At 52.9% G+C, this 230,686-nt stretch carries 221 protein-coding genes, 1 pseudogene and 1 riboswitch (2 of these 223 cut by a window edge); of the genes and pseudogenes, 76 read left to right on the plus strand and 146 right to left on the minus strand.

The genetic code is table 11. The features are described from left to right. From fabD to MHH78_RS21370, 6 genes are all read right to left on the minus strand, one after another. Window positions 1-359, minus strand: partial view of an ACP S-malonyltransferase gene (gene fabD, locus MHH78_RS21345; protein WP_076077805.1) — the beginning only. It extends 565 nt beyond the left edge of the window; 359 of the gene's 924 nt are visible here — the first part of the coding sequence; its start codon is at window positions 357-359; its stop codon lies off the left edge, out of view. 89 nt (window positions 360-448) lie between these two features. Continuing rightward, entirely contained in the window at window positions 449-1,438 is a 990-nt protein-coding gene (locus tag MHH78_RS21350; RefSeq protein ID WP_155991613.1) for a beta-ketoacyl-ACP synthase III, read from the minus strand. Between the two features lie 8 nt (window positions 1,439-1,446). Further along, entirely contained in the window at window positions 1,447-2,436 is a 990-nt protein-coding gene (plsX, locus tag MHH78_RS21355; protein WP_209873543.1) for a phosphate acyltransferase PlsX, read from the minus strand. Next, on the minus strand, window positions 2,420-3,016 hold the full coding sequence (fapR, locus tag MHH78_RS21360) for a transcription factor FapR (protein WP_036728893.1): 597 nt from the start codon (window positions 3,014-3,016) through the stop codon (window positions 2,420-2,422). The genes plsX and fapR overlap by 17 nt, the downstream gene beginning before the upstream one ends. A gap of 274 nt (window positions 3,017-3,290) precedes the next feature. Next, window positions 3,291-3,464 carry a 50S ribosomal protein L32 gene (rpmF, locus tag MHH78_RS21365; protein ID WP_019911234.1) on the minus strand — a complete coding sequence of 58 codons (174 nt, stop codon included), beginning with the start codon at window positions 3,462-3,464 and terminating at the stop codon, window positions 3,291-3,293. Window positions 3,465-3,514: 50 nt separating this feature from the next. Next, window positions 3,515-4,036, minus strand: a complete 522-nt coding sequence (locus tag MHH78_RS21370) for a YceD family protein (protein ID WP_341168737.1) — start codon at window positions 4,034-4,036, stop codon at window positions 3,515-3,517. Window positions 4,037-4,175: 139 nt separating this feature from the next. Here MHH78_RS21370 and MHH78_RS21375 point away from each other — a divergent pair, with 139 nt between their 5' ends. Then, window positions 4,176-5,414: a tRNA(Met) cytidine acetate ligase gene (locus MHH78_RS21375; protein ID WP_341170355.1), complete on the plus strand. Its 1,239-nt coding sequence runs from the start codon at window positions 4,176-4,178 to the stop codon at window positions 5,412-5,414. Here the strand turns inward: MHH78_RS21375 and MHH78_RS21380 are convergent. Beyond that, window positions 5,404-6,444, minus strand: coding sequence for a SepM family pheromone-processing serine protease (locus MHH78_RS21380; protein ID WP_341168738.1), 1,041 nt, complete (start codon window positions 6,442-6,444; stop codon window positions 5,404-5,406). The genes MHH78_RS21375 and MHH78_RS21380 overlap by 11 nt on opposite strands. Window positions 6,445-6,603: 159 nt before the next feature. On the opposite strand from MHH78_RS21380, the gene MHH78_RS21385 reads away from it, so the two are divergent. Then, entirely contained in the window at window positions 6,604-7,872 is a 1,269-nt protein-coding gene (locus MHH78_RS21385) for a nucleoside recognition domain-containing protein (protein WP_341168739.1), read from the plus strand. On the opposite strand, the gene coaD is transcribed toward MHH78_RS21385, so the two are convergent. The 4 genes from coaD to MHH78_RS21405 all read right to left on the minus strand — a co-directional run bounded on the left by coaD (window position 7,844) and on the right by MHH78_RS21405 (window position 10,136). Next, on the minus strand, window positions 7,844-8,365 hold the full coding sequence (gene coaD / locus MHH78_RS21390) for a pantetheine-phosphate adenylyltransferase (protein WP_445668060.1): 522 nt from the start codon (window positions 8,363-8,365) through the stop codon (window positions 7,844-7,846). The genes MHH78_RS21385 and coaD overlap by 29 nt on opposite strands. Next, entirely contained in the window at window positions 8,346-8,954 is a 609-nt protein-coding gene (gene rsmD / locus MHH78_RS21395) for a 16S rRNA (guanine(966)-N(2))-methyltransferase RsmD (protein WP_341168741.1), read from the minus strand. The genes coaD and rsmD overlap by 20 nt, the downstream gene beginning before the upstream one ends. Window positions 8,955-9,318: 364 nt before the next feature. Continuing rightward, the gene (locus MHH78_RS21400) at window positions 9,319-9,636 is read right to left on the minus strand and encodes a hypothetical protein (RefSeq protein WP_341168742.1); all 318 of its coding nucleotides are present in this window, start codon (window positions 9,634-9,636) and stop codon (window positions 9,319-9,321) included. A 74-nt stretch (window positions 9,637-9,710) separates the two neighbouring features. Next, the gene (locus MHH78_RS21405) at window positions 9,711-10,136 is read right to left on the minus strand and encodes a hypothetical protein (RefSeq protein ID WP_341168743.1); all 426 of its coding nucleotides are present in this window, start codon (window positions 10,134-10,136) and stop codon (window positions 9,711-9,713) included. A gap of 227 nt (window positions 10,137-10,363) precedes the next feature. Here MHH78_RS21405 and MHH78_RS21410 point away from each other — a divergent pair, with 227 nt between their 5' ends. Together MHH78_RS21410 and MHH78_RS21415 are read left to right on the plus strand one after the other, a co-directional pair. Continuing rightward, window positions 10,364-10,939, plus strand: a complete 576-nt coding sequence (locus tag MHH78_RS21410) for a hypothetical protein (protein WP_341168744.1) — start codon at window positions 10,364-10,366, stop codon at window positions 10,937-10,939. Between the two features lie 134 nt (window positions 10,940-11,073). Further along, entirely contained in the window at window positions 11,074-11,967 is an 894-nt protein-coding gene (locus MHH78_RS21415) for an S-layer homology domain-containing protein (RefSeq protein ID WP_341168745.1), read from the plus strand. 89 nt (window positions 11,968-12,056) lie between these two features. Here the strand turns inward: MHH78_RS21415 and MHH78_RS21420 are convergent, their stop codons facing one another. From MHH78_RS21420 to MHH78_RS21455, 8 genes are all read right to left on the minus strand, one after another. After that, on the minus strand, window positions 12,057-12,308 hold the full coding sequence (locus tag MHH78_RS21420; RefSeq protein WP_036728915.1) for a YjcQ family protein: 252 nt from the start codon (window positions 12,306-12,308) through the stop codon (window positions 12,057-12,059). A gap of 176 nt (window positions 12,309-12,484) precedes the next feature. Further along, on the minus strand, window positions 12,485-12,619 hold the full coding sequence (locus MHH78_RS21425) for a hypothetical protein (protein WP_268748465.1): 135 nt from the start codon (window positions 12,617-12,619) through the stop codon (window positions 12,485-12,487). A gap of 152 nt (window positions 12,620-12,771) precedes the next feature. Beyond that, window positions 12,772-13,194: a hypothetical protein gene (locus tag MHH78_RS21430; protein WP_340753871.1), complete on the minus strand. Its 423-nt coding sequence runs from the start codon at window positions 13,192-13,194 to the stop codon at window positions 12,772-12,774. Between the two features lie 113 nt (window positions 13,195-13,307). After that, the gene (locus MHH78_RS21435; RefSeq protein WP_076077774.1) at window positions 13,308-13,589 is read right to left on the minus strand and encodes a holin; all 282 of its coding nucleotides are present in this window, start codon (window positions 13,587-13,589) and stop codon (window positions 13,308-13,310) included. A 5-nt stretch (window positions 13,590-13,594) separates the two neighbouring features. Next, on the minus strand, window positions 13,595-14,398 hold the full coding sequence (locus tag MHH78_RS21440) for a glycoside hydrolase family 73 protein (RefSeq protein ID WP_341168746.1): 804 nt from the start codon (window positions 14,396-14,398) through the stop codon (window positions 13,595-13,597). A gap of 166 nt (window positions 14,399-14,564) precedes the next feature. Beyond that, window positions 14,565-14,645 carry a YjcZ family sporulation protein gene (locus MHH78_RS21445; protein ID WP_245368211.1) on the minus strand — a complete coding sequence of 27 codons (81 nt, stop codon included), beginning with the start codon at window positions 14,643-14,645 and terminating at the stop codon, window positions 14,565-14,567. A gap of 413 nt (window positions 14,646-15,058) precedes the next feature. Further along, window positions 15,059-16,690 carry a diguanylate cyclase domain-containing protein gene (locus tag MHH78_RS21450; RefSeq protein ID WP_341168747.1) on the minus strand — a complete coding sequence of 544 codons (1,632 nt, stop codon included), beginning with the start codon at window positions 16,688-16,690 and terminating at the stop codon, window positions 15,059-15,061. Window positions 16,691-16,843: 153 nt separating this feature from the next. Continuing rightward, the gene (locus MHH78_RS21455; RefSeq protein ID WP_036728930.1) at window positions 16,844-17,449 is read right to left on the minus strand and encodes a pentapeptide repeat-containing protein; all 606 of its coding nucleotides are present in this window, start codon (window positions 17,447-17,449) and stop codon (window positions 16,844-16,846) included. A gap of 248 nt (window positions 17,450-17,697) precedes the next feature. Between MHH78_RS21455 and MHH78_RS21460 the strand changes: the two genes are divergently transcribed. After that, window positions 17,698-17,973, plus strand: a complete 276-nt coding sequence (locus MHH78_RS21460; protein ID WP_235218399.1) for a PilZ domain-containing protein — start codon at window positions 17,698-17,700, stop codon at window positions 17,971-17,973. Between the two features lie 81 nt (window positions 17,974-18,054). Here MHH78_RS21460 and MHH78_RS21465 read toward each other — a convergent pair whose 3' ends face one another. Genes MHH78_RS21465 through MHH78_RS21485 form a run of 5 tightly spaced genes read right to left on the minus strand, consistent with a single transcriptional unit; the run spans window position 18,055 to window position 21,586 of the window. Further along, window positions 18,055-18,789, minus strand: coding sequence for a hypothetical protein (locus MHH78_RS21465; RefSeq protein ID WP_341168748.1), 735 nt, complete (start codon window positions 18,787-18,789; stop codon window positions 18,055-18,057). After that, window positions 18,783-19,484, minus strand: coding sequence for an ABC transporter ATP-binding protein (locus tag MHH78_RS21470; protein WP_341168749.1), 702 nt, complete (start codon window positions 19,482-19,484; stop codon window positions 18,783-18,785). Before MHH78_RS21470 ends, MHH78_RS21465 begins: the two co-directional genes overlap by 7 nt. Before the next feature lie 5 nt (window positions 19,485-19,489). Next, window positions 19,490-19,873 carry a GntR family transcriptional regulator gene (locus MHH78_RS21475; protein ID WP_341168750.1) on the minus strand — a complete coding sequence of 128 codons (384 nt, stop codon included), beginning with the start codon at window positions 19,871-19,873 and terminating at the stop codon, window positions 19,490-19,492. Then, a complete protein-coding gene (locus MHH78_RS21480; RefSeq protein ID WP_341168751.1) occupies window positions 19,873-20,619 on the minus strand; it encodes an ABC transporter permease in 747 nt (248 codons plus the stop codon). Before MHH78_RS21480 ends, MHH78_RS21475 begins: the two co-directional genes overlap by 1 nt. After that, window positions 20,612-21,586, minus strand: a complete 975-nt coding sequence (locus tag MHH78_RS21485) for an ABC transporter ATP-binding protein (RefSeq protein WP_341168752.1) — start codon at window positions 21,584-21,586, stop codon at window positions 20,612-20,614. The genes MHH78_RS21480 and MHH78_RS21485 overlap by 8 nt, the downstream gene beginning before the upstream one ends. Window positions 21,587-21,872: 286 nt before the next feature. Between MHH78_RS21485 and MHH78_RS21490 the strand changes: the two genes are divergently transcribed. Continuing rightward, complete coding sequence (locus tag MHH78_RS21490; protein ID WP_036728954.1) at window positions 21,873-22,244, plus strand: hypothetical protein; 372 nt, start codon at window positions 21,873-21,875, stop codon at window positions 22,242-22,244. A 150-nt stretch (window positions 22,245-22,394) separates the two neighbouring features. Then, complete coding sequence (locus tag MHH78_RS21495) at window positions 22,395-23,006, plus strand: phosphotransferase (RefSeq protein ID WP_341168753.1); 612 nt, start codon at window positions 22,395-22,397, stop codon at window positions 23,004-23,006. Between the two features lie 194 nt (window positions 23,007-23,200). Here the strand turns inward: MHH78_RS21495 and MHH78_RS21500 are convergent, their stop codons facing one another. Continuing rightward, window positions 23,201-24,139 carry a phosphotransferase gene (locus MHH78_RS21500; RefSeq protein ID WP_341168754.1) on the minus strand — a complete coding sequence of 313 codons (939 nt, stop codon included), beginning with the start codon at window positions 24,137-24,139 and terminating at the stop codon, window positions 23,201-23,203. 207 nt (window positions 24,140-24,346) lie between these two features. Here MHH78_RS21500 and MHH78_RS21505 point away from each other — a divergent pair, with 207 nt between their 5' ends. The 3 genes from MHH78_RS21505 to MHH78_RS21515 all read left to right on the plus strand — a co-directional run bounded on the left by MHH78_RS21505 (window position 24,347) and on the right by MHH78_RS21515 (window position 26,500). Further along, a complete protein-coding gene (locus MHH78_RS21505) occupies window positions 24,347-24,742 on the plus strand; it encodes a hypothetical protein (RefSeq protein WP_340753882.1) in 396 nt (131 codons plus the stop codon). 193 nt (window positions 24,743-24,935) lie between these two features. Beyond that, a complete protein-coding gene (locus MHH78_RS21510; protein ID WP_341168755.1) occupies window positions 24,936-25,832 on the plus strand; it encodes a sulfurtransferase in 897 nt (298 codons plus the stop codon). Window positions 25,833-26,053: 221 nt separating this feature from the next. Then, window positions 26,054-26,500, plus strand: a complete 447-nt coding sequence (locus MHH78_RS21515) for an OsmC family protein (protein WP_036728968.1) — start codon at window positions 26,054-26,056, stop codon at window positions 26,498-26,500. Between the two features lie 180 nt (window positions 26,501-26,680). Here MHH78_RS21515 and MHH78_RS21520 read toward each other — a convergent pair whose 3' ends face one another. Next, entirely contained in the window at window positions 26,681-27,595 is a 915-nt protein-coding gene (locus MHH78_RS21520; protein WP_341168756.1) for a hypothetical protein, read from the minus strand. A gap of 232 nt (window positions 27,596-27,827) precedes the next feature. On the opposite strand from MHH78_RS21520, the gene MHH78_RS21525 reads away from it, so the two are divergent. Next, on the plus strand, window positions 27,828-29,309 hold the full coding sequence (locus MHH78_RS21525) for a 4-hydroxyphenylacetate 3-hydroxylase family protein (protein WP_341168757.1): 1,482 nt from the start codon (window positions 27,828-27,830) through the stop codon (window positions 29,307-29,309). A 110-nt stretch (window positions 29,310-29,419) separates the two neighbouring features. Here MHH78_RS21525 and MHH78_RS21530 read toward each other — a convergent pair whose 3' ends face one another. Then, complete coding sequence (locus tag MHH78_RS21530) at window positions 29,420-31,291, minus strand: ABC transporter substrate-binding protein (RefSeq protein WP_341168758.1); 1,872 nt, start codon at window positions 31,289-31,291, stop codon at window positions 29,420-29,422. Between the two features lie 51 nt (window positions 31,292-31,342). Continuing rightward, complete coding sequence (locus MHH78_RS21535) at window positions 31,343-33,133, minus strand: AraC family transcriptional regulator (RefSeq protein WP_341168759.1); 1,791 nt, start codon at window positions 33,131-33,133, stop codon at window positions 31,343-31,345. Window positions 33,134-33,379: 246 nt separating this feature from the next. On the opposite strand from MHH78_RS21535, the gene MHH78_RS21540 reads away from it, so the two are divergent. The 5 genes from MHH78_RS21540 (at window position 33,380) to MHH78_RS21560 (ending at window position 40,040) form a co-directional block, all read left to right on the plus strand. Continuing rightward, entirely contained in the window at window positions 33,380-34,294 is a 915-nt protein-coding gene (locus MHH78_RS21540) for an ABC transporter substrate-binding protein (protein WP_341168760.1), read from the plus strand. A 41-nt stretch (window positions 34,295-34,335) separates the two neighbouring features. Then, window positions 34,336-35,982, plus strand: coding sequence for an AraC family transcriptional regulator (locus MHH78_RS21545; protein WP_341168761.1), 1,647 nt, complete (start codon window positions 34,336-34,338; stop codon window positions 35,980-35,982). Between the two features lie 120 nt (window positions 35,983-36,102). Beyond that, a complete protein-coding gene (locus tag MHH78_RS21550) occupies window positions 36,103-37,065 on the plus strand; it encodes an ABC transporter substrate-binding protein (protein WP_341168762.1) in 963 nt (320 codons plus the stop codon). A gap of 13 nt (window positions 37,066-37,078) precedes the next feature. Beyond that, window positions 37,079-37,825 (plus strand): (2Fe-2S)-binding protein, encoded by a 747-nt coding sequence (locus tag MHH78_RS21555; RefSeq protein ID WP_341168763.1) that lies wholly within the window; start codon window positions 37,079-37,081, stop codon window positions 37,823-37,825. Between the two features lie 154 nt (window positions 37,826-37,979). Then, window positions 37,980-40,040, plus strand: a complete 2,061-nt coding sequence (locus tag MHH78_RS21560) for a methyl-accepting chemotaxis protein (RefSeq protein ID WP_341168764.1) — start codon at window positions 37,980-37,982, stop codon at window positions 40,038-40,040. An 82-nt stretch (window positions 40,041-40,122) separates the two neighbouring features. On the opposite strand, the gene MHH78_RS21565 is transcribed toward MHH78_RS21560, so the two are convergent. Beyond that, entirely contained in the window at window positions 40,123-41,391 is a 1,269-nt protein-coding gene (locus MHH78_RS21565) for a hypothetical protein (protein ID WP_341168765.1), read from the minus strand. 204 nt (window positions 41,392-41,595) lie between these two features. Here MHH78_RS21565 and MHH78_RS21570 point away from each other — a divergent pair, with 204 nt between their 5' ends. Then, on the plus strand, window positions 41,596-42,495 hold the full coding sequence (locus tag MHH78_RS21570) for a hypothetical protein (RefSeq protein WP_341168766.1): 900 nt from the start codon (window positions 41,596-41,598) through the stop codon (window positions 42,493-42,495). 116 nt (window positions 42,496-42,611) lie between these two features. Here the strand turns inward: MHH78_RS21570 and MHH78_RS21575 are convergent, their stop codons facing one another. The 3 genes from MHH78_RS21575 to MHH78_RS21585 all read right to left on the minus strand — a co-directional run bounded on the left by MHH78_RS21575 (window position 42,612) and on the right by MHH78_RS21585 (window position 45,244). Further along, window positions 42,612-42,797: a hypothetical protein gene (locus MHH78_RS21575; RefSeq protein ID WP_340826962.1), complete on the minus strand. Its 186-nt coding sequence runs from the start codon at window positions 42,795-42,797 to the stop codon at window positions 42,612-42,614. 394 nt (window positions 42,798-43,191) lie between these two features. After that, window positions 43,192-44,577, minus strand: a complete 1,386-nt coding sequence (locus tag MHH78_RS21580; protein ID WP_341168767.1) for a sensor histidine kinase — start codon at window positions 44,575-44,577, stop codon at window positions 43,192-43,194. After that, window positions 44,567-45,244, minus strand: a complete 678-nt coding sequence (locus tag MHH78_RS21585) for a response regulator transcription factor (RefSeq protein WP_076077708.1) — start codon at window positions 45,242-45,244, stop codon at window positions 44,567-44,569. Before MHH78_RS21585 ends, MHH78_RS21580 begins: the two co-directional genes overlap by 11 nt. A gap of 185 nt (window positions 45,245-45,429) precedes the next feature. Between MHH78_RS21585 and MHH78_RS21590 the strand changes: the two genes are divergently transcribed. The 6 genes from MHH78_RS21590 to MHH78_RS21615 all read left to right on the plus strand — a co-directional run bounded on the left by MHH78_RS21590 (window position 45,430) and on the right by MHH78_RS21615 (window position 53,670). Continuing rightward, on the plus strand, window positions 45,430-46,311 hold the full coding sequence (locus MHH78_RS21590; RefSeq protein ID WP_341168768.1) for a hypothetical protein: 882 nt from the start codon (window positions 45,430-45,432) through the stop codon (window positions 46,309-46,311). A 220-nt stretch (window positions 46,312-46,531) separates the two neighbouring features. Beyond that, the gene (locus MHH78_RS21595; RefSeq protein WP_341170356.1) at window positions 46,532-48,085 is read left to right on the plus strand and encodes a response regulator transcription factor; all 1,554 of its coding nucleotides are present in this window, start codon (window positions 46,532-46,534) and stop codon (window positions 48,083-48,085) included. Window positions 48,086-48,103: 18 nt separating this feature from the next. Continuing rightward, entirely contained in the window at window positions 48,104-49,846 is a 1,743-nt protein-coding gene (locus MHH78_RS21600) for a histidine kinase (RefSeq protein ID WP_083684786.1), read from the plus strand. Between the two features lie 119 nt (window positions 49,847-49,965). Then, window positions 49,966-51,648 (plus strand): ABC transporter substrate-binding protein, encoded by a 1,683-nt coding sequence (locus tag MHH78_RS21605; protein WP_340941130.1) that lies wholly within the window; start codon window positions 49,966-49,968, stop codon window positions 51,646-51,648. 118 nt (window positions 51,649-51,766) lie between these two features. After that, a complete protein-coding gene (locus tag MHH78_RS21610) occupies window positions 51,767-52,729 on the plus strand; it encodes an ABC transporter permease (protein WP_051493410.1) in 963 nt (320 codons plus the stop codon). A 17-nt stretch (window positions 52,730-52,746) separates the two neighbouring features. Continuing rightward, window positions 52,747-53,670, plus strand: a complete 924-nt coding sequence (locus MHH78_RS21615) for a carbohydrate ABC transporter permease (protein ID WP_036729010.1) — start codon at window positions 52,747-52,749, stop codon at window positions 53,668-53,670. Window positions 53,671-53,742: 72 nt separating this feature from the next. Here the strand turns inward: MHH78_RS21615 and MHH78_RS21620 are convergent, their stop codons facing one another. Continuing rightward, window positions 53,743-54,579, minus strand: a complete 837-nt coding sequence (locus MHH78_RS21620) for a helix-turn-helix transcriptional regulator (protein WP_341168769.1) — start codon at window positions 54,577-54,579, stop codon at window positions 53,743-53,745. A gap of 127 nt (window positions 54,580-54,706) precedes the next feature. On the opposite strand from MHH78_RS21620, the gene MHH78_RS21625 reads away from it, so the two are divergent. Both MHH78_RS21625 and MHH78_RS21630 read left to right on the plus strand, forming a co-directional pair. Further along, on the plus strand, window positions 54,707-55,480 hold the full coding sequence (locus MHH78_RS21625) for an SDR family NAD(P)-dependent oxidoreductase (protein WP_341168770.1): 774 nt from the start codon (window positions 54,707-54,709) through the stop codon (window positions 55,478-55,480). 133 nt (window positions 55,481-55,613) lie between these two features. Beyond that, window positions 55,614-56,477: pseudogene (locus MHH78_RS21630) on the plus strand (preprotein translocase subunit SecA); the annotation flags it as partial. Between the two features lie 347 nt (window positions 56,478-56,824). Here the strand turns inward: MHH78_RS21630 and MHH78_RS21635 are convergent. Then, a complete protein-coding gene (locus MHH78_RS21635; RefSeq protein WP_341168771.1) occupies window positions 56,825-58,747 on the minus strand; it encodes a serine hydrolase domain-containing protein in 1,923 nt (640 codons plus the stop codon). A 156-nt stretch (window positions 58,748-58,903) separates the two neighbouring features. On the opposite strand from MHH78_RS21635, the gene MHH78_RS21640 reads away from it, so the two are divergent. Together MHH78_RS21640 and MHH78_RS21645 are read left to right on the plus strand one after the other, a co-directional pair. After that, window positions 58,904-59,077, plus strand: a complete 174-nt coding sequence (locus MHH78_RS21640) for a hypothetical protein (RefSeq protein WP_340826956.1) — start codon at window positions 58,904-58,906, stop codon at window positions 59,075-59,077. Between the two features lie 104 nt (window positions 59,078-59,181). Then, window positions 59,182-60,540 carry a cryptochrome/photolyase family protein gene (locus MHH78_RS21645; RefSeq protein WP_341168772.1) on the plus strand — a complete coding sequence of 453 codons (1,359 nt, stop codon included), beginning with the start codon at window positions 59,182-59,184 and terminating at the stop codon, window positions 60,538-60,540. Window positions 60,541-60,574: 34 nt separating this feature from the next. On the opposite strand, the gene MHH78_RS21650 is transcribed toward MHH78_RS21645, so the two are convergent. The 5 genes from MHH78_RS21650 to MHH78_RS21670 form a co-directional block, all read right to left on the minus strand. Beyond that, entirely contained in the window at window positions 60,575-61,213 is a 639-nt protein-coding gene (locus tag MHH78_RS21650) for an ABC-2 transporter permease (protein ID WP_076077684.1), read from the minus strand. Between the two features lies 1 nt (window position 61,214). Beyond that, window positions 61,215-62,078, minus strand: coding sequence for an ABC transporter ATP-binding protein (locus MHH78_RS21655; protein ID WP_076077681.1), 864 nt, complete (start codon window positions 62,076-62,078; stop codon window positions 61,215-61,217). After that, window positions 62,068-62,454 (minus strand): GntR family transcriptional regulator, encoded by a 387-nt coding sequence (locus tag MHH78_RS21660; RefSeq protein ID WP_076077678.1) that lies wholly within the window; start codon window positions 62,452-62,454, stop codon window positions 62,068-62,070. The genes MHH78_RS21655 and MHH78_RS21660 overlap by 11 nt, the downstream gene beginning before the upstream one ends. Before the next feature lie 145 nt (window positions 62,455-62,599). Further along, window positions 62,600-63,709, minus strand: coding sequence for a metallophosphoesterase (locus MHH78_RS21665; protein WP_341168773.1), 1,110 nt, complete (start codon window positions 63,707-63,709; stop codon window positions 62,600-62,602). Between the two features lie 79 nt (window positions 63,710-63,788). Beyond that, window positions 63,789-65,648: an FAD-dependent oxidoreductase gene (locus MHH78_RS21670; protein ID WP_341168774.1), complete on the minus strand. Its 1,860-nt coding sequence runs from the start codon at window positions 65,646-65,648 to the stop codon at window positions 63,789-63,791. Between the two features lie 98 nt (window positions 65,649-65,746). Here MHH78_RS21670 and MHH78_RS21675 point away from each other — a divergent pair, with 98 nt between their 5' ends. Both MHH78_RS21675 and MHH78_RS21680 read left to right on the plus strand, forming a co-directional pair. Continuing rightward, on the plus strand, window positions 65,747-66,628 hold the full coding sequence (locus MHH78_RS21675; RefSeq protein WP_341168775.1) for a LysR family transcriptional regulator: 882 nt from the start codon (window positions 65,747-65,749) through the stop codon (window positions 66,626-66,628). A gap of 174 nt (window positions 66,629-66,802) precedes the next feature. Further along, a complete protein-coding gene (locus MHH78_RS21680) occupies window positions 66,803-68,056 on the plus strand; it encodes an MFS transporter (RefSeq protein ID WP_341168776.1) in 1,254 nt (417 codons plus the stop codon). A 67-nt stretch (window positions 68,057-68,123) separates the two neighbouring features. Here the strand turns inward: MHH78_RS21680 and mnhG are convergent, their stop codons facing one another. From mnhG to MHH78_RS21725, 9 genes are all read right to left on the minus strand, one after another. Continuing rightward, entirely contained in the window at window positions 68,124-68,513 is a 390-nt protein-coding gene (mnhG, locus tag MHH78_RS21685; RefSeq protein ID WP_076077665.1) for a monovalent cation/H(+) antiporter subunit G, read from the minus strand. Further along, entirely contained in the window at window positions 68,488-68,781 is a 294-nt protein-coding gene (locus tag MHH78_RS21690) for a Na(+)/H(+) antiporter subunit F1 (protein WP_209873390.1), read from the minus strand. The genes mnhG and MHH78_RS21690 overlap by 26 nt, the downstream gene beginning before the upstream one ends. Beyond that, the gene (locus tag MHH78_RS21695) at window positions 68,778-69,257 is read right to left on the minus strand and encodes a Na+/H+ antiporter subunit E (protein WP_076077660.1); all 480 of its coding nucleotides are present in this window, start codon (window positions 69,255-69,257) and stop codon (window positions 68,778-68,780) included. The genes MHH78_RS21690 and MHH78_RS21695 overlap by 4 nt, the downstream gene beginning before the upstream one ends. Before the next feature lie 6 nt (window positions 69,258-69,263). Next, the gene (locus tag MHH78_RS21700) at window positions 69,264-70,742 is read right to left on the minus strand and encodes a Na+/H+ antiporter subunit D (RefSeq protein WP_076077658.1); all 1,479 of its coding nucleotides are present in this window, start codon (window positions 70,740-70,742) and stop codon (window positions 69,264-69,266) included. Next, on the minus strand, window positions 70,739-71,074 hold the full coding sequence (locus MHH78_RS21705; RefSeq protein WP_036729053.1) for a Na(+)/H(+) antiporter subunit C: 336 nt from the start codon (window positions 71,072-71,074) through the stop codon (window positions 70,739-70,741). Before MHH78_RS21705 ends, MHH78_RS21700 begins: the two co-directional genes overlap by 4 nt. Further along, entirely contained in the window at window positions 71,074-73,938 is a 2,865-nt protein-coding gene (locus MHH78_RS21710; RefSeq protein ID WP_076077655.1) for a Na+/H+ antiporter subunit A, read from the minus strand. Before MHH78_RS21710 ends, MHH78_RS21705 begins: the two co-directional genes overlap by 1 nt. Before the next feature lie 66 nt (window positions 73,939-74,004). Next, window positions 74,005-74,613: a hypothetical protein gene (locus tag MHH78_RS21715; RefSeq protein WP_076077653.1), complete on the minus strand. Its 609-nt coding sequence runs from the start codon at window positions 74,611-74,613 to the stop codon at window positions 74,005-74,007. A gap of 246 nt (window positions 74,614-74,859) precedes the next feature. After that, window positions 74,860-75,285 carry a hypothetical protein gene (locus tag MHH78_RS21720; protein ID WP_341168777.1) on the minus strand — a complete coding sequence of 142 codons (426 nt, stop codon included), beginning with the start codon at window positions 75,283-75,285 and terminating at the stop codon, window positions 74,860-74,862. After that, complete coding sequence (locus MHH78_RS21725; RefSeq protein WP_341168778.1) at window positions 75,282-75,944, minus strand: DUF2625 family protein; 663 nt, start codon at window positions 75,942-75,944, stop codon at window positions 75,282-75,284. Before MHH78_RS21725 ends, MHH78_RS21720 begins: the two co-directional genes overlap by 4 nt. A gap of 272 nt (window positions 75,945-76,216) precedes the next feature. Between MHH78_RS21725 and gdhA the strand changes: the two genes are divergently transcribed. Beyond that, on the plus strand, window positions 76,217-77,593 hold the full coding sequence (gene gdhA, locus MHH78_RS21730; protein ID WP_076078146.1) for an NADP-specific glutamate dehydrogenase: 1,377 nt from the start codon (window positions 76,217-76,219) through the stop codon (window positions 77,591-77,593). Between the two features lie 296 nt (window positions 77,594-77,889). On the opposite strand, the gene MHH78_RS21735 is transcribed toward gdhA, so the two are convergent. Together MHH78_RS21735 and MHH78_RS21740 are read right to left on the minus strand one after the other, a co-directional pair. Further along, on the minus strand, window positions 77,890-78,873 hold the full coding sequence (locus MHH78_RS21735; protein ID WP_340753924.1) for a diaminopimelate dehydrogenase: 984 nt from the start codon (window positions 78,871-78,873) through the stop codon (window positions 77,890-77,892). A gap of 252 nt (window positions 78,874-79,125) precedes the next feature. Beyond that, the gene (locus MHH78_RS21740; protein ID WP_076077644.1) at window positions 79,126-80,367 is read right to left on the minus strand and encodes a hypothetical protein; all 1,242 of its coding nucleotides are present in this window, start codon (window positions 80,365-80,367) and stop codon (window positions 79,126-79,128) included. Between the two features lie 428 nt (window positions 80,368-80,795). Between MHH78_RS21740 and MHH78_RS21745 the strand changes: the two genes are divergently transcribed. Further along, the gene (locus MHH78_RS21745) at window positions 80,796-82,148 is read left to right on the plus strand and encodes an FAD-binding oxidoreductase (protein WP_341168779.1); all 1,353 of its coding nucleotides are present in this window, start codon (window positions 80,796-80,798) and stop codon (window positions 82,146-82,148) included. Window positions 82,149-82,218: 70 nt separating this feature from the next. On the opposite strand, the gene MHH78_RS21750 is transcribed toward MHH78_RS21745, so the two are convergent. The 7 genes from MHH78_RS21750 to licT form a co-directional block, all read right to left on the minus strand. Further along, window positions 82,219-83,805, minus strand: coding sequence for an ABC transporter substrate-binding protein (locus MHH78_RS21750; protein WP_341168780.1), 1,587 nt, complete (start codon window positions 83,803-83,805; stop codon window positions 82,219-82,221). Window positions 83,806-83,997: 192 nt separating this feature from the next. Next, window positions 83,998-84,888 (minus strand): Rpn family recombination-promoting nuclease/putative transposase, encoded by an 891-nt coding sequence (locus tag MHH78_RS21755; protein WP_341168781.1) that lies wholly within the window; start codon window positions 84,886-84,888, stop codon window positions 83,998-84,000. A 320-nt stretch (window positions 84,889-85,208) separates the two neighbouring features. Beyond that, window positions 85,209-85,508 carry a heme biosynthesis protein HemY gene (locus MHH78_RS21760; protein ID WP_036729071.1) on the minus strand — a complete coding sequence of 100 codons (300 nt, stop codon included), beginning with the start codon at window positions 85,506-85,508 and terminating at the stop codon, window positions 85,209-85,211. Window positions 85,509-85,748: 240 nt separating this feature from the next. Next, window positions 85,749-86,072: a hypothetical protein gene (locus MHH78_RS21765; RefSeq protein WP_341168782.1), complete on the minus strand. Its 324-nt coding sequence runs from the start codon at window positions 86,070-86,072 to the stop codon at window positions 85,749-85,751. Window positions 86,073-86,174: 102 nt separating this feature from the next. Then, the gene (locus tag MHH78_RS21770) at window positions 86,175-87,650 is read right to left on the minus strand and encodes a 6-phospho-beta-glucosidase (RefSeq protein ID WP_341168783.1); all 1,476 of its coding nucleotides are present in this window, start codon (window positions 87,648-87,650) and stop codon (window positions 86,175-86,177) included. A gap of 34 nt (window positions 87,651-87,684) precedes the next feature. Continuing rightward, on the minus strand, window positions 87,685-89,583 hold the full coding sequence (locus MHH78_RS21775) for a beta-glucoside-specific PTS transporter subunit IIABC (protein ID WP_341168784.1): 1,899 nt from the start codon (window positions 89,581-89,583) through the stop codon (window positions 87,685-87,687). A gap of 109 nt (window positions 89,584-89,692) precedes the next feature. Next, a complete protein-coding gene (gene licT / locus MHH78_RS21780; protein ID WP_341168785.1) occupies window positions 89,693-90,529 on the minus strand; it encodes a BglG family transcription antiterminator LicT in 837 nt (278 codons plus the stop codon). A gap of 403 nt (window positions 90,530-90,932) precedes the next feature. Between licT and MHH78_RS21785 the strand changes: the two genes are divergently transcribed. Next, window positions 90,933-91,406 (plus strand): DUF1572 family protein, encoded by a 474-nt coding sequence (locus tag MHH78_RS21785; RefSeq protein WP_341168786.1) that lies wholly within the window; start codon window positions 90,933-90,935, stop codon window positions 91,404-91,406. Window positions 91,407-91,489: 83 nt separating this feature from the next. Here the strand turns inward: MHH78_RS21785 and MHH78_RS21790 are convergent, their stop codons facing one another. Next, a complete protein-coding gene (locus MHH78_RS21790) occupies window positions 91,490-92,446 on the minus strand; it encodes a DMT family transporter (protein ID WP_341170357.1) in 957 nt (318 codons plus the stop codon). Between the two features lie 606 nt (window positions 92,447-93,052). Between MHH78_RS21790 and MHH78_RS21795 the strand changes: the two genes are divergently transcribed. Genes MHH78_RS21795 through MHH78_RS21805 form a run of 3 tightly spaced genes read left to right on the plus strand, consistent with a single transcriptional unit; the run spans window position 93,053 to window position 96,630 of the window. Beyond that, a complete protein-coding gene (locus MHH78_RS21795) occupies window positions 93,053-93,760 on the plus strand; it encodes a hypothetical protein (RefSeq protein ID WP_341168787.1) in 708 nt (235 codons plus the stop codon). A gap of 18 nt (window positions 93,761-93,778) precedes the next feature. Then, entirely contained in the window at window positions 93,779-95,464 is a 1,686-nt protein-coding gene (locus tag MHH78_RS21800; RefSeq protein ID WP_076077626.1) for a vWA domain-containing protein, read from the plus strand. A 26-nt stretch (window positions 95,465-95,490) separates the two neighbouring features. Continuing rightward, window positions 95,491-96,630 (plus strand): toxic anion resistance protein, encoded by a 1,140-nt coding sequence (locus MHH78_RS21805; protein WP_341168788.1) that lies wholly within the window; start codon window positions 95,491-95,493, stop codon window positions 96,628-96,630. 91 nt (window positions 96,631-96,721) lie between these two features. On the opposite strand, the gene MHH78_RS21810 is transcribed toward MHH78_RS21805, so the two are convergent. Continuing rightward, window positions 96,722-97,645, minus strand: coding sequence for a helix-turn-helix domain-containing protein (locus tag MHH78_RS21810; protein WP_341168789.1), 924 nt, complete (start codon window positions 97,643-97,645; stop codon window positions 96,722-96,724). Between the two features lie 271 nt (window positions 97,646-97,916). Here MHH78_RS21810 and MHH78_RS21815 point away from each other — a divergent pair, with 271 nt between their 5' ends. The 3 genes from MHH78_RS21815 to MHH78_RS21825 all read left to right on the plus strand — a co-directional run bounded on the left by MHH78_RS21815 (window position 97,917) and on the right by MHH78_RS21825 (window position 100,954). Next, window positions 97,917-98,765 carry an ornithine carbamoyltransferase gene (locus MHH78_RS21815; protein ID WP_341168790.1) on the plus strand — a complete coding sequence of 283 codons (849 nt, stop codon included), beginning with the start codon at window positions 97,917-97,919 and terminating at the stop codon, window positions 98,763-98,765. A gap of 160 nt (window positions 98,766-98,925) precedes the next feature. Then, entirely contained in the window at window positions 98,926-100,227 is a 1,302-nt protein-coding gene (locus MHH78_RS21820; RefSeq protein WP_076077616.1) for a DUF5050 domain-containing protein, read from the plus strand. 166 nt (window positions 100,228-100,393) lie between these two features. Then, window positions 100,394-100,954: a hypothetical protein gene (locus tag MHH78_RS21825; RefSeq protein WP_341168791.1), complete on the plus strand. Its 561-nt coding sequence runs from the start codon at window positions 100,394-100,396 to the stop codon at window positions 100,952-100,954. 64 nt (window positions 100,955-101,018) lie between these two features. Here MHH78_RS21825 and MHH78_RS21830 read toward each other — a convergent pair whose 3' ends face one another. The 4 genes from MHH78_RS21830 to MHH78_RS21845 all read right to left on the minus strand — a co-directional run bounded on the left by MHH78_RS21830 (window position 101,019) and on the right by MHH78_RS21845 (window position 104,955). Continuing rightward, a complete protein-coding gene (locus MHH78_RS21830) occupies window positions 101,019-102,158 on the minus strand; it encodes a DUF4179 domain-containing protein (RefSeq protein ID WP_341168792.1) in 1,140 nt (379 codons plus the stop codon). Then, window positions 102,148-102,684 carry a sigma-70 family RNA polymerase sigma factor gene (locus MHH78_RS21835; protein ID WP_076077608.1) on the minus strand — a complete coding sequence of 179 codons (537 nt, stop codon included), beginning with the start codon at window positions 102,682-102,684 and terminating at the stop codon, window positions 102,148-102,150. The genes MHH78_RS21830 and MHH78_RS21835 overlap by 11 nt, the downstream gene beginning before the upstream one ends. A gap of 556 nt (window positions 102,685-103,240) precedes the next feature. Beyond that, entirely contained in the window at window positions 103,241-104,473 is a 1,233-nt protein-coding gene (locus tag MHH78_RS21840; protein WP_076074669.1) for an aminopeptidase, read from the minus strand. A 134-nt stretch (window positions 104,474-104,607) separates the two neighbouring features. Further along, entirely contained in the window at window positions 104,608-104,955 is a 348-nt protein-coding gene (locus MHH78_RS21845; RefSeq protein ID WP_076074666.1) for a hypothetical protein, read from the minus strand. Window positions 104,956-105,087: 132 nt separating this feature from the next. Here MHH78_RS21845 and MHH78_RS21850 point away from each other — a divergent pair, with 132 nt between their 5' ends. Beyond that, complete coding sequence (locus MHH78_RS21850) at window positions 105,088-106,233, plus strand: VanZ family protein (protein WP_341168793.1); 1,146 nt, start codon at window positions 105,088-105,090, stop codon at window positions 106,231-106,233. A 15-nt stretch (window positions 106,234-106,248) separates the two neighbouring features. Then, window positions 106,249-107,760 (plus strand): amidase family protein, encoded by a 1,512-nt coding sequence (locus MHH78_RS21855; protein ID WP_341168794.1) that lies wholly within the window; start codon window positions 106,249-106,251, stop codon window positions 107,758-107,760. Between the two features lie 97 nt (window positions 107,761-107,857). Here MHH78_RS21855 and MHH78_RS21860 read toward each other — a convergent pair whose 3' ends face one another. Continuing rightward, entirely contained in the window at window positions 107,858-108,625 is a 768-nt protein-coding gene (locus tag MHH78_RS21860) for an exodeoxyribonuclease III (protein ID WP_341168795.1), read from the minus strand. A 175-nt stretch (window positions 108,626-108,800) separates the two neighbouring features. Here MHH78_RS21860 and MHH78_RS21865 point away from each other — a divergent pair, with 175 nt between their 5' ends. Continuing rightward, window positions 108,801-109,088: a hypothetical protein gene (locus MHH78_RS21865; RefSeq protein ID WP_036694360.1), complete on the plus strand. Its 288-nt coding sequence runs from the start codon at window positions 108,801-108,803 to the stop codon at window positions 109,086-109,088. A 232-nt stretch (window positions 109,089-109,320) separates the two neighbouring features. Next, a complete protein-coding gene (locus MHH78_RS21870) occupies window positions 109,321-109,803 on the plus strand; it encodes a hypothetical protein (protein ID WP_341168796.1) in 483 nt (160 codons plus the stop codon). A 184-nt stretch (window positions 109,804-109,987) separates the two neighbouring features. Here MHH78_RS21870 and MHH78_RS21875 read toward each other — a convergent pair whose 3' ends face one another. Both MHH78_RS21875 and MHH78_RS21880 read right to left on the minus strand, forming a co-directional pair. Then, on the minus strand, window positions 109,988-111,097 hold the full coding sequence (locus MHH78_RS21875) for a citrate synthase/methylcitrate synthase (RefSeq protein ID WP_341168797.1): 1,110 nt from the start codon (window positions 111,095-111,097) through the stop codon (window positions 109,988-109,990). A gap of 124 nt (window positions 111,098-111,221) precedes the next feature. Further along, window positions 111,222-112,064 carry a helix-turn-helix transcriptional regulator gene (locus MHH78_RS21880; RefSeq protein ID WP_341170358.1) on the minus strand — a complete coding sequence of 281 codons (843 nt, stop codon included), beginning with the start codon at window positions 112,062-112,064 and terminating at the stop codon, window positions 111,222-111,224. 132 nt (window positions 112,065-112,196) lie between these two features. Here MHH78_RS21880 and fabF point away from each other — a divergent pair, with 132 nt between their 5' ends. After that, on the plus strand, window positions 112,197-113,435 hold the full coding sequence (gene fabF / locus MHH78_RS21885) for a beta-ketoacyl-ACP synthase II (RefSeq protein WP_341168798.1): 1,239 nt from the start codon (window positions 112,197-112,199) through the stop codon (window positions 113,433-113,435). Window positions 113,436-113,550: 115 nt separating this feature from the next. On the opposite strand, the gene MHH78_RS21890 is transcribed toward fabF, so the two are convergent. Further along, complete coding sequence (locus MHH78_RS21890; protein WP_341168799.1) at window positions 113,551-114,984, minus strand: glycoside hydrolase family 43 protein; 1,434 nt, start codon at window positions 114,982-114,984, stop codon at window positions 113,551-113,553. Window positions 114,985-115,153: 169 nt separating this feature from the next. Continuing rightward, a complete protein-coding gene (locus MHH78_RS21895; protein ID WP_036729120.1) occupies window positions 115,154-116,224 on the minus strand; it encodes an ABC transporter ATP-binding protein in 1,071 nt (356 codons plus the stop codon). A 312-nt stretch (window positions 116,225-116,536) separates the two neighbouring features. Here MHH78_RS21895 and fabV point away from each other — a divergent pair, with 312 nt between their 5' ends. After that, entirely contained in the window at window positions 116,537-117,730 is a 1,194-nt protein-coding gene (gene fabV / locus MHH78_RS21900; protein ID WP_341168800.1) for an enoyl-ACP reductase FabV, read from the plus strand. An 82-nt stretch (window positions 117,731-117,812) separates the two neighbouring features. Here fabV and MHH78_RS21905 read toward each other — a convergent pair whose 3' ends face one another. From MHH78_RS21905 to MHH78_RS21925, 5 genes are read right to left on the minus strand one after another with little or no spacing between them, the layout of a single operon-like run. Further along, on the minus strand, window positions 117,813-118,784 hold the full coding sequence (locus MHH78_RS21905; RefSeq protein ID WP_341168801.1) for a phosphotransferase family protein: 972 nt from the start codon (window positions 118,782-118,784) through the stop codon (window positions 117,813-117,815). A 3-nt stretch (window positions 118,785-118,787) separates the two neighbouring features. Beyond that, window positions 118,788-119,756, minus strand: coding sequence for a sugar phosphate isomerase/epimerase family protein (locus MHH78_RS21910; RefSeq protein WP_341168802.1), 969 nt, complete (start codon window positions 119,754-119,756; stop codon window positions 118,788-118,790). Between the two features lie 41 nt (window positions 119,757-119,797). Beyond that, window positions 119,798-120,868 (minus strand): Gfo/Idh/MocA family protein, encoded by a 1,071-nt coding sequence (locus MHH78_RS21915; RefSeq protein ID WP_341168803.1) that lies wholly within the window; start codon window positions 120,866-120,868, stop codon window positions 119,798-119,800. 47 nt (window positions 120,869-120,915) lie between these two features. Beyond that, window positions 120,916-122,013, minus strand: a complete 1,098-nt coding sequence (locus tag MHH78_RS21920; protein WP_036729132.1) for a Gfo/Idh/MocA family protein — start codon at window positions 122,011-122,013, stop codon at window positions 120,916-120,918. Next, window positions 122,006-122,773 carry a sugar phosphate isomerase/epimerase family protein gene (locus tag MHH78_RS21925; RefSeq protein WP_341168804.1) on the minus strand — a complete coding sequence of 256 codons (768 nt, stop codon included), beginning with the start codon at window positions 122,771-122,773 and terminating at the stop codon, window positions 122,006-122,008. Before MHH78_RS21925 ends, MHH78_RS21920 begins: the two co-directional genes overlap by 8 nt. Before the next feature lie 311 nt (window positions 122,774-123,084). On the opposite strand from MHH78_RS21925, the gene MHH78_RS21930 reads away from it, so the two are divergent. Continuing rightward, window positions 123,085-123,903: a helix-turn-helix domain-containing protein gene (locus MHH78_RS21930; protein WP_036729137.1), complete on the plus strand. Its 819-nt coding sequence runs from the start codon at window positions 123,085-123,087 to the stop codon at window positions 123,901-123,903. Between the two features lie 3 nt (window positions 123,904-123,906). Here MHH78_RS21930 and MHH78_RS21935 read toward each other — a convergent pair whose 3' ends face one another. Then, a complete protein-coding gene (locus MHH78_RS21935) occupies window positions 123,907-124,122 on the minus strand; it encodes a hypothetical protein (RefSeq protein WP_036729140.1) in 216 nt (71 codons plus the stop codon). Between the two features lie 240 nt (window positions 124,123-124,362). Between MHH78_RS21935 and MHH78_RS21940 the strand changes: the two genes are divergently transcribed. After that, window positions 124,363-125,043 (plus strand): TIGR00266 family protein, encoded by a 681-nt coding sequence (locus MHH78_RS21940; protein ID WP_036729143.1) that lies wholly within the window; start codon window positions 124,363-124,365, stop codon window positions 125,041-125,043. A gap of 94 nt (window positions 125,044-125,137) precedes the next feature. Here the strand turns inward: MHH78_RS21940 and fur are convergent, their stop codons facing one another. Continuing rightward, complete coding sequence (gene fur / locus MHH78_RS21945; RefSeq protein ID WP_036729146.1) at window positions 125,138-125,611, minus strand: ferric iron uptake transcriptional regulator; 474 nt, start codon at window positions 125,609-125,611, stop codon at window positions 125,138-125,140. Window positions 125,612-125,898: 287 nt separating this feature from the next. Here fur and MHH78_RS21950 point away from each other — a divergent pair, with 287 nt between their 5' ends. Both MHH78_RS21950 and MHH78_RS21955 read left to right on the plus strand, forming a co-directional pair. Further along, window positions 125,899-126,474 (plus strand): hypothetical protein, encoded by a 576-nt coding sequence (locus MHH78_RS21950; protein ID WP_341168805.1) that lies wholly within the window; start codon window positions 125,899-125,901, stop codon window positions 126,472-126,474. Between the two features lie 114 nt (window positions 126,475-126,588). Next, complete coding sequence (locus tag MHH78_RS21955) at window positions 126,589-127,263, plus strand: S-layer homology domain-containing protein (RefSeq protein WP_076074628.1); 675 nt, start codon at window positions 126,589-126,591, stop codon at window positions 127,261-127,263. Window positions 127,264-127,972: 709 nt separating this feature from the next. On the opposite strand, the gene MHH78_RS21960 is transcribed toward MHH78_RS21955, so the two are convergent. The 4 genes from MHH78_RS21960 to MHH78_RS21975 form a co-directional block, all read right to left on the minus strand. Beyond that, window positions 127,973-128,722 (minus strand): amino acid ABC transporter ATP-binding protein, encoded by a 750-nt coding sequence (locus MHH78_RS21960; RefSeq protein ID WP_341168806.1) that lies wholly within the window; start codon window positions 128,720-128,722, stop codon window positions 127,973-127,975. Window positions 128,723-128,740: 18 nt separating this feature from the next. Next, window positions 128,741-129,409, minus strand: a complete 669-nt coding sequence (locus MHH78_RS21965) for an amino acid ABC transporter permease (protein WP_076074928.1) — start codon at window positions 129,407-129,409, stop codon at window positions 128,741-128,743. Further along, window positions 129,409-130,263, minus strand: a complete 855-nt coding sequence (locus MHH78_RS21970) for an amino acid ABC transporter substrate-binding protein (protein ID WP_341168807.1) — start codon at window positions 130,261-130,263, stop codon at window positions 129,409-129,411. Before MHH78_RS21970 ends, MHH78_RS21965 begins: the two co-directional genes overlap by 1 nt. A 272-nt stretch (window positions 130,264-130,535) precedes the next feature. Beyond that, window positions 130,536-132,056 (minus strand): DHA2 family efflux MFS transporter permease subunit, encoded by a 1,521-nt coding sequence (locus MHH78_RS21975; protein ID WP_339313968.1) that lies wholly within the window; start codon window positions 132,054-132,056, stop codon window positions 130,536-130,538. 150 nt (window positions 132,057-132,206) lie between these two features. Here MHH78_RS21975 and MHH78_RS21980 point away from each other — a divergent pair, with 150 nt between their 5' ends. The 7 genes from MHH78_RS21980 (at window position 132,207) to thiE (ending at window position 138,125) form a co-directional block, all read left to right on the plus strand. Next, window positions 132,207-132,863: a TetR/AcrR family transcriptional regulator gene (locus tag MHH78_RS21980; protein ID WP_341168808.1), complete on the plus strand. Its 657-nt coding sequence runs from the start codon at window positions 132,207-132,209 to the stop codon at window positions 132,861-132,863. 66 nt (window positions 132,864-132,929) lie between these two features. Beyond that, window positions 132,930-133,032: riboswitch (TPP riboswitch) on the plus strand. A gap of 133 nt (window positions 133,033-133,165) precedes the next feature. Further along, the gene (locus tag MHH78_RS21985; RefSeq protein ID WP_341168809.1) at window positions 133,166-133,936 is read left to right on the plus strand and encodes an ABC transporter ATP-binding protein; all 771 of its coding nucleotides are present in this window, start codon (window positions 133,166-133,168) and stop codon (window positions 133,934-133,936) included. Further along, the gene (locus MHH78_RS21990; RefSeq protein WP_340992645.1) at window positions 133,917-134,693 is read left to right on the plus strand and encodes an ABC transporter permease; all 777 of its coding nucleotides are present in this window, start codon (window positions 133,917-133,919) and stop codon (window positions 134,691-134,693) included. The genes MHH78_RS21985 and MHH78_RS21990 overlap by 20 nt, the downstream gene beginning before the upstream one ends. After that, window positions 134,690-135,784, plus strand: coding sequence for an ABC transporter substrate-binding protein (locus MHH78_RS21995; protein WP_341168810.1), 1,095 nt, complete (start codon window positions 134,690-134,692; stop codon window positions 135,782-135,784). Before MHH78_RS21990 ends, MHH78_RS21995 begins: the two co-directional genes overlap by 4 nt. An 18-nt stretch (window positions 135,785-135,802) precedes the next feature. Next, entirely contained in the window at window positions 135,803-136,609 is an 807-nt protein-coding gene (gene thiM / locus MHH78_RS22000) for a hydroxyethylthiazole kinase (protein ID WP_341170359.1), read from the plus strand. Window positions 136,610-136,635: 26 nt separating this feature from the next. After that, window positions 136,636-137,463, plus strand: coding sequence for a bifunctional hydroxymethylpyrimidine kinase/phosphomethylpyrimidine kinase (thiD, locus tag MHH78_RS22005; protein ID WP_341168811.1), 828 nt, complete (start codon window positions 136,636-136,638; stop codon window positions 137,461-137,463). Continuing rightward, the gene (thiE, locus tag MHH78_RS22010) at window positions 137,460-138,125 is read left to right on the plus strand and encodes a thiamine phosphate synthase (RefSeq protein WP_341168812.1); all 666 of its coding nucleotides are present in this window, start codon (window positions 137,460-137,462) and stop codon (window positions 138,123-138,125) included. Before thiD ends, thiE begins: the two co-directional genes overlap by 4 nt. A 369-nt stretch (window positions 138,126-138,494) precedes the next feature. Here thiE and MHH78_RS22015 read toward each other — a convergent pair whose 3' ends face one another. Beyond that, complete coding sequence (locus MHH78_RS22015) at window positions 138,495-139,055, minus strand: GNAT family N-acetyltransferase (RefSeq protein ID WP_341168813.1); 561 nt, start codon at window positions 139,053-139,055, stop codon at window positions 138,495-138,497. Window positions 139,056-139,253: 198 nt separating this feature from the next. Here MHH78_RS22015 and MHH78_RS22020 point away from each other — a divergent pair, with 198 nt between their 5' ends. Further along, window positions 139,254-141,062 carry an ABC transporter ATP-binding protein gene (locus MHH78_RS22020; RefSeq protein WP_341168814.1) on the plus strand — a complete coding sequence of 603 codons (1,809 nt, stop codon included), beginning with the start codon at window positions 139,254-139,256 and terminating at the stop codon, window positions 141,060-141,062. Window positions 141,063-141,154: 92 nt separating this feature from the next. On the opposite strand, the gene MHH78_RS22025 is transcribed toward MHH78_RS22020, so the two are convergent. From MHH78_RS22025 to MHH78_RS22125, 21 genes are all read right to left on the minus strand, one after another. Then, the gene (locus MHH78_RS22025) at window positions 141,155-142,093 is read right to left on the minus strand and encodes a hypothetical protein (RefSeq protein WP_076074601.1); all 939 of its coding nucleotides are present in this window, start codon (window positions 142,091-142,093) and stop codon (window positions 141,155-141,157) included. Window positions 142,094-142,188: 95 nt separating this feature from the next. Then, a complete protein-coding gene (locus tag MHH78_RS22030; protein ID WP_076074599.1) occupies window positions 142,189-142,884 on the minus strand; it encodes a pseudouridine synthase in 696 nt (231 codons plus the stop codon). Between the two features lie 116 nt (window positions 142,885-143,000). Continuing rightward, window positions 143,001-143,186 carry a DUF3934 domain-containing protein gene (locus tag MHH78_RS22035; protein WP_341170360.1) on the minus strand — a complete coding sequence of 62 codons (186 nt, stop codon included), beginning with the start codon at window positions 143,184-143,186 and terminating at the stop codon, window positions 143,001-143,003. 147 nt (window positions 143,187-143,333) lie between these two features. Further along, window positions 143,334-144,419, minus strand: a complete 1,086-nt coding sequence (asd, locus tag MHH78_RS22040; protein ID WP_209873247.1) for an aspartate-semialdehyde dehydrogenase — start codon at window positions 144,417-144,419, stop codon at window positions 143,334-143,336. A gap of 123 nt (window positions 144,420-144,542) precedes the next feature. Then, on the minus strand, window positions 144,543-145,784 hold the full coding sequence (locus MHH78_RS22045) for a VWA domain-containing protein (RefSeq protein ID WP_341168815.1): 1,242 nt from the start codon (window positions 145,782-145,784) through the stop codon (window positions 144,543-144,545). Further along, window positions 145,785-148,130 carry a DUF5682 family protein gene (locus tag MHH78_RS22050; protein WP_341168816.1) on the minus strand — a complete coding sequence of 782 codons (2,346 nt, stop codon included), beginning with the start codon at window positions 148,128-148,130 and terminating at the stop codon, window positions 145,785-145,787. Continuing rightward, window positions 148,127-149,230 carry an AAA family ATPase gene (locus MHH78_RS22055; RefSeq protein ID WP_076074576.1) on the minus strand — a complete coding sequence of 368 codons (1,104 nt, stop codon included), beginning with the start codon at window positions 149,228-149,230 and terminating at the stop codon, window positions 148,127-148,129. Before MHH78_RS22055 ends, MHH78_RS22050 begins: the two co-directional genes overlap by 4 nt. A gap of 83 nt (window positions 149,231-149,313) precedes the next feature. Beyond that, window positions 149,314-151,170 (minus strand): HEAT repeat domain-containing protein, encoded by a 1,857-nt coding sequence (locus MHH78_RS22060; RefSeq protein WP_341168817.1) that lies wholly within the window; start codon window positions 151,168-151,170, stop codon window positions 149,314-149,316. A gap of 49 nt (window positions 151,171-151,219) precedes the next feature. After that, window positions 151,220-152,665, minus strand: coding sequence for an SWIM zinc finger family protein (locus MHH78_RS22065; RefSeq protein WP_341168818.1), 1,446 nt, complete (start codon window positions 152,663-152,665; stop codon window positions 151,220-151,222). Window positions 152,666-152,986: 321 nt separating this feature from the next. Further along, window positions 152,987-153,589, minus strand: a complete 603-nt coding sequence (locus MHH78_RS22070) for a response regulator transcription factor (RefSeq protein ID WP_076074553.1) — start codon at window positions 153,587-153,589, stop codon at window positions 152,987-152,989. After that, window positions 153,586-154,725, minus strand: coding sequence for a sensor histidine kinase (locus MHH78_RS22075; RefSeq protein WP_341168819.1), 1,140 nt, complete (start codon window positions 154,723-154,725; stop codon window positions 153,586-153,588). The genes MHH78_RS22070 and MHH78_RS22075 overlap by 4 nt, the downstream gene beginning before the upstream one ends. A 165-nt stretch (window positions 154,726-154,890) precedes the next feature. Then, the gene (locus tag MHH78_RS22080) at window positions 154,891-155,958 is read right to left on the minus strand and encodes a fatty acid desaturase (protein WP_341168820.1); all 1,068 of its coding nucleotides are present in this window, start codon (window positions 155,956-155,958) and stop codon (window positions 154,891-154,893) included. A gap of 116 nt (window positions 155,959-156,074) precedes the next feature. Next, window positions 156,075-157,286, minus strand: coding sequence for an MFS transporter (locus MHH78_RS22085; RefSeq protein WP_341168821.1), 1,212 nt, complete (start codon window positions 157,284-157,286; stop codon window positions 156,075-156,077). 694 nt (window positions 157,287-157,980) lie between these two features. Continuing rightward, entirely contained in the window at window positions 157,981-159,576 is a 1,596-nt protein-coding gene (locus tag MHH78_RS22090; protein ID WP_341168822.1) for a response regulator, read from the minus strand. Between the two features lie 17 nt (window positions 159,577-159,593). Next, window positions 159,594-160,961 (minus strand): ABC transporter substrate-binding protein, encoded by a 1,368-nt coding sequence (locus MHH78_RS22095; RefSeq protein WP_036729212.1) that lies wholly within the window; start codon window positions 160,959-160,961, stop codon window positions 159,594-159,596. A gap of 14 nt (window positions 160,962-160,975) precedes the next feature. Then, window positions 160,976-162,703: a cache domain-containing sensor histidine kinase gene (locus MHH78_RS22100; protein WP_036729213.1), complete on the minus strand. Its 1,728-nt coding sequence runs from the start codon at window positions 162,701-162,703 to the stop codon at window positions 160,976-160,978. A 186-nt stretch (window positions 162,704-162,889) separates the two neighbouring features. Then, window positions 162,890-163,753, minus strand: a complete 864-nt coding sequence (locus tag MHH78_RS22105; protein WP_036729216.1) for a carbohydrate ABC transporter permease — start codon at window positions 163,751-163,753, stop codon at window positions 162,890-162,892. Continuing rightward, window positions 163,750-164,703, minus strand: a complete 954-nt coding sequence (locus MHH78_RS22110) for a carbohydrate ABC transporter permease (RefSeq protein ID WP_036729218.1) — start codon at window positions 164,701-164,703, stop codon at window positions 163,750-163,752. The genes MHH78_RS22105 and MHH78_RS22110 overlap by 4 nt, the downstream gene beginning before the upstream one ends. A gap of 99 nt (window positions 164,704-164,802) precedes the next feature. Continuing rightward, a complete protein-coding gene (locus tag MHH78_RS22115; protein ID WP_341168823.1) occupies window positions 164,803-166,164 on the minus strand; it encodes an ABC transporter substrate-binding protein in 1,362 nt (453 codons plus the stop codon). 332 nt (window positions 166,165-166,496) lie between these two features. Next, window positions 166,497-166,775, minus strand: a complete 279-nt coding sequence (locus MHH78_RS22120) for a hypothetical protein (protein ID WP_341168824.1) — start codon at window positions 166,773-166,775, stop codon at window positions 166,497-166,499. Between the two features lie 254 nt (window positions 166,776-167,029). Further along, entirely contained in the window at window positions 167,030-167,278 is a 249-nt protein-coding gene (locus tag MHH78_RS22125; protein WP_341170361.1) for a hypothetical protein, read from the minus strand. Window positions 167,279-167,457: 179 nt separating this feature from the next. Between MHH78_RS22125 and MHH78_RS22130 the strand changes: the two genes are divergently transcribed. Both MHH78_RS22130 and MHH78_RS22135 read left to right on the plus strand, forming a co-directional pair. Then, a complete protein-coding gene (locus MHH78_RS22130) occupies window positions 167,458-167,670 on the plus strand; it encodes a hypothetical protein (RefSeq protein ID WP_209873220.1) in 213 nt (70 codons plus the stop codon). A gap of 3 nt (window positions 167,671-167,673) precedes the next feature. After that, the gene (locus MHH78_RS22135) at window positions 167,674-167,979 is read left to right on the plus strand and encodes an HNH endonuclease (RefSeq protein ID WP_341168825.1); all 306 of its coding nucleotides are present in this window, start codon (window positions 167,674-167,676) and stop codon (window positions 167,977-167,979) included. 591 nt (window positions 167,980-168,570) lie between these two features. Here the strand turns inward: MHH78_RS22135 and MHH78_RS22140 are convergent. The 3 genes from MHH78_RS22140 to MHH78_RS22150 all read right to left on the minus strand — a co-directional run bounded on the left by MHH78_RS22140 (window position 168,571) and on the right by MHH78_RS22150 (window position 170,342). After that, entirely contained in the window at window positions 168,571-168,729 is a 159-nt protein-coding gene (locus tag MHH78_RS22140) for a hypothetical protein (protein ID WP_209873214.1), read from the minus strand. A gap of 199 nt (window positions 168,730-168,928) precedes the next feature. After that, window positions 168,929-169,291, minus strand: coding sequence for a hypothetical protein (locus MHH78_RS22145; protein ID WP_341168826.1), 363 nt, complete (start codon window positions 169,289-169,291; stop codon window positions 168,929-168,931). A gap of 49 nt (window positions 169,292-169,340) precedes the next feature. Beyond that, window positions 169,341-170,342 (minus strand): aldo/keto reductase, encoded by a 1,002-nt coding sequence (locus tag MHH78_RS22150; protein ID WP_341168827.1) that lies wholly within the window; start codon window positions 170,340-170,342, stop codon window positions 169,341-169,343. A gap of 292 nt (window positions 170,343-170,634) precedes the next feature. Here MHH78_RS22150 and MHH78_RS22155 point away from each other — a divergent pair, with 292 nt between their 5' ends. Next, window positions 170,635-171,306 carry a tetratricopeptide repeat protein gene (locus MHH78_RS22155; protein WP_341168828.1) on the plus strand — a complete coding sequence of 224 codons (672 nt, stop codon included), beginning with the start codon at window positions 170,635-170,637 and terminating at the stop codon, window positions 171,304-171,306. 82 nt (window positions 171,307-171,388) lie between these two features. Here the strand turns inward: MHH78_RS22155 and MHH78_RS22160 are convergent, their stop codons facing one another. From MHH78_RS22160 to rpiA, 7 genes are all read right to left on the minus strand, one after another. After that, window positions 171,389-172,534, minus strand: coding sequence for a DUF4179 domain-containing protein (locus MHH78_RS22160; protein WP_076074525.1), 1,146 nt, complete (start codon window positions 172,532-172,534; stop codon window positions 171,389-171,391). After that, window positions 172,531-173,064, minus strand: a complete 534-nt coding sequence (locus MHH78_RS22165) for a sigma-70 family RNA polymerase sigma factor (RefSeq protein ID WP_340826932.1) — start codon at window positions 173,062-173,064, stop codon at window positions 172,531-172,533. Before MHH78_RS22165 ends, MHH78_RS22160 begins: the two co-directional genes overlap by 4 nt. Before the next feature lie 201 nt (window positions 173,065-173,265). Next, window positions 173,266-176,424 carry an MMPL family transporter gene (locus MHH78_RS22170; protein WP_341168829.1) on the minus strand — a complete coding sequence of 1,053 codons (3,159 nt, stop codon included), beginning with the start codon at window positions 176,422-176,424 and terminating at the stop codon, window positions 173,266-173,268. Further along, the gene (locus tag MHH78_RS22175; RefSeq protein WP_341168830.1) at window positions 176,421-176,873 is read right to left on the minus strand and encodes a MarR family winged helix-turn-helix transcriptional regulator; all 453 of its coding nucleotides are present in this window, start codon (window positions 176,871-176,873) and stop codon (window positions 176,421-176,423) included. Before MHH78_RS22175 ends, MHH78_RS22170 begins: the two co-directional genes overlap by 4 nt. Before the next feature lie 222 nt (window positions 176,874-177,095). After that, window positions 177,096-177,536 (minus strand): GNAT family N-acetyltransferase, encoded by a 441-nt coding sequence (locus MHH78_RS22180; RefSeq protein WP_076074520.1) that lies wholly within the window; start codon window positions 177,534-177,536, stop codon window positions 177,096-177,098. Between the two features lie 42 nt (window positions 177,537-177,578). Then, the gene (locus tag MHH78_RS22185; protein ID WP_341168831.1) at window positions 177,579-178,085 is read right to left on the minus strand and encodes a VanZ family protein; all 507 of its coding nucleotides are present in this window, start codon (window positions 178,083-178,085) and stop codon (window positions 177,579-177,581) included. Then, window positions 178,054-178,740, minus strand: coding sequence for a ribose-5-phosphate isomerase RpiA (rpiA, locus tag MHH78_RS22190; RefSeq protein WP_445668061.1), 687 nt, complete (start codon window positions 178,738-178,740; stop codon window positions 178,054-178,056). Before rpiA ends, MHH78_RS22185 begins: the two co-directional genes overlap by 32 nt. 119 nt (window positions 178,741-178,859) lie before the next feature. Here rpiA and MHH78_RS22195 point away from each other — a divergent pair, with 119 nt between their 5' ends. Beyond that, window positions 178,860-179,057, plus strand: a complete 198-nt coding sequence (locus MHH78_RS22195; protein WP_036729275.1) for a hypothetical protein — start codon at window positions 178,860-178,862, stop codon at window positions 179,055-179,057. A gap of 34 nt (window positions 179,058-179,091) precedes the next feature. On the opposite strand, the gene MHH78_RS22200 is transcribed toward MHH78_RS22195, so the two are convergent. Both MHH78_RS22200 and MHH78_RS22205 read right to left on the minus strand, forming a co-directional pair. Next, entirely contained in the window at window positions 179,092-179,646 is a 555-nt protein-coding gene (locus tag MHH78_RS22200) for a macro domain-containing protein (protein WP_341168832.1), read from the minus strand. Next, window positions 179,630-180,193 carry a hypothetical protein gene (locus tag MHH78_RS22205; RefSeq protein ID WP_341168833.1) on the minus strand — a complete coding sequence of 188 codons (564 nt, stop codon included), beginning with the start codon at window positions 180,191-180,193 and terminating at the stop codon, window positions 179,630-179,632. Before MHH78_RS22205 ends, MHH78_RS22200 begins: the two co-directional genes overlap by 17 nt. 134 nt (window positions 180,194-180,327) lie before the next feature. On the opposite strand from MHH78_RS22205, the gene fsa reads away from it, so the two are divergent. The 3 genes from fsa (at window position 180,328) to MHH78_RS22220 (ending at window position 182,779) form a co-directional block, all read left to right on the plus strand. Next, on the plus strand, window positions 180,328-180,975 hold the full coding sequence (fsa, locus tag MHH78_RS22210) for a fructose-6-phosphate aldolase (protein ID WP_036694437.1): 648 nt from the start codon (window positions 180,328-180,330) through the stop codon (window positions 180,973-180,975). A 151-nt stretch (window positions 180,976-181,126) separates the two neighbouring features. Next, on the plus strand, window positions 181,127-181,570 hold the full coding sequence (locus MHH78_RS22215) for a MarR family winged helix-turn-helix transcriptional regulator (RefSeq protein ID WP_076074509.1): 444 nt from the start codon (window positions 181,127-181,129) through the stop codon (window positions 181,568-181,570). Between the two features lie 12 nt (window positions 181,571-181,582). Continuing rightward, window positions 181,583-182,779, plus strand: coding sequence for an MFS transporter (locus tag MHH78_RS22220; RefSeq protein WP_341168834.1), 1,197 nt, complete (start codon window positions 181,583-181,585; stop codon window positions 182,777-182,779). An 83-nt stretch (window positions 182,780-182,862) separates the two neighbouring features. On the opposite strand, the gene helD is transcribed toward MHH78_RS22220, so the two are convergent. Further along, window positions 182,863-185,220 carry an RNA polymerase recycling motor HelD gene (helD, locus tag MHH78_RS22225; RefSeq protein WP_341168835.1) on the minus strand — a complete coding sequence of 786 codons (2,358 nt, stop codon included), beginning with the start codon at window positions 185,218-185,220 and terminating at the stop codon, window positions 182,863-182,865. A gap of 93 nt (window positions 185,221-185,313) precedes the next feature. Further along, the gene (locus tag MHH78_RS22230; protein WP_340953424.1) at window positions 185,314-186,369 is read right to left on the minus strand and encodes an FUSC family protein; all 1,056 of its coding nucleotides are present in this window, start codon (window positions 186,367-186,369) and stop codon (window positions 185,314-185,316) included. A gap of 193 nt (window positions 186,370-186,562) precedes the next feature. Here MHH78_RS22230 and MHH78_RS22235 point away from each other — a divergent pair, with 193 nt between their 5' ends. Further along, window positions 186,563-187,063, plus strand: coding sequence for a hypothetical protein (locus MHH78_RS22235; RefSeq protein WP_341168836.1), 501 nt, complete (start codon window positions 186,563-186,565; stop codon window positions 187,061-187,063). Window positions 187,064-187,155: 92 nt separating this feature from the next. Here MHH78_RS22235 and MHH78_RS22240 read toward each other — a convergent pair whose 3' ends face one another. Beyond that, the gene (locus MHH78_RS22240) at window positions 187,156-187,827 is read right to left on the minus strand and encodes a phosphatase PAP2 family protein (protein ID WP_341168837.1); all 672 of its coding nucleotides are present in this window, start codon (window positions 187,825-187,827) and stop codon (window positions 187,156-187,158) included. A 112-nt stretch (window positions 187,828-187,939) separates the two neighbouring features. Between MHH78_RS22240 and hfq the strand changes: the two genes are divergently transcribed. Further along, a complete protein-coding gene (gene hfq, locus MHH78_RS22245; RefSeq protein ID WP_051478328.1) occupies window positions 187,940-188,161 on the plus strand; it encodes an RNA chaperone Hfq in 222 nt (73 codons plus the stop codon). A gap of 128 nt (window positions 188,162-188,289) precedes the next feature. Here hfq and MHH78_RS22250 read toward each other — a convergent pair whose 3' ends face one another. Next, the gene (locus MHH78_RS22250) at window positions 188,290-189,396 is read right to left on the minus strand and encodes a lactonase family protein (protein ID WP_341168838.1); all 1,107 of its coding nucleotides are present in this window, start codon (window positions 189,394-189,396) and stop codon (window positions 188,290-188,292) included. Between the two features lie 185 nt (window positions 189,397-189,581). On the opposite strand from MHH78_RS22250, the gene MHH78_RS22255 reads away from it, so the two are divergent. Further along, on the plus strand, window positions 189,582-189,917 hold the full coding sequence (locus tag MHH78_RS22255) for a LytTR family transcriptional regulator DNA-binding domain-containing protein (protein WP_036729308.1): 336 nt from the start codon (window positions 189,582-189,584) through the stop codon (window positions 189,915-189,917). A 254-nt stretch (window positions 189,918-190,171) separates the two neighbouring features. Then, window positions 190,172-191,365: a peptidylprolyl isomerase gene (locus MHH78_RS22260; RefSeq protein ID WP_076074492.1), complete on the plus strand. Its 1,194-nt coding sequence runs from the start codon at window positions 190,172-190,174 to the stop codon at window positions 191,363-191,365. 114 nt (window positions 191,366-191,479) lie between these two features. Here MHH78_RS22260 and MHH78_RS22265 read toward each other — a convergent pair whose 3' ends face one another. After that, window positions 191,480-191,674, minus strand: coding sequence for a hypothetical protein (locus tag MHH78_RS22265; protein ID WP_076074490.1), 195 nt, complete (start codon window positions 191,672-191,674; stop codon window positions 191,480-191,482). 79 nt (window positions 191,675-191,753) lie between these two features. After that, window positions 191,754-192,353, minus strand: coding sequence for a nitroreductase family protein (locus tag MHH78_RS22270; protein ID WP_036729316.1), 600 nt, complete (start codon window positions 192,351-192,353; stop codon window positions 191,754-191,756). A 279-nt stretch (window positions 192,354-192,632) separates the two neighbouring features. On the opposite strand from MHH78_RS22270, the gene MHH78_RS22275 reads away from it, so the two are divergent. Beyond that, window positions 192,633-194,048 carry a metallophosphoesterase gene (locus MHH78_RS22275; RefSeq protein WP_341168839.1) on the plus strand — a complete coding sequence of 472 codons (1,416 nt, stop codon included), beginning with the start codon at window positions 192,633-192,635 and terminating at the stop codon, window positions 194,046-194,048. 51 nt (window positions 194,049-194,099) lie between these two features. Here MHH78_RS22275 and MHH78_RS22280 read toward each other — a convergent pair whose 3' ends face one another. The 14 genes from MHH78_RS22280 to MHH78_RS22345 all read right to left on the minus strand — a co-directional run bounded on the left by MHH78_RS22280 (window position 194,100) and on the right by MHH78_RS22345 (window position 210,023). After that, on the minus strand, window positions 194,100-195,029 hold the full coding sequence (locus MHH78_RS22280; protein WP_341170363.1) for a phosphotransferase: 930 nt from the start codon (window positions 195,027-195,029) through the stop codon (window positions 194,100-194,102). A gap of 377 nt (window positions 195,030-195,406) precedes the next feature. Next, window positions 195,407-196,030, minus strand: a complete 624-nt coding sequence (locus MHH78_RS22285) for a DNA polymerase III subunit beta (protein WP_341168840.1) — start codon at window positions 196,028-196,030, stop codon at window positions 195,407-195,409. A 51-nt stretch (window positions 196,031-196,081) separates the two neighbouring features. Beyond that, window positions 196,082-197,293, minus strand: a complete 1,212-nt coding sequence (locus tag MHH78_RS22290; protein ID WP_341168841.1) for a chromate transporter — start codon at window positions 197,291-197,293, stop codon at window positions 196,082-196,084. A 114-nt stretch (window positions 197,294-197,407) separates the two neighbouring features. Beyond that, window positions 197,408-198,835 (minus strand): M56 family metallopeptidase, encoded by a 1,428-nt coding sequence (locus MHH78_RS22295; protein WP_340953437.1) that lies wholly within the window; start codon window positions 198,833-198,835, stop codon window positions 197,408-197,410. Then, window positions 198,832-199,191, minus strand: a complete 360-nt coding sequence (locus tag MHH78_RS22300) for a BlaI/MecI/CopY family transcriptional regulator (protein WP_036729328.1) — start codon at window positions 199,189-199,191, stop codon at window positions 198,832-198,834. The genes MHH78_RS22295 and MHH78_RS22300 overlap by 4 nt, the downstream gene beginning before the upstream one ends. A 159-nt stretch (window positions 199,192-199,350) precedes the next feature. Then, a complete protein-coding gene (locus MHH78_RS22305; protein WP_083684367.1) occupies window positions 199,351-200,859 on the minus strand; it encodes a stalk domain-containing protein in 1,509 nt (502 codons plus the stop codon). Window positions 200,860-200,951: 92 nt separating this feature from the next. Next, on the minus strand, window positions 200,952-201,620 hold the full coding sequence (locus tag MHH78_RS22310) for a TraX family protein (protein ID WP_076074467.1): 669 nt from the start codon (window positions 201,618-201,620) through the stop codon (window positions 200,952-200,954). Window positions 201,621-201,774: 154 nt separating this feature from the next. After that, window positions 201,775-202,938 (minus strand): multiple monosaccharide ABC transporter permease, encoded by a 1,164-nt coding sequence (gene mmsB / locus MHH78_RS22315; protein ID WP_341168842.1) that lies wholly within the window; start codon window positions 202,936-202,938, stop codon window positions 201,775-201,777. Window positions 202,939-202,944: 6 nt separating this feature from the next. Beyond that, window positions 202,945-204,474 carry a multiple monosaccharide ABC transporter ATP-binding protein gene (gene mmsA / locus MHH78_RS22320; protein WP_036729336.1) on the minus strand — a complete coding sequence of 510 codons (1,530 nt, stop codon included), beginning with the start codon at window positions 204,472-204,474 and terminating at the stop codon, window positions 202,945-202,947. A 102-nt stretch (window positions 204,475-204,576) separates the two neighbouring features. After that, complete coding sequence (gene chvE / locus MHH78_RS22325) at window positions 204,577-205,686, minus strand: multiple monosaccharide ABC transporter substrate-binding protein (protein WP_036729338.1); 1,110 nt, start codon at window positions 205,684-205,686, stop codon at window positions 204,577-204,579. Between the two features lie 203 nt (window positions 205,687-205,889). Beyond that, entirely contained in the window at window positions 205,890-206,675 is a 786-nt protein-coding gene (locus MHH78_RS22330; protein ID WP_341168843.1) for an AraC family transcriptional regulator, read from the minus strand. Further along, complete coding sequence (locus tag MHH78_RS22335) at window positions 206,675-207,103, minus strand: response regulator (protein ID WP_341168844.1); 429 nt, start codon at window positions 207,101-207,103, stop codon at window positions 206,675-206,677. Before MHH78_RS22335 ends, MHH78_RS22330 begins: the two co-directional genes overlap by 1 nt. Before the next feature lie 22 nt (window positions 207,104-207,125). Beyond that, complete coding sequence (locus MHH78_RS22340; protein WP_341168845.1) at window positions 207,126-208,991, minus strand: cache domain-containing sensor histidine kinase; 1,866 nt, start codon at window positions 208,989-208,991, stop codon at window positions 207,126-207,128. An 18-nt stretch (window positions 208,992-209,009) separates the two neighbouring features. Further along, window positions 209,010-210,023 carry a substrate-binding domain-containing protein gene (locus tag MHH78_RS22345; protein WP_341168846.1) on the minus strand — a complete coding sequence of 338 codons (1,014 nt, stop codon included), beginning with the start codon at window positions 210,021-210,023 and terminating at the stop codon, window positions 209,010-209,012. A gap of 217 nt (window positions 210,024-210,240) precedes the next feature. Between MHH78_RS22345 and MHH78_RS22350 the strand changes: the two genes are divergently transcribed. From MHH78_RS22350 to MHH78_RS22365, 4 genes are all read left to right on the plus strand, one after another. Further along, complete coding sequence (locus MHH78_RS22350) at window positions 210,241-210,429, plus strand: hypothetical protein (protein ID WP_036729349.1); 189 nt, start codon at window positions 210,241-210,243, stop codon at window positions 210,427-210,429. Between the two features lie 140 nt (window positions 210,430-210,569). Then, window positions 210,570-211,484, plus strand: coding sequence for a helix-turn-helix transcriptional regulator (locus MHH78_RS22355; RefSeq protein ID WP_341168847.1), 915 nt, complete (start codon window positions 210,570-210,572; stop codon window positions 211,482-211,484). After that, a complete protein-coding gene (locus MHH78_RS22360; RefSeq protein ID WP_341168848.1) occupies window positions 211,481-212,488 on the plus strand; it encodes a hypothetical protein in 1,008 nt (335 codons plus the stop codon). Before MHH78_RS22355 ends, MHH78_RS22360 begins: the two co-directional genes overlap by 4 nt. Next, window positions 212,485-213,486, plus strand: a complete 1,002-nt coding sequence (locus tag MHH78_RS22365) for a hypothetical protein (RefSeq protein WP_341168849.1) — start codon at window positions 212,485-212,487, stop codon at window positions 213,484-213,486. The genes MHH78_RS22360 and MHH78_RS22365 overlap by 4 nt, the downstream gene beginning before the upstream one ends. A 15-nt stretch (window positions 213,487-213,501) precedes the next feature. Here MHH78_RS22365 and MHH78_RS22370 read toward each other — a convergent pair whose 3' ends face one another. The 7 genes from MHH78_RS22370 to MHH78_RS22400 all read right to left on the minus strand — a co-directional run bounded on the left by MHH78_RS22370 (window position 213,502) and on the right by MHH78_RS22400 (window position 221,547). Continuing rightward, a complete protein-coding gene (locus MHH78_RS22370; RefSeq protein ID WP_341168850.1) occupies window positions 213,502-215,313 on the minus strand; it encodes an LTA synthase family protein in 1,812 nt (603 codons plus the stop codon). Between the two features lie 367 nt (window positions 215,314-215,680). Continuing rightward, a complete protein-coding gene (locus MHH78_RS22375; RefSeq protein ID WP_339257444.1) occupies window positions 215,681-216,673 on the minus strand; it encodes an aldose 1-epimerase in 993 nt (330 codons plus the stop codon). Window positions 216,674-216,755: 82 nt separating this feature from the next. Further along, on the minus strand, window positions 216,756-217,478 hold the full coding sequence (locus MHH78_RS22380; protein WP_076074900.1) for an MgtC/SapB family protein: 723 nt from the start codon (window positions 217,476-217,478) through the stop codon (window positions 216,756-216,758). Window positions 217,479-217,718: 240 nt separating this feature from the next. After that, complete coding sequence (locus tag MHH78_RS22385) at window positions 217,719-218,510, minus strand: SDR family oxidoreductase (RefSeq protein WP_341168851.1); 792 nt, start codon at window positions 218,508-218,510, stop codon at window positions 217,719-217,721. A gap of 179 nt (window positions 218,511-218,689) precedes the next feature. Continuing rightward, window positions 218,690-219,484 carry an ABC transporter ATP-binding protein gene (locus tag MHH78_RS22390; RefSeq protein WP_076074433.1) on the minus strand — a complete coding sequence of 265 codons (795 nt, stop codon included), beginning with the start codon at window positions 219,482-219,484 and terminating at the stop codon, window positions 218,690-218,692. Beyond that, the gene (locus MHH78_RS22395; protein WP_341168852.1) at window positions 219,471-220,400 is read right to left on the minus strand and encodes an ABC transporter permease; all 930 of its coding nucleotides are present in this window, start codon (window positions 220,398-220,400) and stop codon (window positions 219,471-219,473) included. Before MHH78_RS22395 ends, MHH78_RS22390 begins: the two co-directional genes overlap by 14 nt. A 70-nt stretch (window positions 220,401-220,470) precedes the next feature. Beyond that, complete coding sequence (locus MHH78_RS22400; RefSeq protein WP_339256065.1) at window positions 220,471-221,547, minus strand: ABC transporter substrate-binding protein; 1,077 nt, start codon at window positions 221,545-221,547, stop codon at window positions 220,471-220,473. A 326-nt stretch (window positions 221,548-221,873) separates the two neighbouring features. On the opposite strand from MHH78_RS22400, the gene MHH78_RS22405 reads away from it, so the two are divergent. Next, window positions 221,874-222,809, plus strand: coding sequence for a C40 family peptidase (locus tag MHH78_RS22405; protein WP_340826929.1), 936 nt, complete (start codon window positions 221,874-221,876; stop codon window positions 222,807-222,809). 149 nt (window positions 222,810-222,958) lie between these two features. Here the strand turns inward: MHH78_RS22405 and MHH78_RS22410 are convergent, their stop codons facing one another. Further along, on the minus strand, window positions 222,959-223,294 hold the full coding sequence (locus tag MHH78_RS22410) for a DUF2500 family protein (RefSeq protein WP_143803512.1): 336 nt from the start codon (window positions 223,292-223,294) through the stop codon (window positions 222,959-222,961). 264 nt (window positions 223,295-223,558) lie between these two features. Between MHH78_RS22410 and MHH78_RS22415 the strand changes: the two genes are divergently transcribed. Both MHH78_RS22415 and MHH78_RS22420 read left to right on the plus strand, forming a co-directional pair. Continuing rightward, window positions 223,559-223,933 carry a hypothetical protein gene (locus tag MHH78_RS22415; protein WP_341168853.1) on the plus strand — a complete coding sequence of 125 codons (375 nt, stop codon included), beginning with the start codon at window positions 223,559-223,561 and terminating at the stop codon, window positions 223,931-223,933. 61 nt (window positions 223,934-223,994) lie between these two features. Next, complete coding sequence (locus MHH78_RS22420; protein WP_341168854.1) at window positions 223,995-224,867, plus strand: YitT family protein; 873 nt, start codon at window positions 223,995-223,997, stop codon at window positions 224,865-224,867. A 114-nt stretch (window positions 224,868-224,981) separates the two neighbouring features. Here the strand turns inward: MHH78_RS22420 and MHH78_RS22425 are convergent, their stop codons facing one another. The 4 genes from MHH78_RS22425 to MHH78_RS22440 form a co-directional block, all read right to left on the minus strand. Next, window positions 224,982-225,269: a stage VI sporulation protein F gene (locus tag MHH78_RS22425; RefSeq protein WP_076074422.1), complete on the minus strand. Its 288-nt coding sequence runs from the start codon at window positions 225,267-225,269 to the stop codon at window positions 224,982-224,984. Window positions 225,270-225,335: 66 nt separating this feature from the next. Next, window positions 225,336-227,387: an ATP-dependent DNA helicase RecG gene (recG, locus tag MHH78_RS22430; RefSeq protein WP_340941316.1), complete on the minus strand. Its 2,052-nt coding sequence runs from the start codon at window positions 227,385-227,387 to the stop codon at window positions 225,336-225,338. A 15-nt stretch (window positions 227,388-227,402) separates the two neighbouring features. Further along, window positions 227,403-228,263: a DegV family protein gene (locus MHH78_RS22435; RefSeq protein ID WP_036729383.1), complete on the minus strand. Its 861-nt coding sequence runs from the start codon at window positions 228,261-228,263 to the stop codon at window positions 227,403-227,405. 70 nt (window positions 228,264-228,333) lie between these two features. Further along, window positions 228,334-230,118, minus strand: a complete 1,785-nt coding sequence (locus MHH78_RS22440; protein ID WP_341168855.1) for a DAK2 domain-containing protein — start codon at window positions 230,116-230,118, stop codon at window positions 228,334-228,336. 191 nt (window positions 230,119-230,309) lie between these two features. Here MHH78_RS22440 and rpmB point away from each other — a divergent pair, with 191 nt between their 5' ends. After that, window positions 230,310-230,498, plus strand: coding sequence for a 50S ribosomal protein L28 (gene rpmB, locus MHH78_RS22445; RefSeq protein WP_076074411.1), 189 nt, complete (start codon window positions 230,310-230,312; stop codon window positions 230,496-230,498). 173 nt (window positions 230,499-230,671) lie between these two features. On the opposite strand, the gene spoVM is transcribed toward rpmB, so the two are convergent. Beyond that, window positions 230,672-230,686 carry the 3' portion of a stage V sporulation protein SpoVM gene (gene spoVM / locus MHH78_RS22450; protein ID WP_020431362.1) on the minus strand. It continues 66 nt past the right edge of the window, so the window shows 15 of its 81 coding nt (coding positions 67-81); the start codon falls outside the window, past its right edge — the gene reads right to left on this strand; it ends in the stop codon at window positions 230,672-230,674.

Here is a 230,686-nt window from a genome sequence, read left to right on the forward strand (position 1 = left end):
ATGAATTGTCCGCGCAGGCGGACCAGCCTTACAGCATCTTCATAGGACAGCACGCCGGCTGCCACTAGAGCGCTATATTCGCCAAGACTGTGGCCTGCCACATAATCCGGCGTAACCTGGAGGCCGCTTAGCGCTTCAAGATAAGCCACACTGGCTGTAACCAGTGCCGGCTGAGTGTTCACCGTCTGCTTAAGCTCGCTGTCCGGCCCTTCAAATACAAGCCCGCTCAGCGAAAATCCAAGCACCTCGTCACCCTTTTCAAAGACTGCACGGCTCTGAGGCAATGCTTCATATACATCCTTACCCATACCGATTGCCTGTGCACCCTGACCGGGAAAGACAAATGCGATTTTGCTCATGAGGTATACAGCTCCTTCCCTTTAACTGCAGCGAGCCCGGATATTCCCCGGATTGGGCTGCTGCGTCACTATTATTAATGCCCCGATTCTTACCAGATCAGCACAGAAGCGCCCCAGGTAAGTCCGCCGCCGAAGCCAACCATAAGCACTGCATCGCCTGCCTTCATCCGGCCTTCCTCGGCTGCTTCTACAAGAGCCAGCGGAATGGAGGCAGCGGAGGTATTCGCGTATTTATCAACGTTGACTACAACCTTCTCCGGCGGCAGATCCAGACGCTGCATAGCGGATTGAATAATCCGGATGTTGGCCTGATGCGGCACGAACAAGTCGATATTCTCCTTAGACAATCCCGCCTTGGTAAGCACACGCTCCGTGGCCGATCCCATGACGCGTACTGCGAACTTGAAGACCTCGCGGCCATTCATATAGATGAAGTGCTTCTTGTCTTCTACGGTCTGCTGGGAAGCCGGGAGACGTGAGCCGCCCGCTTCCAGATTAAGCAGGCTGCCGCCAGAGCCTTCCGCTCCAAGATCGAAGGACTGGAAGCCGCGTCCTTCCGGAACCTCGCCGACGATTACCGCACCGGCACCGTCACCGAACAGCACGCAGGTATTGCGGTCTGTATAATCTGTAATGCGCGACAGCGTATCTGCACCGATTACCAGCGCATTGTTATACATTCCATTCTGGATAAAGCCGGTTGCCGTAGCCAGACTGTAGACGAACCCGGAGCAGGCTGCCGACAGATCGAAAGCGGCTGCGTTCTTGGCTCCCAGCTTGTCCTGCAGAATGCAGGCTGTGGACGGGAAAGCACTATCAGGTGTTACTGTAGCGACAATGATCAGATCCAGCTCCTCAGCCTTCATGCCTGCGGATTCCAGTGCCTTCAGGGCCGCTTCATAGGCCAGATCAGAGGTAGCCTGCTCCGGGGCCGCAATATGCCGTTCCCGGATTCCCGTGCGGCTGACAATCCATTCATCATTCGTTTCGACGATCTTCTCCAGATCGCTGTTGGTTAATATTCTCTCAGGCACATATTTGCCAGTCCCAATAATTCCTACCGGACGTAATTGTCTCATGTCTTCACTCACTTCCCGCTAATTTCCTTCGATATACTAGGCACCAGATCCGCCTTCAGCGCAATCCGAGCCTGTCTTACCGCATTCTTCACCGCATTGCCGTCGGACGAACCATGCCCCTTCACTACCAGGCCGCTAAGACCGAGCAGAGGCGCTCCGCCGTGTTCCTTATAATCCATCTTGCCCTTCAGGCTTCTAAGCTCCGGCATCAGGATCGCCGCCCCCAGCTTCGTCTTAAGCGATTTGCTGAACTGCTCCTTCAGCAGAGAGAACATTGCGCCGGCTGTTCCTTCCAGCGTCTTCAGAAGTATATTACCGGCGAAGCCGTCACAGACCAGCACATCGCAGCTTCCGGTGAGCACATCCCGCGCTTCTACATTGCCGACAAAATGAATGCCCTGCAGCGCCTCCAGGAGCGGATAGGCTTCCTTGGTCAATTCATTGCCCTTGCCCGGCTCAGTCCCGACGTTCAGCAGGCCTACCCGGGGCTTCGCAATGCCGTGCACTTTGTTGCGGTATATGCTCCCGATCTGGGCATACTGTGCCAGATGCTGCGGCTTGGCATCCATATTGGCGCCAAGATCCAGGGCCAGCACACCGACATCATCCAGCGTAGGAATCATCGGAGCCAGCGCAGGCCGTTCGATCCCTTCCATTCTTCCGACTACCAGAAGTCCTGTGGTCATCAAGGCTCCGGTATTCCCAGAGGAGATCATGGCATCGGCCTCACCCTCGCGGACCATCCGTCCGGCTACGACCATGGATGAGTCCTTTTTGCGGCGGACTGCCTTCACAGGCTCTTCATCCGAACCTATCACATCCCCGGCATGACGTACGGTAACGTTAGAAGGCTTAGTCTTCAGCAGCGGCTCAAGCCGCGCTTCATCACCGACCAGTATGATCTCTATGTCATTCCACTCCGCAGCCGCTGCCAGCGCGCCTTCCACATTACATTCAGGAGCATTATCCCCGCCCATGGCATCAATGGCGATCCGCACTCCGGTTTCCCCCTTCGCTGTACTCTTCAGTTGCTGAACGATACACTATAAAATGGCCTTGAAATACCAGTTCTTCTCCGACATATGTAAATACATCCACTTCAGCCTTGCCGTTCCGGCCCGCAAGTGAGCGCACCTGCGCCTTGGCAATGCATTTCTCTCCCAGCCGGACCATGCGCACAAACCGGATGTCGGCCGAAGCCGTTAAGGCAATCTCATCATTAATTATGGCTACTGCCAGCGAATTCGCCTGGCCGAAGACGTAGTGGCCACGGGCAATCCCATTGCGGGAGAACACATGCTCATCGCGGATCTCGAAGATCGAAATTCCGCTCTTGTCCAGCTGCAGATCCACAATATCACCGACCACTTCATCAGCTGGCAGGGAACGCACCTGATCATAGGAATGCTCCGCCATCTGCTTCATCCGCTCACGCAGCTCGGGAATCCCCAGCTCCAGCCGGTCCAGCCGGATCGTCTGGATACTCACCTTCAGCTGGCGGGTCAATTCCCGGTCCGTTACAAACGGGTTCCCTTCTATTATAGCCAGCAGCTGCTGCTGACGTTCCTTCTTGGACATCCGCTCGATAGCGGCTCACCTCCCGGCACAGGCCTGATGTGCAGCTTTCCGGCCCGTAAGAGTGGCCGCTGTAATCATCTCTCTCTGTTCTACCTTATCAATTAGAACCAGGTACTAATATGTAGTATAAAGCATGCCGACGCAAAAATAAAGCTTTGGCTTGAAAAGCGCCTGAAAACCCGCGCAGCGCAAGGCATATAAGCTCTGCCCCAGCTTTATTTTCACATAAAAATAGCACTCCACCGGCAGATGAAGTGCTACTCTTATGTGCAAACTATTGTTTGATGATTTCTCTTGCTTTGTATGTTCCGCAAACTTTACATACGTGGTGAGCAAGCTTCAGCTCTCCGCATTGTTCGCATTTCACCATACCTGGAACAACCAGTTTAAAGTGAGTACGACGCTTGTCACGGCGAGTCTTGGACGTTCTGCGTTGTGGTACTGCCATTGTTAGACACCTCCTGATTTTGTTGTAACCCAATTCCTTGGGATTTGTTCTTAGTCATCTTGCTTGGTAAAGAATCCTTTCAACGCAGCGAGTCTTGGATCGATCACTGTGTTGTCGCAACTGCAGGTGCCTTCGTTCAAGTTCTGTCCGCATTTCTGACAAAGACCAAGACAGTCTGCCTTGCACAATACCGAATCCGGTAAGTGCAGTACGAAATTTTCTTCCACATACGGGATAAGATCCACAATCTCATCTTTGATGTAAATGAGTTCCTCATCTTCATCTTCCGGAAGAATTGGCTGCTTAAGCCACTTGAAGGTCTCAGCGAAAGGAATGTTCAGCTTACTCTTGACCTCACCGAGACAACGTGAACATAACATGTCCACTTCTCCGTTCAGTGTTCCCACCACGTTCACACTATCGGTTCCCGCGGGCAGCGCTTTAAGGTCTACTGAGAGTGGTGCAACAGCAAGTATATCCTTGCGCCCTGTGACAACCCCGCTGACATCCACAACTTCGTGGAGGACCAGAGGCTTGTCGGCATTCGCTAATTTGCGAAAGTGAATGTTCATCGTTATCACTCCAAACAAACAAAATTTATTATACCTATTATTCCCTGAGTTTGTCAACCATTTTCCCTTTATATTGTTTCAGGGAGCGTGACAATTTATGATATACAATATATCTTCCAGAATGGGGCGTGAAGCAACTGTGGCAACTGTAGGTATTATAGCCGAATATAACCCTTTACATAACGGACATGTCCATCATTTCACCGAGGCCAAAAGAATATCGGGAGCGGACCGTTCCGTTGTCATTATGAGCGGACCGTTCACCCAGCGCGGCGAGCCGGCGGCGGTCAGCAAGCGCGCCCGTACCGAGATGGCGCTGCATATGGGCGCCGATCTGGTCATTGAGCTGCCGGTGGCGTACGCCGTCCAGCCGGCGGAATGGTTCGCCTTCGGAGCGGTGTCCCTGCTGGAGGCGACCGGCGTCGTCGACAGCCTGTGCTTCGGCTCCGAAGCAGGCACTTTGGGCGTGCTGCTGCCTCTGGCCGGCTTCCTGGCTGAAGAGAGCAGCGCGCTTAAGGAGGAGATCCGCGCGCGCCTCTCTGAGGGCGCGGGATTCCCCGCCGCCTACAGTGCAGCGGCGGCGGCGGCCTGGAAGGCCTCCTTCTTGGGAGAGGAGAAACCGGAAGATGCCGAAAGTATATTGCGGCAGCCCAACAACAGCCTCGGCCTGCACTACCTGATCGCGCTGCGGCGGCTGGGCAGCGCGATCAGGCCCTTGACCGTGCCGCGTACCGGCGCGGGCTTCCACGACCCGCTGGAGGGCGGGTCGGCCATTGCCAGTGCAACAGCCATCCGCAGGCTGCTGCAGGAGGGCGGATCACCGGCGGCTTACATGCCGGAGTACGCCCTGTCGATCCTGGAGCGGGAACGTGCAGCAGGCCGGGGCCCGGTACTGCTAGAAGACTTCGCCGGGCCGCTGCGCCATGTGCTCTATACGCGCTCCGCTGCGGAGCTGCACACGCTGCAGGATATGAACGAGGGCCTGGAGAACCGGCTGCTCCGAAGCATGCGCCAGCTGGATAAGTTCACAGTCGGCGGTCTGCTGCAGGAGCTTAAGAGCAGACGGTATACCCTTACCAGGCTCCAGCGTCTGCTGCTCCATACCCTGCTGAACCATAGCAAAACAGAGCTGTCCCCCTCCGTTCTCTCCCAGGGTCCCGGCTACATAAGGGTTCTCGGCTTCCGCGAGAGCGGCCGGGAGCTGCTGAAGCAGATGAAGCAGACAGCGGCGCTTCCGGTGATTACAAGCCCTGCCCGCTGCACCCATCCCATGCTGGAGCGTGACCTCCAGGCGGCCGCTGTATTCGCCGGGGCTTATGCCGACCCGCTGCGCAGCGATCTGTACAGTGATTATCTTGAGCCGCCGGTCAGGATTTAATGACCGGCAGCTCCTCCATGTATTTCAGGGCATCGGGTAGGGTGGAGACAGGAACCAGCTTCATATTCGTGCCGATCTGATCCGCTTTTGCCTTGGCCTCGTCGTAGTTCTTAACCGGAACGAAGAAGATCTCCGCCCCCTTACGGTCGGCCGCTACAATCTTATGCTTCACACCGCCGATTGGCCCCACGTTCCCCTCCGCATCTATCGTACCCGTGCCTGCTACCTTCCGACCCTTGGTCAGATCCCCCGGCGTAAGCCGGTTGTAGATTTCCATGGTGAACATCAGACCGGCAGAGGGTCCGCCCACGTTGGTATCCACGAAACTGACAGCTTTGCCTTTCTCCTTAGGCTCCACCTTTTGAACCGCACCAATTACGACGCCGAAGCCCGGCCGTGCAGGCGAAGCGTCTTTATCCTTGACCCCCACCAGCTTGACCTGCTCCTTGAGCTCTTTGCCGTCACGCTGGAGCGATACCTCCACGCTATCTCCAATCTGATGAACCGATAGCAATTTGGACAGCGCGGCCGGATCGGCTGCCTTTTGTCCGCCTACACTGATGATTTTGTCCCCCGGCTTGAACCGGTCCTGATTAGCAGTCTCTGGTACCGAGAACACATACAGATAATCCACGACATCCTCATAAGGTACACCTGCCGCATGATAGGCTGCCTGCACAGCATAGGACTGTGAACTATTCATATAGAACACCTGCTCCGCCGCATACTCCTGCTCCGTCTTATCCTGCAGACGGGTTTCTTTCAATACTACCTCGGCATTCGAGTTGAACACAGAGGCGATTAGAAGAGCCACATTCGCATAGCTTGCAGAGACCGTGGTCATCATGAAGGTTCCTTGCTCCTGCGGATCGGCATTCTCAACCTTGATCATCGGTGCCACCTCGGAGGCGCTTCCCGGCTGATATACAATGTAAGGTGTGTTCATAAAGACGACAACATAGAGAATGACCACGAATGAAAATAAATAGGCTGAAGCGCGGATGCCTACCCGGCGTTTGTACTGCCTCAAGTCTCTTCCCCTTCTTTCCTGCGGATGATGCCCCGGCACTTAGAATGTGGTACCTTAGCCTGGAGCTTCACTCCGGCTGTGGCATGATGGTTGTCTCCCCTGCATAAATTGATAACAAGTTCTGCCCATGTCCTAAGCTATGAAGAGGGGATAACTCTAATGATAAACTTTAGATCCAGACGCTTCCTGTCGGGTTCAGCTCCATTTATACCCGGGGCTGCAGCCATTCTGCTAGCTATAGCAATAATCATAGCACCTGAAGCCTCATTCAAGGCTTCACTTACGGGCCTTACGCTCTGGTGGACCCTGGTCTTTCCGGCGCTGCTGCCCTTCCTGATCCTCTCAGAGATGCTCAGCGCATCCGGCTTCGTGCACGGTATCGGTGTCCTGCTTGAGCCGCTGATGAAGCGGTGCTTCCGGCTTCCCGGGGCGGGCGGCTGGACGCTGGTGCTCGGCCTTACCGCCGGCTTCCCGGCAGGAGCCGGAGGAGTGATGCAGCTGCACAAGCAGGGGGTCATTACGGACAAGGAGGCCGGACGGCTGGCGGCTATCGTGCATTATGCCAGTCCGGTCACACTGCTTATTGTAGTCGGGACAGCATTCCTGCACAGTCCAGCCGCCGGGTATGCCCTGCTGGCCATCCACTGGCTGTCAGGGATAGCCGCAGGTATTCTATCCGCCTGCTTCAATGGCTCCCGTAAGATAACCTCACCTATTCCGCAAGTTCCGCATGAAAGTGATCCCAGCCTTACCGGCGGACGCTCTCACGCCAAAAAAGCATCCTTACCCCGGCGTATCCATCAGGCAGCAGCGGACGCCCGTTCAAGGGATGGACGGGGCTTCGGCAAGGTGCTCGGTGAATCCGTATCCTCCGCCGTACAGAGCCTGATGATTATAGGCGGCTATATGATTATGTTCGCAGTTGTCGTCAGTATTGTTACCCGGCTGTTCCCTCAGCTGCCTGCTCTGGTTACAGCAAGTATGCTTGAGATTCATCTCGGAGCCCGGTCAATGACTTCAGCCGCAGCAGGGCTCGAAGGCTTCGTCATCGGCGGTCTTCTTGGCCCGGCACTGCTGTCGGCCGGCTTGGCCTGGAGCGGCATTTGCGCCCAGCTCCAGGCACTGACTGTGCTGAAGGCAGCGAATGTCCGCTTCCTTCCGTTCACCGCAGTCAGGCTGCTGCATGGACTATTTGCCTTTGCGTTCACGCTCCTGCTGTGGACACCGCTGCTCCATATTCAGTCTGCGGTGCTGCCGGTTCTAGCCGGCTCACCCCCGGCCGTACAGCTGCAAGACATAGGCACTTCGCTCAGAATATGGACTCTGGCCCCACAGATCCTGGGACTTATGGCCCTGCTTGTTATACTGCTGCTGTTGCTGTCTGCTGCCGTGAAGCTGTTTACTTCGAGCCGCCGTCCATCCGGCTGAACTTCAGCTTCATGGCCTGCTCCACCTCAGGGGTTACAAAATCCGAGACCTTCCCGCCGAAGTGGGCAATCTCCTTCACCACACTGGAGCTAAGGTAGGAGTATCTCGGATTAGTCATCATAAATATAGTTTCCGCTTCAGGGTCAAGATTATGATTAATAGAAGCATTCTGCAGCTCGTATTCAAAATCCGTAACGGTCCGGATTCCCCGGACAATAACCTGCGCATCCTTTTGCCTCAGATAGTTAACCAGGAGATCACGGAAGCTGTCTACCTCAACATTCGGTATATCCGCTGTCGCCTGGCGCAGAAGCTCTGTCCGTTCCTCGACCGAGAACAACGGATTCTTGCTCAGGTTGTTCAGCACCGTCACAATCAGCCTGTCGAACTGCTTGGCGGCCCGGTGAATAATATCCATATGTCCCAGCGTAACCGGATCGAAGGTACCCGGATAGATGGCGACACGCTCTTTTCTAGTTTGCAGACTCATCATTTACCTCCTTGCCGTTTGCGGCAGCTTCTGGAAGAGCAGCTTCATACCGGTAGATAGAGATCGTAACCTCTCCATAGACGGATTGCTTCGTTCTCACGAACCCGGGTATATCCTCGGGATAGGTATACCCCGATTCATGCTCCAGCACGATCACTGCATCAGGATTCAGCAGCAGCTTCTCCGCCAGCGTAACCATCAGCTCGTCTCCATGCTTCATACGGTAAGGCGGGTCCAGAAAAACAAGATCAAACGCTCTCCCCCGCTTCCCGAGTGCCCCAAGGGCTCTTCCCGCATCATTACGGTAGACCTCAGCCTGCGCCTCCAGCCGGGCCGCCTTCAAGTTGGCACGCACCGTGTCAATCGCCTTCTGCTCCATGTCCACAAACACCGCAGCATCCATCCCTCTGCTCAGAGCTTCGATCCCCAGGCCTCCGGTACCGGCATACAGATCAAGCACCGTACCTCCTTCAAAATAAGGCCCGATCATACTGAATAACGCTTCCTTCACTTTATCGGTAGTAGGCCGTGTGCCATTGCCTGGAACACTTTTAAGCGGCCTGCCTTTTGCACTTCCCGATATGACTCTCACCGATCATCCACCTGCTTTTTAGCTTTTGTCTCTACATTACTATGCCGTTACAGGGCATAAGTCCAAGCCTATAGTACCACAATTATTCCATGAAATAAAAAGATTGTCCGACTTTGTCACAATGCGGAGCAGAAGAATATTCGCAAGCAAATGTATAAAACTCCCGTAACCGGGTCATCCTGTAACTATCGACATCACAAAATGTCGTAGACAACCGCGGAGCAGGCTTACGTTTCCCCATAAGCTCTTCGTCCGGTTTCTCCTCTCCCATGAAAGAGGCTCCCGAAAGGGAGCCTCGATTTTTGTTTTACGCAAAAAAGCCCCCGCCTTGAAATCAAGATGCGTGGGCTTGCTGTGTATATAGTTATATAATCCGCTTCAGCTTGGCTTCCTGCTCAATGGAGCGCGCTGAGAGAAGTTCGATAATTCTGTGCTGATTCTCCAATAAAGACTCGACGTTGATGAGCCGCTCGTTTGTTTCCAGCACAGCACGTTTAATCTGTTCCTGATCTTGCATCATTGTTTGCTGATCTTGCTTCATTATTTGCAGATCTTGCTTCATTGTTTGCTGCTCTGTCTCAATTCGATCTAAACGCTCGTTGACGGTTCCTAATTCCGCCTTAACAGGAACTAATTCTTCACGAATAACGGATCTTAATACCTGCACCAAATCATTATCCATGTGCTCCGCTCCTTCAAACTTAATATTTAGATTGTACCAGAATCAAATGTATTATTCTACTTCATTTCAGCTTGTCATTTGACCTTATCGATCTTGAAAACAAACTTCCAGGAGGCAGTATTTCCGGAATACCGCCCGCGGTTTTCGACTACCTTCACTGTCAGCGATTTGTTCTGGGTATACTTCAGGGCTGACACCTTAATAGAGGCGCTTGCTGAGCCTTCATCCGGAATCTTATCCTGTTCCTGCGCTTCAGCACGAAGCTTGATGCTTCCTGTTGAACTGAGATCCAGCGTGACTGAATCCCCTTCCTCAAGCTCCTCTCCATTGACGAATCCGCCCCACCACCACTCATTACCTACATGATTATTCTCTACCAGGTCTGCACTTACAAACGTAACCTTAACCTTCTGAGTCTTGCCTGCTGCCGATAATGGCTGCACACTTAAGGATAGAGCAAATATCATCACAAAAAAAAGCGTTGCTAGTTTCCGCTTCATTTACTTGGCACCTCTTTTCTATTCTATTTTTTACCAATTATATCAGGTCGAATGACTTAGTTCTATAGACTCACACAATATTCTTATTTGTCATTTATCCCCGATTCTCTCAGGGAATGTATTATCCATTTAAGGTGAAGACTGTAATTAGGTTACGTAGTTCAATCAGGCATCACAAGGTTACATATATAGTATATGGATATCCGATAGATTCAGGAGGAACCGCTATGAAGAAGCCCTTGTATAAAAAGATGTCGTCCCTCGCCCTAGTCATCCTATTCAGCGGTGCCATTGGACTGACCGCAGGCTGCAACACTTCGGCTAATCAGGCCACCCCAACTCCCACCGGGACAGCGCAGCCAACAGCAGCGCAGCCCACACCAGTACCAGCCACTGAACCGTCCACCGGGAAGGGGGCAGTGAACTGGGAATCTGCTATCCAGCAAATCGCGACTACGGATACGGAGGCCACGCAAAAAGCAGATGCTGCGGAAGTTTTGGCGAAATCGTACACTCCGTCGGCTGTGGAGCTTAAGGATTTTGAATCCCAGATCGTGGAGGAGTACACCGCCGGGAATTATCTCGCGCATAGAGAGGATGCCGGATACATGCTGACGAACCTGTTCAAGGCTACCGTTGTTGAGCGCAATCACCCTGACGGTGAAGCTATTAAGAAGTTTGCCTTTGACTTTTATCAGAACACTAAGAATGTCTTCCGCGGAATTGATGCTGTGGACAGCGAAGCCGTACAATCGAATGAAACGCAGATGGACAAGGCGTTGTCGGAGATTACAACCGAGTAAACCTCCTTATGTCTCCGGCATGGGACCTCCCGTATTTATTGACAATTCAGGAATGATGGTGATACCGTTCATTAGGGTAAGGGAGCTTAGGGCTCCCGCATTCATCATAAGAATTCAATTGATCAGGAGGTCCCATGTTCAAAAAAACAATCCTTTTCCCCGTCATCAGCATGCTGCTTCTCAGCTCTGCCCCGTCTTCATCCGCAAGTGCGCAAAGCTTGTACTCCGATGTCAACGAGCAGAAATATTCCTGGGCGATGGAATCCATTCTTTTCATGACGGATAACGATGTGCTAAAAGGGTATTCCGACGGTACCTTCAAACCTGAAGCAACGGTTACCAAAGCCGAGTTCACCGTCATGCTGCACCGGCTGTTCGATAAGTACCGCCCCAATGTAAAGCCCCTGTTCTATGAACCGAAAGTGGCCGGCTATCAGGATGTCCCCACAAATCATTGGGCCTACAAGGAAATAACCGAGCTATATAATTCTGCAGCGGTCAGTGGCGGCGGGATTTCCAAAAATTATTCAACAGGCAAGTACACCTTCAAGCCGGATGCACGGTTAACCCGCCTCAAGCTAACGTCCATGCTGTACCAGCTATTCGCTGAAGACTTCGACAAGGGTTCGAATGCCGGTGATTCTGACAAAGAGTTATATCAGCGGTTAAGTAAATTCAAGGATATTCCCTTAAAAAAATTCAATACTGAGACTGCAATGGATCAATACATGGATACAGAGAGAGCGAAGGCCGGCAACAGGTGGGATACATACATACCTGGGGATGAGCTCTCGCCAGCGATTTTTTATACATACCAAAATGGATCTATCTCGCTAATTGGAGATTTCACCTTTCTGCCGGTTTACGCCATTGCAGCGATGGATTCCCAAAGGATTATTACAGCCGATTCCCGTGGATACTACAGACCGCTCGCCCCTGTTACCCGGGCAGAACTGGCAACGATTCTGGACCGCGTCTATCTGTTGTTTGAGAAGAAAGGGGTTCTGCAAAAATACAGCAATAAATAGCCTTAAGCGTTGATTCATCAAGCAGGAACCCTAGTCAACAAAAATAGCCCGGCCTCTTACAGTGCCGGGTAATGACATCTATTTTCCGATCAAATTCGGCCAGACTCCTTCAATAAAATAAAATCATGACCACGCCGGGTCAATTTGATGTCAGTAGTTCTGACTGTCACGATCCCGCTTCCTGACCGGGAGATCTTAATATTCTCCACCATCCGGCTGTCGATAAGCTCCTCCATAATATCGGCGAAGGCCTCGGCTTCGAGTTCCATTACCTCCTGATTAACCGCCTGTTCCGCTTCAATCCGCTTGAGGATGGCATATATCTTTTCCTTCTCTTCCATCGTACACCTCTTTCATGCCAGCACTAATTGCCCTGAAGACAATGACTTCTATTATCGCACATCCATTCGGGCCAAGGCGAATTTAAATTCACCGTCATGCAGCAAAGCTTGTCCATCCTGCATCTGCAACAAGAGCAGTCCCGGATTACCGGGACTGCTCTGACTGATTGGATCTCCTAGTAGAAGCAGGCACTCAGAATAATAACGAGCAGGATATAAAGAACCAGAATCGCACCTGTAGATGTCCAGGGACCTACTCCACACGTATTCACGCCGCCTACATTGCCACCGTATCCGCAATCTGCACCCATGAGATTACCTCCTTCATAATGTTGACTACAGAACAGCATATGAGCCAGCCGCCTTATCAGATTGGGCGAAACGGACATAATTTGGGGCGTATGTACAAGGGCATCCTGCCCGCCCGTCCTTGCGGGCAGCCCAGGATGTCCCATGCTATTACTTAATCGGATACCAGGATTCCATCGAAGCTCTCCGGACCTACACGGATTGTACCCAGAAGGTTCGAACTGATGAACGCAGTATACGTTAACTGTGGTGTAATCGTCGGAAGAAAATCATCAGCCGAGAAGGTAATCACCTGTGGCGCAAGAACACTAAGACTGAAGGTAGAGGTGGCGGAATAGACCAGAGGATCGGTCGATAGAGTTCCTCTAACAATAGTTACAGTTACACCTACCAGCGCAAGCGGAAGCTGCAGCGAGATGGTTCCTTTTAGTATTACGCGAGGATTCGCCCCTACCCCTTCAGTGATCAGCCCAATTTGCCCGAACAGCTGCGGAGTATTAATTACCAGGATAGGTATTGCAATAGAGTTAGCAAAACTAGCATTCTGCGATGTTCTTCCATCAACATAAGTTCCCATATCAAGCACCTCCTTTCTTCTTAATTAATATATTCGCGCTCCTTCCAAATCGCATGGATGATATACCCGCTCTCTTTCCCCATATTACATACTCTCTTACAGCTCCAGCTGTCCTATTCTTCTTTGGTAGTCCCGCTCCGTTTATTGAACGCCAGTTCAAACAGTCCCGTTGCCGATAATCCGGCCAAGCCTCCGGCCCATAGACGAAGAATGAGATTCATGTCTGTAAAAGGGTATGCAGCCGCTCCTACCAGCAGGCCGATGGCCAGCCCCACCGCAGGAACCACGTTGCGCGGAAGATTAACGCTGTTCTTGACGAACTGGACCAGCGCCATAACGAATACCGCCAATACGGATGCAAAAGCTAGTACATTGTTAAGTGCATCATTGTACATAACGGCTACACCCCCTTGCTTGTAACCAGAAGACCGGCGCGGTTCAATACTGTCAGCATCCGGTAGAAATCATAGCTGCCTCCTGACGGCGTATCCAGCAGACCGGCTGCAGACGCGGCCTGTACCGCAGGCTCAGCCCAGGCCGGCACATTCATTACTGTACGGCCCTCAATGACAGCCAGCCGCTCCGCGACACCTTTAATGGCCTGGCCTTGCTCTTGAACGCCGGCCTTCAGTGTATCTCTGCTGACAGACAGCCCTGCCAGCAGCTCCTTCAGTTCCCGCAGCTCGGTTTCCAGCGCCGCAATTTTTTGTTTATCTTCAGCCGACATCTCTTCATCCTCCTTCAGCTCGTCATATTGATACAGGTTATATGAATCCATAATCTGAATCAGCTTGGACGCATAACCCGGGTCCGTTGCGTAGCCTGCAGCAGCAATCTCGCGGGCGGCTGTTTTGCCGTCGACTCCAATAGCCTTGCTGTACAGCTTGGGGTTCCAGGGCACTCCCCCGGTAATCAGTGCGGAATGATCCGCTATAGATTCTCCCCAGTTATGATAGGAACGGAACTGGGCAGTCACCTGTACAGCTTGGCCGTTCCTGTATTCCGTTGTCGGAAGCGCCAGGCTGCCCGCAGGCCCGCTGCCCTTGATGCCGAACAGATTGCCTGCCTTCAGCGTCAAGCCGCTCGTTCCCCAGCCGGATTCCAGCGCTGCCTGGGCAATCGTCAGCGAAGCTGCGATACGGGTGCGCTGCATATCCGCTACTGCGAAAGAAGCGATCCGGGTGATAAATTCGGAGTTCGTCATTGCTTCACTTCCTTTCCTACTATATTAAATGCCCCGCCCTGCCAAACTGCCTGTGCTTATCCCTGTTTATGATGTATATGGAAGTGAGCTGCAGCTTATACGCACGCAAACAGCGCCGGAGCAGATGCACCGGCACTGTTTCAATAACCCACTATATTCCCTTCCACTAAAATACGCTAAGGATAATAATCAGCAAAATAAACAACACCAGTATGGTAGCCGTTGATGTTCTCAGACCTCCACTCATCTGGAGCCCTCCTTTCTTACGCACATGCCCAGCCTTGATTCCTCTACATCATATGCCTGTAGTCCCAAAAAAACTGGGCGAACGCACAATATGGGATTTATATGTAAAAAAAGTATTGTTAAATCTTCCATCCTGGCTTAAACTAGTAATAATTAACTATATCGGAGGGACTAATTTACTATGCCTTCATATTATTTCAAGGAAATTTGGACACCGCTGAGCTGGATAGGCATTAAGTTTTTCCGGGACGACGAAGGATTTCTGTGGATAAAGAGATGGTCTAATCCACGTAAGCGGTTACGCTGAACGTAATGAGATAACGTCAAACAACCTTTTTTCCGGCACAAGAGAAGCATCCCCGTCCTGCCGATAAAAGGTTGTTTGTTGTTTCTGTCTGCTGTTGATTGCTGATGCTAAGATGCCGCCTCGAAGGTAATCCGGTTCTTCCCGCTCCGCTTGGAGATATACAATGCTTCGTCTGCAAGCCGCAGGGTCAGGGTGGTATCTCCGCCGTCCGGAGTCCATACAGCAGCACCTACGCTGCAGCCTACACGAAGCTCCTCGCCTTTAATCAGAATCGGCTGGTTGATCTTGCTGATAATCCGCGAAGCCACCACCTCCGCTTCCTTCATCGGTTTGCCCGCCGAGGTATTCAGAATAATCACGAATTCATCGCCGCCCAGCCGGGCAACGATCTCATTGTCCCGCGTACAATCCATCAGCCGGAAGGCCACCTCCTGCAGCAGGGCATCTCCAACCGCATGGCCGAAGCTGTCATTCACTTTTTTGAAGCCGTCCAGATCCATGTACAAAAAGCTTAGTGTCGTCCGCTTCTGCTTGGCCTTACTGACCGCATGGGCCAAAAACTCATCCAGTGCTGCCCGGTTGGGCAAGCCGGTAAGCTTATCATGCAGCGCCATATCCGACATATAGCTCAGCTTAGTCTCTGTCTTGGTCAGGTTGTTCACCAGGCTCCGCAGGGAGGCCGACAGAATCGCCACATCCTTGAACCGGGTAGAGGCCGGGATCTCCACATCGGCACCGGAGCTGAGCAGGTCGGCTGTACGGGTGATATCCCTCAACGGTCGGCTGATCCATCCGGCCAGCAGCCAGCCGATTAGTGCGAAGGCCGCAGCGGTCAGCAGACCGCTGATCAGGATGAAGCGTTCAAGCTGATGGACTGAGGCAAAAGCGATGTCTGCCGGCTGACGGATAATGACCGTCCAGCCAAGGCCCGGGTAGTTCATGTAACCATCGCCATAGGCGTATCCCGTTAAATAGGAGTCACGGCCCCGCTCCTGTTCGATCACGTATGAGCTCTTACCGCTGCGGGCCTGCTGCAGGACCGCATCCGTCATTCTTTTGCCGGTGAGCGCTTCTGGTCCCAATAGAATGGTGTCGTCCTTCTTACTGACCACGAACACCTCCACGCCCTTAAGCCGTTCCTTGAGCGGATTCACAATGGAGGCCTCGACCTCACGTGACCACTCCCAGCTAAGATGTGCCGCCAGCACGCCGCTTGTCTGTCCTTGCTTGTCCATGACCGGCACACTCACATCAACAAACTGCAGGGCTTCCCCTGTAGGATTAGGCAACAGCTTAGAGAGCAGCACCGCATCGTGGACATCCCCGACGAAGGTTCCCTTAAGCGCCTGCTGAAAGACAGGCCTCTGGCTGATATTCGTTCCTTGTAGAATCCGATCCGTGGAAGCAACCACATTCCCTGTCTTATCCAGGAAGCCCACCCAGGTGAATACCGGCAGACTCTTCTTCAGCTGATTCAGCAATCCGCCAGCCTCTGCTTGGTCAACGGGCTCCTGAAAAGCATTCAGCTTACTCAAAACTTCTATTTCACCGGAACGTGACCACATGAACTGATCAAGCTTCTCGGACATTTGATTGGCCTCTGCGGCCAGGGAGCTGCCGATACTGACTTCCACAGAAGTGGTGGAGCGGTTGCCGATCACATAGCTGAGAATAGCCGTGAGCAGAATGATAATAACCGCAAATGCTGCTGAAAATAAAGTGCGAAGACTTAATGACATGTACACTCTCCTCTTCCGATGACCTTGTTCATGCTTCCGACCACTGAAGATATCTTGCGGCAACATGTCGAACTGGGTCGATATTTCTTTATCGGAAGAGTCCGGCAGAAATATAATACAGCTTCCGGCACACAGCCGTTTTTTCTTGAGTCGTTACCCTACCTTCGCTCCCATAGAACGGGCCAGCAGCACAGCCTGCTCCACATCCAGCCGCACTCCTTTGAGCTCCAGGCTCTTCAGGTCAATCCCCTCCAACTTGGCGTCACGCAGATCGGCCCCTGTAAGCTTGCACTGCGCAAGCTGCACCCGGCTTAAATCCGCCCCGCGCAGATCCGCCTTTTGCAAATCGCAGCCCTGCATGTCTGCCTCGGTGAACCGGATGCCCCGCAGATCCTGCCTGCTGAGATTCAGATGGCGCAGATTCGTATAGGCCCAGTCCCCTCCGCTAAGTGTAATTCCGTCCATATAGGCATTGGCGAAATCCGATCCGACCATCTTGCAGTTCTCGAACTTCGCCACGAACAGATTGGCTCCGGTGAACTTGCAGTTGGTGAACGCGCCATCCGTGTGCAGCGAAGCATTCAGCAGGGCACCGGTGAAATCGCAATCGACAAACCGGCAGCCGGTGGAGGTCATCTCTTCCATAGAAGCTCCCCGAAAGGAGCAGCGCTCAAAGGTGCAGCCGTTTATTTCTCCATCCTGCAATGCTGCGTAATCAAAATTATGCTCATTAAAGGTTTCATTATGGTATTGATACATAGTTTAAGCACCTCTTTATCTGGGTATTGGAGCAAAGGTATGGTATAACAGATACTATATAATTCTTTAAATATACTACTTTAGGAGATTGTCCAAGTGTAGCCGTTTCGATATAATAGCAAATAAAATAGCGGAGGTAAATGATGGATGACTCCAGCAGAAAAGAACCATTCCGATATGTAATGAACCAGCCCATCGATTGCTGGCTTGAGATTCCCGCCAGTAATTCGGGACCGGGAGCGGGAAAATTGACTGAAGGTATTCTGCTTGACCTTAGCCGCTCCGGCTGCAAGGTCCGCACGTCGCTGAACCTCCGCTTCACCGCAGGGGATACGAAGCTGATTATTCATTTTCAGCTGGCGGAAGAGAAGCTACAGTATGAAGGCAGTGTCCGCTGGGGCTGGATGTTCGGTCTCGGGCAATACCAGTATGGGGTAAGGCTGGACCTGCAGGAAGACGAGGAAGAACAGCTGCTGCGGGAGCTGGAGCTCTGGACCAGCGGAAGAAGCGCGCAAGGCTTGTAGCCTTTGCACTCCCTAATAATGCATACAAACGCAAGCAAGGCTGATTAGGAGCCTTGCTTGCGTGAAATAGGAACGTATCTTTTACACTTCGATTCTTCTCCTCACCAGCGTAACCATTCCATAGACCATCAGGCAGACCACCGCCACTTCAAACAGCAGCGCCCCTTGATTGAATGAAAGATACTGTATAGTGAAATCACTACCGGACTGGAGTCTTCCAGGGTAAATCTCGAAGTTGAAGGCATTATCTAAACCTATGAAATATGTGTCAAAAAGAAACTTCTCCAGATAACCAATCCCGTTCTCCAGCAGGACCAGAAGGGCGATGCCAAGCCAGACTCTCCCCTTCATGCGCAGACTAAAGGCTACTGTAAAGGAGAACATCACCATCACCATGAGAAAAAGGATGGACCAGACCGATTGAAGCAATGCCCGGAAGCCAACCGTCAGCAGATTGCCGGGCAGAAAATCCACCGTGTACAGCAGCTTGTAAATCCCCAGATGGGCCAGACCCAGAAGTACGACCACCCCGATCAGCAGCAGCGCCAGCAGCATGGGAGACAGGACCGTCTGCAGCGCAGTAACCGGCAAAAGCCGCCGCTGATAGGATTTAAGATTACGGAAATATCCGGTAACGGCTGTAAATATCATTGCGATGGCCAGTATACAGTAAATAACCAGATTCAGGGAGGCCAAGTCTGCGTCTATCCTAGCACTGGAGATCCACAGCCCGGCCTGCACGAGTAACGCAATGACGATGAAGACGAGAATACGTTCTTGTCGGCGTTTAAGATCATATTTTAATAGCTTCAGCATTCGGCAAACACCTCTCTGAACAGCTCATCTACACTTTTCCCGTGTTCTTGTCTTAGCTCCTCCACCGGACGATGCAGCACAATCTCCCCATCCTTCAGGAAAATCACCTCGTCAAAGATCCGTTCGATATCCGTCACCAGATGGGTGGAGAGCAGAATACTGCTGTCCTCCTCATAGAACTCCATCAGCGCATTCAGAATCTTGGTCCGTGCCACCGGATCAACGCCTCCAATCGGTTCATCCAGCAGATATAATCTGGCCCGGCGGGAGAGTGCTAAGGTCAGCTGCAGGCGTTCGTTCATCCCTTTGGATAACGTCCGCACCTTATCCGCTGTACGCAGCTTCATGAAATCCAGCATCCGCAGTGCCTTAGCCTGATCGAAATCCGGGTAGAAATCCTGCTGGAATCTCAGCGCATCCCCGATATTCATCCATGACTCCGTTACCGGCACATCCGGCATGAAGGAGACGAGCTTCTTGCTCTCTATGCCCACGGGCATCCCGAGGACTGAGATCCGGCCCGAGGCGGGCCAGGCGAGTCCTGAGATCAGCTTCATGAGCGTGCTTTTGCCGCTGCCGTTACTTCCCAGAAGGCCGGTGATGGTGCCGCTGCCCAGCTTGAAGGAGACCTGGTTCAGCGCGTGTCTAGGGCCGAACTGTTTGCTTACATTCTGAATGTCAAGTATATCGTCCACTCTTCTTACTCCCCCTGTTCTTGGTCCCGCTGGTGGATGTTCTCTGCTACTGCAGTAAGTATATCTTCGCCCTGGAAGCCTAGCTCCTGCATTCCGCGGATAAAACGGTCCAGCACATCCTGTGCCATCTCCTTTTTGACGGTCAGTATCGTCTCTTCGCTTCCGGTCACATATCTGCCCATGCCGCGGTGGGTCTCCACGATGGTCTCACGCTCCAGTTCCTGAAATGTTCTTTGCACGGTATTCGGGTTAATCTGCAGTTCAGCGGCCAATTCACGGACAGAGGGGATCTTGTCTCCAGGCTTCAGCTTGCCGGTGATAATCTCTCCCTTGATGTAATTCATGATCTGGAGATAAATCGGCTGGTTATTATCGAATTCGATCCCCATCAAGCAACATCCCTACGTCTGAAGACGGCGAAGCCTGCAAGCAGGAACAGTGTCATGTAGATGCACAGCAGGATAATGGAGAAGGTTAGTGTCATTCCCTGCATCGGCGCACCGCCATCCTTGTAGGCTGCGAGATTAAGATTAGGGAACAGCACATATTTGTAGAACTCACGGGAAATGACCAGCTTGTCGATGGTGGTGGCGAAGATGGTTGCTCCAATGGTTACGCCAGTCGATTTCGTCAGAATCCCCAGCATGAAGCCGATCGTAGCGTAGACGGTGCAGTACACAGTTGAATACAGCAGCGAAGTTAGGATCTCACCGATTCCCGCTTCCCCTCCGCTGAGTCCGAAGAAGACCGCTCCTGAGAGGAAAAGCCCCACCGTCGCAACTACCTGCATGCTAAGTGTATAGAGTAGTACAGTTACATATTTGGAGGCCAGAATCGCCGTGCGGCTGCGGGCACGGATCAGCAAAAATTTGATCGTCCCCTGGCTGTATTCCCTGGATACAATCCCCGCCGTCCCGACGATCACCAGAATGGCCAGAAGCTGGCCAATGCCTCTGGGCTGCAGGGAATCCGCTGTAAAGTCTACCGCTGAAGCATACATATCTGCGGCAAATGTACGAGTCATATAGCCCACTGCCAGCGACAGCACCAGTAGGATGACATAAGGAATGATATTGCTGCGTTTCTTCGATATTTTGAGCCATTCATTCAGCACAAGCAGATTAAATTTACGCAATGCGGTTGCCCCCTGTCCATTTCAGGAAATCCTCTTCCAGACTTTGTCTATTCTCAGTAATCCGGTATATCCCGACCTTAGCTTCGCTAAGTGCCGCCACCAGCTCCGGTACGGATCCATCCGGCAGCTGTACATGCAGCTCGGAATGGGCTTCATCTGCTCCAGTGACCTTGACGCCCTGCAAGGCTCCGGCCACAGTCCGTGCAGCTTCAATCTTGTCTACCCGGATAGCAAGCGCTACCTCACTCTGCGCCTCTGGTGCTTCCGTAAGCTGTGTCACCGTTACAAGCTTGCCGTTCTGAATGACCACCGCGCGGTGGCAGATCTGTTCAATCTCAGCCAGCATATGACTCGAGATTAGAATGGCAATGCCCTCTACCTCTGCTATTCTCCGCATATAGTCGCGCATCTCCCGGATGCCGGCGGGGTCCAGCCCGTTGGTCGGCTCATCCAGAATGAGCAGCTTCGGCGAGTGGAGCAAGGCCTGAGCAATCCCCAGACGCTGGCGCATACCGAGGGAGTAGGCCCGAACCTTCTTGTTAATCGCCTCCTGCAGCCCCACCAGCTCCACGACCTCCTTGATCCGTGATACCCCGGCTCCATCACTCATTCGTAAATATTGCAGCAGGTTGTCGTACCCGGTCATATGCGGATAGAACTCAGGATTCTCAATGATCGCCCCGATCTGTGAGATCGCCTGCTTGAATTCCTTCCGGATGCTGTGTCCATGAATCAGAACATCCCCTCCGCTCATGCGGATCAGTCCGGTCATCATCCGGATGGTGGTCGTTTTGCCGGCGCCATTCGGTCCCAGCAGCCCGACAATCTCTCCCTTATGGATCTTGAAGCTTAGATTATCTACAATGGCCTTCCCTTTTATCACTTTACTGACGCCTTGCATTTCCAGTACGGTTTGTTCTTGCGCAGGGCCTGACGGCTCCTGAACATAATGAGCGGTTGTATTCATTACAGCCTCCTTGTGCGGATCGGTATAGGTGGAGTATTAATTCCACGGGTTATTGCTAAGCTGGAACATGTGTATTTTCAATGTTGTATTGGTGTGTTAGTTAAATAGTACACTAGTAATTTCGGTTTGTAAAGCAGGTTTGTGAAAAATTTCCTGAAGCACTGTGTAAACAGGCTATACGTGCAGGGGTTCTAACCATACCAATCTCTATCAGCATACATAGAATAGTATTGCAGGTGGCAGTATCATGCTGCTTTTGCCAAAACGGCTTCAAGGAGGAATACACATGAATAAAGAGGTTCATATCTCGCAGACTTATCCAAGACTAACGGTGTACAGCGAAGAAAACTTCCGGGGAAGAAGCAGAATCTACAGAGGTAATCTCGGTATCCGCGATACGGACAATATTCTGGATGGCATCGAAAGTCTCCGCTTCTTCTCCACCAGCAGCAATGCTACGCTCGTCCTGTTCAGCAGAACCCGGTTCAGAGGCAGCTTCCGCGTGCTTCGCGGCAATCACAGCATCCGCGATCTGGATGACTTCATCTCCGGCAATGACGTAGAATCGATCATCTCTACCAACCAGAGACTGACGCTGGACCAGATCCGCCGTATCCGCAGCAGCGGGGAACTTCCTCCAGGCTACCGCTTAATCTAACAGAATAGGCACGTGAAACAGGGCACCCTCTGGTATCGCCCAGCCGGAGAGTGCCCTGTTTGGTATGACTTTGGATTAGTGAATTTCCTATGATAGGATATTATTGTAAAATAGTCAATAAAACTAATTTTGAAGGAGGACCAACAGAATATGAAGCCACTGGATATCCATCCAACAGCGTTGTATGAGGAGGTTCAGTCCGACATTGGCAGCTTTCAGGTCTTGAGAAACTACAGGCTGAATAGTGTGAGAACCGGGGTCTGGAAGCTGCAATCCGATCAGGACTCTAAATGTTATTACTTAAAAACGTACAGCCGCAAACAGAGATGGCATCCTGAGGTTTATGCATACCGTCACTGGATAGGTCAGTTGAAACCGTATGTACCTGAGTTAATAGCTGCTTACGAGGGGGAGAGTTGGCAGGCTATATTAATTACAGCAATCGACGGGTTCATTATGAGAGAGACGGCACTAAGCCCAAGTGCTGCTAAAGCTGCTTTTTATAAGGCTGGTGAGTTAACAAGGATTCTGCATCTATCGCAGACAGGCCGCTGGTTCGGCCGCCCCGATAAATATGGAAACCCGATAGAGCTAAGGCACCATGCTGACCCGGTGCAGTATGTTGCTGATGCAATTCAGGACTTAACTTCTCAGTGTGTTGTTGAGGGGGCTGGCTGTGGACAACTTCTCCATTCTGTTCGCCAGATATTTCATAGATCATCCATCAGCCAGAGATGCCTATTTTGCAGGGTATGGACTTGAAGTGCTTAAGGACCAGTCTGCTGAAATACAAATATGCTTCATCAAAATGGCCCTCGGCGATATCTGCTGGGGTACTCACCATCATCAGCCCGAAGTCGTCCGATCCGGCAGAGAGCTTATGAAAAGAATACATAATCAGCAGCTTTTCCTGTAAGGAAGCTTGAAGACAGTGCAAGTTCCCTGCAGCTTCCCGCCTACATCGCAGCTACCTCTGCCGCCAGCTCCCGGACCTGCTGTTGCAGGACATTCACCTCATCGGTCCCTTCCCAGTAGCGGGTGGCGAAATGCAGGAATACGTCTATCTTGCGCAGGAGCATTAGCACCGGAATCGCCGCCAGTTCCTCGGGAGTCAGCGTAACCCTGCGGTTATAACCCCGCCAGAAATCACGGATAATCCACTCCGAGTCCTCATGACTGAGCAAGGCCGACAGAATTACAGCAGCATCCATAACCCGTACATCCCGGGTGCAGAATTCAAAATCCAGCAGCGCGACCACCTGTGCTGAGTCCTCCCCATCCACCAGCAAATTGGAAGCATTCAGATCGCCGTGTACCAGCTGATGCGGCAGACTCTCAAGCTGTTCCAGCGAGTCAGCCACATTGTCGTAGGCCTCCACTAATAGGGTCAGCTCCGGCAGCAGCTCCTTCAGAGATTCGGGCGGGTCCTTCACCAGACCATGCAGCGCTTCACGGGTGCATAGCGGATAGGAGGTCCGCAGCTCGTAGTAGGGACGGTACACTGGAGCTATCCCTGTCTCCACTTTAGCCAGGGCAACGGATAATGTGCCTGCCGCCTCTCCAAGCGAATCATAGAAGCCGGAATCATGTTCGGTGGGAGATTCTCCTTCAATATAACCGAACAGGCAGGCGTATTTATCTGTTCCATCCTCCAATTGTACTAACGTCTCTCCCGTAACAGTAAGAATCGGAACAGGTATTGTAAAAGGAAGATTCAATCCGTTTAGCTTCTGCAAGACAGTATGCTCGAACACTATTTTATTCCTGTCTCTATGTGTATTATAGACGCGCAGCACAGCGCGGCGTTCCCCGCTCTCCACAAAATACGTAGTATTATTCCAGCCTCCGCTCTGTTTGCGCAGCGTACCTTTCCATTCAGGCCAGGCCTGACTCAATATAGCTTCCGTAGGCTTATGCCCCCTTTCTTATACGTTCAGAAGCAATTGTAGAATCCGGATACTGCGATGTCAAATCTACTAGGATAGGGGCGGTTCGCTATCCTCTGATCCAGTCGCCTTTTTTAGTAAACGAAAGACAATTATACAAAACAATCTATCAGATTTACATATATTACTGTATCAAAAGAAAAGGAGGATTTCCAAATGCCTATTTATACGATTGGTGCAGTACCCAACCTCGAACCAACCGGAACAGTGATTTCCCAGTTTGTGCAGCTCCGAATCACCAATACCACCGCAGGAAGACTCGAACCCATTGTAGTCAATGCCTACAGTGTCACAGATGCCGGCCCGGAGGGGATAGCTGAAACCCTGAATTTCACAACAACGTTCGCAATTGCTGCTCCAAATGGAGTAGTGACTCTCATCATTCCAACTACGGTAGCCAACTACAGTATCACCGTTTCTTCACCTGGTGCTCCCGGATTCGTGAACGACATCTCGCTATACGCAGTAGCCCGGGATGCAGCCGGATTCATAGTATTTGATCAGGTATATCCATTCGGAGACTGGAACATCATCGGTCCCGTCCTTAGTTAACCTCATTTCATTGCTCAGGCGAGTCCTGAGCTTTTTTTGTTTCTGGTCAAACTGTACAGAATAGCAGCCCGCTCACTATCACGATCACTCCTGACCTGATAAGCCTATGCTTGCACCGCTTCAATAATATGCGGAATGCCTGATTATCCGCTATAATATAATCCAAATGATACAAGCAAAGGATGGGATACATATGGACGCAACCGTAAGCAAACGCTGGCTGCTCGCCAGACTCTATGAGCCTGAACAGACCATCGTAGACTGCCGGTTCACATTAGGCCAACCTGAGGCCGGCAGAGACAGCTATGAACAAGAGCATATTCCAGGCGCGGTCTATCTCGATTTGGAATTGGATCTGTCTGCTCCTGTAGGCGAACATGGCGGACGCCATCCCCTGCCAGACCCGCAAGTGCTGGCATCCCGGCTCTCGAAGCTCGGCATAGGCAATGATACTCGCATTGTCGCCTACGACGATGAGAACGGCATGAACGCCGCCCGTCTGTGGTGGCTGCTGCGTTACCTGGGGCATGAGCAGGTATTCATTCTGGAAGGCGGCTTCAGCCAGTGGAAAGAGGGTAAATATCCGGTGACGGATCATCAGCCGGTGCGGGTGCCTAGTACCTTTACAGCTAATGTTCAGCCGCAGATGCTCGCGGGAGTTGAGGAGGTGCGGGAGGTATCGGAGAAGACAGTTAATAATGCTGGCGCTGAGTCTGAGAGTGACGTCAACGTTGCGGATGCCGTGCCTGCTCTTCCCGTGCTGATCGATTCCCGGGCTAATGACCGCTATCACGGCCAGAATGAGACCCTGGACCCGGTCAGCGGGCATATCCCTGGTGCGGTCAACTACTTCTGGAAAGACACGCAAAATCCGGACGGTAGCTTCAAGAGTGCGGAGCAGCTTGAAGAACATTATGCCGGACTGGACAAAGACCGTGAGATCATCGTCTACTGCGGCTCCGGCGTAACCGCCTGCCCGAATGTGCTGGCGCTGGAGAAGGCCGGGTATAAAAATGTACGGTTGTATGCGGGAAGCTGGAGTGACTGGATCAGCTATGAAGATAACCCGGTGGCTACAGGAGACGAGTAAGAGCCGATTGACCGCATCGGACTCGAGTTTTGGGGCTGTGACAGGTTGCCGGAAGGCAGGCTGCTCACGGCCCTTTTTCGGCATTTTCGCGCGCGCTGTTCCAGAGATCGACAAGTTGGTAATTTGAGGATTGACAATATGACCCGTTAAATTTAAAATAATCACAGCGGAAAAGTATGATTTAAATTATTATAAACTAACCATAGAAGGAGATTTTTAAAATGACCGCTCTCCAAACCTTTAAAGCATCTGCGCATTTGCAAGACGGAGTCCAAGTGAAAGTAGCATCCCGAAACTTTGAATTTATTATTGACGAGCCCAAAAGCTTAGGCGGAACTGATACCGGTATGAATCCGGTCGAAGCTTTGCTGGCCTCACTGGGAGCATGTCAGTCTATCGTGGCCAGAGTGTATGCGCCTAAATTCGGCGTGAACCTCAAGGATTTCTTCGTGGATGTAGAAGGCGATCTTGATCTGGATGGCTTTTTCAACAAGTCGGAGGTGCGTCCGGGCTATTCAGAAATTCGGTATACCTTCCGTATTAAAACAGATTCACCCAAAGAACAGGTTGAAGAATTTGTACGATTCCTGGAAAGCAAATGCCCAGTTGGAGATACGCTCGCAAACCCGGTTAATCTCAAGCTGGAAAGCATTATCATCGAAAGCTAAGCAACCGATCAGAACCGAGAAGCTTCGTCGGACGCAGGTTTGGGGGCTGGGACAGGTTAAAAGGCAGTGACCTGTCCCAGCCCTCTTTGGGTTTTTCTGTCAACAACTTGCAAACGTTCCGGGTTAGCAGCCCCACTCCCCTTCGTCAGTTCTACCTATGACCGGTCCGGCTACCTTCTACTACAGTTTGGTCAGCACATGCGCACTCACAAAGTAATCCCTGTCTTCGTATTCATCATGGACGAACTCCCACAGCAACGAAAACCTTAATTCAACTTTATACAACCGCATAATTTGCGGATGAACGTGGACAAATGCCCCCGGCAAGCACAAGCCTTGTTGCGCCATCTCCGGCAGATGCCCGTAAATCAGGTCCAAGTTTTCACGGAGATCTCCTCCCGTCAGCTCCAGAGTCTTCACAGTAGCCGGGCTGGTATAGCCGGTTGCTAATATGCGCTGCAGCAGCAGAGTATCGGTTAAATGGACAATCACCCCGTCCGGTGCCAGGAGGGCCTGCAAAGATTGAAAGATGTTGATATGAATCCGTTCAAGCAGCCGATCCAGCTGAGCGCTGAATTCCGGTTTATGGGCAACCTTGTTTTTCTTCCGGTAAAAAAAGGCGGAAATGAGCTGCGTCGTGAAGCATAAATTCATGACCACGTCAAAAGGAGGATGCAACGGCGAAAAATCCACGTTGGGCAGCAAATCGTCAACCTTTGCTTTCAAGTCATCCGGTGAAGACACTTCCGTTCCTACTCCGGTCAGATCAATGATTGCCCGTTCGTATTTTTCCGGGTGTGCCGACTTGGCCAGAAAACGGTCCAGCGCTTTTTCATCAATATCGACGATCGTGATCCGTTCAAATATAGACTCGATATACGAAATGGGCACATCGTTTCCGTTCCCGGCCCCGAGCAGTAAAATATGCCCGCGCCCGCAGCGGTTATGTTCCAGCGTTTGCTCCAGAACTTGCTGAATCTGAGCCCGGTAGCCCGCCCAGTGCTGCCAATCATGCTGGGTCGAGTCATTTCGGAGGGTGTTGGCTTTGCGGAATTTGACATAAGGAACATTGACTTTTCTCATAAATGGATTCATAGCGTGATTCACCTTTTCTATCTAGAATGGAGCATTAACGAAATTATAACTTTTTTGGAGCAGGCGGTAAAAGAATGCTTTACAACATATTCGGGCTCACTGAAATTGCAGATGGATTAGGGCTCTCTCTCACGATCTACGGACAATGTACAAAGCAGATCATGGTTACGTATATTAAAAGCAATAACACGGCTTTTTTTAGTGAAAGCTGTCTTTTAAAGAGGTGAACCGTGTGCCTATTAAAACAGGTAGCCAATACATCGAACGTATCGACCGGCAAAATATCAATATCTTTTACAAAGGAACACGGATCGAAGGTCCTCTATCCAAGCATCCCGCATTTCAAGGTCTCATACAAACCCAAGCCGAAATGTACGACATGCAGTGTGATGAGCGTTATTTAGCACAGATGACCTACCCTTCACCCGCTACAGGAGAGCCTGTTGGTCTATCTTTTCTTCCTCCCAAGAATGCTGAAGATTTACAGCGCCGCAGAAAAATGATTGAGCTCTGGTCCAACTGCCATCATGGCTTTTTAGGACGTTCCCCGGATTATATGAATACAGCCCTCATGTCTCTGTTTACAGCTGCCGGTATCCTTGAGGAGCTGAATCCGAAATATGCTGAGAACCTCAGGAAGTACTATGCTTACTGCCGGGATCATGACATTACCTTATCCCATGCATTCATCCAGCCGCAAGCAAGCAAAATATCCGGCCAGATTGATGCTACAGAGGATTCTATCGCTGCTAAAGTCGTAGAAATCAATGATGAAGGGATCATTGTAACCGGTGCTTTTATGATGGCAACACAAGGGGCTACATGCGATGAAATGCTCGTATTCCCGACGCCTTCCCCCTCGTTTGTGGATGATGATAATCCGTTTGCGTTTGCCTTCGCTGTGCCAAATGATCTGCACGGGATGACTTTTTTTTGCCGTGAAAGCTACGCAGCCTCCTCTGCCTACGACCATCCGTTAAGCTCAAGATATGAAGAAATGGATACACTAGTCATATTTGACCGCGTTCTTATCCCTCATGACCGTGTATTTTATTACGGAGATGAAATGTACTGTTCCCGATTGTTCGGCGAGAGTCACTTCCATACGCATCTGGCCCATCAAATCATCACCCGCTATATTGCTAAAACAGAGTTCTTTCTCGGGTTGCTGGAATCTTTGGCGGAAGAACAAAACGTTATCCCTGAGCCCCATACTATTCAGCCTATTTCCAGAACGATAACCTATTTAGAGACCTTCAAAGCCTTAAGACTTGCTTCTGAAATAGGGGCTTCCCCGGACAAATTCGGATATCTCGTTCCAGACAAAGGTCCACTTTTGGCTTCGTCTGTTCACTTTTCGGAATTTTATCCGGAACTGATTGAAATGGTTCAAAATATCAGTTCAAGCGGTCTCATCATGATCCTCTCGGAGTCCGACTTCGATACAAGCGCGGGTACGTACCTTAGTCAGTATTTGAAGGGTTCGGCTTCAGAGGCCTGGTTCCGAAACGCTTTATTCCGGCTTGCTTGGGAACTCGGAGCGGGTGCATTCGGAGGGCGACAAATCCAGTTTGAGCGGTTATTTTTTGGCAGCTCCCACACACTGGCCTGGCGTATGTACAACAGCTATGATAATCACGAATCCTTCCGTCACATCATTCACGAGTTCATTGCGCCAGAAGAAATTCGATCCGTTATGAGGGGAAGCCGGTAACTCAAAGACACTCTGCTCATTGTTCTGAGGAGAGTGTCTTTTTTCTCGGAAAATCATCATTTAAAAGTCTGATGTCTCCATGCTTCCGGGGCTGCTTCAGGTCCAGCCGTCTATTCCTGCAGCTTCGATACCTGCTCAATCAACGCATCAACGCCTCTGTCTACGGTATAAGGGCCATTGTTCCAGTTCACACGGGATACATTAATAATCCGGTTGTTCTTCACCGCAGGGATGCTCTGATAGACAGGCTCCTTGAACAGCTCCATCATGGTAGCCAGCTCTTCATCCGTCATTTGTGTAAAAAAGTAATCCGCCGGCTTGTCCACCAGCATCTCCATGGACAGTACCGTTCCCCCATCCGCATAGGGCTTGAATTGCTCAGGCATTGCAAAACCGAAATCCTGATAGATCAGCTTGCCCAAGGTACCTCCTTCCCCTCCGAGCAACACCTCTCCGTTACGGATAATGAATGAGATCGCTGTAGTTCCTTCATCAATTTTGATGTTGATGTTATCGCGGATGCCCTGCAGCTTCTCATCGAAGGAAGCAATCCATTGCTCCGCTTCCTCTTGCTTACCCATAATATCGCCCATGGTTGTTAAGGTATTCACCACATCCGGGTCACCGCCCCAGGCGACTGCTACAGTTGGAGCAATCTTCTCATAGGTCTCAATTACATCTTCACCAAGATAGTCCGGAATGATAATCAGATCTGGCTCCAATGCAGAGATGGCCTCAACACTGCCTGTTCCTGCCCCTATATTCTCCACAGTCTTCATCTCTTCTTTGTATTGATCCAGCGTCTCCTGGTTGACACCCGCCGGCATCAGGCCGAGAGGAAGCATATAACCGCCATAAGCGAGCGCCACTACCGCGCCAGGCTCGACTGGAATTTCCACCTGTCTGCCGAAGCCATCGGTAAATATTCTTGTTGCTGCTGCTTCGGGTTTCGTATTCCCGCCTCCGCAAGCTGCAAGCAGCACAGACAGACTGAACAAGAGGGATACGGCAAAAGGGGGTTTATAGCTAACTTTCAAATCATTCACACTCCATGTTCTGTATTGATAATGATTATCACTGATATCAATATAGCGTTGTTCTTTCGCTGGAGCAATGAACGATTCCGGCATATCATTGGTAGGAATTGAACCTTTGTGTAACGGTGCGTGCATTTTGAACTGGGCGGGGGTCTCTCCGTACAGCTTTTTGAAAAGTCTGCTGAAGTAATAGAAATCCGTATACCCGACACTTTCAGCAACATGGCGGATAGGAGCATCTGTCCCTGCCAGCAGGGTTCTGGCTTGCTGCATCCGGGTCCGGCTCACATACTCCATGGGACTGCAATCATACTTACGCTTGAATACCCTCACCAAATGATGGGCGCTGTAGTGGAACAGCTCAGCCATAGCTGTCATAGAGAGGGGCTGGCGATAATATTCCCGGATATAACGGGCGATCTGTTCAGCCAGATCCGGTTCCGCCTGCTGCGCTCCCGCCAGCTGGAGCTGACGAAATTGTTCAGACACGAACTGATAGAACAGTCCGGTCACCTGCATCCGTTCCAGCTCCCCTCCGCTTTTCCAAAGCTGAAGCATGCGCTCTTGCAGGGAGAGGATCATCCAGGGATCGCTCCCTTGGAAGACATAGGGCTGCTGGAACGGATTGTGCTTGCCCCCCGCCAGGTCTGTGAATGGACTGCCGGGACAAGGCTTGTATAAGATCAGGTAATAATCAAACGTACTGCTCAAGCAGCAGATATGAAGAACTGCACCTTTTCCGCCATGTACGACCTGGTGATTGCCTGATGCGCTCCCATACTCGTCCAGCATGACTTTGGCTTCACCCTGATTCGTGAACACAAACGCACTTGAAGGCAAAGTATAACTCTGAAGCTTCTCTCCCGGCTGCATGATCACATGACGAACATCCAACACTTTCACAGGCACATGATTCCATAACCGTATTCTTTCTGACCACTCCATAGAAGCACCTCTATAACTAATAAGCTTACATACTTGTATAACTCTCTTCATTTATCCTTGATCCGCTTGAGCAATCAGCTTGGTCATTTCCTCTGCCTGCAGCAGAGCCGAGAGCGGATCGGACAAGAAGTAGTTCTCCCATTGCAGCTCTATGATCCCGCAGCCGGCTGCCCGGTGAAGTTCAGTCATATCCGGCATGTGCCCCTCCCTTCCACTCTGCTTGCTTCTTAGAACCAGCAGATAATCCTCCGTGTATTGGGCAATGTCCTGCTGATCAATCCAAATCGACTCATGTCCTTGCTCGAACAGCTCCTGCCACACTTTCCATGGCGGCTGCAGCCCCAGCACTTCATAGGCAGCTCTCCCGCCCCGGGTGGCTGCATTGCCTATAACCCGAATCTCCTGACTCCAATTCGGGTCAATCACAGTGAACGTCCGCCGTTCCGGGCATTGCCGCAATATCGCATTCCGCACATAAGCTGCCCGTGTCTCATATTCGGTAATCCACTTCGCCGCTTCCTGAGTGCGGTTCAGAATATGCCCCATGGCGGCGATCCCTTCCCCGGCTGAACGGAAATGATCACTCTGAAAGACTACTGTAGGAGCTATCCTCGCAAAGGAAGCAAAGGCTGTCTTGTCCCAGGTAATGATCAGATCAGGTTCAAGTTCAAGCACCTTCTCTATAGATACCTGGTTGTGGTTGCCGATATCTTGTACCTCAGAACCTATATACTGCCCAAGCAGCCGGTTGCTGTCCAACAAGGTATGCGGAGCTCCCACAGGTGTCAGACCCAAAGCCAGCACTTCTCCCAGGCTCCAATCTATAACTACCCGCTCAGGCTTGTCCGGAATAGTAATCTCACCCATCACCGTTTGTATATTTCTTCTTTTGTGCCCGATACCCGCCATAGGGGAAGTACGCCCTCTTGTCTGTTCTATAAGGGTCTCATGGGCCATCTGTATAGTGCGCGGTTGCAGGATTATCCTGTCCTGTATGCCTTCTCTTTCACAATCGCTGATCTGCCGCCTGTAATAATCGGGAGATACACCCTCGTGCTTCTTGAAAAAACGGCTAAAGGCATAGGCGTTGGCATAACCTACCCGCTCTCCGATTTCCTGCAAGGTTGCTTCCGTATGCAGCAGCTCATAGGCTCTATTCAGACGAATACGCGCCAGTACCTGCCCGGGGCTTGTCTGCAGCTTGCTCTTGAACAGTCTGGTTAATAATCTCGGACTGCAATGGGTCACAGCAGCAACATGAGCTACAGTCAGGGGGGTACCGTAATGATCCTGCATATATCGAACAGCCAGACGGGTACGGTCAGGACCAAAGAGGCTGATCTCCTGCTGCTGCTGATGCATCTGCTGCAGCAGCTCGTAGAGCCACTGGTAGAATATCGCCGTGACTTGAATCCGTTCAAGAAAAGCTATATTTCCCCACTTCTCATACAGCCTGGAAGCAAGCTCCAGTAGCGGGAGCGGATAATGCGGCTTCAACCCATATTCACACTGTAAGGTTATGCCGGGAAGCTGCTCATTCAGCGGTTCCTGCACCTCCCCCTCAGTCTCAACCAGCATATACATGATCGAGTACAGCTCAATCCCCGTGTCAGCCTTCATACGCACAACGGCGCCTTTACTTCCGTGCAATACATACCAGCCATCCAATGCATGAGGCGTCTCATCCAACCACAGCTGGCCCCGTCCCTGCACCAAAATAAAGGTATGGGAGGACAGCCGCTGCTCTCTGTATTCCCTTCCCGGTTCCATGCCTGATTGACGGATATCCAGCAGACGGACCGCCTGATTATCCCAAAGCTCAATATACCCCTCTATATTCATAAGAAAACTCCAGTCTCAATGCTTGAACACTTCAAGATTCGTTATCATCTGTCCCCATAGTATATGATAATGATTCTCAGTGCAATGCCTCCCATGTTCCGAAACAGGTATGCCGAATGTTCCTGATTGGTCATTGTGTAAATAGAGACCACCTTCTATAGTGATAATAGTTCTCAATAAGAAAGAGGGTCGAACATTATCAAAAGGTTCAATTTGTACTACATAGCCTTATTGTGTATGCTGGCAATGGCTATATTGCTCACAGGATGCTCTAAGCAGAATTCCGGCCGTCCAGGGAATACAGCCGACCATTCACAGGATAAGCGTATTCTCTCAACTGTAAAAGGGGATGTGGAGGTCCCTGCACACCCTTCCCGGGTGGTTGTGGACTGGAACATTGGCGATGTGCTGGCTGTTGGGTTGACGCCGGTAGGCGTTCCGGGCAGTTTGCTGGACTACGGGGAATTCCTGCGCAAGCCGCTTGAAGGCGTGGAAGATATCGGCAACCATAACGAGGTATCCTTGGAGAAGATCATTCAGCTTAATCCGGACCTGATCATCACCTGGAACCAGGAGGCTTATGAAGCTTATTCCAGAATCGCCCCTACTGTCGTATTCATAGCCGATGATTATGACTCCATGCAGGCAGAGGTCAGCGCAATGGGAGAAATTCTTAACCGTCAGGAAGAAGCTCAGAAGTGGAACAAGTCCTTCGGGGAGCGGACCCAGGCCGCCCGTGCCAAAGCACAGGCTGCTGTGCCGGCTGGCGCAACCTTCACGATAACGGATTTTAACTGGTTAAAAAGTGTGGGCATTGTAGGCAAAAGTGCAAATCGGGGCGGCAAGGCCGTCTACGAGCTGCTTGGACTGACTCCTGCTGAGAAAGTAAAGACGGAGCTCTTTGATCAGAATAAGGAGAGCATTGAAATCAGCTCCGAGGTGTTCGGGCAGTATGTAGGTGATTATCTGCTGGTGATGAAAACAGTAGGCGCATCTGACGAGACCATTCCCGGGATATGGAGCGAACTGGATGCAGTCCGTAACGGCCAGGTGTATGAGCTGGATATTCATCAATACCTAAGCTCAGACCCGTATACCTCTATCCTGCAAGCGGAGGATATTGCCGAACGACTGGCCAGTAAGCAGACGATGCTCAAGTAATGTAAGAAATAAGCGCACAATAGCGAACGGGAGTGCAAAGAATGAACAGTAAGGATGGAATCCCGCCTGCGGGAGCCTTCGGACAGCTTGATCAGATGTGGTTCAGGCTTCGGAGCAGCGAGCAGAACAGCAGTCTCACGGGAGGGTGTTCACTCCGACTGCAATTCCTTGAATCGCATCTGCTCCTGATTCCAGTTTCGGGCCGGGGCTGGATCACTGTGGACGGCAGGTATGGCGAACTCAGAGCGGGAGCTGCCTTTGTCTGCCTGCCGGGGCAATTAATCGAAGCCTGCCTGGACAGTTCAGGCGAACCGAATATATACATTCTGCGGTTTGATGTATTTAGCCAGCAGAATCCGCCTGTACAACCGGGCCGAATAAGCTCAACGGAGCCCCCGCTCCCCTTCTCCCTGGAAGGAGAAACAACAATCTCTTCTTCAGTTACATACAGTAAACACTGTGAGGCTATCACCGCTTCCCTTGGCAGTACAGACCCCTTACAGCAGCTTCTTGCCCAGAGCAGATTCTATGAGCTGCTGTTCAGTCTGCTCAGCGATGCCCGGCAGCTGCAGCCTAGCGATACCGATACGATTATGGAACGCGCCAAGACCTATATAGAACAGCACTACCGTGAAGAGCTGTCCATCTCCCTGCTGGCTGGGGAAGCGGGCATTAGCGTAAGGCATTTCATCCGGCTGTTCAAGCACAAATATGGTCTTAGCGCCATCGAATACCTGACCGAATATCGGATCAGACAAGCAAGAAGTCTTATGCTGCCGCATTCGAATTATGAATTAAAGGATATCGCCGCTTATGTCGGTTACAAGGACGTTCCTTATTTCCGGCGCAAATTCAAGCAAATTACCGGTGTAGCTCCCGCGACCTTCATGCGGAATGCCAAGCTGAAGATCGTTGCCTACCACGGCAGCCTGATTGGGACGCTGCTTACCCTGAATATTATTCCCTGCGCCGCACCGGCTGACCATCCCTGGACAGAATATTACCGCCGTAAATATGAGACAGATGCGGTTCTGCCGCTTGCCCAAGATGACGCTATCCGCATCCAGCAGCTTGCTTCCCTCCGCCCTGATTATATTCTGGGGCTGGAACCATCGGTCAGCCGGAGGATGGTACCGCAGCTTCAGGCGATTGCCCCCACGTTCTTTGTGTCTAAGCTCCAGACGGATTGGCGCACGCAATTACACTTCATTGGAGAATGCGTGGGCAGAGCACCGGAAGCAGCCGCTTGGCTGAACAACTATGAGCGTAAGGCCAAGAGCATCCGGGCGCAATTAGGTCAAGATTCAGCCATGGGCAAGCTGCTCCTTGCCCGCATATCCGGGCAGTCCATCACCTTGCTATCTACGCGAAGCTTAGCTGAGGTATTCTATGATGATCTGAATTTCATTCCGGCGTCCGTTGTGGATCGTAGACTGAGCAATCAGACAATAACCCCGGAGGAGCTGTGGTCGTCAGATGCGGACAAGCTGCTGTTCATAGTGGATGAGGATGCAGCTTCGCAAGCCTTATGGTCTGCATTCCGGGACAGAGAGTCCTTGCTGCCCCCTGATCCCGCAGGGTTTTCACGAATCGAGTACCTCCCTCCCTACCCTTGGACTGAGTATAGCTCGTTCACCCAGGAGTTGGTTCTTGACTCCGCGCTGGCACTCTGGCGTAATCAGACATGAAATATTGGCGCGATTGTCAATAGTCGAATCCTTCAGATTGTTTTATACTCCTAACAGTGATATTGATTCTCACTCTCAGGTGAGATGACAGGTATTCATACTCAGGAGGTTATTGAAGATATGCGACAGATAAGACAAAGAATGGTGTTCTGCATGGCGATAGTATTAACATTGTTAATGACGGCTTGCTCCAACAACAGTGGACAGGCCAAGGTGGCCGCAGACGCCGAAGCCGATTTCCGGGTAGTAGGCAGTGAGAAGGGCGAGATTAAGATCCCGGCCCATCCGACCAGTGTCGTCGGCCTATCCGTAGTCTACCCTGAGTTTCTACAAGCGTTAGGCGTTACGCCCGTTGCTGTACAGAACTACCAGGAGGAGTTCCCGACTTATCTAGAGGAGCCCTTCAAGGATACGCTGAAGATGGGCATAGCCCAAACTCCGAATTTTGAAATGATTCTCTCTGCCAATCCTGATCTGATCCTCGCCCCTACATGGTGGTCGGCTAAGGACTGTGACCAGTTGTCGGGGATCGCTCCGACGGTTCTGCTGCCGCAGCGCGATGACTGGCGGGATGAGCTGAAGGATATCGCCGGGGTACTCGGCAAGACGGAGCTTGCAGAGAAGGTAATTAAGGATCTGGAGGCTCAGGAGGCAGAAGCCAAGCAGAAGCTGGATGATCTGGTGGGTAATGAAACGGTGATGTACATGATGGTGATGCCGGGCAGCTTCGTTCTTTACGGGGATCAGATTGACCGCGGAAAATTCCTTCACACTACGCTTGGGCTGGAGATGATCCCGAATTTCCCGACTAAAGATCCTTCCTTATCCATCTCACTGGAGAAGCTGCCGGAGTATAATCCCGATCACATCTTCCTTCAGTTGAATAACGAGGACGATGCCGGGGTGAAGAAAACCTATGAAGATATGCTGAAGAGTCCATTATGGAAGAACATGACTGCGGTCAAAAAGAACCAGGTCTACACCATGGCCGGCAAGGATTGGTTCAACCTGGGGATGTCTCCTCTGGCTAACCGTTATGCGGTGGATGCGGTGCTTCAAGCCTTTGAAGGCAACTCCAAATAAAGGGGGGCTTCAGATGGGCAACACTGGCGAGCTCCAGAGGGCTGAACGTTACTTCATCTCCCCTGAAGCTGTTGAGAACGCAGTGGTTACTTTACGACTGACAGAATTATGTATGCCCGCACATGCTGAGCATCTGCTTACCACTTATGCTTCCATGCTCGGGACTGAGGATAAACGTATAGCGGCAGCCATTTTCTGCACATGGATCGCCGGGATCTGCGGAGCCAAATACGCACTGCTCACAGCCGCAGATCCGCTGGCTCATGCCTTGCGACTAAATAACCTGTCTGTGCAGCTCGTCCGCACGGATGGTTATCCCGAATTCGCCTTCCCTATCCATAACCACCGGGAGGGTATCAATGACCGGAACAGGAATGGAAATGAGATCATAGATGAGCTTGGGTTGTTCTACACGAACGAGGTCAGACCAATTATTGCGGCGCTTGCCGAGGCTTCACAGACCAAAGCGGTGATGCTGTGGAAGCATGTCTATAATCAGTTGTATACTTTTATCGAAGAGGATGCTCTTGACGCCTCCAATGAGTGCAGCCGCAGCCACATCCACAGGCAATTCCAAGCTGTACTCTGGGAGCTGACGCCGGAGGCATTCGGACTTCGCAGCAATCCGTTCCGTATCACACCCAAGTTCCGGAGAGACCCCCACCCTCCGCACGATACGATATCTGTGAAGGCTACCTGCTGTCTGGCCTATAAACTCAGAGCGGATCATGACTATTGCGACGGATGTCCTATCATTTAACCGGCACGGCCTAATAGACTACTCACCGGCTTGGAACCTTTTCCCATCCGGTTTTTTTATGCAAATTAACTTACTTCACTCTACAAGAATATCCGCCATATTCCGACATATTATTTAAGAGCTTTCGCTCTAATACATATCCGGGAGATGACCTATGTCACAGCTAATTCAAAAAGGGCCAGTCCGTTCAACCAGCATCGCCAACACATTGGCCATTGTACTGCTAGTCATTATTCTTGTCGTCTTCTCGATCCTGGGTACCTTCTTCTATTCCAGCACCCGAAGCATTCTAGTAAGCCAGCAAGAGTCGATGCTGATGACCAAAACGCAGGGAATTGTCAGCCAGTTCGATGCTCTGTTCAAGGAGAAGGGCTCACTGGTCAAACAAATGTCCACCAACTCGATTTTCCAAAAATATATTGAGAGCACAACAGCAGAGCAAATCACCACTTCCCCCCACGCCGCAGAAGCACTCGCCACACTGGCGGACATTGTAAAGTCTGAGCCCTCCTTCGCCGATGCCTGGGTGGCCGGGTTATCCGGGAAGGGATATTTCCTCCAAAATGACGGTCTGACCTCTAAATCGGACTTTGATATCCGCGCCCGCCCCTACTTCAAGCCTGTATCCGAATCCAAGGGTCTCTACTATTCTGAACCTTACGCCGACGTCATTAGCGGCAAAATGCTGATGGGCATTTTCTATCCGATTCTGAATGAGAGCAGCCAAATGATCGGCTTCATTGCCGCAGATATTGCTTTCGATGACATCCCGCAGATCATGCAGAGCTACTCCTTGGGAAGCACCGGGTTCTCCATTCTGGCTACCCGCTCTGGCGATATTCTCTATCACCCGGATGAAGCCAAGGTACTGAAGGAGAAAATCACAGAGAGTCCGGGCGATCTAGGCGCCATCGGTAAAAAAATGATTAACGGCGAATCCGGCGTATCGCTCATTGATGATAATGGTGACCCCCGTTATATCGGCTATGCCACCAGCAAGGATACCGGATGGTCTGTAGGCTTAACCATTACCCGGCAAGAAGCGCTTAGCGAGCTGACGTCCTTCACCCGGACGACCATCACCGGTTTTGCTGTCGCCGCTGTTGTCCTGGTGTTCATCTGTTATCTCACACTTCGCTACCTGTTACGCTCCATTCCAAAACTGCTGGCCGCTATCAAACGGATTGCAGAGGGAGACCTGACTGTTCAGCTCAATGATGCCTCTCGCAATGAAATCGGACAGATTGCTCATGGCATTGCGGGCATGGTCCAGAAGATTCAAGGTATGATTCAGGTGATCCATAATACGACTCAGGTGCTGGCCCAGTCCTCCCACAACCTGCAAGCCATCTCAACCAAAACCGCGATAACTATGAACGAAACGGCTACGGCCATCAATGAAATTGCGAATGCCACCAACTACCAGTCCGCTGAATCCGAGAGCATTCTCCACAAAACCGGTGCATTATCGGATCAAATTGACGAAATCACCAGTGAAGCCAAGGCTGTAGGAACCATGGTACAGACCTCTGCGCAGCTCAGCAGTTCAGGCCTTGACTTGGTGGAACAGCTCTCCAAAGCCGCAGAAGACAATCACAGATCCACACAGGCGATGTCATCACTTATTGAGGATATTGATCTGAGCCGTCATGAGATATCGGGTATCGTAGGCACAGTGAACCAAATTGCCACCCAGACCAATCTGCTCGCTCTTAATGCTTCCATTGAAGCTGCCCGGGCAGGTGAACATGGCAGAGGTTTTGCCGTGGTAGCGGGTGAGGTGCGTAAGCTTGCCGAGCAGACGGCCCGGGCTACCGAGGAAATATACAAGAAGGTCAGCGCCATTGAGGAAAAAACAAACCTATCCGTAGAACACACTACTCTTAACCTTACGATTGCAGAAGAGAACGCCAACTCCGTAGAGAATGCGAAGCAGCTCTTCTTCAGCTTGAACAGTGACCTTGAAGAACTGAAGGTTCGGATGCTGCAAATCAGCAATAACACATCGATTGTCCACAAGCATAAGGATGAGATCCTGCAGGCGATTGAGGTCATCTCTTCGACGACCGAGGAGAATTCTGCCTCCACTGAAGAGGTAAGTGCCAATACACAGGAGCAGCTCGGCAGTATTGAGCAGGTAGCTGAACTGTCCAGAGAGCTGAGCGAAATCTCACAGAGGCTGGAGGAAGAGCTGCGGCAGTTCAAGCTGGAATAAAAGGATACGCAAAAACATCGCCAAGTAGAGATACTCACTTGGCGATGTTTTTGTCATTCGGAGGCATTAGCTCGATCCGGTGCTATTTTAACATATATTTACTTATCGTCTTAGGCGCATAACTCCTCGAAATGTACAGCTCCCCGCCTCCCGCATAAATGTAATTATGCCCGGTTTCGTAGTCATGCCAGCTTGTGGAGAGATGATATTTGATCTGCAGGTTCGCCGGGTCAAGCACATAGAAATCTTCCTTCGCTATATCCCCCTCAAAGGTCTCAGGATCAATCACAGCCGGACGCTCCTGCCATTGGTACTGCTTCTCGACCGTAATCTCGCCCGATGGCGTTATCCGGCTGTACCATTCGCGGTCCCCGGCTTCACCGATCTGTTGTTTACCAAGCAATTGGTTGTCTTTGCTGTACAATTTGTAGACGTTGTCGCTCCGAATCAGATAGTTGTTGCCTGTCGTATCAATCCGATCCATCTTGTTCACAGGACGCACCCACTTCTTGGTGCCGTTTGCGTCATAGCCGAATAACAGCCAGGTATCGCTACTGCTCATCTTAATCAGGAACGACCCGCCGCGAAGCGGATACACCTGGAAATCAGGATATTTAACTGCTTTGGGAGCGGTGTAGGTAACCAGCGGTTTCGTCAGAGTATCCAGACTCCGGTATACGCTGACTCTATTTGTATCCAGCTCCTTATGTACCACATAGCCGTTCGGTAGCACATCAATCACCCCTGAGGCCCATTTACCGGTCAGCTTAAGCTTGCGTACCTGCTTCCCGTCCTGGCTGTACTCGGTAATACCACGAGAAGCTACATTGCCGCTAACCAAGGTTCGAATCACTATATTTCCGTTATCCAGCACCACCGGCGAGTAGGACCCGGTTATGGTTTTGGTCCATTTCCGTTTGCCGTTCGGATCAACAACGGTAAGATCATAGGGTTTGCCGCCCCACATTTTATAGAAATAGCTGTAGCCGTTACTGGCAGAATAAAAACCATTAGCAGTAAACGGCTTGTCGTTGGCCATATCCGAATAGTCATATACCCAGTTGGCAGAACCGTTAATGCGGTCAAGGGATGAGTACAGCATGCCGGAAGATTTCGTCTTGCCCGGTGACACCGTTACGGTCTTGACTAGCGGAATGAACATCCGCTGCTTGCTCTGTAAGGTGTCTATAGTGCCCCAGAAGCTAAGGCCATCCGGCAGCGTATAGCTCCATTCCGGCTTCGGGAGCTGTTCCATAACTTTTGCCGCCGATGAGCGCCCGGGAAGCAGTACCTGTGCCGCCAGTAATAGCGCAAAGCCTGCGGTGAAAAATTTCAAGCGTTTTGATTTCATACTTCCATCCCTCGTTGTCTATGTATTTGTGTTCCAATCTAAACTATTATATGAGCACACCGACCCTAAGGACAGGTTATAAATGGATGCTATCTAACCAGTGTGTCCGGCCGCATTCCCGGCGCGTTTGCCAGTAACCCGGGCTGTCCATTACAATGACAGTAAACAGGATGACAATGCCGATTCCCGGGAGGAGACTATGACATGGTAGCATGGGACCGTGCCGCATGGGGGCAATTAACGGTTGATGAGAAGAGGCACGCGATGCAGGGAGTGCTTAAACAGCTGCCCGCTGGCTTCAAGTGGCTGCGGTTAGAGAGGTTCGAACGTTACGGCCAGTCCATAGAAACGGGTGTCTTCGTATATGAGGGCAGTGAATACATGTACGTGCCGGGCGACACGGTGACCCTGGGCCGCTCAGAGGTACATATGTATGCAGAGATGTCTCCCGTCCGCGAGGCTGTGATCGGACCATTGCTCGTGCAGCGCCAGCCTGCTTCGGCAGGCTGGTACGAATGTTCTCTGGACCGGCTCGACCCGGAGGAAGATGAGGATGTGCTCGAAGCTATCGAAGAGTTCCGCCAGGGGCCGCATACCAGCTATGAATATTCCCAGTATTTCCGGCTGGAACGGGACGGTGACCGGGTTGTTGTGTACTTGTTCGATGACAGCGAAACGTTCGAAGAATGGTGCGAGTCGGAGCTGCCGGAGGGCTTCACCCTGCCGACTGAGGACGAATGGGAGTATCTGTACGGCGCAGGTGCACGAACGCTGTTCCCGTGGGGTGACGAGATTGATACGTCCATGCGGCTCAGGCATGTGTCCGGTTCAGGGGAGGCTAATGCTGAGGACCCGTATCCGCTGGAGCTGCCGAATGGGTTCGGGCTATGCTTCCCCGGCGATCCTTACATGAAGGAGCTGGTCCTCACACCGGACGGTATCACCGGCAAAGGGGGCGACGGCGGCTGCAATCTGCATGGCGGCCAAGGTGTTGCCCTCGGGTATCTCCCAACCGCGACCGCTTTCCGCGATCCTTATGAGAGCGAGCTTACATGGGAGGATCTGCTGGATTGCCTGGTGTACCGGCGGGTTGTGAGGTTGTAGGATTACGAACATTAGTATAAGACATCCAAAAGCCGCCCTTCCTTCGCATCAAGCGAAGCCGGGCGGCTTTTTCCATTGTAATATTATTAGTAATGAAGCTTCATGGGCTATCGGTTTCACACACCCTGCGATACAAGCTCTCTCTGGGCTGAAGCAGCTCCTTCTGTGTCCGAATCCGGGCTCTTATCCAGTTCTTCCACACGTGCCACATTCAATTCCTGCTCGTTCTGATGAAGCTCTTTGACCATATTCCTGTAGATATGGGCTTCTTGACGGTCCAGTCCGTCACGATTCTCTTTCATGATCCAGGTTTCCACGGTTCGCTTGAGAATTTCGCCTCTTCGTTCCAACAGTTTCGTATAAGTCAACGTTTCTTCATTCCCTTCCTGAAGCTAGAGTTCATACGCCAGGGTGAAGCTCTGATGTCACATCCGGCGTAACGTCTACTATTATACGGGAAAGACCCGGCTCACCCAATGCGGAGCAGCCAGGCTTACACAGGGTGAGGCCTGCTGAGCGGAGAAGAGACACACTCAGCACGAAGGGTTCGTAAAAGTTCGGATGGATGCTCCCATATACGGCAGGATAGCATTAGAATAGCATCAAATACACCTTGCTCTGTCGGCCCGCACATCTCGCTCTGGCACACTATGTTCGGTTTTCCGCATACATTCTGTTCGTGTCCGTACTACCGCTTCAGCTCCGCAGCTCCACACGGAACACGCAGCCTCCCCCGGGGCAGTTCTCAGCCATTATGCTGCCGCCAAGCGTGTCTACCAGCTCCTTGGCAATGGCAAGCCCCAGCCCGTGGCCCCCGGCCTCCCGCGAACGCGACTGGTCAGGGCGGTAGAAGCGCTCGAAGATCCGGCTCAGGTCTTCCGCAGGAATACCCACGCCTGTATCCTGCACCTCCAGCGCCAGCCACGTGCTGCTGTTCTTCTGAATGAGCGCAGCCCGCAGAATGACGCGGCCGCCTGCGGGTGTGAACTTGATGGCATTCTCCAGCAGAATGACCATGAGCTGCACCAGCTTCTCCTGATCCTGCTTCACCGGAAGCTCCGCCGGAGCTTCGAGGGTAAACCGGATCTGCTTCGCTTCGGCCAGCACGCCCAGGCCGGAGAGCGTAAGGGCCAGGACCGGCGCGAGGTCGAAGCGCCGGAGGACCTGCTCCAGCAGCCCGGCATCACTGCGGGCCAGCAGGAGCAGGTCACGGGTCAGCGCGGTCATCCGCTGGACCTCCGAATACATCCCGTCCACCACATGACGGGTGAACGCCTGTTCATTGATGCTGTCCTCCAGCTTCAGCGTCTCGATGGAGGACAGCATCACGCTCAGCGGTGTGCGGAGCTCATGCGAGGCGTCCGCCGCGAAGTGCTTCTGCCGGTCATACGCCTCGCGGACCGGCACCATCGCCTGCCGCGACATCACCCGGCTGAAGACGGCGGCCAGCAGGATGAATGCCGCTGCGATGGCGGCCAGTACGCCAAGAAGCCAGCGGAATAACTGCTGCTGGAAGTTGACATCTTTCCCGGCATACAGGATGCCCGCAGGCTGCCCCTTATGCTCGAAGACCCGGCTGCCGAGCAGATAAGCAGCCTGCGGGCTGTCCTTGGGATCATTCCCCTTATGTAGCAGGCCTGGCCCCTGCTCCAGCTCCACTATCGCAAGTCCCTCCGCTGTCTTGGCCGCCCCGAAATCTGCCAGCTTCAGCACTTGCTCCTTCAGTCCCGGCTGAATCTCGCCGCTGCCCAGCAGACCGCCCTCCGTATTCAAGATCACGTAGAATGACTGATCCGCACTGAGCGTAAATTCCTGATTCCCCGGCCCATGGTCCCTCCCTTGCAGCAGTTCATCGAACATAGGTCCTTGCAGCTGCTTCACCTCGGCATCCAGCAGAGAATTAAGCCGCTCCTTCTGGTTATTCCAGATCAGGAGATGCAGAAGCAGATAGATGATCAGGAAGGACAATAGCAGAAATACGCTCATCACCGCACTGTACCGCCAGGTAAGCCGCTTTTGGGTGCGTGCGAACAAGTCATTGCCGGAGCGGCTGGCCCCGGAATGAAAAACATTAAATTTCAAAGCTATACCCCACTCCCCGGATGCTGTGAATGTGCTGTTGTTCTCCGTCCAAGACGGCCAGCTTCTTACGGAGCAGCTTGACCGTAGCATCGATGGTCTTGAGCGTAACCTCAGATTCCATCCCCCAGATCCGGTCCAGGATCACCTCGCGGGTAAGCACCGTGCCCTGGTTCTTCAGGAGCAGATCCAGGAGCTGATACTCTCTGGGCGTAAGCTGAACTTCCTGCATCCCTGCCGCAATCCGGTGGCTGTTCCGGTCCAGCACCAGCTCTCCGATCATGCATGTCTCATTCTCCAGCGGGAGGAAGGTCCGTCGGCCCAAGGCCCGGAGCCGGGCCAGCAATTCATCAATTTCGAACGGCTTCACCAGATAATCATCCGCACCCGCATCGAGTCCGCGAATCCGGTCCTCCAGCGAATCCCTGGCCGTCAGCATCAGGATAGCCCCTGGATAACCATCCTGACGCAGCTGACGGCACACCTCCCGGCCATCCCGCTCCGGCAGCATCCAGTCCAGTACGAGCACATCATAGCCGGAGACACTGGCGAGATCATAGGCCTCATCCCCGGAAGTGACCCATTCAACGGTGTATGCCGCTTTCTTCTTAATCATATGTACGATCAGTTCACCCAGCCGGGTATCGTCTTCCGCGAGCAAGATCTTCATGGGGTCCTCCCCTTCCTCTCATCAGGTGCTTGTGTCCTGTACATTTCTCAATATATCAAGATACCACATTCCAGTGAAAATCTGGTGAAAACAATGCAGTTGCCCTTTCTCCGTATTTTCACACTGGGAGTATAGAGTAAGTGACACGCCATACATTACCCCTAGCGGGAAAGGATGATTCTACGATGACTTCACCACGTAATCTATTCACTCCAAAAGCAAGCAAGCTGCTTGCAGGCACCTTGACGGCAGCACTAGCCCTAAGCACTGGCGGGCTGAGCGCATTCGCCGCCTCTTCCCCGTCGGCTGCTAACGTTTCGAGTCCAGCCCCGCTGCTTCCGGCTCCTGAAGCTGGCCTTCCGCCTGCCGGTACAGAGCCGCTAAGCCCGCCAGCCGGAGCACCCGGCGGCCCCGGCTTAGGCGGTCCCGGTCTCGGCGGCCTCGAGACCAGCGACCTGCTGGCCACGCTTGGCCTGTCGGCCAGCGGGCTGCGCACAGCGCTTGAATCGGGAAGCTCGCTTAGCGCAATTGCCAAGCAGCAGAACGTGGACTCTCAGAAGCTGCTCAAGCTCACCGCAAATGCAATAGAGGCCAGACTCAGCCAGGAATATAAGGATGGACGTATCACCGAGAGCGTGTACAAGAGCCGCCTCAGTGAAGTCTCCAAGCGTGCGGCGTCCCTGCTGAACCAGACCCGGCCGAAGCCGCCGGTGCCCGGTTCAGCACCGGCAGATACGGCTGCATTGCCGCCGCTCGGGCCTGGGCTGGAGAGTCTTGACCGCTCGGAACTCGCCGGACTGCTGGGCATCAGCACTAGCCAGCTTGCCTCCGGTCTCGGCAGCGGACAATCCCTTGCCGAACTGGCAGGTACAAGCGGAACCAGTACGCAGAAGCTGATGGATCTGGTCGCCGCTGCCCTGACCCAGGATTTGAAAGAACGCCTGACCAGAGGAGACCTGTGGACGGATGAATATTCAGCTGAACTGGCGAATGTACAGACCCGGGCTGCTGATCTGGTACAGCATGTGCATCCGCTGCCCCCGCATCTCCTGCAGAATGACAAATAAGCTAAGCGCATAGCGGAAAATACAATACCGAAGAGCCTGTGTCTAACGATGCAGGCTCTTCGTGTTAAGTGGATTTTCCAGCAGGTGCTAGAATAAAAAGTCGTTTCCACTCGAATTCTGTCAGGGAATTAGCTTATAATGATCACACTGCGACCTGACCGAGGATGGAACAAGACTAAGCAATCCAGAATAACCCCAAGGAGGAAGTCCATTGTATAAGGTGCTGATTGTAGATGATGAAGTTTTTGTGCGTAAGGGCTTGATCCGGATTCTGAGCGAATGCTCGCCGCAATTCGAAATTTGCGGTGAAGCCGAGAACGGGGAGCAAGCGCTTACCCTGATTGAACAATTGAACCCGGAGCTGGTGATTGCCGATATCCGTATGCCCGTGCTGGACGGGCTGGGACTGATCAAGAAAGTGAAGACGGAGCTTGTGCAGGAGCCGATTTTTATTATTTTGAGCGGATATGCCGACTTCTCCTATGCCCAGCAAGCCTTCCGGTACAATGTGTCGGATTATATCCTCAAGCCGGTTGACGAACAGGAGCTTACGGTTGCGCTTGGCAAAATCGCCCATATGCTGAACAAAAAGCAGCTCCTCTCCATCACCCGGGAGAAGCCCTTGGTCGAGACGGTCATCGAAAGCCTGCTGCAGACGCAGCCTGATGATCAGGTCATGGGACGGATCGCCTATGCACTGGAGCTGCCTCTCACCTCTTCCTATACGTACCTCATCGCAGAAATGCAGGATCAGCTTCCTGCCGGAGAAGTCGATTATCTGCCTGCCCTGAAGAACTCTCTGCTGCGTTATTTCCGCCAAGAGGCTCAGACTCTGCTTCTTCATGTACGCCCGAACAATCAATACGGGATGATCTTGCCCGGCCAGTGGGTGGATGAACCCCATCCTTCCCCGTGGGGAGGCTACCGTACGATGCTGGATACACTGGAGCGGGAGCTTGGAACAAGCATCGCTTTGTTCGTTGGCCGGAAGGTAAGCCATCTCAATCAGATTGTAGCCTCCGGGGCCAGTGCGGAGCAATGCCTCCAGTACCGTTTTGCCGCCGGCTTCGAGGGCATTTATATGGCGGACGAGCTGCTGGAGCTGCCCTTATACTATTTCGATATCGATGAAGGATTGCACAGCAAGCTGATTTACGAGGTCGAAGCCAATGACAACAAGGGTTACAGCTCAACTGTGGATGCTATTTTCACCATGTTCCAGGAGCGCCACTTCGCCCCCGGGGCGGTGACGAACACGATCCGGCGCAGCATGATTGCCATCATTAATATTATCCGCCAGCTCGAAGGTGACGAGAACACGCTGCAATGGATGACTGAGCTGCTCAACTGGCCGCTGAAATACCGCAATCTGAGCCAGCTGAAGCAGGTATTCCAGCAGTTTATCGCCGAAGCCGCAGAGTATATCGCAGAGAAGCGCGGCGGCAAGAGCGAAGGCAATATTGAAAAAATCAAAAAATACATCGACGGGCATTACCGTGAAAATATCTACCTCAAGGGCATTGCCGCCGATTTCGATATGAACCCGGTCTATCTTGGACAGTTATTCCGCAAAACCTACGGCGTGTATTTCAATGAATACCTGCTGACCCTGCGGATTGAGGAGGCCAAGCGCCTGCTGCGGCAGACCAAGAAACGGATGTACGAAATCGCGGAGCTGGTCGGCTTCCAGAATGCGGATTATTTTGCCACCCAGTTTGAAAAGCTTGAGAATATGACGCCGACTGATTATCGCAATATGATGATTGGGCAGTAAATAAGGAGGCTCCCTGCCGTGTTCAACTTCCGTCTGAATCATATGAAGCTTAGAAGCAAGCTGATTGTCATCTACATTGTATGCGTGTTCATTCCGATCATCCTGACCAATGTAATGTTCTATCAGGTGACCACCGCCAATATCAAGAATCAGAAGACCGCAGATGCCGAGCAAGCGATGAATCTGCTGCAGGCTGAGCTGAGGACCGTAATTGAAGATGCAGCAGGCATATCCTACCTCTACTCCATTGACCGGCAGCTGATCCAGCATCTGAATACCACTTATGCTTCAACGGACCGCTATGTGGAGTCGCTGAACGCCATATCGAATCTGTTCAACCGGACTGACAAAGAGAACAAGGTGCTGAGCTCCTCGGTGATTATGACCGACAATCCAACCGTTCTGGCCTCAGCCCATATCATTAAGCTGGAGGACAGTATGCGCCAGCAGGACTGGTATAAGCAGATCAGCCAGTTCAGTAACACCCACCCTCATCTCTATGTAACGCCCGACAGCATCAGCGTGATCCAGCGCCTTACCGACCGCAGGCTGGAGACTTACGAGCATGTGCTAAAAATCGACCTGAACATGAACTATATCCGGCAGATTCTGGATCTTTCCAGCTTCAGCGGTGATTTCTATATTCTCGACCCGTCGGGCCAGGCCCGCTTCGGTCGTCTCTCCAGCGGTCAGCCCAGCGGGCTGATTACTGCGGCGCACACCCTGACCCCAACTGAGATTCCCAAGCCCAAGCAGGCCATTGTAATCGACAAAACTTACCAGAATAACCGCTATCTAAGCGGCTGGTCGATTTACGGCGTCCTGGATGAGACCCTTATTTTGTCTGACGTCAGACAATCCGGGCAATTTATCCTCTGGTTTGCCGGTATTAACTTCCTGGTTCCTACCATCGTAATTATGATTATGTCCCGTTCTATTCACACGCGTATTAAGAACATTCTAAGGCATATGAAGTCTGTAAAAGACAAAAACTTCGGACTGATCCCCTACCACCTGGAGCGGGATGAGATTGGCGAGCTTACCGTCGAGTTCAACCGGATGAGTAAACGCATTGAGAACCTGATCAATGATGTATATGTTGCAGAAATACAGAAGAAGGAGCTTGAGCTGCGGCAACGGCAGGCTCAGCTGCATGCGCTGCACAGCCAGATCAACCCTCACTTCCTGTTCAATGCGCTGGAGACGATCCGGATGCGCAGTATGATGAAGGGCGAGACTCAGACGGCCCGGACGATTCAGAACATGGCGAAGATTTTCCGCAAATCAATCATGTGGAAGAGCAGCTTTGTTACGATCCGCGAGGAGCTTGAGTTAATCGAGAGCTTCCTGGAGATTCAGAAATACCGCTTCGACAACAAGCTTGAATATCACATCGAGGTGGACCAGTCACTGCTGGACATTGAAATTCCGAAGATGGCCTTCCTTCCGTATGTGGAGAACGCCAGTATTCACGGGATTGAGAATATAGCCGGCATCGGGTATATCAACATTCAGATCGCCCAGGAGAACGGGCAGATTGTCTTCGTCATTGCAGATAACGGCGTAGGCATGGACCAGGCAAAAATCAGTGAGCTTATGCATTACCTGGAGGATGCGTCCGCGATGGGTGATTCGATCGGGATGAAGAATGTAATCACCAGACTGAGAATCACCTACGGGGAATCGTTCACCTTCTCCATCACGAGCGAGCCCGGAGCGGGAACCCGCATTTTGCTGCGTCTGCCCCTGGAGAATAAATAAATATAGGGTATACCTTAATTATTCAAAGACTGATCTAAGGTTTGCCCTGTAACAAAGTTAAACGCTTTCTTTTATAATGAGGATGTTCAATAGCACACAGAAAAGAAAGGGGATATGAAATGCGTACAAAGAAATGGTTGCAAACCGGACTGGCTGTTGTTATGGCTTCCGCACTCCTCGTAGTTGGCTGCTCCAACGGCAACTCAGGGGAAAAGAACAGCGCGTCCGGCGGAGAAAACAGCGAAGTCAGCACAGAACCGGTAACATTCACTTACTTCGGCTTCGGGGCCAACAAGGATACCATGGCCAGTGATACCACCATCGGTAAGAAGCTTCAGGAACAGACAGGTGTAGACTGGAAAATGGAATACGTAGTTGGCGATGGAAGCACCAAGTCCGGTGTTATGATTGCCGGCGGCGACTATCCTGATGTCATCTCTCCAGTCGGCGAGCTGGCCAAGCTGCTCGATGCCGGTGCATACATTCCGCTTAATGATCTGATTGAGAAATATGGCCCTAACATCAAGCGTGTCTATGGCGACTACATGAACAAGATCAAGGATGAAGAAGGCAATATCTATATCCTTCCCTTCACTGCAAATGTAAACGGATACTTATCGCCGCCAGATCCAAGCAGCACCTTCTGGATGCAGAGACGCGTCCTTAAGGAATTCGGTTACCCGGAAGTGAAGACGCTTGACCAGTACTTTGACTTGATTGAGAAATACCAAGCTAAGTACCCTAAGGTGGATGGTAAAGACACCATCGGCTTCGCTACTTTCGCCGGTACAGCCGGTGAATTCTTCACCATCACCAACCAGCCCATGCATCTGGCCGGTTATCCGAATGAAGGCGGCGTCCTGGTGGACATGGAGTCTCATGAAGCCAAGCTGTATCAGGGAACCGAAGATGAGAAGCGCTGGCTGGCTAAATTGAACGAAATGAACGGCAAGGGTCTGGTTGACCCTGAGACGTTCACAGCGAACAAAGACCAGTATCTGGCGAAGCTGACCTCCGGCCGTGTACTCGGATATGTCAACTATTCCTGGCAGATTAACGACGCCACGAACAATCTGAGATCCGCCGGTAATGACGATCTGCGTTACGTTGCCCTTCCGATCGTATTTGACGAAGGCATTAAAGATGCTTATGTTGATCCTCCGTCCTTCGTGAACAACCGCGGGCTGGGTATCTCTGTCAGCGCGAAGGATCCGGTCCGCATCATCAAGTATTTTGACAACCTGCTGACCGATGAGAACCAGAAGCTTGTCGAGTGGGGCATTGAAGGCGAAACTTACACGAAGAACGCTGAAGGCCGTATGGTGATGAGCGAAGAACAGCTGACAAACCGCAACGACAATGATTTCAAACGTAAATTCGGCTTCGCATATTTCGATTATGAATGGCCGCGTTATGGCGACAATTCCGTGTATGATGACGGCAACGCCCACGTTCCGTTCAACCAGCCGGAAGTTGCAGCGATCAACTACACAGATGGCGACAAAACACTGCTGGAGAAATACAACCTGAAGACCTTCTCCGACTTCTATGCCGAGCCGGTAGAGCGTCCATGGTATCCTGCCTGGAGTATTGAGAAAGAACCGGGCTCCCCTGAGCAGCTCTTCAGCCAGAGAGCCGGCGATTTGCAGCAGAAGTACTATCCTCGTATGGTGCTTGCTGCCCCTGGCCAATTTGAAAAGGTCTGGAGTGAATACCTGGCCGAATACAACAAGCTCGATGCTAAGGGCTACGAAGAATTCATGACTAACAAGATCAAGGACCGCATCGACGGCAAATGGTAAGCGTCCGCTTCCCAGATGCAGCATGATGAACCGGGAAAAGTGAAGCACAGCCTTCACTTTTCCCTTCTACACTTGTTAGCAAAGAGAGAATATGGAGCTTGGAAAGGGGACGGTACAGGTGGGAAAAACCGCTGTGCAGTTGGCAAAATCGAATAATACCGGTACTTCGCGCTTCAAAACCTTTTTTAAAGAGCTATCTAAACAAAAAATGCTGATGCTGATGTCATTGCCCTTTCTGTTATGGGTGATTATATTCAAATACCTCCCGCTATGGGGATGGACCATTGCTTTTCAGAAATTCAAGCCAGCCAAGGATCTGTTCGACCAGAAGTGGGTCGGCTGGGACAATTTCAAATTCCTGTTCCAGGAACAGCAATTCTATCGCGTCCTTCGTAATACTCTGGTTATGAGCTCCATTAACCTGGTTCTCGGATTTGTTACAGCCATCGTACTGGCCCTGCTGCTGAATGAGCTGCGCAATGTGTTCTTCAAACGCACCGTGCAGACGATCAGTTACCTGCCTTACTTCATTTCCTGGGTCGTAGCGGCCAATATTGTGCAAATGGCACTGGCACCGGAAGGGATCATCAATGTGCTGCTGGTCAAAGCGCAGCTTATTGATCATCCAATTCTGTGGCTGGGCGAAGGCAAGTATTTCTGGGGAATACTCGGGGTTACGGAAGTCTGGAAGAATGTCGGCTGGAATACTATCATCTATCTGGCAGCCATCACCTCCATCGACCCTTCTCAATATGAAGCGGCTGAGATTGACGGGGCATCCCGTCTGCAAAGAATGTTCTATATTACCCTGCCGGGTATCAAGCCGGTTATCGTACTGATTCTGATTATGAATCTGGGCCATATTCTGGAGTCCGGCTTCGAGGCGCAGTACCTGTTAGGTAACGGGATGAACCTCGACTACTCGGAGAATTTGGATATCTTCGTACTGAAGTACGGGATGCAGATGAACAACTTCGGGCTTGCCACCGCAGCGGGTATGTTCAAGACGCTGGTCAGCTTCATCTTCTTGATCGCAGCCAATAATATCGCCAAGCGTATGGGCGAAAGCAGATTGTACTAGAAAGGAGGACACAAGTAATGGCTAAATCCAAAACCAATTCATACCGGAATTCATCGTTGGGTGACCGAATCTTCGATATATGCAATACGATCTTCATGATTCTCTTGGTCATTGTTACCCTCTATCCGTTCCTGAATATGTTTGCTCTATCGTTCAATGAAGCGAATGACTCTGTCCGCGGGGATATTTATATCTGGCCTCGTGAATGGACGCTGCGCAACTTCGAGTATGTATTCAGTGAATCCAACATCTTCTTTTCAACGTTTGTCTCTGCAGCACGGACGGTCATCGGTACTGTGGTCTCCGTATTCTGTACAGCGATGCTGGCCTATACGGTAAGCCGTCCGGAATATAAGCTGAAGAAGTTTGTGTCCGTCACGTTTATTTTCACCATGTACTTCAGCGGTGGTCTGATTCCAGGCTACCTGCTGATCAAAGAGCTGAACATGCTGAACAGCTTCTGGGTCTATATCATTCCGGGCATCATCGGCGTATTTAATATGATCGTCATCCGCTCCTTCATTGAGGCACTACCTGAGGGACTGATGGAATCGGCCAAAATCGACGGCGCAGGCGACTTCATCACCTTCTCGCGCATTGTGCTTCCGCTGACCGTTCCGGCGCTGGCTACCGTCTCCCTGTTCGTAGCGGTCTATCAGTGGAATTCCTGGTTTGACGTCTTCCTGTACAACTCCTCCACGCCAAGCCTGAGTACGCTGCAATACGAGCTGATGAAGATGCTGTCAACATCCAACACTGCGATGTCCAGTTCCTCGGCAGCCGATGCCTTTGCGAACGCGCAGGGCAACAAAGCGACTGTTACACCGACCTCTATCCGTGCTACGATGACTATCGTAGCGAGTGTGCCGATTATCATCGTCTATCCGTTCCTGCAAAAGTATTTCGTCAAAGGGATGGTTGTCGGCGGGGTCAAAGGCTAATTGTAAAAAGCTGTGCACATAAACAAGCGATCTTCGGAAGGCCATCCGCCTTGTCTGAAGACCGCTTGTTTTTTAATTTCTTTTGCTTGCCGTCAACTCCTGCTCCAAACGGGATTTCGTGGCCGTATCCGGCAAATAGAGCATAATCCGCTGGTCTGGATCATTAGGGAATTGTAAGGTAATATGTTCAAACTCCAGTACTCCAAGCTCAGGGTGATACAGCTTCTTATAACCGTCAAGGCTGCTGGGCGCATCATGATGCTGCCACATCCTTGTGAACTCAGCGCTCACACTCTTAAGATCATTAATTAAATTGCTAAATGAAACATCCTCCAGATAACGGGCTCTCGATGTCTGGAACTCGGCTACAATTCTCTGGGAGACATCATGCCAATCCTCTGAACCCTCCCTCCAGACAGGGTCGGTGAACTGGCGCCACATCAGATTGTGATCATGCGGAGGTGACGGCCGGCTAATCGAAAATACGGCTTCCGCCGCAGCATTCCAGGCCAGAAAATCACACCTCCTCCCTATTACATAAGCAGGATTCGGATTGAATTCGTCCAGCATCATCTGGACAGACGGGCTGATCTTCTCTTCAGCAGCAGCCAGTTGAGGCGGTAGTGACTCTCCTGACAGTAGAAAAAGATGCCGGCGCTCATTGGGGGTTAGCTTAAGGGCCGAAGCCAGACTCTCCAGCACACCCACTGAAGGACTGATATTACGTCCCTGCTCAAGCCGTGTGTACCATGAAAGACCTATACTGGCGAGTTGAGCAACTTCTTCGCGGCGTAAACCTTGTGTCCGGCGGCGGCTGCCGGCTGACAGTCCGACATCATGCGGCGAGATCGAGGTTCTTAACTTTCGCAGAAAATTCCCCAAAGCTAAACGGCGTTCACTATCATTCAACTAAGAAGCCCCCTTATCCTGTCACTCGTAAGCCTACCATAAAGAAGGCTCTCCTCCCAAAACAATAGCCAAAGTATACTCAAAGTGATCAAGGATATCAATATGCCTAAGGAAAAGGAGAATCAACATGACAAATCATTCGGGACAATTATTGAAGGACAAGGTGGTAATGATTACGGGTGCCGGACGGGGGATCGGGGCTGCGGCAGCAAAGTGGTTTGCCATGCAGGGCGCCTCGGTGATGCTCGTCTCACGGACAGAATCTGAGCTGCGTTCACTCAAAGATGAGATTACGGCAACCGGAGGACAGGCGGAATATTTCACAGCCGATCTGGCAGAAGCGGGCGGCGCTGGGGAAGCGGTCAACGCCACAGTAAGGCGGTATGGACGGCTTAACGCCGCTTTCAACAACGCTGGTATCGGAGTCACCATATCCTCTTTGGTCGATGAGAAAGAAGAGGATTTCGACCTGATTCAGTCTGTAAACTATAAAGGAGTCTGGCTGTGCATGAAGGCCCAGATTACGGCAATGTTGCAGACCTCCGGATCAGGGGCAATTGTCAATACCAGCAGTGTCGGCAGCTTAAAGGGTAATCCCGGCTTGGGTGCCTACGGCGCCTCCAAACGCGGAGTTAACAGCCTCACGCAAACAGCTGCCATCGAATACGGACCGGCGGGCATTCGGGTCAATGCCATCGCCCCCGGCACAACTATGACAGATATGATTCAACAATGGGTCTCCATCAATCCTGAGATTATCGAGCAAATCAGTGCCAAGACGCCCCTCCGGCGTCCGGCTGAACCCATAGAAGTCGCACAGGCTGCGGCCTGGTTACTTAGTGATCAAGCCTCCTTCGTGACCGGGGTCATCCTGCCGGTAGACGGCGGACTGAGTGCCTAAAGGCCGCTTACCCTCCCCTTTTCTATCCGGCTAACTCTTGTCTCTGGAGCTTATAATCCATACATTGGTAAACTGAAACATGAATGAATTATAATATACAGGTAAAGTAGCCCGAAGACGTTCATGTTAGTAGTCGGGAGAACTGGGCGCCGTAACGGTCTCAACGAATATGGCGGGACGCGGTGTCGATATCCGGCTCGGCGGCGGTGATCCGGTACAGGCAGACGCTGTCGCCCGGCTCGGCGGGTTATATGTCATTGGCACCCATGTGAACGAAAGCGTGCGGATTGACAACCAGCTTCGCGGGCGGTCCGGCCGCCAGGGCGACCCGGGGGCTTCAGTCTTCTATGTCAGTCTGGAAGACGACCTGATGCGCCGCTTCAGTTCCCCTACCCCAGCCCATGCACTCAGACAGCAGGAAGCTATTGAAGAGCCTTCGCTTGGCCGGAAGATCGCAAGTATTCAGCAAATTGTAATGAGCCAGAATTTCGAAATCCATAATGAGCTGAACCGTTATTCGGATATGATCGAGGACCAGCGGCGGATTCTATATGCGGAACGCCTTAGCATCCTGCTGGGCGAGCAACCGATAAGCCCTGCGGAACAGCGGGTTCGGCTGTTCTATATCGATGAATGCTGGGCTGACCATCTGGCCTTCGTCTCCTATCTCCGCGAAGGCATTCACCTGGAGAGCATCGCCAGCCGCAGCCCGATCGATGAATTTCATACGCAGATTACCGGAGCATTCGATCAGATCCCGGGTAAGATCGAACGTGCGGCAGAGACTATGCTGGTCAGGCTCGGCGGGTCTAATGATCCGGCTGAATGGGAACGGCTGGGACTTAGGAGCCCTGCTTCAACCCGGACCTATATAATCAACGATCAATATCTCCAGAATAAGCGCAGCTCATGGACGGGAACGACTATTGTGGCTTTTTGGCTTCGTCCAATTGCACAAAAGCTATTATCCCCCTTCATTAAGCAGCCGAAATACTAATATGGCTCTTATTGCAGAAGTGGAAACGGCTAGGCCGTCCTTAGGAGGATGGCCTAGCCGTTTGATCAAGGACTATATAAATTGAAATGGAAAAAATACTCCTCGTTTATTATTGCGGTCTCCAGAACATTAAAAGAGCACTTCAAAACAAGCAAGTGGAAAAACGTATCTTATTTTATCCTTTTATGAAGGATTCAGAAAAATAAGTGCCCCTTTTCCAATTGCTGTCGTCGCAGGGCTCCACACTCCTTGAGCAAATGGATAAATCCATCTATTTCCTGCTATCAGCGCCAGCCCTCCCTATTCTCCCTCAGAACGGCTGTTTCTCAGCCTGTCCTCTCTGCTGCTTAACTGTAGAACTCCCAGAATACCAGCTGGGCCAGCAGAATTGCCATCATCACCATGGGCATGATGACGGACCAAGGATAACGGGCCGTTGAAGCAGGCGGCGGCGACAGCTGCTTCATCTTGGTTATAAACAGCGCAGCGATAAGCAGTGCAGCCAGTCCGGTTAGCGCAATATTCACTATAATCTGCGGATACACCTCCGCATAGGCACGTTCATTGTTGCTAAGCATCCGTAAGGCCAGCACCAGATTGTTCACCACCAGACCGGTACCGGTTAAGGTCAGTCCGGCCGTCAGCTTCCGGTTGGCGGATCGGGGTGCAGGACGGTTACGATGTGCTCTCCTTTTGCCCAGAAGCATCTGTACCAGCCTGACAAACGGAGCAACTACGAAATAGACAATCACCAGTCCCGCAAGTGCTGCACTGATCAGCAATACAGGCATGGACCGGCCCGGGGGCAGCGGCAGATAATCGGAGGTGTACACCGAGATAGCCTCTACCTTCCCGTCCTTCATTGTGGCATACAGCATCGGCCAGGCATCCAGTCCTGAATCCCCGCCCGTCTTCTCATAGAGGTACGGCTGAACCTGCTGATAGCTTCCGCTCATCCCGGCAAGTGACACCTGAAGCTGATCTGCTCCCTGAGGCTCAAGCTTCATCATCGTCAGATATGGGAACAGCTTCATGAAGCCATGGCCGGGACGGCGCGCCGCGACGAATCGGCCTTCCACCTCTGACACGTCTGGCAGAACCGCTGCCTCCGTCTGCGCTCGTTGTCCCACAACTGCTTTGGTCAGACCATGAACAATATGGGATTCGCCCGCCTGATTCGTCATGACGACAACTGCAAACCGGTCTTCAGGCACAAGCATAAGATTGGTGGCAAAAGCAATCGTGTTCCCGCCATGTCCCAGCGTCCGGTGTGCCCCGGGATACTCCCAGAACCCGTGGGCGATGCCCGGCATGCCTTCATCAGCAGAATGACTCCGGGTCAGCATCGTAGCCAGCGTACCTGACTTCTGAAACAGCGGAGATTGCTCTCCGGCTGCGGGCATGAGGGCCATGGCAAATTTGGCGAGATCCTCCGCAGTCCCATTATTGCCGCCGTTAGGGTACATAGACATATAATTCCATGGACCTTGCTTGAAGGAGCCTTGTCCGGCGAAGAAATACCCTTTGGCCTTGTGCTTCAGCAGCTCCGGGCGGTCCTGCACCACAGAATACGCCATTGAATGCTTCATGCCCAGCGGCTCAAAAATATGCTGCTGGACGTATTCATGATAAGGCTGTCCGCTGATTCTCTCTACAATGTAAGCGGCCAGTGAGTTGCCGTAGTTCGAATAGGCGACTACCTCTCCCGGTCTGTAGATCTGTGCCGGCTGAGCCAGCTTCAGACCTTCTTCCAGTGACCGCACTTCCTCAGGCGACTGGTAAGCCATATCGAACATATACTCTTCAAATCCGGCATTGTGGTTCATCAGATGCAGCATGGTGATCGGCTCGTCATACTCCAGCTTGGTCAGGAAATGCTCCGGCAAAAGCTTACGGATATCTTCATTCAGATCCAGTTTGCCCTGCTCAGCCAGCTGCATTACGGATGTCCATACGGCGAGCTTGCTGATAGAGCCCCATTCCATGACCGTATCCGGGGAAACGGGTATCTGCTGTTCCACGTCGGCGTAGCCGTACCCCTTGGACAGCACGACCTGTCCATCCTTAACCATCACAACGGAAGCGCCTACGGTCTGCGTTCCTATGTATTCTTTTACATAATCGTCTACAAAAGCTTCCAGCCCGGTCAGCGGAATGCCGGATGGGGTAGCTCCCCCTGCTCCTACGCTGCCTTGCTCTGCGGCAAATGCTGTAATACCGCCCGATAGCAGCAATAGCACCGAGAGCACTAGTGTGAATCCTCTTTTCAAAATAAAACCTCTCCTTTAGTCGAGTAAAATCCTGCAGCCTTCCTAATTCTAACAAATAACCTCGCCGATTACCGGAAAATTTCCTTTCGGCCGATTTCACTGATAGTATCTTTAGGAGAAGCAACATGATTATCTTCATGGAAGAAGGGCCAGCTTATGAATAAATTTTATACCACATTAGCTTATATAAATGAAGCATTGTACGCACCAGCCCGCTTAACTGTCAGTTCTATACGTGAAGAACTGCAGAACGCCGAATATGGAGCCGGTATATTTCAATTGGGTGCCCTCAACACAGAAGTGGCAGATCCCTTATTTTGGAATAGTTGATCCCATGAACCTTCACCCTATGCAGGGGTTAACCCAGTTGTATCTGCCAGCCATACCGTTTAGAATTTAACAGATCACACCTGCATCGGAAAGGAACTACATCTATGATTCTATTCATACACCGCAAGGACCTGCGGACTTTTGATCTGCCGGCCTTCGATGCCATCGCTTCGGCGCAGGAAGACTCGCTGCATGTATTAATACTGGAGCCGTTCCTACTCCGGAATAAGCGTTATCTGGAGCATAGCGGACAGAATTTCCTTCAGCATGTTGCCCGTCTTCAGCAGGAATATGCGAAACAAGGTAAGCTGCTACATCTCCTATATGGAGAGCCGGAGGCGGTCTTACAGCGTCTGGCCGGGGTACATCCTATCCAGGAAGTCAGCATCCATGCGGATTATACCCCTTATGCGCTCACCAGAGACCGGCTTCTGCAGGATACCGCCTATGCGCTGAACCTCCGGTTCCATGCCCGGCATGACAGCATGCTCTGTGATCTGGAAGCATTCATGGACTGGTGCGGCCGGAGTGAGCCGTTCAAGGTGTTTACTCCCTTCTACCGCCGCTGGCGTACTTTTCTCGCGCAGCGGTTCCAGCCGCCGTACGCTGCCGGGCTAAGTAGTCTGCGAACCGTTGCTCTTCACCCGCAGCTCGCAGAGGCCTTCCAGCTTCCCGAAGAGATTGCCCGGGAGCTTACAGTGCTGGCTCCCGCTGCAGAGCAGATGAACCCGGATCATGTGCTCGAGAGTTTCCTTCACGCAGACCTGCAGGATTACAAGATCAACCGGGATCATTACGCACATGAACGCACCAGCCGGATCAGCAGGCATTTGAATACGGGAGCGATCTCGGCACGGACACTATATAGCAGACTTACTGAAGAAGAGGATATCGGCGAAGATTGGCTGAGACAGTTAGCCTGGAGGGATTTCTATCTGGGTCAAGCACGGCTGGACCGGGATTTCTTCAATTATGAGAATGTATATGATCTCTCTGTGCTGGGGACCCAGCACTTCGAGGCCTGGGCTCAGGGCAGGACCGGCATTCCGGTCATCGATGCAGCTATGCGCCAGTTGAACGCAACCGGCTGGATGCCTAACCGGCTGCGGATGATAACGGCCATGTTCCTGACGAAGAATCTGGGCTGTCCCTTCATCTATGGCGAGCGTTATTTCCGGCTGAAGCTAAGCGATTACGACAACGCCCAGAACCGTGGCGGCTGGCTGTGGAGCTCTTCGCTCGGCTTCGATGCCTCTCCCTATTTCCGGGTGATGAATCCGGTCACCCAATCCCAGACCCATGATCCGAGCGGCAGCTATATCCGTACCTGGCTGCCGGAACGCGCGGACTGGTCTGATAAGGACATTCACCTGCCCGCCGAAGATGCCATTGTGGATCTGAAGCGGTCCCGGGCATACGCCATCGAAGTCTACAAGGAGATCATGCGGAGCCGGCAAGGCTGATAGTCTCCCAATCGCAATCGGATTCCGGTGATCATCAGAATTCTTTATTCCGATGAATCCGCACGGAAATCAGATAGGACACCGCGAACAGGAGAACAGCAAGGAGCAGGGTGGCATACCCGGTCTCAGGACCATTATAGTTCACATCGTCCATATACAGGTTCAGCAGCATCCACACCAGGAAACGAAGGCCCACCGATAGCCCTGCCGATATCGACACCATCTGCTCGCTTTTTTCCACACCGAATTTAAGAATGACCGGATAATAGATCGCCAGGGTGGAGATAGATAAAGATAAACCGAAGGTATACCCAGTGGACAGGTTCAAATGTGCTATGTCTCCCTTGCTTACATAGGTTAATGCCAGAGTAACCAGACTTACAGCGGTGCCCATGAGGATTAACATCAGGAAGGACATGTACTTCGCATGGATGACCGTTCTCCTTCTGATCGGCATGGTGAGTTCAAACCGGTTCCATTTAGAAGCCTCATCCATCTGCAGGGAGGCCCCGATGCTCAACACAAAAATCCAAATCTGCGCCGCGATGACTGCATTCAGTATGCTGTGATCCACCCCGGCAAAGGAAACCAGCGACAGAAGCAGCGCAATGCCGAGGGAAGATTTGATGTTATTTTGCAGTGAGTAATAATTATTTAACAGCAGTCCGCGCATATTATTTCTCCCCCTTTACGAGCAGCAGCAGAATCTCATCAATGGATACCTGATCCACCGTAATCCCGCTGTATTGTTGCCCGAAGCCTCTTCTGTCCTTCACCAGCACATCGGTCTGATGCTCCTTCACCCGGTAAGCCAGCCTGTCACCTTCAGCAATACGCCGGAACTGGTCGCTGGTGCAGCGGGCCACGCCGTAGTCATAGATCAGCTCATCTTTCATCGCAGTCAGAATGATCTTCCCTTGATGAATAAAGGTGATATAATCGGCGATCTTCTCCAGATCGCTTGTGATATGAGAAGACATCAGTATGGCGTGATGCTCGTCCTCAACGAACTCCAGGAATACCTCCAGAATCTCCTCTCTGGTAATGGGGTCGAGTCCCGAGGTAGCCTCATCGAGAATCAGCAGCTTGGGATGATGCGACATGGCGGCGGCTATGGCAAGCTTCATCGTCATGCCCCGCGAGAACCCGCTGATCCTGCGGTCCATAGGCAGGCCGAACTTCTCCGTGAGCTTCACATAGACCTCCTGATCCCACTGCTTATAGATACCACGCATGACCTTCCCCAGCTTCACCGGGGTCAGCACCGCCGGAAAATTGGCCGAGTCCAAAACAACGCCGATGTCTTCGCGCAAGGCGATGTCTTCATCCTTCATCTCCTTGCCCAGCAGCCGGATTGTACCGCTGTCGATCTGAACCGTGTTCAGAATGGACTTGATTGTTGTCGTCTTCCCTGCTCCATTCTCACCCACGAACCCCATAATGGTTCCGCTGGGAATTGCTAATGATACATTGTCCAGCATAAAGCCGGAGTCGGCATAGGACTTGGTCAGTCCGGTGATTTCCAAACTAAGATTCATGATTACCCTCCTTATAATAGATAGTCAGCATCTCTACCATCTTTTCCAGTTTGATTCCGCCCGCACGGGCGAGCTCGGCTGCTGCGATGAGATGCTCCTCCACTTGCTTCTGCTGCTCTTCCTGAAACAGCGCCTGGCTCACGGCGGAAACGAAGCTGCCCTTTCCAACGGTAGTCTCGATGAAGCCATCGCGCTGTAAATCCTCATACGCCTTCTGTACGGTGATGACACTGACTTGAATGGATTTGGCTAAGGCGCGCATCGAAGGAATGGGATCTCCTGCCTGAAGCTCTCCGCTCATAATCTTGCCTTTGATCTGCGAGGTGATCTGCTCATAAATGGGCTTGTTCCTGTTACTACTGATGATGATCTCCACACGCTGCCTCCTTGCGCGAACAGTGTACTTATTGTACCAGTACAATATAACTGATTTCTTATTTTTTGTAAACCTGCTAAATAACCACACTTAAGACATACAAAAAAGGGCCAACCCCAGCTTGAGGTCAGCCCTTCCACATTACTTATTGTGCATTCGAGAAATGAACATGAATGGACACTACCTCCGAGCGCGACCCGATGCGGATCGGCGGACCCCAGAAGCCATAGCCTGAAGACACGATGGTATGAAGCTGCCCCTTCTGCAGATAGCCCCAGTCATTCTCGAACACTCTGGAGGTGATCAGATTGGCCGGCGCGATCTGCCCGCGGTGGGTATGGCCGGAGACCATCAGATCAACGCCCTGCTCCTGCGCAATCCCGAACTCCACCGGCTGATGCTCCAGCATGAACACCGGCTTGGAATGATCTATGTCCTTGGTCAGATCAGCCAGCTTGGCCCGCTCCTTATCGCTGTAGTCCTTCCGTCCAATCAGCGTCAGCCAGCCGCCGACCTCGACGTCTTCATCATAGAGCACCTGCATCCCGCTCTCCTTCAGCAGGCTGATGATCTCCTCCGTCCCGCCCTTGAACCGGTCATGATTCCCCAGGGAAGCATACACTCCGAGCGGAGCTTCAAGCTTCGCCAGCACAGCGCCGAGTCCCTTCTCCTTATACGGCCTGACATCATCATCCACGATATCGCCCGGGAGCAGTATCAGATCGGGGTGCAAGGCGTTAATCTCCTGCACCATCCGCTCCGCATGGCGTTTGCCGGATAAATAACCGAAGTGCATATCCGAAGCCATCACGATGTGAAGCTTACCGCCGGCCGGACCCGGCTTGTCAATCTGTACCTCATAGGAACGCACAACCGGGCTGTATGCATTATAGCTTCCATACCCGAGCAGGCTCACCAGCGCCAACAGCGTCAGGATACCGGACCACTTCTGAACCGCGCGGCGCGGCAGCCTACTCAGCCTTGTAAGCCAGACCATAAGATGCACGAGCGGCAGCAGCATGAGCAGCAGGCTGAATACAGCCAGCCAGTAACTGCCAATGACGCTTAAGACCGCTGACCCCGCTACCACCCTGGAGAGGATCAGCGAGCTGGCCAGAAAGATCAGCGCAATGATGTAGAACAGCCGGAACCGTCCGGAGACGACCGGCTTGATCCAGCCCCAGCCGCTCCAGCCAATATAGAAGACAATTAACGCGTATAAAGCAATGAATACTAGCCCAATGATGATAAACATGTTAACCACCTTATCTAATTTTCGGATAACATATTATCTCATGGCACCTTGGTCTTTTCCACTATAGGGACAGCCGGGCTTATTTAAGCTTATCCACCACTGCCTCTGCTGACAGCTTCCCGGAGGTCAATGCCCAGGCATTATTGGCGCCAGAGGGGGAGTCATCTCCCATGACACCGCCAACAACCTCGCCTGCTGCATAGAGTCCGGAGATAATCTGGCTGCTCGTGTTCAGGACTTCAAAGTCCGCGTTCACAACCAGTCCCCCCATGGTTGTAGCGAAACGCGGTTTCTGCTCTACCAGATAGTAAGGGCCTGATCCAATGGCTTCCTTCATGTAATCCGCTGAACGCCCGAAGTCCTCATCCTTGCCGGCCTTAACGAAGCCGTTATAGCGGTTAATGGTGTTCTGCAGCGCACCAGCACCCATTCCGGCAGCCGTTGCCAGCGCTTCAGCCGTCTCGGCATGGAAGAAATACGGCTTAGATGAACCATTGTTCTTCAGCCATGTCTCAATATCACCCTGTGAGATTCCTGCTTCACCCAGACTGGTCTTGAACACATCGAAGGTTGCCTGGTCCATTAGCAAGTATAGCATCTGATTCTGTTGCGTAAGTTCCACTTCCAGAATGCTGCGATTACTGGACTTCTCATTCACTACTCTATCTCCGGCACTATTCACCAGAATTCCGCTCTTTTTGAATGCAGCGATATTGCCGACAATGGTAGATTTCGCAATTCCCTCGGATACCTCAACTCCATTGGGGTAACGTTTCCCGTACTCCATCAGGCGGGTTGCGGCATCGATGCCGTCACCCTTGGCCATTACAATTCCGTCTCCAGTCGAGGAGGTCGGACCATAGTATAGAGCGGTCTTTAACTGATCGGAGAGCAGGTCTTTATTATTACCATAACCTCCGGTAGCCATAATCACTGCCTTAGCTGTAATATTGTAGGTCTTCCCGGTGCCGTCTTTGGCAACGACACCTGTAACAGCCCCGCTATCATCTGTAACCAGCTTCTCTGCTCTGGTCTCCAGGTGCAGCTCCACACCCGACTCTTCGACCTTCTGGCGGGCCTGCTTGGCGAATCCGGGTCCGCCCTGATCGTAGGCAAGCTCCCGGTCATGACTGTACTCTGCCAGCTTATGCAATCCGCCTGCCATATCGTATTTAATCCCCACATATTGATTCAGCCAGTCTGTAGTCTGCCCGACGTTGGCTGCGAACAGCTTCAATAACTCGGCAACGTTCTTATTGCCCCCGTTGGCAAGGAAATCCGTCACGATGCTGTCGGCACTGTCGTCGGTAACTCCAGCTTCTTGCTGAAGCTTGGAGAGTCCAACCACCTGATTGCCGCCGCTGATCGAGATGGCCCCGCCGATGTAAGTCATTTTCTCCAGCAGGATGGTCTTCAGTCCAAGCTCATCTGCACGCAGGGAAGCGGACATGCCTGCCGCTCCGCCGCCGATGACGACTACATCTGTCGTTAAGTCCTCTACCTCGGTCGATTCCACTGTCTTCACATCATTGTTCAGAACCAGCGGATCTACACCGGCTTGGGTTACGCAATCGGCGACGGCGGCCAGGATCGCATCACTAGTGACGGTTGCCCCGGAGACGGCATCAATCTTCAAGGACTGGTTATCGACAATAGCCTTCGGAATCTTGGTAACGGATGCGTCACTGACCCCTTCGGTCTCCTTGAAATTTACTACCTTCACAGCGTCGATGGCATGCTCCGAGAAGGTAACTTCCACCTGCACCGCACCGTTTTTCCCGTCCGCAGATCCTGTATAGGTTCCGGCCTTATAGGTGATGCCCCCGGCATCTTTAGAACTATCTTCATTTTTTGTACCTGAACATCCTGCCACAGATAAGATCACCAATGACACCAACAGCATAACCGACAGCATCTTCTTTACATTCTTTTTCCTCATTTGTACTCCTTCTTGGAACCATTTTTGTTAATATATAAAGGTCGCGATACGCCACTCTACTTCAGAACCCACTATACATTCAGATAGGATGATCACCCATGACTATTGCACAGCTTCAATATTTTTTGACAATTCGTAAATATCTGAGCTTCTCCAGCGCAGCGGATGAGCTGTGCATCACCCAATCCGCGATATCCAAACAGATCAAATCCCTGGAAAGCGAGCTGAACACCCTGCTGTTCGACCGAAGGACACGGACGATCAGCCTGACGCCTGCCGGAAAAGAGTTCGTATTATATGCCGAGAAGATTCTGGCCAATTACAATGAGATGATGTCGAACATGAAGAAGCATGAGCTGCTCGAAACAGGCCATATATCCATTGCAACCATTCCCGTGATGTCACAATATGGCATGACTTCAATCATAGCCGGGTTTACAGGAATGTATCCGCATATCAAATTGCATCTAATTGAAAAAGAAAATGATATCATTGTATCCATGCTTCGCAATGGCGAGGTGGATGTAGCGTTCATGCGCACTAACTATATTCCCGAGGGGCTCTCCGAGATTCATCCGCTGGTGGATGATTTCTTAGTGCTGGTGGTCTCCAAGGATCATCCCCTGGCAGATCAAGCCTCCGTGGAGCTGGCCCGGGTGCAGACCGACAAGTTCATTCTGCTTAACTCGACTTCGGGTATATATACTACCTGTATGGAAGAGTGCCGCAAGGCCGGCTTCACGCCTGAGGTACTTTTCACCAACAGTCGGATTGAGACCATTATGGAGCTCGTCGCCGAGAATCTCGGCGTAACCCTGCTGATGAATCAGGTTGCCCGTTATGTGGATCATCCCAAGCTTAGCATCGTGCCGCTGGCCGATCCGGTTCTTAGCTCGTTTGCCATGGTGAATCCCAAGAATAAACAGAATACAGACAGCATCACGGCATTTATTGACTATGTAATTCAATCATCATCCTGAAATTTCATTGTAACTAATTTCACATTCTCCTTCGTAAATAAAGTGTACCTAAGGCGCCAAGGCATGATTACATTCTAAACGCGCGGTCGCCATACAAACAATTCCAATATAGAAAGCATCTATTCCATTATGGAAAATAACCTGACCTGAAACGGTTCCCTGGAGGATTTCATCATGGCAAAACCTTTCTTTCCGCGGCTGGAGGGAAACAGCCGGGGCTGCTTGACCTTTGAGCCTTTTTTCCTGATTCCCTACAGCATGTTCTCTACCTATGCCACCCTGTACATGTATGAGCTTGGATTGACCGAGCTGAACATCGGCTGGATAACAACCATCGGACTCATCGTACAGGTATTCTCCTCTTTGCTCAGCGGTTATTTGACGGACCGGCTAGGACGCAAGCGGGCTATTCTGTATTTTGACCTGCTTAGCTGGAGCCTTGCCACCTTGTTATGGGCCTTCTCACAGAACCTGTGGTTTTTCGCCGCAGCTGCAGTGATTAACGGCTTCCAGCGTGTGCCACATATCGCCTTTTACTGCCTGATTGTTGAAGATACCCGTCCCGCTGACCGGACCTATGTATTCACACTGCTGCAGATCATCGGGGTGATCGGAGGCCTGTTCGCACCGCTGGGCGGTCTGCTTGTCCACCAGTATGGCATGGTCACGGGCATGAGGATCATGTACGTGCTGGCCTTCCTCTTCATGACCTTCCAGTTCGTGGGCCGTCATCTAACCACCAGGGAGACCGAGGCCGGTATCCGCAAAAGGCAAGAGACCCGGGAGCTCGGCCTTAGAGAGAGTATGATTGAATACGGCGGCGCCTTCCGTGATTTGGGGGCTGAGCGCAATCTGCTGCTGATCTTCGGCGTATACATTCTGTTCAACTTCCAGGCTACGCTGAAAAGCACCTACCTGTACCTGTATCTGGCAGATTACATCCATCTGGACAGCGGCATCCTGTCTATGTTCCCGGCGGTATCCTCTGTCATCATGCTGCTGACCCTGTGGCTCTTGATGCCCAGAATCCCGGATCAGAGCGCAAGCCGTGCCATGATGGCAGGCTTCGGCTTATCTGCTCTGTCGAATGCCATGCTGGTTCTATACCCATCAGCGAGCTTTGTCTGGATCGGGCTGAGCACCATTCTGGCTGCCGTAGGCCTGATGATCAGCTCTCCTTATCTGGAGGCAGCCGTGCAGAACGCCATTGATGATGAGAAGCGGGCCAAGGTCTTCTCCATGCTGTCAGTCCTGATCCTGGTATTCACCGCACCTGCGGGCATTATCGGAGGCTGGGCATACAAGCTCGACCCGCGAATTCCGCTGTGGCTGGTAACTGCAGCGTTCGTCGCCTCGTATCTGCTGCTGCACCTGTACCGCAGACGGACGGCTTACAAAGACACTATTCCGCAGCAAGCTCAGCAGTAAGCAAACAGGGATGCCCCTCGGACCCATTACGGCCGTTGAGCATCCCTGTTTGTGCTTTTATACTAATCTATGATGAGGATGAATCGGTCTTCACCTGTTCCTGCTCCTTCTCCAGCGCCTCCTTGAGATCATCCTGGACGCGGCGGCTCCAGAGCGGAACACCGGAGCGGTAGGCCGCCCGCCCGGTCAGATGAGCGGAGAGCGGAGAAGTCATGAATACGAACACGATTCCGAGCAGCAGCTTCGCACTGATGAAATCGAGGAAGAAGGCGAAATAGAGGAATGCGCCGCTGAGTACACAGAGCACACCGAGCGTAGCACTTTTGGCGGCGGCATGTGATCTTAGGTAGACATCGGGCAAGCGGATCAGACCTACAGAGCTGACTGCGCTAAGCAAGGCTCCGGTCAGAATCAGCAGGACAAACACATACTCAATGACCGTCTTGATCAGGTCCATGTTCAAACACCACCCCCCTTTCGATATATCTGGCCAAGGCCATCGTCCCGATAAAAGAGAGGATTCCAATCAGCAGAATATATTCTATATAGGCTTGCGTCTTGAACAGGACCGAGAGGACGGCGACCATCGCCAGCAGATTGATACCGATGGTATCGAGTGCGGCTACCCGGTCAGGCAGTGACGGCCCCTTGACCAGCCTCCAGGCACAGATAGCAATGGAGATGACCATGATCGACAGCGCCACCATGAGAATCGATTGAATCATGAACGGGTCACCTCCAGAATCGCGCGTTCAAAGGTATTACGGATATTCGCATCGAACTGCTTCACATCCTGTATGTCCATGGCATGAATGTATAAGGTCCGGTTGTCTTTGGACACCTCCAGCACGACTGAACCCGGCGTGAGGCAGAGCATAGTAATCAGCACCGCCACCTCCCAGTCCGATTCCAGCTCCGTATGGTACATCAGGATAGCCGGGCGGATATTGAGATTCGGGCGAAGAACCGCCTTCACCACTACATAACTGGAGGCCACCAGCTCCCGCAGCAGCAAGGCCACCAGCTTCAGAATCGCCCATATTTTACCCAGGTACAGCCGTCCGTCGAAGAAGCGCCGCATGACCACGAGTACGGCCACCCCCAGCACATAGCCGACGATGAAGCCGGAGGCCGTCCAGTCATTATTCAGGAACATCCACAGGAAGGCGATCATGAGATTCAACAATATTTGAAAGGCCATCTTCATCTACTCCTTCATGACAGCATTAATGTACGCTGCCGGATCAGCGAGGACTGCGCCTGCCTGCCCCACATAGCCGTTCACCCACTCGGCGCCGATACCCATCAGGATGACGAGCACAAACAACGCCGCAGCCGGTACCATCATAGCTTTGTAGCGCAGAGGACGAATTTCTTCATCGCTCTTCTCGCCTCCCCAGAATACCTGCTGGAAGACTTTGATCAGCGAATACAAGACGACGAAGCTGGAAGCCAGAGCGATAAGCGCAAGCGCGGTATGCTGCTCCCCGAAGCCGCTGCGGACCATCATGACCTTCCCGGCAAAACCGCTAAGCGGAGGAACGCCGACCAGCGCCAGCGTCAGGACGAAGAACATCCAGCCCGTCCACGGATACCGGCGGATTAGACCGCCCATCAGCCTCAGCTGCTCCGTCCCCGAAGCTGCGACAATCAGCCCGCCCAGGAAGAACAGCAGTGCCTTGGCAACCATATCGTGCATCAGATAGAATACGACCCCGCTCAGCGAATCCTGGGTAGCCACGGAGATGCCGAAGGCGATGAAGCCGACACTGATGACAATATTATAATTGAAGATCCGGCTTAGATCATTATAGGCGAGTGCCCCTATGGCTCCAAGAATCATAGTGGCCCCTGCCATCCAGCCGATCAGCGAATGGGTCAGGCCCATATCATGGACAAAAATCAGTGAGAACGTTCTGGTGATGGCATACAGCCCCACCTTGGTAAGCAGTGCGCCGAACAATGCCCTTACCGCCTGCGGAGGAGCACTGTACGAATCCGGCAGCCAGAAGAACAGCAGCAGGCCTGCTTTGAGTGAGAACACCAGCAGCAGAAGCACGGCAATCACATTCATGACTCCACCCTGCCCGGCCTCTCCCACACGGATGGCCAGATGAGCCATATTAAGCGTGCCTGTCGCCGCGTACAGATAAGCAATCGCCGCTACGAACAAGGTGGAGGAAATTACGTTGACAAGGATATACTTGAGCGTCTCGCGCAGCTGTATCCGGGTTCCACCCAAAACAATCATGGCGTAGGAAGCAACCAGCAGCACCTCGAAGCAGACAAACAGGTTGAACAGGTCACCCGTCAGGAACGAGCCGAACACACCGGTGAGCAGGAAATGGAAGAATGTATAGTAGTAGAACCGCTCCCGCTCCTCACCGATGCTTGCAAAAGAGAAGAACAGGCAAGCTGCCCCTACCACCGCAGCCGTCAAGACAAGCAGCGCTGCGAACATATCAGCTACGAAGACGATGCCGTAAGGCGGAATCCAGCCTCCCATATACAGCGTCTGAATCCCATCGGTATGGACCTGGTATATAATGATAAGCGCTACTGCGATGTTCACCAGCACACTGATGGCACTGAGGATACGCTGCAGCTTAATTCGTTCCTTGAGAAAAATCAGGATGACCGCCGTAAAGGCCGGGATCAGCAAAGGCAGTACCAGCAGGTTGTTCATGGTCTCTCCCCCTTGCTTCCTTCCACATCATCCGTTCCCGCCGAGCGGTAAGCCCGGTAGGCCAGAACGATGAAGAACGCGGATACCCCAAAGCTGATTACAATGGAAGTCAGGATAAGCGCCTGCGGCAGCGGATCGACATAACTGTCCGCCTTCTCGCCAAGCAGAGGTGAAGCGCCCGTCTTCAGGCCCGCCATCGTCAGCAGCAGCAGATGAACGCCGTGAGTCAGCAGCGTCGTCCCGAGCAGGATGCGGAGCAGACTTTTGGACAGGACCAGATAGACACCTACGGTAAACAAGACACCGATCGCCAGGGCAATAAGGATCTCCATTAGTTATCCCTCCCGATCGTAAAGATAATATTCATCGTGACACCAATCACCGAGAGGTAGACTCCCAGATCGAACAGCATCGCCGTGGTTAGCTCCGTCTTGCCCATGACCGGCAGTTCAAAGTAACCGAAGGCCTGGGTCAGGAACGGAGCATCGAAGACAAAGGAACCGATTCCGGTGAGAAAAGCGATCATAATCCCGACTGCGATTAACTTGCGGTAATCGACGGGCAGCACCTTCTCCACAAACTCCGTACCGAAGGCAATCGCGATCAGCACCAGCGCCGCAGCAGCCATCAAGGCTCCGATAAAGCCGCCGCCCGGCTGATTATGACCCGCGAAGAACAGATACAGGGAGAAAGTGATGATGATCACGAAGGCTACCTTTGCCACAGATTGCAGCAATACATCATTGCTGCGGGTATAGCGGCGCGTGCTGGACTCCGGTTTGTTTCTGTTTAGAACAGGTGTATGATCCTGCTCCAGCTGCAGCTTGATCATCGAGTAGATGGCCAGCGACGCCAGCCCCAGCACCGTAATTTCGAACATGGTATCGAAGCCGCGGAAGTCCACCAGCAGCACATTGACAATGTTCTTGCCGCCGCCAAGCTTGTAACTATTCTCCACATAGTAGGTTGAGATAGACTCGAACGGACTGCTGCCTAGCGCGGCCAGCGCCACCAGCGTCATCGTGATCCCGAAGCCTAAGGCGATGATCAGCCTCGGCACCTTGACCCGCAGCTTGACCTTCTCCCGCTTCAGCTTTGGCAGATGCCGGAAGCAGAGCAGGAACAGCGTGACCGAGACCACCTCAACAATCATCTGGGTGAGGGCCAGATCGGGTGCGCGGAACAGGATGAACAATAGCGTCACCATGTAACCGACCATTCCGGTAAGCAGAATCGCCGAGACTCTGGACTTCGCAAATGGTACGGCGAGCGCACCGGTCAGCAGGACCAGTACGGCAACAACTTCAAAGAAGGTGACCGGAGCGTAGCTCCCCTGGCCAAACGTAATGCCCTCCGAATAAAGCATAGTACCGCCTACTACGGCGATAATCAGGGTGAAAATATACATCAGATAATGACGCATCGAACCGGTCATGTATAGTCCTGTCACCGCACGGGACAGTCCCTCCACGAGCCGGATACTCCCGTCATATACCTGTGTCAGCGTGAGGCCGCTGCGCCATTCCTTATCCACAAGGCTGAACCGGCCATATACGCGGTATACGATAATCCCGAGAAGGATCACGCCCAGCGTCATCCAGACCTCGGCGGTGAACCCGTGCCAGAAATAGATGTTGACGTAAAAAGGCGAGCTGGCTGCAAGCTCCGGATGAATGGCATTCATCCCCGGCACGATCAGTGTCCCCGACAGTATGTTCGGGAAGAAGCCGGTGATCACGGCCAGCAGTGCCAGAATTACTGGCGGAAGCAGAAGGCCGAAGGGCGCTTCATGCGGTTTTTTGTCCAGCTTCTCCGGCTGATATTTCCCGAAGAAGGTATGGAAGACCATAATCATGCTGTATGCAAAGGTAAATATGCTTGCAATCCACGCCAGCACCGGGAATATGGTAAAGAAGGCCCCGGGGCTGAAGATATCCAGCTGTCTGATATTCAGCACAGCCGTGAAGAACATTTCCTTGCTCAGGAATCCGGCAAACGGCGGAAGACCCGCCATTGAGAAGCTGCCGATCAGCGCTAATGTGAAGGTTACCGGCATCAGAGACACCAGCCCCCCCAGCTTGCGCAGATCACGGGTATTCGTCTCATGGTCGACAATTCCGACCACCATGAAGAGCGAACCTTTGAATATGGCATGATTAATTAAATGAAAGAGTGCTGCCGTTGTTGCGGCGGTATAGAATACAGCCTGTTCCCCTGTATAAAAGGAAGCTGCCGATCCCATGCCGAGTAATCCCATAATCAGACCGAGCTGGCTGATTGTAGAATAAGCTAACAGAGCCTTCAGGTCCGTCTGCTTCATCGCCTGGATCGATCCATAGATCAAGGTGATCAGGCCGACGCCCGACACTATCCAAAACCACTCATGTTGCCCCGCAAACACCGGGCTGAACCGTGCTACCAGATATAAACCGGCTTTGACCATGGTTGCTGAATGCAGATACGCACTGACAGGAGTCGGTGCTTCCATTGCATCAGGCAGCCAGATGTGGAACGGAAACTGGGCCGATTTGGTGAAGGCACCCAGCAGAATAAGCAGCATTGCGGGGATGAACAGCGTTTGTCCGCTGATGTCGCCCACCTGGCTCCAGATCTCGCGGATGCTGAAGGTACCTGTCATCACATACAGCATCAGGAAGCCTGCGAACATCGCCAGACCGCCGAAGACAGTGATCAGCATCGACTTTTGCGCGCCGTAGCGTGATTTCTGTCTCCGGTGCCAGTAGGCAATCAGAAGGAAGGATGAGACACTCGTAAGCTCCCAGAATCCGTATAACACCATCAGGTTATCGGATAGGACGACTCCCAGCATAGCTCCCATGAACAGCAGCAGATACACATAGAATGGAGTCAGCTCTTCCTTGCGTTTGTCCAGATAAAAGATGGAATAGATAAAGACCAGGGTGCCCATTCCCGTGATTAACAAGGCGAACAGCAGGCTTAATCCATCCAGATGGAAGACCAGATCAATCCCAAGGGAAGGAATCCATGACAATGTCTCATATCCGAGATCCCCTCCCTTGATGACCGGAATACGGGTAAAGAAGTAGATAAATAACATCAGCGGTGCGGCCAGTACAAGCCATCCTCTATGGAGCTTGCGTACCCTCCCGCGTAGAAGCGCTATCATCAGGGCCATAAGAAACGGAACAAGAACGGTTATATGCAGCAAAGGCAAGCCTCCTTTTCCCTTCAGTGGTATAGGTTGTGAACACTGGTACTTACTTCCTGACAACAAGACCGGTTATAGCGGATCGGCCAAGTTTCCTTCACAGATATGCAAATATCTTGCTTTACCATCTTGCTCAATTTTGAACAAGCCATTCTCAAACTCGGTGTGCAATTCGTGGAAGTATTTCCCTTTAATGAAGTCTGTACCTTCCGGCTCATCGCTGAGCTGATACATTCCCTCGTTCTTCACCAAATAAGCGGTTACCCCTTCTTCATGGGTCTCTTCAAGACCGGCGCGCATACGCTGAACTGCAACTACATGCAGATCCATCATCTTCATCTTGCTGATCAGTTCATTGACGAAGTTGCGTTTAGTCAGCTCCTGCCATAAGGTCTGGGCCGATTGCCCGATGATAACCTGAGTGACTTCATGTTCTTCTGCCGCTTCAACGATCACATCCGTTGTCTTGCGGCCGCGGCGCTTGCGCACCATGAATTCAGCACCGGCTTCTTCAGCCAGACGCTTCCAGACCGCCATATACATTTCTTTGCTTTGATTATATTCATCACTGTCTGAACTATCCACATTGAGCACATACAGCGGTGCCCCGATCAACTCGGATAACTGGACTCCACGCCGGATCAAACGCTCGCCATGCGGGCCGTAATGAACACATACCATAATCTTTTCCTTGTGAATGACTTTCGCCCTCCTGTTAACATGGGCCGGAAATACAAAAGGAGCCTAATGGCGTTAGGCCCCTTTCTGTTGTTTCAAACCCTGAAAGTTATACCTAAATTATATCTATTCCGATGCTGTTTGTAAAGTTTACGGACAAGACTTGGACAAAACAGAAGCATTTGTTCCCGGCGGCTGCCGCTTCAATTAAGGATGGCGGAGGTGAATATTAGTACCCTTCCGTCCGTGTTAAGCACCTGGGTGCAGTTCCCTGCTGCGGAAGGCCCTCCATACCGGGAGCGGGTCGCCGCTTGAACCTCTTACGGCAGTATCTCCGTATAAATCCCCGCATAAACATATCAGCACCTTAGCCTGATCGACGTCCGGCAGATGGAGCTGAAGCAGATGCTCCAGCGTCTCCGGAAGCTTCTCACCCACCAGGGAGTCTCCGTATTCGCCGTTGTCATGAAGAGCCATTCCTTGAAGGTCAGAGGCTACAATCAGCGCCTCCACCTCCTTCGGCAACCCCAGAATCTCTCCCCTGTATATTGGTAGCCATTCATATACAATCCCTTGGCTGCCGCGTGCCGCAGTGACATATGGAATGAATTCGAGCGGTTCTTCCGCAATCGTGACGCTCTTAAGCCTTTCTCTGCCCGCCTTACTCTTCTTCATTCCGTGCCCACACTTTTCGCTGAATGCCAGGCCTCCAGAATAGAGACCGGCGCTTTGCTGCTGGCAGAACCGCTGCCTTCTTTCGTCCACAGCGGCGGGTAATAGCCCATCACTTGGCCCGGCTCAAGCTGCTGGACCTCCTCTTCCCAACCCTGCCAGAGGAATGTTTCGTAGAACAGATCCAGGTCCCCTTCTGCCAGCCAGCCGATGAAGCCCGAATAGGTTAATTCTGTCGTCTCCCATTCCTGAGCATCGGGAGCATAATAATAGATATGACCCGTCTGCCCGAACCGCCCCGTATCCAGGCCGAAGAAGCCGCCGGCCGCATCATAGGCCACAATTAGTATTCCCGGCAGCGGGTCTGTGTCCTCTGCATCACCCAGACCGTTCCAGGAAGCCAGGCTGCCGAAGATGCCATCTGCTCCAGCGCCGAGCAAGGTAAGCCATCCATGCTCGAACACGATTCCTCCTGTCTCGTAGGCTATCGCTCCCAGATAGGATTTCGTGCTGACCTGCAAGCGGACCAGCGTCTGTACCGCATGTTCCGCTTCTGCCGCCTCCAGCCGGTAGGTGCGCGATCCCTGACTCAGCAGCTCCCTGATCTCTTCCCAAGCGTGGTTCTCCACATCTACCAATTCTGCTACAGATAATAAGTGCATATGCTTCCGCCTCTCTCAATGCTTTATGCTGTTTCCAATATTTATATATACCCTATTCAGTGGGAACTGCAATCCTGAATTGACCAGAGGTTTATTAACATTCCGCCGCATATAGCTGGCATAATATGTGAGGTTCATAGAAATTCTTAATGACTATGCCAAAAATAATTGATTGGCAAATTGATGTCAGGTTTTATAGAATTCTTTTAAATTCTAATTAATACGGGATAGCCCGAATTACAATCAGACAGGGAGTGCTTGCCAAAGTGTCCATCGTTCCTACACTAACGTCAGAAGTATCAAATGAGGCTGTGCAATACGTGCAGCGGATCTATGCAGAGGTCCAGAAGCGCGACCCGCATGAGCCGGAATTTCACCAGGCTGTCCAGGAATTCCTGGAGAGCATCACCCCCGTTCTGACCCGCCACCCGCAGTATATGAAGCACGGGATTCTCGAGCGGCTGGTTGAGCCTGAGCGCAGCATCTCCTTCCGTGTCCCTTGGGTGGACGATGCCGGTAATACCCAGGTTAACCGCGGCTTCCGCATTCAATTCAACAGTGCCATCGGTCCATACAAAGGCGGCCTGCGCTTCCATCCTTCGGTCTACCTCGGGATTATCAAGTTCCTGGGCTTCGAGCAGATTTTCAAAAACTCGCTGACCGGCCTGCCCATGGGCGGCGGCAAGGGCGGCAGCGACTTCGATCCCAAGGATAAATCGGATCAAGAGGTTATGCGCTTCACCCAGAGCTTCATGACAGAATTGTACCGCCACATTGGACAGGATACAGATGTTCCTGCAGGGGATATCGGTGTAGGCGCGCGCGAGATCGGCTATATGTTCGGCCAATACAAACGGATTCACGGCGGGCATGCTGCCGGTGTTCTTACCGGAAAAGGGCTGCTCTATGGCGGCAGTCTGGCACGTAAGGAAGCTACCGGCTATGGCTGTGTATACTTCGTGCAAGAGATGCTGTCATCGAACGGAGCAAGCTTCAAGGACAGCAAGGTGGTCATCTCCGGTTCCGGGAATGTCTCCATCTATGCTATCGAGAAAGCTCAACAGCTGGGAGCCCACGTAATTGCCTGCAGTGATTCGAACGGTTACATTCATGATCCTCAGGGCATCAATCTGGCTACCGTCAAAAGACTGAAGGAAACAGAGCGCCTGCGCATCAGCGAATATGTGAAGGAGCACCCGCATGCCGTGTATGTTGAGGGCTGTAGCGGAATCTGGAGCCTGCCTTGCGACATCGCTCTGCCGTGTGCCACGCAGAACGAGCTGGATTTGGAATCCGCCCGGACGCTGATTCTGAACGGAGTTAAGGCCATCGGTGAAGGTGCCAATATGCCGACCACTCTCCAAGCGGTGGAGCTGTTCCTGGAGAACCAGGTGCTGTTTGCTCCAGCCAAGGCCGCCAATGCCGGCGGCGTAGCGGTCTCGGGCCTGGAGATGAGCCAGAACAGCATGCGTCTGTCCTGGACCTTCGAAGAGGTGGACGAGAAGCTGCAAGTCATTATGAAAAATATCTACAGCAGCACCGTTCAGGCAGCAGAGGATTACGGCGTCGCCGGTAACCTGGTTGCCGGCGCCAACATCGCCGGGTTCCTGAAGGTTGCCGATACCATGCTGGCGCAGGGTATCGTGTAACCTGTTATAGACTAATTGATACAAGAAGAGGTGTCCCTGAGCCATTCGGCTGGGGACACCTCTTTTTAGGTCGAGGCATAGGTAACTGATCATTTAAGCTCGCACCCGGCGGATTCAGGTGCACTAATGCTCCTCATTCGCTCCTATAGCTGACTTCAGGCAAATTCAGGTGCACTTGTGCTCCTCATTACTCTCCCTCTGCCGTACTCGACCTCATCAATGGGATTTATCCCTCTCATTCAGCCCTCGAGCCAACTTCCGGCCTCACCAACGGGATTTATCCCGCTCATTGTAGCCTACAGCAGCTCGCGCCGCAGTTCTTCAGCCGATCTTGGGGACAGGTGGCCGAGCGGAATGTCGAATACCGTCTTAGCTCCTGTCTGGCCTTCCTGCTTCAGACGCACAGCAGCGCGGGCATAGGCGGCCAGGACGCTGGCGGTGAATTCCGGGTTGCTGTCCAGCTTCAGCCCGAATTCGGCGATCTGCTTGCTTCCGCCTCCGGTCACTCCGCTGCGGATGACGAAGCCGCCATGCGGCATCCCTGAATGCTCAGCAGCAAGCTCCTCGTCCGTAATGAATTGAACCGTTGTGTCGTAATCGGCGAAATAGTTCGGCATCTCCACAATCGTCCGGGTAATGGCATCGAGGTCAGCTCCTGCTTCAGCCACTACGTAGCATTCCCGGCGGTGCTTCTCGCGGGTGGACAGCTGCGGGGTCTCGCCTCCGCGAATGCTGTCAATAACCTCCTGGACCGGCACGGTATATTGCACGCCTGCCTTGACACCGGGAACCCGGCGGATCGCATCCGAATGCCCCTGGCTGACTCCTGTACCCCAGAACGTATAATCTTCGCCTACCGGCAGGATGGACTGCATCAGCAGCCGGTTCATAGAGAACATGCCCGGGTCCCAGCCGGTGGAGATCACACTTACGCTGCCGCCTTCGCGGGCAGACTTGTCCACCGCAGCGAAGAAATCAGGGATTTTGGCATGAGTGTCAAAGCTGTCCACCGTATTGAATAACCGGGCCAGCTGCGGAGTCTGCTCCGGCAGATCTGTTGCGGAACCGCCGCACAGAATCATTACATCAATCTTGCCTATGTACTGCTCGGCGGCTGAGATGTGCTCGGTGCGCGTTCCTGTGATGTCTGCCAGCTGCTGCGGATCTCTGCGGGTGAATATGGCTACCAGCTCCATATCGGAGTTCTGCTCAATGGCCTGCTGTACCCCTTTACCCAAATTTCCGTATCCGACGATGCCTACTCTAATGGTTGATGTCATGTCTGTAATATCCTCCCTTGCCGGTTAACCCGGAGATATGAATCCTTCAAAAGTTAAGTATATATACATTACACGAAATGTAAATAATTAAAGTGTTATAAACCACAGTTATTTATGGAAAACAGCCGCTGCTGCTTCACGAAGCCCGCAATCAGGCAAATGAGCATGCACACCGGGCCTTAACAGAATGCTGATCCAAGCAGACGGAGGGCAGCCCGGTGGCAAGGAACACAACATGTGATACAGGAAATCCTAAGCTACGCTGAAAAGCACGGTTTTGGTGCCTATTAACGTTGAACCGCTGTTTACAAAATAATAGTTGGACGATGTATCCAGCGTGAGCGGACCGGTCCAGGTAATCGTGGCGAACTGGCTGCTGAAAATTCCGGTTGGCGGCACATCTGACAAAGCAAGCGTTACTGTAACCGCAGCATTAATAGTTGTGTTAGTAATGTGGGAATACCCCCGGACATTAATGACCCCGTCGGATTGGCTGTCCACCATACGCTGAATATTAAGCCCATTATGCACCATTGTATTGATCCGGCTATGGTACAGGTAAGTGTTCAAGTTCCCCATATGTCCAGACTGGATGATATCGCCAACCACCCGGGCATTCAGCAGCTGAAATTCAATCGTTGTAAACGGGTCTCCGACCGCCACATTCTGGAAGGTGACATTGCCGCTGATAATGGCTCCGTCCGTATAATTCGTATGCGTGCTTACCGATGTCCCGTCATCAAACGTGCCGATTACAGTGACCGGACGCGCATCAAAGGCAGGTCCTTGTATGAGATATACGTCCTCGGCAGCCTGACTGGTCTGAATGGTTACATTACGGGGAGTGGAGGAAGCGAAATTGGCCAGATCCGCATTGCCCAGCACCCAAGGACCCAGACCAAGCAATTGAATGTGCCTGGCCGGCGGGATGACTACATCTTCATCAAAAATCGAATTCGCCGCAATAAGCACAATACACCGCGCTCTCATACCGATGCTCACGGCCAACGGGCTGTTGACTGCGGCATCAATGGCCGCCTGAAGGGAATTGAATGGGGCAAACGGAGAACCGTTGCCAGGCCCAGGAGCTGCCGAGTCCGCCCAAAAGATCGTTTCACCCCATTCAAAAACCGGTGTTCCTGCGGGCGCCAGCACTTCAGAGGATACCAGGCGGTGAGCTGTAACCAGCTGCCCTGCCGAATTTTTGCCCCATGCTGAGATTTGAATCACTTCAGAAGCGGCATCCTCAACAGTGAAAATAAACTCAAATGCATTCAGATTGGCGAAGTAGTTCTTCGTGATCACTTCATTTGGAGCGATGGAAAATTCATCTTGCGCATACAGCGTCCGGGTTCCGTTCAAGACATAGCCTTCTACCAGAATCACCGAAGAGATTAGCGAGTCCCGGTTATCGAATTTGATCGTTACCAGTTGAGTGGGTCTGACCCCGCCGGCAGGACTATTCTCAATGGGACCTGTCGATAAAATCGCCATACTTATTCCTCCTCAAATTGCTAGATTTAATCCACCCCTTCAGATTAATGTATGTAATGTGTTTAACAACAACCTGTACATTCTAGCAATAACTAACTCCTGCTGTCGGGCAATAGACAAATAGAAACGCCTGTACCGTCCTTGTACTAGTATTGTGCCATTGCGTGTTATGATCCTGAACTTCCAGCTCTAAGATGCTGTCCCAAGAAAGCTGTCTACTGTATATGTTCGTTCAGCTTCATCTCTATTCCCCGTTTATCTGTTATTCCGCTGCATCCTTTGCCGGTTACCCCTATTGTAATTGATAACGATTCTCATTAATAGCCCGCATTATAAGCCCACTCCATAGACTAAATCCCCGCATACATTAACCTAGTCAAAGTCATTTCCATGTATGCCAATATTAGCTCAAAAGGAGCTGGAAACCAGTGAACTCAGCAACGAAGCTTACCGGACGCGTCATCTACAAAGGTGATCCGGGTTATGAGGCCGCGCGCAAAAATTGGGACCCGCATACCGACCGATTCCCCAAAGTATTCGTGTTCGCCCAGAAGACTCAGGATGTAGCCAATGCTATCAAATGGGCCAACGAGCACCGGATTCCCATCCGGCCCAGAGGCGGCAGACATGCGCTGGAGGTCAATCTGTCCCAGGTGAACGGCGGAATCGTCATTGATGTCAGTGAAATGAACAGCATCAAGCTAAATAAAAAAACGGGGACAGCCGTCGTCGGAGCCGGAAACACAGTGGGGAGAATCGCCCATACGCTTGCCCGGAAGGGGTATATGGCGCCTTTCGGGGACAGTCCTACCGTGGGAATCGGCGGCATTACACTGGGCGGCGGCATCGGCCCGCTTCAGCGTACCCTTGGGCTCGTCAGCGATAATCTGGTGGAGCTTGAAATGGTCGATGCCAAGGGCAGAATTATTATTGCGAATAAGAAAAGTAATGCCGATCTGCTCTGGGCTTCCCGTGGCGGCGGCGGCGGCAACTTCGGCGTGTGCACCCGTTACAAATTCAAAGTACGCCCGGCTCCTGCCACAGCAACGGTATTCCGCATCACCTGGCCCTGGGGTCAGTTCGAGAAGGTCCTTAAGACCTGGCAGCGCTGGGCTCCCGCCGTGAACACCAGACTGGGCAGCGAATTATCCATCGGTCCCAAAAAAGGCGGAAATGTCAGCATGCTGGGACTATTCCTCGGATCTAAGGCTGAGGCTGTCCGCCTCTTGAAGCCCATTACAAGTGTAGGAACGCCTACGATCCAAACGATCCGTTCCCTGCCTTATCCGCAAGTGGTCAGCTTCTTGTTAGCTCCCGATCCGGTACAGACTCAGCGCTTCAGCAACCAGTTCTCCAGCGCCTTCGGCAGGAAACCGTTCCCGGATCAAGCATTTAAGCCGATGCGTGAGTTCCTGAAGAAGGTGGAGGGGAAAGACGCCGGGTTCTTTTTCCTCAACTGGGGTGGGGCTGTAAGCCGTAAATCTCCTAAATCTACTGCCTTCTACTGGCGAAAGGCCAAATTCTACGTGGAGTGGAACAGTTCATGGATCAAGAAATCGGATGCCGCCAAAAATATATTCTACGTCCGCAACACCCGCCGCAAGCTGCAGCCGTTCATCGTGGGAAGCTACATCAACGTGCCTGACCAGGGCATCAAGCATTCCGGCCCGGTCTATTATGGAACGAACTATGCCAGATTACGCAGAGTCAAGGCGAAATATGATCCCGGGAATGTGTTCAACAATCCGCAGAGTATCCCGCCAGCCCGCATCAAGAGCTGAGTTCGAATAAAAACGAGCAGGAGGCGTTTGCCGACCCTGCTCGTTTTTTTGAAGCTATACTATGCTTGGCTTATTGGGCTGAATTCGCCAGGAATTCATCAATCTGACGCTGAACCTCTGCGATGATGGTGTCGATACCGGCTGCCTTAACCTGCTGCTGGAGCTTGACCAGACCCGCGTCTACATCCTTCACTGTTCCGTATTCCAGCGGAATTCCGTATTGCAGCATGACATTGCCGACATTGGCCACTTCGGTCTTCACCTTGCTGTTGTCGAAGACGAAGGTCTCCAGCGGATAGTGATAGACCTCCTTCTCCCATTTGTCAGTCAGGGCGTTCGCTTCATCCGGGAAGGAAGCATTATCGCGGTTCAGCGGGGAGTTGAAGCCCCAGTTCGAGAAGCCGGTGTAGTTGGCATTCTTCTCGGCGTTCGTGAATTTATCTTCGCCGACCGGATTATAGTGTACAGCACTAATGCCGTTCATGATCAGATCATGCAGTTCCTTATCGTTCTGGAGCAGATCAATCATCATCAGTGCACGTTCCGGCTGCTTGGAGGTGGAGTGAATCGCTACGCCGTTCTGCGTAGAGACGGCAACGGATTTTTTCTTATCCGGGTTAATATCGGCCAGAGCCAGCTCATACGGGGAGTTCTTCTCCCGCATATCGGTCATCAAGGCGCCAAGCGTACCCAGATTGTGGGTGATGGAAGCTGCCTTGCCGGCCTTGAATTCCTGCTGATGATCCAGCTTGCTGTTCAGTGCGCTCTTCGACCAGGCATTATTCTCGGCCAGATCTTTATAATAGTAGACAAGCTCCTTGAATTCAGGAGTCTCATATAAGTTGAATACCTTGCCGGCCGGATCATCCAGCTTGAAGCCCATCGGCAGATCGAGGTCGAACAGATTCCATTCGTTCTGCTGCTTGAGCAGGATCCGGTCCAGATTATGCAGCTTCCAGTCTCCGGTCTCCGGTACGAATGGGGTAACCCCCTTCTCTTTACCGGATATAGTCTTGAGATAGTTGGCATACGCCTCCGGGCTGTTGATCTCTGGCAGATTATATTTTTTACGCAGGTCTTCGCGGTACAGAATCAGCTTCTCCACGGTTTCACCGCGGTTCTGAGGCACCATATACAGCTTGCCGTTCACCTTCGCCTGACCCCAGGCTACCTCAGGCATCGCCTTCCAGGTCATCGGAGCATATTTCTCCAGCAGCTCGTTCGTCAGCTCCAGGAACCCTCCCTTGAGTGCCTGGTCGTTATAGCCTGCCCAGTTGGCGGCATAGATCAGATCGAAGTCCTCGTTAGCCGCCAGCTTAAGCGGATATTTCTGCGCCCAGTCGGACCAGTCCAGGAATTCGGCTTCCAGTGTAGCGTTTATTTTCTCCTTGAGCTTCTTATTGATCTCCCCAAATACCTGATCGTAATCAACCGGCTTCGGACCTACGAAGATCATCTTCAAGGTAACAGGCTGGGATGTATCCACAGTGCCGGAATCTGCGGCGGGCTGATTGGTTCCGGCAGCTTCCGTTGCTGCGGCTGAGGCCTTCGGCTCCGCTGCGTTCCCTCCGGCATTGCCGTTGCCGCCTCCGCACGCGCTAAGCAGAGAGATCATCAGGATACTGGACATCAGTGTCATTGCTTTTTTCTTATTCACTAGAATTTCCCCCCAGCTATATGTGTGTAATCGCTTACAAGAACAGTATAATAAAAAATCTGCGCCTCGCTAATATAGGCATTCAACGATATTGCATACTTTTGCAACGACTTTTAGGGCGGGATAACATAATATTCCTGTAAAAGAGCCTATCATAAAAAGACCCCGGGCAACATCCGCCCAGGTCTGTATTCACATCAGCTTCTTAATCTCATCCAGCGGCAAATCAACGGCTTTGGATACCGCCTCGGGAGTGAATCCGTTGAGCAGCAGCTTACGGATAATCTCCGCCTGGCCTTTCTCCATACCTTCCGCTATGCCCTCTTCATAACCCCAACGCTTCCAAGCTGGCATTAGTTCCATAATGGCTTCCCCCTCCTCCGGATAGTGATCTATTAATTCTCTTAGAATCTCCTCATCCTGTACCCGGTCCGGCTTAAAGTACAGATCCGCCACGGACATGATCAGTGCCAATCGGCCCTGATCCAGCTGCGCTCTCAGCTTCATGAACATCCGCAAGAATTCCCGGCGCACTTCTCTCGCTTCTCTTGTAGTATACCCCATCTTCGCCAATAACGCAGCAGCCACAGCATTATCTGAATCGATGAACCGCCGCCAGTTCTGCTTACGCAGCTCCACCTTAAGAAACTGGAAGCGCAGAATGTTGTGTTCCGGGATGGACATCTCTAGCGTGTCCTGTTCCTCCCTGACCTCATCCGAGGTAAAGATCGCAATAGGGATAATGAGTTTGTGATCTTTACGGTATCGCTCAAACAGGCGGCTGAAATAAATAAACATCCGGTCACGAAATTCATGATCCTTGTACGATTGCGGCTCCAAGTGAATTAGAATGTAACCGTCCAGCCCTTTGTAGCGAGTCTCCAGCAGCAGATCCAGCTCCCGCGCCTCCTCGCCGACAATATCCACCAGCAATTCCTGCATCAGAAACCGGGTCTCACTATAGTCGAGCATATCGCCCAGCTCAGGAAAGAACAAATCAATGAATTCCTGATAAAAAGTTTCCAGCAGCTTTTTAAAAGCCTCATCATGCGGTATAGAAATCTCTATCGCCTCCCGTGTCAAATGTCGGACTTCTTGAATGTAATTAAATTCCATAATTCAGTGATTGTATATGATAAAAGGAACATACATTCTCATTTAAATGTGCTAACCGTGCTCCATAGCGTCATGCTTTCATTCTCAAACCTCCACCTCAATAGAAGAAAATCCCTATCTAAGTGTTTTTTGTTTTAACCACGCTTGTATGGAGCAGCATGGTTGCACTTCGTGCAGGATCTCCCTAAAATCTAACAACAAAAAGACGGCACCGTCCAAATCAGCCTCGCCCGGCTGATTCAGACAGCGCCGCCCCTAAGGCAACACAGATGATAGTGATCTGATGCTTATTTCTCCAGGAATCCGGTAGACGGATTGGTGATGAAGAAGCCTTCCTGTGGCACATAGAAATACTGAATCCAGACGCCGTCGAGCAGCGGTTCGCGCGTATCCAGCAGAATCTCGATATCCTTATCTGTAGCAACCACTTCATCGTGCTCAGTAGGTGTATCCAGCGCTACATCATAGTGTCCGTGATCTCCGTGATTCTGGGTGATGACCACACGGATTTTCTTGCCTTCCGCTTCCGGGCTGTTCAGCATATCTTTTAGAACCTTAGCTGCATTGCGGTTAATTTTTACTTTCATCCTCTGGCGACCTCTATTCTACTTAGTATGAAATCAGAAATTCATTATAACATATTATAAGGTGCTATAGATAATTAAGTGGTTACTCCAGTGAGCAGACTATAGATCACCACTTCAGCCAAGTGGAAACGGCTTTGCCGTCCTTTTAAAGGACAGTACCGTTTCAGCGGGAAATAAAAAGCTGCCCCAATCAGCCATATTTCACGGCTTGCGGGACAGCTTCTCATATGTGTACTTCTATTATGAAGCGTTCTGGTTCGACAGGGCGGCTAACACTTCATTCGTGACGTCCTTGCCGCCCTTGAAGTTAGTAATAAACGCGCCGATGGAATAGATCGGTCCCCAGGGAATCCCCCACCAGCCCACCAGGGCCGTCAGCAGGGTGTACTTCAAGCCTTTTTTGACGGAGCCCTCGCCCGCCTTGATGAAGTAGATGCCCGAGCTACGTCTGAACGTCATCAAGACAACAGAGAAGCAATACGTGTAGATCACGAATTTGCCGCCTTGCTGAATCTGGCTCATCATATTGCCGCCGTCCATGTTCTCGATCCCTTTTATGATCATAGGAAATCCCCTTTGATGGTTGTTAATAATCATATACCGTAGGGATGACAGACTGAAACAGCAGACAGATATTTGTAAAAGTGAGCTGACGGCAGACGCGGATTACTCCAGCTCAGCTCCGTTACTGGCGATTACCCGTTGATACCAGAAAAAGCTGTCTTTGCGGGACCGGTCCAGAGTACCCTTGCCTTCGTTATCCTTATCCACATAGATGAAGCCGTAGCGCTTCTTCATCTCTCCGGTGCCTGCACTGACCAGATCGATGCAGCCCCAAGAGGTGTATCCGATCAAATCCACGCCGTCAGCCAGCGACTCACCCATCGCCCGGACATGCTCCCGCAGATAGTCGATCCGGTAATTATCCTTGATTGAACCGTCTGCTTCTACGGTATCTACTGCGCCAAGCCCGTTCTCCACCACCATCATCGGCAGTCCGTAACGGTTGTAGATATTATTCAGGGACCACCGCAGGCCTTGCGGGTCAATCTGCCATTCCCACGCGCTTGCCTGCAGATACGGGTTCTTCAGACCCAGCGACATATTGCCGCCAATCGACTCCTGATCCGGGGCTGCACTTACGCAGGTGGACGAATAGTAGCTGAAGGTGTAGAAGTCCACACAGCCTTCCTTAAGAATCTGCCCGTCACCTGCCTCCATCTGCAGCTCAATCTGCTTCTCCCGGAAGTATCGCAGCGCGAAGCCCGGATAAGCACCTCTCACCTGAACATCGGAGCAGAGGAAATTACTCAGATTATCCTTTTGCTGGGCAAGCAGCACATCCTCGGGATTACAGGTCAGCGGGTAAGAGCACATGTAGGCAATCATACAGCCGATCTGAAAATCCTTATGAATCTCATGTCCCAGCTTCACGGCTCTGGCACTGGCGATGAACTGGTGATGAAGCGCTTGGTATCTTAGCTGCTCATTGTCAGTTTGCGCGGATGCCGTCAGCTCGGCATTTCCCTCCGGCTTCATCGCCCCGGCCATGAATGTCCCGAACGGCATCGTGAGGATGTTGATCTCATTGAAGGTCAGCCAATACTTCACGCTGTGCTTGTAGCGGTTAAAGATCACCTCGCAGTAACGGATGTAGAAATCGATCGTTCTGCGGTCCGCCCATCCGTTATAAGCTTCAGCCAGATGGTAAGGTGCTTCATAATGCGAGATCGTCACCAGCGGTTCGATCCCGTGCTTGGCCAGCTCGGCAAACACCCGGTCATAGAACTGCAGCCCTTCTTCACTTGGCATGGCATCATCCCCGTTCGGGAAGATTCGCGACCAGGCGATGGACATGCGGAACACCTTGAAGCCCATCTCGGCGAACAGCGCGATATCCTCTTCGTACCGGTGATAGAAATCAACCGCTTCATGACTCGGATAATTAGCCCCGGCTTCCAGCACCGGAGTAATTCTCCGGGAGACCGTATGCGTTCCCGCGGTCATGACATCTGCTGTGCTTAACCCCTTGCCTCCCGCATCGAACCCGCCTTCGAGCTGATTCGCAGCCGTTGCCCCGCCCCACAGGAAATTTTCCGGAAAACTTCTGTTGTTCACACTTACATTCACGTTCTTATTCATATTCGTTCCTCCTTAGATTGAATTAGGATACCGTTTAGATCATGACAGTCAGCAGATTCTCCCGGTAATCGACGCTCTTCTGGTCCGTCTCAATAACGTCGAGATACTCACCGGAATTGGAGATGATCACAGGCGTAGTCAGCGTATAGCCCGCCTCTCTGATCGCGGCAACGTCGAACTCCATGAGCAGCTGGCCTTTGGTGACGGTATCGCCTTGCTTGGCCCGGGGGGTGAAGTGTTTGCCCTTCAATTTGACCGTGTCCTTCCCGACATGAATCAGAATATCGACCCCGTTATCACTGGTAATGCCAATCGCATGGCCGGAGGCGAATAAGGTGGTCAATACCCCGTCAACGGGAGAGTACACCTTGCCTTCCAGCGGTTCAATCGCTATCCCTTTGCCCATTGCGCCAGTAGAAAAAGCTTCGTCCGTAAGCTCCGACAAGGCTCTGATCTGGCCCTTCAGCGGACTTCCCACCGTCTCCTGCTTCACCAAAACGCTCCGGGCAGTCCCGCCGTTCTTGCTGTCCACCGCTTCCTCATCCTTGAACCCGGAGAAGAAGACAAGAATGAACCCGAGAATGAAGCTGATTACAATGGCGGCAATCGCACCGTAGAAGCCTTTATCCATCCCGTCAGGACTAATGTAGCTTGGGATACCGAAGATCCCCAGACCGCCGAGAATATAGCCTTTAGTGCCCATCAGACCGACGATACCGCCGCCGACCGCCGCCGCGACACAGCTTAAGATGAACGGCTTCTTGCGCGGCAGCGTAATTCCGTAAATGGCAGGCTCCGTAACTCCGAAGATCCCTGAGATCATAGCCGGAATCGACAATGACTTCAGCTTGGCATTCTTGGTGCGCAGCATAATCGCCAGCACAGCACCGGTCTGGGCAAACGAAGCGCCGAAGGAAGCCGCCAGAATCGGATCGGATTTCAGAACAGCCATGTTATTGAGGGCAATCGGCACCAGACCCCAGTGCAGCCCGAAGATGACGAAGACCTGCCAGAACGCGCCTACCAGCAGCCCCTCAATAACCGGACTGAGGTTGTAGAGGAACAAGGTTCCCTGCCCTAGCAGTTGTCCGGCCCAGGTGGAGATCGGACCGATGGCAATCAGCGCCAGCGGAACGGTGACCAGCAGGGTGAAGAACGGGACGAGGAAGGTACGTACCACGCTCGGGGTCACTTTTCGGAAGAAGGCTTCCAGCTTGGAGCCAATATAAGTCGAGATGATGATCGGAATAACGCTGGAGGTATAGGACATTAGGATGACCGGAATCCCCAGAAAGGTAATGTACACAGGCGATTCAAAGATCGTTCCGCTAAAAAGCGTGTACAGCGGTTCGCCCGCCGCCGTGATCGTGCCGAAGGACGGGTACACCAGCGTAGCGCCTATCGCCATCCCGATAAAGATATTGGCTCCGAATTTCTTAGCCGAGGTATACCCCAGGAAGATCGGGAAGAAATAGAACAGGCAATCCCCGAGCGCATTCAGAATCTGGTAGGTCCCCGACTCCTTGGTGAGGAGTCCCACAGTTAGAAACAGGGCGGTGAAGCCCTTAATCATCCCGGTCGCAGCCAGTACACCCAGGGTCGGCGAGAATACGCCGGAGATCATGTCGATGAAGCTGTTGAACAGACCCATTTTCTCGCCGGAGGCTGTCTCTGATCCGCCTTCCTGTAATCCGCCCGCTGTCATCACCTGGGCATAGACCTCAGACACATGATTGCCGATCACGACCTGATACTGGCCGCCGCTCTGAATCACGGTTACAATTCCGTCCATATTCTTCAGCACATCTGTATTCGCCGCCGCCTCATTCTTCAGCTTGAAGCGTAGACGGGTCACGCAATGGCTGAGTCCGTTGATATTCTCCTTGCCGCCGACATGCTTGATAATATCCTTGGCTAATGCCTCATATTTCATAGTAAGTCCTCCCGTTTCCTGATGAATGATAAGCAAAAGGCGAAACCATCCCGGCAGCTTCCTGCCTGATTTGGTTTCGCCTGCATGACCAGTAACAATCCAAGTGGTTTTATTCAGTTTGTCTTTGCGTTACCCGCTGAATGTGAATCGTCAGATACAGAATTTCTTCATCCAGGAGCTTCAGGTCCAGATACTTCTCAATTTTGAGCACACAGTGATGCGCCTTCCTGTATTTCATCCTCACCTGCTTGAGCAGAAAATCGTCCACGGACTCCTCAGACTCCTGCTTGCGCGAGCGCTGGAAGAAATAACGCAAATGGGTGATGAACCGTTCGTAGCTGACGGTATGCTCATCAATTTCGTTGTTATAGGAATATTTCACAATATTGAGGATGTCATCAATCTGCTGGGTCTGCCTGGTAAGATCTGCAATCTTGTTGCCTGAGCTGTTCATTTGCGCATTGATCAGATGGAGTGCAATGTTCCCGGCCTCATCCTCAGGCAGGCGGATACGGGTATACTGCTCAATCATTCCCATGGCATGATGCCCTATGGCATACTCCCTCGGATAACAGCGCTGAATCTCCCAGAGAAGCGGATTGTCATTATGGATGCCCTGCTCATGAAGCCTCAGCGCATGAGTCAAATGATCCGTCAGGGTCACATAGATATAATCGCTCAGGCGGGCCTTCAGTGTCTGCTTCGCATACTCGATAATGTCATAGCTTAAGGCTACATATTCGGCGGGGGCATCCGCCATTAAGGCCTTGAATTTCTCGGACGCGTCATTTCGCTTCAGTACAAAGGTCTTCTCGATCAGAGAGACATCCACCGGATCGCCCGGGCTCTTCTTGAAGCCGATGCCGCGTCCCATAACAACCAATTCATCCTTACCTGAATCCTTGGCAATAATGGCATTGTTATTGAAAATCTTCTCGATAATCAACCAAGCTGCCCTCCTTTACCCCGAATTTCATTTGGCACTGCTTACAGGATGTTAGACGGGTCAAGGTTCCTTGCAGCGTCCCGCAGGGCCCTTAACATAAAGAAAGGCAAAACCCAAAACACGTGACCATGTTTTGGGTTTTGCCTTTGCAGTAACAATCCCAAATTCAGAATAGCACTGAATTTCACTTTTGGCAACAAAAATGTTTGCGCTTACAAAACAACATGGTGAAAAGTAACAACCGAGAAAACATTACCATTTCCCTTAATTAGCAAGAAGGATTAAAAGAACATTAAGTCGAATAAGAAAAATATGTTAGTCATGTTTTACTTCCTCACATATGCACGAGACAAATAACAAACTACAGCAAATAAATACAGCTTTTTACACGGAGGTAATATCTATGAAATATGATTTCAACAGAGATTGGCTTTCAAAAAAGTTTGATGAGATAAGTACACGTCTAATTAAAGCCCTGCAACAACTCAATGATGAACAAGTAAATTGGAGACCTGATAACACAAGTAACAGCATCTCGACATTAATAAAACATGTTGAAGGTAACATTCATGAAAGAATTTTAAAGGGAATTTTACATCAAGACGTTCATAGAAATCGTGATGAGGAACTCAAACAAACGTATATTACAAGGTCCGAACTGGAAAAGGCGATCCAAGCTAAGTTTGAATTTGTCATTGTCACGGTAAAAAACATTACCGATGAAGAGTTAGAGCAAACACAATGGGTCAGAAATCGTGAAAGAACAAATCTGGATATGTTGCATCAATGTGCCGCACATTACTCAGAGCACATGGGTCAGATCATTTATATCACAAAGCAAATTTTACAAGAAAATTACAAGTCTACATCCATATAGTTCTACAGCAAAAGAAACCAAAGCTAACTTTAAGAGGAGTGCCCCCTATTCACAGGGAACACTCCTCTTCTCTCCGCCTGAACTCAGACCGATGACGAACTCACGCTCTGAGCATTTCCCCACCGCAGCTTATACAGCTCCGGCAATACCACACCCAGCAGCACCAGCACCACTCCGGTCCATTGCAGAAGACTTACATGCTCTTGCAATACGAACGAGGACATTAAGACAGCCACAGGCAGTTCGACGGCCCCTAGAATACCGGCCATACCGCCGCCGATATGCGGAACCCCGATGGCGAACAGCAGCGGCGGGATAAAGGCGCCGAACAAGCCCAGCAGGAAGCCGAACAGCAGCAGCGGTCCCCATAGCATACCGTTAAACAGGAAGGTCGGCGGGAACAGGATGCACAGCAGCACCAGGCCGCCAGTTACCATCCAGGCGCTCCGGTAGGCCGGATGGGCCGAAGGAACGGCTTTGCCGCTGAAGATAATGAACATGGAATAGCTGACTGCCGATAGTAGTCCGAGCATCAGCCCCAGCAGGTTAAACTCGGCAGCTCCCTGATTCAGAATACCCGCAGCCAGCAGGGTTCCTCCGAAAAGCAGGATCAGCGTCAGCACGGTGATTTTGTCAGGGCGTTGACGTTTGCTTACCGCCTGAATCAGCACACTGATCCAGGTGAACTGGAACAGCAGGATAATCGCCAGCGAAGCCGGAATATACCGGAGCGATTGGTAGTACAGCAGACCCGTAACCACGGTTGGCGCACCGGCCATCATCAAGAGCAGTCTATGCTTCCAGGTCAGCCGGGTGGGAACCGCCTTGGCGGGTGCCGTAAGGTTCGCTGTGCTGCGCTGTTTGCGGTTCGCTCTGAGCTTGGTATATAACGCAAGCAGCCAGGCGAGAATACAGCCGGTTAAGAGCTGGGTGCCGACCACCTCTCCCAGCTTGTAACCCTGCCCGTAGGCCAATACAACAATCGTTGATAAAATGCCGTAGCTCATAGCGCCTACAAGTACGGAGATTAAGTATTTCATATCTTTCATGTCTGTTAGGCCTCCTGAATCTTCTGTTTCGTCTGAACTTGAATTGCAGCCGCAACACACAAAAAATCCTAACTCCGGGACAGGGACCGCTGGTTCATGGTCCTTATCATCGTAGTTAGGAAGAGTAGGCTTCCTGTAGAAACCCTCGCCCTGTGACATCTGAATGGCTGCGAGGTTATACGAGAACAATATAGAGTTATGAAGTATTGTCTGGTTGACGACTCTTCATATGTTACACGCCAAGTGAGCTGGCGTCAACCCTTAATTCTTTTAAATTTGAAATTCAGGGACATAGACCTCTTGTTAATCAATTCTCCAGCCAATGAACCATACAAAGACAGCCCCCCTCTCCCAAATTATGATAAAATATAACTCAATTCAGCAGATCATTCGAAAGGAGCCTTACATATGGTGAAGACCCGTCCTCAATCCGGCGCGATCGTAAAAATTTGAAACATTGACAAGTATCGATACGTAGCAGTCTGTAATAGCCTTCATTCCAACCCAATTCATGTGATTCAAGCTGCTATCCCCAAATATACTTCTATGGAGGAGGTGTAGATCCTGAACAGATCCGGGCCCGTTAAGCTCCTCGGCATGATTGCCGGAGTTGTAATCTTAAATGTCATCGTTCTATCTCCCGGCCTGCTCGGTGTCGAGATCGGCGGAAGCCCGCTGGAAACGGCATCGGCAGTAACCCTGCTAATCATCAGTCTGCTGGTCGTCCTATACGGGAGTTACACCTTGCTCTTCAGACCTCCGGCTGCCACACCCGCCAGCTTGCAATTAGAGACGCGGGAGGATTACATTGCCGGCCTCAGCCGTCACCGGAATGTGAAGGTGCTGAAGGACGATATCTCCCTCGCCCTGGATCAGATCGAGCGGATCGAGAAGAAGAAGTCCGCCCTGCTCCAAGTGCTGGGACGCAGGTTCGATCCGGCTGAGCTCAGCTTCCGCAAGTTTCATTCCGTCATTATAGAGGTTGAGAAGCTCTTCTACCTGAATATCCGGGGGCTTCTGAACAAGCTCAGTGTATTCGATGCCGCGGAGTTCGCCAGATTCAGCGCCGGTAACGCGTCAAGCCGTTTCTCCAGCTCCCTGATTCAGAAAAAATCAGCCGTGTACAACGAATATCTGACTTATGTCAAAGGCTGCCTCGGGGCCAATGAGGAAATTCTGCTGAAGCTGGATCAGCTGCTGCTGGAGATTACCGAGCTGGGCAGCGCAGATTATAGCAATGTGGAAGAAATGCCATGCATGCAGGAATTGACCGCCCTGATCGGGCAGACGAAACTCTATCAGTAAGGAAAGGGAGATGAACCTATGAGGAAAGGCAAAACACTGTTCATACTCGGCATTATCGCCGCATCCGTCTTCGCACTTGTCTATTTCGGCATTACCTTAACGTCCAATCTGGGCAAATCCAAGACAGAAATCTCTGCCGAAGACGCCGACAAAAGACTGAACCGCATCTATAAGGATATCAACGTGACCAGTGCTGAGCCTGTAAAAGGGCAGATTGATCTTGATCCGGCATCCATCGGCGATTCATTGCCCGATATCTCCAAGTTCCCCATCTCCGTAGAAAGCACCACGGACAGCTACGTCGAGATTTTCTCCTCCACGGAGAAATCCGGAACAGGCAATGACGGCTGGCTGAATGAGGTCGCCGCAGACTTCAACGCTTCCAATCCCGTGGTCGACGGCAAGCCGGTCTCTGTCGCCATCCGCAATATCGCTTCAGGAACGGCCGCTGATTATATCCGGTCCGGCAAATATGTACCTGACGCCTTCACTCCCTCTAATGAGCTATGGGGCGAGATGGTCAAGGCCGGCGGCCTACAGGCCGAGCTGGTTACGAAGCGTCTGACCGGCAATGTAGCCGGAGTGGTAATGAGCAAGCAGAAATACGATCAGCTGGTCGACAAATACGGCTCGATCAACGTGAAGACAATTACCGATGCCATTGCAGCTAATGAGCTGGCGATGGGGTACACCGATCCTTTTGCCAGCTCAACGGGTCTGAATTTCCTGGTCACCGCACTGAGTACGTTCGACAGTACGGATCTGCTGGGAGACAAGGCCGTTCAAGGCTTCGAGAAGTTCCAGGCCAACGTGCCCTTCATCGCCTCCACCACCCTGCAAATGCGGGAAGCCGCCAAATCCGGCATGCTGGATGCCTTCGTCCTTGAATATCAGACCTTCGTTAATGCGAAGGATCTGACCAGCGGCTATGTGTTCACTCCGTTCGGGGTAAGACATGACAGCCCGCTCTATGCACTCGGGCAGCTGCCGCCGGAGAAGCTGGCGATCATTAAGAAATTCGGCGAATTCGTCCAGCAGGATAAGTACCAGAAGACGGCTGCGGACAAGGGCTTCAACGGCCTGACGGACTATGTCTCCGAGCTGGCACCGGTTGACGGCTCCATTCTCTCCTCGGCCCAGAAGCTCTGGAAGGAGAAAAAGAACGGCAGCAAACCGATTGCGGCAGTATTCGTAGCCGATGTCTCGGGGAGCATGGCCGGTGAGCCGCTGAACCGTCTCAAGGAGTCCCTGCTGAAGGGCCAGAAATTCCTCGGTAAGGACAACAGCATCGGCTTCGTCTCCTATTCCAGTGATGTGACCATCAATCTGCCCATCGGCAAATATGACACCAATCAGCAGTCCATGTTCGTAGGAGCGATTAACAGCCTTCAGCCTGTGGGCGGCACGGCTACCTTCGACGGGTTGGTGGTTGCGATGAAGATGCTGAAGGATGAGCTGGCGGTGAACCCGGATATGAAGCCCCTGATCTTCGTGCTTAGCGACGGGGAAACCAACGAAGGCCATTCCCTGGATGATATCCGCGGCCTGATCGAGACTTACAAAATTCCGGTATACACCATCGGGTATAATGCCAATATCAAGGCACTGGAGAGCATTTCAAGCATCAACGAGGCGGCCAATATCAACGCTGACACAGAGGATGTAGTTTACAAAATCGGAAACCTGCTCAACGTGCAAATGTAGACTTTATATTCTGAAGGAGGGTTCATATGTCATTCACCATGGAAATTCCCAGCCCCGAGAAGCTGAAATCGGTCATCGAGGAGCAGGTCCAGCCGGAGCCGGAGGAAGTCACCCAGCTTAAGGAGCAGGCGATTAATAATGTCTCCAGTATACTGGAGCTGGACTTCGAGTCTCTGGAGAAACGCAAGGCCGTACTGCAGTCGATTGACAGCTTCGGGATGGGCACCATGCGCTCCTCGTCGGAGAAGAACTCCCTGCTTCAGGTATCGGTGGGCAATCTGTCCAAGACCGGGGATGAAGGCGGCCAGGTCGCCAAGGGATTAACTGAGCTGCATCAGCAGCTCAAGGATCTGGACCCCAGCGCGGTCGATTTTGCCAAAAGCGGGTTCCTCGGCAAGTTTTTCCACCCCCTGCGTAATTATTTCGCCAAATATCAAAAGGCCGATGCCGTCATCTCAGATATTATTCTATCTCTGGATAAAGGCAAAGCCGTGCTGAAGAATGACAATACGACACTGGAGATTGAACAGCAGACCCTGCGGGAGCTGACCAAGCGCCTTAAGAAGGAGATTCAGCTCGGCATCCTGATGGACGAGGAGATTGAGAAGCAGATTGAAGCTGCCAAGCAGCGCAGTGAAGATGAAGATAAGGTGCGGTTCATCACGGAGGAAGTGCTGTTCCCGCTGCGCCAGCGGGTCATGGATCTGCAGCAGATGCTCGTGGTTAATCAACAGGGAATTATGGCCATTGAGGTTGTTATCCGCAACAACAAGGAACTGATCCGTGGAGTCGACAGAGCACGGAATGTCACGGTATCTGCGCTCAAAATTTCGGTTACAGTAGCCAGCGCTTTGTACAACCAGAAGATCGTGCTCCAAAAAATCGAGCTGCTGAATCAAACCACCGACAATCTGATCAGCGGTACCTCCAGAATGCTTAAGGAGCAGGGTGCTGCCATTCATAAGCAATCGCTCGAAACCAGTATTTCGGTCGATACGCTGAAGGTGGCCTTCACCGACGTCCTCTCTGCCTTGGATTCGATCAGTACCTACAAGCAAGAGGCGCTCCCCAAGATGCGGGAGACGATTATCCAGTTCCGGGAACTGGCAGATAACGGCGAACAACAGATTAAGCGGCTGGAAAAGGGCAATACGCTCGGACTCTAGCAGCAACGCTACCCATATTTAACGCAAAACAGAGCATGACGGCGGATACGCCAGTGCTCTGTTTTTTGTCTGTCTATTTTCCTTTTGCTGTCTACTTCCCTGTATTCAACAAGCCTGTCACCATTCTGCTCAACGTCCCTTGATCAATGAACGGGGCCAGGCTTGCCAGCAGATCCGGGCTAAGCTGTTCCGCTTCGACTTCACCAAGCAACTTCTCAAGCTTCCCCCTGTCCAGAAAAGGAGCGAGGCCTATGAGCCGATTTCCATCGACAGTACCGTCTGCCACGCGGTCAACCAGAAGGCCTAACGTCTCCCTGCTAATAAAGGGAGCCAGTCCTTGAATGGAATGCCAGCTGGTGCTGTCCCCTCTGGCTTGCTGCACCAACCGGTCCAGCTGTTCCCGTTCCAGGAACGGGGCGATGCCCACAAGATTGTTCACCTCTCTTGAAGCGTCTGCTGCTTGATCGACCAGCCGGCTTAAGGTGGTGCTGCTGACGAACGGGGCAAGTCCAGAAATGACATTCCAAGCTATTTCTTTCTGTTCAGCCTGACGAACCAGTTCATCCAATGTATCTCTTCCCAGGAACGGGGCCAGCCGCATAATTACCTCTAGCGTAAGGACGCTGCTGTCTATGCCCTCTGTAACCTTATTAAGGGCACTTGCTTTTACAAAAGGCGCTACCTCTACAAGCTCTTCCATCTCCAGCTTACCGGTATTGACCAGCTCTGCAACCTGGCCCGGCCTGTTCTCTGCAATCTCCTCTACGATCCGACCCATGTGCGGGTGCTCCCGATGGTCTGCGTTATCTCCTGCATTCAAAATGTCATCTACGGTTAGGCCGAATAACCCCGCAACCTGCGGAAGTGTTCCAATATCCGGCAGCGAGTCGCCCCGCTCCCATTTCGATACCGCCTGATGGCTTACATTCAGTTGATCGGCAAGTTCCAGCTGGGTCCAGTCCTGGTCTTTACGAAGCCGCGAAATATAAGCCCCAATTCTACGTAAGTCGAGCATGATATCCCTCCGAGATTATAAAATGTACAGTGCACACTGTCGAAAACAGCATAGCATTTCAGCATGTACAATCCTATCAATTGCTGGTTGAATGGCTGCATACCCTCTGATTCAACTGCTGGTAGAATTCCGCGCATTATAATTCCAGTGTTGAATATTGATGAAAACTCTTATATTTTAACATAAAATGGGTTGTATACTATTCCTGATTATTGTATATTTATTCAACCGGCAATTATTGCTGATTTCTCATCTACCGGGGGATACACCGATGCATTTTTTGAATATCAACCAGCTTACTTCAGAGCAGATTCTGGATATCTTTGAATTAACCGACCGGCTTCGTCTCCGAAAATCAGAACCGCTGCTCGAAGGTAAGACGATGATTCTCTTTTTCCCGGAGACCAGTCTGCGTACAAGGGTTAGCTTCGAGAAAGGCATCAGTGATCTGGGCGGGGCCTGCATTACCTTTCCGCCGGAGACGCTCGACAAGAAAGAAGCGCCGGGCGATATCGTCCGTTACCTGGAGAACTGGGGGGATGGCATCATTGCCAGAATCCCGGATCTCTGCAAACTGGAGGAGCTGTCTGCACACGCCTCTGTTCCCGTTATTAATGCAATGACCGCACATAATCATCCCTGCGAGATTATGGCTGACCTGTATGCTCTGCGCACCCTCCGGGACAACTACCGGGAGCTGACCTACGCCTTCGTTGGACCGCCCGGCAATATATCAAGAACTTGGCTGGAAGCGGCGCAAGCCCTGAATCTATCCTTCCATCATGTATGCACGCCAGGTCATGAGATGGCCAGCGGCAATCACCCGGGCTATACCTTTCATACGAGCCTGGACAGCGTGTTACCGGAGAGCGATGTGATTCTAACCGATTCATTGCCCAAGGATTTCCTGACCCCGGAGTATATCAACGCCTATCAGATTACACTGGACCGGATGAAGCAGACAAGACCCGGGGCGCTGCTGAACCCCTGTCCTCCCTTTTTCCGCAATGAGGAGGTCAGTGAAGAGGTGATTGCTTCGCCTTATTTTGCCGGATTCGGGTTCAAGAAAAGCCTGATCTATCTTCAGCAGGCCATCCTAATCTATTGCTTATCGCATTGATGGTACCGGACCATAGGCCCCAGCACACCGGTTCGTTTTCTTGTTCATGCAAGCCTTTTAGGGCTTAAGCTGTATATTTGAAACTGCCCGTTTCTCCGATATCTTATTAGAACAGGATTTGTTCGTATGTTTACCACATTGGCTGAAGGGGAGAATGACTATGAAGACTTTACAATTACTATCCAGAAAAACAGGTTTCCTTCTGCTCGCGCTGCTGCTGGCGGCACTTGGTCCGGTTGGGGGCGGCAGACAGGCACATACGGCAGCAGCGGCAGCTTCTGCGAAATCATATGTGTACTATGTCTCTGACGATGTTCTATACCGTGTAACGACAGATGGAAGTGAGACACAGAAGATCGTTGAGAATTATGACGGCAACGGATTAGATTCAACCGGCAAATATCTGTATTTTTACTATAATGACGGTATGGGAATTCAGCGGCTGTCCCTGAGTGATCCCGATGCTTTAATTACGAGCTTCCTCGGGGACCGGAATATCCTCTTTTACTTGTTCGAGGGTCCCTATCTGTACTTCCTGGATGATACAGGACACATCTACCGCACCTTGGCCGACGCTGACGATGATTCACAGCTTACCCTTGTCGCAGACAATGCCGATGTGAATTTCCGGACCTTCGACGTATCAGGCGGGCGGATCTACTATAATGCGCTGAAGAACAACACTACCTGGGTTGCTTCGAGGTCCCGCGACGGGAGTGGAGCCATTCAGTGGATTGCCAGCGGAGCGATTCAGAAGAGCAAATTTTATCATCCTTATGCTACAAGTATTAACCTTATGATTGACAACAAACCTGCCGAAACCGAGTATTCTCTGAACTCAATGGTACTCTACACCCTCCCTCTAAGCGGTGGAGCTCCCAAAGCAGCCAATGCCAAAAATCCGCTTGAATCCAATGCCGCCACTGCCGGTAGCTGGTCCGACCATTATTTTCTGTACAACAAAGGCATTAAAGTGGATGCCACCGGCGATGAGCTGGACTATAACACCGGCAAAGGCTTCCTGATGGATAAGAACGGAAAGATCCTGCAGCTCAGCCAGAACAGCGTGATCAGCATCAGCGAGATTACTACAAATAAGCTGGTTTATGCAGATTCCAAAGGCAAAGCCTACATCAGCACGCTGGCCAACGGCAAAATCATCGCCTCCAAGGCGCTGCCGCTGACGAATGTTCAAGATATCCGAACGGTTAGAAACGGATCGGCGCTTACCACCGTATTGTTCACCGCAGCCGATGCTTACGTCCTGAATGCCGATTCATCCTTGACCAAAATGACGGGCGTTGAGTCCGATTACTCTGTAATTACAGACGATATTCCCGGTTTGTATTATATCAACGGTCTGGATAACGACTGCCTGTACCGGTACAGCAATGACGGCAAAACCAAAATCAAGCTGTCCACTGGTCCGGTTAGCTACTTAGCACTGGTCTCCGCGAAGTAATTTAGAGAGAGAATAAGCCGAAACTTCCGATATCGGAAGTTTCGGCTTTTTTAAGATGCGAATAGATAAAGTTCAGTTTATAACAGAGACTTGCCTATGAAAAGACTTCATTCCCGGTATACAGTGGGAGTAGGCGTTATAGATAATTACAGAAAGTAGGCTGGAAATGAATATTTCAATCAAGCTAACCGGGCCGGATGAAGCCTATATTATCAAAAATATGTACCCGCTCTATCTGCATGATCTGTCGGGACATTACGGACTTGTAGAGGGGCATCTTCCTAACCGGCATGGGATCTTTGAGGATACAGACGAATACCGCACGCTGGCAGATCAGTATGACGTGCAGAATATTTGGTGGGACAAGCCGGGCATTCTGTACCCTTTCCTAATTCAAGCTGATGCGATGCCGGCAGGCTTTGCCCTCATCGCCACCCCTCCTCACTGCGCGCAGGGCGTTGATTATTTCGTGAACGACTTCTTTCTGCTGCAGCCCTTCAGAGGAAAGGGGATCGCTGAAAAAGCTGCTGTGAACGTGTTTGAACAATTTCGGGGTGAATGGGAACTGTTCACGAATCCGGCGGCGAAGAATATAACCGGACAGAAATTCTGGCGGAAGACCGTCTCCCGCTACACGCAGGGCCGCTATTCCGAGCGGACCGGAGAGACTTTTGACGGCAATAAGCTTGCCTTCCGGTTCAATAATCAGAACTCAACCCCGCACTAAACCAACCGCCAAAAGGCTGATCCGCCGGACATACCTGCAGTCAGCCTCTTCCACATGCAAGGATTCACGGCAGAACCGGCAGGTTAATCTCCCTGGTATTCTTTCCCGTCCCTGTCTTCATAATCATGTTCATCGATTCCGGCTGATCGAGCAGATTGCTGCCGAAATTCTGTACAAAGCCTTCATGGGTGCCAGAGCCGAGCGATGACCCGATCTCGGTGTCCCCGTACTTCGTTATAGATTGAATTTTTTCTCCATATGCGGCGCCAAATATCTTTTGCCGGTTCTGCCATGTAACCTCAGACTCATTTTTTATTTTGACTATAGTGCGGATCATCAAGGGGGAGAGTTCAACCTGCTGCAGCGTCACTTGAACACCCTCCAGCATGAAATCCTCCTCCGGCTGGACAATCACCGTCTCCTGCTGTTTGAATTTCGGGTCCAGCTTGAAGCTGATCTTGAGTCTCGGGGAATAATGCACATCGGCTAAATTCACACCCTTGCTCTTCCCCAGATTTTTCATTTTCCCTTCATTCATCGAGGCAATCAGGAAATTGGCCTCAACCTGCTCCGGGAATGGCTTGCTGCGGTCCAGATAGACGACGCCCCGGCCATAGAAAATGCGATAATCATCGTAACCGTTCGTCTCAGCATTAGCGCCAATCTGACCGCCGCTGTCTAGATCGTATCCGGTTTCCAGATTCTTGATTCTCGCACTGCTAATACCATAGATCTCCTGTCCTTCCGCGACATTAGCTGTATACAAAAAGATGATTTTGTTCTCATCCGCCGTTACCGCATTCAAGGTAATCCGGTAATTCCCGCTGGCTGCGCTTTGATTAATCTCCTGAATGTAGCCATGCCGGATCGCCGTATCCAATGTAGGCGCTTCTAAATCGAATTCATAGAGCCGCTTGAACATTTCCAGCCCGCCCCAGTTCACTTCTCCGGCAGGTCCGGCAGCACGAGGTGCCGCATCATGAATGACCGGAATGAGGAACAGAATGATTGCGGCAACCGCGGCTGCGGCTAATCCGAGGAAGGAGCCTTTGGTGAGTCTGCCCTGCCAGCTCCGTCTGCGTCCGCGCTCGATTCCCGCCTGAACAGCCTGCCTAATCTCATTGCCTCCGGCGTCCGCTCCGGCTTCCTTGTGTATACGTGCCGCATCCGTCAGCATCGCCTGCTCTTCCCTACTACTGTCCATCCCACTCACCCCGGTTCTTCATAATGGTCCTAAGCTGCTTCAGTCCTTTGTGCTGCCAGGTTTTGATGGTTCCCTCCGGCTTGTCCAGCAGGACTGCGATTTCGGCCAAGGTCATGTCATTGTAATATTTGAGCAGCAGCACATGACGGTATTTAAGCTTCACCTGTGAGAGCGCCCACTGCATTTCCATAGATTCGGTACTGTTATGAATGACGGCCTCCTGCATATGTTCTGCCGCTGTGGGAACCGCCTTCTTCCTTCTGCGTTGTTCGTCAATGCAGACATAGATTAGAATTCTGATCAGCCAGGATTTGAACGCGCCTGAGTCCTTAAGGGTCCTTCGCTTCATCCAGGCCCGGCAGGTGGTCTCCTGGAGCGCTTCCAGTGCGTCATTGCGGTTGCCCAGATAACTGTAAGCAATATGGTATAGCTGGTCGCTATGCTCCATCACCGCTTTGGCCCAATCCGTCTCTTCGAGCGGCACGGCGGCAGTTACCCGCTTCATTTCTGCACCGGACATCGTCATCTCTCCCTCTCCTCTCCATCACTTTTACATGAATTAGACGGAGAGGTTATGCAAACAGTTTTAGTCTGCGGCAATTATTTTATAACCCTCATGAACAAGTGGAAACGGCTTTGCCGTCCTTTTAAAGGACGGTACCGTTTCAGCGAGAAATAGAAGAATAATGTATAGCGTAAAACCTATAAATTCTTATATTTCAACAGAAAAGCCGCAATCCCCGCTGCCGGGAATATTGCGGCATTTCTTGTTATATAGGAACTATAGTTTCCTGCTGCTGTGGAGAAGGCGTGTTGGACCAAATGTATGTGAAAAACAGCATACGTTGTGCTCCCAAGCAGGCATTCGGCCTGAATGTATGTGAAAAACAGCATACATTGTGTTCGCAAGCAGGCATATGGCCCGAATGTATGTTGAAAACAGTATACATTGTGCTGCGCGCGGGCGTATGGCCCGAATGTATGCGGAAAACAGTATACATTGTGCTGGTGCGAAGGTAATCCTATTCATCCGTTAGTATGACTTAGTTCTGTAGATTACTTCACTTCTATATAGGACGCACTTAAAGCACCCAATTCCCCTTACGGAACACCGGCTCAATTGTGCCGTCAGCAAGTTCTCCGTCAATATCAAGCGCATCGGAGCCTACCATGAAATCAACATGTGTGAGGCTGACGTTAGCCCCTCTGGATATCAGTTCCTCGCTGGTCATGGAGGTGCCTCCTTCAATATTAACGGGGTAGGCGCTGCCCAGCGCGAAATGGCAGGAAGCGTTCTCGTCAATACCGGTGTTGTAGAACACTCTGTTCAGCCGGGAGATCGGCGAATCATGCGGCACCAGCGCCACTTCTCCGAGATAGGAGGCTCCCTCATCCGTATCCAGCAAGGAAGTCAGGTGCTCGCGGCCGGATTCAGCGTCATACGCTGTAACCTTGCCGTTTGTGAAGGTAACAGTAATTCCATCGACGAGCCGCCCGTTCAGGTTCAGCGGAAGCGTACTCTTGACCGTGCCATTTACGCCGGTGCGATGGGGCATCGTATAGATCTCTTCTGTAGGCATATTCGCTACAAAATAGACGCCTCGCGCATTCTCCCCACCGCCGCCGCGCCATAAATGGCCTTCCGGCAGCTCGACACGCAGATCTGTGCCCGGAGCGCGGTAATGCAGGCTTTTGTAGCGCTTGGCGTTCATGCGGTCCTGGCTCTGCTTCAGCTCGCCGATATGACTGCGCCAGGCGGCCACCGGGTCTCCGCTGTTCACACGGTTCATCTGGAACACCGCTTCCCACATCGCATCGATCCGTTCTTCCTCCGGCAGATCGGCGAACACCTTGTCCGCCCAGGCACGTGTCGGCGCTTTGATCAGCGACCAGCTGATTCTGCTGTTGCGGGTGTAGGCCTGGTATTTCTTGCGCGCAACCGCAGCCGCCTTAACAGCAGTGGATACCTTGGCCGAATCGATCCCGCGGAATAATTCCGGGTCCGGCACCTTTATATGTAATATAGCCCCGCCTTCTTCAGCGAATCCCTCCAGCATATCGGCATGCCACTGCGGATAATACCCGAACGATTCCTCAGGAGCCTTCTCGTAACGGATGCGTGTGACCGCTTCATCGTCCCAGTCTACAAGCACGTATTTCGCTCCTGCGTCATAGGCCTTGCCTACAATCAGCCGGGTAAGCTCCGCTGTCTCCAGCGGGGCGTGAACCATCAGCACTTGTCCCGGCTGCACATTCACACCGACCTTCACTACCAGCTCTGCGTATTTCTCCAGCATCTGCTCAAAATCCTTCATTTTCTCTTCCTCCATATCTTCACTGTCTCTGTATAATTATAGCGGAAGACCGTGAAGATGGCACGTAACCTATGCTCTATGTACAACCGGAAGCTGAGCATGACGTAACGCCTCCGCTTCCGGCAGCGCTTCCTCTACTGCTTATCCACCTGCAGCAGCTGAATGGTCTTCACCTCATACGTATGGGCGATTTTCTCTTCCGAGATCACTTTCAGCTTCGTCAGGCTGGCCACCTTGGCCGGATCTGCCCGGGAGAGCAGCCTCCACAGCTCGGGGTCGGACAGGGTCTGATAGAGCTTGTCATCATCATATTCCTTGCGGTTCTGCGTAACCAGCTTCACCTTGTAGCTGCCGAACACCGCTTCGGTCTGCCCCGCTTCATTGATATGGGCAAGAATCTCCTGCCGGAGTCCAGCCAGGTCCTTTTCCAGCTCCTTCTGCTTCGCCTTGAGCTTGTAATACTGTTGAACCTTCTTTTCCATATAGTCCTCACGCTCCTCTCCTAACATGTCTATGCAGGAAAGAACGGTTAGAATGATTAATTCTGTTGAGATGGTTTATGTTTACTTCTATAATGAAGTCGTTGTGACAAAACCTAGACAGCAGGTGAACCCATGTTTCAGACTTATCTATTTCCGATTTCCTATGCATTCATGGCTTTTCCGGTTGCGGCACTGTTCTTCACCTTGCCGTTTCTAATCGTGCAATACCGCCGGCACGGCTATATCAATAAAATCCGGGCCCTGGTGCTGTATCTGCTGCTGCTGTACCTGCTTAACGCATTCTTCCTTGTCCTTCTGCCCCTGCCTGACTCCAGGCATAATGCAGCCCCCGCCGGAAGCATGCTCCAGTTCGTGCCGCTGCAGTTCATCCAGGATATTCTGCACAATACGCCAATTACGCGCAGCGACCCTTCCAGCTACCTTAATGTGCTGACCGGACCGGATTTTCTGCTGGCGGCCTTCAATGTACTGCTGACGGTGCCTTTCGGTATGTTCCTGGGCTACTACTTCCGCACGCGCTGGGTGGTGTGCATTGTGCTGTCCTTTGCGCTGTCACTGTTGTTCGAAATTACGCAGATTACCGGCATTTACGGGTTCTTCGACCATCCCTACCGGATCTTCGATGTGGATGACATGATCACGAATACGCTGGGCGGCATGATCGGATTCAAGCTCTCCTTATGGATCTCCGGCCTGCTGCCGAGGATTGAGAAGCTTGACAGCCAAGAGGACCTTTCTGCCAAAAAAGTGACTTACACCCGCCGCGCCCTTGCTTTCCTGCTGGATTCCATCCTGCTGCTCGCGGTGACCATTCTCCTCAATCTGCTCTCACTGCGTATTTCGCTGTGGGCAGTTAGTATGGTCTATTTCCTGAGCATTCCTCTGTTCACAGGCGGACGCACCTTCGGCAAGTGGGTTGTGCGTATCCGGCTAAGGAGTGAAGACGGCAGTCCGGTCAGACCCTGGAGGGTATGGGTACGGTATGGATTACTCTATGGCGTCCTCGGAGGAGTGAATTCCCTGACGCCTGACTCCGCGATCTTCCTGAGCATCGGCACAGCATTGGCTGCCGTAGTGAAATTGGTCATCCTGACGGCAGATGTAGCCTTCTTCATTCATTTGGTGCTGCGGCTGATTAAGCGTGACCGTCCGCTCATCTACGAGGAGCTTAGCAGAACCCGCAATGTAATCAGCTGGCCGAAGCGGCATCAGGCAGCGGCAAGCGAGACCATGGACAACACTACAAACAATGAATAGAGGTGCAACATCCTTATGAGTAATAACGACGTTTCCCGTATATCCCCTGCTCTAAATGAGCAAGAGTGGTTAATAGAAGCAGACATCACCAGCATTCAAGAGCAAATGGCACAAGGGAGCCTAACCTCCGAGGTACTGGTAAGCTGGTATTTGGAAAGAATCCACCGGTTGGACGGCCTGCTCCGCTCCGTATTGGAGTTGAATCCAGAAGCTCTTGCGATTGCCGCGAGGCTCGACCAGGAACGAAGAGATCAAGGCAGCCGGGGACCACTGCACGGTATTCCGGTCTTGGTCAAAGATAACATCGGCACAGCAGATAAGCTGCACACCAGTGCAGGAGCCTTGGCGCTTGCCGATTGCATAGCAGCAGAAGACGCTGAGCTTGTCACAAGGCTAAGGACAGCCGGGGCAGTGATTCTGGGCAAAGCCAATATGACCGAATGGGCCAACTTCATGTCGCCCTCGATGTGGGCCGGATACAGCTCGCGCGGTGGGCTTGTACTGAACCCTTACGGATCCGGAGAGCTGTTCATTGGCGGCTCCAGCTCGGGAAGTGCGGCAGCTGTTGCCGCTAACCTTGTCACCGTGGCCGTAGGAACGGAAACCTCCGGCTCCATCATCAGCCCGGCGGCTCACAACTCCCTTGTCGGCCTGAAGCCTACTTGGGGACTGGTCAGCAATAAGGGAATTATACCGGGAATCGGCAGCCAGGACAGCGCCGGTCCCATGGCCAGAACCGTCAAAGACGCCGCACTCCTGCTGCATGTGATGGCCGGGAACGACGGCTCTTCCTCCTCTGCTGCCCTGGATTATTCGGCAGGGCTGGAAGTAGATGCACTAACAGCCAAGCGGATCGGAATTCCGCGCTTCTATTATAGTGATCTGGATACTGAAGCGCTGGACATGATGGAATCTGCCATAGCGGTCCTGCGGGAGCTGGGGGCAGAGATTATCGACCCTGTGGAGCTGCCCAATCAGAATCAGAATGCTGAATGGAACCCTACGATTCTACAATATGAGTTCAAGCACGGCTTGAACCGCTATCTGGGAAGCCTGCCGGAGTCGGCTCCTGTGCATTCTCTGCAGCAGCTGCTTGATTTCAACCAGCAGCATAGCGGACAGGCGCTGAAATACGGCCAAGGAAAACTGGAATGGCTGAATTCCTCCGGGGATGACATTACTGAGCAACAATATCTGGAGCAGCTGCAGTCTTCCCGTTCATTAGCCGGTAAGCAGGGAATTGATTATGCCCTGGAGCATTACAGTCTGGATGTGATCCTCTTCCCCGGAGATCATGGATGTGAACTAGCAGCAAGAGCAGGTTATCCGCTGATTACAGTTCCTGCCGGCTATACCTACTCGGGTATTGTTGCACCAGGCGGCTATCTTACCAAGGGACCGCAAGGTATCACCTTCTGTGCCTCAGCCCATAGTGAAGCGATGCTGCTAGGGATTGCGTATAGTTACGAACAGGCCACGAAGCACCGGCGACCGCCGGTGCTGGAGCCAGGCAATTCGTCAGAATAACCAGATTAGCCTCCGCTCAGCCGCTGACACAATCACAAAGGCGGTATCCCGAACTCCGGGATACCGCCTCTTTGTATATCATATCTATACACTTTGTCTATGCTTCCGCCGTATCCGCCAGATGAAGGACCACCGGGCAATGATCGCTGCCTAGGACATTACATTCAATTCCGGCGTCCAGCAGACGCGGGGTCAAGCGCTCTGAAGCGAGAAAATAATCGATCCGCCAGCCCACATTCTTCTCTCTGACCTTAGGCATGTAGGACCACCAGCTGTAGGCACCCTCCAGCTCAGGATAGAACCATCTGAAGGTATCCACGAAGCCGGCCGCGAGCAGCGTGGTCATTTTACCGCGTTCTTCCTCAGTGAAGCCTGAATTCCCCCGGTTCGATCTCGCATTCTTCAGGTCAATCTCCTGGTGCGCCACATTCAGATCCCCGCACACCACAACCGGCTTATACGCATCCAGCTTCAGCAGATAGGCGCGGAACCGGTCCTCCCACTCCATCCGGTAGTCCAGCCTCGTCAAATCTCGCTTGGCATTCGGCGTATACACATTCACCAGATAGAAATCCGGGAATTCCAGGGTGATGATCCGCCCCTCATCCTCCGTATCCTGCTCCAGTCCATATCGTACGGATAGCGGCTTGATTCTAGTGAATACAGCCGTACCCGAATATCCTTTTTTGAGCGCATAATTCCAGTACCCGGCATATTCTTCCCCGTGGTCCAGAACAATCTGCCCTTCCTGGAGCTTCGTCTCCTGCACACAGAAGATGTCTGCGTCAACCTCCCGGAAATACTCGTTAAACCCTTTATTCACACAAGCTCTCAGACCGTTCACATTCCAGGACACCAGCTTCATCGTTGTCATTTCCCCTTACCTGTCACTAGATTACATCCAGTGTACCATAGATTCGGGTTGTCTATGAACCTGCCGGCATCCTATTGAAATGTGTGAATCTCCCATGGCATACGTTACAGCAATCATAGTTTTGCCGAATATACTATCCTATCACAAGGAAAAGGAGGACGTTACAATGGCTATCTTATTACCGCAACAATTCTTCAATCTGCCGGCTTCTGTAGGTAAATCTTACTATGAAAATCTGGCAGGTGGCATCAATGCGGCTGTGACGGTAAACAACAATTCCGGGTTCCCCGTGGATCTCGTTATTTACCGCGTCAACGCTCCAGTGGTCACTTATCTGATCCCTGCATTTAACAGTCTCACTCTATCTGTTCATGCCCTGCTTGTCGCCGGACTTCTCAGCACAGCTGCCGGTGCAGTCTTCGGCACCATCGAAGTGGCAACCTCTGATTTCTAATCTAATGTAAGAGTATCCCCCTCATGCTCTGTTGACTATTTTTGGACTTCTCGCTATTCCGGGGAGTCCATCTTTTTGTTGTTTCAGGACAAATACGATCCATTCCGCTTATTTGATTGAATCTCTCAATTCAGAAATATATTTTGCAATCTTTAGATTAATCTCTCATTTATATAAAATTTATGATATAGTTAATGAGAAAATGATAAAATATACCAGAAAAGAGGCTATTATGAAAAAGATTTTTCTGCTTTTATTTGCGGTGCTCATGATCCAGCTCCCTATTGCTTCTGCAACATTTGCATTTGGAGAACGTCTCACGGTTCGCGAAAGATTTATTGGGAATGCGAGCCCGCTAGTATCAAACAACATGAAATATATCCTGAATTTTATGCCTTCAGGAGATATACAGTTATGGAATAATCACAAACGCACCATGATATGGCACACCAATACCAGCGACTTTAGAATATCCCAGCTCGTCATTGATCAATATAATGGCAGACTTAAGTTAATGGATTGGAATAATACTCCATTTTGGACGTCAGACAATAATGCATGGGCTACAGCGTGGTACGGACAAGGGAATGTTCCAGTCAACCTCGTGGGTGACCTGCTAATCGTTCAAGATGACGGAAATTTAGTTCTTTACAACACAAAGAACGTGGGTTTAGGCTGGTATCCTGTCTGGGCTTCAAATACAGCCGGTCAATAAGTATCATCAAGTCCTCCTAGTAAAATGAACGCAAACTTTTCAGCCCTTTCCCTTCCCAGCAGGAAGTGGAAAGGGCATAATTTACGTTCCGGGACATTTCCCATGCGCCTCGCTGCGGGTTGGCCCCGGCTGTTAGGCGACTGGAGATGTTTTGTGCGCCGTTTGGGCGGATGGTATGTGCTTTTTACAAGGCAGTCTCTGATTCAGGCATAGGTCCGATATAAGTAGATTGTGGCCGGAAAATCCGGTTATGGGCTGACTGCTCCAGCAAATGGGCCGTCCAGCCGACAATTCTTCCCGCTGTGAATGTAGGCGTGAAGATCTCAGGCGCCAACTCCAGCGCCTTCAGAATAGCCGCAGCATAGAACTCAACATTGGTGAACAGGCGGCGGCCCGGCTTATATTCCTCCAGAAGCGCTATCGCTGTAGCCTCCACATGAAGCGCAAGATCAAAGGAAGCATCCTTGCCGACCATCGTAAGGGTCGCAATCTGCAGGGCTTCCGCCCGCGGGTCCTTGGTCTTGTAGATCCGGTGCCCGAAGCCCATCAGCTTCTCCCCGGCCTCAAGCTTCCGTCTCAGCCAAGGCTCCGCGCGTTCCTTCGTCCCGATCTCCTCCAGCATCGATATCACTTCATACGGGGCGCCGCCATGCAGCGGACCCTTCATGGCCCCGATCGAACCGGCTACAGCCGCACAGATATCCGATTCCGTGGACAGCACCACCCGCCCGGCAAAAGTCGAGGCATTCATGCCATGCTCCATACAAAGGATCATATAGGCGCTGAGCGCCTGTACATGAGCCTCCTCCGGCAGCTTGCCTGTGAGCAGATACAGATAATTCGCGGCATGGCCAAGCTCAGGAAGCGATTTCAGCGGCGGCAAGTCCTGAAGGCTGCGGTACCTGTAAGCTATGATCGCCGGTAGCATTGCCGTCAGCCGCACGGCTTGCTTCAGCGTGGGCGGCCAGGTAGCGTTCTCCTCATCCCCAAGCGCAGCCACTGCACTTTGTAATACCAGCATCAGCGGTACAGAAGCCGGATACAGATCAAGCATCTTGCAGAGATATTCAGGAATCGCTCTCTCCGCTGCCATCTGCACCTTGAGCTGCGCCAGCTCCTCCGCATCAGGCAAGTGTCCGTTCCAGAGCAAATAAGCAACTTCCTCATAGCTTTTGCTTACCGCAAGCTCCTTCGCCCAATACCCCCGGTACACCAGATACCCTTTCTCCCCATCTACCAATCCAATTGCTGTCTCTCCGGCAACTACGCCTTCTAATCCCGTTACTTTAGCCATTATATCTTTACCCCTTTTCCGGTCCCGCAGGAAGAAATTCATCATATTAGGAGTATAAACTGCAAAATCTATATTGCATATTTATAGTTTTTTATGAATCGATAAGAAAATTCTATCACCTGTATTACTTAGGTTTCATGAGCTGCTTCAGCTTGGCTTCTGTAGGAGAGTCACCGGCTGGCGTGTAGATGCTACAGCGCAGATCCGCTGCACCTTGTACTTGTAGGGAGGTTAGATGGAACAGCATTTTACCGGCTTTGGCATGCCGGAATTCCAGTACAACATCCGGCGCGGAGCTGACCCGGCTCTCTTCCCATAGCTGATTGAATTCCGGATGCCCCTCCTTCATCTCCGCAATGAATTCATCATACCAGCGGTCCTCCAGGTATTGCCCGTAGTAGGCGCGGAAGATCGATAGGTATCCCCGGACGAACTGCTCCCAATTCACCGCCAGCCGCCTGAACTCCTTGCGCTCGAACAGCAGTGAGATCATATTGCGCTGCTGCGGAGCCAGCTTGGCGAAATCAAGAAACACATGCGCCGCTGCCTCATTCCAGCCGACAATGCTGCAGTGCCGGTCCGAGATGATGGTCGGGCAGGTCTTCAGCTCCTGCAATATCTTCTGCAGGGACGGATGAATCACTGAAGGCTCCTCTTGGGTATAGTCCGTGACTCCCGGCCCGGTCTCCAGCGCCAGAGCGAACAAGTAACTCCGCTCATCCTTCGTCAGCTGTAATGCTGCGGCAATACAATCAAGAACAGATGGAGATACTTTAATATCCCGCCCCTGCTCCAGCCAGGTATACCAGGTGCTGCTTACTCCCGAGAGCTGCGCCACTTCCTCGCGCCGGAGCCCGGGCGTCCGCCTGCGGGTGCCCTCCGGGAGGCCCGCCGCTGCCGGGGTGATGGCCGCGCGTCTTGCTTTTAGGAATTCTGATAATGCTTGAAGCCTGTTCTGATTGGACATCATGCTTCCTCCTGCCTTACAGTTCGTCTGTCTGTTAGTGTAGTAGTAATTATACTAGTATAAACTACAACTTGTAATAGGATAAGCAACATGAAAAAATAAGCTTATTCAGATTAACAGGAGGAATAGCAGATGGAACGTGTCGTGATTACAGGAATGGGTGTCATCTCCCCGCTTGGCAATACCGTGGACCAGTTCTGGAGCCGCCTTACGGCAGGAGAATCGGGGATTACGCCGATTGATTCTTTTGATACCACTCACTTCAAAACCAAGATTGCCGGCTCGGTACAGACCTTCGACCCGGATGCCAGATTCGGCCGCAAGGAGGCCCGACGGATGGACCGGTTCAGCCAGTTCGCGCTTGCTGCCGCAGAGGAAGCCTGGACGCATTCCGGTCTTCGGCTGGAGGAGCTGGACCGGGAACGGCTGGGCGTCTATGTAGGCTCCGGCGTAGGCGGTATCCAGACATTGATGGACCAGGGCGAACTGCTGCGTTCCCGGGGACCGGAGCGGGTAAGCCCAACCCTGATCCCGATGCTGATCTCCAATATGGCGGCTGCGATGATCAGCATCAAGCTGGGGGCGCAGGGGCCGACACTCTCGCCGGTGACTGCCTGTTCCATCGGGAACACGGCCATTGGCGAAGCCTTCCGCCTGATCCGTTACGGCGGGGCCGATGTAATCATCGCCGGAGGGGCGGAAGCGGCGGTGACCGAGATTGCCCTGGCCAGCTTCGGGAATGCGACCGCTTTGTCTACCCGGAACGGGGAGCCGCAGGGGGCCAGCCGGCCTTTTGAGCGGAACAGGGACGGATTTGTTATTGCGGAGGGCGGAGCTATTGTGATCCTCGAATCCCTCTCCCATGCCCTGCGCAGAGATGCCGTCATCTATGGCGAGGTCATCGGATATGGCGCCAGCTCGGACGCTTATCATATGGTAGCCACCCACCCTGAGGGGATAGGAGCCTATCAGGCAATGAAGCTGGCACTCAGCGAGGCCGGAATTACACCTGGGGAAGTAGATGTCATCAGCGCGCACGCGACCAGCACAATCGTCGGAGACCGTTCGGAGACCCTGGCGATCAAGAAGCTGTTCGGAGAGCAGGCCTACCGGATTCCGGTCACGGCGAACAAATCGATGACCGGACATGCCCTCGGCGCAGCCGGCGGTCTGGAAGCTATTGCCCTGCTCAAAAGCCTGCAAGAAGGGCTCATCCCGCCGACGATTAATCTGGAGCAGCCGGACGAGTACTGCGACCTGGATTATGTCCCTAACGTAGCCCGCCAAGCGGAGCTGAAGATCGGGATCTCCAATTCCTTTGGCTTCGGCGGCCACAACGCTGTAATCGTTCTGCGCAAGTATGAAGCATAATCACAGCAAATTCCTATGTACAGCAAACAGCGGATCGCCCATTCTAGGGGAGGTCCGCTGTTTGTAATGGTTTAGGCTATGTGCTGGCTGTGACTTGACTGTTCACGGGATCAGGTTACTTTTTCTCCGGTGACACATGGCTGCCCCAGACTGCAACGCCTTCTGCTGAAAGTGCTGTGAAGGTCATTACCTCGCTTGAGGCTGCTTCATTCCACTCCCGCAGGAACACCCCGCTGTACTCCGAACCCTCTATCGTCAGCTTCGCCATATGGTCATTGCTCAAGGTCCATGTGCCTGTTGCTGCTCCGCTTATCGTGCCGTCTGTGTTCAGCTCTACTCTCTGCGACTCCGCCAGCTCAGCCGTAATCTCCTTGCCGTGGTTCACCAGCATGTAAGCACCCGTCACATCCTTGGCAGTGTACTTACCTATCTTCTCGCCACCATAACGGTGGGGAGCGATAACTGGCCACCCTGCTTCATTCATGAACATCTGATGAACCCGAACCTCATGCTGCTCCCCAAGACCCGGGAACCGGGTATGGAAGATCAGATAATACTGCCCGCTTGTCTCGTCGTAGTACGCCGAATTATGTCCAGGGGAGACATAGCCTGTACCTGATCCGGCGACTTCTTCAGCTGTATTCACAAATTCATAATTCCCCATCAGCTTCACGGCGTAAGGTGCGTAGGCCGGATCATCGAACAGCACCCCAGGCGTCCCCTGCGCATCCAGCATAGCCTTACCTTCCGAGTCCTCGAACGGGCCAGCCGGATGCTTGGAACGCGCTACACGGATATTATAGCCGCCATTCGCATCAAGCCCTCCATAGGAGAGGAACAGATAGTAATAATCGGTCTCCGGGCTGTATAGCATATACGGCCCCTCAATCCGCGCATGATTCCCTCCGAGCAGCTTCTTGCCGTAGCCCTGGCCCTCCAGCGGGAAGCCCGTAGCCGGGTCCAGCTCCAGGATGAAGATGCCGCCCGAGTAGGAGCCGTAGACCATCCACAGCTTGCCGTCTTTATCAAAAAACACATCAGGGTCCACCACATTCGGCTTCTCCGTGGCATCGTACACCTCTCCATCATCCCCGATGCCGGACATTCCCGACTTCAGAATAATGCCTTTATTCTTGTAAGGACCTTCAATTTCATCGGCTACGGCAATACCTAGCGCAGACAGCGGGGAATCTCCCTTGCAGGCATCGTAATACATGTAGAACTTGCCGTCTGCCAACTGAATGACATCCGGTGCCCACAGCGTATCCGACTGGGCCCAGCTAAGCGTCTCGCTAAGCTCCTCCGTTACATTCGGTATCAGCACGTTATCGTCCGTCACGCCGGAAGAAATCTGCGTCCACGACATCAGATCCTTGGATTTGGCCGAGGCTAGATGCGAACCGAACACGTAATACGTATCCTCCACCTTAATCACAGAGGGATCGTGTACAGATACATTCCCGAACTTCGGTGGCCCTTCCGGATTCCCTCCGCTGCATGCCGACAGCAGGGATAAGGATATCAGCGCCGTTAAGGATCTTTTTCTCATCTCATCATAACCTCCCTATGTATACCCTTATATTTTGCTGGGCAAATGAGATTAAGTCAATACTTTTATTTATATTAGTTAGTTTTGTTTTAGGTTTATATGAAGTATAATCCCCCATATAACAAAAAAACGCCAGGCCGATTATGGCCTGACGCTGATCTAATCAAACTTAGTATTCGCTGCTGTTGCCGACAAGTACCGGCTCTGGATAGGCATTGCTCAACACGCGGCGCTGCTTCTTCACGACATCCGGCGGCTCCACCGCTGGTGCCATCGGATGCATCAGCCAGGACTTCACAAGATGGGAGTCCGATACCTTGTACATTGGCGGTTCCTTCTCCATGTCAATCGCCATTGCATACGTGCTGCGCAGGGCGAAAGCATCCCCCTTAGGCGGCTTGATCAAGTCGGGTGGTGTGCCCGGGATCGCTGTAAGCATCGAGCCTTTGCTCTCCAGACTTGGCATGGAAGCCAGCAGGCCCCAAGTGTACGGATGTCTTGGATCATAGAAGATCTCTTCTGCAGTACCCATTTCAACGATCTGTCCGGCATACATTACAGCTACACGGTCAGCCATTCTTGCCACAACCCCAAGGTCATGGGTGATGAAAATGATCGCTGTATCAATCTTCTTTTGCAGGTCCTTCATTAGATCGAGGATCTGTGCCTGAATCGTTACGTCAAGCGCGGTTGTCGGCTCATCGGCAATCAGGAGCTTAGGGTTAGCCGCCAGTGCCATAGCGATTACGACACGTTGGCGCATCCCGCCGCTGAATTCATGCGGATACTGCTGGAAACGGCGTTCCGGTGACGGAATACCTACCAGATTAAGCAATTCAACACCACGTTTGTAGGCAGCTTCCTTCGTGATATTCTCATGCTTGAACAGCACTTCCGTAATCTGCCGGCCAACCTTCATCATCGGGTTGAGTGAAGTCATCGGATCTTGGAAGATCATTCCGATTTCTTTGCCGCGGATTTTTTGCATCTGCTTCTCACTCTTGCCGATCAGATCTTGTCCATCGAACAGAATCTGTCCACGCTTATATTCGCCCGCAGGCTGAGGAACCAGCTTCATGACGGCTTGCGAGGTTACGCTCTTACCGGAACCGGATTCGCCAACAATCGCCAGTGTCTCCCCTTTATTTACATGAAAGCTGACACCACGGATTGCTTGAACTTCTCCTCCGCGTGTTCTGAATGATATAGCCAGGTCTTTTACCTCTAAAAGGCGCTCCATCCTGTCACCCTCTCTGTTTCTTTTCAAGTATGATCTTCATTCTTAATATCGAAAAAACACGCAATACTATTATTTTATCTATCTTAGGGGGCTTCCGTCAAGATTTTTCTGAAAACGCCACCGTCAACAATCATTATTCGGGGCCAAGCTTCCCCCTACTATGAGAATACACGAAGAGCACATCCATAGCAAAATTCCCGGCAGTTACGCGTATCATTCCCACATCCCACCCTTTGCCAAAGAATGTCGGCATCTGGTATGTTTATTTCTGCAATCCCTGCAACCACCGATGAAAGCGAGGTAGCTATTCTAATGATCATAAAACCAAGAACCCGCGGGTTCATCTGCACAACTGCCCATCCGGCAGGCTGTGCACACCAGGTACAGGAGCAAGTGACCTATGTACTGAATCAAAAAAAGTTTACAGGTCCCCGCAATGTGCTCGTTATCGGCGCTTCAACCGGTTATGGGCTTGGCGCTAGAATTGCAGCAGCCTTCGGTGCTGGAGCAGCCACTGTAGGTGTCTATAGACCGAGTACAACCAGCGAGACACGAACCGCTTCCGCAGGCTGGTATAATTCCGCAGCGTTTGAGGAGATGGCCCACACAGCGGGCCTGCGCTCTTATAGCGTGTGCGGGGACGCTTTTACCGCTGAGACAAAAGAACGGACCATCAAGTTGATCCGTAGTGAGCTTGGACAGGTTGATCTGGTCATCTACAGCGTAGCCTCGGCGCGCAGAACAGACCCGCAGACCGGGGAAGTTCATCAATCTGTGTTGAAGCCTATCGGCAGCCCTTATACTAATACAACCGTCAATTTCCATACCGGAGAACTAAGCACCGTACAGATTGAACCGGCCACCGAAGCTGAAATCGATGCTACTGTTCATGTGATGGGCGGAGAAGACTGGCAGCTATGGATTGAAGCGCTCCGGGATTCCGGCGTTCTCGCAGCGGATGCGGTTACGCTTGCCTTCTCCTATGTAGGTCCAGAGCTAACACAGGCTGTCTACCGCGACGGCACCATCGGCCTGGCTAAAGACCATCTGGAAGCAACAGCCTTACAGCTGAATGCAGAATTATCACGAACCGGCGGCCGCGCCTATGTGGCAGTCAGTAAGGGTCTGGTGACCCAATCCAGCTCGGCGATTCCTGTAGTCCCGCTATACATTTCAGTACTCTACAAGGTCATGAAGGAACAGGGAGTGCACGAAGGCTGTATTGAGCAAGCCTACCGGCTGTATACCGGTTTCCTGTACAACCCGGAAGGGACTCCGGTAGATGCGCAGGGGCGCATCCGGATAGATGACCATGAGATGAGCCATGCTGTGCAGACGGAAGTGGACCGGATCTGGCCCATGCTGAGCACGGAGAACGTCTACGAATATTCCGATCTGGCCGGTTACAGACGCGAGTTCTTCCAGCTGTTCGGCTTCGAATCCGGCGGCGTTGACTATGAAGCTGACATCAGCCCGGTTGTTGCCATCCGGAACAGCAGCTACTGATTGCTGACTGACATTCATCTGGTCTGTTGTACACAATCTCAAGAGGCCGGAATCTCAGAAGAGATCCGGCCTCTTGTGTATCCTATAGTACCAGAGCCGAGAACCGCTTCCAGGACTCAGCGAGATTGTCATGCGCCCAGTTCACATGATTCTCATCCTTGTACTGGCGCGAATAACATTCTATAAGCATGATAAGGTCCAGATACAGGTCATACAGCTGCTTACGCAGCCCTTCATTCCGGCTGGCAAAAGCCGACCCATACCCTTCATAGAACGCTGCCGAGCTCTCGAAATGCCGGAAATAATACTCCAGCAGCACATCGCCCCACATCGCCCGCTCCCAGTCAATGATGGATACGATTACCCCATCCCTTACAAAGATGTTGCCGTTCCACAGATCCCAGTGCACCAGGCGCGGCTGCGTCACTTCATCCAGAGCAGGCAGATACAGCTCCAGCACCTGCTCTATTTCCTGCTGTTCTGCGGGCAATCGTGCACCCAGCCTGACCGCATCCTGAAGCAGGTTCAGCAGCATGGACCTGAAGGTGTCCCTCCAGGACCGTCCGCTCCCGTCAGACTCTTTGCCGAACAGCCCGAAGGCTGGCCCTTCAATCGCATTGATTCTCCGCTGGTACTGACCCAGCTCGTATTCAATGGAATACCGCTGTTCCTCTGTGAGACTCTCCTTCACCTCGTTATACGGCTGCCCTTCAATCTTCTCCATGAAAAAATACGGACACGGAACCAACTGCAGACTGTCGTCATAGCTGTACACTTCCGGCACAGGCACACCGCCAGCAGCACGTACCAGCCGGAGAGCCTCCACCTCGGCACGCATGATATCCTTCTCATAGCTAAGAGTCTCGGTCTCCGGGTCCGGAGCCACCTTAAGAATGACGGAGCGGCCGTCGCTAAGCTCCAGGTCATAAGCCGTATTGAAGAATCCGCCGGTCAACTCCCTGCTGCTGGCGATCTGCACATCTGTCCCAAAGGCTGCGGCAGTCAAGAGACTAAGCTGCCAGTCGTTCAATTGGACTTTAGTGAAGCTCTCCACCGGTTAGACCCACCACATCTCAGACAGCGGCTCTTCGATCAGCACCTGCTTGAGATTGTCAACCGCTTTGGAGAAGCCCTCTTCAATGGACATCAGGCCGTCTTCATGCTCGATACTGACTACATAGTCGTAGCCTACCAGACGCAGTGCGCTCATCATGTCTGCCCAGACCTTGACATCGTGTCCGTAGCCTACGGAACGGAACTGCCAGGCGCGGTCCAGCATATTCGTATAGGATTGCATGTCCGTCAGGCCATGCTTGTTGACGTTCACCGGATCAATAACGGTATCCTTCGCATGGAAGTGATGGATCGCGCCTTCACGGCCGAGAATATGAATGGCCTGTACCGGATCTATTCCCTGCCACCACATATGGCTCGGGTCAAGGTTCGCACCGATGGCCTCTCCGGCAGCTTCTCTTAATCTCAGCAGGGTAGCCGGAGTGTGTACCGAGAAGCCTCCGTGCAGCTCAAGACCAATCTTCACATCATGTGCAGTGGCGAAGGCCGCCTGCTCTGTCCAATAAGGAATGACCTTGTTCTCCCACTGCCAGGCCAGAATCTCCTGGTAATCATTCGGCCATGGGGCAACCGGCCAGTTCGGATATTTCGCGCCTTCATGATCGCCCGGACAGCCGGAGAAGGTATTTACAACCTTGACGCCCAGCTTCTGTGCAAGCTTCACGGTGTCTACAAATACTTCGTGATCCTTGTCTGCCAGCTCCTTCTGCGGGTGCAGCGGGTTGCCGTGGCAGCTTAGCGCGCTGATGATCAAGCCGCGGGATTCAATTTGCTGCTTGAATTCCTGAAGGGCCACTTCATTCTCCAGCAGCTCTTTGGGATTGCAGTGGCTGTTTCCAGGGTACCCTCCGGTACCGATCTCAACGGCCTTCAGTCCTTTGGAGACCACATAATCCAGTGCATCCTCCAGCTTGCGGCCGCCGAACAACACCATAAATACTCCAAGTTTCATTTGCAGATTCCACCTCTCCTAAGGTCGTATTGAAGCCTAGCTTAAGCTCCGTAGTTATCGAAATTCTTAATAGTCTCATTACGCTCTGCCGCTTCGAAGATCGCCTCAATAAGCTTCAGCACACGAAGCACCTCGGCATTCTTGACAATCGGTTCCGCCGTGCCTTCGATAACAGCGGCCAGATTATCATAGAAGCTGGAGGTCATCTCTAATGCCGCAGGCAGATCTTCAAGGACGGTCGAGCCTTCTGAAGGCGGGGCCATCGTCTTAGTCAAGCCTACACCTGCGCGGATCGGTGTGGGTTCAATCTTTTCCGATTCGTGGTTGGGGGCTACAATTCTGCCTCTCAGCGACCAGTCTTCAATAATAGCGGTTCCCCCGGTGCCCTTCACATACCATCTTGGCATCGTGATGAAATTGGTTGTCCCTACCTCGACGATGGCTCTGATGCCGTTCTCGAACTGCAGCACCGCATCGAATCCGTCATCCACGTTATTGCCGAGGATAAAGCTCAGACTGCTGCTGACACTGCTCACCTTGCTGTCAATCATGAACAACAGCTGATCCAGCAGATGCACACCCCAGTCCAGCAGCATCCCGCCGCCTTGCTCCTTCACATGACGCCAGTCGCCGGGAATTCCGTTGGCACCATGCACCCGGGATTCAATCTGAAAGAGTGATCCAATCGTCCCCCGCTCATACATCTCCCTGATTACGCGGAAATCCTCATCCCAGCGTCTGTTCTGGTGCACCATCAGCACCCGTCCGGCCGCCTCCGCAGCAGCCTGCATCTCGATGAATTCCGCCGAGGACATGGCCACCGGCTTCTCACAGACTACATGCTTGCCCGCCTGAAAAGCCTGAAGGGCAATGTCCTTGTGTACATCATTCGGTGTAGCAATCAGAACGATGTCCACAGCCGGATCTGCCAGCAATTCTTCATAGCTGGAATACGCAGTGTAGCCTGCTTCCTCAGCCAAGGCGCGCCGCTCTGCCAGCAGATCGAAGGCACCGGTCACTACCACCCGGTCACTCTCTTTGATTAATTGGGTGTGGTAGCTTCCCATTCCGCCGTAACCAACGATGGCTACAGTATGTTTGATTGAACTCATGGATTCCACTCCTGTTTGTCTGATAGTCGCGTGACCCGGAGAAGCTCTTAGTTGTCAGAACTTCCGTCGAAATATACGGCGCGTCCGGTACGTGCTGATTCATACACTGCTTCAAGAATCTGGGTAACTACGAAGGCCTGCTCCGGCAGAACCACCGGGTCCTTGTCTTCTCTTACGGCTTCCAGCCACAGACGGGCTTCACGGTCTGCTTCATTCTCTGCAGCTCCGCTGTAGAAGGCGACACCGCCGGAGGACAGGTCCACCTTGGTCTCATACAGGCGGCCGGCACGTTCGCCGTTCAGACGCAGCCCGTCCTTCATATCCGCTCCGCCTTCCGTTCCGGCAAGCATGGTCTTGGCTTCACCGAATTCAGATACGTTCAGCGCCCAGCTGGATTCAAGTACAATTGTAGCACCGTTCTCCATTGTAATGAAGCCGAAGGCGGAATCTTCAACCTTGAATTGCTCAGGGTCCCACGGACCGAAGGCATTCGCGGCGTTCTTCTTCTGGCCCAGCTTATGGAAAGTGGAGCCTACTACCATACGCGGCTTATAGTTATTCATCAGCCAGAGTGTCAGATCCAGCGCATGGGTACCGATATCGATCAGCGGTCCTCCGCCCTGCTTCTCTTCATCCAGGAATACGCCCCAGGTTGGAACCGCGCGGCGGCGAAGCGCAATTGCCTTACCATAATAGATATCGCCGAGTTCCCCTTCTTCACACAGCCCCTTCAGATATTCACTGTCTGCGCGGAAACGGTTCTGATAAGCAATAGACAATTTCTTGCCTGTACGCTTGGCGGCATCCAGCATTTCCTTAGCCTGAGCAGTGGTCTTGGCCATCGGCTTCTCACACAGCACATGATTGCCGGCTTCCAGTGCGGCAACCGTAATCTCGGAGTGGCTGTCATTCGGCGTGCAGACATGCACGATATCGAATCCGCCCGTTGCCAGCAACTCACGAAAATCGGTAAATACAGCAGCGCCTTCCGAGCCGTAGGTCTTGGCAGCCTCCTGGGCACGTTCTTCCACGATATCACAGAATGCCACCATTTCGGCATCCTCCTGACGGGCAAGGCTTGGCATATGTTTGCCGTTTGCGATACCACCGCAACCGATAATAGCAATTTTGAGTTTGTTAGACATGAATACTTCCTCCTTGATTCTCGTATGTTTTGATCCAGTTCAAGCTGTCAGCGACACTACCAAGCGGCGAGCGGCTGCAGAAGTCCTGCTCCACCACTGCCCATTCCACACCAGCGCTAGCTGCTGCTTCAATGATCGCAGCCAGATCCACTTCACCTTCGCCGAGTACTACAGTCTCCGGTGAGCCGTCTTCTTTCTTCTTCAGATCCTTGAGGTGGATGATCGGCAGGCGTCCTGCATACTTACGGATATATTCTGCCGGATCATATCCGCCGTAATACACCCAGCATGTATCCATCTCTACTTGAAGCTGCTCAGCAGGCACCGCTTCGAACAGATAATCAAAGGCTGGCTGGCCGTCAACCTTCTCCGTGAATTCAAAATCATGATTATGATAAGACAGAACAGCACCGGCAGCCTTGCATTTCTCGCCGATGGTCCGCAGACCCGCGGCTACCTCCGGCCAGTTCCGTTGTTCTTCTGTCAGATAAGGCACGATCAGATTACGGTTGCCGATCTCCAGATTGAAGCGAATCTCCTGCTCCGTATCATTCAGCATCGCATCGTACGGGCGGTGTGCTCCGACAGCAACAAGCCCTGTTTCTTCAAGCAGCGCCTTGACCTGCCCGGCCGTACGTCCGAAATAGTGGAAGAACTCCACACCGCTGTAGCCCAGCTCGGCTACCTTACGTATAGTCCCCTCGAAATCCTGTTCCAGTTCTTCTCTCAGCGTATACAGCTGCAGTCCAACCTTAAGCATTGTTATTCCACTCCTTATATGATCCGGAGTTATCCTGTTCTTGCTGCCGCCGCACTCCCGGTTACCTTCCCTGAAGCGCATCACCTGAACAAACGGGCTGTAAACATTGGAGAACGCAGCGTTCTCTTGGTTTCATCCACTGCTTCCAGAGTTTGTAAATGTAGCGATTAGCGCCGCAATACGGCCTTCTCCACATCATTTGTATGTTTTTTGCTTAGCTACATGGTAATATGAAAGCGTATATAATAAAATGAATAATATGATTAAAACATGAACAATCTGCTTATCATTTATTAGACTAGGAGGGACTCATGACAACATCTGCCGCTTGCCACATTCTATCCGCCGGATTCTCCTTCCACCGCAAACCATTTCATATGTCACGCAGCGAGGGTGTACAGTATTATCTGCTGCGGCTCCAGACTGAAGGGCGCAGCCGCACCAGGGAGAACGGAGCCATTACGACCGTTGAGAGCGGTGATCTCATGCTGTTCGCACCGAATGACCCCTATTACTTGAGTATCGACAAGGAAGTCTATCCCGTCGGCAAGCCGAGGATCGAGAGCGGCGACTATCATATCTTTTGCAGCGGCCCATGGATTGAAGAATGGTGGGGACGCAAGCAGCGTCCGGCGGTACTCCGCCTGCCGATGAGTGATCATATTCTCGGCCTCTTCCGCCAGCTTGTGCTGGAGCAGCGCCGCTTATCGGACTCCTCACCGGATATCTCTGCTTGTTATCTGCAAATTCTATGTATGGAGATTGACCGGCTGATGATTGATCAGCCCGCGATCTCACCGAAGGCTTATCTGGCTTACCGGATGAAGCAGTACGTGGAAGAGCACGCCTCTTACGCCTTCCGGCTGGAGGATGTGGCCGCACATGTGGATATCTCGGTCTCCCGGGCGGTTCATCTGTTCAAGGAAGCCTTCGGCACCACGATTGTTAAATATGTAAATGATGTACGGCTGGATATGGCCCGGGAAAAGATTACGTTCAGCCCCATGCCGCTGGAGCATGTCTCCGAGACCTGCGGTTTTGCGAACTATACCTATTTCCACCGGATTTTCCGCAGCCGGTTCGGCATGTCGCCCAAGGAGTACCGTATTCACAGCAGGGCACAGGTATAAGTATTACCCCGCTGCTCCCAGGCATGCAAAAGGAGCGCCATCATGGAAGATCCGCTCCTTGTGTTTGACCTTATTCAGTTGCTGGCGTTTGCCGGGTGTAACTCTGACATGCTGGGAGATGGCCCCGTAATCCTGATTGAGTCTGCGGTTTCTTTCTGCACACCATGTGCCTGAGCGCTCTGCCTTAAGCAGCGCCTTCTGCGTTCTTGTCCGTGCCATAAGCGGCGACACTCCTTGTCAATCGTATATTCAGTGCGGCTGCACTGTCTGCTTCATTTTAACACAATATCCTGATCACTGCCCGGTACTCTTCACTATAATCATCTGTTACTGCATGTTAGCTCCTTGTTGCCTAAAGCGCGGCTTGCAGTAGAACAGCCTGTTACAGTATCCTTGAGGAGCAAGCTACATACCTGTGATCATAGGAATACAACCGGAAGAATGAGGAGGAACACTATTATGAAATATGATGTGCTGTATGACGGCGCCTTCGCCATGCTTAAGGTCCTGCTGGAGCCGGGCGAGAGCGTTAAGGCGGAGATGGGGGCGATGGTCGCCATGTCACCGAATGTGGAGCTGCGGGGTACCGTGGACGGCGGAATTATGCGCGGCCTGGGCCGCATGCTGAGCGGGGAGAAATTCTTCTTCCAGGAGCTGACCGCCACGCGCGGACAGAGTGAGGTGCTGCTCTCACCCGGTTCTATCGGGGATGTACAGGCCATTGAGCTGGACGGGTCGTACAAGCTGATCGTACAGAAGGACGGCTTCCTGGCGGGAACCCAAGGCATTCAGGTCAATACCAAGATGCAGAATCTGACCCGCGGCCTGTTCTCCGGCGAAGGCTTCTTCATTCTGGAAATCAGCGGCAGGGGCACCGTCTTCCTCTCCTCCTTCGGAGCGATTCACGCCATTAACCTCGGACCGGGCGAAGAGATGATCATCGATAACGGACACCTTGTAGCTTGGCCGGACTATATGGATTACAAGGTGGAAAAAGCAGCCTCCGGCTGGCTGAACAGCTTAACCAGCGGCGAGGCCCTGGTCTGCCGGTTCCGCGGCGAAGGGGTGATCCTGGTTCAGACCCGCAATCCCGGCAGCTTCGGAACCTGGATCAAATCCTTCGTTCCGAACCGCTCCTAGCAGCGGCATTTCGCAGATTCCGTAACTTCTTAATATTTGCAAGAAGGCGCAGGCTGAACTTCAGCCCTGCGCCTTCTGTGCGTTGCAGATGTGCTTATGAGACGGCGCGGCAGTCCTTGTCGCCCTTGCAGCCGTTCTTTTGACAGCTATTATAGGTGCCTTTGAAATCGAGACGGTGATCAGTCACACTGAAGCCATATTCACGGGCTACCCGCGCCTCCAGCTCCACCAGCCAATCATCCTTGATCTCTTCCAGCTTACCGCATACATTGCAGATCAGGTGATGATGCATATGCACATGATCGTCGTCGCGCAGATCATAACGGGCGACCCCGTCGCCGAAATTCATTTTTTGCACAATATGAAGTTCACACAGCAGCTCCAAGGTACGGTAGACGGTCGCCAGCCCCAAATGCGGGTAACTGCGCTTGACCAGCATATATACCTCTTCCACGCTTAGATGATCCTTCTCATTATCCAGCAGCACCCTCACTATCGCCTCACGCTGTGGTGTAAGCTTATAATTATGAGCCGCAAACTGCTGGCTGATATTTGCCACTCGGTTCACCCGGGTTCCCACCTTTCCGGAAGCAGAACAATTCCCGCAGAATAATTAGTAATCGTTACGATATAAGCATAACAAACTTGCCCGTCAAAAAAAAGTCCTGACACCAGTATAACACCACTTGCCCGTAATAGCCCCCCTCTGCCACTCCACGCATAGATAATATTTCTGCCGAAACCGGGTCCGCCCATTCCGAAGTGCCCGCTATCCCCATACTCTATATCAAGATCACATGAAACCTATAGGTGCTTATATTGAAACGAATATGTAAAAAAGTGAGGATGATCCGGATGGCGAAAGTACAACCTAAGCAGACGCAGCGGCTTGTAACAGCCCGTGTACTGCGCAGCGTAGCTGCGGCCATGCTGCCGTTCTACCGGAAAATTGCCGGAAACCGCAGTTATGCCAGGCAATGGACAACCGCGATTGTCACTGCCGACCTGGACCTGATGGGCAGCTTGCTCCACAGTATCCCCGCACTTGCGGATGCGGAGAATTACGGAACGAACGGGATCGGTTATTTTATCTCTTTTCCCTTTCCGCTGCCGGTTGCCTTCTATACCAATGGCACGACGATTCCGCCGGGAACCGCTCAGTTCACCTTCAATACAGACGCCCACCGCTGCATAGCGCGTTCCATCATCCCGCTCTACCAGGAGCTTGCGGTTAACCGGAGCTTCGCGGAAGCGATGGCTGCCGCCATCCGGCGTAAGGACAACCGGGCGGTAAGGGCGATGGTCCGCAGCCATGTGAAGACAACGTCACTGAAATCCGTAACGATTGAAGAAAGCGGAATAGCACTGCTGTTCAAGACCCGATTCAGCCGGTACCCCTACCGCAATCTGCTGTTTCAGGAAATGATGTAGCTGACCGGACCTGTAGAACGGGATTCATTCGCTTGCAACCTTTTCTGATCTCATTACGTTAGAGGAGTTGATACAGGCCAAACGGCCCAACCCTATAATAGAGGTGGAATTCAGATGAGTATGAAAAAAAACACGATCGCAGCTATTACAGCAGTAACCCTCCTTTCCTTCTCTCTTGGCGGACAAATTTTCGCAGCCGGCAGTAGCTTCAAGGATATCGGCCAGGTGAGCGGTAAGGATAAGATCAACTCTCTGAAGGAGCAGGGCCTGATCAAAGGAATCTCCGACACCCAATTTCTGCCGGCATCCACAGTAACTACAGCGCAGGGGATACAGTTTATCTCCGGCGGTCTCCAGCTTAGCCTGGCAGCGATTGATTTCAATAAGGCACCACAGGCAAGTGCGCTGTTCTCCAAAGTAAAAGACAATGCCTGGTACGCCGAAGCCTTCATTAATGCCCATTATAATGGTGTGAATATCCCGGCCAATATCGATCCGGCCAAGCCGATTACCAAAGAGCTGTATACCAGTATGCTGGTTCAAGCCGTGGAAAAGGCCGGTAACCTGCCGATGATCAATCTTGTCCCAGTTGAACTTACAGATGCAGACGCGCTGGACCCTTCCTATCAGGGCAGTATTCAGCGGGCGCTGAAATACAAGATCACTGCCCTCGATGCCAGCGGCAAGTTCAATCCGAAGAGCACTATTACCCGCGCTGAAGCAGCAGTAATGCTGTATAACACGCTGGATTACTTGAAGTCCGTTAGCGATGGCGGCACACAGAAGTAAAGGAAGTTAGGTTAGTTCATACCGTTCCCCCGCGTATGATAGATCAAAGGCTGTCCCGGAAGCCGTTACGGCTAGGGGCAGTCTTGTTTTTTTGACAGGAAGTACGTAGGCTTATTGTGAAATGAAATATTAGGACCCCCTGTTTTTTATTGTATTTGTAATGGAGTATAAATTACGGCGACGCTTAGGAGCACGCTCCGCAAACGGAATGTTGTTCCAATCGCTCTTGCATCCAGATTTTTTTCATTCCCCTAATCGGTGAAAATCCGGATACAAAGGCGACCGCTCCGCTGTTTAAGAGGGGAATTACAAACACGGATTCAAGTGCACTTCTTCGTTTACGTTTGCCTACCACCTCATCTTCGCGTAAACACAATGTATGCTGTTTTCCACATACATTTGGCCCATAGGCCTGCTTGCGAACACAATGTATGCTGTTTTTCACATACATTCGGTCCATATACCTGCTTGCGAACACAATGTATACTGTTTTTCACATACATTTGCTCCATATGCCTGTTTGCGAACACAATGTATACTGTTTTTCACATACATTTTGTCCATATGCCCGTTTGCGAACACAATGCTGTTTTCACATACATTTGGTAACACTTTATCCGCAAAACAGTAACTATAATTCCCTTCAAAACAATAAAAAGACAGACCAGGACTCCCCTCCCGGTCTGCCTTAATATACTCCTTCCCGCAATCACTCTTCCCCGCTGAGCCGGTTCAGGAATTGAAGTGCGCGCGGGTTCTTCGTCTGCTCCAGTACCTCCCGGGGGGTTCCCTGCTCCAGAATGACTCCGTTATCCATCAGGATGATCCGGTCGGCCACATCGGCCGCGAATTTCATCTCATGGGTGACGATGACCATGGTCATGCCTTCCCGGGCCAGCTGCTTGATGACCTTCAGCACCTCGCCGACCAGCTCAGGGTCAAGCGCTGAGGTCGGCTCATCGAACAGCAGCACCTCCGGTGAGACCGCCATGGCGCGGGCTATCGCTACACGCTGCTGCTGGCCGCCGGACAGCTGATGCGGATACGCATCTGCCTTGTCTGCCAGACCCACCTTGTCCAAGAGTGCCAGCGCCTTGCTGCGCGCTTCCTCCTTGGAACGCTTTTGCACTGTGACCTGTCCCTCCATGACATTGCCGATCGCCGTCATATGCGGGAACAGATTATAAGACTGGAACACCATGCCTGTCTGCTGGCGCAGGGACAGTACGGTACGCTGTGGAATTTTGGCGCCCGGGGTGAAATCCAGCTTAAACGTGTTCAGCGTAAGACTGCCCTTGTCAGGGGTCTCCAGCAGGTTGAAGCAGCGCAGCAGCGTGGTTTTGCCGGAGCCGGAAGGTCCGATGATGACCATGACCTGGCCGTGTTCAACGGCGAGATCCACACCTTTTAGCACCGCAAGCGGCCCGAAGGACTTATGTAAATCGCGTATTTCAATCATGCGTATGCCTCCTTCACCTTAACTGGCCGAATACCGGTCCAGCCGCTTCTCCAAGTAATTCTGCAGCGCCGACAATACGGAACAGAACAGCAGATAGAACAACGCCGCTTCGCAATACAGCAGCAGGGGTTCATAGGTTGTCGCCACAATCTGCTGGGCTTTTCGGAAAATCTCAACATAAGTAATACTGGCCGCAAGCGAAGTATCCTTAACCAGGCTAATAAAAGAATTCGATAACGGCGGAACCGACACACGGGCCGCTTGAGGCAAAATCACCCGGCGCAGAGCCTGCTTCCGGCTCATCCCCACCGAGAACGCGGCCTCCCACTGGCCTTTGTGGATAGACAGGATGGCAGCCCGGACAATCTCGGAGGAGTAGGCCCCAACACTGAGCGTGAACCCGATGACAGCGGCGATGAATGGATCAAGCACAATCCCGGCGGCGGGCAGTCCATAGAAAATAATAAACAGCTGCACCAGCAGCGGCGTTCCCCGAATCACCCAGACGTAGAAGCGGGCGATCAGCTTCGGAAGCCTCCAGGAGGACAGCCGGGCAAGTGCCGTAATTACAGCCAGCAGTAGGCCCAGGATGAATGATACCAGTGCTAACGGAAGGGTAAAAGCCACCCCTGCTTTGAACAGAGGCAGCAATGAATCGAGAAATATTTGTATTTGGCGGTCATCCATCATTTCGATACGTCAGTGCCGAAGTACTTCTCGGAGATCTTAAGGTAGGTTCCGTCGCTCTTCATAGCGGTCAGTGCTTCGTTCACAGCCTGCACCAGCTCGTCATTCCCTTTCAGGAAGACTGCGGCACTATGCGAGCCTTCGGCAATCTCATCCACCTGCTTGATCTTGACATCCGGCTTCTGCTTCTTCAGATCTAGGAAAGACAAGCCGTCATTGACAGTGGCGTCAATCCGTCCGGAGAGCAGCAGATCAATCGCCTGGTTGAAGCCTTCGGTAGATACGATCTCGGCACCGTTGTCTGTGGCGATTTTGCCGAGGTTGCTGGTGAGCGACTGGCCAGCTTTTTTACCCTTGAGATCAGCGAATGTCTTAATATCCTGATTATCCTCCGGCACAATCAGCACAGCCTTGGAGACAATATACGGATCAGAGAAATCATATTTCACTTTGCGCTCATCGGTGATAGAGACTTCATTGAAAATCACATCGAAGCGCTTCGCATCCATCCCTGCAAAAATCCCGTCCCACTGCGTCTCAATGAACTCCGGCTTCACACCCAGGCGCTTGGTGACTTCCTCGGCAATCTCGACATCGAAGCCCGTCAGCTTGCCGTCCGCATCATGGAAGGTGAACGGTGCGTAGGTTCCTTCGGTTCCGATGCGCAGCTTGCCGCTGGCTTTGACGGTTTCCAGGCTGTTCTGCTCCCCGGAAGCTGCACCCTCTGTAGCCGCAGCCGTAGGTTCAGCCGGAGTGTTGCCGCCCGTTGCTGTCTTGTCCGTATTGTTGCTTCCGCAAGCCGCAGCCGTGACCATGGTCAGGAGCAGCATAATAGTTAGACTTAGTTTTTTCATTCGATGAATCCCCTCTCGTATCTTCTTCTCTTCAGGCACCGTAATTAGTGGCAAAATGAATCGTAACACCGGGGTGTTACCTGCGTCAATAACTTTTTCCGATTATATACATCGGATTTATATTATATTGATTTTCCATAGCTTAGCTTGCCCCAAATTCTGCTCCGGCATCAGGATATCCAGAAGAGAAATCAACACAAAAAGCGACCCTCCGGCAAAAGGAGAATCGCTGCTCTATGGAGGACATAAGCTCTGCTTCTATATGGGCATTACTATACGTGCATGATTTCCGGTGCCGCCTTTTCCTTGGAACGCTCAGCTCCGGAATGGCGGCCCCGGCGCAGCAGCAGTCCAAGGACCGCACCGCCAAGTGCGACAAACATCATAATGTGGAACGTGTCCGCGAAGCCCTGCGACAATACCGTCTGCTTAGCCAGCAGAAGCGCATCCTGCGAAGCGCCTGCGGTACTCTTTCCGGCAGCGGCAGCGGCCTCCTGCATCTCGGTACCGCGCGCCGTTGTTCTTGCCGTCAGAATCGTAACCAGCGTCGAGACGGCCAGCGAGGTAATCACCTGCTGCATCGAATTCGTCAGCGAGGTTACCCGGTTCACCAGATGGCTTGGCGCCTTGTTGAGCAGATGCGTGTTCATCGGCATCATCATCATGCCCATTCCGGCCCCGCACATGATTAGCGGAAGGATCAGGTCGCGGCTCTGCGTGGTAAGATCCACATGGGAGTACTGGAATAACGCACCGGAGACCAGACTGAGACCGCAGACCACGAGCCAGCGCACACCGATCCGGTCGAACAGGATTCCGGCAACCGGCATCATCAGCCCGGAAGCAATCGCTTGCGGCAGCAGCGTCAGGCCGGTATCAAATGCGCCGAAGCCGCGGGCCTGCTGCAGAAATTGCGGGAGCAGGAATAACGCGCCATATAAGCCGAACTGGGCAATCCACTGCACGATGATCCCTGTCGTGAAATCAACGGATTTCAGAATCCGCAGCTCCAGCAGCGGTGTCTTGGAGCGCAGTTCAGCGATGACAAAAGCGATCAGCGCCACAGCGCCCAGCAGCAGCCCGATCAGCGTCTTCTCAGAGGTCCAGCTCTGCGCGCCCTGGCTGACCCCGTAAGTGAGCGAAGCAAAAGCCAGCGGGCCAAGAACCATACCGAGCTTATCCATGCCGGGCACGCTGTTCTTCGCCGCATTCGGCAGCTTGCGCAGTCCGATCAGCACAGCAATAATGCCAATCGGAATATTAATGAGGAAGATCCAGCGCCAGGAATGGTATTCAACCAGCCAGCCCGACAATACCGGACCAATAGCGGGTGCGAACAGGACGGGAATACCCATAATCCCCATGACAACGCCAACCTTACTTTTGGGAGCCAGTCTGTACACATAGGCCATCCCGACAGGGAGCACACAGCCACCGCCAAGTCCCTGAATGACCCGGAAAACAATCAACCATTCGGCGCTGCTTGGTGTAGCGCACAGAATCGAGCCTATCGTAAACACAATTACCGCCGTCAGGAAGACCGTCTTGGCCCCGAACCGGTCAGACAGCCAGCCTGACAGTGGAATAACTGAAGCCTGAGCCAGCATATATCCGGTAACTACCCACTGCAGCGTATGCAGGTCCGTCTTGAAATCCACCACCAGCCTGGACAAGGCTACATTCATTGCCGTACTGTCCAGCACAACCATAAATACTCCGGCAATAATGGCCAGCAGCGGAACCAGAATGCTGGACAGCCGGAAATCGGCTTCCTGCTTCAAGGTCTGATCCATGTCTCTTCTCCTCCTGAGCTGTCCGCGTTCTACATTGACCTGCGGGCAGATTGTTCTATATAATGAGTGAACGGACAACTGTCCGTAAGTGCAATTCATAGTCTACGGACAATTGTCCGATGTGTCAATTCTTTTCTGAAAGGGGTACTCATGAAAAAGCCAGACACCGATGCTGCACAGCTCCCGCGCTCAGCTCCGCAAGCCATAGAATCTGCTCCGCCCGGGTCCGCCGATCCTTATGTACAGCGGATTCTTGAAGCTGCCCGCCAGTTGTTCACCGAGAGCGGTCTTGAGGCGGTCAGCATGTACAGCATTGCCAAGCGGGCAGGCATAGGACAAGGCTCCCTGTACCGCCGCTTCACGGACAAGGGTGAGATCTGTTCTGCACTGCTGAAGGGCAGCGCAGATCAATTCCTGTCCGGGCTGGAGCAGCAGGTGGCTGCCAGTGCCGGTGAAGCTCCGGCTCTCGCTCAGCTGCAGAGCAGCATTGAGCAGATTGCCGATTTCATTGAGCAGTATGCCGAGCTGCTGAATATGATCAAAGCCGAGTTCACCGGCAAGAAGCAGCTGACCCAGTTTGAGCATCCTTTTTTTCAGCGGCTGGGGGTGATGATGACAGAGCTGCTGCAGCGTGCTGCGGAGGGCGGTGAGATTATTGACATTGATCCTGCCTTTGCCGCCACGGCCTTAATCTCTGTTCTCAGCCCTGATCTGTACCTGTATGAGCAGAAGCGGCACCACTCCTCCAAGCTGGACATCTCCCGGGGCATCGTCACCTTGTTCGTGACCGGTCTGGCGAAGCGCTGACCGCCTGCTCTTTACAAGAGGGGAATTTGTGGTATATTAAGTAGCAATTACGAATTCAATAGCAACATTATTCACTAGGGGAGTCGGCCGACTGAGACGGAGCTTAAGCTCCGGACCCTTTGAACCTGATCTGGATCATACCAGCGGAGGGAAGTGGAGCAGAATGTATCAGTGGTTCCCGTCACAGGGCCGCAGCTGACTGTACCTTCCGCCCCATTCATTCCTCCGGGAATGAATGGGGCTTTTTTGTGCTCAACACAGTATCTATATCAATCAATCCAGGAGGTTTCGTACATAGTCTTATGATCAACATTAGCAATCTATCCTATGCTTTCGGGACGGGTTCGTCCCGGACCCCAGTCTTCTCAGGGCTATCCATGAATGTGCAGCGCGGCGAATTCATTTCTGTCGTAGGCGGAAGCGGATGCGGCAAAAGCACTTTGTTCAAAATCATCGCCGGTCTGCTAGAGCCGGGCAGCGGCAGAATTATGCTGAACGGAGCCGAGTCCATTACAGCAGCGAAGAGGCTGGGCAGTGTGGCCTACATGCCGCAGCAGGATCTCCTCCTCCCTTGGCGCACCGTGCTGGACAATTGTCTGCTGCCTTGGGAACTCAAGCGCAGCCGTCCCAAAGCGGCCGCTGTGGCCGAGATCCGTACCCTGCTGCAACGCTTCGGCCTTGAGGGAACCGAAGGGGCTTATCCCCAGGAGCTGTCCGGCGGTATGCGCCAGCGCGTGGCGGTCCTCCGCACCGTGGCGGCGGGGAATGATCTGCTGCTGCTCGATGAGCCGTTCGGGGCGCTTGATGCCATTACCAAGCGTTCATTGCAGCGCTGGCTGTTGGAGTTATGGGCAGAGCTGGACAAGACGGTGCTGTTCATCACCCATGATCTGGAGGAGGCTCTGCTGCTCAGTGACAGAATCTATCTAATGACGGGCAGTGGCGGCAGCGGGATGCAGGAATTCCCAGCCGGTCTCCCCCGCCCGCGTCATCACAGTCTGAACTATGAGCCGCAGTTCGCCGCCCTGCGCCAGGAATTGGAGCTGAAGCTATATGAGAACCGCCGCTCCTAGAAGATTGCTCCAGCATTACGGTCCGGCTGCCCTGCTCGCCCTGCTGACGCTTGCAGTCTGGGAGACTGTAGCCCGGCTGGGCCTGGTTCCTCCCTTCATCCTTCCGGCTCCGTCTGCGGTGTGGATGGCATTGATGGAAGAGCGCCATCTATTGTTCGGGGTACATCTGCCCGCCACACTGCTTGAAGTGCTCACAGGCTTCGCACTATCCGTGGTCTGCGGCAGCCTGCTGGGAATCGCCATGCATCTGTTCCGTCCGCTGGCCAAGGCGCTGTACCCGCTGCTGATTATCAGCCAGACGGTTCCGCTGATCGCCCTCTCTCCCCTGTTCATCATGTGGTTCGGCTACACCCTATGGAGCAAGGTCGCCGTTGTCTTCCTGACCGCTTTCTTCCCGGTGGTCATCGGCACCTATGACGGGTTGTCCAAGAACACGGACGCCTACCGGGAGCTGCTGCTGACATATGGCGCGAACCGCTGGCAGATTCTCGGGAAGGTGGGCGTTCCGCTGGCTTTACCCTCTTTTTTCTCCGGGCTGAAGCTGTCGGCTGTGTACTGTGTGATTGGTGCAACCATTGGGGAATGGCTTGGGGGCAGCCAGGGGCTGGGCTATTTCAGCCGCAGAATGGCCGGGAATCTGCAGAGCGCCAAGATGTTCGCCGCTGTTGTCTTATTATCCCTGCTCGGTATCCTGCTGTTTCTGGCAGTCGCCGCGCTGGAGAAGATTATTCTGAAGAAAAGAGGACGTTATTCATGACTACTATCCGCTATACCCGTTATCTGTTGAGTGGAATATCAAAGCCAGTCAAGCTGCTGCTGCCCGCTCTGCTGCTATGTATGCTGCCTGTCCTGGCAGGCTGTGCCAATACGGACAATCCGGCGGCCTCCGGCTCCCCGGCTGCTGCACCCTCTACCTCTGAGGCCGGGGCGGGGACCGGGGCTAAAGGCGGGGCCCATAAGCTGACGATTATGCTCGATTGGTATCCCAATGCTGTCCACTCCTTTTTGTATGCGGCAGAGGCTGAAGGCTATTTCGCTGAGGAAGGTCTGGAGGTTGAGATTCAGATGCCGGCCGATACCAATGATGCGCTGAAGCTTGTTGCTGCGGGGAAGGTGGATCTGGCACTCAGTTATCAGCCCCAGGTGCTGATGGCACGGGGTGAGCAGATTCCAGTCAAGTCGATTGCCGCGCTGGTGCGTCATCCGCTGAATCATCTCATGGTAGCCGCAGACAGCGGCATTACCCGCCCCGGAGAGCTGTCCGGCAAGCAAGCCGGATATTCCTCCGTCCCGTTGTATGAAGCCATGCTGAACACGATGGTCAAAAGCGACGGCGGGGACCCTTCCTCCCTCAAGCTGGTGGATGTCGGCTATGAGCTGATCCCTGCTCTCTCCACCGGACGGGTGGATGGCATTATGGGCGGGTTCATCAACCATGAGCAGCTGATTCTGGAGCAGGAAGGCCATCCGGTCCGCTCCTTCAATCCCGTGGATTACGGGGTCCCGGATTATTATGAGCTGGTGCTGGTCGCCAGTGAGCAGGGACTGCAGGATTCACAGGGCTTTTATCAGAAATTCGTGGATGCCATCAGAAAAGGCCAGCAGTATGTAGCCGATCACCCGGATGAAGCGCTGAAGCTGCTGCTCGCCCATCAGGAGGATACCGCACCGCTGGATGAAGCCATTGAACAGCGCAGTCTGGAGATCCTGCTGCCGCTGATGGATGCCGGTTCCCAGCCCTTCGGCTATCAGGACAGCGCATCATGGGAGAAGGTGAACCAGTGGCTGAGCGAGAACGGTCTGCTGGCTGCCGAAGTGGATGTTAAGAATGCTTTTATTAATTTTTAATTACATCTTTCAGGAGGAATTCATATGTCTTATCTGTCCAAAGTACGCCAGGCGAATCCGCTGGTGCATAATATCACGAATATCGTAGTCGCTAACTTCACAGCTAATGGGCTTCTGGCCCTGGGAGCTTCGCCGTTCATGGCCGATGCCATTGAAGAAGTAGCGGATGTCGCCGCCATGTCCGGCGCGGTTGTGCTGAACATCGGTACACTGAATGAAGCTGCCATTGCTTCCATGATCGAAGCCGGAAAGGCTGCGAACCGCCACCATGTACCGCTCGTGCTTGATCCCGTTGGAGCCGGTGCTACTGCCTACCGCACGGATGTTACAGCTAAGCTGCTCCGTGAGCTTCAGCTTACTGCCCTGCGCGGCAATGTGGCCGAGGTTGCCAATGTGGCCGGGGAGAGCTGGGCCAGCAAAGGCGTAGATGCCGGAGCAGGCGAAGGCGATGTAGTCGCTCTAGCCAATAAGGCGGCGCAGAAGCTGAACTGTGTCGTGATTATCACCGGCAAGGAAGACATCATCACAGACGGCAAGCGCACTTATATCGCCAGCAACGGCCACTCCATCCTGACCCGGGTAACCGGAACCGGCTGCCTGCTCAGTGCGGTGGTGGGTGCATTTCTTGCCGTAAGCGGCGGGGAGGTGCTTGAGGCGGCTGCCGAGGCCCTCTCCTTCTACGGCGTGGCAGCAGAGCTTGCCGCTGAGGCGGCTGAAGCCCAAGGTCCGGGCAGCTTCCAGATTGGGTTCCTGAATCAATTGTCACTAGTGACCCCGGAGCAATACAGCAGCCGCTCACGGCTGAAGCCGCTCGCCGAAGCCTAGACCGTACAGCCAAAGGAGAGAACAAGATGACTAGCATACGCAAAGCGTTGACCATTGCCGGCTCTGACAGCGGCGGCGGGGCCGGAATTCAGGCGGATTTGAAGACGTTTCAGGAGCTGGGAGTGTACGGCATGTCTGCACTTACTGCACTCACCGCCCAGAATACACTAGGTGTCCAGGGAGTCTTTCCGATCGAGCCGGAGACCGTTGCAGCCCAGCTGGATTCGATCGGCAGTGATCTGCCGCCGGATGCCGTCAAGACCGGGATGCTGTTCAGTGGTGACATCATCCGCGTAGTTGCCGGTAAAGTGCAGCAGTACGGCTGGCAGCAAAAGCTGGTGATCGATCCGGTCATGGTCGCCAAGGGCGGCTCACAGCTGCTGCTCCAGGAGGCAGTACAGGCGCTGATTACAAGCCTGCTTCCTCTCTCGCTTGCCATCACCCCCAATCTTCCTGAAGCAGAGATGCTGACAGGTATGAAGATTCAGGGCCGGGAAGACCGGGAACAGGCGGCAAGACTGCTTCATCAGATGGGACCCGAGTACATTATCTTAAAGGGCGGACATGACCCCTCAGGAGATGAGGCAGTGGATCTGCTCTATGACGGACGGGAATTCCAGTATATGTCCAGCCCGCGGATTGCGACGAAGCATACTCACGGGACTGGCTGCACCTTCTCGGCTGCGGTTACGGCAGGTCTTGCGCTGGGCCATTCCATGCCTGAAGCCGTCCTTACCGCCAAAGCCTTCATTCAAGCGGCGATTGAGGATAGTCTGAATATCGGGGCCGGGCAGGGGCCGACGAATCATTTTGCTTATGGGAACCGGATGAAATCAAGGGGGTTAACGCTATGACACGGATTGACAGCGAGGATATGCGCAGACTGCTGAAGCTGTACTTCATTATGGGCAGTGTGAACTGCCGCCTCTCACCGGAGGACACTTTAACCGCTGCTGCCGCTGGGGGCATCACTCTGTTCCAGTTCCGGGAAAAGGGTCCTGCTGCGCTCAAAGGCGCCGCACTGCTCCGTCTCGGGCAACAGCTCCGGCAGATATGCCGGGCCTATAACATCCCGTTCATCGTGAACGATGATCTGGAGCTTGCCGCTGCGCTGGATGCCGATGGCATTCATGTCGGCCAGGATGACCTGCCTGCCCGGTTAATCCGGGAGCAGCTCGGTAAGCATAAGATCATCGGAGTCTCCGCACATAATCTGACGGAAGCCCGGCAGGCTATCGCGGACGGCGCCGATTATCTCGGAGTCGGTCCTGTCTATCCTACTTCGTCCAAGGATGATGCCCAGGCCGTCCGGGGAACTACTGTCATTGAAGAGCTAAGACGAAGCGGCCTGAGCATTCCTGTGGTGGGAATCGGCGGCATCTGCCTGGAGAATGCCCCACCGGTCATCCGGGCGGGTGCGGATGGTCTCTCCATCATCTCGGCCATTGCCGGAGCTGAGGATATACGCAAGACCACGCGTAGGTTCGCGCAGCTCGTCACTGCTCCTTCTTCATAATTTCAAACCAGGCACGCTGCGGGTGGAACGATGCTGGTGGAACAATGCGGGTGCCTCATGCCACGCATAGGAGTACCTCACTTTTCCATCCGTCTGCTTTGTGGCGACATATGGCGTTAACCAGGGCGCACGCACATTATGATCGGTTTTCCGATTACATTCAGCTTACGTGGCGCGCCCAATCCAATTATGATCGGTTTTCCGATTAGATTTCGCCTACGCGGCGCATCCAGTCCAATTATGATCGGTTTTCCGATTACATTTGGCCTACTTGGAGCGCCCAATCCAATTATGATCGGTTTTTCGATTACATTCGGCCTACGTGGCGCGTCCAGTCCAATTATGATTGGTTTTCCGATTACATTTGGATTACGCTCCCCCTCTGTCCCCGCGTAATCTGCCCATAACAATAGTAGAATAGAATTGTCCGTCGGCCAGCCGCTTATCTCGGCGCAGGACACCTTCGACCTCGAAGCCAAGGCTCTCATAGAGCCGGATCGCCTTGTCATTCCTCTCCAGAACCTTCAAGCTCAGCTTATCCAGACTGATGGTATCCGCCCAGATGATAGACTGCTCCAGCAGGCTCCTGCCGATTCCGTATCCCCAGAACTCCTGCAGCACCCCGACTCCGAACTCGGCCTGATGGGCCAGCCTGCGGAGCGGACTTCCTTGACATCTGGCGAAGCCCGCCAGCCTGTCCTGAACCTCGGCAACCAGGAACAGGTTCGTGCCGCTGGCCGTATCCGCCGCTATAAGCGAGCGGAAGCCCTCCGGGTCGATGAACCCTTCCCCCTGGACCCGGTCTAAATTCTCCGTCTCCCCGTCGACCTTCAGCCTCAGCGCGGACAACTGCGGGGCATCCTGCGGCGCGGCGGATCTCACCGTGTAGCGAAGCCCTTTATTTTCATATCCCTGAGCATCAATAATCATTCTGTTCCTCTCCTCCCAGTCTTAGGACTACAACCTCGTTATACGGTTCATGCCAGCCTATCCAGTATAGCATTTACATCCGGATAATCCAGGCGTATAATGCCCATGTCAGACCCTGCGCCGGATTATTTTTACATATATCGCATCCTAAAAATTCAAGCAAAGCTGGTGACCCTATTGTCGAGAGGCTTCAGAGCCATGGGACCCGGAGGAGGCTTCGGGCCTGGCAAATTAAAGTTCGATGAGGAGGAGGCGAAGCCGGATATATCCAAAGCGCTGCTATTACGCATCGTCAAATATTTCGCTCCGTACTGGAAGCAGACGCTGCTGGTGATGACCGTGCTGTGCATCTCCGCAGTGCTGGGGCTGCTCCCTCCTATCCTGATTCAGCAGATCATTGACCGGGCGCTCCCGGACAAGAATCTGCAGCTGCTCTTCCTGCTGGTTGCCGCCTCGCTGGCTACAACGGTTGTGTCAGGACTGCTCGGCGTGCTGCAGAATTATTTGAACTCTTTTATCTCCCAGAATATTGTCCATGATATGAAAAACCAGATGTACCGCCATCTGCAGAGCATGCCGCTGCAGTTCTACTCAGGCGTCAAGCAAGGCGAGGTCATTACCCGGATGACCAGTGACATTGCCGGAATTCAGGGCGTATTCAACAGCACCATCGTCAATTGTGCCAGCAATCTGTTCATTCTGATCTCCACGGCGGTAACCCTGTTCATCATGAACTGGAAGCTTGCCCTGCTAGGCATTCTGGTCATTCCCTTATTCATCGTGCCGACCCGCAAAATGGGCAATGTCCGCTGGAAGCTGGCCAAAGAGACGCAGGAGAAGATCTCGGAGCAGAATCAGATCATTGAAGAGACGCTCAGCCTCAGCGGGTACATGCTTATGAAGCTGTTCACCAGAGAGGACACCGCGCTGGCAAGCTTCCAGACCGTAAACGCCCAAGCAACACGGCTGCAAATCCGCGAATCGATGGCCGGCCGCTGGTTTATGCTGGTCCTTACCACCTTCACCAGTATCGGGCCGATGCTGATTTATCTGTACGGGGGTTATTTATTCATCCAGGGAGAGCTAAGCATTGGAGCAATTATCACCTTCGTGGCACTACTGAGCAGATTGTATCTTCCGGTTATGCAGATGACCAATCTCTATGTGGATGTGAACCGTTCGGTGGCGCTGTTTGAACGGATTTTTGACTATTTTGATATGGACCCGCTGATTGTGGATGCTAAGCTGGCTCTTCCAAGCCGGGTTGAGGGACAAGACATCGTCTTCGAGCAGGTGAATTTCGCCTACGCCCCGGACAAGCCCGCTCTGAGCGGGATCTCCTTCACGGCAGCCGCCGGATCACTGACTGCCCTGGTCGGACCCAGCGGAGCAGGCAAAACCACCATTACCAACCTGATTCCCCGGCTCTATGAGCTGGATTCAGGCGTGATCCGTATCGGCGGCAAGGACATCCGCGAGTTCACGCTGCACTCGCTTCGCTCCCAGATTGGCCTAGTCACCCAGGACACGTACCTGTTCAACGGGACGATCCGCGAGAATCTGCTCTATGCCAACGCTGAAGCCACGGAAGCCGAGCTGACGGCCGCCTGCGAAGCTGCTTACATTCATGATTTCATTCTGAAGCTGCCTGAGGGCTACAACACGGTTGTCGGCAACCGGGGAATCAAGCTGTCCGGCGGTGAAAAGCAGCGGATGTCCATTGCGCGCGTGCTGCTCAAGAATCCGCCCATCATCATTATGGACGAGGCCACCTCGTCGCTGGACACGGTATCGGAATATTACATCCAGCAAGCCATGCATGAATTGCTGCGCGGCAAGACCAGCATGGTCATCGCCCACCGTCTCTCCACCATCATGGCAGCCGACAATATTCTGGTTGTTCAGGACGGCAGAATTGTGGAGTCGGGGCCGCACGCTTCCCTGCTGGCAGAGAATGGGGTATACCGTGATTTGTACAACAAGCAGTTTCAGCGGGAAGATTCATAAGCCAATAGCGCGGCCGCACATAAAAAGGGATTCCCGGAGCAGCATCACCTGCTCTGGGAATCCCTTCTCTTCCTGTCCGCGATCAGTCCGGCTTATCGCGTAGTACGCAGCGGCTTCAGCTTGTCCATCCAGCCGCTGATTTGTTCTGCCGTGTCCGTGCTGCGCAGCAGCCGTTGATATTCGTCCACATACCCGCCGTCACCGGCAAGCTGTCCAGCCCACTCATGGAACTCTTCGAACCGTGTCAGTGCGATACTACGCTTCCCGAGAATCAGGTAGGCGTTCAGCAGCTGCTCTAACGTCTGCTCGGACGGATTGTTTTTATACTCCTGCTCACTGAGCTGAAGCTGATCGTCCGCATATCGCTTGGTAAGCAGCTTATCCGGCACATAATTCGTCCCTTCCAGCTGGTAAATGCCCATCAGCGCCGGACCCAGGGGGGATTGGCCCGGATAAGGACTGGCCAGCAGATCCTCGCTCCCGTCCTGATCCACATCCTCATAATTCACGCTGAACAGATCGTTAACGGTTACCTGCATCGTTCCGTCAATCTCCTCTACCACAATAGACGCGTACGACGGACGGTTATCCATCAGACTGAACAAGAAGGTATTCCGGTTGTTCTGTACCACCGCTTCAGCCCAGAGCTGCTCCTCCTCATTCCAAATGCCGCCGCCTTCCAGGGTAAGCCCGGCCTTCTTGCTGTCAAAGACCATTTTGCCCTCCTTAACGATGGCGAACTGTGTATAGCTGAACTCTCCCTTATTCCAGTAATACACCTGAAAAATCTGCCCGTTCAACTGAACCGCATCCATATGTACGAATCCCGAATACTCATCTGCAATCTCAGGGGACACTTCCGCAAGCGCTGCAGCAGCCGCGTCTTCCTCCTGATGCCCTCCCGGTGCTGCTGAGAGATCGGCTGCCGGGGAAGCGGTTGGCGCTGCAGACGGATCTGCTGATCTGCCATCCCCTGTTCTTGAGCAACCCGCTATGATCGCTAAGGCTATCAATAAGCTTATAATCCGCATGTAATCCTCCTAAATGTCGTGTCGTGGTAGCATGACTTCCTGTATACCCGTCCGGGAGCCCGCTTCGGAAGCCTGCATTGGTATGTGAGCTGCGGCTAACCTTCCAGTCTGGCATGAAGCTCTGCGAGCTCTTCCTCCGTCAGCCGTCTCCACTGCCCTTGCGGAAGACCGCTGAGCGTGATATGCATAATCCGTATCCGCTCCAGGCGGAGCACACGGTAGCCCAGCGCCTTGCACATCCGGCGGATCTGCAGATTCAGCCCTTGGGTCAGAATAATCATGAACTCCTGATCCGAGATCCGCCGGGTGAGGCATGGCTTGGTCCGGGTCTCCAGAATATCTACACCCGCTGACATCTCCGCCAAAAAGTCTTCCGTGACCGGCTTATCCACGCTCACCCGGTATTCCTTCTCATGACTATGCTCGGAACGCATCATCCGGTTGACAATCGACCCGTCATTGGTCAGCAGAATCAGCCCTTCCGAGTGCTTGTCCAATCTGCCGACGGCAAAAATCCGGGATGGATAGTTGATATAATCTACTATATTCCCTTCCACATGCCGGGCGGCTGTACAGGTAATGCCTACCGGCTTGTTCAGCGCCAGGTAGACCCGCTCCTCCCGGTCTGGAGTCACAGTAATTCCGTCTACAGCTACCGTATCTCCAGGCTCCACGCTTGCTCCAGGCGTACAGACCTGCCCGTTAATCGTGATCCTTCCGGCGGCAATCAGCCGGTTCGTCTCTCTGCGCGGATAGACACCGGTCTCACTGATATATTTGTTAATTCTCATGAAGTACCCGCTTTCAGGTCCTACATATGAAAGAACACCTGATTCACATAGCCATCAGATGTTGCCTCCAACCTATAACCCTTATATTTGGTAATTATCAATGGGCAGATGTCCGCTTATTTAGCGCCTCCGGTTTTGTTGCTGCCGCCGCTGCTCTTAGCCGGTTTGGCTCCTTTGGCACCTGGGCTTCCGGGAGGGCCGCTTCGGGCCGGCTTCACGGGTTTTGCCGTCTTATTCCAGCGGGTCCAGCCCTTGCTGCCTGTTCCTCTACCTGTGCCGCCGCCTTTACTTTTTGCCACAATATCACTCCGTCAATATTCAGTTTTCGTCGTACATTACTCTATCTTACCATTATTTCGGGCGGATTGTCAGGTCCAACTGCAAACAGCCTGCGCGGAGAGCCTCCGGCAGGCTGCATAACAGGTATCTATCCAAGAGCATAGAGTGGCTTATTTAGGCTGAATATATCCTTCGGCCTTAAGCAATTCGGCGATCAGTACCGCACCGCCGGCAGCGCCTCTCACCGTATTGTGGGACAGGCTGACGAATTTGTAATCGTACAGTGAATCCTCGCGCAGGCGTCCTGCGGAGATGCCCATGCCGTTCTCAATATCGCGGTCCAGACGGGTCTGCGGACGGTTCTCTTCCTCAAAATACGTGATGAACTGCTTAGGAGCACTCGGCAGACCGAGCTCCTGCGGACGCCCCTGGAAGCTGTTCCAGCGTTCCAGAATCTCCTCGCGGGAAGGCTTCTGCTCAAAGGAAGCAAAGACAGCCGCCATATGGCCGTCAGCCACAGGTACACGAATACACTGTGTGGTGATTACCGGCTGCTCGCTTGGTACGATCCCTTCACTGGTTACCTTACCCCAGATCCGGAGCGGCTCCTGCTCGCTCTTTTCTTCTTCCCCGCCGATGAAAGGAATCACGTTATCTACCATATCCGGCCAGTCCGCGAAGGTCTTGCCTGCACCTGAAATCGCCTGATAAGTGGTTACAACCACCTTAGAAGGCTTGAACTCATGAAGTGCATTCAGAGTAGGCATATAGCTCTGAATGGAACAGTTCGGTTTCACGGCGATGAAGCCGGTCTCAGTCCCCAGACGTTTGCGCTGCTGGGCGATTACCTCCAGATGCTCCGGGTTAATCTCGGGAATCACCATCGGAACATCAGGTGTCCAGCGGTGTGCCGAATTGTTGGAGATCACCGGAGTTCCGGTACGCGCATAAGCTTCTTCCAGCGCCTTGATCTCTTCCTTCTTCATATCTACGGCGCAGAAGATCAGATCCACATCCGCAGCCACTTCCTCTACCTTGGAGGCGTCTTGAACCATAATGCCTTTGACTGCTTCTGGCATAGGGGTGGAGAGCTTCCATCTGCCTTGAACAGACTCCTCATAGGACTTGCCGGCTGAATTCGCGCTCGCCGCAATCGCCGTTACCTGAAACCATGGATGATTCTCCAAAAGTGCAATGAAACGCTGGCCGACCATACCGGTACCGCCAACAATACCCGCTCTGAGCTTCCTCGACATAAGAAATTCATTTCCTTTCAAGCAGCGCCTAGCGAAAGGCGCTTTTTAATAACCGATTATAAATGATAGCGGCATGTTACACAATATGTGATTATAAAGTAAGTGTTTCCTCTTCTAATAAAATTACCGCGTCATCCCGAGCCGCTTCGCCAATTCACCCAGTTCCTGGCCCTTCAGCGCCCCTTCCACCAGGACAGGCAGCAGTGCCGGAGTACAGGCGAAGCAAGGAGTTCCATCACGGGCGAGCTGAGCGGCAAGCCGTTCATCATAGGAAGGCTTCCCCTCATCAGAGAGGGCCAGCAGCGTCATCGTCCGCACCCCGGATTCCCGCAACTCGCGCATCCGCCGGACCAGACCGGCCTGATTGCCGTTCTCGTACAGATCCGATACGATAATGAACAGCGTCTTCTTCGGCTCCTCGATGAACTGCTCGCAATACTTCACCGACTTATGAATATCCGTGCCGCCCCCGAGCTGGATGCCGAAGAGCATGTCAACAGGATCATTCGCACATTGCTCCGTCAAGTCTACCACCTCGGTGTCAAAAGCAACGACACGCGTGTTCAGCGCCGGGATACTGGCGAAGATCGAGCCGATCACCGACGCCCAGATCACAGAGCTGGCCATCGAGCCGCTCTGGTCAATATCCACAATGACCGTCCATTCCTTGCTGCGGCGGGCCCGGTCGAAATAGAAGAAGCGCTCGGGGATAATCATCCGCCGCTCCGCATCATAGTGCTTCAGATTGCGCTCGATCGTCCGCTTCCAGTCCAGTCCGCTGAGTGAAGGCAACGGAGAATGCTGCCGCTTGTTAAGTGCTCCGGTAACGGCACGGCGGATATCGGTCTCCAGCAGCTTGACCAGCTCATCCACAAGCGCCTGGACCAGCATCCTTGCGGTTTCTTTGGTTTTCTCCGGGATTTTGCCCTTGAGTGCCAGCAGCGTACCCACCAGCTGGATATCCGGCTTCACTGCCGCCAGCAGCTCCGGCTCGAAGAGCAGCTGCTTCCAGCCCTTGCGCTCCATCGCATCGGTCTGAATGACCGAGACCACATCCTCCGGGAAGAAATTACGCACATCTCCGAGCCACTTGGACAGGTTAACCGCAGCATGTCCCGAGCCTGCACCTTTGCCCTTCGATCCGGCACCGGCACTCCCGCCTGCCTGACCTGCGCCTGTCTCATTATAGATAGCCGCCAATGCCGCATCCATAATCAGCTCTTCCTCACTTAGCGTCCGGCCACTGCCTTGGCCATAGCCGGGCAAGGCCTCTTCAGCTTCCTGCCCCAGAATCAGCCGCCAGCGTGTAAGGGCACCGTTCTGGTTATCCTCCTTCAGCTCTTCCTTCCACTCTTCTTCACCCATCTACAGATCCCCGAAGTCAAAATCATTCAGATCATCCAGCATTTTGGCTTCCTCCTCCTTCAGTTCTCCTGTCAGAATCTCAGCGGCCTGCTCTGTGTTCACGCCCCACAGCTCACCCAGCAGCTCAGCGATCATCATCTTCTCACGCGGGGAGAAGGTACTGAACGCCCGACGCAGGAAGACCAGCGCACGCTTGAATTCCTCATCCTCCAAGGCGTTGATATAGTCATTTAGCTGCTCCCACAGGCTCATTCGCGACAGCAGACCATAGCGGTTACGCATGGACAACCCTTCGAACCAGCCTGCCCCGAGGTCCGCCGGTATCCCCGGAGACAAGCGGCGCGACACCTCCGCCGCTACCTCCCCGGCAGGGATGGCTCCGCGCTCCATCAGGATCGCGCAGGCGAAGCCAGACAGCCGCGGGTTGCGGTCATCCCGCTGCGCCAGCTGCAGCAGCTCCTGCAGCCACAGCGCTGTATCCGCAATCTCGCTATGCTCCTGCGAGATGTTGTTCAGGTCATTCATTGCACTTATCATCAGCGCCGCCGCTTCATCATTGCAGCCGCTGGCATCCAGCAGGAACAGGCAGCCCCGGCGGAACAGCTCCTCCAGCAGCGGTACGAACGGGGCCGTATCCACCTTGCGGATGTCTCCATAACCAATGATCTTGGCCAGCTCTCTGGCCGCTGTGGCAATCGAGACAACATCGCGGCTATCCACCGCAAGGCGCTGCAGCACGCGGCTGCTCTCCTCCATCTGCGTGGTCATAGCACACTCGCAGGCGGTGACAATCAGCGCAGAGGCCTCAGCGATAGAGCTGCATTCCAGCAGCTTCTCGCGCAGCACGTAGGCTGCCGCCACTTCAATGGTCTCGCCCAGCAGTGTAGACTCCACGATCTCAATCTCTACCTCCGGCGCCCACTGGAGTATCCAGTGCTCCGCCCAGGTCGCCCCGGACTGGCCGCTCGGCACATTCCGGGCGAAGTGGATGCCGAGCAGCTCCAGCCGGTGGAACAGCACCGAGCGGTGCAGATCGAGATAAGCCGCTTCACTGCTTGACACCCGGCGGTTCTCGCGCAGATCCAGCGTCAGGTCACTGGCTACAGTCGATCTGTACTTCTCCAGCTTGTAGCGCTTCAGCAGCCGGTTCAGGTCATCCTGAATCGGCGTCTGGCTGACGCCATCCGCCAGCCTTCCGATATTCGTACCGACATCCACCCGGGCCAGCGAATCGGCGATAACGGCCAGATCACCGTGGCCGAGCAAGGTCTGTGCGGCATCGCGCAGATCGCGCAGCGTAGGTGCGCTTCCGCCGTGCAGCGCCGCCAGCGACTCTGCCAGCCGCACCGCTTCAATGACTTCGGCCGTGGAGCGGTGTGTCCCTGCTCTGCGCACCATCCGGGCCACAGAGGAGAGATAGAGATGGGGCAGCTCCTCAGCGCGGCCTGAGGCCATCAGCTCCCACATCATCTGGAAGTAGTGCGGAGCCGCGTTGCCCGCACCGTAACCCGACATGGTGGAGAGCTTATAGTAGGAATACGGCATCAGCGTCAGCTTGGTAGAGCGTGCAGGCAATGACGCCAGCTCCGTATCGCTCATCCCCTCCGAGAGATCAGCCAGTGCGGCGGCGTGGTATGCACCGCAGATCACAACAATCTTCTCCGGCAGATGCCCTTCTTCAATCTTGAGCTTAATTCTCCGCCTCATATAAGATTCGCGCAACGCGTTATAAGCATATTCCCGCGGCTGCTCTGCACGCTCCGTGGACTCCGACAGCTCCCGCATCTGGGCAGAGAAGGCCAGTATCGCGGCGCGGTATGCGCCGCTGCTGGCGTTATGCTCGTAATTACGCTCCCAGTACATATCATAGTCATGCTCACCGGCAAGCCGGGCAATCCGGCTGTATACGGACTCCGGCTCACTGACTTCCTCTTCCGCCGGCTCCCCCTGTTCTTCAGCCACAGGCTTCTGCTCCGGGCGTCCGCCGGCATCCTGCCGTAACGCGTCCTGCAGCCCCAACGTTACAGAGGAAGGCAGGTCGATGAACTCTGCCTGTGCTCCATGCTCCTGCGCCCATTTCATCCCCTGATATTCCGGGGAATACACAGCGAACGGCCAGAGTACCGTCCGTACGGGCAGATCCTCGGTGAAGGCCAGAATAGCTACCGGCGGCTTCGTTACCGCATGGGTTAAATGACGGATCTCTCCGCTTGCATCACTCGGCCCCTCAATCAGCACGGCGGTCGGCTGCAGCTCGTTCAAATATTCCAGGACATGCCTGGCACCGCCCGGAGACAGATGCCGGACTCCGAAGACATGAACGCCGGCAACCGCTGCCCTGCTCACTCGTTCATCTCCTTGCAGGCTTGATAGAGTCCGCGCCAGTCCGCTCCTTTTTTCTTCATTACATTATCCAGATATTCCTTCCACACCAGCTTATCCTTGTCGTCATCCTTGACGATCGCCCCTTGGAGTCCCGCTGCCAGATCCTCGTCGGTCAGTTCTCCGCTCCCGAAGCTTGCCGCCAGAGCCATGCTATTCGTCAGCAGCGAGATGGCTTCTGCCGTAGAGATTACACCGGCTGGAGTCTTCACCTTCTCCTTCTTGTCGAGCGTCATGCCGCTGCGCAGCTCGCGGAAGATGGTGACCACCTTCAGCAGCGCTTCATCCGCCGGAACAGCAGCCTGCAGCTCATAGGAGGAGGCAATCTCGCCTACACGCTTCTTCACAATGGACAGCTCCGTCTCCAGGTCCGATGGCGCAGGCAGCACAATGATATTGAAGCGCCGCTTCAGGGCAGCGGACATCTCATTGACTCCGCGGTCCCGGGTATTTGCAGTGGCAATAATCGAGAAGCCCTTGCGGGCACTGGTCTCCTTGCCCAGCTCCGGCACAGAGATCGTCTTCTCCGACAGAATCGAGATCAGCGCGTCCTGTACCTCGGAAGCACAGCGGGAGATTTCCTCGAACCGGGCAATGCCGCCGTCCTCCATCGCCCGCATAATCGGGCTCTTGACCAGCGCTTCCGGCGTTGGACCGTTCGCCAGGAGCATGGCATAGTTCCAGGAATAGCGTACATGCTCTTCGCTTGTTCCCGCTGTCCCCTGAACAACCATGCCTGAGTTGCCATAGATTGCCGCCGCCAGATTCTCGGATAGCCAGGATTTCGCCGTGCCCGGCTCTCCGATCAGCAGCAGTGCCCGGTCGGTGACCAGTGTGGCAACCGCCATCTCGATCAGCCGGGTGTTCCCGATATATTTGGGGGTAATCACGGTCTTGCCCGCCTTGCCGCCAGTAATGAACGTGAGAACTGAACGCGGGGACATCTGCCATCCGGCTGGAATACGCCCGGTGTCCTCCTTGCGCAGAGCCTCCAGCTCATCCTGATAAAGGATTTCGGCAGGCAGACGCATGTAATCCTGAAGCTGATCTTGTTCTGTTGACATGTACACCTCTCCTTGCAACTGTTTTGTGAAAACCTAAAGTTAAGAATGTATGGCTTCGAGGAACAGGGTAGCTGTTATAAGGGTCAGGTATTCTTGGCACTCCGCAAGCTGTCCAGCACATATTCCAGCTGATGCTTGCATTCATATCTATAGTTGGGAATAACCGCTTCCACACGGCTGGCATAGCTGGCAGGGAAGCGCTCCATCATTTTAAATATATACAATTCGAAGGTATACGGGTTATGAGGACTCTTAGTCTCCAGGGCACTCATCAACAGTTCCAGACGCTCCGGCTCAGGCATCCCGGCCCTTTCCAGTCCCTTGAAGATGTTGGGAATGAAATCACTGGCACGGCGTTTGGACAGGTCCTGCAGCTTATCAACCAGAAAGTTCCGCACGCCCTTGTGACCCGGCCGGGCAAAGGCACTGGCCAGATTCACAGCATTGTGCTGGATGAACCAGTCCAGCCAGCGGGGGTCCCAAGCTGCGGCAATCTCCTGAGCCGGAAGCATCTCCCTGCTGTAAGGCTGTCTGATTCCCGCTGCATCCCACTCTACTTCATAATTCCGCCGGCGGATATCCACAACCTGATCCTCAATGGTATTAATCAGCAGCTGGGAGCGCTGAGCCGCATCCTTGGCCTCCTTACCCACAAGTGCTTTGAGTTTATCCAAGAAGGTTCCGCCGGCGAACCGGTCGAATAGCTCCTTCAGACTTATAGACTGCTGGGCGGCATGGAAATAATGCGGCAGGAAACGCACGCTCCGCTTCTCCAGCTCTGCAAGCTCTGCCAGAGCAGCACCGTCTGGAGTTTTCTCTTTATACAAGGCTGCGTGGTCCAAAAGCGGAATCCAGCCCAGTGACGAGAACCGGGGATACTCTTGAAGGATATAGCTGTAGATTTCATCCAGCTGCGGACTCCGTACCCGGCGAAGAGCGGTAAGGAAGGGAAGAAGCTCATTCCATATCTTGTCTGTCAGCTTCACGCCGTCATTTTTCTGCGGGGCTGCCTGCAGCTCTTCCATGAATAATACCGCCAGACGGGCACTCACCTCTGCGGAATGCCCGTCCGCCAGCACTCTGCCCAGAATCTCGCGGTCCTTCTTCTGGATGAATGCCTCAACCAGCCGTTCCCCTCCCTGTAACGTACCGCCTGCCGCCAGCGCCGCATAGGCCGCTTCGCGGATGGCTTTCTTCTTGTCCGTGGACCACTCCAGCAGGTTAGGCGTGAATTGTTCATAACCGCCCAGGCATCTGATGGCTGCAGCGCGGACCTCCTCGCTTCCACTCTCGGCAGCGTGGAAGATCTTATCCAGGTATTCGTCTGCACCGACCTTCCAGATTACCTCCAGTTTGCGGACCTCACTTCTTCCCCCTGAGAGATTAAGACTCTCCAGCAGGTGGCTGGCAATGACCGGCCCGTAGGACGGGAGAATATGATTCATCGCATATTCCGCCAGCTCCGAATACGGGTCGTTCAGTGCTGAGACAGCCAGCGGCAGCAGACGCAGATCCTGAAAGACTCCTTCTTTATAGGCGTCCAGTACAATCTCATATCTGCCGCTTCCGGTAGTGGTGAGTGCTTCCAGCACAGGCGCAAGCTTCCGGTAAGTCTGATTCGTCTGCAGGGTGAACTTCCGAACCGGCAAGGGTCCGGGAGTTCCATCCACGGTTGTCGTTCCCTGAGTGTACAGAACAGACTCCAGCAGCAGGGTATTCTCCTGCAATTGAATGCCCGGGGCAGGACCGTCCGGGCTCCCCGGTTCAATCAGTGCCGTGATTCCCTCGCCTAGCTTCTTAAAGACCGGTGACCGCTCGCCTAGCTGCTGAAATTGCGGAAGCAGCCGCTTCAGGCGGAAATCTCCGGCCGCCAGCTCACTTCCGGCAATATACAGTCTTCTGTATTCCTGATGCAGCTCCTGCAATAACGCTGTGCTCATGGATTGTCCTCCCATATGAATAAAGGTTTGTGGATAATGTTGAATTACTCTAGTACAGCAGACGAACGATCTCTTCGTCCTTAATGACACTTAGCGGCTGGGCACGCAGACGTCCCTGGTCCAGGTCATGCTCGAACATGACCAGAACTGTACAATCTTCGCGGGCGCCTGCCGGAAGGAACGGCAGCAGTTCCACTGTGCCCTGCGGCATCGACGGAATATCCTCCAGAAGGAGCCTTGTTCCTTCCCCGTCAGTCATAACATACTGGCCGTTCTCTGTGACGCCCAGAGCTGCGGCATGCAGCAGCATGACCGGCTGCTTGTCGCTCAGCGGGTTCTTGATCTGGTTCTTCACCTTCTTGAAGACCTCCGAATATGAACGGTGAGCCTTGGCGGCCGCCCGCTCAAGATCCGTGCCTTGCACCGGTCTTGAAGACATGGACTCGTATCTAATCCGGGCATTCATATCCCCGGGATAGGTGTACAGCTGTGGAACCACGGCAATGTCGAAGAAGCTGTCTTCCTCGCGCATCAGCTTCGCCGCCTTGTAAGGGCGGTAGTTAAAGGTCCGGCGGATCTCCCCGGCTTCCGCAGAGAGATCCAGCCAAAAGCCAAGGTCTACGAACTCCTGGCGGGCCGCATCGTTGTAGCTGTAGAAGGATAACTGCAGCAGCTCTGCCCCCTCTTTTACCAGCCCGTATTCCTTCAACTCGCTAAGCTGCCAGGCATGGCCCAGCCATTCATCAATGGTGGATTCATGATCCAGCGCCAGCTCCGGGTCCTCGCTCCGGGCCAGCAGATACGTCCGGCCCTTCTTGATAAATGCGTGTAGCCGTGTCAGCTGCTCCACCGCATATGTATAGTTCTGCTCCTGATCCTTGCCGCTGAACATCAGATTCGCGAAGCGGCGCAGCTCAATCTGGGCACCGGACAAATAATAGTTCCCGAGCTGCTTCACATGCCCCTGAAGCGTCTTGGCCGCAGACTTGTCAATCGTGGACAGGCCGCTGCGTACGAAGGAGAGCACCAGCTTTTCCAGCAGATCAAGCCCTTCGAGCTGCGCGTTGATTTTTTTCTTCAAGGCGGATTTGTTAACCTTCTTCGGCTTGGGGTCTGCTCCTTCAGCCGCCTGCTTCACCTTGTTCTCTTCCCGCTTCTCCGCCTTCTCGCGCTTCGATGCGATATCTTCGGGAACCGGGGCAGGTGTGAACGTCTGGCCTTCGGTATAGGCATACAGCAGACCTAGTGCGTGCTTGCAGGGGAATTGGCGGCTGGGGCAGCTGCAGCGGAAGACCGGGCTGTCTGGTGCGATGAAGTCCACTGAGCACTCATAGGGCGTTTTGCCGCTTCCGGCACATTTTCCGAATAATAGCTCTCCGTTCTCCGACTGATGGAGCTCCACAAAGCTCTTTTTGCGGACCAGCCCCTGGCCGTTCTTGATCGCAGCAGCATTGGGTGCAAGTGAATCGACGTACGTGGATGTTAGCTCTGGCAAATTAGATTCCTCCCGGCTGAATTAGGATGTAAGCAGAATGAATAAACGTGCATACGGGGCACAAGTATTTATTACCCAACTTCACATGAAACGACTACAAATAGGATCATATGTTTGCATTTATTTTAGCAAATCTTAGCGTCCGATCCAATAGAGTAACCGCTTTCAGATGAAAAATGGGTGATAGGTCCTAGATTCGCTTCTAATCAAGCTCCGTTCTAAGCGGTTTATGTACACTCTATAATCGAACAAAAGTCGAACAAAAAAACGGCCAGCCCTCCTAAAAGACAGCTGCCGTTCCTGCTTCCCCGCAGGGATATTTTATTTGAACCAGCCCTTCTCCTTAAACCGCGTAATCGCCTCGATCCGGTTGCCCACATCCAGCTTGTCCAGAATGACCGAGATATAGTTGCGGACCGTTCCGGTGGTGATGTAGAGCTGGCTGGCGATCTCCTTCGTATTCTTGCCGTCGGCAATCAGCCCCAGCACTTCCTTCTCCCGCTCGGTCAGCGGATTCGCTTCCTTGCTGTAGGCTTCATCCATCAGCTCCGGCGCATACATCCGTTTGCCGTCCATGACACTGCGGATCGACAGCGCCAGCTCCTCGCTGGGACTGTCCTTAAGCAGATAGGCATCCACTCCGGCCTTGACCGCACGCTCGAAGTACCCTGCCCGGGCAAACGTGGTCAGAATCATGATTTTGCAGCCTGCCCCCTTCAGGGCTTCTGCCGCTTCCAGGCCCGTCATAGCCGGCATTTCAATATCCATAATACAGATATCCGGCTGTAGCTGCTTCACCAGCTTCACAGCCTCTTCCCCGTTGCCCGCCTTGCCGACCACCCTCATGTCTTCCTCCAGATCCAGCAGCGCCGACAGCGCTCCCAGCAGCATCCGCTGGTCTTCGGCTATCACGATGGATATCATTGCGCGTTCACCTCCATGTCCGGCTGCTGCGACGCATTCGGCACCTTAATCACTAGTGTAGTTCCTTCATCCTGGATCACTTCCATCGAACCGTTCACGAACTCAAGCCGCTCCCGCATTCCCTGCAGGCCATGCCCCTTATGATACAGCTTGGTCCCCTCAATCCCTCCGCCGTTGTCCTTCACCTTGATGAACAGATCGGTCCGTGAAGATTCAATCTGTATCCGGCACAGCGAAGCACCGCTATGCTTCACCACGTTGGTTACCGCCTCCTTCATGCACATGCTCAGCACATTCTCGGTAATCAGCGAGGTATTGGTCAGAACGGGATCACCCTCCAGTATATAACCGATCTCCGCCGCCTGGAGGAATTGCCGGATGCGCACCAGCTCATCTTCAACCCGGATGCCCCGCATCTGTGTGATCATCTCCCGGACTTCCTTAAGCGCGCTGCGGGCGGTTACGCGGACATCGTTAATTTCGATCATGGCCTGTGCCGGATTCTTGCTGATCAGCTTGCCGGCCAGGTCACTCTTCAGTCCGATCAGTGACAGGCGTTGTCCCAGCGTATCATGCAGATCCCGGGAGATCCGCTGACGCTCTTCCATAATGCCCAGCTCGGAGATCCGTTTATTGGCATCCTCCAGCTGTTCCTCCAGCTTATCGTGCCTATTGCGGTTATACGTTGTGACCGGAAGCAGCACCACAGCAATGATACTGACCAGCACGAACGGCAGCTGCGAGAGGAATACGGGATTGCGCATAATCAGCTCATAGTTAATCGCTACAATAGTTGTCAGCAGATGGATCGGATAGAGGGTGAAGAAGGCCGCTCTTTTCTGAATATTCCCGATAAAAAAAGCCAGAAACAGCGCAAAGTACATGTACCCGAACAGCAGCGTCATCGTAACAGAAACTATCATCTGCACACTGGTCCAGAAATAGACCACCCAGCCCTTGGACTTAAACGACAGCACGTAGCAGGCGAAGAAGACCATAATCATCAGGATGCCATACACCCAGCGGTCCGCCGAGGAGGATCGGAAGATGAAATAGAACGGAAGAATGTAAAAAACAACCCATACATAAGGGCTCAGTCCCGTACTTTTATGAAAAATATGATGCCACTTCTGCATGTTAGCCATCCTTTTTGCCAGCAAGTTTATACCCCCATTTTAACATAAACCAGCCTCCGACCGGCAACTTCCTTCGAAACAACCTGTGTGTATTCTAAAAAGAAAGACCAGACCCGGCATCCTGCTCCCCGGATCTGTCTTTCTGCATGTTAAATGTTACCGCTTCTATTCGCTCTGGAACCCCGGTTTGATTACCTTCAGCCCCTCTTTCACGGCAGGCTCACTCTTCCGCAACCGCTGCTTCAACTGCTTGAAGCTGAGGAAGACCTTATGCTCTTCATCCCAAAGACGGTATTTCAGCGCTTCGAGACTGGTGCTGAGTGTAATAGTGGTTGCCTTTTGCAAAGGCGGGCTAGCATTGTGAGCCAATTCCAGATTATAATTCGGCACCTTCGGACTCAAGTGATGCACATGGTGAAATCCGATATTGCCGGTAATCCATTGTAGCAGCTTCGGCAGCTTATAGTAAGAGCTTCCTTCTACAGCGGCGTTCACGTAGCTCCACTCTTCATCATGCTCGAAGTAAGTATGTTCGAACTGGTGCTGTACATAGAACAGCCAGATGCCGAGGAAGCCGGACACGAACACAATCGGCAGCTGTACCAGCAGGAACGCCTGCCAGCCTATGAGCAGAATGATTCCAGTATATAGACCCACAATGGACACATTGGTCAGGTACGTATTCATCCGTTCCTTGCGTCTTGCCCCTTTGGCATTGAACCGGTACTGGATGAGGAATACGGCAATCGGTCCGATGACGAACATTACCAGCGGGTTACGGTAGATCCGGTAATAGAGCCGCTGGAGCGGCTTGGCAGCCACATATTCATCCACCGTCATGATCCAGATATCCCCGATGCCTCTTTTGTCGAGATTGCTGCTTCCGGCGTGATGAATTGAATGACTGTGCTTCCACTGGCGGTAAGGGACCAGGGTAAGCACACCGGTGATGGTGCCGACAATATCATTGGCCTTGCGGTTCTTGAAGAACGACCCATGACAGCAGTCATGAAAAATAATAAAGGTGCGGATGACAAAGCCGGCAGCCGGAATAGCGAACATCAGGGTCAGCCAGTAGGACACGGATAAGCTGAAGTAAGCGGCGGTCCATAATAGCACCAGGGGCCCAAGCGTATTAATGAGCTGTTTTATGCTCGTGTTGAGGTCTGTTTTCTCGTAAGGGGCTACGCTTTTCTTCAATGTAGAGAGCTGGGGTATCTGGTTGTTGGTCATCGGGATCGGTTCCTCCTCGGATGCATCCATTCAAGGATACTTCTTATATTTCCAGTATAAAGAAAGAAGTGTCATCCCCGTAAGTCATAAATATCAACTCTGATGTATGACAAATGTCATAGTCGGCTCTGGAGTGCTTGTCTGCCCTCCTCCTTCGTTCTGAGCAGCGGCAACAGAATCAGCACCGCACTCAGGAACAGCACGCCGCTCCCCGTGAAGACTGCGGACAGAGAGAGCATTCCTTTAGCATAGCCGGCTACAGACATTCCGATTACCATGAAGCCCATGAACATCGGCCCCATAATGCCGCCCACCCTGCCCATATAAGCAGTCTCCGTATGACGGATCAGCAGGGTATTGATACCGATATGAATACAAGGGTAAAAGAATCCGCTAACCGTCTGGAGCACCAGCGTGAGCGCTGTGTGATGTGACCAGCCTACTCCTACCGTCCCTGCCGCACTGATCAGCAGGCCTAGGGATAACATTGTCTGCGGCTTCATAGTTTTGCCTTTACTCATAATAAACATTCCGCCCAGCAGCATCGCCGCTCCATTCGCCATCATCACCCACTGCAGGAAGCCTTTGTCTCTGCCCAGATTCTCCATAATGATGAAGATACCCAGCGGCTGAACCAGTCCGGCGGCAAGCCCGGCGAAGGCAAACGTTACTCCAAGGTTCTTCAGTACCCGGCTTGCACGTACATAATTCAGTCCGGATATCATCTCCGCCAGGAACCCGCTGCGGGCCTGTCCGGTCTCCTCCATCCGGTCAGCGGGCAGCTTGACCAGAATGAGCGCCGAGCCGATGAACATCCCGCCCATCACAGCAAGTGAGGCCTCAATGCCGTAATGACTATAGATGAAGGTGCCTATCACCGGACCAATGACCATGAAGAATGCTGTAAGCGACTGAAACATGGCCATAACCCTCTGCAGCTGCTCTTCAGGCACATGCTGCTTAAGCAGCTTCATCGCTGAAGGCTGTGAGAACTGGGACAGGACGGCCGACACCATTGTTGCAAACAACAGGGCGTGCCATGAGCCTGACATGACCACCAGCAGTACAACAAAGATTGAGCACGCGGACAACAGATCGCTTACGATCATGGTCCGTTTGGGACGCCAGCGGTCTGCGAAGGTTCCCCCGATGATGGCGAACAGAAACAGCGGGCCGTATTCAGCCACCGAAATGAGCGAGACATAATAAGGATCATTGTGCGTAATCTCCGTCACATACAGCAGAATCGCAAAATTCCGCACCCACACCCCGAGCTGCAATAGCACATTTGACAGCATAATCGTCCGTACATACTTGTTACTTAACACGTTAACATCCTCCATCATTTGAATATATTCTAAATAGATAAACATCTAATCTGTATATTAATATATAGACTTTTATTTATTTTGTCTATTTATAAATAGACAAGTTTTATTTTATCTATAAAAAATAAATAAGGATGGATGGTTATGACGGGATGGTTCATAAGAGGCGTTTGGCCCGGTGTAACGGACTGAGGTGCGCTTATGCAGGATGAAAGTCACCCCTTGAGTAAAGTAACGGACCTCATGGAGCTTATTCTTGGAATTGCCGCTTTTAAACCTCTCGTAAAGAGACGATAAGGTCTTCTCAGTCCGTCAAACAGCACAAGGTGGCGTTTTCCTGGAAATAACGTGTTTCAGGTCCGTTAAAGCTGGATTGATGGCGTAAAAATAACTAGGTGCATAGCGAGTCGGGGAACTGGCGGATGGCCGATAGTTTGGTAGGCGGTTGGTAGTCAGGCAGGATGGCGTTATGGTGGGTGACTCTCAGGGGGTGACTCTCAGGGGGTGACTCTCAGGGGGGGGGGCTGGAATATCCTCCTCAAGTTCCATTTGGAAGACAAAGTTAATCCGTGAATGTACAAAGAAATCGCTCCTTTGGCGATGGTTGGGTGGTACCTCCATTTACCAAAACGAGCGATTTTTTTGTTTCTTTTTCAAGGTTCCGTCCTATTCAATTGCATATTACTCGCCCGGGCTAGGCCTGCTTCACATGCTCCTCACGGTACTCTGTGGGCGTCTTGCCGGTCGCTTTTTTGAATACCTGGGTGAAGTATCTCGGGTCCTGATAGCCGACCAGCGGTGCGACCTGATACACTTTCACATTGCTGCTGCGCAGAATGTATTTGGCGTTCTCCATCCGGCAGTGGGTGACGAATTCGAGGAACGTGTAGCCGGAGATTTGCTTGAACAGGGTGCAGAAATGGCTGATGCTGAGATCGGCCACCTCGGATACCTCCTCGATGCTGAGATCCTTATGGTAATTGGATTCAATGTACCGCTGGACCTTCTCAATGATACTCCGTCCGTCCTCCCGGGCTGCGGTCTTATGACTCTGCTCCAGCCAGTCGCGGAAGGTGGTCTTCAGGACATTCATCATGTCCGGCAACGTGCCCAGTCCGTTCAGCTTGCTGAACAGCCCTTCAATGGACCAGTCATTATGCGTATTCAGATGCTCGAATTGCCGGTATAGCACCACACTCATCTCAATCATCAGGCGCTCCGCCAGCGGCTGGGGCAAGCTCTGGGCTTCAATGAATACGGACATCTCGTCAAAATGAGTCAGCATCCGCTCCATATTCAGAGTACGGATGCTCTCAATCAGCGACAGCTCCAGCTCCTTCGGATACTGCACCTCGCGGTTGCCTGCCGCTGCTGTCTCCTCTTCCAGGAAGACACCGGCCTGACCGGAATAGAAGCGCTGGTACAGCGCCTGGGAGGCTAACGGGTATACCGTGCTAAGCTGATCAATCCCGCTGGTGCTTCTGCTGATGCCGACAGAGCAGTTCAGCTTGGAGTAGCGCTTGATTCCGGCTATAAGCTGCTCCCCGAGTTCCCGCTTACCATCATTCAGGCTGGCCGGGAAGAGCAGAATCCATTCTCCGTTATAGAACGGGAAGATAGACAATGCGCCGTTCGTAAGCGACCACTCCTCCAGGATATTGCGCACGGCAAACAGCCACAGACGCTTCTCCTCGGCGCTCCATTGCGCCGTCAAGGCCGCGTAGTCGTCCAGACGGACCACGGCCATGAAGTATTCTCCCTCCAGCTCGCTGTTCTCCAGCCACACAAGGTGCTGCAGCGGCCGCGGATTGCCCAGCGTGAATTCGGCCAGCATGCGCTCGCGGGCCAGCAGCGACAGGGTCTGCACCGAGAGCATTAGCTGCTCGTTCTCCTTCTGGCGGTCCAGGCGCTCCCTGGCCCGCTTAAGCATCTCCACCAGCTCGTCATGGTCAATCGGCTTCAGCAAGTAATCAAAGGCCCCCAGCCGCAGGGCCTCCCTGGCATATTCGAATTCCCCGTAGCCGCTGATGAAAATGAAGATCAGCTTGGCGCTGCGCGGCAGAACCTCCTTCATCAGCGTGATCCCGTCAATCACCGGCATACGGATGTCGCTGATAATGATGTGTGGTGCGGTCTGCTGAATCTGCTGCAAGGCGGCCTCCCCGTTCTTCGCTTCCCCCACAATGCTCAGGCCCAGCTCATCCCATGGAATCGCAACCTTCAGGCTGCGCAGTATAATCGGCTCATCATCTACGAGCAGTACCTTATATTTCTCCTGCTGCTCCTTCATCACTTACACCCCCAGGCTTATTGACCCGAAGAACTCCGGATCAGATTCCAATACTGCTTGGACGCATCCTGCAGCTGCTGCAAAGCCTGCTCCGCCTGCAGCCCTCCGTCAATCATCTCCTCGATGACACTGAGGAAGGTCTTCTTCACTTCAGGCGATAACAGATTGTCATACGGGACGAAGCTCTGCTCATTCTCCTCCATCATATCCATCACCTGGGCAAAGACCGGTCCGGTCTTCTCCGGGTCAAATGCAATCCGCATCGACGGAATTCGGAGACCCTCATAGACAATCCGCGTCTGAATCTCTTTCGTATAGAAGCCCTTCATCAATTCAAGTGCCGCTGTCCGCTTCGCTCCGGTGAGGCTCGAAGACAGCCCGATGCCAATCGTATACCCTCCGGCGATAGACGGCTCTGTGCCGGCCTCCCGTGCGGGGAAGGGAATGACTCCAACCCGGCTCTGGAAATCGTCCGGGGCATTGTCCCCCGAGAATAAATTGATATCCCAGTTGCCGTTCAGATACATGGCTGCCCTGCCTTCAGTGAACAGACGGACCGCACCCTCGGTGGAGGTATCATTAGAGTCCTCACTGAAATAGCCTGCCTTCACCCATCTGTTCAGATGCCGGAACGCTTCCAGGTAGCCACTGTTCTGGAAGCTCGACATATCCTCGCCAGTAACCAGCTTCTGAATCAACTCCGGTCCGGCGTAGCGGTCCATCAGATAATGGGCGAATATCCCCGCAGGCCAGCGGTCTTCGTTCCCCAGCGCAAACGGGATATACCCCGCTGCCTTCAGCTTCGCCATCACCGTATCCAGCTCGGCCAACGTAGCCGGAGTGTTAATGCCTAGCTTGGTGAAGATTTTTTTATTGTAATAGAGCGGTTCCGCATTGCCCTCGATAGGCAGTCCGTAGATATGATTGTTGAACGTCCAGAGATGCAGATCCTTGAACTGGTTGCTGAGACCGTTCTGGGCAGTGAAATCGGTCAGATCCATCAGCCGGGCTGAACGCACGTAGGGCTCGATCTCCGCTCCGCCGAACAGGACGAACATATCGGGCGGTGTGCCGGTTACCATCTCACTCTTCAGCTTCTGCTCCCGGTGGATATTCTGGTCCAGCCCCTCGAAGTTCACCTTCACATTCGGATGGCTCTCCTGGTAGCTGCGCACAACCTCCTCGAAGATCGCCAGCAGCGGCCGGTCATGCTCCTTGATCCAGAAATGCCGGAAGGTCAATGTGATCTTCTCGGGCGAGGTATCCTCAATCTGCTCCCGGTCCTCCTGCATAATGAACCATACGGCGCCGGACATCAGCACAATATAGAGGAGAATCCATCCCCAGTTGGTCAACCATCTGAGCACATGTCGCTGATCTTTCATTTGGCTTCTCCCTCTCATGACGGCTGTATCCTCGGAATCCGGATGCAGATGGCTGATCCGAAGCCCGGTGAGGAGCAGACCAGAATGCCATAGGGATTGCCGAACCGGATGTTCAGGCGCTCATGCACATTTTTCAGCCCAACCCCGCTGTCGCTGTATTTCTTGGGATTGCTCCGCTCCTTGTTCCACTGGCTCATCAGCACCTCAAGATCGAAGCCCGGCCCGTTATCCTTCACAATAATGATAATATCCTTGCCGTTCTCCTGGGCGGTGACTGTAATGGTCCCGTGCTCCTCCATCTGCTCAATGGCATGATACAAAGCGTTCTCCACAATCGGCTGAACAATCAGCTTCTGGGTCATCACGTATTTCAGCGGCTCCGGCAAGTCCAGCTCATAGGAGAATTTGTCCTCGAACCGGAACTTCTGGATATCCAGGTAATGGCGGACATGCTCGAACTCCATCTGCAGCGGGATCAGCTCCTGATTCTGGCTGATGCTGATCCGCAGCAGCCGGCCGAGCGAGATGACCATTTTGCTGATATCCCTGTTGCCTGCCAACACCGCCATGGAATTGATCGATTCCAGTGAATTATAGATGAAATGCGGGTTGATCTGGGCCATCAGCGCCTGCATCTCCGCTTCCTTTTTGCGTCCCTGCTCGGTCTGGACCTGGTCAATCAGCTCATTGATCTGCGAGCTCATCCGGTTGAAGCCGTCAATCAGGGAATCGCTCTCATCATTGGCCCGCAGCGGTACCGGAATCGGGGTGAAGATCCCCTGCTTGACCCGCTTCATGCCGTTCACGGCGCTGTTAATGCTGCGGACAAGCCTGCGGATGAAATAACGGTCGAACAGGAAGGCCGACAGCAGCGATACCATGCCGAGAATAATCGCAATATTGCGGATGGAGACCGATTCGGAGGAGATCAGGTTCATCGGCGTAATGGCCGCCAGATACCAGTCCGCGTTATGTGAAGGCAGGAAAGTGATCAGTGACCGCTCCCCTTGATAATTGTCAATGTAATAGTCCTGCTCCTGGTTATAATTCTCCTGCAAAAAAGGAAAATCCGTCCGTTCCCCGATATGCTCCCCGGACTTGTTAAAGACGATATTGCCCTGCTTGTTGACCAGCAGGATATCCCCTTTCTTCAGGGTCGCAGCCTCCCAGAAAATCTGATCAAGCAGATCCGGCTTCACATATACAACCAGATAGCCGATATCCTCCAGCGAATAATAGTCCTTAATCACTCTGGCATGGACCAGCACCGGCTTATCGCCGCTGGCCGAGCCGTTCTCTCCGGGACCGGACCAGACAGGACGCCCTTCGGCAGCCTCCATGGCTCCGAACCAGACCTGCTTGTGCATATCCGCAAAAGACATCGGCGCATTGTATTGGTACAGCAGCCGGTCTTTCCCGTACAGGCTGAACGAGGTGATCATCGGATGGTTAATCAGCAGGTTGTTGATTTCCTGCTTGCGGTCATAGGTGAGGACGAAATTCTGCTGCTTCAGCGACTGCTGGATCGCAGGCTGCGTGATCGCTGAATTGGTGATCGATGAAATCTCACTGAGGGCGAACTTCAGCTTGCGGTCCGTCTCCAGCAGGGAGATCCAGTAGAAATTACTTGATTTCTTCTCCATAGCATTCGAATAATTCACATACGTCACAATCCCCATGACAATCACGGGAATGAATACAAGAAGAATAATAGCGAACAAGATTTTGCGGCGGAGCTTCATGACGTGTCCCTTCCTCCTGCGGTCTCTGTCCAAATAGAAGAATTCATAGGTTTCACACGATAACTTATCCTTCTATTTCTCGCTGAAACGGTACCGTCCTTGTAAAGGACGGCAAAACCGTTTCCACTTGATTATTATTCTTCACAGCATTCTGTAAATCCTCTTACTTACCAAATAGACAGACAGTTAACTCTTGATGGCACCTGAAGTCAGTCCCGCAATGACCCAGCGGCTGAACAGCAGGAAGACAACCAGCAGCGGCAGCGTGGCCGTGAAGGTAGCGGACATAATCATTCCGTAATCAAGACCGTCACGTGTAGTGAACAGCTGCTGCAATGCAATCTGAATCGTGAAATGCTCCTTGTTCTTCAAGACCACCAGCGGCCAGAAAAAGTCATTCCATACCGTCATGAAATTCAGAATACCCAGGGTAGCCATCGCGGGTGTAATGACCGGCACGGCAATCCTCCAGAAAATCCGGAAGTGGCCTCCTCCGTCAATACGTCCGGCTTCAATCAGCTCGGTAGGCACGGCCGAAGAGATGTACTGCCGCATCCAGAAGATGCCGAAGGCATTGACCATAGCTGGAACAATCAGCGCCTTGAAGCTGTCGATCCAGTGAAGCTTGGCCATTATGACATAGGTTGGCAGTACGCCAAGCTGCTGGGGAACGATCAGGGTGGCAATAACGAATACGAACAGCACGTTTTTACCGGGGAATTCATATTTGGCAAAAGCATACCCGGCCAGCGTACAGAAGAACACGACCGAGACCGTCACCATCGACGAGACGAACAGCGAGTTGCCAAGCGCCTGGAAGAAGTCCGATTTGTCCAGCACCCGCTTGAAGTTCTCGAAGAACTGGTCTCCGATAGTGAGCAGCGGCGGTACGTGGAACACGGCTCCCTTATCATTGGTCCCGACCACAAACATCCAATAGAACGGGAAGATGGAGACCAGTGCTCCGAGAATCAGTAGAAGATAGAAGCCCAGCTTGCCGAAGAAGCCGAGATCATCCGGTTTTTTTCTAAACATACGCAGTGTGCTCACGCTTTTTTCCCTCCAGTCTGTCTGCCGCCGCCTCTGGAGATCAGCATATTGAGGACAGAGAACAGAATCGTAACGAGGAACAGCAGAACCGCTGTAGCCGCCGCTGTACCGAAGAAGCCGTTGCGGAAGGCCTCACTGTACAAATAAGTAACCATCGTAATCCCTTCCTGCCGGGTAGATCCGGTGCCGGATTGGCCGAGGAAGACATAAGGCTCTGTGAAGAGCTGCAGCGCACCAATGGTGGATTGCAGGGATACGAAGATAATGAACGGCTTAAGCAGGGGCAGTGTAATGAAGAACAACTGCTGTCTGCGGTTGGCCCCGTCGATTTTGGCTGATTCGTACAGATCCATCGGAATACTCTGCAGGCCCGAGAGGAACAGGATCGCATTGTAGCCCGTCCAGCGCCACATGACCATCGTGGAGATGGCAATTTTGACCCCCCACCAGCCGGAATTGAAGGCCATGCTCTCTAACCCGATTCCGTTAAGCAGCCAGTTGATCATCCCGTTATTGCCGAACAGCGTACTGAATACCAGTGTAACCGCCACGATCGAAGTGATATTCGGCATGAAATAGAGGATGCGGAAGGTCTTCTTGAACCGGGTCATCCCCGAATGCAGCAGCACCGCCAGAAGCAGCGCCAGCATAACCTGCGGCACAGTTCCCATCAGCCCCATAATCAGCGTGTTGCTGAAGGAGATCCAGAAGGTCGGGTCCGTGGTGATCAGCTCGAAGTTTTTGAAGCCGACGTATTTCATTGGACCTAAGGCGTCCCACTTGAAGAACGATAAATAGAATGTGAAGAAAATTGGATATAGTCCGAATATCGAGAACAGAATAAAGAACGGTGAAATGAAAGTATACGCAGTGATGCGGCTCCGTCTTTGTTCAGTGAAGAAAGGTCGTTTGCTCTCGGCATGCGGACTCGTAATTACGGGCTCAGCCATGTCACACCTCCAGAGAATTCATATCTAAATCCGGATTCACAGAGAGACTACTCCGTGAATCCGGACATTTGGGGAAGTCTGTTCCCCGCGTATTACAGGTTAGCCGCGTTCTGCAAGCGTTTTTGACTGCTTGACAGCATCGTCCCACTCTTTGGCCGGATCGGCTTTCTTCTCCAGCACGTTCTTCAGCGCATTCTTGAAGAAGGTATCGGTCTGGTCATGCAGCGGTCCGTAGTATACCGGCTTCACGCGGTTAGCCGCTTTGCCGAATTCCACCGCCGTCTGTTGTCCGCCGAAGAAGTCATCCTTGAAATCCACGAATGCAGGATCTTCGTACAGTGCAGGGATAGAAGGCATCAGGCCTTTGGTCTTGAAGGATTCCAGCTGGTTATCCTTGTTCACGAGCCACTGGATGAAATCATAGGCTTCCTTAGAGTGCTTGCCTTCCTTCGGCAGCGTGATGAACGAACCGCCCCAGTTACCGGCGCCCTCAGGAAGCTGGGCAATTCTCCATTTGCCGGAGGAGTCCGGTGCGTTGCTCTTGATATTGCCGGCCATCCAGGCCGGACCCATCACGACAGCGAACGATCCATCGTTCATGCCTTGGCCCCATTCAGGCGACCAGAGCATGACATTGCTGATCCAGCCTTCTTGAATGCCTTTAACGGTAAAGTCATACGCTTTCTTCACTTGCGGATTGGTATCGCCGATGAAGCTGCCGTCTGCTTTGCTGAAATAGATCTCGTCCGCCGACTGGTCACGAAGCGCATTGTACGTCAGGTCGGTCAAGTCGGAGAAATACTTGCCTGTCTTGTCTTTGAACGCTTTCGCTACCGTAGCGAATTTGTCCCACGTATCGATGGCTGCGCCGAAGCCTTCAGGATCGCTTGGCAGTCCGGCTGCTTCAGCCAGGTCAGTACGATAGTAGACTACTGTCGGGCCGATATCCGTCGGAAGTCCAAGCTGGAAGCTGCCGTCGATGGAGGAAGCCTGCTTCCATTTCCAGTCGAGATAGTTGGCCTGGATGTCTTTGGCTCCGAGGTCATTCAGGTTGTAGAATTTGTCCTGGGCGCCCAGGAAGCGTTCCATGAAACCGATCTCAAGCTGGAAAATGTCAGGTGCGCCTGAACCCGCCGAGAGTGCTGTGGTCAGATTGTTGTGGTGGGCCGTCTGGTCACCAGTATTCTGAATTTTAATGGTTACGTTAGGGTGTTCCTTGGTGTAGGCAGCCGCCAGCTCTTCATAGTTCACGTTGCCCAGTGTCCAGAACGACAGCTCGACCTTCTCTGCCGGCTCTGTCTTGTCTCCTTCAGCAGCGGGTGCTGCTGTGCTTGACGCGTTGTTACCCGTATTTCCTTCCGCAGACTTGTTGCCGCCGTTGTTATTTCCTCCGCATGCTGCAAGTGAGCTCATGAGCATGATGGAGACCAGCGCCAGCGCCAGGTTCTTTGTTTTTTTCATTCCTCTGTACCCCTCTCAAAGGTTTCTTTTACAAGATTTAGTGTACCGTAGGCCACGGTTTTTTTTGAGGAGGCATATTGCCGATTTATGGTGGAAATACTTACGATTTTAAAACAGGTGGTTGTTTTTATGTAATGAGATATTCGAAAGAAGTCTTATCCTTTTAATAATATTGAACTCTCTCTGCTAACTGCCTCACTGACAGAAAGATTGAAGATCTGTTTCCCTTTGGACAGGTATTTTTCTAATTTATTGCTTCTGCAAAAGACCTCCAGATTTTTGTATTAGAATGCAAAAAAGTCGCTGGCGCTTCCCTGCCAACGACTCCTTCACTATTTTCGTTTAAAGCTCTTAGCCCATTGGAAAGTCATTTCTTGAAAACTCACCTGTTTACGCCAAGTCTTGTGAGTAGTTTCCCACTCATTAACTGTCTGTTTGTACGGTGTGTAGAACCGCCAATCACTGATATCCCAAGAAGAAAAAATCTTTCTATAGGATTTTCCAAATGAAATGTCATTAGGATATCTTCGTACGGCCTTGCTTGCCTGCCGTTTGATCCAACGACTTGCCTGATCTTTACTTACGGGTGTTTTCTTAATGCTTCTACTCAAATCAGCTCTAACCTCCTTCAGGGAAGCTAGAGTCCGTCCAGTAATTTCATTGATTCACCCCTTATTTTTCCTTGATCAAATCATAAACCGATTGAATCATTGAAGCAACCATCTTTATGCTATATATGCTGGGAACTGCTCAATGAAATCAAAATCCTTCGCGGTCCCGGAAAGTGTGAAATTCCGTTATTGTCGTCGATCTTGGCCACCAGGAGATCCATCTAATCATGAGTATGCACGCCGCTGATGATCACTCATTCTACATTGTCGGTCTGCAAATCCTCTGGAGAGCCGGTAATTCGGTCCAAGAACATGGTCTTGCCCTCCTTGAAGTCAGCTAGAAGGCGGTAACGAAGGGCCGATTCCAGCTTCGACATAACTAGTTTGACCGTGATTTCATACCCCACAATCTGCTTTGTCTTGGACATCTTCCGCGCACTGATAATATCCAATTGCTTAATTTTGACTTCTATCCGCGGCCTTGCACTGTACCGTTTCTTCACCAACGCGTCCACCACCTGACTGTCATCCTTCCAGATTTATAGTTCCCGTGCCTATTCCCGACTCCTGCCCTTATAAATTGAAGGATCACACCAAGGAAGTGGATTTCTGGCAGGCAGACGGGTATACTGATCGTATTTGCTGCAACTGAAGTTATCCCTATCTAAAGGAGATTTATTCCATGCCCATCAACCGACCACTACTCACTGACCAGGATCTGCAGGAAGCGATTGACCGCAAGCTGCCCGTCCGCGTCTTCCAGGATGACCATCTGGTGAATTCCGGCGCTACGATAGTGCGGTTCACGGATTCGGATGTTGTGATCCAGTCGCGGGTCAGTGATCTGACTTATTACTCGCGCAGCCGCTGTGAATTCTTCGAAGTCCGGCCTTAAGATATGACTGGCCGGGCCTTGGACACGTGTGAGCTGTGCGGCCGTTCTCCTCTTGCAACTACCGTTCATCATCTGATCCCCCGCGAGAAAGGCGGCAGCCTGCTCCCGACGGTCCTTCTATGCAAGGCCTGCCACCGGCAGATTCATGCCCTGTATACTAACAGCGATCTCGTTGTTCTTGGCCTTACGACACTGGATAGCCTGCGCAGCGACCCGCAGATTGCCGCTTATCTGAAATGGATCATGCGGCAGGCGCCAGGCTCAGAACCGAAGCTGCACAAATCAAAGCGCGTTCGAAGCAAACGTTAATCTGCCGGATGGCAGGATAATACAGGTGCTCTGAGGTCCAACGCGCAGCAAGTGGAAACGGCTTTGCCGCCCTTTTAAGGGCGGTACCGTTTCGGCGAGAAATACAAGGATAATGTACAGCGTGAAATATAGATATTTTGATCTGAACAAAGGCATCCTAGCAGAGGAATAAGATGCCCTGCGTCTGAGCACAATTAATGCTGCTGTTTTTCGCACACATTCGGGCCATTTGCCTGCATGTGAACACAATGTATGCTGTTTTTCGTATACATTTTGACCATATGCCTGCTTGAGAACACAATGTATGCTGTTTTTCGTATACATTCGGACCATGTGCCTGCGTCCGAGCACAATGTATGCTGTTTTCCACATAGATTTGGACCATATGCCGTTATACCAGCCGATTGTATTTGGTTTTTAGCATACATTCAGCCTTTAACCGATGAAATCTGATATACTCCTAATAATAATTTCTTAAACAGCAAAAAGGTGCCTTCCGAGTTCCGGGAGGCACCTTTTTGCTGCTTTTGCTGAATGCTCTATGATTTGCTGCGATGTCTTCTGCATAAAATAGTTCTGCGGCTCTATTGCTTATTTCTTCATGTCGCCATAGCTGCTCAGCTTCTCGTTAAGGACCTCCTGAAAGCTCTGGACTTTGTCTTCCTGTCTCTGCGCTTTGGGATGGACAACGGGCTGAGGTCTAAAAAACTGATGATTAAAAGCCATAAGGTTATGTACGCTCATACTCATTGAAGTTCAACCTCCTTCCATAATCTTCACCTTATTTGCGTGAGTGCGAAGCATCTTATCCCTTATATAAACCGCTCTTTCCAATCCTAAACAGTTTTATCTCAGAAAAATGGAAATAGCGGACCCGGACTTGAAAATCAAAGTCCGGGTCCGCTGCTGAGCATCATCCTATTCATTCATCAGCTCGACTAAATAATGGCTATAACGAAAAATCAGTCACGCCTTTCTTAGAGACATATTTCAGCGTATAGGTTCCTCCGCCCTCAAAGGGCATCGTGGCCAGTTTGATCCGGGTATAATCAAGCCTATGCTCTCTTAATACTTTTTTGATCAGAGCTATACCCCGTTGTTCATCCGTAATGACACAAAAGATATTAAGTACAAATTGCTGCGGGTCTGATACCGTTTTACCCATCTCAGACCCGTCTACATAGCCAAGCTCCGCATCCGCTAAAAAGAGATTCAGGTATTCCGTTACTTTATCCCTCAACCATTCATCGCGCTGGCTCCCTTTAATGCTTTTCAAGGGATATTGTAAGACAACCCAGCATTTCTGATTCATGTCAGTTCACTCCCCGTTTGAGTTAATGAAGAGCGGCCCGAATTCCGGGTTACTTCTTCAAGGCAGCCCAGGAGGCCTCATTCAGCAGTTCCAGCTCCTCCGGCTCCAGCCGGAAGGTCATGGTGCCGACATTCTCCCGGGCATGACGGACCTTGGAAGCGCCGGGAATCGCAACTACGGTGTCACCATGATAATGAATCAGCCAATTGAGTGCAATCTGTCCCGGTGTGCACCCGTATTTGTCAGCCAGTGCGGTCAGGGAGGTGATCAGCGGCTTGCTGCGGGCCAGGCTCTTGTCGTCCAGGCCGGACATCATCCGCCGGGACCGCGAGACGGCAGCCACCTGCGAAGGATCATTATGGAAGCGGCCGGTCAGGATACCCTGCTGGAGCGGGGAATAGGCGATGATCGAGATACCCAGCTCCTTGGCCGCAGACATGATGCCGTTCTGATCGATACTGCGGTGCAGCAGATTGTATTTGACCTGATTGGAGACCAGAGTGAGCCCGTAGGTCTGCAAGATACGGTGCGCTTCCACCATCTGCTTAGCTGAGTAATTGCTTACCCCGACATACCTGATTTTGCCGGCCTGTACCAGTCCCGCCATTGCCTTCATCTCACTGGCAATCGAGGATAAGGAGAACGGCTGGTGGATCTGGTACAGATCAATGCCTCTGCCGCCCAGGCAAGCAATCCGCTGATCAATCGTGGAGGTAATCGAGCTCGCTGTCCGCAGCATCGGCCACCATTTGGTCGCAATCAGCGGAGCCGCATGCGGGCTGCCTTCCTGCTGAAGCTGATCCAGCACATGAGCGAGCGCCTCCTCCGACTTGCCGCCGCCATAGATTTCTGCCGTATCCACCCAGTTCATGCCGCCTTCTAGGCTGACCCGTACGATATCCAAAATATCCGCGTCTGTGATATTGCTCCAGTAACGGCCTACGAATCCTTTGCCCCGGCTGAACTGCCAGCAGCCCAGGCCAAGCGGCGATACCGATAGCTCTGAGCGTCCCAGGGGACGCAGCTGGACCTTGCTTGTCAATGTCTCCACGGTTCATCCTTCTTTCCAAGTGTTAGTTGAATACACTGTTATATAAGAGCTAATATAGCGATGAGACAATCTGACTGTACACAAAGCTTATGACTTCGGCAGCAGCCTGTCAATGACAGCAGTGCAGGCAGGAGCTGGGGGCTTATGGATCACCTGGAACTGAGGACCGGCCCCCATCCTCTTTTAGCGTGGCTTCAAAAAAGGATGATATGGTATAATTACCCTGCCTATTCATATCCAACTTGCAGGAAGCGCAATCGAACCACACACGTAACGGAGGGAATTCATATCCATGATTAAAATTCTAGGTTTCCTGCTCCTCTACCGGCTGCTCGGTAATCCGATTCTGGCCCTGATTATTCTGCTGGCCGTCCTGTATTTCCTGGACCGCCGTTATGTCGGCATTCTGCCCAGCTTATCCAAGCCATTCCGCCGCAGCCGTCAGATGTCTAAGCTGCGGCTGACTATCGCCCAGAACCCGAACGATGTAACCGCCAAATTCGATCTGGCCCGGCTGCTGATTGAACGCAAACGCTACAGCGAGGCCAAGGAGCTGCTGACCGCCATCGCTGACCGTTATGAGACATCCGCTGAATACTGGGTGGAGCTTGGGTACGCCAACCTCAAGCTGGGACAGCTTTCCGAAGGCGAAGCGCAGATGCTTAAGGGGCTGGACATCAACCGCCGGGCGCAATACGGGCAGCCTTACCTGCGTCTGGCCGAGATTTTCCGGCATGTGGACCAGGACAAAGCGCTGCATTATGTAAGCCAATTCCAGGAGATTCAATCCTCCTCCAGCGAAGCCTATTATCTGGCTGGCTCGATGTTCAAAACGCTGGGGCGGACTGAGGACGCCAAGCTTGCTTTTAACGAATCGCTGGCTGTCTACCGCTCTCTGCCTAAGTATAAGAAGCGTCAGGAACGCGGCTGGGCGCTGCGCAGTTATTTCGCGAAGCTGCGGTGAGCGGCAGATTATAAGCATATAGCCTTTTGACAGCAAACAACCTCCGGCTACTGCACATTGCAGACCCTGGAGGTTGTTTGTTTTATTGTATAGGGACGGACATCTCAAGTTCGGGAATATACTGCTTCCCCCCGTCCTTTGATATAACGAAAGACTTAATAATTACACTCTCCGGCCTATTCTCAAAAGGTTCAAAGACCATACTGTATGAGAACGTATCCCCTTTACCGCTGCCGCTGCCACTAATCACAACAGCCTTTTGCCCATGATCATCCCACAGCTCAAACCAGATCATAAAAGTCCCCGCATCCTTATATTTATCTGGAATTGCTTCCTCAATAGCCTTGAGATCCGCGCCGGGGTCTCCTTTAATTTCGGTCAGCAGACGGGTCGATGTCTGGCTCAGTTCCAGCCGTGTGTAACGTAGATGGATATGATCATGTACCTTGGTCTCCCCAGGGCCAAGAACAAGGTCGCCTACCGTTTTCTTGCTAACGGGAAACTCAAAGCGAAACTTCTGATCCATTCCATCAATAAGGACCAGCATGGTGAGATCAAATTGGTCAGGGATTTGTAGATTCGGTCCATCTAGTGCCGAAACTATGATAGAGTCAGGAGCACCGGCACCTCCCTGCTTAAACCCGTATCCGGTATTGACCTTTTCCCCGTTCACCAAAAACTCGATATTATTTATTCCTCCCGCTGGCTGTCCCCCTTGGGTCAATAAATCCCACCACTCCTCCTTTTTTTGCTCCTCCTTTGCCTGAACACGGGTCAGAACCACCGAGAAGCGGCTTCCGTCATACATTTGTTCCGACACCTTGAGCGTCATTCCATCCAGAGTGACGGTCTGCTCAACATTTGTGGTTAACCCTGCTTCATTGGCTTTCCGCAGTCCGGAATCTCCGGCAAGCTGGAATACGCTTGACATGAAGGGTAACTGCTTCAAGGTTTCTGCCATGGCCGGGGAGATGAATCCCAGGCTAATCAGGAGCACCAGCCCTCCGGCCACAGATGCTGCACTGATCATCACCCGGGACAGCCACCGGGGCATTCTTTTACGTCTAAGCGTCCCCTGATGCTCTGAAGCCGCCTCCAAGCCAACATCATCCTTCTCACTGATGATCCGGTACGTCTCCTCCATACGCAGATGCACAAGCTCCGGCAGTTCAGGAAGAGTCTCATCCTGAAGGTCTGCGAGCCTGCTCTCCAACCGCTGCTGGCTCATCCGTTCACCTTCCTTTCTACAGGTTGCTCCAGGGATTGCTGTAACGTCTTGCGGGCGCGGTGCAGCCTGGTCTTGACAGCACTCTCTGACAGCTCAAGCAGCCCGGCAATCTCTTGCACAGTCAGCCCCTGATAATAATGCAGCTTCACAATGGTCCCTGATATCTCTTCGAGCCTGCCAATGGCCTGGCGCAGATCTATCTCTTCTGCTGACGAAGATATGGCTTGTACGCTCTCCGGCGGATTGGGCATGACGACTACCCTCTCCCGTTTGCGCAGAATCAAGTTGCATTCGTTGATCAGAATCCGAAACAGCCATGTGTTGAAATACGCCGCTTCTTTCAGTCCTGAGATGGCTTTAAAAGCTTTCAGTACAGTCTCTTGCATCGCATCGGCACAATCCTCGTCACTCCTGACCATGGACTTGGCCATACTGTACATCCGCCGCTCCTGAGTCTTTACCAGCTGGATGAAGACCTCGCTGTCACCTGCCTGGGCACGCCTGACCAGATCTCCTTGTCCGGTGTTCAAATATGATTGCCCCCTTCTAACGGGAAGCTGCCGCATCCCCATTCAGTGCTTTCTTTCATATACTCTTTAGATGATGTACAAGCCGATAAGGTTACATTAGCATGGTATTTTTTATTTTTTTCTGCGTAAACAGCCAAAGAGCAGGCCCCGTATAACCGGGAAGCCTGCTCTTTAAGGTTTCATCTCTTGTGGTGAAGAACGTTACATATCCAGTGATTTCGGCTGATCCTCCCCAGCCGCCGGACGGAACGGCCACCAGTTGGCCCGGCCGAACATCCGCACCATCACCGGCACGAAGAACGGCAGGAATACCAGTGCATACAGCGCCAGACCGGACAGTACAACCGTGGCAATCTGCATCATCGACAGGACCCCGGAAGGGTACATCGAGGCGAAGGTACCGCCCAGAATCACTACAGCCGAGAGAATCACGGTTCCCATATTGCGCATGGCGTGCAGGATGGCTTCCCGCGCATCCCAGGTTTTGTTCTCATTGAAGCGGTCCATCAGGAAGATACTGTAATCCACCCCGAGGGCAATCAGCATCACGAAGCTGAAGAACGGCGTCGTCCAGGTGATTCCCGAGTAGTTCAGCAGATGCACGAAGATCGCTTCAGTGATGCCCAGTGCCGTAAAGTAAGTGATTAACAATGAGGCAATAATATACAGCGGCATAATCATCGAGCGGAACAGCACCACCAGAATGATGAAAATACCGCTAAGCATCAGAATTACTGTACGCGTGTAATCTTCATTGGAGATGGTCTGCAAATCATTGTAGGTGCTGGTCACGCCGCTCATGGCTGTCTCCGCATTCGCAAGCTTGGTGCCGGCCACGGCACGGTCCACCGCTTCCTGGATCTGTCCGACGCTGTCAATAGCCTTCGCGCTGTATGGATTCCCGGCGAAGACCACATCCAGGGTCATAACCTTGCGGTCCCCGGACAGATAGGTATCGAATACCTGCTGCATGCCCTTGGCCTCAAGCGCCTCTGCCGGAACCAGGAATCCGCTGAGCTCATCATCCTTGGCATCCTGAATCTGCTTGAGATAATCCTGTGCCGAGCTTAAGCCTCCGGTGATTTGTCCCAGACCATCCGCACTTTGTGTCAGTCCGTCCGTCAGCTGTCCAAGCTGGCCCGTAAGCTCACCGAACCCGTCAGCAAGCTGTTTCTGCCCGCCTTGCAGCTGTGTAAGCCCGGTGGTGATCGCCGGAAGCTTGCCGACAATCTGCCCCTGGCCGTCTGCCGCCTGCTTCAGGCCGGTTTGCAGCTGGCCGATACCAGCTACCAGCTGATCCAGCCCTTTCGCCAGCGCAGCCTGCCCCGCTGCCGCTTTGGAATACCCGGCGTTGGCCTCGGCCAATCCGGCCGCCGCGCCGCTCAGCTGGGCCGAGATCTGGCCCAATCCTCCGGCAAGTCCCGCAGCTCCCGTACCGCTCTGCGTAACTGTACCTTTGATCGTCTGGTAATTCACATCCTGGAGCAGCTCTGGATAGGCGGCTTCCAGTCCAGTGAAGGAAGCTCCCAGACCGTTAAGCGCATCTGCCACGCCTTGAAGCTGTGTCTGCAGACCAGTAAGACCTCCGTTCAGCGCTGTCAGGCCGCCGCCAATCTTCTTGTACCCTTCGAGCAGCGCGGCATTGGCCTGTGCCAGTTGCTTCGCGCTGTCTGCCGCCTGCGCCAGGCCGGCTTTGATCTCTCCCGCTCCGGCCCCGCCGCTGCGGATACCCTCCTCGATCCGCGTTAGGCCATCGCCCAGCGCGTCAATGCCTTTTTTCAGCTCAGCCGTTCCTTCTGTCAGCTTCGCGCTGCCCGAGGCGGCCTCGGCAAGCTTAGGCCCATTATCCTTCAGCTGCTTGCTCGCTTCGCTCAGCCCGCTCTGGATCTTGGTTAACCCTTCACTGCTCTGATCCAGACCGTCCGCCAGCGTAGCCACCTGAGTAGGAATCAGGAAGTCATTAATCTGCTCCCCGGTAGGCCGGGACATGCTGCGCACAGCCTTAACGCCATCCACCTTTTCCAGCTCGCGGCTGATCTTCTCCGCAAGCCCCATATATTCAGCAGTGTCCATCCGGTCGTCATTCTTGATGACAATTTTGCCCGGCATGGATTCACCCGGTCCGAAGCTCTCCGATATAATATTGAACCCTTTGACCGAGGCGTAGTTAGGCCCGATCTCATCCATGCTGTTGAAGCTCAGCTTCCCGCTGTAGGTAAGCAGGAACGGTGCCACAACCGCAGCCACGATCAGCAGCGCGGCCCAGGGTCTCTTCAGCGAGAACGAACCGGCCGCTCCCCAGATCCGGCTCTCACTGTGCTCCAGCTTGCCGCTGGAGGGCCAGAACATCTTTTTACCCAGCACCGCCATGAAAAACGGCACAACGGTCACCAGTGCAAGCAGCATCACCGCTATGCCGACCGCCACGGCCACCGCCGAACGGTAGAGCATGAACTTGGACAAGCCGATCGCCACGAAGCCGACAAAGACCGCCAACCCTGAATAGAACACCGTTCCACCAGCCTTCCGGTAAGTGGCGATAATGGCGCTTTGCGTATCCTCCGACTGTGCAAGCTCCTCCTTGAACCGGCTGATCAGCAGGATACAGTAATCGGTCCCGATCCCGAACATGACAGCCACCATGAAGATCTGGGTGAACGTCGAGAGCGGAAAGTCAATGCGGTCCACGAGGAACGCGACAATCGACTGGGACACGATATAACTCAGCCCCACCGTCAGCAGCGGCACGAAGGGAGCCACGAACGAACGGAACACCACGAACAGAATCAGCAGAATAAACACGACAGTGATGTATTCCGACTTTTTCAGACCGGCTTCCGAGCTGGCAATCGTATCCTCCGTAATCAGCCCTTCGCTGGTCATATAATGCTCCGCCGTAACGTTGCCCAGCAGCTCAGCAGACTTAGCCGGGAGTTCCTTGACTGCCTCCTCTCCGCCTTGCACCGACAATGCGACCATAATCGTCTTGCCGTCCCCCGCAATCAGCGTATCCTTCAGCTCAGGCTGTGAGAACGGATCTGTAATCGCGCTGAGCTTCAGGGAATCCTTGTTCCCGGCCAGCTGCTCTACACCCTGCTTAATACTCTCGGTGTCTGCGGCCGTCAGCCCCTCAGGCTTATGGAATACCAGAGCCACCTGATGTACCGTTTCCCCGTCTTTGGCCGCAGCGACCTCCTTCATAATCTCCGCAGCCCGCGATGAGGTGTAGCCAGCCGGAACAGCGATCTGACCCTTCTCGCGCACCAGATCGGGCATCCCGGGAACCGTGAGGAATAACACAATCGCCACAGCCACCCACACCGCGATAACCGCCCATCTTGCCTTCAAAATCGTTCTCAATTGCTTCTCCCCCCTGCATCCTGCATCAGAAATGCCAGCTTCTCAAACATCGTAATAAACTGCTCAATATTGTTATCCTCGAAATGGAACAAATAAGGGGAGATAACCTCCTGCATTTGCTTATCAGAGGTCTTGTAGACACTTTCTCCGTACTCCGTCATGGTCAAATACACCTGCCTACGGTCATTCTCGTCCCGGGTCCGCTGGATCATCCCCGCTTCATCCAGCCGGTTGATAATAGCAGTAATCGAGCTTTTGCCTACGGCGACAGCTTCAGACAGATAAGTCGAGGTGCATTTCTCCTGCCCGCTGATCAGCCTGAGAATCAGGAATTGGTCCGTCGTCAGACCTTCTCCAAAAATCTCCCGGAGCCTCGCGTTGATCTGCCTGGTGACAACCATATAGGCGTCTACGTAGCGGTTGATCCATTCTTCTGCGTCTTTCTTCAATGCTGCTTCCGCCTTTCCATATTAGTTCACGTATCGAACTGTTTTACAGTAAAACTATATTGTCCTTTGCGTTAAAAGTCAACTAGTTTCATGAATTTTACATTGATATTCATCAGGGGGATTAAATACGCCTCATGGACGCAAAAAACCACCCTGCACGCAAAGTGCTGAGTGGCTATTGTGAATTTCACCTATTGCATCTCCCGATACCGTTCGGCCCGCTTACTCCTCGTCCTCCGTCTCTTCCACCTCATAGACACAGCGGAACATTTCGATTCCGGCAGCGTTCTCGCCCAGGCTGTACACCATGAAGCCCAGACTGCGGTAAAAGTCAGCGGCAATCTCGTCCTCGGTCTCCGCTATCAGGTAACGCGGCTGACGGGAGGTGACCAGCTCCAGAATCATGCCGCGCGCATACCCTTTGCCCCGGTTCTCCGGGAGCACTGCGATATGGCGGATGTCGAGCGAGCCGTCTTCCGTCTCTTCATACCCGGTTAGTCCGAGCAGCAGCCCGTCCTCCTCCCAGCCGCACAGCTGCATGGCCGCAAGCTTACTGTATTCCTCCGAAGTGCGTATCAGCGCATCCGGGTCATCTATAACCGCATAAGCCAGCAGCTCATTCACCTGCGGTGTGCCGACAAGCGGCTTCAAATCAATCAACATATGTCTCATCCTCCTAAAAGTATACCTGACCCCAGACTACCGCTATCCCCGCACCAGCCGCAGCAGCGCATACCCCGTCCACACACCCACCAGGTTAAGCAGCAGATCATCGATATCCAGGCTCCCGACATGCAACAGCATCTGCAGAAGCTCCAGTATAATGATGCCAAGCGCAGACAGAAGCGTCAGGCGGATAAAAGAACGGTAACCGGTCACCACCAGCGGAAGCAGAATGCCAAAAGGCACGAATACCGCCACATTCCCCAGAAGATTCACCAGCCTGCTGGCATACGATAATCCATTGGTCATGTCAAAGTATAAACGCACTGTCCGCAGCGGTTCAAGATTGTAACGGAGCGGCCCGTCCAGCTGAACCGTACGTCCGAACCCGATGAACATCCAGTACAGCAGCATTCCGCTATAGGTAATCAGCAGCAGCCAGGCCAGGAACCGGCGTCCGGGTGGAAGCGCCTGCTTGACTGTAGCGGCCTTCCCCTTCCGGCGGCTTGTACGCGGCTTAGCGATCCTGGCCACCTTCAATAATCTCAATCGTGCCGTCTTTCTTGCCGATAATCGCCAGATCTGCAATTCCGATGAAGAGGCCGTGCTCGACAACTCCCGGAATACGCTGGAGGGCAAGCGCCAGCTCTGCCGCCGATTCAATCGCTTCAAACTGGCAGTCCGCAATATAATTGGCGTTATCCGTCTTGTACAGGTCTTCTCCGCTGCGCCGCAGCTCCGTTGTGCAGCCCAGCTTAGCCAGAGCAGCAACCGTCCACTCCCAGGCGAACGGTACAATCTCCACCGGCAACGGGAACTTCCCGAGCGTGGTCACCGCCTTGCTCTCATCGGCTACAACGATCATGCGGGCGCTGCCCATAGCGACAATCTTTTCCCGCAAAAGCGCACCGCCCCCGCCCTTAATCAGCTGCAGCGCCCCGTCCAGCTCATCCGCCCCGTCAATCGTCAGGTCGAGGCTGTCCACATCACTGAACGCTACCAGCGGGATGCCCAGCTCACGGGCCTGGTCCTCAGACGCCTGTGAAGTAGCAACGGCTGTAATCTGCAAGCCCTCGCTCACCCGTTCCCCCAGCTTGCGGATGGCCCAGTAAGCAGTGGAGCCTGTTCCCAGGCCCACCCTCATACCGTCCTTCACATATTCGACTGCCTTCTCCGCTGCCAGCTGTTTCACATTGATACTCATTTTATTCCCTCCATGTTATCCGTTATAATGAACGAAGTGGAATGGGCTGTGCCCGTCCACAAGGAATTCTTAGCCTTACTAATCAGCCTGACACTAATAATCCATCAGGAGGCATCCGCATGAGAACCGAGAACCAAATCCAATCCAAAATCAACGAAATGACGCTCCAGCGCAGATCCCTGGAGTCACGGCTGGCTCCCCTGCCCCCCGGTGACCCGCAGAGGGCCGCGCTAGACGCCCAGCTGACCAGGCTAGAAGATCTGATTCTAATGCTGGAATGGGTATTGAACGCACCCGTAGGCAAGTATCACGCCTGACTTCCGGGCTTCTGCCCCGACAGGCTTTTACCGTTCAGCTATAATTCCCAAGCATGGCCTCGTACAGCCCGGCATTCTCATGCTCGAAGCAGACGAAATCAATCTGCCGCAGCGGGAGCTCTGCCGGGCTCTTGGCGCGGACATACCCAATGACTGATTCCAGCGCCGTCTTACAGGCCAGCGCCTTCGGGAAGCTGTAAATGCCCGTGCTGATATTCGGAAAAGCGAGGCTCTTGACCCCATGGGCGCAAGCCAGATCAAGGCTGCTTTTATAGCATCTCGCCAACACAGCCGCTTCACCAGCCGTACCTCCCTTCCAGATCGGCCCCACCGTATGTATCACTCCGCGAAAAGCAAGCCGCCCCGCACCGGTGAGCGCTGCTTCGCCGGGAAGAATACCGCCCTGCTTCTGGCGGATTACCGCACATTCCTCCGCAATTTCTGGGCCCCCGGCCCGGTGTATAGCCCCGTCCACTCCCCCGCCTCCATACAGACCGGAGTTCGAGGCATTAACGATCATCTCGCCCTGCCAGGAGGTAATGTCGCCTTCATGCACCGACAGGACTACATTATTAACGTTGATCTGCATAGCTGGTCTCCTCCTTCGCCGCAGTCTCCAGCGCCAGAATCAGTTCCTTCTCACCCCTGCGGGCAGCCTTCCCCGAAAAAGAATCATACGTAAGCCGGCCCCCCTGCACTGCGGCCTGGCGGAGAATACCCAGCATATAATTCTGCGCATCAGATAACACCAGCTCACCCGTACCAGCGGCAACCCTGCACAGGGCACGGGTTGTTCCCGCCTCTGCCTCCGGCAGGTCCTCTTCCCCGGGCTCAACCACCGTGAATTGGAACAACGGCACCGCCTCCGGCAGCTCCTCGCCCGCAGAGAACCTCTGATTAAATACCGAATACATCAGATTGCCGGTATGCGCTCTGGAAGCATCCGTCTCTTGCTCCGCAAGAATTCTGCTGTTCTGATATGCAATAATTCCGGCTGTGACCAGCAGAAACAGCACCACTCCCGCAATTAAAGTATACATCCCTGTCACCAGCCCATCGCCTGTAATGAACAATACCGCTTCTATAGTATCATGGACAGAAGTAGCCGTGAATGGTCCTACCCGCGTAAAAACCATTTTTTGCGCCGATTCCATAAAGTTATTTTGAGAGATTCAAATTAACAGTTGAAACTTCACGTGGCATGTCTCATAATGAAGTGGAGCCTGCTGTTTTGTCAAATCCATACGAAATCAAGGGAGGATACCTGGAAATGAAATTTTTCTTGGATACCGGAAATATTGAGGAAATCAAACGTATTACCCGCCTCGGATTAGTGGATGGCGTAACGACGAACCCGTCGCTGATCGCCAAGGAAGGCAGATTGTTTAAGGACGTAATCAAGGAGATCGTAGCTATTGTCCCTGGTCCTGTAAGCGCTGAGGTTATCGGCCTTACGGCTGAAGAGATGCTTAAGGAAGCTTACGAGATCGCAGAATGGGCTCCGAACGTGGTCATCAAGCTGCCTATGACCGAAGATGGTCTGGAAGCTTGTTATGAACTGACCAAAAAAGGCATCAAAACCAACGTAACCCTTGTATTCTCCGCTGCTCAAGGCCTCATGGCCGCCAAGGCAGGAGCTACTTATATCAGTCCGTTCGTCGGACGTCTAGATGATATCGGTGTGGATGGCATGAAGCTGATCAAGGATCTGAAGACGATCCTGACCAACTACGACCTGAAATCCGAGATCATCGCCGCCAGTATCCGCAACATCGCCCATGTAGAGCAAGCGGCCATTGCCGGTGCTCATATCGCTACCATCCCGGGCTCACTCCTGCCATCACTCTGGAAGCACCCGCTGACCGACAATGGTATCGAACGCTTCCTGAAGGACTGGGAGAAGGTTCCACAGGTTTAAAACAAAGCAAATCATTCAAGCCCCCTTCCGCATCATGCGGAGCGGGGCTTTTTTGGTGTTGTTAATTGGAAGGACCCCATTCATCCTTGACTCATTTACTTGTTATGCTTATACTTGTTGTAACAAGTAATTACAAAGGAGCAGTTCATTTATGACTCTTTCCTCTCCACAGCAATTCCTCGGCTTCCTGCTGGGCTCGACCCACCGGAGAATCTCAGTGAGCTTCGCCCGGGCGCTGAAGCCGTATGACATCACACCCGAGCAATGGTCCACCCTGCTGATGATCTGTGACCGCAGCGGAGTCAACCAGAAGGAGGTTGCCGTTGCCTCTGCCAAAGACCAGCCGACCACCGCCCGGATCGTGGAGCTCCTGCTCAAGAAAGGCTTCATTACCAAAACGGCCAACCCCGAGGACCGCAGGGCGTTCCAGCTCTCTGCCACCGGAGAGGGACGGGCGTTAATTGAGAACACTATAGCACTGGAGCAGCAGACTATAGATATGGCTGTAGCCGGGCTCAAGCCGCAGCAGCTTGAAGATCTCCGCAGTATGCTGGAGCAAATCTATCACAACACCGGAAATATACATCAGGAATAGGAGTCTACCCACTTGAATCAATCCTCTGAACGTCTATGGACCACATCCTTCATCACACTGACCCTTTGCAACCTTCTGCTGTTCATAGGACTGCAGATGACCTTATCTACCCTTCCTGCTTATGCGGAAAGTGCCTTGTATGCTTCACCCGTGCAGGTTAGCCTTGTCACCAGCCTGTTCGCCTTCAGCGCGATTGCCTCCCGCCTCTTCTCGGCCAAGGCCATGGAGAAGGGCGGGCGCAACCTGCTGATCTTCCTCGGCCTTGCCATTGCCCTCTCTGCGGTGGCGGGCTATTATTTCGCAGGCAGCATCTTCACCCTGCTGCTGTTCCGCATCCTGTTCGGCATAGGCTTCGGCATGGCCAGCACGGCGTTCCCGACCATGGCCTCCGATGTCATCCCCATCCGCCGGATGGGTGAGGGCATGGGTTATTTCGGATTATCCACTAGCCTCGCCATGTCGGCTGGCCCGCTAATCGGACTCAGCCTCCTGCAAGGACCAGGCTTCGGGTCCCTGCTGCTGGGGACGGCTGTCGCGCTTGCTCTGATCCTGCCGATGGGCTTCCGCCTGGCGAAAACACTGCCTGGCGGACATCTGGAGCCGGCCGCAGTTCCGGCTGCAGCTGCGGGAAGCAATCCATACCGCAGGCTGCTGCTTCCCTGCCTGCTTAACTTCCTCCTATCCATCTCTTACGGCGGGCTGCTGGGCTTCCTGGCGCTCTACGGGCAAGAGAAGCACCTCCAGCATATCGCTTACTTCTTCCTGTTCAATGCCGTAGCCATTGTCGTGATCCGGCCGCTCTCCGGCAGAATCTACGACCGCTATGGCGCGGCTGCCTTGCTCATCCCAGGAAGCCTGTTCATTATCGCCGGTCTGCTGCTGCTCTCCTTCGCCTCCACAACGGCGGGCTTGTTCCCGGCCGCTCTATGCTACGGCTTCGGCTTCGGCTCCATGCAGCCTGCGCTCCAGACCTGGATGATCCAGTCTGTCGAGCCGCGCCAGCGCGGGTTAGCCAACGGAATGTTCCTGAACTCCCTGGACCTCGGTGTCGCCATCGGCTCCATGCTGCTTGGCGCTGTCGCCATGTTCACCAGCTACGCCGTAATGTACCGGTATTCGATATTAGCACCTCTCCTGCTGCTCGCTATCTATCTTCTGGTACTCGTGACCCGGCAGAACAGTAAGCGTAAAGCTGCCCTACAGGGATAGCTGGATGCTACACTTCCGTGGAATAGACAAAACCGCCTCGCGTCACACGCGCAGGCGGTTTATTTTGTCTGTACAACTGTTACTCACTTCTCCTGCGAACCAGCCGTAACCGTTTCACGCACAGCAGCAGGCAGGAACGGGCTTGGCTGTCCCAGACTGTAGATATGAAGCAGATGCATCGCCCGGGTACAAGCGGTATAGAACAGCTTACGTTCATGTTCACGCCCGTATTTCTCAGCGGAACCGTCATAGATAATTACGGCATCGAACTCGACGCCCTTGGCGAGGTAGGCCGGAAGCACCAGCGTCCCTTTTTGAAAATTAGGCGTTTCCTTCGTGACCAGCCGCACCGGTAGCCGCTTCTCCAATTCACGGTATACCTGTGCGCTCTCTTCTGCTGTCTTGCAGATTACGGCCACATAATGATAACCCTCCGCATGAAGCTTAAGCACATCCTGCTCCACTGAGGAGAGCAGATCGTCTTCACTGTCCACCAGCGTCAGGAGCGGCTCCTCCCCCCGGCGGTTAAAGGGTATGATCTTCTCGCCGCCGGGAATCATCGCCCGCGTGAATTCAACAATCTCATACGTAGACCGGTAGCTGCGGGTCAACGAGATCACCTCGGTGTTCTCTTCGCCGTAGATGCTCACCAGTCCGGCCAGATCTCCCAGCACCTCGCCTTGGGCATAGATAGCCTGATTCAGGTCGCCCAGCACGGTCATTTTGGCCCGGGGAAACAGGCGGCGCATGAATTCCAGCTGGAACGGCGAGTAATCCTGCACCTCATCCACAATAACATGACGGATCAGTGTGTTCGTCCGGAAGCCCTGGCTAAGCTCCTTCAAATACAGGAACGGTGTCGCATCTTCGTAGGCCAGCTCATTCCCCCTGATCGCAGCCAGCGTCTGCGCACAGATCTCATCCCATGCTTCAGGCAGCGGCTGGCGGGTATCCAGGCTCTCTATCAGCTCACGACCCTCGAATAAGCGGCTGTACAGCGCCTTCACATCCACGAAGCGTCCGCGCTTGGTCCAGCCGCGCAGCGGCTTGAGGCGCTGGCTGACCACGTAGCGGGCAAGCAGGATTCGCTCCGCATCATAATCATCGAAGCTGTCGTTATGCCCTCCGCCCTTACGGCGCATCTGGTTATAGGCCCGTTGATAATCGCTGTTGTCCATCAGCTCAATCTGCTCGTCTACCCATGCCGCACTCCGCTCTTCTGCGCCGAAGGCCGCAATTTTTTTGAGCAGCCAGCCCGTCATCAGCTCAATCCGGTTCGCCAGCTTGATGCCCGGGTCATAGCTGTAGAATTGGCGCTCCATCTCTTCCTTAGTGGCAACAGCCTTCCCCTGGAACATCAATGGCTTGAACAGCATGCCTTCATGCTCCAGCAGATTCACGTATTGCCGGATGGCGCTAAGGAAGGCTACCGACGATTTATATGCAATACCTTCCCGGCGGATGTAGGCTTCCTCCCCGTCCGGGGCATTCAGCAGACTCTCCGTCTGGCTGAACACATCCTCCAGCTGAAATTCCTGGCCCAGCCGGTGCTCCAGGTACATCTGGAAGGTGGTCTGCTGCATGTTCTCCTCCCCCAGCTCAGGCAGCACAGTAGATACATAGCTATTGAACAAGGGATTCGGCGAGAAGAGCAGCATCTGATCCGCCTGAAGCACCTCACGGTACTTGTAGAGCAGATAGGCTACCCGCTGGAGCGCCGCTGACGTCTTGCCGCTCCCGGCGGCTCCCTGCACAACCAGCATCCGGCTCCGGTCATTGCGGATGACTGCATTCTGCTCCTTTTGGATGGTGGCTACGATCGATTTCATCCGGTCATCGGCGCTGTGGCTCAGTACCTGCTGAAGCAATTCATCGCCGATAGTGACGCCCGTATCGAACATGACTTCAATCTCACCGTTATCAATCACGAATTGCCGCTTAAGCTCCATGGTGCCTGTAATCTGTCCGCCCGGCGTCTCATAGGATGCAGGTCCCGGCGCCCCGTCATAATACAGGCTGGAGATAGGCGCACGCCAATCGTAGATCAGGAAGGTTCCGTTATCCTCCATCAGCGAACCGATGCCCAGATAGATGGTGTCAGCCGCAGCATCCCCCGCCTCCGAGAAATCAATCCGGCCAAAATAGGGCGATACCACAAGCTTTTTATATTTTTTGAGCGCCTTGCTGGATTGCAGATGATGGCGTTCGCGTTCGTTCAGAATCTGTGCCTGCTGCCGCAGACTGGTTGAAGTCTCCCCCAGGTCGTCGGGGCTGCTGAAGTTTACTGTAACCTCTTCCCAGAAGTCTTTGCGCATATCCACGACATCCGTGCGGTGGAGCCCCAGCTCCTCTGACAGCAGCCGGATATGGGTAGACAGCAGCCTCGTGATGCCGTTTACCCGCTCCTGCTCCTTTTGCCACTCGTGATCATGTTTATCCAATTCATTTCATCCCCTTCGGAAGGTTGACTAACAATGTTACCAACTCTGTAGTCGTTTTACAAGTTTTTGCTATTGCTATATTCAGTTTGTGCTCTATATTTTCTCGTTCAGCACTGCACTTTCCTTGTCGTCTGCATTCATCCGGTGGATCTGGTCAGCCACCTTATCCAGACGCTCCAGCTGATAGCCGTAATCATAGATGGCCGCAGCCACCACCGACAGCCGAAGCTGCCCGGATTTCTGCGGATCATACCCGTTAATGGCGGACTTCAGGAAGCGGTCATTGTCTTCCGCCAGCGGCTCGGAGTCATTGGCTCCCGGCTTCAGTTTATCCTCGAATTTCAGCAGAATGTACTCATGATACTTAATCAGCTGCTCCAGATGGCGGTCGAACAGCTCATCCGTTTGCTCCGTCCGGTCGGCCTGGAAATAATGCCGGTCAATCGCCTCAAGCACCTGATAGCCCTTTTGCAGGGAATTCAGCAGGTTTTTGTAGACTACCATCTGCCTCGTCTGACTGTATTTAGCCCTGCGGAGCTGCTTCTGCTCCTCCTCGAACAACGCGTATTTGTCAGCCAGAGCTTTAATCGCGCCCTCCAGGCCGTTCTTCTCATCCCGGAATACACTCTCCTTCATCTCATGCGACACCGCTGTCCGCAGCAGCAGCGACAGGCTGGTGAACACATTCTCGATCTGCTGGATGTACTGCTTGCGAGGCTGGGGCGGAAATACAGAAATATTGATAATAAAAGCCGACAGAATCCCGGTCAGTGTCAGCAGGAACCGGGTTAACGCGAACTGCCACTGGCCTGAAGCCTCCATGACCGAGATGACGGTGACCAGCGTCAGGCCGATGGTGTCGGCGCGGTTCATTTTCATGCTGATCATAATCACCAGGATGCATACCAGTCCAACCGCAATCGGTTCATTGGAGAGCAGCATTCCGCCAAGCAGCGCTATCACCGCCCCCATCGTGCTGGTCTGGATCTGATCGAGGAAATACCGCCATGATCTGTATATGGAGGGCTGCATAGCGAAGATCGCCGCAATAGCCGCACCGACAGGGGAGGCGAAGTTGAATAGAACGGACAGATAAAGGGCAAGCGTTACGGCCATTCCTGTTTTGAGTATGCGGGCACCGAAAGCCAAGTCCATCCCTCCCAAGAGCTTGAAGCTTATCATAATTACTGCGGATGTTCATCCTTTATGTATATCTTGTTATTACCCATGAACTACGCTGGCGAATTTTAGTATGTCTTAAGCCGGGCTTCAGGATTCTTTCAGCTTTCAGGGAATACTGTTATACCGGGTAGTAACTACAACCAACAGAAGAGGTGTATCCATGAAAAAAACGACCCGAACCCTAACCGCATGGGCAGCAGCCATGATGCTTGCCCTGTCTCCAGCCGCCGCCTTCGGCGAGCAGCTTCCCAAAGGCAGAGCCACCCCTCCCCCGGCCTCACCGCATACCGGCAGAGAGCATACCCCTCCCCGCAGCGGGGAACGGAATCTCAGGGCCGGAGGCCATTTCATTATCAGCGAAACGGCTGAGCTGCTCGGAATGGGCCGTGAGGAGCTGATTGCCAGCCTGAAATCGGGTAAGACCCTGGCGGGTCTGGCCCAGGAGAAGAAGGGCTGGAGCGAAGACCAGTATGTCCAGAAGCTGAGCGATGCCGCCAGCCTGAAGCTGGATGGATTCGTCAAGGATGGGAAGCTGACGCAGGAGGACGCGGCGAAGCTAAAGCCGGGCCTGCCAACGCTGATCAAGCGCAGCCTCAGCCGCGTAGCCCAGCTTCACCAGGGCAAGCCGTCACCGCCGCCGGCTGCAACGAAGGCCCCCTGAACTATAAGGCATCGTCACCAAGGAAGACAAGCCAGACCATCCTCCTAATGATAGAAGCAGTATGCAACAGAACAGGCACCGAATGCCCGGAGTTACTTCTTCCGGGCATTCTTTGTTTTACGCGGATTCGCTTTATAGTTTCTGTAAGTCTCGAAGCAGGCCGCCGACAGCATCAGCCAGGCTCCGCTCGCGGCATAGCCGCCGATCACATCACTCGGATAATGCACCCCCAGATAAATCCGGCTCCAGCCGATCCCCCCGGTCATCAGCACAGTGAACAGAATCAGCAGTAACCGCTCGCTCCGGTTATGCATGTGCCGCCACAGCAGGTAGGCAATGACCCCGTATAACGAGAAGGCCGCCATTGAATGTCCGCTGGGGAAGCTGTAGCCTGTCTGCTCAATCAGCCTGTGAATGGTGGGACGCTCCCGGTGGAACCACAGCTTCAAGAGCGTGTTCAGCAGCTGGGAGCCGAGGCCCACCCACAGGAACAGGGCAAGCTCCAGCCGGTGCTTCAGCGCGAAGAACAAGATGAGCATAGTCAGCAGAGAGATCCCGACCGCCAGTTTCGAGGAGCCCACCAGGGATAAGCCTTTGGCCAGCGCCGTCAGCGGCGGAGATTCCATCGATTGCACGAACCGGATCACCGCATGGTCGAAGCTCTGGGCCCCACCCAGCTTAACCAGCAATGCGATCAGGATAAAAGCCAGCAAAAACCATATAAAACGCCGGAATCCGCGGGACCAGTAATGATAATATAGCATAACTACCCCCTTGTCTATTTGTCAGGCCTTATGAACACATTTCCTGGGGAGGTCTGTCCCGTGTTATAATGGCCTGGAGAAATTATTTTAATTAAAGATGGAGTGCTGCCAAGTGGAAAGTCTAAAATTGCAGGAACGTTTGTTGAACCAGTGCATCTCAACAAAGATGCCTGTGACGATCTTTACAACTAACGGAGTCAAAATGCAGGGACTGGTAACCTCTTATGACGCTTATACGATCACCTTGCAGGGTCAGGGTGACGGGAGACAGAATGTACTCTTCAAGTCGGCAGTCTCTACCGTGGTGCCGCTGAAGCCCGTCTCACTCAAATAAGCTGTCTGCACGGCGCACATTCTAACCTAAGCTACTACAAATGAACCGTTCAGGAACTCAAAAGGAACACCGGAGCAGCATCCCGGTGTTCCTTTTGCCGTTGTCTCCTTAGGGCCAGGCTGCCTGTCCTACGCAGGGAAGACCGCCGGCATCACGCACACCGGCTTCGACAGCTCAGCTGTATTGCCGGTGAAGCTCAGGCGGCCGCTGCCTTCGTCTAGGGAGAAGACAACCAGATTATTGCCGTCCCGGTTGGCAACAATCAGATATGCACCATCCGGTGTAACCGTGAAGTGGCGGGGATGTCCGCCTCTGGTGGATACATGCTCTACCAGGGTCAGCCCGGCCGTCTGCGGATTCACAGCGTACTGAACGATGCTGTCATGTCCGCGGTTCGAGCCGTACAGATATTTGCCATCCTTGGAGAACGAGATCTCTGCACAGCTGTTCTGGCCGGCCCCATATCCATCAGGCAGTGTGGATACGGTAGCAGCCGTCTTAAGGGTTCCTGCCGCAGCATCATACAGGAAGGATGTCACCGTGCTATCCAGCTCATTAATGACATAAGCGGACTTCCCGTCTGGATGGAACACGAAATGCCGCGGTCCTGCCCCGGCATGCAGCGGGGTATCTCCAATCGCTTCAAAGGTTCCCGCTTCTGTATCTATCCGGTAGCTGCGGATCAGATCCAGTCCCAGATCCGAGACGAACAGGTAGCGTCCATCAGGACTGAAGATGGCCGAATGCGGATGCGGACGGTCCTGGCCCGGAGTCGCCCCATGTCCTGTATGCTGAGCGATATCCGTCAATGCTACAGGCAGTCCGTCCTGATCCAGCTTCAGCAATCCAACCGATCCCCCGTGATAGCTGCATACGACCAGATGTTCATTCCTCGCGTCCCGGTTAATGTTACAGGTCGTGCTCTGGCCTGTGCCTTCCGAAGGCATAGTCTGAATCCGCTGCAATTCGGTCAGCTTGCCGGTCTCAGGATCGATAGCGAAGGTTATAACCTCCCCTTCTTTGCCGCCCGTACCGTTCGGCTTCTCCCCTATGGCATACAGCTTCCGGCCGGAAGGGTCCACACTTACGAACGTAGGATTCGTCAGGCCCTCTGCGGTATCCAGCCGCTCCAGAATGCCCCCGGCTCCACCGTCAAAGGCAAACACCTGGATTCCGCTCTCTTCTGCCGTGGCATATGAGCCGGTAAATAACAGCAGCTTCGTCTTGTCTTTCATATGAAATTCCTCCTCCAAGTTAAATAGCCATCTATATAATTTACATTTTTTCGTGAGAGATGACAAATGCAACGGAAAAAATGACAAAAAACATTTCAAAAATAAGACTTTTCAAAGCAAACAGAGTATGATATAATGAAAGCGCTAACATTAATGTTATTAATCAAGATAAAGGGGGAACACGAATGAGCAGCCTGCTGGAAGCCAGAAATGTATATGAGGACTTCGAGGTGGAGACAGACATTCTGTTCTTTAAGGTCGGGGACCATGACCTGGTCATTTTTCACGGCAGAAACTACAATATTAAAAAGAGAATGACTGCCGAGCAACTGAACCGCTTATTGTCGAGCAACAGCTATTATCATGTGTACGGCGGCTGCTACGTGAACCTGAACAAGATCAGTTCCATCGAGGACGACTGCATCTACTTCGGTGAAATGGGCCTCTATGCCAAGTCTGTACGGGTTCCAAGACGCAAGCAGGAGAACATCCGTCATCTGCTTAGGGGACTGAGCTCTTAAGCCGGAGCGTTATCCGCACACCTCTTGCATCTTGGTACTATTCTATTCGAATCATTACAGTCTCTCTCATCAGGCCGGAGCGCATATGGGGACACCCGTGCTGCTCCGGTTTTTCCTGTGTTTTACCTGTTTCTTAATGGAATCTTAAAAAGTAATTGTGCTTTTTTATACTTTCTTAAGGTTTGGAATTCTGTTTTCTGGTAAAGTTGTAGAAAGACAGGCACCACCTATATTGAAGGGAGTCATTAATTATAATGGACAAAAAAGATTTCAATGAAAATGACAAGCTAGAAAACGGCATTACGCCGGAAGAGAACGACGCTTCTGTGAGTACTCCGGAAGAAGTTATTGAACCTGCCGGAACAGCCCCTGTACCGCAGGAACCTGTACGAACAGCTCCAAGAGTTGAAGAAAGCGTTCCCGTGATGAACAAAGTCGGCGGCGGCGGTACTCCTCCTTCCTCACCTGCTCCATCCGGCGGCGGCAAAGGCTGGATGATTGCATCGCTCGTACTGGCAGCAGCGCTAATCGTAGTGCTGATTGTACAACCTTTCAAGAAAGATGACAGCAAAATTGCAGTTGCTTCCGTGAATGGAACAGACATCACCAAAGCGCAGCTGTATGATAAATTGGTTGAAGCCGGCGGGGAATCCACCTTGCAAAACCTGATTACCACCACGCTGGTGGGCCAGGAAGCCAAGAAAGCTAACATTAAAGTTACCGATGCAGACATCAATGAAGAGATTGAGAACCTCAAAACCCAGTTCGGCGGCGAGGAAGCTCTGAATAACGCTCTGCAGCAGAGCTCGATGACCATTGAAGACCTGAAGAAGCAAATGCCGCTCCAGGTTGAAATCCGCAAGCTGGTAGAACCAAAGGTAACGGTTACCGATGATGAAATCTCCAAGTATTTCGAAGAAAACAAAGCGAAATACAATCAGGAGGAAGAAGTCCGTGCTTCCCACATCCTGGTGAAGACCAAGGAAGAAGCAGAAGCCATCGTTAAGCAGCTCAAAGAAGGCGGAGACTTCGCCGCACTGGCTAAGGAAAAATCCGCTGACACCGGCTCGAAGGACAAAGGCGGCGATCTGGACTTCTTCAAACGCGGAGACATGGTTGCTGAGTTCTCCGATGCAGCCTTCAAGCTGAAGGTTGGCGAAACCAGCGGTGCAGTGAAATCCGATTACGGCTACCACATTATCAAGGTTACCGACCGTAAGGAAGCCAAAGAATATACACTTGCCGAGAAGAAAGACGAAATCAAGAAGACCTTGATGTCACAGAAGGTATCCGAGATGTCTTCCACCTGGCTCGCTGATCTGAACAAGAATGCCAAAATCACGAATACTTTGACCGATAAACCGGATGCATCTGCTACTCCGGCAGCCAGTGAAGCACCTGCTGCTGCAACAGAAGCTCCTGCAACGGAAGCTCCTGCAACGAAATAACGAATAGCGCATTGGTGTACAAGCTATAATTACAAAGAGGACAGGCGGATAACCGCTTGTCCTCTTTGCTTATGTCCAGATGGACGCCTCACCAACGGAGTCCAGGCAGAGCGGTCAGTGATCCTTTTTGCGGATCTGCTTATCGCGATTCTCGCCCCACTCCTTGGCTTGTGCAGTGGCAATAGCGATGGCCCTCCCCTCCTCATATCCGTCCTCCAGCAGCGCATTGGCGATCTCCACCGCTTTGTTGCGAACGGGGGCCATGAAGTTCTTCAGTGAATCCGGGTAGTTATCTTTATCCCATGGCATTATAAAAACCTCCTTGAACGGGCTATATTCATACTTAGCCGGATCAGGGAGGTTCTAAACTGCTTACCGCAGGGTTTGCTTATTTAATTACCTTCACGCGCTCTTCAATCGGCTGGAATTCCTTCTCGCCTGGAGGCGTCAGGATGTTACCGAATGGCATCTGGGCAATCAGCTTCCAGTCCGCAGCAATACCAAAGGTCTCCTTCACTTCATCATCGATCAGCGGGTTATAGTGCTGAAGGGAGGCTCCCAGACCTTCTTCGGCGAAGGCAGTCCATACTACATATTGCAGAATCCCTGAGGATTGGTTGGACCAGATCGGGAAGTTCTCAGCATACAGTGCAAAGTTCTCCTGCAGGTGTTTCACCACTGCCTGATCTTCGTAGAAGAGCACAGTGCCGTAGCCGGCCTTGAAAGAGGACAGCTTCTGAGCCGTGCCTTCGAATTGTTCAGTAGGAACGATCTTACGCAGGGTTTCTGCTGTAATATCCCACAGCTTATCATGTTGTTCGCCCAGCAATACTACAGCTCTGGAGCTTTGCGAGTTGAAGGAAGTTGGGCTATGTAGAACAGCCTCTTCTACAATCTTCTGAATTTGTTCATCAGAGATTGGGGATTCTTTACTGATGGCGTATATGGAACGTCTGCCTTTTACCGCTTCAAAAAAAGTCTTAGACATAAAATAACTACCTCCATTTAATTAAGTAACTTACTTTTTTTAATCATAACACTGTTCCGGTCTGAATACAACACATCATTCACAAGTTTTTCCTGTATCAGCGCTTTATTTTGTATATCCGCTCTTAGTGTCGCTGAATTGCCTTCAATTATGCACCTTCCACTATTTTCTATAAGCTATTATAGAGGTTTAGAAACAACGGCTAACATATCGTATATACAACCCCCTCATAAATAAGCTACAATGGTTCAGCCAAAAATACAGAAAGAAGGTTAAGCCATGCGCACCTCTCTTCATAACCGCACAATCCATACGGTGAAGCTCACCTTAATGATGCTCCTCTCCTCCATCCTCATCCTCAGCGGGTGTGAAGACTCCGCTTCTTCTGCCTTGAACACTGTTCCAGCAGTTGCTGAGGCCGTGACCCCTGCTGCAGAACCCGGAGAACCTGTATCCTTCTGGGTCGCCACCGATACGCATTATCTGGACAAAGCCCTGGAGGACGGCGGTCAGGCCTTCCAGACCTATGTCACAGGCGGCGATGGCAAAATGCTTCCTTACAGCGATGAGCTGACCGAAGCTTTGGTACGGGATGTGGAACAGAACAAGCCGGCCTTCCTCATTCTGAGCGGCGACCTCACGAATAACGGTGAAGCGGGCAGTCATAAAGAGCTGGCCGCGAAGCTGCACCGGATGGAGGCTGCGGGAACCCGAGTCTACGTGACTCCGGGCAACCATGATATCAACAACCCCTGGGCCAGATCGTTCGACGGTGACAAGCAGGTCGTTGCCAAGCATATTAATGTAGAGGATTTCCTGCGCATCTATGATGATTTCGGATATAACGAGGCGGTCTCGCGCGATGCGGACAGCTTAAGCTATGCGGTGAAGGCAGCACCCGGCCTGTGGCTGCTGATGCTTGATAGTGCCCAGTATGCACATAACGAAGAATATAATTTTCCGCAGACCGACGGGCGCTTGCTGCCCTCCACCCTTGCCTGGATCGACGACAATGTGAAGCGGGCCGCTCAGGAGCATGCGTCTGTGATTACCGTGATGCATCATAATCTGCTGAGCCATACCTCCATGGCCGTCTCCGGGTTCAAGCTCAACAACAGCCAGGAGACGATGAAGGCTTTTCGCAGGAATGGGCTAAACCTGGTATTATCCGGGCATATTCATATGCAGGATATCCGCCGCGATCCTCCAGAAGCCTCGATAGATCCGGCCTTGCCTGTCTATGATATTGCTACAAGCGCCATGGCGGTGAATCCGCACCAGTACGGCAGAATGACCTTCGATCCCGCTTCACGGGCCGTGACCTACCACACCGCTCAAGTAGATGTTGACGGCTGGGCCAAGGCCAACCACAAGACCGATCCGCACCTGCTGAACTTCAAAGCGTATGCGGAGCAGATTTTCGCAGAGAACTCATATGACAAAGCGATGAACAAGCTGAAGGAGAGCAGCTTCACGGAGGCGCAGAAGCAGTCGATGGCTGAGGTGATGTCGAAGCTGAACGTGAAGTATTTTGCCGGGAACGCTGCTGATTCGCTGGAGGAGATCCGGGCGATGCCGGGATTCAAGCTGTGGGAGAGTATGGAGGGCGGCTTCATGTCCGGATATATCCGCAGTATGGCGGAGCACGCAGAAGTGAGCAATACCTCGCTGGAGATGATTCTGACTACACAATAGCAGACAGCAAAGCCTCCCTTACGGTATACGAAAGAGAGGCTTGCTCTAGGCTTATGCTTCTATAAACTGGAGCGCACAGTGAGCATGACGATCGGCAATTCCTTGTGCGAGCTGCTGGTCAGGGAAACCTCGGTGAACTAACTTCAACCCGCCTGCGACTAATGAGAGATGATGATGGAACTTATAGAATAGCTTCCGGTTCTCATCGAGCTCAACATGGTTCAGATAGTGGTAGTGCTCCCCAAAACGCATCTCCAGGAAGCTGTGTTCGTGTTCAATATCATAGAATTCGGCTCCTTCAATATCAATCAGGCAAGGCTCCAGCTGATCCGTAACGATCACATGGTTGGGTCCAAGCTCCCCGTGAATGAATCCGTAGCTGTTTCGGGGTACTATTTTGGACTCCAGACTATATAGTTTGTCGAGCAGCTTCCCTTGATTCTTGCGGATGGCTTCCACATGCTCTGCGGCATAAGATAGCTGTTTTATCCCATTGTATAGTTGATGCAGATGACATTGTTTGTTGTTAGGCGCAGTCTGATCCGGTTTTCCGTAGGTACTGCTCTGAATCCTATGCATGGCGTGAGTCATCTCTCCCAGCTGCCGGAAGACTTTATCCTGAACCTTGTTATCGGGATGTTGGAAATACACCTCGGCATCTTGTCCGGCAGCATATTCAACCAGTGCATAATCGAAATCGTACCGGTCTCTGTCCCTGTTCATATCATAGAGTAATGGCGTACGGATTGCATGCTCCGTCAGGAACCTGTTATTGCTCTCAAATAATTCGCTCCCGTAGGACTCAGCATGTATATTATGATTAACGATTTCTTCTTGAAAATAATTCATGGCAAGATCCCACACATACAGAATACAGGAGAAGCCATTGCTGCAGTCGAGCTTATAGACCACCTTCTGGGCACCGCCCTCCATCTTACTGACCTTAGCGACGGTATAACGCGTACCGAAGACCTTCTCCACATACTCCTGCAACGCAGCAGCCTCCAGATGACAATGAAATTTCAAGTAACCACACTCCACTTCTTCTTGTATTGCCGGCTACTCTACTCTATTCCATTCCCGGAAAAAAATATAGACTGTTTCTTTGCGTTCTGTTATTATGTTGAATTAGGTCTTGAAAAAAATCGGCATACATAGTTTTCGAACTCGAAGCAGGGTCGGCGCTGCGGTGAACATTTGGACTTCCGGCCGCTGTTGTCCCCAGATTTCTTGATTTAAACCACTCTTCGTGGTAGAAATCCGGTGACAAAGGCGGACTCTATCGCTCCTACAGCTCCAAATTTCCCCTCCGCTTCTTTTTGCTTTTAATTTACGGATAACAGGGCTATGCCTTACGCTTACTTTGCGGTTCGCACTGGAGTAATTAGAAAAAAAGTTGAAGAAAGATCATTCTTCGGGTGTATGACCATCGGGCTCATTTTGCCGGTGAATCGCAAGCGTACGAACTCACTACTCGTACCATGTAGGATGTCTGCCACATACTTTCCATTTAGCGAGATCGTGAAATCCTCCCCGTTCTTCTCGAGTATAGATACCTCGTCCTCAATATCTCCGATTTCTGCGGTTTGGGATAACAAACGTAGTCTGTCGGCAGCGGTCTCTAACCTTATAATACTTTCACTCGCCAATACCGTCGTCCGTTCGACGGTTTTTAACAGAGGAGCTGTTCCAATTGTAATCTCTGATATAAAAGTGTGCGGAATCACATGGTGCAGGGACGGGTACTCCCCTTCAATTAAAGCAAATTGAACCAAAATATTGTTAGCTGTGAATCTAACATGATGGTTACTTACTTCAACTTCTGTTGTTCTGTCCTCGCCGTCCATGATTTTAACCGCTTCAACTAAATTTCTGCCAGGAACAATAATATGCCTCTCCATCTCAGCATCATGTTCCACATCTATAGTCCGGGAAGCCAGACGAATACCGCCTGGCTGTATACCAAAAAACTGACCTCTCAATTAAGCAAAGGCCAGTTCAACATGGAGCATTCCATGAGTTATACGGTTAAGTCACCACCCGATCACCATTCCTCCCGCCGCACCGGCCACCACAACCAACCAAGGCGGCAGCTTCCAGAAGACCAGCATTACGAACAGAATGACAACGAGGGCAAAGTCCAGCGGTGCGAGGATGGCTGTTGTCCACAGGGGGTCGTACCAGGCGGCAAGCAGTATTCCTACCACAGCAGCATTGATTCCGGTTAAGGCTCCTTGCATCCGGGGGCTCCTTCTTAAGCTGTTCCAAAAAGGCAATGCGCCCGCAACCAGCAGAAAGGCTGGCAGGAAAATCGCGAACGTGGCCACGATGGCTCCGGGAACACCGGCGGTCATTGCCCCGAGATAGGCTGCAAAAGTGAACAACGGACCCGGTACAGCCTGCGTGGCCCCGTATCCCGCCAGGAAATCCGCTTGGCTCACCCAGCCGGTAGGAACAACTTCTTGTTCCAGCAGCGGAAGCACGACATGTCCACCGCCGAACACCAAAGCACCGGAACGATAAAAGCTGTCAAATATCGCTAACGGTCCCGCATCAGCCGTCCCTCTAAGGAACGGGAGCACTATCAGGAGTACGCCGAACAATGCTAAACAAACAATGCCAGACGACCGGCGGATGGGGATCGGAAGATTTGTCACGTTCTCCGTAGAACTGTGGCGGTACAGCCATACCCCGGCTATGCCCGCTACAGCAATCGTGAGAATCTGGCTGTAGCCCGTCTGCCATGATAATGTAACACCTGCCGCTATAACCGCGATGGCTACTCTTTCCCGGTCCGGGGTCAGCTTCTGCCCCATGCCAAGGATGGCCTGGGCAACAATTGCTACAGCTACGATCTTCAGACCGTGAATCCAGCCTGCATCGGCAATATCATAGCCCTGCAGCAGGAAGGCAAACGCGACCAGCGCAAGGACGGAAGGCAAAGTGAAGCCCAACCAAGCGACCAACCCGCCCAGCCAGCCTGCCCGTATCATCCCGATGCCAATCCCTACCTGACTGCTCGCCGGCCCAGGAAGGAACTGGCAGAGCGCAACCAGATCCGCATAGCTTCGTTCATCCATCCATCTCCGGCGGCGGATATATTCATTGTGGAAATAACCCAGATGGGCGACCGGTCCGCCGAAGGAGGTAAGACCCAATTGGGCCGATACAAACAGGATCTCAAGTAAAGTTCCAGCCTTCCCCTTCCAATGTTCTCCCGGTACCGTCTGTTTCTCTGCTTGCATACCTCTTGCTCCCTTGCCTCCAGAATGTATACCTCATTCCAGATTATCATCCGCGTTCAAGCATTGGATAAAAGGTGCAGCTGTGTTTCGTAAATATGCTGTGAAAATCGGCATTTAAGGAGTCAGCTTGACACTCTCCAGCCGGTCAATCAGCTTACGAAGGCCAGCTTCATCCGCTCCATAAGGGCGGACATCCTCTCCAAGCAGCTTATCCATCTCTTCTCTGGCGAACGTGAAGCTGTAAGTTATACCTTCATCCGCAAGTGAGTAATTAATAATATCCGCGTTATCAATCAGGCTGAACAGCAGGATTGAATTATGCAGGAGAGGCTCCCGGCTTAACGCCTGAAGCTCATCGTTCCACATTCCCTTAATATCGTTCACTGTATAATTGATGGTTAACTCATACGGGCGGGAGCCGGTTGTCAGCTCAATGCCTGCCCTCTCCAGTCCCTGGGGCAGCGGCATTGCACCAAGCAGCGCTGTGACCTTGCTGGCGTCGCCAATATACTTTGTCTTATTCTCCAGCAGCTGATCCACCGTATAACCCGAATATAGCTGCTGCGACGGACGCTGCACAGGCTTGGGATTAGCGGTACATCCAATCAGCAGGATCACAAGGACGAGGGTAAAAGCGGCCACACTCCCCGAGGTCGGCTGGCGGTAAGCAAGAATATGCTTAATCCGTGCCTTTACACTGCTCTCTCCAAAAGCCAGCGGACTGCCGGTCATAAGACCGCTCCGGCGGGTTGAAAATCCAAGCAGGGAGCCTGAGTAACTGCTTTTAACCTGCGGCCCCAGCTTCCGGATCACCGCTTCATCGCAGGACATCTCCATATCCTTGCTCATAAGCACAAAAGACAGCCACATCAGCGGATTGAACCAATGGAGAATGACCAGCAGGAACATCAGCGGCTTGATCAGGTAATCCCGCCGGTTAATGTGAGTCTGCTCGTGCAGCAGGATATGGGACAGCTCCTGTTCACTCATCCCGGCCGGGATGTAGATCCTTGGCTTCAAGAAGCCGAATACGAACGGAGTCATGATCTGGTCCGTCTCAAAGACATGCCCCTTCACAATTGTTGCTGTACGGACACTGCGCATGACTCTCACATAAGAGAACACGCTGTACAGGAGCAGTACTATAACACCTGTCAGCCAGATCATACTGCCGGCCCACAGGATGACTTGCACCGGATTCACGCTTGCTGACGGTGCTACCGGCGGAAGCAGACTGTTCCACAGGCTTCCTGCTGAACCTGTTCCGGTGTCCAATGCAGGTTGCGCTTGCCTCCCTATGTTCTTCGGAACGAATTGCAGCTGCCCTGTGCCGGACGAGCCTGCAGGCCCTGCCAGCCTCAGGATACTGAAGCTTGAAGTGAAGCTGACAGGCAGGATCAGCCTGATCATTACTGCGGACCACAGCATATAGGAGAAGAGCTTGGGGGCGCGCCGCAGCAGAACTCTCGCCAGCATTACGGCGACGGCTACATAGCTGGCAGTAATGCTCATGTTCAGAATGCTGATCCACAGGTCCGTCATTGGGAGGCCTCCTCGATAATCCTCTTCAGCTCTGCCGCTTCCTTCGCGGACAATTTCTTATCCCCGAGAAAAGCAGTCAAAAACTGCGGCAACGACCCGCCAAAGGCTTTGTCCACTACCGTCTGGCTCTCATGCCGCTGCGCCTCCGACTTCGGGATGACAGCTGTGACCATGGCCCCCTCGTTTCTGAGAATTCCCCGCTCACATAGCTTTCTTAACACGGTATAGGTCGTGGATTTCTTCCAGCCCAGCGCCGAGAGGCTCAGCTTCACCAGCTCTGTAGAATTAATCGGCTCATGATCCCAGATCAGGCAAGCGAATTTATATTCAGCATCATATAATTTGTAGGGCTCCATCCTGTTCACTCCTTATAAGTTTATTGCAGTAGACCTAATGACGTTAAGTCTATTGCAATAAACCTATATTGTCAAGGCAAGACCCGGTAACTCCCACAAAAAAAACCGGAACCGCCTGATTACTCAGGGGTCCCGGTTTTTTGACTATAATGGTACTTCTTACGGACGTTCGATCCAGATATAGCCGTCATCATCCACTTCAACCGTGGCGTGCAGGCCTTCGGCCAATACACGCAGCGGCACATTAGCATCTCCGTACTCATCTACGAATACGGCTAACGGAAGCTTCACGGTCTTGCCGGCAATTTGTGCCTGCGCGGAACCAATTTTGAATACGAGCTGATCGCCGTATACATCGTCAGTTACCTTGATCGATTTGTTAGGCCCATCCCACTCTACCTTAGCGTCCAGATCCTCTGCCACATAGCGCAGCGGTACATAGGTAGTGCCATTCTTCACGACCGGATAATAGTAATCGTCGTCCGGTGCGATCATCAGGCTCTTCGAGGTAATTGCCATCTCCTCTTTGAGCAGCTTATAGACGGATGAACTGGCATCGAAGCTTCTCAGCGTCTCACCCGGCGTAAGATCTCCCTTGGAGTAATCAATTGCGCCTGTCGTGCTGATCGGATCAGCTGTTACCGGACCATTCACATTCCAAGTCTCGGACACCAGCTTCATGTTGATGCTCTGCAGCGGCAGATATTCATCGGCCGGAAGAGCAACATTGAAGTCGATGTTCTGTTTGCGGACATGGAAGCCGCTGTCCACGAAGATATCTGCAGTCAGCTTCGTATCCTTGCCGAGAACAGTCTTGAGTTCAGGGGTCGATTCATAGAGGTTCTCCAGTTGCTTGTCATAGACGAGCAGGAGAGCATCCACCGCCAGCTTGGCTGCATCATGCACTACGGTGACTACCCCTTCTTTGTCTTCCAGCGGAATATCGCCCAGACCGATGCTGTTCAGATCTTCAGCTCTGTCTTTGATGAGCGGATACATGTAATCATATAGACCGCTGATCAGGGCAGTGAAGCCTTCGCTATCCTTAGACACAGATCTCAGGAAGCTCTTAAGCAATACCGGAAGCTCTTCCCCTGTAATTTCCGTATGTAGCTTCGTCAAGCTGGTTGGCTGGCCGTATACGGATTCATTAACGGATGTCACTGTGATCGCACCCGGATTCGGAAGATTCTTGATCACGAACTGGGAGGCCAGCTTAGTGAATTCCAAGGTCTTGGCAGGATCGGTTGCTTCCAGGCCGAGCAACATTTCATTGCTCTGAAGCGGCATGTAGAACGGCTGCTTCGCGCCTTCTGCGGTGAAGACCAGGTTCTTCTGGTCGGTGAAGAGGGAGAAAGGAATCTTGAACTCCTTGTAACCCACAACTCCCGTGGCCGAGACATTGCCGTTATCTTGAACCTTCACATGGCCGAGCGTAAGCGATAAGGAATTAATAAGATCAACAACTTCGCGGTCCTCTGCGGTGATGCCTGCAGCCGGAACAGCGCTCAGGGTCATCGTAGTGCTGGATTCAGAGGATTTGACATCCAGATCCCCCAGCAGTGCCTTATTGACATCGAAGCCGCCAACGGCCTGGCAGCCTGACAGAATCAGCAGCAGGGCGAGAATCGGCACCAGCCATTTGGTTCTTGCTTTCATTTTCTTCATAGCATGTCTCCTCTAGCTCATAATTTGGCAACGTACCCATCATCTCAGAGGAGCATCAATTTGTAAATACAGCACCTGGAAATGATGAACCCTCATACGCTAAATAAACTCCGCCATTCTATAAATACCCATTCTTTGAAAAAGAGAAACTTTACCAACGCAAGTATTGCTAAATGGGCCGGATAAAAGCACCACCAGACCCAGCGCGGCAGACGCTTCTTCTCCAGCAGCACCCAAAAACCCGGAGTCAGCGCAATCAGAAGGGTCGGAATAATGCTGGCCATCTGCACCAGCCAATGATAATAGAACAGATAGAATACATTCAGCGCCAAATGCGCCAGCACCAGCACATAAGAACGGGTATAACGGAAGATCAGCACCAGCAGCAGGCCGTACGCGTTGTAGTCCACCGGCAGAGCATCCATCAGCAGCACAGCGACTACCACTACCGGAATACCCGCCCACAGATTCGGCAGCTTATCAAGCAGGGCAAGGACCAGCGCTGAGATCAGCAGGGTGAAGACGACGTTCCAGCCTCCCGGATGAATCGCCAGATTGTACGGAATCTGTGCCAACACCGCAATGATAAGCAGCCGCCGCAGATAACGGGGTCTGGAGGAGGTATGGATATAGCCTTGCGCCAGCGCGTAGCAGTAGATCGGGAAGGCAATTCTCCCCACATATCTCCAGGCAAGCTCACCCGGGAAAAAGATCAGCCCAACATGGTCAATCAGCATGGTAAGCATGGCAATAATCTGCATCTGTAGCCTCCTGTTACTATCATGAAATATAAAGCACCTTAGGTGCTATTATCCATGCCAGAGCCGTATGCTGCAAGCTGTGCGGGAGAACTTGTACGACAGGCAAGCCGGAGCCGCTCCCTCTGGAGCAGCTCCGGCCCGGTTCTATCTTATATCAGGCTGTCTTCGACTTGTTATAGATATCAAAGCCTACGGCAAGCAGCAGCACCAGCCCCTTGATCCCCTGCTGCCAGTCTACGCCGAGGCCGACGAGCGACATGCCGTTGTTCATGACACCCATGACCAGACCTCCGATAATAGCACCGACTACGGTTCCGATTCCCCCGGACGCGGAGGCTCCGCCGATGAAGCAGGCAGCGATAGCATCCAGCTCGAAGTTCGTACCGGCCTTAGGGGTAGCCGAGTTCAGGCGGGCCGCGAAGACCAGACCGGACAGGGCAGCGAGTACACCCATGTTGACGAATACCCAGAAGGTCACCCGTTTGGTTTTGACGCCGGAGAGACTTGCCGCCTTCTCATTGCCGCCCAGGGCATAGATATGCCGCCCCATGGTCATGTGGTTCATGACGAAGGAGTACATCACGATCAGCACCATCAGAATCACAAGGATGTTAGGAATCCCGTTATATTGTGCCAGAACATAGGTGAACAGGTTGATGACAATCACCAGCGCAGCGGCTTTGGCAACGGACATCCAGATTGGAGACCGCTCAAAACCGTACTTCACGGTGATCCGGCGGCTGCGTATTTCCTGATAGATCACCAGCAACGACAGCAGAATACCAATGATCAAGGTCAGTACATTCAGCGAACCCCCGCTCGCAACATCGGGAATGAACCCGGAGCTGATCTTCTGAAAAGTCTTCGGGAAAGGCGCAATCGACTGCCCGTTCAGCACGATCATCGTCAGGCCCCGGAACAGCAGCATGCCCGCCAAGGTAACAATGAACGCCGGGATTTTGACATAAGCGACCCAGAAGCCCTGCCAGGCCCCGACCAGCGCGCCCATCAGCAGCGAGATGACTACGGCCAGCACCGGATTCAGCTCCATATCCACCATCATAATGGCCGAAAGGGCGCCGATGAAGGCAGCTACCGAGCCGACCGAGAGGTCGATATGCCCAGTGATGATTACCAGCACCATCCCGATAGCCAGCACCAGTATGTAGCTATTCTGCAGAATGAGATTGGTCACGTTCAGCGGCTTCAGCAGAATGCCGTCGGTCAGAATTTGAAAGAACACCGAAATAAAAATCAAGGCAATGATCATGCCGTATTGGCGGATATTTTTTTTGAACAGTTCACTAATGGCTCCCATGCGGTGTTACCCCCTGCTTCGTGTCATAAATTTCATCAAAAGCTCCTGCGACGCATCCTTCCGCTCCACTTCCCCGCTGATCCGCCCTTCACACATGGTGTAGATCCGGTCGCACATCCCGATGATTTCCGGCAGCTCGGAAGAGATGACCAGCACGCCCTTCCCCTCTGCGGCAAGGCTGTTGATGATGGAATAGATTTCGTATTTGGCCCCGACATCGATGCCCCGCGTAGGCTCATCGAGGATCAGAACATCCGGCTGGGCGTAGATCCATTTGCTGAGTACCACCTTCTGCTGGTTGCCGCCGCTGAGATTCACGGTTTTTTGCAGGATGCTGGGAGTCTTGATATTCAGCTTCTTGCGGTATTCCTCTGCAACCAGTACCTCCTCGTTCTCATTAATGACGCCATGGCGGGAGAGCTTCTTCAGGCTGCTGAGCGAAATGTTCCGCTTGATATCGTCGATCAGGATCAGGCCGTAATGCTTGCGGTCCTCGGTCACGTAGGCTAACCCATGCTCTATCGCCTGGCTGATGTTATTCAGGTGTACTTCCTTGCCGTGCATAAAAGTCTGGCCGCTGATCCGCTTGCCATATGACTTGCCGAACACACTCATCGCCAGCTCCGTGCGCCCTGCGCCCATCAGCCCGGCAATGCCGACCACCTCACCCCGCCGGATGTGGAGATTAATTTGATCCAGCATTTTGCGGTCCGCCTGTGTCTCATGATAGACATTCCAGTCACGGATCTCGAAGATCGTCTCTCCCAGATCCGGTGTGCGTTCAGGGTAACGGTTCGTCAGATCGCGCCCGACCATGCCTTTGATAATGACATCCTCTGTAACAGCATCCTGCTTCATATCCAGGGTCTTGATGGTCTGTCCATCCCGCAGAATCGTGACGGAATCCGCTATCTTCTCGATTTCGTTCAATTTGTGGGAAATGATAATCGAGGATATCCCCTGCTTTTTCAGCTCCAGAATGAGCAGCAGCAGGTTCTCGCTATCATCCTCATTCAGCGCCGCTGTCGGTTCGTCGAGAATGAGCAGCTTCACTTCCTTGGAGAGCGCCTTCGCGATCTCTACAAGCTGCTGCTTGCCGACACCTATCGTAGAGACTCCTGTAAACGGCGATTCCTTGAGGCCGACGGTGGTTAGCAGCGCCTTGGTCTTGACCGTCGTTTCGTTCCAGTTGATCACCCCGCGTCTGGCCTGTTCATTGCCGAGGAAGATGTTCTCCGAAATCGACAAATACGGAATCAGCGCCAGCTCCTGATGGATAATGACGATCCCCAGGCCTTCGCTGTCCTTGATATCCTTGAACTGGCATACCTGCCCCTGGTAATAGATATCCCCTTCATACGTCCCGTGCGGATACACTCCGCTAAGCACCTTCATCAGCGTGGACTTGCCTGCCCCATTCTCTCCGCAGAGGGCGTGGATCTCGCCTGCCTTCACCTGCAGATTGACTGACGAGAGCGCTTTGACGCCGGGGAATGTCTTGGTAATGCCTTTCATCTCCAAAATAATTTCACTCATGTGCCTCTCACCCAGCTTTCCTTGTGACTGTGCAGCGGTTCTCCGGCGGATTTTTTCGTTGTTAGATGCCGCCGGGAAACCGCGAGAAATTGCTGCGGATTATTATTGTCCGAGCTGCTCTTTGGTGTAGTACCCGCCGTCCACCAGCACTTTATCCACATTGCCCGCATCCACAGAGACCGGCTCCAGCAGGTAGGACGGGACGATTTTGACCCCGTTGTCGTAGGTGGTGGTATCGTTGACTTCAGCTTCGGTCCCCTTCAGCACACTCTCCGTCATCTCCACTGCCTTCTTGGCCAGCTCGCGGGTATCCTTGAATACTGTCTGGGTCTGCTCTCCGGCCAGAATGGACTTCACGGAAGCCAGCTCGGCGTCCTGTCCGGTAACCACCGGAAGCTTCTTGTCGCCGGAGCCGTAGCCTACACCCTTGAGCGAAGACAGGATACCGATGCTGATGCCATCGTATGGAGACAAGACAGCGTCCAGATTATCGCTCGCATAGTTCGCGCTCAGCAGGTTATCCATCCGTGACTGGGCGGCAGCGCCGTCCCAGCGCAGCGTAGCTACCTTATCCATCGTAAGCTGCTTGCTGCGGACCACCAGTTTACCGGAATCGATATATGGCTTCAGAATCGACATGGCGCCGTCGAAGAAGAAGTAGGCATTGTTGTCATCCGGCGATCCGCCGAACAGCTCGATGTTGAACGGGCCTTTGCCGTCCTTCAGGCCAAGCTTCTCTTCAATGTAAGAGCCTTGCAGCACACCCACCTTGAAATTATCGAAGGTCGCATAATAGTCTACGAATTCACTTTTTTTGATCAGACGGTCATAAGCGATCACCTTAACGTTGGCGTCATGCGCCTTCTGCAGCACGTCCGTCAGCGCCTCACCGTCAATTGAAGCGATTACAATGGCGTTCACACCTTTGGTGATCATGTTCTCAATTTGCGACACTTGATTCTCGACAACATCCTCCGCATATTGCAGATCCGTCCCGTAGCCCAGCTTCTCGAACTCCTTGACCATGTTGTTGCCGTCATTCACCCAGCGCTCCGAAGATTTGGTCGGCATCGCGATGCCCACCTTGCCCTTCGATGTATCCCCGCCGCCGGAAGAGCTGCCGGCGCTACTGGATGAATTACCACTGTTGCCGCATGCAGATAAGATGAGTACCAGTGTTAGCAGAAGCGTGATCATTGAATATTTTTTCATTCCTGCACTACCCCCTGAACTATTCTGATGTCTTCCACAGGTGTTCCCGTGTGACAAATCGAGTATAGCAACCGGGGGCAGGTGCCGTATTTACACTGAGGCTACTGTTTTTATGAAAATATAACTTTTTATATACAAAAAGGAATGCCCTCTCGCTTATAGATAGCTGCGGAAGCATTCCCCACTATTAATCAGATCTTCTATTACTTGCGTACCTCAGCCTGCACCCCTTTACGGAACTGCAGCGGTGCCACACCGGTCTGCTTCTTGAAGGCCGTGCTGAAATAATGCTGGGTCTCATAGCCCGACTGCTCCGCCACCTCGTTAATACTGAGGTCGGTTGAATGCAGAAGCTGGGCGGCCCGGCGGATACGGGTCTGGGTCAGATACGTGCCGAAGGATTCGCCCAGCTCCTGCTTGAACAGGCGGCTCAGATAGACCGGGGAGGCTTGAAGCAGGCCTGCTGTGGCCTCCAGGGTAAGCTCGCATTCGCTGTAATGCTCCTGGATATGCTGCTTCGCCCGGCGGACGAGCGGGGACAGCGGCTGCTCCTTGACTAGCGCCACCCGGCAGCTCCGGTAAGCGGCAGCAAGCTCTGTAATCTCTCCCTGGATCAGCCGCGTGCCGACTTCAACAGCGATTTTGAGATGGCTGCGCACTGCGGCCTCCACTCCGGCCAGGATGCGCTCACCGGCGGCATCCCACAGCAGGATGACGATCAATCCGGCGGCGTCCCGGAACATCACCTTGGGATAAGGGTCCAACAGCTCGGCGGCGATATTCTCTATGGCGAACAAGAAGAGCTGGCGCTCCTTCTCCTTCATCGCCGGATGCTGGCCCTCCCACCTCCAGCGGATGATGCCGATCAGCTCCGGCCGCTGCGGCGGAAGCTTGAGGAATTGCAGCTGCTCCAGGATCTCCGCCTGGCTCAGATTACCGTCCAGCCATTCCTGGCAGAAGCGCTCGCGCAGCAGCGGGAAGTTCTTCATCAGCTGCCGGGAAGCCTGCTCCAGATGCTGGCTCTGCTGCCGCTCGGACTCCAGCTCATCGCGACGCCCCGCAGCACCTGCATCAATTGCTTCGGTTCCGCAGGCTTGAGAATATAATCATTCACCTGCAGCCGGATCGACTCCTGCGCATAAGCGAATTCATCGTGGCCGGTGATTACAACAATCTTACAGTCGGGCAGCGCTTCCCGCAGCCGCTTCATCAGCTCCATGCCATGCATAATCGGCATGTTCAGATCCACCAGGGCGATATGGATGGCATGCTCCACAGCCAGCTCCAGCGCCTCCTCCCCGTCTTCTGCCTCTGCCGTCACCTCCATACCCAGGCTATCCCAGTCCACGCATTGCCGGATGCCCTCCCGGATAATGCGCTCATCATCGGCAATGATTACTTTCCATTTGTCCATCATGTACAGATCATCCTCCTCTATCCTATTGCTTCTCTGAGTAACTCTCACGAACAACCGGATGACGCACCGTTACAAGAGTTCCCTGACCCGGTCCGCTCTCAATCTGGATACCGTATGGCACTCCATAGGTCAGCCTGATCCGCGCCTGCACATTCAATATGCCGTAGCCGCTTCCTGCGGTGCCTGTTACAGCCATTTCCGTCTCCGGGCGCTCCAGTTCTTCTGTACCTACCGCTTCAAGCCGCCGCCTGAGCTCCTTCAGCTTATCTTCAGACATCCCTGCCCCATCATCACGTACAGTAAGATACAGGTCGTTGTCCCGTTCCACGACTGCAATGGAGAGGTGTCCGGGGCCGCGCCGCTCCTTGATGCCGTGATAGATCGCGTTCTCCACCATCGGCTGCAGCAGCAGCTTAAGCACATACAGCTCCTGTAAGTGCGGCTCCACTTCAATGGAATACGTCAGCTTGGTGCTATAACGGACATGCTGAATTTTCAGATAGCTGACGATATGCTCCAGCTCATCGGAGAGCGGTATGATATCGCTCCCTTTGCTTAAGCCCAGCCGGAACAGCCTGGAGAGGGACTGGACGACCTCGGCGATATCCTCCGCTCCCTTGCTGCGGGCCATCCAGTGAATCGTATCCAGCGTATTGTACAAAAAATGCGGCTTGATATGCGCCTGGAGACTGCGCAGCTCCGCCTCACGCTTTTGCCGCGCCTGAAGCTCGGTCAGGGATAACAGCCGGCCAATCTGGGCCAGCATCGTATTGAAGCTGCGGCCGAGCAGCCCGATCTCATCGGAACGGCTGCCCCAGTAGCGGATCGTCAGATCGCCGGACTGCGCCTTGCTCATGAAGGAAGCCAGCTGGCCGATAGGACGGGAGATCGAATAGGCCAGATAGAACGATGCGGTCATGCCCAGCATACAGACTACAAATACAAAGGTAACAACATTGAACGTAATCTCGCGGATTCCATAAGCCGATTCATCCATCGGGAACACGCCCATCGTGGTCCAGCCGGTAAACGGCGAGGTCCGGTAGATCAGCTGAAGCTTGCGGCCGTCTACGGTCTCCGAGGTAATGCCCGAGGACTCGGTGAACAGACCTGCCGGGATGGTACGCATTAAAGGGTGCTGCGGCGCGTAAATCATCTCTCCGCGATTGTCCACCACTGTCAGATATCCGGTTTTGCCGAGCGTGACATCTCTAGCTGTCTCCGCGATTACCCGCAGCTTCAGATCCACCAGCACCACGCCCTGGACCACCTGCGTCTCAGGATTCACAATAGCCCGTACTGCAGAGACCACCTCGCTCTCCTTATAGTCCACATGGGATCTGACCGCACGGCCGTAGGGATGCCCGACGATCAGGAAGATCCCCTTATTCTCTGCCGCCTGCTTGTACCAGCTCTCCTCCGTCAGCCGGGTACCGGAACGGGTATACATCTCGTTGCTGATGAAATCGCCTTCACGGTTGACCAGCATAATGCCGGCAATCTCGGAGCTGAGTGTGGTGAAGCCCTGCAGAAATTTGCGGATATTGTATTCCGCCGATTCCCCGTTGCCCGCTGCGGGGTCCGGCTGTGCCGGAACCGTTGGCGCCCCCTTCAGGAACTTCTGGACGCCCGGATCGAACGAGATCAGGTATGTAATTTTCTGCAGATTCTCCACATCGCTCTCAATGGCGGTATTCACCTTGCGGATGAGCTGCATCGTGTTCTCGGTACTCTGCTCCTCCACGATCCGGTCCACCGTCCAGCCAATCAACAGCCCCAGTCCAATAGAAGGCAGAATGCTAATCAGCAAAAAGTGAATAATCAGCTTATAGCGGATCGGCATATTATTCAGCTTCAGCTTCTCCATGCTCACGCCGGCCTTGCGCATCACAGGCTCCCCCTCTGCCTATTTGGCATAATAATTGTCCACATTCTGCCGCGTGACCACATCAATTCCGGTATCTACAGAATCGGGGACAGGCAGGGGCTTGTTATTGGCATAGGCCTCAGGGTCAGCCTCCAGATCACGGTGCAGATGAAACAACTGGGTCAGCGACCAGTAGCCCATATTCCAGGTGCCCTGCGCCATGGTTGCGGCAATCTTGCCTTCCTTCACCAGATCGAGTGTGCCTTTATCCGTATCGAAGCTGATAATCTGCGGGACCGGTCCGCTCCCATGGGCGGCATCCACGGCTTCCGCGACCCCGATGCCTCCATTACTTTCCGTGGCAAAAATCCCCGCCAAATGCGGATACCGCACCAGCAGCTGCTCGGCTGCCTCCCTGGACGCCACCTGATCTCCCCGCCCATCCTTGACCGCCACCAGCTTCATCTGCGGGTACTTGCTGCGGATGGTATCTGTGAAGCCGTCCGTCCGCTCCTGGTGATTATGCTGATCCGGTGTGGTGATAATGGCGACCTCGCCCTTGCCCCCGGTCAGCTCGGCCATCTTATGCGCCGCCTTCGTTCCGGCATTATAATTGTCCGTTCCCAGGAAGGAATACGCCTTGCTGCCCTCCGCTCCCGAATCAAACAGCACCACCGGAATGCCGCTCTCCACCGCCTTGTTAATCGTCGCTGTAAGCAGCTTGGAATTCACGGCCGAGATGGCAATCCCCGCCGGCTTCTTGGCGATGGTCTGCTCCAGGACCGTCATCTGTTCACTCGCGTTATGCTGAGTGGAGCCGTGATACTCGACGGATACATTTAGCTCCTCTGCGGCGTCCTCGAAGCCCTTCAGCACACTTTTCCAGTAATCAATGCCGATCTGGAACGTGACCATCACATATTTGTCCTCAATATTACCGCGCAGTCCGGTAGTCTCCCACGGGTCTGCCGCCTTTCCCTGCTGCTTGTAATTCAACACGTAAAGCACGAAGATGCCGATGAGCAGCACGTAGACAAGCCCAAGCTTTTTCACATATGTAACCCCTTTCATAACAATGAATGCTGAAGGCCCTGGGGCCCCAGGTTCTTCCATCTATGTCCAATCTAGTCTACTGGCTTGGCAGCCGTTCCGTCAATTACGTTACTGGGCCAATAGTTAAAAACTCGTTATCTGCTACGACATTTTATGTCGTACCGCTTGTTCTATACTGGACAGGTACCATCAATTCAATGAAACGAGGATTACAGGAATGTCAAAAACCAAACGCGGACGGGTACTCTGGACCCTTCCTTCCCGTGGACGCGGCACCTGCCCGGTCTGCGGGACCACCCGAATCAAGCTGCTCTACACCAAAATAAAATCCGACGGCAGCGCCCTGAAGGTCTGCAAGCGCTGCGACAAAGCCACGCAGGTTAGAGTGGACGCAGCAACCAAGTAAATTGACGCAAGGATGCTCCCTGCTTCATGCTTCGTGCATGGATGCCGGGGCATCCTTGTTTCTTTGAGAGGAACGCTCACGCTGGTCTAAAGCACCGTCTCCAGCTATACTGGAGGCTGACAGAAAGGAGCGGGAGCAGCATGAGCCATATTCACCGGATTCAGTGGTTTGACCAGCAGGTCCGCCAGCTTACTTATCCGAACAGCAGCAAGCTGGCGGAGCAGTTCGAGATTTCCAGGCGCCAGGCCCAGCGGGATATTGAATACCTGGCGGAATCGCTGCGGGCCCCGCTCCGCTATGTAGCGAAACAGCGCGGATATATCTATGAGGACAACAGCTTCGTGCTCCCACATCTGTACATTACGGACGAGGAGCAGCGGGTGCTGAAATATCTGGCTTACCGGTATAGTCACTATGATTATGAGAACGCCCAGACCATCCGCAAGGTGGGCGGTCTGCTGGAGCGGTTCACGGCGCAGCCGCTTGCGGACAGGGAGCTTAAGCTGCCTGTATTTGAAGTGAATCCCCACCGACTGCAGGTCATGGAGATGCTGGAGCAGGCTATCCAGGCCCGCAGGGTGGTCCATGTTCTCTACCGGAACGGGCAGGATCCCCCGCAGGAGCTGTATCTCTGTCCCCTACAGCTAAGCCGGCGGATTGAAGATGATTATCTCGTGGCCGCTGTGGAAGGAGACGGGCGGAGTGAGTATTACAACCTGTCGGGCATCCGTGAGCTAACACTGACCAGCAGGGTTTTCATAGCCGGGGAGAACGGTCCTGCAGCTCCAGCCGGGCAGGCCAGACCCTTGAAGCCGTTCACGGCAAGAATCCGGTTACCCGGAATACCCCGGGAGCCGTCTTGGGGAGGTTACCAGCTTCGCGCCGCTAACAAGGATATCTACGAAGTTGATTTTTATGATACCAGCGCGTTCATTGCACATCTGCTCCACTCGGAGTGGAGTGCCCTCCTGGCCCCCAAATGGCTGAAGGAGAAGCTCCGCAGCATCTGTGAGACAGTAGTGAGCCGCCTGGATGAACAGGAGAATGAACAGTGAGCAAACGAACAGGTGTAATCCTTGACGTCCGGATGCAGCGTGAATCGAAATCCTTTACCGATGCGCTCTATGCCGTACTGACTGCCGCCGGGTTATTCGAGGGTCCAAAATTCATGCTCTCCGGGCTAAGCGGCATGGCCTTCAAATTCACCGTACACGAGAAGCTCCTCCCCATGTCCGTTACGGCTTATGGACAGTGGGGCACAGAGCATCGCCGGGCTGTCGACAACCTCGGGATCTTCTTGGTGGATGACGGCGGGAGAACCAGACATGATTCCTTTCGGGCGTATCAACGGATCGCTATTGACTGTGTCAAGCAGAGTCTGGACCGCGGTCTGGCCTGCCTCTACTGGATACCGGAATTCGGAGTGATTCATGGTTATGATGAGGATGACCGGGTGTTCTATGTACAGGATGGCTGGTCCGGTGAGACACAATATGTGCTGTATGATAACTTCGGCCTTAACTTCACGCCCTTCTGGGACTGTATGTATGTCGGAGAGCGGGTGATGATTCCGTTGCAGGATACTGTACTTGAATCACTTCGGCTTGCGCTGGAGGATTGGGAGACTCCTCATAAAACACTTCCTGACTTAAGCCTCGGTTCAGGCCGCCTGGCCTACAGCTTCCTGATCCGGGCGCTTCAGCAGGGCGGATTCGACAGCTACGGCGCTATTTACATCCTTGAATCGTACATGACTTCACGGATCGAGATCTCCGCTTATCTGCAGGAGGTTCAGTCCGTATTGCCGGGGTTGGAGGAGGTTCAGCACTTGTATGCTGAGCTGGTGGAGGGGCTGAGGGGACCGCTCGCGGCTGCAATCTCTGAGAAGAACAGCGGCAAGCTGCTAATGCAAGTTCAGCTTCCCTCCCTCTGCTCTGCTTTGAAGAAGGCCTTGGAGCTGGAGGAACGGGCGATGCAGCAGGTTACAAAAATTTCTGGGCAGTACCCGGACCGGAAGCGGTCCACACTGCCCAGATGGGGGGCGCACACCGCACGATGAATGAACATCATAATAAGCACGCTTCAGCCGCTGCGGATCAGCCGCGTGTGCCTCTCGCTTCTTCTTTTGCAGATGCGATGCACCAGGTCCTGTCGGCCAAAGGCTGGTTCACACTCTCCAAGCCCATGCTGGCCGGAATGACGGCCTTATGTTTCCGTCTGTCGGTACACAGGCAGCTTCACCCGGATTCTGCTACAACATATAACTGGGCGGCTGAACATTGCGTAGCAGCAGATCTGATTGGTATTATCGCCATGCAGGGTGCAGGCTTTAACTTCAGCCCTACCTTCCCTCTCTATCAGAAGCAGGCTATTTCAGAAATCCGCAGATCACTTGAGCAAGGCACCGGTGTGGTCTGCTGGAAGGACCGTTTCATAGTGATTACCCGCTGTGATGATGAACGGCAGCTTTTCTATTACACAGAGAATGCTTCTGCCGCAGAGCTGGAGCTGCCTTACGAGCAATTCGGAAGGAATGAATCGCCATATTGGTATGGCCAAATCTATGAAGGCCAGATCCGCAAGGATATCGTTCAGGTGCTCAGAGAGTCCTTCATCCAGGCGGTGTATAAGGCAGAGGTTCATGATCTGATGCTGCCGGAATCGCAATATGCCTGCGGCCTGCGGGCCTATGATGCTATGCTGGAAGCCTTGGCGGACAACACCTATGATGCTGCCGGAGCTTATGAGACACTGCTCTTCTATGCAGGGTTGAAGCAGGACACTGCAGCCTACGCAAGAGAAGCCAGCCAGTATTGGCCCGAAGTTGAAGGCGTTGCAGAGCATTATGCAGCTCTAGCTGCTGTCTATAATCAAATAACGCACACTCTATGCAAGCAGACTGTACAAGCTCCAGAGGGTCCTTGTTCGCTGGATGCCCAATCTCTGCTTCCACTCCTCCGTGAAGCACAGCGTATCGAGACCGCAGCGATCCAGTCCATCCGCATACTGCTCCGTGAGCCGATCGAGAACCGCTTCCATGATGTGGGGCTGCGCTAAGCCACGGCGGAGTGCTCAGAACATCAGAGACTCCGCGTATTTCTCCCCTTCGAGCAGATCATATTCGACTAGACGGTAGTCAGCCATCAGCGCCTGCTGCTCAGGGGTCAGCTCCTTCAGAATTCCGGTATCGCCAGGCCCGATTAGCACCTTCTTGCTAAGTCCCGGAATTTCAGCCCGTACCTGCTCCAGCAGCTTATAAAAGGCCGGCATAGTCTGCCCGGATAACCGGAAGACCGCAGGGCCGAGAAAAGCCGGGCTAAGCGTCCCGAGCGGCTCCTTCCCGATCTCAAAGTTAGCGAGTACCAACAGCTTCGTCTCATGCTTCAGCCTTGGCTCCTGATCCCAGCCTGCTGCGGTATAGATCCCGGCGCTGAGCGCAGGCAGATGATCTCCCCAGAACACCGCGATAGTGGGCCGCTTGATCTTCAGCAGCTCCTGCTGGAGATCAGCCATGGCCTCGTCTGTCAGCTTGGTATCCTGCACATAAGTCTCCAGCTCATCCTTCTGCTCCGGCAGTCCGCCTTGGACGGTGATGGTGTTCGGTCCGTTCACGCCTTTGACGAATGGAAAATGATTCTGCATCGTCACCAGATGCAGGAATGCCGGGCCTGATGCCTCTTGAAGCTGCCGGACCGCCTCCTGTACAGCTGCTTTATCCGAGACATACCCCTCTGGAGTCAGGCGGTCAGCGTCCGGCAGATCCTTCTCACTTGTGAAGCGGTCGAACCCCAGCACCGGATAGACACGGTTCCGGTTATAGAAGGTCTCATCGAACGGATGCAACGCCAGTGCCTCATACCCTCTGTCCTTCAGAATACTGACGATCGACGGCAGGGAGGACATTTTGACGATGCGCTGTTGATAAGGAATCGTTCCATCCCCCAGAAAATACATCGACAGCCCGGTCAGGGCCTCGAACTCCACATTAGCCGTATTGCCGCCGAATTCCGGGGACAGCAAATAACCGGACGGCGTCTGCCCCGCCACCCCATGGATGAACTTCAGCGGATCTTCGCTAAGCGTATATCCGGGCAGGCGCGTAGGGTCGAAGAACGCCTCATTCATCATAAACAGAATGTTCGGCTGCTCCCCTGGCGCGGCCTGTGCCGGCGCCTCCGGCAATGCCGAATACTTGGCAGCTACCGCCTCAACCGCTTCGCGGGTGTAGCCCTCCGGCTTGTCCATCAGACTCTGCCGCAGATTCCCGGCGAACGCATAGACGAACCCGTTCTGCGTATAATTCACCTTCTGATTCCAGAAGATGTTCTGATAGCTCATTGCTGCAACCACAGGAGATTGACCGGTGACCAGCACTAGAAACCATGTGCTTAGCCCCACAGAGATCCCCGCCAGCGTCACGCGCAAGGACAGTCTGATCCTGTTCTTCGGCAGCTTAATAATCACAAGGACCAGACCGGCAACCAGCAGAACAGCGGTCCCTATAGCAAACGGAGAGATCATCCCGCTGGTAATCTTGCTCATGCCTTCGGCATTCTTCAGCAGCATCAGATCCCACGGAAACAGCGGTTCGCCTCTCGTAGCCAGCTTCTGATCACTGGCAATCCCCAGCAGCACGAACAGCGCCGAGACCACCGCCGGCCCCGCATACGCATTCGGTACAATCACTGAGCTTAAGAGCAGGATGAAGAAAATAAACAGACTTCCGGTACAATACAGCCAAGGATAAGCGCCAACCCACTTTAGCGCATGAAGCACATCCATCCGAAAAGAAGCAGCCTGCAAAAACAAATTCAGCCCAAATCCTATAGCCAGTAAAATGATCAACAAATACAACAAACGCTTCGATGGCAATATCCGAGACAAGTTCATTCACTCCTAACTATTAAAGGAGTAGTATACGCCTTTTAGCTTAAAACCGCCTTAAAATTCAGTAGCCAAATGGGCACAAAACTACAAAAAAGAGCAGCATCCAAACATCAGACGCTGCTCTTTTCTCTTTTCTTTTCTATTCTCATCCCAGCGGGATAGACTGAATTTGTAATATACACTCAGGGTGAAGTGGCGGAAGAGAAGTTTGAACTGGAGGAGCGATAGCGTTCGCCTTTAGGTTTGTATTTCTACTGCGAACAGCAGTTTAAATCAGGAAATACAAACCTAACAGCGGCCGGAAGTCAAACCTTCTTTGCAGCCACGGATAACCCCTGAGAGGGTTTTATCGCTTCAAAACCCCCTACTTCACGTATATCCGGCTGCTCTCCTCCCAATATTCCCCAGGCTCCAGCCCGAACAAGCCGATGTCATCAGCAGGCAGATCCACCTTCGGCGCATTCACCAGGTTGATCTGCGGCTCAGGACAGAAGAAGCCTTCGGTCGCGCCGTTGTTCCAGATCATCCATTGCTTATACGAGGTACCCACATCATACACCAGCGTAACTCCGGCCTTGCGGTCGGTAAGCTCCATCCGGTTCCGTCCATTCTGGGCAGCTGCGGTGTAGTGGTTGTCCATAGACGCGTAGAACGGATACAATCCTTCGCCGCGCAGAGCTACCTCATCAGCAGTCAGCTCCTGGAATTTGCCGGTTGGCAGCATCCGCTCGTTAAGCTCCCAGCGTTCGCCGATCGTTAGCTTAACACGGTAATCCTGCGCGCTGCTGCCTGGGGCGAACGGAGCATTAATAGCGGTATGGAACGCCAGCAGGCAAGGCATCAGCACATCGCCGTCATTGTGGACCAGCAGCTGCTGGGACAGGCCGCCTTCACCGAGCGTGTAGCGCAGCTTGATCGTATATTTGAACGGCAAATACTGATAGGACGGATGGTTCTCATCCACCTTGATCGCTACAGTGACGAAGCTTTCGCTTGTGCCGGTGCCGAATTCCTCTACCTCCCATGCTGCTGTATGTAGGAAGCCGTGCAGATGATTGCCGGTTTTGGCTTCATTGACAGGCAAATGATAGGTCTGTCCATTCCACGGGAACTCTCCATCCTCATAACGGTTCGGCGGAAATAGTACAGGAATACCGTGAATGCCCGGGTTCGCCTTGAACGCTTCCATCTCTTCCGCGCCAGGCTCATGCAAGAAACGGTAACCGCTCTCAGTATCCCGGAAGCAGATCAGATTCCCGCCGATGCCCGGCAGAATAGCCGCTTCATAACGGCCGGCCTTCAGCCAGACAGCCGCTTCGCCCTCATAGTGTCCTTCAAATGCTGTAATCGGTGTCATTACATTAATCTCCTTCCATATGATCAAAATGACTCTCTCATAGATAGAGTACCACATCTGCCGGAATGGCAACATGCCATTTTTACAGCTGCTCCACTTCGACACTCATGACATGCTCGATTTTTTTCACATCATAATAGATTTCCGTAGCATAATCCTTGTCTGGCGCAGAAACGACCATGTCGATCATCTGCCTGCCATCCTCGAGATCCTTGATCTTCATCCGCCGGATCGTCCGGCCGGTTTTGCGTGTTTTGCGCTGTTCGGTAATGACATGCCGCTGCTCAATCTTCTGAATCACATCCGTCAGAATATAATTCGGTTCCATAATGATTTTGATGGAGATTTCGTGCTTGTTCAGCACTTCAGGTCCGATGGCTTTGATAAGCAGAGGCACAGCGTTAACCGCAAACATAAGCAGGATAACCGCATAACCCGCCTCTACATAAAAGCCTGCGCCAACTGCAATTCCGATACCGGATGCCGTCCAGATCAGCGCGGCCGAGGTTAAGCCGGAGATCGCATCTCCGCCTCTGCGCAGAATAACACCCGCTCCCAAAAAACCGATACCGCTGACAATCTGCGCCGCCAGACGCATCGGGTCCATATTGGGATGATCCGTTCCGCCGAATTTGTCATACGCATGAATAGATACCAGGGTTACCAGACAGCTGGCGATACTGATGACCATACTGGTCCGGATTCCCAGCGGTTTCTGTTTCAATTGGCGGTCAATGCCGATGAACAGCCCGAACAGCATGGCCACAAGCAGCTTGATGATTGATTCCATATGCAGCAGGTCCATATTCATAATTTATTTTCCTCCTTCCTCGCCCGTCATGGCACATAGAATCAGTATACCTGAAATGCGCTGCAACTTTTACTGAAATTTTCTGCTGCCCGGTCAAAACAAGAAACGGACGCCTATCCCCGCTAACCGGGAGCTTCAGGCAGTACTGCCTAAGGCTCCGGCAAGGAACATCGTCCGCTTCAGAGAAGACTTCACTTATCCCATCATATGAGCAATGAGTGACTTATAGAAGGATTAGCCGTGCAGGAGGGATTCCGCTCCGTCACAGTAGATTTCCGTACCCGTGATATGATCCGAATCCTCAGAAGCCAGGAACAGCGCCAGCTTAGCCACCTGATCCGGACGCCCCGGCCCCTTCTCCAGCGGCTGCCCGCCATCCGGGAATTCCACTTCAATCTGCACTTCCTTAAGATCATCCGAAGGATAGGTATTATCATCTATATTCGTGGTAATTGCTCCCGGACAGATAGCGTTTACACGAATCTTGTACTGGGCCAGCTCAAGCGCAGCCATTTTCATAAAAGCCACCTGCCCCGCCTTGGTCGTACTATATGCGGAGAACCCGACATTGGAGAATACCCGGTTGCCGTTGATCGAGCTATTGATCAGAATGCTCCCGCCCTTCTCCTTGAGATGAGGGATCGCATACTTGACAGTGGCGAAGGTGCCCCGCAGATTAATCTGAATCGTCTGATCCCAGGACTCGATGTCCATCGTCTCAATCGGTGTCATGGCCCCGTTAATCCCGGCATTGGCGAAGACCACATCCAGCTGTCCCCACTTCTCGATAACCTGCTTCATAGCATGCTCCACCTGCGGCGGATCAGCGATATCGCATTCAAACACTGCAGCTTCCCCGCCCTCCTGCGTGATCTGAGCGGCCACCTTCTCCGCATTCTCCACCGTACGGTCCAGAAGTGCCACCTTGGCTCCGCTTCTGGCGAACTCCAGCACAGATGCCCGGCCGATGCCCGAGCCGCCTCCTGTAACAATCGCTACCTTGCCTTCCAGTTTCTTCGCAGTCATATGTCCAGTCGCCTCCATTTGGTGTTTGATGTTCAAGTTATGTTCTTTCCCTTAACTTTACCTCTCATACCCGGAAGTGAATCGGACCAGGGACACCTGAAAATGACAAAAAGCTCGATCCGCTACCGGATCAACCGGCTGCAGATCAAGCTATAACGCTAAAGACTGATGATCCCTAATCAGCCCAGCATCATCCGGTCGTCAGCCAGCTTATGGCCGCTGATCGCTTCGAATTCGCCAAGCAGACGCTCTACCGTCAGATCCTTTTTGCGCGTCTCATCGAAATCGAGGATGATCGAGCCTTTGTCCATCATGATGAGCCGGTTGCCCAGGCGGATCGCCTGATCCATGTTATGGGTAACCATCAGCGTAGTCAGCTTCATCTCACGGACAATGGATTCCGTAAGGGTGGTGATCAGTTCGGCGCGCGAAGGATCAAGCGCAGCTGTATGCTCATCCAGCAGCAGAATCTGCGGCTGGGTGAAGGTCGCCATCAGCAGGCTCAACGCCTGCCGCTCGCCTCCTGAGAGCAGCCCCACCTTGGCGCGCAGCCGGTCCTCGAGGCCGATGCCCAGGCGGCTGAGCTGTTCGCGGAACAGCGTACGTCTGTGCGCATTGACACCCAAGGACAGCCCGCGGGGTTTGCCCCGCTTGTAGGCCATGGCCAGGTTCTCCTCAATCGTCATATGCGGCGCTGTCCCGGCCATAGGGTCCTGGAAGACCCGGCCGATCCAGCGTGCGCGCTGGTATTCCGCCAGATGGCTGATCGAGCTGCCTTCAATGCGCGCTTCCCCCAGATCGGGCTTCATCACGCCTGAGATAATATTCATCAGTGTAGATTTGCCGGCACCGTTACTGCCGATAATCGTTACGAAATCGCCCGCGTTCAGTTCAAGATCGATCCCCAGCAGCGCGACCTTCTCATCCGGCGAGCCGGGGTTGAACAGCTTACATACATTGTCAAGCTTCAACATTGGCGGCCCCTCCTCTCTGCTTACTGCGCTGAGCCAGCTCAGCAAGCTCTGCCGTCCGTCTGCGGGCCGTGCTCTTCTGCTTCACATACCGCTGAACCGACGGGAAGACGAGGGCAATAATGACGATAATTGCGGTGATCAGCTTGAGATCGGAAGGCTTGAGCCAAGACACCCGGAGTGCCAGAGCGACAACGATCCGGTACACGATGGAGCCGAGCAGCACAGCCAGTGTCGCCCGGAAGACGTTCTTCGCACCGAAGATCGCTTCCCCGATAATCACCGACGCAAGCCCGATGACAATCATACCGATCCCCATCGACGCATCGGCGAAGGAAGAATACTGGGCGATCAGTGCGCCTGAGAGCGCCACCAGCCCGTTCGACAGGCTGATCCCCAGAATGGTTGTTGTATCCGTGTTCACTCCGAAGCTGCGGATCATCCGCGAGTTGTCACCGGTGGCCCGCAGGGCCAGTCCCAGATCGGTACGCAGGAACAGATCCATCAGGATTTTGACCAGTACAACGATAAACGGCATGACCAGCAGAGGATTGATGGAGCTGAATAAAGTATCCTCCCCCATCAAGGAGACATTCGGCTTCACTAGGATCCGCAGATTGATCGAATAGAGGGCAATCATCATCAGAATGCCGGACAACAGCCCGTTGATTTTCCCTTTGGTATGGAGCAGTCCGGTACACATCCCTGCCGCCATTCCGCCGAGCAGCGCACATAAGGTCGCCAGCAGCGGAGAATACCCGTGACCGATCATCACTGCGGCAATTGCGCCGCCTGTTGTGAAGCTTCCATCCACTGTCAGATCGGGAAAATCAAGAATACGGAAGGTAATATACACCCCAAGTGCCATGAATGCGTAGAGCAGGCCCATTTCCAGAGCCCCGATTAATGAATTATACATTGCTGACTTCCTCCCTCAAGCGGCAAAGGGCGCCCAGCTCGGACGCACCCTCTTTATGAAACTCTGTAGGTTATTGAATAATATTATTGCCCGGATCAGCCACTTCAGCCTTCATAGCATCCGTTACTTCAATTCCCTGTGCTGCCGCCGCCTTGAGATTAAGGACCAAGTCCAGCTTCTCCTGCATCGTTACCTTCATATCACCGGGACTTTTTCCGTTCTTAAGCACTTCAACCGCCATTTGGCCGACCTGATAGCCATGATCATAGTATTTGAAGCCCACTGTAGCAAAAGCACCCTTCTCCACCGTATCACGGTCTGCCGAGAAGAACGGAAGCTTGTTGTCGTTAGCCGTCTGGATAATCGCGTCTACGCCGCTGACAACGGAGTTATCGAGTGTAATATACAGCGCATCCACGCGCCCTACAAGCGATTCCGCAGCCTGCTTCACTTCCGAAGTATTGGTAATCGCCGCCTTCACCAGCTCGATCCCGTGCTTGTCCAGCTCACCCTTGGCGATATCTGCCATAACTACAGCATTGGGCTCTCCTTCATTAATGACCAGGCCCAGCTTCTTCACCTTGGGGAACTGCGTGGCAATGAAGTTCATCAGGCGGGTAATCGACTCCGGATTGGTATCCGATGCGCCTGACACATTACCTCCGGGATGCTCCAGATCACTGACAATCTTGGCATCGAGAGGGTCGGTCACCGCAGCGAACAGAATCGGAGTGTCCTTCACATTCTGTACGACAGCCTGAGCCGAAGGTGTAGCGATCCCCAGCACCAGATCGTTCTTGTCGCCGGCAATCTTCTGGGCAATGGACAGGTTGTTGGCCTGATCCGCCTGAGCGTTCTGAAGATCCACCTTCAGATTCTCCCCTTCAACAATCCCCGCATCCTTCAGTGCGGCCAGGAATCCCTCACGGGTAGCGTCCAATGACGGATGCTCCACATATTGCGAGATGGCAATCTTGTAGGACTTGGCATCGCCGGAGCCTGCATTTGAGGCTGGAGCTTCTGTTGCTGCGGCCGGGGCATTCCCGGTGCCCGCGTCATTCTTCACTGCTGCATTATTGTTCCCGCAACCGGCAGCTACGAGCATCAAGGCCATACTTAGCCCCATCCAAATCTTCTTAGTCTTCATCAGATTACCCCTCTTCTTGTACGGGTTCAGCGCGAGAACCTAGGCTAGCGGTCCAGCATTATCGCTTTCATCTTTAAAAGCATTAAAGCGAAGGCCCGCACCCTGTCCCCATCTGCTCCCCGAATCTATTAAACATATATTATATGTAGGTTGATTTCCCGTCAATCATTTAAGTGAGGTCCATATTTTACAAAATACGCACAATGAGTGTCTCCTCGCTTCAACAATCTGCGGTTTCTCTTGACATTGTTTGCTAAGGCCTGCAGCACATAAAAATAGCGGTCCTGCACAAACTTACCTTAAAGTTTGAAGATGGAGCGTGCCCCATGCCAATAATCAATCTGCGTACCAGTAAAATTTTATTATCCTCCGCCATCCTAGCTACCGCCATTGCCGGAACAACCGCCTGCAGCTACACCAGCAAGGACAGCACTCCCAAGGTTAACTCGCTGACGCCAACCGGAACGTTCGCAGGCAGCTATTATGAGAAGAATTCTTTTACCGACAAGGAAGGCAAGTATTGGATTCCGCTCAAACCGGCTGTCGCCTCTATCGGCTTCCGGATGAAGGATGACACGGCAAGCGGCGGATACACCAAGCTCGGCTATAGTGATGTCATGTATATGCTGCGGCCGGATTCCAGCCAGGTGTTCTCATTGGGCCAGAAAATCACCCTTCCCGATGTCCCCGTCCGCCGCGAAGGTCAAATCTATATCACCCCCACCGCCTTGTCCAAGCTGCTGCAGACTGAGGTCGGCTGGAATCCCGTTACTGGCGAGATCAATATCGCGACTCCTTCCGACAGGGAGAATACAGAGGACTCCGCCAAGGTGGAGGCTGCGAAGCCGCTGCGGATTCAGAGTGTATCGAATGTGGACACTGGCGAGCTGGTCTCTTATGCCAAAAAATTTCTCGGTGTACCTTATGATTTCGGTGCCGGACCGTATGAAGAGACTAAGCGCTTCGACTGCTCGTCCTTTACACGCCATGTCTTTCAGAAATTCGGGGTGGATCTGCCCCGGCTGGCCAAAGATCAGGACAATATCGGCAGACGGGTATCGCGCAGCTCGCTGGAGCCCGGCGATCTGATCTTCTTCACCGTACCCGGACGTTTCGAGAGCGACGCGGTTCCCGGTCATGTCGGTATCTACATCGGCGGCGGGAATTTCATTCACACCTGGGGTGACCCCGGCGTGCAGATCAGTGAGCTGGACAGCGGATACTGGAGCAACGTAATTCTGCACATGCAGCGCGTGCTCTAGAACAGGACACAATAAATGCAAGGCAGCTTGCCCGGGCTCGCTCACTTAGCGACCGGTCCGCTTCCTTGCATTTTTTTTGCTGCAAATAAATGCTATTCCAAAGGTTACTCCCGGCTCTTCATGGAGAGATTCTCCGTTCGCTTCAACAATCACCCGCTATCCCTCTGCATCCCTGCCCGCACGAACCCTTTGAACCGGCTGCCCTGGTACGACAGCTCCCCCCGGTCCCCCTCTACAATCATGGCATACGCCCTCGGCTTCACTTCAAGCTCTCTGCGGCTGCCATTATGGAATTCAAAGGTCACATAATAACTCGTATGCGTCCCCATATACCCTCTTCCGCCCCAGACCTCTGTCCGTTTGGCAACAGCCGTAACTACCCTTGATTGCAGAGGGCTGGTCTGGTTCGTCGTCCAGGTCTTAAGTCCTCTCCAAATCGTGTAAGCAACAAAGCCCGCAATCAGCAGCAGAATGAGCTTTAACAAGAATGGCCCCTCCGTGAAAAATCCGCTCCGGCTGCTGGCCGTTGCCGGATACAAACCGTTAAATACGCCTGCATTATGCAAATTAACCGCTCCTTCCGAACATTTTTTCACAAAAAGTTCAATTTACTAGAGAATACGCAGCGTAGCAGCTCCGGTTTCGTTATTCCGCAGTCGCAGGCCTTGAAATAATAGCGTATTATATTTGGTCCTGCTAAGATCCTATGATATGCTTTAACTACGATGTACAAAAAAGGGGGTGTTCTCATGAGGAGAGATTGGACGCGTCTGACGCTGCTGAATCTGCTGAAGGCTGTGTTCCTTCCGGTGCTGCTGCTGATTTTTCTGATCACGGCCCTCCAGATGCTGCATGAACAAGAGCCTGAGATGCATTCTGTAAGACCGGACCGCTATGAGCATAAGCTGGCCCAGCCAGTGCGCGTGCATCATACGCAGATTTATGACACCCAGGCCGTCCGGCTTGCTCCCCGTGAGAACCCGCTGACGCTGGAGTCCGGACCTCCCGGGCTGCTGCTCTGTGTATCTCTGCTCCCCTTCATTTACATTCTGCTGAAGCGGCTGCTGCTGATTCCGCTGAAATATAATTCACATTTCGTAGGAGTACGGCTGTACGCTGAATGAAGCTGCAAGCGCCGTAATCCGCAACACAAATTCCGGTTTCCTGCTGAAAGGAGGAAATCTTATGAAAGTCAGATATAGAAACGCTGCACCCTTACGTTATTCCAAGACCTTGCGTCTGCTGTCCACTGTAGGCGGAGGATTACTTGCAGCCGTGGGTCTGGAGCTATTCCTCATGCCGCATAAGCTGCTTCCGGGCGGCATTGCCGGATTATCCGCCCTGCTGTCCCATGTGACAGAAATGCGGCTTGGATTATTCCTTTTTCTGTTTAACCTTCCGTTTATTCTGATGTCGCGCAGGCAGATTAATCTCCGCTTTGCCTTGTATACGATGCTCGGCCTGATCTGTCTGACGGCAGGGTCTCTGGCACTGCACCATTTCCCGGCGGCAATCAGTGAGCCGCTGCCCGCGGCTATTGCCGGGGGACTATGTCTCGGGTTCGGCCTGGGCATCTCTGTACGCTTCGGTGGGCTGACCGCAGGAAGCGAGAAGCAGAGCGTACGGCTGCTGAACGGAGGGCCGCCCAAATCGGCTGAGATGCCGATCATGCTGTTCAACATGCTCATCCTGCTCTACGGCGGATCATTATTCGGCTGGGATCAGGCGATGTACAGTATCATTGCATATCTGCTTGCCTTTGAAGCGCTGCGGTTCTCCTTAAGGGACCTCTCGCTCACGCAGGCGGTGTTCATTACCAGCAGCAAATGCGAGGAGATCCGCCGCAAGCTCCAGCAGACACTGGACCGCGAGGTGAAGCTCGTAAGATCCACAGGACCGGAGGGCGAGCCTGGTACGGTCTTCTGCCTGGCAAGCAGGCTGGAGGAAGAACAGCTCGCCTCTATCGTGCATGACTGTGATCAGGACAGCAAGATTGTGATCAATGCCGCGCGGAACAACCGCATCTCAGCGCTTTTCCGCAATAAGCCGCCGGGCTAAGCCGAATAGCCTTCAAGGGTGGCGAAGAACAAGTAAAAAGCGTTCCCGTATGTTACTTACGGGAACGCTTTTTGGATTACAAGCCTATCGGAGATTCCAGAAGCCCGCTATTTGTCAGCGGAACATCCCCCATAAGCGGATTAAGTGAAACGTATTGTTCGGATCAATCTTTTGGGCAATGACGAATTTCACAATTTGTTCTTCCTGTGCAGATGTCAGCTTCTCATGCATCACAGACGATGCATTACGAACCAGCTTGCGCACAACGGCTGTATCCTGCAGCTCCTGTTTGGAGATACCGGTAATCATATTCTTGACGCGTTCCTTGACCGCCGGATTCTTCATCTTCAGCTTGATGCGATCCACCAGCTGGGGACTGATTCCATATTGCTGATAACCCAAGTACAGCACCTCCTGTCATATCCAATCATTCACAGTATATGAGGGCAGGTGCCCGGATGTGCCTGTTCAGTCAATTAAATCCCCCTGGAAAATTTGTTCCTGCTGTAAATACCCGCGCAGCGGCGCAACATCTGCCGAGGTCCAGAATGAAGCCTCCCGCAGCAGCTCAGCGGCATCATCGCGCGCCTGCTCAAGCGTCTCGAAGTCAGCAGTCATATCCGCCAGACGGAATTCCGGCAGGCCGCTCTGCTTCGTCCCGAAGAAATCCCCCGGTCCCCGCAGCTCCAGATCCCGCCGTGATACCTCGAACCCGTCATCCGTATCTGTCATCGCGGTCATCCGTTCACGACCGATCTCCGACTTCGGATCAGCCATCAGCACACAGTAGGAAGCATGCTCCCCTCTGCCCACCCGGCCGCGCAGCTGATGCAGCTGAGACAGCCCGAAGCGGTCAGCGTCCATGATGATCATCAGCGTAGCATTCGGGACATCGACACCGACCTCTACGACCGTTGTAGACACCAGAAGCTGCAGTTCGTTACTGTAGAAGTTCCGCATGACTTCATCCTTCTCAGACGGCGTCATTCTCCCGTGAAGCAAGCCCACCTTATAATCCGGAAAAGCCTGCGACATCTGCACATGCAGATCAATCGCATTCTGCACATCCAGCTTCTCCGACTCCTCAATCAGCGGACAGATCAGGTAAGCTTGCCTCCCCTGCCCGATCTCGCGGCTGATCAGGTTCATCACCCGCTCCATCAGATCCGGCTTCACCCAGTAGGTGGTGATCGGCACACGCCCCTTCGGCCGTTCGGACAGCGTAGACACATCCATATCGCCAAAGACGGTGATCGCCAGCGTCCTCGGAATCGGAGTAGCGGTCATCGTCAGCACATCCGGGTTGTACCCCTTGCGCCGCAGAACACTGCGCTGGTTCACCCCGAAGCGGTGCTGCTCATCCGTAACCACAAGCCCCAGGCTGCGGAAGAAGACATCCTCCTGAATCAGGGCATGGGTTCCGACAACCACATCCAGCATACCCATCTGTAGAGAGGCCAGCAGGTCCTTCCGTTTGCGGCCGGATACGCTCCCAGTCAGCAAGCCCACGGTGATGCCGAACGGTTCAAACATCCTCGTAAGCGAGCGCATATGCTGCTCTGCCAGGATTTCAGTCGGCACCATCAGTGCACCCTGAAATCCGGATCTTACAGTCGCGTAGAGCGCTATGGCCGCGAGTACAGTTTTGCCGGAGCCCACATCGCCTTGAAGCAGCCTGTTCATGCAATACCCTGAACGCATATCCTGCAGAATCTCCAGCTCCACATGCTTCTGGGCATCGGTCAGCTCAAACGGCAGGCTGCGCACGAATTGCCTTACTGTTGCATTGTCCACCGTATGAACTACACCATCCATCCGGCCACGGTTCAGCACGCGGAAGGCTTGTACCTTGAGCTGGAACAGAAACAGCTCCTCATACACCATCCGGCGCCTTCCCTGCTGGCCCTCGCGCGTATCCTCCGGCTGATGGATCGTGGCAATGGCCCGCTTGCGTGACATGAAGTCATATTTGCGCATAATGCTGTGCGGCAGAATCTCCGGGATCAGGTCCCCGTACTGCTGCAGAGCCTGGCCAATAATTCGGCGAATCCAGGACTGTGTAATCTTGCCCCCGATCGAGTATACCGGTTGCAGTGTTCCTGTCTTGCCTTCGCCCCGGTCCGGGAATTCATAGTTGGTCACCGTGATCTGATTCCGCTTCTGGTCCCACTTCCCCGTCAGAACCACTTCACGGCCGACCGTCAGTTGTTCACGCGCATAATGCTGGTTGAACCACGTAGCAGTGAACATCCACGGCTCTGCCACCATCTTGCAGCTCATGCGGGACTTGCCCCCGAAGCGCTGGAGCACCGGAATACCGATGACCTTGGCTACCACGGTTGCCTTATCGCCGTGCTTGACCTCACTGAGAGATTTCGGACGGAAATCCTCATACCGGAAAGGGTAATACTCCAGCAAGTCCTTCACTGTAAAGACGCCAAAGGCGTGAAGCTCACTTTGCTTTTGAGCGCTCACGCCAGTTATTTGTTTCACTTCAATTGAATCCAAAGTAAGCACCATGTTCATCCCCTATACTTAGGCGGGCCAGATGAATACGGCTAAGGTTCCGTTCCCGACATGGCTGCCCACGACAGGGCCGACATTGGTCAGAACCTTCTCTTTCAAGGTGAAATGTCCGGCTAATTCCCGCAGGAACTCTTCGCCGGAAGCCGGTTCAGCTGTATGACCCACGGCCACATGTATTGTATTCACACCCGGCAGATCTGCCTTGAACAGCTCGATCATGCGGGCGACTGCCTTCTTACGTCCCCTGACCTTCTCTACCGCATAGATAATGCCTTCCGCATCAATGGACAGGATCGGCTTGATATTGAGCAGCGTACCCAGGATGGCCGATGCCTTGCCGATTCTCCCGCCCTTTTGCAGATATTCCAATGTATCCACAAGGAAATACAGCTTGCGGGATTGGCGCAGACTCTCCACCTTCGCCAGAATCTCCGCAGGAGCATGCCCCTGCTCCGCCAGCCGGGCGGCTTCCACGACCATGAACCCGAAGCCGTAGGAGGCGGAGAGGCTATCTACCACGGTGATAGCTTCTCCCTCCTCTTCCAGCATGGATTTGGCCATGACAGCAGACTGGTAGGTGCCGCTTAAGCCGGAGGAGATGTGGAAGGACAAGATTGAGCTGCCCGGATGCTGCTCCTGTATACGGCGGTACACATTCATATATTCTACAGGAGACGGCTGCGAAGTGGTCGGCAATTGCGGCGAGCGGGGAAGACGCTCGTAGAACTGTTCCGGAGTCATATCCACATTATCCCGGAATGCCTCTTCGCCGAACATCAGCGTCAGCGGAACGACTTCAATGCCGTACTGCTCCGCCAGAGCAGGCGGGATATCGGATGTGCTGTCGGTAACGATTACGGTACGATTCATAATGTTCCTCCCCATACTATGATTTGGCTGCTCCACTCTGCTTGATTAGGGCACTTAAGAGTAAGAGATTCTACGGCTCAACTGAGAAAAGATAATAGTACAGCGGCTGGCCGCCTTCATGAATCTCTACCTCAACCTGCGGGTACGTCTCTTCCAGCCAGCTGCCGAGGGCATCCGTAATATCCGCCTCGGTGTCTGCACCGGTCAGCACAGTAACGATCTCGTCACCATTCACCAGCATGCTTGACAGCAGTTGCTTGCTGACCGTAAGCAAATCATCGGCAGCTGCAACAATCTTGGAGCTCTCGATGCCGATATACTGACCGGATTTGATCTCCAGATTCTCCATCACAGTATCCCGTACAGCATTGGTAATCTGTCCGGATTTGACCTGGGCAATCGCCTCCAGCATATTGCTGGTGTTGGTATCAACCGCATCCTCTTCCTGGAAGGCAAAAGCAGCCGAGATCCCCTGGGGGATACTCTTGCTTGGAATCACTGTAATCTCACGTTCGCCCTCCAGCAGATCCTTGGCCTGCTGCGCAGCCAGGACGATATTAGAGTTATTCGGCAGAATGTAGATATGCTTCGCTGAAATGGAAGAGATCGCATTCACGAAATCCTCTGTGCTGGGATTCATCGTCTGGCCCCCGGCCAGGATCGCATCGACACCCAGACTGCGGAAGATATCCGAGATTCCGTCTCCCGAGGAGACCGCAATGAAGCCGTACGGCGCCAAATCATCCGCAGGAGGAACCGCCGGCGCCTGCACGCTGGCCTTCTCTTCCGGAATATCGGCGAAGACATCCGGCATCGGTGCGATGTCCATACCGGCAGTCAACAGATCGCGGTGCTGCTCACGCATGTTAAGAATGTGAATCTGGGTAATCTCCCCGTGGACGAGCGCCAGGTTAAGCACCTCTCCGGGAGTCTTGGAATGCACATGCACCTTGATTGTCTCATCATCCGAGATGACGATGATTGAATCCCCGTTAACTGATAACGCTTTCCGAAAAGCTTCCTCATCAAAATCCGCTTTCACGGATGCGCCAAGCTGACGGTTAATGAAAAATTCCATATCATATAAAAATTCAATGTCTTCCGTATGGAGCTGTGATTGCGCGGAAGATTGTACGGAGGACAACGCATGCTCAGGTTTGGTTAACACCGGCGCCGGCACAGATACAGGGACCGCAGCTTGTCCTTGCACAGGAGTCTGTACAGGTGCTGAGACTGCTCCGCTGGTCAGATGCTGGTGGAAACCTTCATAGATGTAGACCAGACCCTGGCCACCCGAATCCACCACGCCCACCTGCTTCAGCACAGGCAGCAGCTCAGGTGTATGCGCCAAGGCTTCCTTGGCTTTGGCAAGGACTTCGGTCATCAGCTCGATAATATCCGTTGTGCGGCGTGCATAATACACTGCATGTCTTGCAGCTTCCTTGGCAACCGTAAGAATGGTGCCTTCAACCGGCTTCACCACTGCCTTATAGGCGGTATCTACCCCGGTCTGCAGTGCTGCAGCGAACTGCTGTGTGTTAAGCTCATCATATTGGGCCGCATAACGTCCAAGACCTCTGAACAGCTGTGACAAAATAACGCCGGAGTTCCCCCGCGCGCCCATCAATAGTCCCTTCGACAGCACTCCCGCACATTGACCGACAGAGGCTGTGTTGTTTCTCTTCAATTCGTTCGCGCCTGCGGTCATGGTCAGATTCATGTTCGTGCCCGTATCGCCATCCGGCACCGGAAACACATTCAATGAATTGACATGCTCGGCATGCTGCTGCAGCATTTCCGCACCGGCTAGTACCATTGCGGTAAAATCTGTCCCGTTTATAGAACGCTTACTCAATGAGAATTCCCCTTCCTAACTTCATGCCTAATCAATTCGATGATCAACTGGACATAATGCACTAATTTATATTGTACTATAAGAGTCTGCAGAAATAAATGTTTTTGAATCGGTTGACGAAGCAATTTTTGCTGTGATATGATATTCAAGTATTGTTTTACGCAGGTGTAAGTAACAAGGAGGTGTAATCTATGTCCCGCACATGTACAGTAACAGGCAAGAAACCGGGCAGCGGTAACCACGTGTCTCACGCTAACAACCGCAACCGTCGCTCTTGGGGAGTTAACGTTCAGAAGGTTCGTATCTTGGTGAACGGCAAACCGAAACGCGTGTACGTCAGCACCCGTGCTTTGAAATCCGGTAAAGTTGAACGCGTCTAGTTTCCGATCATTACCGGGCCTGGCGATATCTCATACCAAGTAGAAACGGACATGCCGTTCTTACACAGACGGTATCCGTTTCAGCGAGAATAGAAGAGATATTATATTTGTAGCAAAAAGCACCCTTTACATTCGTAAGGTGCTTTTTTTCATATTTACTTGTCTTCTTTAACCTAACTCTTCTGAAA

Source organism: Paenibacillus sp. FSL H3-0333, assembly GCF_038002805.1.
Taxonomy (GTDB): domain Bacteria; phylum Bacillota; class Bacilli; order Paenibacillales; family Paenibacillaceae; genus Paenibacillus_AQ; species Paenibacillus_AQ silagei.

What these genes read in the sequence shown, in the direction of transcription:
- MHH78_RS22160 (WP_076074525.1), bottom strand. Translation starts at nt 172,534, where the DNA reads ATGAGCCAGCAGCGGTTGGAGAGCAGGCTCGCAGACCTTCAGGATGAG.
- MHH78_RS22330 (WP_341168843.1), bottom strand. Translation starts at nt 206,675, where the DNA reads ATGAAGAACTTCCCGCTGCTGCGCGAGCGCTTCTGCCAGGAATGGCTG.
- MHH78_RS22275 (WP_341168839.1), top strand. Translation starts at nt 192,633, where the DNA reads ATGCGCACCTCTCTTCATAACCGCACAATCCATACGGTGAAGCTCACC.
- MHH78_RS21980 (WP_341168808.1), top strand. Translation starts at nt 132,207, where the DNA reads ATGAAAAAGCCAGACACCGATGCTGCACAGCTCCCGCGCTCAGCTCCG.
- MHH78_RS21465 (WP_341168748.1), bottom strand. Translation starts at nt 18,789, where the DNA reads ATGCTGAAGCTATTAAAATATGATCTTAAACGCCGACAAGAACGTATT.
- MHH78_RS21565 (WP_341168765.1), bottom strand. Translation starts at nt 41,391, where the DNA reads ATGAAATCAAAACGCTTGAAATTTTTCACCGCAGGCTTTGCGCTATTA.
- MHH78_RS22030 (WP_076074599.1), bottom strand. Translation starts at nt 142,884, where the DNA reads ATGAGAATTAACAAATATATCAGTGAGACCGGTGTCTATCCGCGCAGA.
- MHH78_RS21890 (WP_341168799.1), bottom strand. Translation starts at nt 114,984, where the DNA reads ATGAGAAAAAGATCCTTAACGGCGCTGATATCCTTATCCCTGCTGTCG.
- MHH78_RS21505 (WP_340753882.1), top strand. Translation starts at nt 24,347, where the DNA reads ATGCCTATTTATACGATTGGTGCAGTACCCAACCTCGAACCAACCGGA.
- MHH78_RS21770 (WP_341168783.1), bottom strand. Translation starts at nt 87,650, where the DNA reads ATGAATAAGAACGTGAATGTAAGTGTGAACAACAGAAGTTTTCCGGAA.
- MHH78_RS22380 (WP_076074900.1), bottom strand. Translation starts at nt 217,478, where the DNA reads ATGGACCTGCTGCATATGGAATCAATCATCAAGCTGCTTGTGGCCATG.
- MHH78_RS22300 (WP_036729328.1), bottom strand. Translation starts at nt 199,191, where the DNA reads ATGGAGCCCTACAAATTATATGATGCTGAATATAAATTCGCTTGCCTG.
- MHH78_RS22090 (WP_341168822.1), bottom strand. Translation starts at nt 159,576, where the DNA reads ATGAAGGAGCAGCAGGAGAAATATAAGGTACTGCTCGTAGATGATGAG.
- MHH78_RS21640 (WP_340826956.1), top strand. Translation starts at nt 58,904, where the DNA reads ATGAATAAATTTTATACCACATTAGCTTATATAAATGAAGCATTGTAC.
- MHH78_RS21725 (WP_341168778.1), bottom strand. Translation starts at nt 75,944, where the DNA reads ATGCACTTATTATCTGTAGCAGAATTGGTAGATGTGGAGAACCACGCT.
- MHH78_RS21990 (WP_340992645.1), top strand. Translation starts at nt 133,917, where the DNA reads ATGAGAACCGCCGCTCCTAGAAGATTGCTCCAGCATTACGGTCCGGCT.
- MHH78_RS21475 (WP_341168750.1), bottom strand. Translation starts at nt 19,873, where the DNA reads ATGGGGATCGAATTCGATAATAACCAGCCGATTTATCTCCAGATCATG.
- MHH78_RS22310 (WP_076074467.1), bottom strand. Translation starts at nt 201,620, where the DNA reads ATGCAGATTATTGCCATGCTTACCATGCTGATTGACCATGTTGGGCTG.
- MHH78_RS22250 (WP_341168838.1), bottom strand. Translation starts at nt 189,396, where the DNA reads ATGAAAGACAAGACGAAGCTGCTGTTATTTACCGGCTCATATGCCACG.
- MHH78_RS22215 (WP_076074509.1), top strand. Translation starts at nt 181,127, where the DNA reads ATGACTCTTTCCTCTCCACAGCAATTCCTCGGCTTCCTGCTGGGCTCG.
- MHH78_RS22395 (WP_341168852.1), bottom strand. Translation starts at nt 220,400, where the DNA reads ATGTATAATTCATTAATCGGGGCTCTGGAAATGGGCCTGCTCTACGCA.
- MHH78_RS22025 (WP_076074601.1), bottom strand. Translation starts at nt 142,093, where the DNA reads ATGCGGATTATAAGCTTATTGATAGCCTTAGCGATCATAGCGGGTTGC.
- MHH78_RS21515 (WP_036728968.1), top strand. Translation starts at nt 26,054, where the DNA reads ATGACCGCTCTCCAAACCTTTAAAGCATCTGCGCATTTGCAAGACGGA.
- MHH78_RS21700 (WP_076077658.1), bottom strand. Translation starts at nt 70,742, where the DNA reads ATGAACAACCTGCTGGTACTGCCTTTGCTGATCCCGGCCTTTACGGCG.
- MHH78_RS21560 (WP_341168764.1), top strand. Translation starts at nt 37,980, where the DNA reads ATGTCACAGCTAATTCAAAAAGGGCCAGTCCGTTCAACCAGCATCGCC.
- MHH78_RS21870 (WP_341168796.1), top strand. Translation starts at nt 109,321, where the DNA reads ATGAAAAAGATTTTTCTGCTTTTATTTGCGGTGCTCATGATCCAGCTC.
- rpmB (WP_076074411.1), top strand. Translation starts at nt 230,310, where the DNA reads ATGTCCCGCACATGTACAGTAACAGGCAAGAAACCGGGCAGCGGTAAC.
- MHH78_RS21655 (WP_076077681.1), bottom strand. Translation starts at nt 62,078, where the DNA reads ATGAATCTTAGTTTGGAAATCACCGGACTGACCAAGTCCTATGCCGAC.
- MHH78_RS21605 (WP_340941130.1), top strand. Translation starts at nt 49,966, where the DNA reads ATGCGTACAAAGAAATGGTTGCAAACCGGACTGGCTGTTGTTATGGCT.
- MHH78_RS21420 (WP_036728915.1), bottom strand. Translation starts at nt 12,308, where the DNA reads ATGGAAGAGAAGGAAAAGATATATGCCATCCTCAAGCGGATTGAAGCG.
- MHH78_RS22145 (WP_341168826.1), bottom strand. Translation starts at nt 169,291, where the DNA reads ATGAATCAGAAATGCTGGGTTGTCTTACAATATCCCTTGAAAAGCATT.
- MHH78_RS22340 (WP_341168845.1), bottom strand. Translation starts at nt 208,991, where the DNA reads ATGCGCAAGGCCGGCGTGAGCATGGAGAAGCTGAAGCTGAATAATATG.
- MHH78_RS21785 (WP_341168786.1), top strand. Translation starts at nt 90,933, where the DNA reads ATGAAATATGATTTCAACAGAGATTGGCTTTCAAAAAAGTTTGATGAG.
- MHH78_RS21880 (WP_341170358.1), bottom strand. Translation starts at nt 112,064, where the DNA reads ATGTCCAATCAGAACAGGCTTCAAGCATTATCAGAATTCCTAAAAGCA.
- MHH78_RS22305 (WP_083684367.1), bottom strand. Translation starts at nt 200,859, where the DNA reads ATGAAGAAAATGAAAGCAAGAACCAAATGGCTGGTGCCGATTCTCGCC.
- MHH78_RS22295 (WP_340953437.1), bottom strand. Translation starts at nt 198,835, where the DNA reads ATGACGGACCTGTGGATCAGCATTCTGAACATGAGCATTACTGCCAGC.
- MHH78_RS22100 (WP_036729213.1), bottom strand. Translation starts at nt 162,703, where the DNA reads ATGAAGCTCCGCCGCAAAATCTTGTTCGCTATTATTCTTCTTGTATTC.
- MHH78_RS21850 (WP_341168793.1), top strand. Translation starts at nt 105,088, where the DNA reads ATGTTTCAGACTTATCTATTTCCGATTTCCTATGCATTCATGGCTTTT.
- MHH78_RS21975 (WP_339313968.1), bottom strand. Translation starts at nt 132,056, where the DNA reads ATGGATCAGACCTTGAAGCAGGAAGCCGATTTCCGGCTGTCCAGCATT.
- MHH78_RS21765 (WP_341168782.1), bottom strand. Translation starts at nt 86,072, where the DNA reads ATGATCATAAAAGGGATCGAGAACATGGACGGCGGCAATATGATGAGC.
- MHH78_RS22235 (WP_341168836.1), top strand. Translation starts at nt 186,563, where the DNA reads ATGAAAAAAACGACCCGAACCCTAACCGCATGGGCAGCAGCCATGATG.
- MHH78_RS22060 (WP_341168817.1), bottom strand. Translation starts at nt 151,170, where the DNA reads ATGAGCACAGCGTTATTGCAGGAGCTGCATCAGGAATACAGAAGACTG.
- MHH78_RS21510 (WP_341168755.1), top strand. Translation starts at nt 24,936, where the DNA reads ATGGACGCAACCGTAAGCAAACGCTGGCTGCTCGCCAGACTCTATGAG.
- MHH78_RS22110 (WP_036729218.1), bottom strand. Translation starts at nt 164,703, where the DNA reads ATGGCTGAGCCCGTAATTACGAGTCCGCATGCCGAGAGCAAACGACCT.
- MHH78_RS21995 (WP_341168810.1), top strand. Translation starts at nt 134,690, where the DNA reads ATGACTACTATCCGCTATACCCGTTATCTGTTGAGTGGAATATCAAAG.
- MHH78_RS21810 (WP_341168789.1), bottom strand. Translation starts at nt 97,645, where the DNA reads ATGCTCGACTTACGTAGAATTGGGGCTTATATTTCGCGGCTTCGTAAA.
- thiD (WP_341168811.1), top strand. Translation starts at nt 136,636, where the DNA reads ATGACTAGCATACGCAAAGCGTTGACCATTGCCGGCTCTGACAGCGGC.
- MHH78_RS21485 (WP_341168752.1), bottom strand. Translation starts at nt 21,586, where the DNA reads ATGAATACAACCGCTCATTATGTTCAGGAGCCGTCAGGCCCTGCGCAA.
- MHH78_RS21940 (WP_036729143.1), top strand. Translation starts at nt 124,363, where the DNA reads ATGAAATATGATGTGCTGTATGACGGCGCCTTCGCCATGCTTAAGGTC.
- MHH78_RS22335 (WP_341168844.1), bottom strand. Translation starts at nt 207,103, where the DNA reads ATGATGGACAAATGGAAAGTAATCATTGCCGATGATGAGCGCATTATC.
- chvE (WP_036729338.1), bottom strand. Translation starts at nt 205,686, where the DNA reads ATGAAAAAATATTCAATGATCACGCTTCTGCTAACACTGGTACTCATC.
- MHH78_RS21875 (WP_341168797.1), bottom strand. Translation starts at nt 111,097, where the DNA reads ATGGCTAAAGTAACGGGATTAGAAGGCGTAGTTGCCGGAGAGACAGCA.
- MHH78_RS22095 (WP_036729212.1), bottom strand. Translation starts at nt 160,961, where the DNA reads ATGAAAGATCAGCGACATGTGCTCAGATGGTTGACCAACTGGGGATGG.
- MHH78_RS22075 (WP_341168819.1), bottom strand. Translation starts at nt 154,725, where the DNA reads ATGCAGAAGTGGCATCATATTTTTCATAAAAGTACGGGACTGAGCCCT.
- MHH78_RS22290 (WP_341168841.1), bottom strand. Translation starts at nt 197,293, where the DNA reads ATGCAAGCAGAGAAACAGACGGTACCGGGAGAACATTGGAAGGGGAAG.
- MHH78_RS22435 (WP_036729383.1), bottom strand. Translation starts at nt 228,263, where the DNA reads ATGAATCGTACCGTAATCGTTACCGACAGCACATCCGATATCCCGCCT.
- MHH78_RS22180 (WP_076074520.1), bottom strand. Translation starts at nt 177,536, where the DNA reads ATGTTGATTGATTTGAAGCCGCTTGTCGGCACACCGCAGGTGAATGAG.
- MHH78_RS22375 (WP_339257444.1), bottom strand. Translation starts at nt 216,673, where the DNA reads ATGACACCGATTACAGCATTTGAAGGACACTATGAGGGCGAAGCGGCT.
- MHH78_RS21680 (WP_341168776.1), top strand. Translation starts at nt 66,803, where the DNA reads ATGGCAAAACCTTTCTTTCCGCGGCTGGAGGGAAACAGCCGGGGCTGC.
- MHH78_RS21735 (WP_340753924.1), bottom strand. Translation starts at nt 78,873, where the DNA reads ATGACATCAACCATTAGAGTAGGCATCGTCGGATACGGAAATTTGGGT.
- MHH78_RS22265 (WP_076074490.1), bottom strand. Translation starts at nt 191,674, where the DNA reads ATGCCATGGGATAAAGATAACTACCCGGATTCACTGAAGAACTTCATG.
- MHH78_RS21445 (WP_245368211.1), bottom strand. Translation starts at nt 14,645, where the DNA reads ATGAGTGGAGGTCTGAGAACATCAACGGCTACCATACTGGTGTTGTTT.
- MHH78_RS21425 (WP_268748465.1), bottom strand. Translation starts at nt 12,619, where the DNA reads ATGGGTGCAGATTGCGGATACGGTGGCAATGTAGGCGGCGTGAATACG.
- MHH78_RS21925 (WP_341168804.1), bottom strand. Translation starts at nt 122,773, where the DNA reads ATGCTTAAGGTTGGACTGCAGCTGTATACGCTGAGAGAAGAACTGGAA.
- MHH78_RS21450 (WP_341168747.1), bottom strand. Translation starts at nt 16,690, where the DNA reads ATGTCATTAAGTCTTCGCACTTTATTTTCAGCAGCATTTGCGGTTATT.
- MHH78_RS21790 (WP_341170357.1), bottom strand. Translation starts at nt 92,446, where the DNA reads ATGAAATACTTAATCTCCGTACTTGTAGGCGCTATGAGCTACGGCATT.
- MHH78_RS22350 (WP_036729349.1), top strand. Translation starts at nt 210,241, where the DNA reads ATGTCAAAAACCAAACGCGGACGGGTACTCTGGACCCTTCCTTCCCGT.
- MHH78_RS21670 (WP_341168774.1), bottom strand. Translation starts at nt 65,648, where the DNA reads ATGAGGAAAAAGAATGTAAAGAAGATGCTGTCGGTTATGCTGTTGGTG.
- MHH78_RS21410 (WP_341168744.1), top strand. Translation starts at nt 10,364, where the DNA reads ATGAAGAAGCCCTTGTATAAAAAGATGTCGTCCCTCGCCCTAGTCATC.
- recG (WP_340941316.1), bottom strand. Translation starts at nt 227,387, where the DNA reads ATGGTGCTTACTTTGGATTCAATTGAAGTGAAACAAATAACTGGCGTG.
- MHH78_RS21490 (WP_036728954.1), top strand. Translation starts at nt 21,873, where the DNA reads ATGAATAAAGAGGTTCATATCTCGCAGACTTATCCAAGACTAACGGTG.
- MHH78_RS21495 (WP_341168753.1), top strand. Translation starts at nt 22,395, where the DNA reads ATGAAGCCACTGGATATCCATCCAACAGCGTTGTATGAGGAGGTTCAG.
- fabV (WP_341168800.1), top strand. Translation starts at nt 116,537, where the DNA reads ATGATCATAAAACCAAGAACCCGCGGGTTCATCTGCACAACTGCCCAT.
- MHH78_RS21625 (WP_341168770.1), top strand. Translation starts at nt 54,707, where the DNA reads ATGACAAATCATTCGGGACAATTATTGAAGGACAAGGTGGTAATGATT.
- MHH78_RS22420 (WP_341168854.1), top strand. Translation starts at nt 223,995, where the DNA reads ATGAAAGTCAGATATAGAAACGCTGCACCCTTACGTTATTCCAAGACC.
- MHH78_RS22200 (WP_341168832.1), bottom strand. Translation starts at nt 179,646, where the DNA reads ATGCAGATCAACGTTAATAATGTAGTCCTGTCGGTGCATGAAGGCGAC.
- MHH78_RS21800 (WP_076077626.1), top strand. Translation starts at nt 93,779, where the DNA reads ATGAGGAAAGGCAAAACACTGTTCATACTCGGCATTATCGCCGCATCC.
- mmsB (WP_341168842.1), bottom strand. Translation starts at nt 202,938, where the DNA reads ATGGGAGCCATTAGTGAACTGTTCAAAAAAAATATCCGCCAATACGGC.
- MHH78_RS21955 (WP_076074628.1), top strand. Translation starts at nt 126,589, where the DNA reads ATGAGTATGAAAAAAAACACGATCGCAGCTATTACAGCAGTAACCCTC.
- fabF (WP_341168798.1), top strand. Translation starts at nt 112,197, where the DNA reads ATGGAACGTGTCGTGATTACAGGAATGGGTGTCATCTCCCCGCTTGGC.
- MHH78_RS22130 (WP_209873220.1), top strand. Translation starts at nt 167,458, where the DNA reads ATGCCCATCAACCGACCACTACTCACTGACCAGGATCTGCAGGAAGCG.
- MHH78_RS21855 (WP_341168794.1), top strand. Translation starts at nt 106,249, where the DNA reads ATGAGTAATAACGACGTTTCCCGTATATCCCCTGCTCTAAATGAGCAA.
- MHH78_RS21695 (WP_076077660.1), bottom strand. Translation starts at nt 69,257, where the DNA reads ATGGCCTTTCAAATATTGTTGAATCTCATGATCGCCTTCCTGTGGATG.
- MHH78_RS21760 (WP_036729071.1), bottom strand. Translation starts at nt 85,508, where the DNA reads ATGAAAGTAAAAATTAACCGCAATGCAGCTAAGGTTCTAAAAGATATG.
- MHH78_RS21825 (WP_341168791.1), top strand. Translation starts at nt 100,394, where the DNA reads ATGAATATTTCAATCAAGCTAACCGGGCCGGATGAAGCCTATATTATC.
- MHH78_RS22355 (WP_341168847.1), top strand. Translation starts at nt 210,570, where the DNA reads ATGAGCCATATTCACCGGATTCAGTGGTTTGACCAGCAGGTCCGCCAG.
- MHH78_RS22045 (WP_341168815.1), bottom strand. Translation starts at nt 145,784, where the DNA reads ATGGGTGAAGAAGAGTGGAAGGAAGAGCTGAAGGAGGATAACCAGAAC.
- MHH78_RS22415 (WP_341168853.1), top strand. Translation starts at nt 223,559, where the DNA reads ATGAGGAGAGATTGGACGCGTCTGACGCTGCTGAATCTGCTGAAGGCT.
- MHH78_RS21645 (WP_341168772.1), top strand. Translation starts at nt 59,182, where the DNA reads ATGATTCTATTCATACACCGCAAGGACCTGCGGACTTTTGATCTGCCG.
- MHH78_RS21715 (WP_076077653.1), bottom strand. Translation starts at nt 74,613, where the DNA reads ATGGTATGTGTTCATTACGGCCCGCATGGCGAGCGTTTGATCCGGCGT.
- MHH78_RS22270 (WP_036729316.1), bottom strand. Translation starts at nt 192,353, where the DNA reads ATGTCTAAGACTTTTTTTGAAGCGGTAAAAGGCAGACGTTCCATATAC.
- MHH78_RS22080 (WP_341168820.1), bottom strand. Translation starts at nt 155,958, where the DNA reads ATGACCAACAACCAGATACCCCAGCTCTCTACATTGAAGAAAAGCGTA.
- MHH78_RS21665 (WP_341168773.1), bottom strand. Translation starts at nt 63,709, where the DNA reads ATGTTTATCATCATTGGGCTAGTATTCATTGCTTTATACGCGTTAATT.
- MHH78_RS21675 (WP_341168775.1), top strand. Translation starts at nt 65,747, where the DNA reads ATGACTATTGCACAGCTTCAATATTTTTTGACAATTCGTAAATATCTG.
- MHH78_RS21795 (WP_341168787.1), top strand. Translation starts at nt 93,053, where the DNA reads ATGATTGCCGGAGTTGTAATCTTAAATGTCATCGTTCTATCTCCCGGC.
- MHH78_RS21970 (WP_341168807.1), bottom strand. Translation starts at nt 130,263, where the DNA reads ATGAAAAAACTAAGTCTAACTATTATGCTGCTCCTGACCATGGTCACG.
- MHH78_RS21960 (WP_341168806.1), bottom strand. Translation starts at nt 128,722, where the DNA reads ATGATTGAAATACGCGATTTACATAAGTCCTTCGGGCCGCTTGCGGTG.
- MHH78_RS21820 (WP_076077616.1), top strand. Translation starts at nt 98,926, where the DNA reads ATGAAGACTTTACAATTACTATCCAGAAAAACAGGTTTCCTTCTGCTC.
- MHH78_RS22385 (WP_341168851.1), bottom strand. Translation starts at nt 218,510, where the DNA reads ATGACTGCGAAGAAACTGGAAGGCAAGGTAGCGATTGTTACAGGAGGC.
- MHH78_RS22135 (WP_341168825.1), top strand. Translation starts at nt 167,674, where the DNA reads ATGACTGGCCGGGCCTTGGACACGTGTGAGCTGTGCGGCCGTTCTCCT.
- MHH78_RS21570 (WP_341168766.1), top strand. Translation starts at nt 41,596, where the DNA reads ATGGTAGCATGGGACCGTGCCGCATGGGGGCAATTAACGGTTGATGAG.
- MHH78_RS21895 (WP_036729120.1), bottom strand. Translation starts at nt 116,224, where the DNA reads ATGGAGCGCCTTTTAGAGGTAAAAGACCTGGCTATATCATTCAGAACA.
- MHH78_RS21920 (WP_036729132.1), bottom strand. Translation starts at nt 122,013, where the DNA reads ATGTCTAACAAACTCAAAATTGCTATTATCGGTTGCGGTGGTATCGCA.
- MHH78_RS21815 (WP_341168790.1), top strand. Translation starts at nt 97,917, where the DNA reads ATGCATTTTTTGAATATCAACCAGCTTACTTCAGAGCAGATTCTGGAT.
- MHH78_RS21615 (WP_036729010.1), top strand. Translation starts at nt 52,747, where the DNA reads ATGGCTAAATCCAAAACCAATTCATACCGGAATTCATCGTTGGGTGAC.
- MHH78_RS21370 (WP_341168737.1), bottom strand. Translation starts at nt 4,036, where the DNA reads ATGAACATTCACTTTCGCAAATTAGCGAATGCCGACAAGCCTCTGGTC.
- MHH78_RS21440 (WP_341168746.1), bottom strand. Translation starts at nt 14,398, where the DNA reads ATGACGAACTCCGAATTTATCACCCGGATCGCTTCTTTCGCAGTAGCG.
- MHH78_RS22205 (WP_341168833.1), bottom strand. Translation starts at nt 180,193, where the DNA reads ATGGTTTTTACGCGGGTAGGACCATTCACGGCTACTTCTGTCCATGAT.
- MHH78_RS21845 (WP_076074666.1), bottom strand. Translation starts at nt 104,955, where the DNA reads ATGGAAAAGAAGGTTCAACAGTATTACAAGCTCAAGGCGAAGCAGAAG.
- MHH78_RS22260 (WP_076074492.1), top strand. Translation starts at nt 190,172, where the DNA reads ATGGACAAAAAAGATTTCAATGAAAATGACAAGCTAGAAAACGGCATT.
- MHH78_RS21985 (WP_341168809.1), top strand. Translation starts at nt 133,166, where the DNA reads ATGATCAACATTAGCAATCTATCCTATGCTTTCGGGACGGGTTCGTCC.
- MHH78_RS22365 (WP_341168849.1), top strand. Translation starts at nt 212,485, where the DNA reads ATGAATGAACATCATAATAAGCACGCTTCAGCCGCTGCGGATCAGCCG.
- MHH78_RS21555 (WP_341168763.1), top strand. Translation starts at nt 37,079, where the DNA reads ATGGGCAACACTGGCGAGCTCCAGAGGGCTGAACGTTACTTCATCTCC.
- MHH78_RS21540 (WP_341168760.1), top strand. Translation starts at nt 33,380, where the DNA reads ATGGCTATATTGCTCACAGGATGCTCTAAGCAGAATTCCGGCCGTCCA.
- MHH78_RS21350 (WP_155991613.1), bottom strand. Translation starts at nt 1,438, where the DNA reads ATGAGACAATTACGTCCGGTAGGAATTATTGGGACTGGCAAATATGTG.
- MHH78_RS21835 (WP_076077608.1), bottom strand. Translation starts at nt 102,684, where the DNA reads ATGACGATGTCCGGTGCAGAAATGAAGCGGGTAACTGCCGCCGTGCCG.
- MHH78_RS21865 (WP_036694360.1), top strand. Translation starts at nt 108,801, where the DNA reads ATGGCTATCTTATTACCGCAACAATTCTTCAATCTGCCGGCTTCTGTA.
- MHH78_RS21385 (WP_341168739.1), top strand. Translation starts at nt 6,604, where the DNA reads ATGATAAACTTTAGATCCAGACGCTTCCTGTCGGGTTCAGCTCCATTT.
- MHH78_RS21775 (WP_341168784.1), bottom strand. Translation starts at nt 89,583, where the DNA reads ATGAAATATGAGGCATTAGCCAAGGATATTATCAAGCATGTCGGCGGC.
- MHH78_RS22390 (WP_076074433.1), bottom strand. Translation starts at nt 219,484, where the DNA reads ATGTTGAAGCTTGACAATGTATGTAAGCTGTTCAACCCCGGCTCGCCG.
- mmsA (WP_036729336.1), bottom strand. Translation starts at nt 204,474, where the DNA reads ATGAGTGAAATTATTTTGGAGATGAAAGGCATTACCAAGACATTCCCC.
- MHH78_RS21590 (WP_341168768.1), top strand. Translation starts at nt 45,430, where the DNA reads ATGACTTCACCACGTAATCTATTCACTCCAAAAGCAAGCAAGCTGCTT.
- MHH78_RS22015 (WP_341168813.1), bottom strand. Translation starts at nt 139,055, where the DNA reads ATGATTATTGATGCTCAGGGATATGAAAATAAAGGGCTTCGCTACACG.
- MHH78_RS21740 (WP_076077644.1), bottom strand. Translation starts at nt 80,367, where the DNA reads ATGGCGATTTTATCGACAGGTCCCATTGAGAATAGTCCTGCCGGCGGG.
- MHH78_RS21435 (WP_076077774.1), bottom strand. Translation starts at nt 13,589, where the DNA reads ATGTACAATGATGCACTTAACAATGTACTAGCTTTTGCATCCGTATTG.
- MHH78_RS21520 (WP_341168756.1), bottom strand. Translation starts at nt 27,595, where the DNA reads ATGAATCCATTTATGAGAAAAGTCAATGTTCCTTATGTCAAATTCCGC.
- MHH78_RS22400 (WP_339256065.1), bottom strand. Translation starts at nt 221,547, where the DNA reads ATGAAGACTAAGAAGATTTGGATGGGGCTAAGTATGGCCTTGATGCTC.
- MHH78_RS21575 (WP_340826962.1), bottom strand. Translation starts at nt 42,797, where the DNA reads ATGAAAGAGAATCGTGACGGACTGGACCGTCAAGAAGCCCATATCTAC.
- MHH78_RS21650 (WP_076077684.1), bottom strand. Translation starts at nt 61,213, where the DNA reads ATGCGCGGACTGCTGTTAAATAATTATTACTCACTGCAAAATAACATC.
- fapR (WP_036728893.1), bottom strand. Translation starts at nt 3,016, where the DNA reads ATGTCCAAGAAGGAACGTCAGCAGCAGCTGCTGGCTATAATAGAAGGG.
- MHH78_RS21910 (WP_341168802.1), bottom strand. Translation starts at nt 119,756, where the DNA reads ATGAAACTTGGAGTATTTATGGTGTTGTTCGGCGGCCGCAAGCTGGAG.
- MHH78_RS21935 (WP_036729140.1), bottom strand. Translation starts at nt 124,122, where the DNA reads ATGGCACGGACAAGAACGCAGAAGGCGCTGCTTAAGGCAGAGCGCTCA.
- MHH78_RS22255 (WP_036729308.1), top strand. Translation starts at nt 189,582, where the DNA reads ATGAGCAGCCTGCTGGAAGCCAGAAATGTATATGAGGACTTCGAGGTG.
- MHH78_RS21545 (WP_341168761.1), top strand. Translation starts at nt 34,336, where the DNA reads ATGAACAGTAAGGATGGAATCCCGCCTGCGGGAGCCTTCGGACAGCTT.
- MHH78_RS21720 (WP_341168777.1), bottom strand. Translation starts at nt 75,285, where the DNA reads ATGAAGAAGAGTAAGGCGGGCAGAGAAAGGCTTAAGAGCGTCACGATT.
- MHH78_RS21415 (WP_341168745.1), top strand. Translation starts at nt 11,074, where the DNA reads ATGTTCAAAAAAACAATCCTTTTCCCCGTCATCAGCATGCTGCTTCTC.
- rpiA (WP_445668061.1), bottom strand. Translation starts at nt 178,740, where the DNA reads ATGAGTATCAATGTGAAACAGCTGGCAGCGGAGAAGGCAGTCGAATAT.
- MHH78_RS22055 (WP_076074576.1), bottom strand. Translation starts at nt 149,230, where the DNA reads ATGTCAACAGAACAAGATCAGCTTCAGGATTACATGCGTCTGCCTGCC.
- MHH78_RS22240 (WP_341168837.1), bottom strand. Translation starts at nt 187,827, where the DNA reads ATGCTATATTATCATTACTGGTCCCGCGGATTCCGGCGTTTTATATGG.
- MHH78_RS21930 (WP_036729137.1), top strand. Translation starts at nt 123,085, where the DNA reads ATGACAACATCTGCCGCTTGCCACATTCTATCCGCCGGATTCTCCTTC.
- MHH78_RS21430 (WP_340753871.1), bottom strand. Translation starts at nt 13,194, where the DNA reads ATGGGAACTTATGTTGATGGAAGAACATCGCAGAATGCTAGTTTTGCT.
- coaD (WP_445668060.1), bottom strand. Translation starts at nt 8,365, where the DNA reads ATGATGAGTCTGCAAACTAGAAAAGAGCGTGTCGCCATCTATCCGGGT.
- thiE (WP_341168812.1), top strand. Translation starts at nt 137,460, where the DNA reads ATGACACGGATTGACAGCGAGGATATGCGCAGACTGCTGAAGCTGTAC.
- MHH78_RS21840 (WP_076074669.1), bottom strand. Translation starts at nt 104,473, where the DNA reads ATGAAGGATTTTGAGCAGATGCTGGAGAAATACGCAGAGCTGGTAGTG.
- MHH78_RS21965 (WP_076074928.1), bottom strand. Translation starts at nt 129,409, where the DNA reads ATGGATGACCGCCAAATACAAATATTTCTCGATTCATTGCTGCCTCTG.
- MHH78_RS21705 (WP_036729053.1), bottom strand. Translation starts at nt 71,074, where the DNA reads ATGGAGATCCTTATTGCCCTGGCGATCGGTGTCTTGTTTACCGTAGGT.
- MHH78_RS21950 (WP_341168805.1), top strand. Translation starts at nt 125,899, where the DNA reads ATGGCGAAAGTACAACCTAAGCAGACGCAGCGGCTTGTAACAGCCCGT.
- MHH78_RS22115 (WP_341168823.1), bottom strand. Translation starts at nt 166,164, where the DNA reads ATGAAAAAAACAAAGAACCTGGCGCTGGCGCTGGTCTCCATCATGCTC.
- MHH78_RS21690 (WP_209873390.1), bottom strand. Translation starts at nt 68,781, where the DNA reads ATGATTCAATCGATTCTCATGGTGGCGCTGTCGATCATGGTCATCTCC.
- MHH78_RS21455 (WP_036728930.1), bottom strand. Translation starts at nt 17,449, where the DNA reads ATGTATCAATACCATAATGAAACCTTTAATGAGCATAATTTTGATTAC.
- rpmF (WP_019911234.1), bottom strand. Translation starts at nt 3,464, where the DNA reads ATGGCAGTACCACAACGCAGAACGTCCAAGACTCGCCGTGACAAGCGT.
- MHH78_RS22020 (WP_341168814.1), top strand. Translation starts at nt 139,254, where the DNA reads ATGGGACCCGGAGGAGGCTTCGGGCCTGGCAAATTAAAGTTCGATGAG.
- MHH78_RS21585 (WP_076077708.1), bottom strand. Translation starts at nt 45,244, where the DNA reads ATGAAGATCTTGCTCGCGGAAGACGATACCCGGCTGGGTGAACTGATC.
- MHH78_RS22405 (WP_340826929.1), top strand. Translation starts at nt 221,874, where the DNA reads ATGCCAATAATCAATCTGCGTACCAGTAAAATTTTATTATCCTCCGCC.
- fsa (WP_036694437.1), top strand. Translation starts at nt 180,328, where the DNA reads ATGAAATTTTTCTTGGATACCGGAAATATTGAGGAAATCAAACGTATT.
- MHH78_RS22155 (WP_341168828.1), top strand. Translation starts at nt 170,635, where the DNA reads ATGATTAAAATTCTAGGTTTCCTGCTCCTCTACCGGCTGCTCGGTAAT.
- mnhG (WP_076077665.1), bottom strand. Translation starts at nt 68,513, where the DNA reads ATGGACCTGATCAAGACGGTCATTGAGTATGTGTTTGTCCTGCTGATT.
- asd (WP_209873247.1), bottom strand. Translation starts at nt 144,419, where the DNA reads ATGTCGAGGAAGCTCAGAGCGGGTATTGTTGGCGGTACCGGTATGGTC.
- MHH78_RS21405 (WP_341168743.1), bottom strand. Translation starts at nt 10,136, where the DNA reads ATGAAGCGGAAACTAGCAACGCTTTTTTTTGTGATGATATTTGCTCTA.
- MHH78_RS21535 (WP_341168759.1), bottom strand. Translation starts at nt 33,133, where the DNA reads ATGAATATAGAGGGGTATATTGAGCTTTGGGATAATCAGGCGGTCCGT.
- MHH78_RS21550 (WP_341168762.1), top strand. Translation starts at nt 36,103, where the DNA reads ATGCGACAGATAAGACAAAGAATGGTGTTCTGCATGGCGATAGTATTA.
- MHH78_RS21805 (WP_341168788.1), top strand. Translation starts at nt 95,491, where the DNA reads ATGTCATTCACCATGGAAATTCCCAGCCCCGAGAAGCTGAAATCGGTC.
- MHH78_RS21830 (WP_341168792.1), bottom strand. Translation starts at nt 102,158, where the DNA reads ATGGACAGTAGTAGGGAAGAGCAGGCGATGCTGACGGATGCGGCACGT.
- MHH78_RS22070 (WP_076074553.1), bottom strand. Translation starts at nt 153,589, where the DNA reads ATGATATCCATCGTGATAGCCGAAGACCAGCGGATGCTGCTGGGAGCG.
- MHH78_RS22140 (WP_209873214.1), bottom strand. Translation starts at nt 168,729, where the DNA reads ATGAGTATGAGCGTACATAACCTTATGGCTTTTAATCATCAGTTTTTT.
- MHH78_RS21530 (WP_341168758.1), bottom strand. Translation starts at nt 31,291, where the DNA reads ATGGAGTGGTCAGAAAGAATACGGTTATGGAATCATGTGCCTGTGAAA.
- MHH78_RS21400 (WP_341168742.1), bottom strand. Translation starts at nt 9,636, where the DNA reads ATGGATAATGATTTGGTGCAGGTATTAAGATCCGTTATTCGTGAAGAA.
- MHH78_RS22195 (WP_036729275.1), top strand. Translation starts at nt 178,860, where the DNA reads ATGAGAACCGAGAACCAAATCCAATCCAAAATCAACGAAATGACGCTC.
- MHH78_RS21915 (WP_341168803.1), bottom strand. Translation starts at nt 120,868, where the DNA reads ATGAGTTCAATCAAACATACTGTAGCCATCGTTGGTTACGGCGGAATG.
- MHH78_RS21860 (WP_341168795.1), bottom strand. Translation starts at nt 108,625, where the DNA reads ATGAAGCTGGTGTCCTGGAATGTGAACGGTCTGAGAGCTTGTGTGAAT.